172 protein-coding genes, 3 tRNA genes and 3 pseudogenes (1 of these 178 cut by a window edge) are annotated in these 175,216 nt (G+C 63.3%); 87 read left to right on the forward strand and 91 right to left on the reverse strand.

The features are described 5' to 3' along the window. A protein-coding gene (locus tag E2481_RS11050; RefSeq protein ID WP_136717212.1) for a potassium channel family protein crosses the window boundary here: on the reverse strand, window positions 1-716 show its 5' portion. It extends 529 nt beyond the left edge of the window; the window shows 716 of its 1,245 coding nt (coding positions 1-716); its start codon is at window positions 714-716; its stop codon lies beyond the left edge, outside the window. A 110-nt stretch (window positions 717-826) separates the two neighbouring features. On the opposite strand from E2481_RS11050, the gene E2481_RS11055 reads away from it, so the two are divergent. Next, entirely contained in the window at window positions 827-1,978 is a 1,152-nt protein-coding gene (locus E2481_RS11055; RefSeq protein ID WP_136717213.1) for an NAD-binding protein, read from the forward strand. An 18-nt stretch (window positions 1,979-1,996) separates the two neighbouring features. On the opposite strand, the gene E2481_RS11060 is transcribed toward E2481_RS11055, so the two are convergent. The 6 genes from E2481_RS11060 to E2481_RS11085 all read right to left on the reverse strand — a co-directional run bounded on the left by E2481_RS11060 (window position 1,997) and on the right by E2481_RS11085 (window position 9,163). Beyond that, on the reverse strand, window positions 1,997-3,553 hold the full coding sequence (locus tag E2481_RS11060; protein WP_136717214.1) for an HPP family protein: 1,557 nt from the start codon (window positions 3,551-3,553) through the stop codon (window positions 1,997-1,999). 38 nt (window positions 3,554-3,591) lie between these two features. Continuing rightward, complete coding sequence (locus E2481_RS11065) at window positions 3,592-5,925, reverse strand: PAS domain S-box protein (protein WP_306293926.1); 2,334 nt, start codon at window positions 5,923-5,925, stop codon at window positions 3,592-3,594. A gap of 4 nt (window positions 5,926-5,929) precedes the next feature. After that, window positions 5,930-6,655 carry a nucleoside phosphorylase gene (locus E2481_RS11070; RefSeq protein ID WP_136717216.1) on the reverse strand — a complete coding sequence of 242 codons (726 nt, stop codon included), beginning with the start codon at window positions 6,653-6,655 and terminating at the stop codon, window positions 5,930-5,932. 41 nt (window positions 6,656-6,696) lie between these two features. Beyond that, window positions 6,697-7,200, reverse strand: coding sequence for a hypothetical protein (locus E2481_RS11075; protein ID WP_136717217.1), 504 nt, complete (start codon window positions 7,198-7,200; stop codon window positions 6,697-6,699). Continuing rightward, window positions 7,197-7,856: a hypothetical protein gene (locus E2481_RS11080; RefSeq protein WP_136717218.1), complete on the reverse strand. Its 660-nt coding sequence runs from the start codon at window positions 7,854-7,856 to the stop codon at window positions 7,197-7,199. Before E2481_RS11080 ends, E2481_RS11075 begins: the two co-directional genes overlap by 4 nt. 455 nt (window positions 7,857-8,311) lie before the next feature. Further along, on the reverse strand, window positions 8,312-9,163 hold the full coding sequence (locus E2481_RS11085; RefSeq protein ID WP_136717219.1) for a DUF63 family protein: 852 nt from the start codon (window positions 9,161-9,163) through the stop codon (window positions 8,312-8,314). 80 nt (window positions 9,164-9,243) lie between these two features. Between E2481_RS11085 and deoC the strand changes: the two genes are divergently transcribed. Next, on the forward strand, window positions 9,244-9,888 hold the full coding sequence (gene deoC, locus E2481_RS11090) for a deoxyribose-phosphate aldolase (RefSeq protein ID WP_136717220.1): 645 nt from the start codon (window positions 9,244-9,246) through the stop codon (window positions 9,886-9,888). On the opposite strand, the gene E2481_RS11095 is transcribed toward deoC, so the two are convergent. Then, complete coding sequence (locus tag E2481_RS11095) at window positions 9,889-11,451, reverse strand: spermidine synthase (protein ID WP_250137798.1); 1,563 nt, start codon at window positions 11,449-11,451, stop codon at window positions 9,889-9,891. A 99-nt stretch (window positions 11,452-11,550) separates the two neighbouring features. Here E2481_RS11095 and E2481_RS11100 point away from each other — a divergent pair, with 99 nt between their 5' ends. Beyond that, window positions 11,551-12,810, forward strand: a complete 1,260-nt coding sequence (locus E2481_RS11100) for a tRNA (N(6)-L-threonylcarbamoyladenosine(37)-C(2))-methylthiotransferase (RefSeq protein ID WP_136717221.1) — start codon at window positions 11,551-11,553, stop codon at window positions 12,808-12,810. Window positions 12,811-12,894: 84 nt separating this feature from the next. Here the strand turns inward: E2481_RS11100 and E2481_RS11105 are convergent, their stop codons facing one another. Further along, complete coding sequence (locus tag E2481_RS11105; RefSeq protein ID WP_136717222.1) at window positions 12,895-13,839, reverse strand: cation diffusion facilitator family transporter; 945 nt, start codon at window positions 13,837-13,839, stop codon at window positions 12,895-12,897. Window positions 13,840-14,001: 162 nt separating this feature from the next. Further along, complete coding sequence (locus tag E2481_RS11110) at window positions 14,002-14,544, reverse strand: HIT family protein (protein WP_136717223.1); 543 nt, start codon at window positions 14,542-14,544, stop codon at window positions 14,002-14,004. A gap of 338 nt (window positions 14,545-14,882) precedes the next feature. Here E2481_RS11110 and E2481_RS11115 point away from each other — a divergent pair, with 338 nt between their 5' ends. Continuing rightward, complete coding sequence (locus E2481_RS11115) at window positions 14,883-15,083, forward strand: DUF7835 family putative zinc beta-ribbon protein (protein WP_136717224.1); 201 nt, start codon at window positions 14,883-14,885, stop codon at window positions 15,081-15,083. 153 nt (window positions 15,084-15,236) lie between these two features. Here E2481_RS11115 and map read toward each other — a convergent pair whose 3' ends face one another. Continuing rightward, window positions 15,237-16,130, reverse strand: coding sequence for a type II methionyl aminopeptidase (map, locus tag E2481_RS11120; protein WP_136717225.1), 894 nt, complete (start codon window positions 16,128-16,130; stop codon window positions 15,237-15,239). A 210-nt stretch (window positions 16,131-16,340) separates the two neighbouring features. Here map and icd point away from each other — a divergent pair, with 210 nt between their 5' ends. Next, entirely contained in the window at window positions 16,341-17,603 is a 1,263-nt protein-coding gene (icd, locus tag E2481_RS11125; protein ID WP_136717226.1) for an isocitrate dehydrogenase (NADP(+)), read from the forward strand. A 45-nt stretch (window positions 17,604-17,648) separates the two neighbouring features. Here icd and E2481_RS11130 read toward each other — a convergent pair whose 3' ends face one another. After that, entirely contained in the window at window positions 17,649-18,029 is a 381-nt protein-coding gene (locus E2481_RS11130) for a cupin domain-containing protein (RefSeq protein WP_136717227.1), read from the reverse strand. 109 nt (window positions 18,030-18,138) lie between these two features. On the opposite strand from E2481_RS11130, the gene E2481_RS11135 reads away from it, so the two are divergent. Continuing rightward, window positions 18,139-18,669 carry a DUF5817 domain-containing protein gene (locus tag E2481_RS11135; protein WP_136717228.1) on the forward strand — a complete coding sequence of 177 codons (531 nt, stop codon included), beginning with the start codon at window positions 18,139-18,141 and terminating at the stop codon, window positions 18,667-18,669. A 115-nt stretch (window positions 18,670-18,784) separates the two neighbouring features. Next, window positions 18,785-19,201, forward strand: a complete 417-nt coding sequence (locus E2481_RS11140) for a hypothetical protein (RefSeq protein ID WP_136717229.1) — start codon at window positions 18,785-18,787, stop codon at window positions 19,199-19,201. A 22-nt stretch (window positions 19,202-19,223) separates the two neighbouring features. Here the strand turns inward: E2481_RS11140 and hmgA are convergent, their stop codons facing one another. From hmgA to E2481_RS18710, 3 genes are all read right to left on the reverse strand, one after another. Then, the gene (gene hmgA, locus E2481_RS11145) at window positions 19,224-20,435 is read right to left on the reverse strand and encodes a hydroxymethylglutaryl-CoA reductase (NADPH) (protein WP_136717230.1); all 1,212 of its coding nucleotides are present in this window, start codon (window positions 20,433-20,435) and stop codon (window positions 19,224-19,226) included. 238 nt (window positions 20,436-20,673) lie between these two features. After that, window positions 20,674-22,383 (reverse strand): alkaline phosphatase D family protein, encoded by a 1,710-nt coding sequence (locus E2481_RS11150; RefSeq protein ID WP_169302426.1) that lies wholly within the window; start codon window positions 22,381-22,383, stop codon window positions 20,674-20,676. An 89-nt stretch (window positions 22,384-22,472) separates the two neighbouring features. Further along, a complete protein-coding gene (locus E2481_RS18710; RefSeq protein WP_169302427.1) occupies window positions 22,473-23,243 on the reverse strand; it encodes a hypothetical protein in 771 nt (256 codons plus the stop codon). 112 nt (window positions 23,244-23,355) lie between these two features. On the opposite strand from E2481_RS18710, the gene E2481_RS11155 reads away from it, so the two are divergent. From E2481_RS11155 to nadC, 4 genes are all read left to right on the forward strand, one after another. Then, the gene (locus tag E2481_RS11155) at window positions 23,356-24,918 is read left to right on the forward strand and encodes an amidohydrolase (protein WP_136717232.1); all 1,563 of its coding nucleotides are present in this window, start codon (window positions 23,356-23,358) and stop codon (window positions 24,916-24,918) included. 150 nt (window positions 24,919-25,068) lie between these two features. Continuing rightward, entirely contained in the window at window positions 25,069-26,190 is a 1,122-nt protein-coding gene (nadA, locus tag E2481_RS11160) for a quinolinate synthase NadA (RefSeq protein WP_250137799.1), read from the forward strand. 3 nt (window positions 26,191-26,193) lie between these two features. Beyond that, a complete protein-coding gene (locus E2481_RS11165) occupies window positions 26,194-27,750 on the forward strand; it encodes an L-aspartate oxidase (RefSeq protein WP_136717234.1) in 1,557 nt (518 codons plus the stop codon). Next, on the forward strand, window positions 27,750-28,565 hold the full coding sequence (gene nadC / locus E2481_RS11170; protein ID WP_136717235.1) for a carboxylating nicotinate-nucleotide diphosphorylase: 816 nt from the start codon (window positions 27,750-27,752) through the stop codon (window positions 28,563-28,565). The genes E2481_RS11165 and nadC overlap by 1 nt, the downstream gene beginning before the upstream one ends. Window positions 28,566-28,664: 99 nt before the next feature. On the opposite strand, the pseudogene E2481_RS11175 reads toward nadC, so the two are convergent. After that, window positions 28,665-30,117: pseudogene (locus tag E2481_RS11175) on the reverse strand (RNA-guided endonuclease InsQ/TnpB family protein). A 330-nt stretch (window positions 30,118-30,447) separates the two neighbouring features. Between E2481_RS11175 and E2481_RS11180 the strand changes: the two are divergent. Continuing rightward, on the forward strand, window positions 30,448-30,660 hold the full coding sequence (locus E2481_RS11180) for a hypothetical protein (protein WP_136717236.1): 213 nt from the start codon (window positions 30,448-30,450) through the stop codon (window positions 30,658-30,660). 1 nt (window position 30,661) lies between these two features. Here the strand turns inward: E2481_RS11180 and gpmI are convergent, their stop codons facing one another. Next, on the reverse strand, window positions 30,662-32,179 hold the full coding sequence (gene gpmI / locus E2481_RS11185; RefSeq protein ID WP_136717376.1) for a 2,3-bisphosphoglycerate-independent phosphoglycerate mutase: 1,518 nt from the start codon (window positions 32,177-32,179) through the stop codon (window positions 30,662-30,664). Between the two features lie 118 nt (window positions 32,180-32,297). Here gpmI and E2481_RS11190 point away from each other — a divergent pair, with 118 nt between their 5' ends. The 3 genes from E2481_RS11190 (at window position 32,298) to E2481_RS11200 (ending at window position 35,300) form a co-directional block, all read left to right on the forward strand. Continuing rightward, entirely contained in the window at window positions 32,298-32,693 is a 396-nt protein-coding gene (locus E2481_RS11190; RefSeq protein ID WP_136717237.1) for a DUF7522 family protein, read from the forward strand. Between the two features lie 89 nt (window positions 32,694-32,782). After that, window positions 32,783-34,030, forward strand: coding sequence for a DNA double-strand break repair nuclease NurA (locus E2481_RS11195; RefSeq protein ID WP_136717238.1), 1,248 nt, complete (start codon window positions 32,783-32,785; stop codon window positions 34,028-34,030). A 157-nt stretch (window positions 34,031-34,187) separates the two neighbouring features. After that, window positions 34,188-35,300 (forward strand): hypothetical protein, encoded by a 1,113-nt coding sequence (locus tag E2481_RS11200; RefSeq protein ID WP_136717239.1) that lies wholly within the window; start codon window positions 34,188-34,190, stop codon window positions 35,298-35,300. A gap of 70 nt (window positions 35,301-35,370) precedes the next feature. Here the strand turns inward: E2481_RS11200 and E2481_RS11205 are convergent, their stop codons facing one another. Next, complete coding sequence (locus E2481_RS11205) at window positions 35,371-36,255, reverse strand: PKD domain-containing protein (protein WP_169302428.1); 885 nt, start codon at window positions 36,253-36,255, stop codon at window positions 35,371-35,373. A 194-nt stretch (window positions 36,256-36,449) separates the two neighbouring features. On the opposite strand from E2481_RS11205, the gene E2481_RS11210 reads away from it, so the two are divergent. Genes E2481_RS11210 through E2481_RS11225 form a run of 4 tightly spaced genes read left to right on the forward strand, consistent with a single transcriptional unit; the run spans window position 36,450 to window position 39,972 of the window. Further along, complete coding sequence (locus tag E2481_RS11210) at window positions 36,450-38,108, forward strand: CTP synthase (protein ID WP_136717241.1); 1,659 nt, start codon at window positions 36,450-36,452, stop codon at window positions 38,106-38,108. Next, a complete protein-coding gene (gene guaA, locus E2481_RS11215) occupies window positions 38,108-39,025 on the forward strand; it encodes a glutamine-hydrolyzing GMP synthase (RefSeq protein ID WP_136717242.1) in 918 nt (305 codons plus the stop codon). The genes E2481_RS11210 and guaA overlap by 1 nt, the downstream gene beginning before the upstream one ends. A gap of 45 nt (window positions 39,026-39,070) precedes the next feature. Then, window positions 39,071-39,652, forward strand: coding sequence for a PH domain-containing protein (locus E2481_RS11220; protein ID WP_136717243.1), 582 nt, complete (start codon window positions 39,071-39,073; stop codon window positions 39,650-39,652). Next, window positions 39,649-39,972, forward strand: coding sequence for a DUF7126 family protein (locus tag E2481_RS11225; protein ID WP_136717244.1), 324 nt, complete (start codon window positions 39,649-39,651; stop codon window positions 39,970-39,972). Before E2481_RS11220 ends, E2481_RS11225 begins: the two co-directional genes overlap by 4 nt. A gap of 3 nt (window positions 39,973-39,975) precedes the next feature. Here E2481_RS11225 and E2481_RS11230 read toward each other — a convergent pair whose 3' ends face one another. Then, window positions 39,976-40,650 (reverse strand): MBL fold metallo-hydrolase, encoded by a 675-nt coding sequence (locus E2481_RS11230; protein WP_136717245.1) that lies wholly within the window; start codon window positions 40,648-40,650, stop codon window positions 39,976-39,978. Between the two features lie 106 nt (window positions 40,651-40,756). Between E2481_RS11230 and E2481_RS11235 the strand changes: the two genes are divergently transcribed. Both E2481_RS11235 and E2481_RS18980 read left to right on the forward strand, forming a co-directional pair. Further along, window positions 40,757-41,074 carry a cupin domain-containing protein gene (locus tag E2481_RS11235; protein WP_136717246.1) on the forward strand — a complete coding sequence of 106 codons (318 nt, stop codon included), beginning with the start codon at window positions 40,757-40,759 and terminating at the stop codon, window positions 41,072-41,074. A gap of 435 nt (window positions 41,075-41,509) precedes the next feature. Then, entirely contained in the window at window positions 41,510-44,041 is a 2,532-nt protein-coding gene (locus E2481_RS18980) for a PKD domain-containing protein (protein WP_136717247.1), read from the forward strand. Window positions 44,042-44,055: 14 nt separating this feature from the next. Here E2481_RS18980 and E2481_RS11245 read toward each other — a convergent pair whose 3' ends face one another. Continuing rightward, complete coding sequence (locus E2481_RS11245; protein ID WP_136717248.1) at window positions 44,056-44,703, reverse strand: MogA/MoaB family molybdenum cofactor biosynthesis protein; 648 nt, start codon at window positions 44,701-44,703, stop codon at window positions 44,056-44,058. Window positions 44,704-44,785: 82 nt separating this feature from the next. On the opposite strand from E2481_RS11245, the gene E2481_RS11250 reads away from it, so the two are divergent. From E2481_RS11250 to E2481_RS11270, 5 genes are all read left to right on the forward strand, one after another. After that, complete coding sequence (locus tag E2481_RS11250) at window positions 44,786-45,826, forward strand: zinc-binding dehydrogenase (RefSeq protein WP_136717249.1); 1,041 nt, start codon at window positions 44,786-44,788, stop codon at window positions 45,824-45,826. 3 nt (window positions 45,827-45,829) lie between these two features. Then, the gene (locus tag E2481_RS11255; RefSeq protein WP_136717250.1) at window positions 45,830-46,177 is read left to right on the forward strand and encodes a hypothetical protein; all 348 of its coding nucleotides are present in this window, start codon (window positions 45,830-45,832) and stop codon (window positions 46,175-46,177) included. A gap of 105 nt (window positions 46,178-46,282) precedes the next feature. Further along, window positions 46,283-48,064: a histidine kinase N-terminal 7TM domain-containing protein gene (locus tag E2481_RS11260; RefSeq protein WP_136717251.1), complete on the forward strand. Its 1,782-nt coding sequence runs from the start codon at window positions 46,283-46,285 to the stop codon at window positions 48,062-48,064. A gap of 45 nt (window positions 48,065-48,109) precedes the next feature. Further along, complete coding sequence (locus E2481_RS11265) at window positions 48,110-49,465, forward strand: MmgE/PrpD family protein (protein WP_136717252.1); 1,356 nt, start codon at window positions 48,110-48,112, stop codon at window positions 49,463-49,465. A 301-nt stretch (window positions 49,466-49,766) separates the two neighbouring features. Beyond that, on the forward strand, window positions 49,767-51,167 hold the full coding sequence (locus tag E2481_RS11270; protein WP_250137800.1) for an RNA-guided endonuclease InsQ/TnpB family protein: 1,401 nt from the start codon (window positions 49,767-49,769) through the stop codon (window positions 51,165-51,167). A gap of 47 nt (window positions 51,168-51,214) precedes the next feature. On the opposite strand, the gene E2481_RS11275 is transcribed toward E2481_RS11270, so the two are convergent. The 4 genes from E2481_RS11275 to E2481_RS11290 all read right to left on the reverse strand — a co-directional run bounded on the left by E2481_RS11275 (window position 51,215) and on the right by E2481_RS11290 (window position 53,982). Further along, the gene (locus tag E2481_RS11275) at window positions 51,215-51,472 is read right to left on the reverse strand and encodes a DUF5789 family protein (protein ID WP_136717253.1); all 258 of its coding nucleotides are present in this window, start codon (window positions 51,470-51,472) and stop codon (window positions 51,215-51,217) included. 68 nt (window positions 51,473-51,540) lie between these two features. Next, complete coding sequence (locus E2481_RS11280; RefSeq protein WP_136717254.1) at window positions 51,541-52,239, reverse strand: SDR family NAD(P)-dependent oxidoreductase; 699 nt, start codon at window positions 52,237-52,239, stop codon at window positions 51,541-51,543. 71 nt (window positions 52,240-52,310) lie between these two features. Then, a complete protein-coding gene (gene idi, locus E2481_RS11285) occupies window positions 52,311-52,898 on the reverse strand; it encodes an isopentenyl-diphosphate Delta-isomerase (RefSeq protein WP_136717255.1) in 588 nt (195 codons plus the stop codon). Window positions 52,899-53,013: 115 nt separating this feature from the next. Further along, window positions 53,014-53,982, reverse strand: coding sequence for a diacylglycerol/lipid kinase family protein (locus E2481_RS11290; RefSeq protein ID WP_136717256.1), 969 nt, complete (start codon window positions 53,980-53,982; stop codon window positions 53,014-53,016). A 56-nt stretch (window positions 53,983-54,038) separates the two neighbouring features. Between E2481_RS11290 and E2481_RS11295 the strand changes: the two genes are divergently transcribed. Then, window positions 54,039-54,743, forward strand: a complete 705-nt coding sequence (locus tag E2481_RS11295) for a PHP-associated domain-containing protein (protein ID WP_136717257.1) — start codon at window positions 54,039-54,041, stop codon at window positions 54,741-54,743. Between the two features lie 122 nt (window positions 54,744-54,865). Here the strand turns inward: E2481_RS11295 and E2481_RS11300 are convergent, their stop codons facing one another. Beyond that, window positions 54,866-55,279, reverse strand: coding sequence for an Lrp/AsnC family transcriptional regulator (locus E2481_RS11300; RefSeq protein WP_136717258.1), 414 nt, complete (start codon window positions 55,277-55,279; stop codon window positions 54,866-54,868). Between the two features lie 102 nt (window positions 55,280-55,381). Between E2481_RS11300 and carA the strand changes: the two genes are divergently transcribed. After that, entirely contained in the window at window positions 55,382-56,425 is a 1,044-nt protein-coding gene (gene carA, locus E2481_RS11305) for a glutamine-hydrolyzing carbamoyl-phosphate synthase small subunit (RefSeq protein WP_136717259.1), read from the forward strand. Between the two features lie 242 nt (window positions 56,426-56,667). Beyond that, the gene (locus E2481_RS11310) at window positions 56,668-57,639 is read left to right on the forward strand and encodes a hypothetical protein (RefSeq protein ID WP_136717260.1); all 972 of its coding nucleotides are present in this window, start codon (window positions 56,668-56,670) and stop codon (window positions 57,637-57,639) included. Between the two features lie 544 nt (window positions 57,640-58,183). Here the strand turns inward: E2481_RS11310 and E2481_RS11315 are convergent. Together E2481_RS11315 and E2481_RS11320 are read right to left on the reverse strand one after the other, a co-directional pair. Next, a tRNA-Ile gene (locus E2481_RS11315) sits at window positions 58,184-58,257 on the reverse strand. A 113-nt stretch (window positions 58,258-58,370) separates the two neighbouring features. Next, window positions 58,371-58,913 carry an FxsA family protein gene (locus E2481_RS11320; RefSeq protein WP_136717261.1) on the reverse strand — a complete coding sequence of 181 codons (543 nt, stop codon included), beginning with the start codon at window positions 58,911-58,913 and terminating at the stop codon, window positions 58,371-58,373. Window positions 58,914-59,286: 373 nt separating this feature from the next. On the opposite strand from E2481_RS11320, the gene E2481_RS11325 reads away from it, so the two are divergent. Then, complete coding sequence (locus tag E2481_RS11325; protein WP_136717262.1) at window positions 59,287-60,918, forward strand: DUF255 domain-containing protein; 1,632 nt, start codon at window positions 59,287-59,289, stop codon at window positions 60,916-60,918. 106 nt (window positions 60,919-61,024) lie between these two features. Further along, entirely contained in the window at window positions 61,025-61,828 is an 804-nt protein-coding gene (locus E2481_RS11330) for a TrmB family transcriptional regulator (protein ID WP_136717263.1), read from the forward strand. 5 nt (window positions 61,829-61,833) lie between these two features. Here E2481_RS11330 and E2481_RS18720 read toward each other — a convergent pair whose 3' ends face one another. Both E2481_RS18720 and E2481_RS11335 read right to left on the reverse strand, forming a co-directional pair. Then, on the reverse strand, window positions 61,834-61,977 hold the full coding sequence (locus tag E2481_RS18720; RefSeq protein ID WP_169302430.1) for a hypothetical protein: 144 nt from the start codon (window positions 61,975-61,977) through the stop codon (window positions 61,834-61,836). A gap of 8 nt (window positions 61,978-61,985) precedes the next feature. After that, on the reverse strand, window positions 61,986-62,237 hold the full coding sequence (locus E2481_RS11335) for a HalOD1 output domain-containing protein (RefSeq protein WP_250137801.1): 252 nt from the start codon (window positions 62,235-62,237) through the stop codon (window positions 61,986-61,988). A gap of 448 nt (window positions 62,238-62,685) precedes the next feature. Between E2481_RS11335 and E2481_RS11340 the strand changes: the two genes are divergently transcribed. Further along, window positions 62,686-68,379, forward strand: a complete 5,694-nt coding sequence (locus tag E2481_RS11340) for a PAS domain S-box protein (RefSeq protein ID WP_136717265.1) — start codon at window positions 62,686-62,688, stop codon at window positions 68,377-68,379. 174 nt (window positions 68,380-68,553) lie between these two features. Further along, window positions 68,554-69,144 carry a MaoC family dehydratase gene (locus E2481_RS11345; RefSeq protein WP_136717266.1) on the forward strand — a complete coding sequence of 197 codons (591 nt, stop codon included), beginning with the start codon at window positions 68,554-68,556 and terminating at the stop codon, window positions 69,142-69,144. Window positions 69,145-69,170: 26 nt separating this feature from the next. Here E2481_RS11345 and E2481_RS11350 read toward each other — a convergent pair whose 3' ends face one another. From E2481_RS11350 to ahbB, 6 genes are all read right to left on the reverse strand, one after another. Continuing rightward, window positions 69,171-69,800 (reverse strand): AN1-type zinc finger domain-containing protein, encoded by a 630-nt coding sequence (locus tag E2481_RS11350; protein ID WP_136717267.1) that lies wholly within the window; start codon window positions 69,798-69,800, stop codon window positions 69,171-69,173. Between the two features lie 180 nt (window positions 69,801-69,980). Next, on the reverse strand, window positions 69,981-70,913 hold the full coding sequence (gene mptA, locus E2481_RS11355; RefSeq protein WP_136717268.1) for a GTP cyclohydrolase MptA: 933 nt from the start codon (window positions 70,911-70,913) through the stop codon (window positions 69,981-69,983). A gap of 94 nt (window positions 70,914-71,007) precedes the next feature. Next, window positions 71,008-72,777 (reverse strand): sensor histidine kinase, encoded by a 1,770-nt coding sequence (locus E2481_RS11360; protein WP_136717269.1) that lies wholly within the window; start codon window positions 72,775-72,777, stop codon window positions 71,008-71,010. Window positions 72,778-72,792: 15 nt separating this feature from the next. Beyond that, window positions 72,793-73,380, reverse strand: coding sequence for a HalX domain-containing protein (locus tag E2481_RS11365; RefSeq protein ID WP_284070555.1), 588 nt, complete (start codon window positions 73,378-73,380; stop codon window positions 72,793-72,795). 174 nt (window positions 73,381-73,554) lie between these two features. Then, window positions 73,555-74,157 carry a response regulator gene (locus E2481_RS11370; RefSeq protein ID WP_136717270.1) on the reverse strand — a complete coding sequence of 201 codons (603 nt, stop codon included), beginning with the start codon at window positions 74,155-74,157 and terminating at the stop codon, window positions 73,555-73,557. 170 nt (window positions 74,158-74,327) lie between these two features. After that, entirely contained in the window at window positions 74,328-75,365 is a 1,038-nt protein-coding gene (ahbB, locus tag E2481_RS11375) for a siroheme decarboxylase subunit beta (protein WP_136717271.1), read from the reverse strand. Window positions 75,366-75,589: 224 nt separating this feature from the next. Between ahbB and E2481_RS11380 the strand changes: the two genes are divergently transcribed. From E2481_RS11380 to E2481_RS11390, 3 genes are all read left to right on the forward strand, one after another. Further along, a complete protein-coding gene (locus tag E2481_RS11380) occupies window positions 75,590-76,045 on the forward strand; it encodes a MaoC family dehydratase (protein ID WP_136717272.1) in 456 nt (151 codons plus the stop codon). A 117-nt stretch (window positions 76,046-76,162) separates the two neighbouring features. Next, window positions 76,163-76,951: a formate/nitrite transporter family protein gene (locus E2481_RS11385; protein WP_136717273.1), complete on the forward strand. Its 789-nt coding sequence runs from the start codon at window positions 76,163-76,165 to the stop codon at window positions 76,949-76,951. 60 nt (window positions 76,952-77,011) lie between these two features. Then, window positions 77,012-78,079, forward strand: a complete 1,068-nt coding sequence (locus E2481_RS11390) for an anthranilate phosphoribosyltransferase (RefSeq protein WP_136717274.1) — start codon at window positions 77,012-77,014, stop codon at window positions 78,077-78,079. Window positions 78,080-78,082: 3 nt separating this feature from the next. On the opposite strand, the gene E2481_RS11395 is transcribed toward E2481_RS11390, so the two are convergent. Together E2481_RS11395 and E2481_RS11400 are read right to left on the reverse strand one after the other, a co-directional pair. Next, complete coding sequence (locus E2481_RS11395) at window positions 78,083-78,670, reverse strand: HdeD family acid-resistance protein (protein ID WP_136717275.1); 588 nt, start codon at window positions 78,668-78,670, stop codon at window positions 78,083-78,085. Between the two features lie 196 nt (window positions 78,671-78,866). After that, window positions 78,867-79,253 (reverse strand): hypothetical protein, encoded by a 387-nt coding sequence (locus E2481_RS11400; RefSeq protein ID WP_136717276.1) that lies wholly within the window; start codon window positions 79,251-79,253, stop codon window positions 78,867-78,869. Between the two features lie 99 nt (window positions 79,254-79,352). Between E2481_RS11400 and E2481_RS11405 the strand changes: the two genes are divergently transcribed. The 8 genes from E2481_RS11405 to E2481_RS11440 all read left to right on the forward strand — a co-directional run bounded on the left by E2481_RS11405 (window position 79,353) and on the right by E2481_RS11440 (window position 84,661). Then, on the forward strand, window positions 79,353-79,976 hold the full coding sequence (locus tag E2481_RS11405) for an RAD55 family ATPase (protein WP_136717277.1): 624 nt from the start codon (window positions 79,353-79,355) through the stop codon (window positions 79,974-79,976). A gap of 62 nt (window positions 79,977-80,038) precedes the next feature. Next, window positions 80,039-80,587, forward strand: a complete 549-nt coding sequence (locus E2481_RS11410; protein WP_136717278.1) for a peptidylprolyl isomerase — start codon at window positions 80,039-80,041, stop codon at window positions 80,585-80,587. 152 nt (window positions 80,588-80,739) lie between these two features. After that, on the forward strand, window positions 80,740-82,047 hold the full coding sequence (locus E2481_RS11415) for an AI-2E family transporter (protein ID WP_136717279.1): 1,308 nt from the start codon (window positions 80,740-80,742) through the stop codon (window positions 82,045-82,047). A gap of 143 nt (window positions 82,048-82,190) precedes the next feature. Further along, a complete protein-coding gene (locus tag E2481_RS11420; protein ID WP_136717280.1) occupies window positions 82,191-82,850 on the forward strand; it encodes an HdeD family acid-resistance protein in 660 nt (219 codons plus the stop codon). A gap of 44 nt (window positions 82,851-82,894) precedes the next feature. After that, on the forward strand, window positions 82,895-83,236 hold the full coding sequence (locus E2481_RS11425; RefSeq protein WP_136717281.1) for a ferredoxin: 342 nt from the start codon (window positions 82,895-82,897) through the stop codon (window positions 83,234-83,236). Between the two features lie 213 nt (window positions 83,237-83,449). Beyond that, a complete protein-coding gene (locus E2481_RS11430) occupies window positions 83,450-83,911 on the forward strand; it encodes a group I intron-associated PD-(D/E)XK endonuclease (protein WP_136717282.1) in 462 nt (153 codons plus the stop codon). Beyond that, window positions 83,910-83,992: transfer RNA gene (locus E2481_RS11435), tRNA-Leu, on the forward strand. The genes E2481_RS11430 and E2481_RS11435 overlap by 2 nt, the downstream gene beginning before the upstream one ends. Before the next feature lie 156 nt (window positions 83,993-84,148). Continuing rightward, entirely contained in the window at window positions 84,149-84,661 is a 513-nt protein-coding gene (locus tag E2481_RS11440; RefSeq protein ID WP_136717283.1) for a DUF5813 family protein, read from the forward strand. Window positions 84,662-84,814: 153 nt separating this feature from the next. On the opposite strand, the gene E2481_RS11445 is transcribed toward E2481_RS11440, so the two are convergent. After that, window positions 84,815-85,045: an Lrp/AsnC family transcriptional regulator gene (locus E2481_RS11445; RefSeq protein WP_136717284.1), complete on the reverse strand. Its 231-nt coding sequence runs from the start codon at window positions 85,043-85,045 to the stop codon at window positions 84,815-84,817. Between the two features lies 1 nt (window position 85,046). Beyond that, entirely contained in the window at window positions 85,047-85,736 is a 690-nt protein-coding gene (locus E2481_RS11450; RefSeq protein ID WP_136717285.1) for a potassium channel family protein, read from the reverse strand. A 140-nt stretch (window positions 85,737-85,876) separates the two neighbouring features. Between E2481_RS11450 and E2481_RS11455 the strand changes: the two genes are divergently transcribed. Beyond that, window positions 85,877-86,107 carry an Lrp/AsnC ligand binding domain-containing protein gene (locus tag E2481_RS11455; RefSeq protein ID WP_136717286.1) on the forward strand — a complete coding sequence of 77 codons (231 nt, stop codon included), beginning with the start codon at window positions 85,877-85,879 and terminating at the stop codon, window positions 86,105-86,107. Between the two features lie 3 nt (window positions 86,108-86,110). Here E2481_RS11455 and E2481_RS11460 read toward each other — a convergent pair whose 3' ends face one another. Beyond that, window positions 86,111-87,151 carry a thiamine pyrophosphate-dependent enzyme gene (locus E2481_RS11460; RefSeq protein WP_136717287.1) on the reverse strand — a complete coding sequence of 347 codons (1,041 nt, stop codon included), beginning with the start codon at window positions 87,149-87,151 and terminating at the stop codon, window positions 86,111-86,113. A gap of 92 nt (window positions 87,152-87,243) precedes the next feature. On the opposite strand from E2481_RS11460, the gene E2481_RS11465 reads away from it, so the two are divergent. Further along, on the forward strand, window positions 87,244-87,576 hold the full coding sequence (locus E2481_RS11465) for a hypothetical protein (protein ID WP_136717288.1): 333 nt from the start codon (window positions 87,244-87,246) through the stop codon (window positions 87,574-87,576). Window positions 87,577-87,661: 85 nt separating this feature from the next. Here the strand turns inward: E2481_RS11465 and tmk are convergent, their stop codons facing one another. Beyond that, window positions 87,662-88,240: a dTMP kinase gene (tmk, locus tag E2481_RS11470; RefSeq protein ID WP_136717289.1), complete on the reverse strand. Its 579-nt coding sequence runs from the start codon at window positions 88,238-88,240 to the stop codon at window positions 87,662-87,664. A 105-nt stretch (window positions 88,241-88,345) separates the two neighbouring features. Between tmk and E2481_RS11475 the strand changes: the two genes are divergently transcribed. The 6 genes from E2481_RS11475 to cofG all read left to right on the forward strand — a co-directional run bounded on the left by E2481_RS11475 (window position 88,346) and on the right by cofG (window position 93,530). Beyond that, on the forward strand, window positions 88,346-89,251 hold the full coding sequence (locus E2481_RS11475) for a complex I NDUFA9 subunit family protein (protein WP_136717290.1): 906 nt from the start codon (window positions 88,346-88,348) through the stop codon (window positions 89,249-89,251). Window positions 89,252-89,397: 146 nt separating this feature from the next. Next, window positions 89,398-90,576: a tubulin/FtsZ family protein gene (locus E2481_RS11480; protein WP_136717291.1), complete on the forward strand. Its 1,179-nt coding sequence runs from the start codon at window positions 89,398-89,400 to the stop codon at window positions 90,574-90,576. A gap of 61 nt (window positions 90,577-90,637) precedes the next feature. After that, window positions 90,638-91,336, forward strand: coding sequence for a hypothetical protein (locus E2481_RS11485; RefSeq protein ID WP_136717292.1), 699 nt, complete (start codon window positions 90,638-90,640; stop codon window positions 91,334-91,336). Between the two features lie 85 nt (window positions 91,337-91,421). Beyond that, a complete protein-coding gene (gene cofC / locus E2481_RS11490; RefSeq protein ID WP_136717293.1) occupies window positions 91,422-92,057 on the forward strand; it encodes a 2-phospho-L-lactate guanylyltransferase in 636 nt (211 codons plus the stop codon). A gap of 27 nt (window positions 92,058-92,084) precedes the next feature. Next, on the forward strand, window positions 92,085-92,378 hold the full coding sequence (locus E2481_RS11495; RefSeq protein WP_136717294.1) for a DUF7577 domain-containing protein: 294 nt from the start codon (window positions 92,085-92,087) through the stop codon (window positions 92,376-92,378). A gap of 51 nt (window positions 92,379-92,429) precedes the next feature. Continuing rightward, window positions 92,430-93,530 (forward strand): 7,8-didemethyl-8-hydroxy-5-deazariboflavin synthase subunit CofG, encoded by a 1,101-nt coding sequence (gene cofG / locus E2481_RS11500; protein ID WP_136717295.1) that lies wholly within the window; start codon window positions 92,430-92,432, stop codon window positions 93,528-93,530. A gap of 39 nt (window positions 93,531-93,569) precedes the next feature. On the opposite strand, the gene E2481_RS11505 is transcribed toward cofG, so the two are convergent. The 3 genes from E2481_RS11505 to E2481_RS11515 form a co-directional block, all read right to left on the reverse strand. Then, window positions 93,570-95,681 (reverse strand): hypothetical protein, encoded by a 2,112-nt coding sequence (locus E2481_RS11505; RefSeq protein WP_136717296.1) that lies wholly within the window; start codon window positions 95,679-95,681, stop codon window positions 93,570-93,572. Between the two features lie 142 nt (window positions 95,682-95,823). Further along, complete coding sequence (gene cofH / locus E2481_RS11510; protein WP_136717297.1) at window positions 95,824-97,173, reverse strand: 7,8-didemethyl-8-hydroxy-5-deazariboflavin synthase subunit CofH; 1,350 nt, start codon at window positions 97,171-97,173, stop codon at window positions 95,824-95,826. A gap of 39 nt (window positions 97,174-97,212) precedes the next feature. Continuing rightward, on the reverse strand, window positions 97,213-99,030 hold the full coding sequence (locus tag E2481_RS11515) for a histidine kinase N-terminal 7TM domain-containing protein (protein WP_136717298.1): 1,818 nt from the start codon (window positions 99,028-99,030) through the stop codon (window positions 97,213-97,215). Window positions 99,031-99,247: 217 nt separating this feature from the next. Between E2481_RS11515 and E2481_RS11520 the strand changes: the two genes are divergently transcribed. Beyond that, window positions 99,248-100,267, forward strand: a complete 1,020-nt coding sequence (locus tag E2481_RS11520) for a phosphoribosylaminoimidazolesuccinocarboxamide synthase (protein WP_136717299.1) — start codon at window positions 99,248-99,250, stop codon at window positions 100,265-100,267. A 228-nt stretch (window positions 100,268-100,495) separates the two neighbouring features. Here the strand turns inward: E2481_RS11520 and E2481_RS11525 are convergent, their stop codons facing one another. Next, a complete protein-coding gene (locus E2481_RS11525) occupies window positions 100,496-101,485 on the reverse strand; it encodes a formyltetrahydrofolate deformylase (RefSeq protein WP_136717300.1) in 990 nt (329 codons plus the stop codon). Window positions 101,486-101,636: 151 nt separating this feature from the next. Here E2481_RS11525 and E2481_RS11530 point away from each other — a divergent pair, with 151 nt between their 5' ends. The 3 genes from E2481_RS11530 to E2481_RS11540 are packed head-to-tail and all read left to right on the forward strand — an operon-like array spanning window position 101,637 to window position 103,844. Next, entirely contained in the window at window positions 101,637-102,527 is an 891-nt protein-coding gene (locus E2481_RS11530) for a GAF domain-containing protein (RefSeq protein WP_169302431.1), read from the forward strand. Continuing rightward, window positions 102,524-103,183, forward strand: a complete 660-nt coding sequence (locus E2481_RS11535) for an RAD55 family ATPase (RefSeq protein ID WP_136717302.1) — start codon at window positions 102,524-102,526, stop codon at window positions 103,181-103,183. The genes E2481_RS11530 and E2481_RS11535 overlap by 4 nt, the downstream gene beginning before the upstream one ends. 1 nt (window position 103,184) lies before the next feature. After that, window positions 103,185-103,844 (forward strand): helix-turn-helix domain-containing protein, encoded by a 660-nt coding sequence (locus tag E2481_RS11540; RefSeq protein WP_136717303.1) that lies wholly within the window; start codon window positions 103,185-103,187, stop codon window positions 103,842-103,844. A gap of 87 nt (window positions 103,845-103,931) precedes the next feature. Here the strand turns inward: E2481_RS11540 and E2481_RS11545 are convergent, their stop codons facing one another. Then, on the reverse strand, window positions 103,932-104,888 hold the full coding sequence (locus E2481_RS11545; RefSeq protein ID WP_250137802.1) for a ribonucleoside-diphosphate reductase: 957 nt from the start codon (window positions 104,886-104,888) through the stop codon (window positions 103,932-103,934). Window positions 104,889-105,019: 131 nt separating this feature from the next. On the opposite strand from E2481_RS11545, the gene purS reads away from it, so the two are divergent. Both purS and purQ read left to right on the forward strand, forming a co-directional pair. Next, a complete protein-coding gene (purS, locus tag E2481_RS11550; RefSeq protein WP_136717304.1) occupies window positions 105,020-105,271 on the forward strand; it encodes a phosphoribosylformylglycinamidine synthase subunit PurS in 252 nt (83 codons plus the stop codon). A 55-nt stretch (window positions 105,272-105,326) separates the two neighbouring features. After that, complete coding sequence (gene purQ / locus E2481_RS11555) at window positions 105,327-106,004, forward strand: phosphoribosylformylglycinamidine synthase I (RefSeq protein WP_136717305.1); 678 nt, start codon at window positions 105,327-105,329, stop codon at window positions 106,002-106,004. A gap of 79 nt (window positions 106,005-106,083) precedes the next feature. On the opposite strand, the gene E2481_RS11560 is transcribed toward purQ, so the two are convergent. Further along, a complete protein-coding gene (locus E2481_RS11560) occupies window positions 106,084-107,046 on the reverse strand; it encodes a hypothetical protein (RefSeq protein WP_136717306.1) in 963 nt (320 codons plus the stop codon). Between the two features lie 173 nt (window positions 107,047-107,219). Here E2481_RS11560 and E2481_RS11565 point away from each other — a divergent pair, with 173 nt between their 5' ends. Further along, on the forward strand, window positions 107,220-107,513 hold the full coding sequence (locus E2481_RS11565; RefSeq protein WP_136717307.1) for a hypothetical protein: 294 nt from the start codon (window positions 107,220-107,222) through the stop codon (window positions 107,511-107,513). An 89-nt stretch (window positions 107,514-107,602) separates the two neighbouring features. After that, the gene (locus E2481_RS11570; RefSeq protein WP_136717308.1) at window positions 107,603-108,238 is read left to right on the forward strand and encodes a hypothetical protein; all 636 of its coding nucleotides are present in this window, start codon (window positions 107,603-107,605) and stop codon (window positions 108,236-108,238) included. Window position 108,239: 1 nt separating this feature from the next. On the opposite strand, the gene E2481_RS11575 is transcribed toward E2481_RS11570, so the two are convergent. The 4 genes from E2481_RS11575 to E2481_RS11585 all read right to left on the reverse strand — a co-directional run bounded on the left by E2481_RS11575 (window position 108,240) and on the right by E2481_RS11585 (window position 111,271). Continuing rightward, entirely contained in the window at window positions 108,240-109,316 is a 1,077-nt protein-coding gene (locus E2481_RS11575) for an archaeosine biosynthesis radical SAM protein RaSEA (protein WP_136717309.1), read from the reverse strand. A gap of 73 nt (window positions 109,317-109,389) precedes the next feature. Further along, window positions 109,390-110,610: a CaiB/BaiF CoA transferase family protein gene (locus tag E2481_RS11580; protein WP_136717310.1), complete on the reverse strand. Its 1,221-nt coding sequence runs from the start codon at window positions 110,608-110,610 to the stop codon at window positions 109,390-109,392. Window positions 110,611-110,613: 3 nt separating this feature from the next. Further along, a complete protein-coding gene (locus E2481_RS18985) occupies window positions 110,614-110,742 on the reverse strand; it encodes a hypothetical protein (RefSeq protein ID WP_256867895.1) in 129 nt (42 codons plus the stop codon). A gap of 136 nt (window positions 110,743-110,878) precedes the next feature. Further along, window positions 110,879-111,271 (reverse strand): VanZ family protein, encoded by a 393-nt coding sequence (locus E2481_RS11585; protein WP_136717311.1) that lies wholly within the window; start codon window positions 111,269-111,271, stop codon window positions 110,879-110,881. Window positions 111,272-111,409: 138 nt separating this feature from the next. Here E2481_RS11585 and E2481_RS11590 point away from each other — a divergent pair, with 138 nt between their 5' ends. Beyond that, window positions 111,410-113,350, forward strand: coding sequence for an aldehyde ferredoxin oxidoreductase family protein (locus tag E2481_RS11590; RefSeq protein ID WP_136717312.1), 1,941 nt, complete (start codon window positions 111,410-111,412; stop codon window positions 113,348-113,350). 54 nt (window positions 113,351-113,404) lie between these two features. Further along, window positions 113,405-114,325 carry an alpha/beta fold hydrolase gene (locus tag E2481_RS11595; protein WP_136717313.1) on the forward strand — a complete coding sequence of 307 codons (921 nt, stop codon included), beginning with the start codon at window positions 113,405-113,407 and terminating at the stop codon, window positions 114,323-114,325. Window positions 114,326-114,328: 3 nt separating this feature from the next. Here the strand turns inward: E2481_RS11595 and E2481_RS11600 are convergent, their stop codons facing one another. From E2481_RS11600 to E2481_RS19210, 6 genes are all read right to left on the reverse strand, one after another. Further along, window positions 114,329-114,685, reverse strand: coding sequence for a hypothetical protein (locus tag E2481_RS11600; RefSeq protein ID WP_136717314.1), 357 nt, complete (start codon window positions 114,683-114,685; stop codon window positions 114,329-114,331). Beyond that, window positions 114,685-114,960 carry a hypothetical protein gene (locus E2481_RS11605; RefSeq protein WP_136717315.1) on the reverse strand — a complete coding sequence of 92 codons (276 nt, stop codon included), beginning with the start codon at window positions 114,958-114,960 and terminating at the stop codon, window positions 114,685-114,687. Before E2481_RS11605 ends, E2481_RS11600 begins: the two co-directional genes overlap by 1 nt. 1 nt (window position 114,961) lies before the next feature. Next, a complete protein-coding gene (locus tag E2481_RS11610; protein WP_136717316.1) occupies window positions 114,962-115,261 on the reverse strand; it encodes a ubiquitin-like small modifier protein 1 in 300 nt (99 codons plus the stop codon). Window positions 115,262-115,306: 45 nt separating this feature from the next. Next, window positions 115,307-115,693, reverse strand: coding sequence for a hypothetical protein (locus E2481_RS11615; RefSeq protein ID WP_136717317.1), 387 nt, complete (start codon window positions 115,691-115,693; stop codon window positions 115,307-115,309). A 43-nt stretch (window positions 115,694-115,736) separates the two neighbouring features. Then, the gene (gene arcS / locus E2481_RS11620; protein WP_136717318.1) at window positions 115,737-117,488 is read right to left on the reverse strand and encodes an archaeosine synthase subunit alpha; all 1,752 of its coding nucleotides are present in this window, start codon (window positions 117,486-117,488) and stop codon (window positions 115,737-115,739) included. Between the two features lie 69 nt (window positions 117,489-117,557). Continuing rightward, a complete protein-coding gene (locus tag E2481_RS19210; RefSeq protein ID WP_136717319.1) occupies window positions 117,558-117,809 on the reverse strand; it encodes a hypothetical protein in 252 nt (83 codons plus the stop codon). Here E2481_RS19210 and E2481_RS11630 point away from each other — a divergent pair. Continuing rightward, the gene (locus E2481_RS11630) at window positions 117,774-118,100 is read left to right on the forward strand and encodes a hypothetical protein (protein ID WP_136717320.1); all 327 of its coding nucleotides are present in this window, start codon (window positions 117,774-117,776) and stop codon (window positions 118,098-118,100) included. The genes E2481_RS19210 and E2481_RS11630 overlap by 36 nt on opposite strands. 505 nt (window positions 118,101-118,605) lie before the next feature. Here E2481_RS11630 and E2481_RS11635 read toward each other — a convergent pair. Further along, entirely contained in the window at window positions 118,606-118,869 is a 264-nt protein-coding gene (locus tag E2481_RS11635; protein WP_136717321.1) for a hypothetical protein, read from the reverse strand. Between the two features lie 36 nt (window positions 118,870-118,905). Continuing rightward, window positions 118,906-120,390, reverse strand: coding sequence for a tRNA guanosine(15) transglycosylase TgtA (gene tgtA / locus E2481_RS11640; protein ID WP_136717322.1), 1,485 nt, complete (start codon window positions 120,388-120,390; stop codon window positions 118,906-118,908). A gap of 107 nt (window positions 120,391-120,497) precedes the next feature. Between tgtA and E2481_RS11645 the strand changes: the two genes are divergently transcribed. Next, on the forward strand, window positions 120,498-120,860 hold the full coding sequence (locus tag E2481_RS11645; RefSeq protein ID WP_136717323.1) for a hypothetical protein: 363 nt from the start codon (window positions 120,498-120,500) through the stop codon (window positions 120,858-120,860). Between the two features lie 5 nt (window positions 120,861-120,865). Beyond that, window positions 120,866-121,417 (forward strand): hypothetical protein, encoded by a 552-nt coding sequence (locus E2481_RS11650; RefSeq protein WP_136717324.1) that lies wholly within the window; start codon window positions 120,866-120,868, stop codon window positions 121,415-121,417. Between the two features lie 4 nt (window positions 121,418-121,421). Here the strand turns inward: E2481_RS11650 and E2481_RS11655 are convergent, their stop codons facing one another. Together E2481_RS11655 and E2481_RS11660 are read right to left on the reverse strand one after the other, a co-directional pair. Next, window positions 121,422-122,024, reverse strand: a complete 603-nt coding sequence (locus E2481_RS11655; RefSeq protein WP_136717325.1) for an NUDIX hydrolase — start codon at window positions 122,022-122,024, stop codon at window positions 121,422-121,424. Window positions 122,025-122,119: 95 nt separating this feature from the next. Beyond that, window positions 122,120-122,497, reverse strand: coding sequence for a cupin domain-containing protein (locus tag E2481_RS11660; protein ID WP_136717326.1), 378 nt, complete (start codon window positions 122,495-122,497; stop codon window positions 122,120-122,122). 117 nt (window positions 122,498-122,614) lie between these two features. On the opposite strand from E2481_RS11660, the gene E2481_RS11665 reads away from it, so the two are divergent. Then, window positions 122,615-123,124, forward strand: a complete 510-nt coding sequence (locus E2481_RS11665) for a hypothetical protein (protein WP_136717327.1) — start codon at window positions 122,615-122,617, stop codon at window positions 123,122-123,124. Between the two features lie 320 nt (window positions 123,125-123,444). Continuing rightward, window positions 123,445-124,281, forward strand: coding sequence for a YihY/virulence factor BrkB family protein (locus E2481_RS11670; protein ID WP_136717328.1), 837 nt, complete (start codon window positions 123,445-123,447; stop codon window positions 124,279-124,281). A gap of 195 nt (window positions 124,282-124,476) precedes the next feature. Here E2481_RS11670 and E2481_RS11675 read toward each other — a convergent pair whose 3' ends face one another. The 4 genes from E2481_RS11675 to E2481_RS11690 form a co-directional block, all read right to left on the reverse strand. Then, the gene (locus tag E2481_RS11675) at window positions 124,477-126,666 is read right to left on the reverse strand and encodes a hypothetical protein (protein ID WP_136717329.1); all 2,190 of its coding nucleotides are present in this window, start codon (window positions 126,664-126,666) and stop codon (window positions 124,477-124,479) included. A 339-nt stretch (window positions 126,667-127,005) separates the two neighbouring features. Next, window positions 127,006-127,078: transfer RNA gene (locus tag E2481_RS11680), tRNA-Pro, on the reverse strand. 70 nt (window positions 127,079-127,148) lie between these two features. Beyond that, on the reverse strand, window positions 127,149-128,894 hold the full coding sequence (locus tag E2481_RS11685; RefSeq protein ID WP_136717330.1) for a hypothetical protein: 1,746 nt from the start codon (window positions 128,892-128,894) through the stop codon (window positions 127,149-127,151). Next, a complete protein-coding gene (locus E2481_RS11690; RefSeq protein WP_136717331.1) occupies window positions 128,887-129,681 on the reverse strand; it encodes an ABC transporter ATP-binding protein in 795 nt (264 codons plus the stop codon). Before E2481_RS11690 ends, E2481_RS11685 begins: the two co-directional genes overlap by 8 nt. A gap of 122 nt (window positions 129,682-129,803) precedes the next feature. Between E2481_RS11690 and E2481_RS11695 the strand changes: the two genes are divergently transcribed. Beyond that, window positions 129,804-130,316: a metallophosphoesterase gene (locus E2481_RS11695; RefSeq protein ID WP_136717332.1), complete on the forward strand. Its 513-nt coding sequence runs from the start codon at window positions 129,804-129,806 to the stop codon at window positions 130,314-130,316. A 90-nt stretch (window positions 130,317-130,406) separates the two neighbouring features. On the opposite strand, the gene E2481_RS18995 is transcribed toward E2481_RS11695, so the two are convergent. Continuing rightward, the gene (locus E2481_RS18995) at window positions 130,407-130,538 is read right to left on the reverse strand and encodes a hypothetical protein (protein ID WP_256867896.1); all 132 of its coding nucleotides are present in this window, start codon (window positions 130,536-130,538) and stop codon (window positions 130,407-130,409) included. Window positions 130,539-130,708: 170 nt separating this feature from the next. On the opposite strand from E2481_RS18995, the gene E2481_RS11700 reads away from it, so the two are divergent. After that, on the forward strand, window positions 130,709-131,182 hold the full coding sequence (locus E2481_RS11700) for a GDP-mannose mannosyl hydrolase (protein WP_136717333.1): 474 nt from the start codon (window positions 130,709-130,711) through the stop codon (window positions 131,180-131,182). A gap of 12 nt (window positions 131,183-131,194) precedes the next feature. Here the strand turns inward: E2481_RS11700 and trmY are convergent, their stop codons facing one another. From trmY to E2481_RS11720, 4 genes are all read right to left on the reverse strand, one after another. Continuing rightward, window positions 131,195-131,791 carry a tRNA (pseudouridine(54)-N(1))-methyltransferase TrmY gene (gene trmY, locus E2481_RS11705; protein WP_136717334.1) on the reverse strand — a complete coding sequence of 199 codons (597 nt, stop codon included), beginning with the start codon at window positions 131,789-131,791 and terminating at the stop codon, window positions 131,195-131,197. A 155-nt stretch (window positions 131,792-131,946) separates the two neighbouring features. After that, a complete protein-coding gene (locus E2481_RS11710; RefSeq protein WP_136717335.1) occupies window positions 131,947-132,348 on the reverse strand; it encodes a hypothetical protein in 402 nt (133 codons plus the stop codon). After that, entirely contained in the window at window positions 132,345-132,626 is a 282-nt protein-coding gene (locus tag E2481_RS11715; protein WP_136717336.1) for an AbrB/MazE/SpoVT family DNA-binding domain-containing protein, read from the reverse strand. The genes E2481_RS11710 and E2481_RS11715 overlap by 4 nt, the downstream gene beginning before the upstream one ends. An 87-nt stretch (window positions 132,627-132,713) precedes the next feature. Further along, window positions 132,714-133,298 (reverse strand): hypothetical protein, encoded by a 585-nt coding sequence (locus E2481_RS11720; protein WP_136717337.1) that lies wholly within the window; start codon window positions 133,296-133,298, stop codon window positions 132,714-132,716. Window positions 133,299-133,456: 158 nt separating this feature from the next. Between E2481_RS11720 and E2481_RS11725 the strand changes: the two genes are divergently transcribed. Next, window positions 133,457-134,965, forward strand: a complete 1,509-nt coding sequence (locus E2481_RS11725) for a phosphoenolpyruvate carboxykinase (ATP) (RefSeq protein ID WP_136717338.1) — start codon at window positions 133,457-133,459, stop codon at window positions 134,963-134,965. Between the two features lie 15 nt (window positions 134,966-134,980). Here the strand turns inward: E2481_RS11725 and E2481_RS11730 are convergent, their stop codons facing one another. Further along, a complete protein-coding gene (locus E2481_RS11730) occupies window positions 134,981-136,366 on the reverse strand; it encodes an ATP-binding protein (RefSeq protein WP_136717339.1) in 1,386 nt (461 codons plus the stop codon). Window positions 136,367-136,714: 348 nt separating this feature from the next. After that, window positions 136,715-137,969 (reverse strand): annotated as a pseudogene (locus E2481_RS11735) (RNA-guided endonuclease InsQ/TnpB family protein). A 155-nt stretch (window positions 137,970-138,124) separates the two neighbouring features. Here E2481_RS11735 and E2481_RS11740 point away from each other — a divergent pair. From E2481_RS11740 to E2481_RS11755, 4 genes are all read left to right on the forward strand, one after another. Continuing rightward, on the forward strand, window positions 138,125-138,688 hold the full coding sequence (locus tag E2481_RS11740) for a hypothetical protein (protein WP_136717341.1): 564 nt from the start codon (window positions 138,125-138,127) through the stop codon (window positions 138,686-138,688). Window positions 138,689-138,931: 243 nt separating this feature from the next. Further along, window positions 138,932-139,174: a hypothetical protein gene (locus tag E2481_RS11745; RefSeq protein ID WP_136717342.1), complete on the forward strand. Its 243-nt coding sequence runs from the start codon at window positions 138,932-138,934 to the stop codon at window positions 139,172-139,174. A 4-nt stretch (window positions 139,175-139,178) separates the two neighbouring features. After that, entirely contained in the window at window positions 139,179-140,045 is an 867-nt protein-coding gene (locus E2481_RS11750; RefSeq protein WP_136717343.1) for an RNA ligase family protein, read from the forward strand. Continuing rightward, the gene (locus E2481_RS11755; RefSeq protein ID WP_136717344.1) at window positions 140,042-141,118 is read left to right on the forward strand and encodes a hypothetical protein; all 1,077 of its coding nucleotides are present in this window, start codon (window positions 140,042-140,044) and stop codon (window positions 141,116-141,118) included. Before E2481_RS11750 ends, E2481_RS11755 begins: the two co-directional genes overlap by 4 nt. Window positions 141,119-141,220: 102 nt before the next feature. Here E2481_RS11755 and E2481_RS11760 read toward each other — a convergent pair whose 3' ends face one another. Next, entirely contained in the window at window positions 141,221-141,493 is a 273-nt protein-coding gene (locus tag E2481_RS11760; protein WP_250137805.1) for a hypothetical protein, read from the reverse strand. 553 nt (window positions 141,494-142,046) lie between these two features. After that, window positions 142,047-142,322: a hypothetical protein gene (locus tag E2481_RS11770; RefSeq protein WP_136717346.1), complete on the reverse strand. Its 276-nt coding sequence runs from the start codon at window positions 142,320-142,322 to the stop codon at window positions 142,047-142,049. 892 nt (window positions 142,323-143,214) lie between these two features. On the opposite strand from E2481_RS11770, the gene E2481_RS11780 reads away from it, so the two are divergent. After that, window positions 143,215-144,063 carry a hypothetical protein gene (locus tag E2481_RS11780; RefSeq protein WP_136717348.1) on the forward strand — a complete coding sequence of 283 codons (849 nt, stop codon included), beginning with the start codon at window positions 143,215-143,217 and terminating at the stop codon, window positions 144,061-144,063. Between the two features lie 296 nt (window positions 144,064-144,359). After that, on the forward strand, window positions 144,360-144,920 hold the full coding sequence (locus tag E2481_RS11785; protein ID WP_136717349.1) for a DUF7342 family protein: 561 nt from the start codon (window positions 144,360-144,362) through the stop codon (window positions 144,918-144,920). Window positions 144,921-145,089: 169 nt separating this feature from the next. Here E2481_RS11785 and E2481_RS11790 read toward each other — a convergent pair whose 3' ends face one another. From E2481_RS11790 to E2481_RS11840, 9 genes are all read right to left on the reverse strand, one after another. Next, window positions 145,090-146,547, reverse strand: coding sequence for an ATP-binding protein (locus E2481_RS11790; protein WP_136717350.1), 1,458 nt, complete (start codon window positions 146,545-146,547; stop codon window positions 145,090-145,092). 355 nt (window positions 146,548-146,902) lie between these two features. Continuing rightward, window positions 146,903-148,903 (reverse strand): VirB4 family type IV secretion system protein, encoded by a 2,001-nt coding sequence (locus E2481_RS11795; RefSeq protein ID WP_136717351.1) that lies wholly within the window; start codon window positions 148,901-148,903, stop codon window positions 146,903-146,905. Then, the gene (locus E2481_RS11800; protein WP_136717352.1) at window positions 148,900-149,928 is read right to left on the reverse strand and encodes a hypothetical protein; all 1,029 of its coding nucleotides are present in this window, start codon (window positions 149,926-149,928) and stop codon (window positions 148,900-148,902) included. Before E2481_RS11800 ends, E2481_RS11795 begins: the two co-directional genes overlap by 4 nt. After that, the gene (locus E2481_RS11805; RefSeq protein ID WP_250137806.1) at window positions 149,929-151,212 is read right to left on the reverse strand and encodes a hypothetical protein; all 1,284 of its coding nucleotides are present in this window, start codon (window positions 151,210-151,212) and stop codon (window positions 149,929-149,931) included. It abuts the gene before it with no gap. Next, the gene (locus E2481_RS11810; RefSeq protein WP_136717353.1) at window positions 151,212-152,105 is read right to left on the reverse strand and encodes a hypothetical protein; all 894 of its coding nucleotides are present in this window, start codon (window positions 152,103-152,105) and stop codon (window positions 151,212-151,214) included. Before E2481_RS11810 ends, E2481_RS11805 begins: the two co-directional genes overlap by 1 nt. Next, complete coding sequence (locus E2481_RS11815) at window positions 152,106-153,788, reverse strand: hypothetical protein (protein WP_136717354.1); 1,683 nt, start codon at window positions 153,786-153,788, stop codon at window positions 152,106-152,108. A 32-nt stretch (window positions 153,789-153,820) separates the two neighbouring features. Beyond that, the gene (locus tag E2481_RS19000; protein WP_250137807.1) at window positions 153,821-154,066 is read right to left on the reverse strand and encodes a hypothetical protein; all 246 of its coding nucleotides are present in this window, start codon (window positions 154,064-154,066) and stop codon (window positions 153,821-153,823) included. Between the two features lie 1,150 nt (window positions 154,067-155,216). Continuing rightward, window positions 155,217-155,645, reverse strand: a complete 429-nt coding sequence (locus E2481_RS11830) for an SWIM zinc finger family protein (protein WP_136717356.1) — start codon at window positions 155,643-155,645, stop codon at window positions 155,217-155,219. Between the two features lie 463 nt (window positions 155,646-156,108). Further along, a complete protein-coding gene (locus E2481_RS11840) occupies window positions 156,109-157,395 on the reverse strand; it encodes an RNA-guided endonuclease InsQ/TnpB family protein (RefSeq protein ID WP_136717357.1) in 1,287 nt (428 codons plus the stop codon). Between the two features lie 573 nt (window positions 157,396-157,968). Here E2481_RS11840 and E2481_RS11845 point away from each other — a divergent pair. From E2481_RS11845 to E2481_RS11855, 3 genes are read left to right on the forward strand one after another with little or no spacing between them, the layout of a single operon-like run. Next, a complete protein-coding gene (locus E2481_RS11845) occupies window positions 157,969-158,496 on the forward strand; it encodes a DUF7342 family protein (RefSeq protein ID WP_136717358.1) in 528 nt (175 codons plus the stop codon). Further along, window positions 158,496-158,945, forward strand: a complete 450-nt coding sequence (locus tag E2481_RS19220; protein WP_136717359.1) for a hypothetical protein — start codon at window positions 158,496-158,498, stop codon at window positions 158,943-158,945. The genes E2481_RS11845 and E2481_RS19220 overlap by 1 nt, the downstream gene beginning before the upstream one ends. Before the next feature lie 56 nt (window positions 158,946-159,001). Then, window positions 159,002-160,279 carry an RNA-guided endonuclease TnpB family protein gene (locus E2481_RS11855; protein WP_136717360.1) on the forward strand — a complete coding sequence of 426 codons (1,278 nt, stop codon included), beginning with the start codon at window positions 159,002-159,004 and terminating at the stop codon, window positions 160,277-160,279. A gap of 579 nt (window positions 160,280-160,858) precedes the next feature. Here E2481_RS11855 and E2481_RS11860 read toward each other — a convergent pair. Together E2481_RS11860 and E2481_RS11865 are read right to left on the reverse strand one after the other, a co-directional pair. Then, window positions 160,859-161,797 carry a transcription initiation factor IIB gene (locus E2481_RS11860; protein ID WP_136717361.1) on the reverse strand — a complete coding sequence of 313 codons (939 nt, stop codon included), beginning with the start codon at window positions 161,795-161,797 and terminating at the stop codon, window positions 160,859-160,861. 83 nt (window positions 161,798-161,880) lie between these two features. After that, window positions 161,881-162,525, reverse strand: a complete 645-nt coding sequence (locus tag E2481_RS11865; protein WP_136717380.1) for a DUF6735 family protein — start codon at window positions 162,523-162,525, stop codon at window positions 161,881-161,883. A gap of 406 nt (window positions 162,526-162,931) precedes the next feature. Between E2481_RS11865 and E2481_RS11870 the strand changes: the two genes are divergently transcribed. Further along, entirely contained in the window at window positions 162,932-163,330 is a 399-nt protein-coding gene (locus E2481_RS11870) for a type II toxin-antitoxin system death-on-curing family toxin (protein WP_136717362.1), read from the forward strand. A 12-nt stretch (window positions 163,331-163,342) separates the two neighbouring features. After that, a complete protein-coding gene (locus tag E2481_RS11875) occupies window positions 163,343-163,534 on the forward strand; it encodes a hypothetical protein (protein ID WP_136717363.1) in 192 nt (63 codons plus the stop codon). An 11-nt stretch (window positions 163,535-163,545) separates the two neighbouring features. Here E2481_RS11875 and E2481_RS11880 read toward each other — a convergent pair whose 3' ends face one another. Continuing rightward, the gene (locus E2481_RS11880; protein WP_136717364.1) at window positions 163,546-164,772 is read right to left on the reverse strand and encodes an RNA-guided endonuclease InsQ/TnpB family protein; all 1,227 of its coding nucleotides are present in this window, start codon (window positions 164,770-164,772) and stop codon (window positions 163,546-163,548) included. Further along, window positions 164,773-164,895 carry a hypothetical protein gene (locus E2481_RS19005; protein WP_255594979.1) on the reverse strand — a complete coding sequence of 41 codons (123 nt, stop codon included), beginning with the start codon at window positions 164,893-164,895 and terminating at the stop codon, window positions 164,773-164,775. Window positions 164,896-165,437: 542 nt separating this feature from the next. Between E2481_RS19005 and E2481_RS11890 the strand changes: the two genes are divergently transcribed. Both E2481_RS11890 and E2481_RS11895 read left to right on the forward strand, forming a co-directional pair. After that, on the forward strand, window positions 165,438-166,133 hold the full coding sequence (locus tag E2481_RS11890) for a nucleotidyltransferase domain-containing protein (RefSeq protein ID WP_250137808.1): 696 nt from the start codon (window positions 165,438-165,440) through the stop codon (window positions 166,131-166,133). Then, complete coding sequence (locus tag E2481_RS11895) at window positions 166,126-166,452, forward strand: hypothetical protein (protein ID WP_250137809.1); 327 nt, start codon at window positions 166,126-166,128, stop codon at window positions 166,450-166,452. Before E2481_RS11890 ends, E2481_RS11895 begins: the two co-directional genes overlap by 8 nt. A 301-nt stretch (window positions 166,453-166,753) precedes the next feature. Here the strand turns inward: E2481_RS11895 and E2481_RS11900 are convergent, their stop codons facing one another. After that, window positions 166,754-167,626 (reverse strand): DNA-binding protein, encoded by an 873-nt coding sequence (locus E2481_RS11900; RefSeq protein ID WP_136717366.1) that lies wholly within the window; start codon window positions 167,624-167,626, stop codon window positions 166,754-166,756. 1,508 nt (window positions 167,627-169,134) lie between these two features. Continuing rightward, window positions 169,135-169,479, reverse strand: coding sequence for a helix-turn-helix domain-containing protein (locus tag E2481_RS11905; protein ID WP_136717367.1), 345 nt, complete (start codon window positions 169,477-169,479; stop codon window positions 169,135-169,137). A gap of 94 nt (window positions 169,480-169,573) precedes the next feature. On the opposite strand from E2481_RS11905, the gene E2481_RS11910 reads away from it, so the two are divergent. The 4 genes from E2481_RS11910 to E2481_RS11925 all read left to right on the forward strand — a co-directional run bounded on the left by E2481_RS11910 (window position 169,574) and on the right by E2481_RS11925 (window position 173,018). Then, window positions 169,574-169,891, forward strand: a complete 318-nt coding sequence (locus tag E2481_RS11910) for a hypothetical protein (protein WP_136717368.1) — start codon at window positions 169,574-169,576, stop codon at window positions 169,889-169,891. Between the two features lie 348 nt (window positions 169,892-170,239). After that, window positions 170,240-170,476, forward strand: a complete 237-nt coding sequence (locus tag E2481_RS11915) for a hypothetical protein (protein WP_136717369.1) — start codon at window positions 170,240-170,242, stop codon at window positions 170,474-170,476. After that, window positions 170,473-170,826 (forward strand): type II toxin-antitoxin system PemK/MazF family toxin, encoded by a 354-nt coding sequence (locus E2481_RS11920; protein ID WP_136717370.1) that lies wholly within the window; start codon window positions 170,473-170,475, stop codon window positions 170,824-170,826. Before E2481_RS11915 ends, E2481_RS11920 begins: the two co-directional genes overlap by 4 nt. Window positions 170,827-171,074: 248 nt before the next feature. Further along, window positions 171,075-173,018 (forward strand): hypothetical protein, encoded by a 1,944-nt coding sequence (locus E2481_RS11925; RefSeq protein ID WP_136717371.1) that lies wholly within the window; start codon window positions 171,075-171,077, stop codon window positions 173,016-173,018. A 13-nt stretch (window positions 173,019-173,031) separates the two neighbouring features. On the opposite strand, the gene E2481_RS11930 is transcribed toward E2481_RS11925, so the two are convergent. Together E2481_RS11930 and E2481_RS11935 are read right to left on the reverse strand one after the other, a co-directional pair. Next, a complete protein-coding gene (locus E2481_RS11930) occupies window positions 173,032-174,291 on the reverse strand; it encodes an RNA-guided endonuclease InsQ/TnpB family protein (RefSeq protein WP_136717372.1) in 1,260 nt (419 codons plus the stop codon). 819 nt (window positions 174,292-175,110) lie between these two features. Beyond that, window positions 175,111-175,216, reverse strand: a pseudogene (locus tag E2481_RS11935) (IS5/IS1182 family transposase); the annotation flags it as partial.

Genomic DNA, 175,216 nt, shown 5'->3' on the forward strand with positions numbered 1-175,216 from the left:
AGGAGTCGGACCTCGTCGCCCCGCGCCAGTCCCGTGGGCACGAGCGCGTCGACGGAGACGGCCCGTTTCCCGGCGGGAACGCGTTTCGACAGCCCGGAGAACGGGGGTGCGGCCGCCACGGACGCTCGCCCCCGCTCGTCGACAGTGACGGCCACGTCGCCGAGGTCGAACTCCGTCCGGAGCCGTTCGGCGAAGCGCTCTTCGAGCGCGGCGATCTGGAGGTCCGCCGGGAACGTGTACTCGACGGCGTGGATCTCGGCCCGGAGGTCGTCGGACAGCGGCGGGTACCCCTCCATGTCGGCGACGTCGCCGGTGACCGTGAGCCGGACCTCGTCGCGACCGCCGATGAGTTCGATCACGTCCCGCGAGAGGGTTCGCTCCCGCAGTTTCGAGAAGGAGAGGCGCTTGGGAAAGTTCGCGCCCAGCTGGTCGCCCTTCGCGTGTGCGTACAGCGAAAGCCCGGTGACGACGAGGATGCCGGTCACGACCGTCGGCGCGTTCGCAGACTCGGTGATCGCCGGGTCCGCGAGCGCGAGCAGCCCGCCGCTGACGCCCGCCAGCGCGACCGCGAGCACGACGACACCGAACCCCGGAATGCTGACACCGGTGAAGTACTTGAAGATGAAGCCGAGCGCCCACGCGACCATCGCCGGGATGATCCCGGTCAGAAACCCGAGATAGAGCCCGAGAAGAACCTCGACGGGAAGCGCTGCCATGCCCCGGGCATCGAACCCCGATGATAAACAAATACCGTTCGCGGTGGCGTCCGTCGGTGTAGGCGGACGTCTCCGGCGGGTTTATCAGATGCCGAGTCCGAACGGAGGACATGGCACCCCGGGGAACGCTGCTCAGGACGCGCGCCGCCGTCGCGTTGACGACGCTCGTCGCCCTGCTCTCGTTCGGGACGGGTATCCTGAACATCGGTGCGACCCGGGTCGAGGGCCCGATAGCAGCACACGTCCCCGAGGTCGTCGCGCAGACGGCCGGCTTCACCGGCGCACTCACCGGCTTTTTGATGCTGGGTAGCGTGCTCGGCCTCCGTCGGGGGCTCCGTCTGGCCTGGTTTTCCACCGTGTTCCTCCTGCCCGTCACGGCCGTTCAGGGGCTGGCACAGTCGAGTCTGACGTCGTACCCGCTCGTGGTGTTGTCGCTGCTTTCCCTGCCGACGGTGCTGATCAACTACCGGCGGTTCGACCGGACGATCTCGCTCTCGACGACGCAACTCGCCGCCGGGGCGGCGCTGACGGGTACGCTGGTCTACGGGACGGTCGGGACCTACACGCTCCGCGAGGAGTTCACCGGCGTCAACACCCTGACCGACGCCATCTACTACACGATCGTCACCGCCAGCACGGTCGGCTACGGCGACGTCATCCCGTCGCTCTCACAGCGGGCCCGGCTGTTCTCGATCTCGATCGTCGTCCTCGGGACGGCGAGTTTCGCGCTGGCGCTGGGCTCGCTGCTCGGGCCCGCCATCGAGGCGCGGCTCTCACAGGCACTCGGAACCATGACCGACAGGCAACTCGAACTGCTCGAGGACCACGTCATCGTCCTCGGCTACGGCGACCTGACAGAACCGATACTCGAAGAACTCGATGGCAAGGCCCAGTTCGTCGTCGTGACGACGGACACCGACGCGGCCGTGAACCTCCGGAACCGCGACATCCACGTGTTGACCGACGACCCGAGCGACGAGGAACCGCTCCACCAGGTCGGCATCGAGGACGCCGCCGCGGTCGTCGCCGCGACGACCAACGACGCGAACGACGCGCTCGCCATTCTCACCGCGAAGTCGCTCAACCCGGACGTTCGGATCGTCGCGGCCGCGACCGACCGGGAAAACATCGAGAAGCTCCGCCGTGCCGGCGCACATTCGGTCATCAGCCCGGCCGCGATCGGCGGCCACCTCCTCGTGGAGTCGGCGCTGGGCGACGAGGGGGTCGAGACGCTCGCCGAGCAACTCGTCGAAGACCACTGAGCGCGTCGAGGGCGATCGTTACTGGCGGAACTTGCGGTCGACGATCGCCACGTCACAGTCGAGGTCCTGAATCCGCTCGAACGTCGGCGGGGAGACGAGTCGCGACGCAGCGCTCCGGTCCATGCTCGCGCCCATGAACACGAGGTCGTGTTCGGCGGCGTGGTCGTCGAGGAACTCGTCGATCGCGCTCCGTGAGACCAGCGTCTCCAGCGGGCCGTCGAACGGTTCGACCAGATCTGAAAGCATCGACTGGGCACGCCGGAGGCTTCGCCCCTGCTCGACGCAGTTACAGACGCTGATCTGCCCGGTCCGACCGGTCAGCCGGATCGCGAAGTCGATCATCGCGTGGGCCACGTCGCCAGCGCGACGAACCGGAACCATCACCCGTCGCCACTCCGTCCGGTCGTTCCGCGAGCGGTGGACGAGCACGTCGATGTCACCGCGGAACAGCGACCGCACGAACGGGGAGAGGCCGCCGTAGCGTTCCTCGTACGGCGTCGCGATGAGGTCGCAGTTGGCCTCCGTTGCTGCCCGGTGGACCAGCGATGCGGTCGCGCCGGTGTCGACCGCGACGACGACCTCACAGGGGACACCGACCCGCGTCTCGATGTCGGCCGCCCGCGATTCGAGTCGGTTCACCGCGGTCTCGACGGTTTCGTCCGGCGTCTCCGAGACCGCTCCGCCCTCCGGGGAAACCGATCCCGTCGCGACCCCGGGAGCACTGTCGGTCGTGTTCGGGGCGAGGGTCGCCGCGTCCCGGTCGAGTCGGTCGCGTTTGGCGGCCGCGACCGCCTCGTCGTCGACGATGTCGAGCAGGACGACCTTGCCGGCGTCGTGGGCCGACGCGAGTTTGGCTGCCAGCATCGCGGTCCGGTCGGCGGACTCGGTCCGCATCGGCACCAGGACGTGGTCGTCGCCCTTCGTCGACTCGTAGAGGAACTGGGCGCGCTGTTCGTAGAACTCGCGGTGCCAGACGACGAACGCGGCGGCGACGAGCGTCGAGGAGCAGAAGACGCTGACGACGTAGGCGAGCTGTGGCGTCAGCGAAACCGTGACGCCCGACAGCAACACGATCGGAATCGCGGAGACGTTCCCCACGTCGATGATGTGGACGAGGAGGGCACTGGAGTACGCGGAGGCTTCCTCGACGTCCGCGAGCCAGGTCACCAGTCCGGTCAGCAGGACGCTGAACGCGGCCGCGGCCGGTGAGACGGTGAGTCCCGTCGCCCCCGTGCCCGTGGTGGCCCAGAGTTCGTAGGCGATCCATCCACAGAGCGCCCCGGCGGTGAGTCCACCGATGAACCGACCGGGCGACGCGTACTCGCTTTCGGGCTCGGCGAAGAGCGTGTACGTCCCCGAGGCGAGCGGCGGGAAGAGGAGATACGGCAGGATGCCGACGGCGTTGGAGAGCCAGGTCACGAGCGCGATGAGCAGGGGGACGAAAACCAGGATCGAGAGGTGGACGACGTTGCGCGTGTTCTCCAGCCATCGCTTGAGCTGGTAGCTCTCGCGGCGCTCGAACCGCCGGAGCCGCGCCATTGCGGACAGATACCGTTCGCGCAACCGGTCGCGCATGGACGGGTTTGCCCACGGGCGTACAAAAAGACGTGCCCCTACGTCGAGAACTCGAAGCGGGCACCGGCGGCGTCGCTTTCGGTCGCGGCGACCGTCCAGCCGTGGGCCTCGGCGATCTCTTCGACGATCGCCAACCCGTAGCCGGTCCCATCGGTCGACCCGGAGTAGCCCGACTCGAAGACCTGCTCGCGTTTCTCCGGCGGGATACCCGGGCCGTCGTCGGCGACGAAGAAGCCGTCGTCGGTTGGGCCGACGGTCACGCTCACGTCCGGCCCACCGTCTTCGACCGGCGTCGCAGGCTCCGAACCGTGCTCGTCGCCGGCATCGGCCTTCGTTCGGGTCGGGGAATCGCTACTCGTGGCGGCATGCTCCACACTATTTCGGAAGAGGTTCTCGAACAGCCGGGTGAGCCGGCGCGGGTCCGCCCGGATTTCGAGCGTCTCGGGGGTCCGGAGCGTCGCCCCGGCGGTCTCGACGTTCCGCCAGGCGTCCTCGGCGAGTACGCCCAGATCGACCGGTTCGGTCTCGGTGACGGTCTCGCCGTGTCTCGCCAGTGCCAGCACGTCGTCGATGATGGCGTCGATCCGGTCGTGTGCGCGGTCGATGTGGTCGAGATGGGACTGCGGGCTCCGCTCCGCGGACGCCGCCCGGTCGTCGTCGGGCAGCGTCTCACGGAGCAACTCGGCGCGACCCGTGGCTACTTCGAGCGGATTGCGCAGGTCGTGTGAGAGGACGTCGGCGAACGCGTCGAGGCGCTCGTTCTGTCGCTGTAGTTCCCGTTCGCGTTCTTTGCGGTCGGTGATGTCCCGGACGATCCCTGTCGTCCCTCGGTACTCGTCGTCGTACGGCAACAGGGCGATCCGGTTCTCGAAGGTCCGCGTGCCCCCGTCTTCGGGGTAGACCTCGAACTCGAAGACCGCCTCCCCAGCGTCGGCTTCCTCCGAGAGGAGACGCTGGAGGGCGTCGACGTGTTTCTCGATGGTCGTCTCATCCACGACGCCGTCGGTGACCAGTTCCGGAACGGCGGTGCCGATGAGGTCGGACTGTTCTTTGCCGATCATCGACGCACCGTTCTCATTGATCTCGATGATCGTTCCCGTGGCGTCGATCACGATCGCGCCGTCCGGGACCGTTTCGACGATGGTCCGGTACATCTCCAGATCCCGTTCGCGTTCCTTCCGGTCGGTGATGTCCCGAATGATGCCGACCGAACCTGCGTACTCGCCGTCCTCGTCGGTCAGCATGGCCACGTTGTCCTCGTAGATGCGGCGCTCTCCCCGGAGGTCGGTCTCGAACTCGAACCGACCCCGGTCTCGCCCCTCGGACTCGATCAGTTCCTGGATGAGGTCGGCCCCCTTCTCGAAGGCGTCCTCACCCATGTAGGTCGAGACGTGTGTCCCTTCGAGTTCCGATCTGGAGACACCCGCGTGTTCGGTGAACGCTTCGTTGACCATGGTGATTCGGCCCTCGGTGTCGAGGACGTACATGGCGTCCCCGACAGTTTCGACGAGGGTTCGGTAGCGCTGTAGCTCCCGCTCGCGGTGTCTGCGTTCCGAGACGTCCCGACAGATGGCCATGACTGCCGGGTCCCCGTCGTAGGTGATCCGGGAGGAGGTCAGTTCGATCGGAACGCGGTCGCCCGAAGACGTCAGCGCCGTGAACTCGTACCGACCGGGCACCGATTCGCCGCCCTCCCGCCGGGCGTACCGGTCCGCGAGCGTCTCGCGGTCCTCGGGTGCGACGAACGACGGCATGAACTCGCCCTCGACGTCCGCGACCGTCGTCCCGAGGATGTCCGCCGCCTTCTCGTTGGCGAACTCGAAGACGCCGTCCTGCACGATGAGGACGCCGTCGTTGGCCTCCTCGACCAGCGTCGAGTACTTCTGTTCGCTCTCCGCGAGCGCCGCCCGCGTACGCCGGCGGTCGACGGCGTTCCGGACGCGGTTGAGAAGCATCTCGTACTGTTCGGTCCCGCGCTGTTTCTGGAGGTAATCGGTGACCCCCGCCGAGATGGCTTCGCTGGCGATCTCCTCGCTGCCCTTCCCCGTAAACAGGATGAAGGGCAGCGTCGGGTGAGACGCCCGAACCCGTTCGAGGAACTCCAACCCGTTGGTGCCGGGCATGTCGTAGTCACTGACGATGCAGTCGATCGACTCCTCGCGGAGGGTTTCGAGCGCCGCCCCCGTGTCACCCGTCGTGAGGATGTCGATGTCGTCGGTCCGCCGTTCGACCCACGCCGACAGCAACTCGCGCAGGTCGCGCTCGTCGTCGACGTGGAGTACCCTGATCTGGTCCGGAATCCTACCACCCCTGCGTACATCGCCCTTCCCGGGCGACGACCAAAGCGGTTGCGACCGTTTCCGGCCCGAGATCGGCTTACAACCCCGTCACCGTATCGAGCGCGATCCGGATCGCGCGCTCGACGTTATTTTTCGCCTTCGAGGGCAGTTCGTCGTCGTCGGTCTCGCCTTTCTGGGTCCCTTCGACCAGGTTTCCGTCGACCGTACAGATCGCACCGGCGCGCATTCCCTTCCGACGGGCCAGCGAGAACACGGCCGCGGCCTCCATCTCGACGGCCAGCAGCCCCGCCTCTTCCCACGCCTCGACGTAGGCGTCGGTCTCGGCGTAGAAGGCGTCGTCAGTGGCGATGGGGCCGACGTGGACGTCCTCGTCGTTGGCCTCGGCCGCATCGACAAGCCCCGAGAGGACGCCGTAGTCCGGGACGGCGGGAACGGTTTCGCTCTCGTAGCGCTTCGAGGTCCCCTCGTCTTTGGCCGCACCCGTCGCGACGACCATGTCACCGATCTCGATGCCTTCCTGGAGCGCGCCGGTCGTGCCGACGCGGATCACCGTGTCGACGCCGACCGCCTGCAGTTCCTCGACGGCGATGGCCGCCGACGGACAGCCGATCCCGGTCGAACAGATCGTCAGCTCTCGCCCCTCGTAGGTGGCGTTGACGACTTTGTACTCGCGGTTCTCCGAGAGCACCGTCGAGTCGTCGCACATGGCCGCGATGCGGTCGACCCGACCCGGATCGCCGGGAATCAGTGCGATGTCGGCCAGTTCGCCGTCACTCACGAGGAGATGCGGTTGCTTGGACATGGGACTCACTTGGCGGACCGACTACAAAATCACAGTGGAGTTCACCAGACGGTCGTCGCGAGTAGCGGGACCGCGACCGCAAGCGTCACGCCGAAAGTCGCGGTCGAGGCGAGCCAGTGCCGGCGAACCGTCGGCATCCGATCGCGTGCGGCACCGCCGTACCTCGGGAGGACGACCGAGGAGAACAGGGCGTAGACGAACGCGCTGACCAGTCCAACCGAGACGAGGTGGGCCGAAAGCGAGAGACCAGCCGTGCGCGAGACGGGCGGCAGGATGGCGTCCAGCGCGATGGCACACCCCACGTACAGCAGCCCCGCGACCGGGCCGACGGCGTGATGCGTGACGACCGCGGTCCGTCTCGACACCGTCGACGGAAGCGATCCGGAGAGCAGCGACGCGGCGACGATAGCCGGCGTGTACCCCTCGGCGAGTCCGCGCATAGGGACGTTCATCGCGAGCGCGCCGAGCAGGCCGGCGATGGCGGCGATTGCGATCCAGAGTCTGGCCGGCAAAGGCGTGACGTGGGTAGCGTGTGCGACGATCATCCTGTCTCGTCACTACTGGAGAACGGACCGGAGAGTTGCGACATCGAGAGGTCGGTCGACTCGACGTACTTCTTGATCCGATAGACGGCGTACGACGGGAAGCCGATGAGGAAGAAGACGAACGCCGTCAGGAAGAGCCGGCCGACGGAGACCGGGAGTAGCTGCTGGCTCACCGACGTCTCCGTGATCAGGAGTCCGAGCAGGAAGATGCCCGCGAAGATCGAATGCCGGCCGAGACTCCCGATGAAGGCCCACTTGGGGCTCTCCCGTTCGAGTTGGTCCGCCGTTCCAGCTCCGGAGGCCGATCGTCCCGCGGGTTCTGGCGGTGGTGAGGCGGGTGATGACCGACTCTCAACCGGGCCTACGTCGGGCGATTCGACTTCGGTCGGTTCGGTCTCTGGTTCGTCAGGTTCCGCAGGCACCGCTCGCCACCAGACGCGCCCCACGCCCACGTCCTTGGAATCGATCTCCCCGCGGTCGACCAGGTCCTCCAGCCGATTGAGCGTCGCTCGCTTTCCGATGGGCAACTCCTCGGCGACCTCCGCCGTCGTCAGGACCGGCTCGTCGGTCGCCTCGAAGACTCCGATGATGTTCTCGTCACGAGCCTTCTGGGCCGGTGCCCGAGGATACTCGTCTGAACCGGAGTCTGAGGACATACGAATCCATATTTCGTGCATGCGCATTAACCTTGGGATTCCTACAATCGACCCAGAGCCGCTGAAAACCCAAATTTCTTCCTTACGAAGTAAGGTTCACGAGCAGTAACCTTTATACTCTCCCCCGTATATTGGACGAATAGGGACGCGGGGACGTTGGATGGTTCCGTTCGGTGTCCGTCCACGTCGGCCGCGTCCGACACCCCCCTCCCCACAAACACCGAACCTCACTCTCGTACCCCCAACACCACGGGCGGTCAACACTGACCCCCCACTTCGTACCCCCTTCTCTCACTCTCCACAGGTCGAAAGCGACGGTACAGCAGGTGCTCGGCCGAGATATCCGAACTGAAACGGATCACTCACCAGTCTTGGCTGTTCATAAGTCGATCCCAGTGTACTGAATCGGGAGCAGTCGTGCCACTTCAGACCGTGTCCTCAACATCGAGTTGTGCTCAGACGGGACCAGCGGCCGCGAACAACAGGAGGTTGTGCGCACCGGGACCCAGGCCGACGGCGGCGACGACGCCGAGTGCGGCGTTCCCCTGCACCGGGTCCTCCTCGACGAAATCGACGAAGAGAGCGAGCACGGCGACGGCGACGCCGACCTTTACGAGGACGAACAACCACCCGGTACCGAGAACCGGTTCCGTGGGTAGTGAGCCGGCAACGTCCATGATGGCACGCGGGATGGGGCTGCGCTCCGCCGTATCGAGCAGGTCGACGCCGATCGTCGTCGACACGCCGTCCAGGACGTGGCCGAACACCACGAGCGCACCGAGGCTCCCGGTCGCCGTCGTGATCGAGGGCCGTACCCGCCGGAGCAGGCCGTACACCGCACCCGAGAGCACGATCGAGGCGAGCAGTCCGGTCACGGGCCACGTCAGCGAGAGCGTTCCGCGCGCTGCGCCGGCCTGAACCACTATACCGCTGGCAGCCAGCGCAGCAACTACCCCGGCCCCACCCAGTAGTTCGGGGACCGACCCAGTGTCGAGGGTCACGACGAGCGCCCAGACACCACCAGCGAGCAGGAACGTCGTCGCGTAGACCGTCGGTGCGGACAGCAACGGAGCGACGGTCGTCGGGGCTCCACCGAGCTGGTAGAACGCGTGTAACGCCGCCCCAGTGACCATCCACGGCCCGAAGGCGACGACTACTCGACGGGTGACGGGCGGTCGCTGGCTGTAGAGTCCGCCACCGACGAGGGCGAGGGCCACGGCCAACCCAGCCAGATACGGGAGCGGCGGGACGACGAGACCGTCGGGGAGCACCTGTAACGCGACGGGTGTGAGGCCACGCGGGACCATACCGGAGGGGGCGGGCCGGCCCCCGAAAGCCTTCCGGTCCCGTCGGCTACTTTTTTGTCCACGGGGCGATACGCTCGCACATGCACGTACCGGGGCGGATCGACCACACGGTTCTCGGGCCGACGACGACTGACGAGGACGTCCTCGGCGTGCTCGACGAGGCCATCGAATACGGAACGAACGCGTGTGTCCCGCCGTGTTACGCGGAGTTGGCCGCCAACTACGCGCCGGAGACGACGGTCGCGACGGTCGTCGGTTTCCCGCACGGCCAGCACGCGACGGCCGTCAAGTCGGGCGAAGCCGAGGACGCCTGGACGGCCGGCGTCGACGAGATCGACGTGGTCGCCAACGCCGGACGGCTGAAAGCCGGTGACGACGACGCCTACCGGTCGGACCTCGCCGAAGTCGTCGCGGCGGTCCCGATCCCGGTGAAGGTCATCATCGAAGCACCGCTGTTGACCGACGAGGAGATCGACCGCGCCTGCCGGTTGGCGGTCGAGGCCGACGCCGACTTCGTGAAAACCGCAACCGGCTTCGCCGACGGCGGTGCGACTGTCGAAGCCGTCGAGCGAATGAGCGAGTACCTCCCGGTGAAGGCCAGCGGCGGCATCGGCTCGTGGGAACTGGCCGAAGCGATGTTCGAGGCCGGCGCCGAGCGCATCGGCGCGTCGAGCGGCGTGGCCATCGTCGAGGAGTGGCAACGGGCGACGAGCGACGGGGAGTGATCACGGCGCGGCCGTGTCGTTCGACCGCTCGACCACGTATCGCTTCCCGGCCTGGGACTGGAGGAGGCGGTCTACGGGCGCGTAGTCGTCGCGGAGGATCGGCGCGTCGCCGACCGACACGTTCGATCGATAGTGAGAGACCGGATCGGCGAGTCCGATTCCGATATCACGGACTCGCTCTCGGCGTTCGAGTTCCGATCGCGTGACACGAGTCGTGTTCTTCGTCGCGATCACCGCGATGTTCTGCAGCGAGTTCGTCTCGCGGGTCGGGAAACTGTAGACCGTCGGGAATACCTGGCTCATGGTGCGGTACTCGGCGCGGTAGAACGCCGACCCCACGCCCGAACGCGCGGAGATGACGTTCGCCATTACGACGCCGTCGTCGGTCAGGTGGGACCTGGCCAGGCGCATGAACTCGACCGTAGTGAGGTGGTGGGGTGCTTGATCGGACCGGTAGGCGTCGACTACGATCAGGTCGTACGTCCTGTTCGTCTGGTCCAGATACACGCGACCGTCCTTCGTGTGTATGCGAAGGCGGTCGCGCTCCTCGACGCCGAAGTATTCTTTCGAGACCCGGACGACTTCCGGGTCGATCTCGACGGCGTCGACGGTTGCGTTGTACTCGTCGGCGAACCGCGTGGGACCGGAGAACGCGCCGCCACCGATGAACAGGACGCGATCGATGTCGGGGTCGTCCCGCAGAAGCAGCGGGAGGTGGAAATTGCGCGAGTACTCGAAAACGTACCTGTCGGGCCGGTCCTTGTCCAGGGCCCCGTGGGGCGACCCGTCGAGGTACAGCGTTCGAATCCCGTTCTCGTCGGCGACGCGAAGGTCCTGATAGGCGGTCTGGGTCTCATAGACCGTCGATTCGCTACCCGAGAACCCGACGCTTGCGGCGGTAAACGCACCGGCCAGAAGGGCGAGGACCAGTACCGCGCCGGCCCAGTTTTTGCGGTCCGATCTCGGGATGACCGCCACAGCAGCGCCGACCAGCATGAGGCCGAAGACGAGTTCGCTCGTGATCACGTCGACCGAGGGGACCAACACGAAGGTCGTCCCGAAGGCACCGACGATGCTGCCGACGGTGCCCAGCGCGTAGACGCGACCCGACGCAGTGCCCGTGCTTTCGGCTCGATCGAGTTCGGCCGCGTACGGGCTGATGAACCCGATCAAAACGGTCGGCGGGCCGAAGAGCACGGTGATCGGAATCACCGGTGCGTAGCGCTGGGGAACCGGGAGGCCAGCCATCGCGTCGAGGAACGGTTCGCCGAGGACGATCAACACCGCGACGCCCATCGCCGCGCCGAGCAGCAGCGCCGCCATCGCACTCCGGGACGCCCCGACGGCAGCCCGGATGCCGCCGATCCAGTACCCCAGACTCAGCGCGGCCAGGAAGACGCCGATGATCGAGCCCCAGACGTAGATGCCGCTGCCGAAACTCGGGGCCAGGAGCCGACCGGCGAGGATTTCGAGGCCCATGCTCGCGACACCGGCGACGAACACTGCGATTCCGGTCCGGGTGATCCTCGGCGTCGAACCGGTCGCCCCGCTGTTCTGCGTCACGCGCGGTCGTACCCGGACCACGGGGAAAACGATGACGAGTTCGGCCGGCCCAATCCGTCGCGTTTTTGCTCGCCGAGGCGTGAGGAACAGACGAATCGCATGGCCCGCTATCACATCGAGACGTACGGGTGTACCTCCAATCGCGGGGAGACCCAGCAGATCGAGCAGGCGCTCCGCGAGGGGGGACACCACCCCGCCGAGGCCCCCGAGGAGGCCGACGTGGCCATCCTCAACACCTGTACCGTCCTGGAGAAGACGGAGCAGAACATGCTCCGGCGGGCCAAAGAACTGGACGCCGAGACGCCGGGTGATCTGGTCGTTACCGGCTGTATGGCGCTCGCACAGGGCGAGATGTTCCGCGAGGAGGACGTCGACGCCGAGGTTCTCCACTGGGACGACGTGCCCCAGCACGTCCTCAACGGCGAGTGCCCGACGGTCACGCCGGACACCGAACCCGTCCTCTCGGGTGTCGTCGGCATCCTCCCCATCGCCCGCGGATGCATGAGCGACTGCTCGTACTGCATCACCAAGCAGGCGACGGGCCGCATCGAGAGCCCGAGCGTCGAGGAAAACGTCGAGAAGGCCCGCTCGCTCGTCCACGCGGGCGCGAAGGAGATCCGCATCACTGGCCAGGACACCGGCGTCTACGGCTGGGACACGAACCAGGGCACGAGCCTGCTCCCGGAACTCTTAGAGCGCATCTGTGCCATCGATGGGGAGTTCCGGGTCCGCGTCGGGATGGCCAATCCCAAGGGCGTCCATGGCGTTCGCGAGGAGTTGGCCCGGGTGTTCGCCGACAACGAGAAGCTGTACAACTTCCTGCACGCGCCGGTCCAGTCGGGCAGCGACGACGTGCTCGGGGACATGCGTCGCCAACACCAGGTCGAAGAATACGTCGAGGTCGTCGAGGCGTTCGACGAGCACCTGGACTACTGGACGCTCTCGACGGACTTCATCGCGGGGTTCCCGACGGAGGAGTCCGAGGACCACGCTCAGAGCCTCGCGCTCATGCGCGAGACGCGCCCGGAGAAGATCAACGTCACTCGCTTTTCCAAGCGGCCGGGCACCGACGCCGCGAACATGAAGGGCCTGGGCGGCCAGACCAAGAAGGACCGCTCGAAGGAGCTGAGCGAACTGAAGATGGATCTCGTCGGCGAGGCCTACGAGGAAATGGTCGGCACCGAGCAGTCGGTCCTGCTGACCGAGGACGGAACAGAGGAGTCGCTGGTGGGGTACGACGAGGCCTATCGTCAGGTCGTCATCGCCGACGGGGAGGAACGGGGCCTCGAAGTGGGGGACGTGGTCGACGCCGAGATCACGAGCCACAACACCGTCTACGCGTTCGGCGTCCCGCTGTGATACGGTTTGCTGTAGCTGTGTACCGCTACGATCGCCCGCAATTGGGCGATCGATGCGGAATTGATCTACAGCAGTCCGTATGAGTCAGGGGTCCTCGCGGCCGCCGTCGGCCTCCCAGCGGTGGCCGATGAGCCGGTCGATCTGGTCGTCCTCTTTCCACTCGCCGAGTTCCTTCGGGTCGACGTGGACGAACACGTCGTCGACCTCCGGGAGGTCCCTGATGGATTCGATGACGGCCGTCTCGATGTCGTGGGCCTCCAGCAGCGTGCGCTCGCCCTCGACCTCGATGTGCAGGGACACGTCGATCTCCGGGCCGACGTAGTGGGCGATGACGTCGTGGACCCCCTCGACGTCGGGATGAGCCAGCGCCCGGCGGAGGATCTCGGCGCGGAGTTCCTCTGGCGGTGCGGCACCGACGAGGTAATCGAGGTTGTCCCGGACCACTTCGACGCCGGTGACGAAGATGCCGATCCCGACCAGGATGGCCGCCAGCGGGTCGAGCAGCGGGAACCCGGCGGCGGCACCGAGGACGCCGACGAGCGCAGCCCCGGCGGTGAGGATGTCGTTGCGGTTGTCCATCGCCGTGGCGATGACGGCCGGCGAGTGTTGCTCACGACCCTTCTCGAAGCAGTAGCGATAGAGCAGGTACTTCGCGACGGCCGACCCCGCCAGCACTGCGATCGCGACGGGATTGCGAGTGACCGTGACGGACCCGCTGAGGAGCGTCGTCACGGCCTGCCAGACGACGACGCCCCCGGCGGCGAAGATGCCGAGCGCGATGAACAGGCCGACGAACGGTTCGATGCGCTCGTGGCCGTGCGGGTGCTCGAAGTCCGGTGGGCGGGTCGTCAGGTAGAGTCCGGCCAGGATGACGACGCTGTAGACCGTGTCGGCGAGGCTGTTGACGGCTTCGGACCCGACGGCGAGGCTCCCGGTGACGTACCACGCGCCCCCTTTGGCCAGCACCAACAGCAGGTTGACGGCGAGGACGACGAGTCCGACCCGCCGAAGCGCCGAAGACCGGGCCATGACCACCCCTTCGGAACGGGGGATTAAAAGTCGCTCGTGGCAGTTCGCCGGTCATACTGCCGGACAGAAATTTTCGCAACCGATGGTTGTCGAGCGGACAGCAAGCCACGCTATTTCGGCCTGCACATCGATCCGGTGTTCACGTACTTCTGTCCGGCAGTATCAGTCGACGACGACCGCCTGCTCCTCGCCCGGGACAGTAACCCCGTCCTGCTCGGCGAACGCGTCGTGGAGCCGTTCCCAGGTGTCTTCGACGGCCTCGACGATGACCTTCGTCTCGCTGATGACCGGCATGAAGTTGGTGTCACCCTCCCACCGCGGGACGACGTGAGTGTGGAGGTGGTCGTCGATGGAGCCGCCGGCGGCCCCGCCGCCGAGGTTGAGGCCGGCGTTGAACCCCTCGGGGCGGAGCGCGTCCTCCATCGCCTCGAAGGTCCGCTGTTTGAGCCTGGCGTGGTCGAGTAACACCTCGTCGCTCAGGTCCCGGTAATCACCGGTGTGTTGATGGGGAATGACCATCGCGTGGCCCGGGTTGTACGGGTAGTTGTTCAACAGGACGAACGCGTGGTCGCTCCGGGCGACGAGCCGGTTCTCGCGGTCCGCCCCCCAGTCCGGGAGTTCACAGAACACGCACTCCTCGACGTCGGGGTTCTTGTCCGGCTGCTCGATCCAGTCGATACGCCAGGGGGCGAACACCTGCTCCATACGGAACCTGGAACCCCGACTGGGATAATGGCCACGGACACCGGGCTCCCAACCGAAATCAGAAACTGAGAACCGAATCCACCGTTCCAATCCCGACCCACCGGACAGAATCAACCATTGAAACCTCAGTTCTCGATTCGGCGCAATACCACTTATAAAACATTCGGCCGTTTTCATCGTTGGGAGTTAGACGAGCGGTTCAGAGTGGCGCTTAAACGATTTCGCCGGCTCTCAGCCCCTTAAAGAGTGGAATCGACAGACAGCGATCGAAAAACGGTATGAACGGAGCCGAACGGAAGGGGGTTTTTATGCAGTATACCCCCCTCTATGCTGATGTGATGTCAGCCACAGATGGGTCGTTCGACGGGATGGCCGAACACTGCGAACACTGTGGACGAGAAACGCCACACGACGTCTCCGTCCAGATCATGACGGAGAGTTCGCGTCCCGAAAACGCGGAGTACTCGCGTGAACCCTACCGGGTGAGCGAGTGCCGGATCTGCGGCAGTCAGACCGCCCTCCGCATGAACAACGCCTGAGACGGCTGTTGGAACTGGCTACCGCGACGACCACCCGAGAGCGGGCGGTCGATGCGGCAATTACGTACAGCAGTCCGTGCGCGCTGACATCCAGAACATCCTTTCCCTTCCCCCTTCGAGACGCCACCGGACAGCCGCGTCTGTGCTCTCCGACTACAGTTCGGTCGTCACTTCACAGCCGTCCTCGGTCACGATGATCGTGTGCTCTTTCTGACTGACGAGGAACCCGTCCTGCTCCTTGAGAACGGGGTAGCCGTGGAGGATGTCCTGTTGTTGCAGGCGGCGAATGGCCATCTCGGCTCGTGAGGTGTCGAGCCAGCGGGTCGCGAAGGGGAGCGTTCGGAACTCGTCGGTGATCTGTTCGAGCGCCTGTCGGGCCTGCCGGTTGCGGACCGATCCTTCGTTTTCGAGCGCGAAGATCTCCTCCTCGCTGCCCTCCCGGACCTTTCCGCCGCCGTCGGTTGCGAAGGGTTCGATGGCGACGACGTCACCGACCTCGAATTCGATACCCTGGTCGACCGCGCGGTTCGGGATGTTCGGCGGCGTGTGCTGTTGCCAGTGACCGAGGCCGTGGCCAGTGAGGTTCACGACCGGGTTGAACCCGTAGCCGTCGATGATGTCCTCGATGACCGCGCCCACCTCGCCGGTTTCGACGCCGGGAGCGACGGTGTCGAGGGCGGCGTTCAGTGCTTCCTCGCTGGCCTCGGCGAGTTCCGGGTTGCCCGAGAGGTCGACGGTGACAGCGGTGTCGGCCAGCCAGCCGTCGACGTGGACACCGATGTCTAAGTTGACCATGTCCTCGCCGAACGTGCTGGTGTCGTCGACGCTGGGCGTGGCGTGGGCCGCCTCCTCGTCGATACTGATGTTGACGGGGAACGCCGGTTCGCCGCCGAGTTCGCGGATGCGATCCTCGGCCCACTCGGCGATTTCGAGGTGGCTGGCACCGACCTCGACTTTCTCCGCTGCCTCGTTGCGTACCTGCGCGAGGATCTCTCCTGCCTCCCGATGTTTCTCGTACTTTTCGGCGTCGAGGTCCACGTCTGTCATACCCGCTCGTTCGGCGAACGGTCCCAAAGGACTTGTGTTCGGGGCGGACCGGAGCGGTAGCGAACGAGCGTCGGCTTTTCCCGAGTACTTCTGGACGAATTCACATACCCTGGCCGGTTTCGAGTGGGAGAGAAATAACCGCTACGAAAGTTGTCGAGAGTTTCCCGCGAAGCGGTAGGCCTTTTAGCCCGACGTGTGAAGTTCGGCCATATGTCCTACGAGAAGGTCGACGTACCCGCGGATGGCGAGAAAATCGAGGTCGTAGACCCGGACAACGACGAACTCGACGTCCCGGAGAACCCGATCATCCCGATCATCTACGGGGACGGAATCGGCGTCGACGTCGGACCGGCAGCACAGAAGGTACTGGAGGCCGCTGCAGAGGCGACCGGTCGCGATATCCACTGGATGCGCGTTTACGCCGGCGAGAGTGCCCGTGAGCGGTACGACGAGAACCTCCCGCAGGAGACCGTCGACGCGATCCGGGAGTTCAACGTCGCCATCAAGGGACCGCTGACGACGCCGGTCGGGGCGGGCTTTCGCTCGCTGAACGTCTCGCTCCGGAAGCGACTCGATCTCTATACCAACGTGCGTCCGACATATCACATCGAGGGCGTTCCCTCCCCAGTCAAGCGCCCGGACCAGATGGACATGGTCACCTTCCGGGAGAACACCGAGGACGTCTACGCCGGCATCGAGTGGGAGGCCGGCACCGACGAAGCAGAGCAGGTTCGGGAGTTCGTCGAAGACGAGATGGGCTTCGACAGCACCATCCACGACGGCCCGGTCGGCATCGGCATCAAACCCATCTCCGAGTTCGGCACCAAGCGACTCGTCCGGAAGGCCATCGACTACGCCCTCGAAAACGACCGCGATTCGGTCACGCTGGTCCACAAGGGCAACATCATGAAGTTCACCGAGGGCGCGTTCCGCGACTGGGGCTACGAGGTCGCCGAAGAGGAGTACGGCGAGAACGTCATCACCGAGGACACCCTTTGGGAGGAACGGGACGGCGAACAGCCCGAAGACGCAGTCGTCGTCAACGACCGGATCGCCGACAATATGCTCCAGCAGATCCTCACGCGCACCGAGAACTACGAGGTGCTCGCCCTGCCGAACCTCAACGGCGACTACCTCTCGGACGCCTGTGGCGCACAGATCGGCGGCCTGGGCATCGCCCCCGGTGCCAACTTCGGTGACGGTCGCTGCCTGGCCGAACCGGTCCACGGCTCGGCACCGAAATACGCCGGTCAGGACAAGGTCAACCCGACCGCGATAATTCTCTCCGGGAAACTCATGCTCGAATACATGGGCTGGAAGGACGCCGGCGAACTGATTCGTGACGCCGTCGAGGAGACGATCAAATCGAAGCACGTCACCTACGACATCGAGCGCCAGATCCAGGGCGGCACCAAACTCGCCTGCAGCGAGTACGCACAACGCGTCGCCGACAACATCCACGACCTCGCCTGACCCGACCGACCCCGCTTTTTCGCGCTGACCGACAGTAGACAGTCGCTACTCCTCCCAGTCCGGATTCGGCCGCGGCGGCGCGAAGACGTCGAGTCCTCTGACCGGTTCGTCCCCGCGGTTGACCGCGGCGTGGGGTTCCTCGCTCGGAATCCCGAAGGACTCGTTGGGCCCGATGACGTACTCATCGCCACCGGACTGCGTCCGGTTCCCGGAGGCGTCCTCCGACGCCTCCCCGACCTCGAAGACCATCGTCCCCCGGTAGACGAAGCCCACCTGTTCGTGCTCGTGGCTGTGTTCAGGCACCGTCGCCCCCGGTTCGATGTGAAAGTGCTGGACGCTCATGCGCTCGCCGGCGACCAGTTGCGTCAGGTGGACGCCGTCGACGACTTCGACCGTCTCGCTCGCCGCGAGTGGCATCGAATCCATGGGCCGGTTCATCGAACGGCGTCCACCTAAGCGTTCCGTGGACCGGGACAGTCGCGGTCGGCGAACCGTCCCCGGAGGATTCAATGGTCGGCGACCCCCACACCCGGCCATGTACGCCGTCGTCGGGTGTAGCGAGTGCAGCGCCCTCTGGGTAGTCGAGGGACGCCCCGAACGCAGCGAGTGTCCCCAGTGCGGGACGACTCGCCAGTACGCCAAACGCAAGCAGTTCGTCACTACCGAGGACCCCGACCACGCACGCGAAGCGCGGGCGGCCATGCTCGCCAAGCGCCAGGGCCACGAGGACGCCTTCGCCGAACTCGACTCCTTTTCGGAGATGGACGCGTACGTCGACGAGGTGGGCGTCGACGACGAGGAGTACCTCGAAGGTTCAGGGATCGACACCGACGAGGTGAGCGAGGCCGCCGAGCGCGTCGAGCGGGGCAGCGCCGGGAGCGGCGGCCAGAGCCGCAAAGAGACCGTGCTGGCGGGCCTCCGGGAACTCGATCGGCCGACCGAAGACGACGTGGTCGGCTACGCCACCGACCGGGGCGTCCCCGCCGACTACGTCCGGGACGCACTGGAGAAACTCACGCGGCGAGGCGAAGTGACCGAGAGCGGCGGGACCTACCGGCTGCTCTGAGTCGCGGTTTCGGCGAGCGAGAGAACCACATAGAAACTCCCTACCGTCCGTTTTGGAGGTTCTAACCGGACAAACGGACTGTGGCATTTATCCCGAGCGATGTGGGCAAGCAATCATGGAGGACCGGGAACGCTCGACCGTCACGGTCGCGGTCTACGGGCTGTGGGGGTTACTGGTACTCGGTGCGCTCGCGGTGTTGATCGACGTGGCACTGGCACGGCCCAGGGTGCTCGGTATCCGCTTTGCGCGCGTCGGTCAACTGCTGTTGTTCCTCGCGTTCGCGGTCGGCGCGGCGGGCTTCGCACAGGTGGGCTACCCGCGGTACACGCTGGGCTTTGCCTTCCTCGCAGCGGGGTGGGGATTGCTGTTCGTCGACTGGTTCCTGGGCGAGCAACTGGGCGAGTGGTTCGTGCCGGGCCTGCTGGTGCTGTTCGTCGTCGGCATGTCGATCCTCCTGGTCGGCATGGTCTCCGACGAAGAGGCACAGGAAGTGCTACTATCGGTCCCCGACCCGCTCGAAGACGTGGTGTGAGTCGGGCTACCCGCGGCCCCGGTTACCGCCCGAGTTCCTCGTGTGCCGAGGAGAGGTGACTCGACGCCAGCGCGCCGAGCAGTGAGAGTTCACCCGCCAGTGCGGCCGTGGCGATGACTTCCGCGAGCGCGTCGGCGTTGCTCCCGGCGGGGTCGCCGCCGCCGCGAACCCCGACCACGTCCAGCGCTTCGACCTGCGTGGGGAGTTTGGTCCCGCCGCCGACGGTCCCGACTTCGAGGCTCGCGATGGTGACGCTGGCGTACAGTCCCTCCTCGCGGGCTTCGACGGTCGTGATCGCGTTCGAGCCCTCGACGACCTGGGCGATGTCCTGGCCGAGCGCCAGGAACGAGGCGGCGATGACGTTCGCGGCGTGGGCGTTGAAGCCCAGACTCCCCGCCTTGGCCGATCCGACGAGGTTCTTCCGGGTGTTGGCTTCGGCGATCGCGTCGGCGGTCGTCTTGAGTCGGTCCTCGACCTGTTCGTGGGGGATGAGGACGTCGGCGGCGACGGTCCGACCGCGGCCCTCGACGGCGTTGATGGCTGCGGGCTTCTTGTCGGTACAGAGGTTCCCCGAGAGCGCGACCAGCGAGGCCGGCGTCTCGGCCTCGACCAGTTCGGCGGCCTCCTGGGTCGCGATGGTCGCCATGTTCATCCCCATCGCGTCTTTCGTGTCGTAGACGAACCGCAGGAAGACGGAGTCGCCGACGACGTAGGGCGTCACGTCGGTCAGTTCGCCGTGGCTCGTCGTCGACTCGGCTGCCTCGGCGAGCGCGCCGACGTTCTCGCGCGTCCAGGCGGCGACTTCGGCGGCCTCGCCCACGTCCTCGACGCTGAAGACGGGCGCGCGAGTCATCCCGTTTTTGAGGACCCGAGCGGTCGCGCCGCCGGCCGCGCTGATGGCCGAACAGCCCCGGTTGACGCTGGCGACGAGCGCACCCTCCGAGGTTGCCAGCGGCAGGTAGTGGTCGTCGTTCGTGGCCTCACCATCGACCGGGACCGGGCCGACGACGCCCATCGGGACCTGCGCGCCGCCGATCATGTTCTCGATGTTCGGTTCGGCGGCCTCGGCGTCGAAGGCGTACTCGCCGACGGTGTCGAGGTCGGCGTCGGTCTCGGCTTCGAGCAGTTCCCGGCGGGCGGCGGCCGCCGTCTCGTGGTCGGCGTGGGCCTCCAGTTCGTGGAGGCGCAGGTCGCCCTCGCGGACGCGGTCGGCGAGGTCACTGGCGTCTGTCATGCCTGGAGCGTCACGGGCCGGCCTCCTAACAGTTGCCGATTCTCACAGGAGACCGGTGTGGGCGACCCCACACCGGACGCGGTGCGTTGTCGCAACGACGTTTCGGGCGGTTCGTGGGCGAAAGGACACCCGTTGCGACGACGGTGTGGCACGTCGCGCTGTCGCCGCAGACTGCCCTTGTCGGCGCGCGGTCTTGACCCCTCGTGGTTCGTGTGACGTGACGGCACAACCGCGGGCGTCATCGGGATTCCAGTCGCGGTTCGCCTTCGGGGACCCGGAAGGCGGCGAGTTCCTCCTTGCTCGCGTTCGCCGAATCGACGGTCTTGTCGACAGCGTAGGCGGTGAACTCGCAGGCGTCGGGCGTGAACTCGGCGACGGCGTAGCCGTGGTGTGACCCGTCGAAGAATTCGAGGTGTGGGTTCCGACCGAGAATTCCGCGTTCGACCAGCGAGGTCGGGACGTCGACGTCGCGCATCGCCAGGATCTCGGCGAGGTTGGCGCTCGTGATCGCCGGCGTCATGAACTCGACGCCGACCCGGCCGTCGGGGTCGGTCTCGCCGTCGTAGTCGACACGCATGTACCCCGCCAGGGCAGTGTGGAGGTCGCCGGTCAGCGCGACGAAGTTGTCGACGTTCTGCTCGTCGAGATAGCGCATGAGGAGGCGGCGCTCGGTCTCGTAGCCGTCCCAGGCGTCGGCGTTGTCGAACCGCTGTTGCCCGTTGTACTCGGTGTCGAGGCGCATGTTCAACACCTCGTTGGCCCAGGCCGTCCAGGTCGTCGCGTCGTCGGTGACCGCGTCGGCGAACCACTCCCGCTGGGACTGTCCCAGCATCGTGTGCTCCAACTCGACGCTCCCGAGAGCCGAGAGGGCGGCCTCGGAGACGTCGACCTGCGGGTCCCGGTCCGGCTTCGAGCGGAACAGGCGCTCGTCAGTCACCAGCAGGTCTACCAGGTCGCCGAAGCGAAAGGATCGAAAGAGACGCAGTCGATCCTGCAGCGAGTCGGCGTCGGGGTCGTACTGCACCCGGACCGGCATGTACTCCCACCAGGCCCGCATGCCGTCGGCGAACAGTTGCCGCATGAACTCGGCGTCGTCGTTCCGCGGATGAGCGCCGTCGCCGGCCCTGGGTCGGTCCGCCTCGTAGTCCCAGTAGCGGTTGTCGACGATCTCGTGGTCGTCCCAGGTGGCGATCATCGCGTACCGAGCGAGTGCTTGCTGGAAGAACCGGTCAGACCGGTAGGTGCGGTGGAGATACCGGTAATCCTCCAGTCCCCAGGCCATGCGTCGACCGCTCGGCAGGCGGATCCGTCGGCCGTCGAGCCCCAGGTGGCCGGCCCACTCGTAAATGATATCGCCCAGGTGCAACAGGAAATCGAGGTCCTCGTCGGCGAGGTGGTGGAACGCACCGTAGTACCCCTCCCGGTAGTCCTGGCAGGTCGCGACGCCCAAGCGGACCCGCTCCGGCGACGCGGTCGGGCGGGGCAGGGTCCGACAGCGACCCACCGGGCCGTGGACGCCGTCGTAGACGAACTGGTAGTAGTACTCCCGATCCGGTTCGAGCGCGCCGGCGAGGTCGACTTTGACGGTGTAGTCCCGGCCCGGCAGGCCCCCGGTTTCGACCGAGCGGAGCGGTCCCAGCCGGTGGAAGCCGCCGGTCGCGGCCATCCGCAGGGTCAGCGGCGCGGACCGACTGTAGGCGTCGGGGTCGATCCGCGTCCAGAGGACGACGCCGTCCGTCGTCGGGTCACCCGAGGCGACGCCCTGTGGGAACACCCGGTCGGCTTCGGGGTCAGGGTCGACCGGCTCGGACTGCCCGGAGAGGGCCTCGGTCGAAAGCGATTGCCCGGACGGATCGGGACCGAGCGCGTCGACGAGGAGTGCCCCGGCGGGGACACCCCCGATCGACCTGAGCACGTCGCGGCGACCGGGGGTCGGTTCCTCGGTCACGCTCCCACCTCGGCCGGCGGTACCGAAGACTGAGGACTGCCCATCGGGAACACTGGTACGACTGCGAGCCAAAAATAAACGGGGGTGACTTACAACCCGGCCGAGACTTTCCACTGGGTCGTGATCTCCAGCGGCGGCCCGTCCGAGGAGGTCTCGATCGATTCGGTCGCGTTCCCCGTCGTGCCGTCGGTCGCGTTCGCCGATTCGTCGTCGGACGTCTTTGATTCGACCGCCATGTCGACGTACTCCCAGCTGAAGTTGTGGTCGGCGTTCGCGGCGTTGAGTCGTCCGCCCACGCGGTACCAGCCTTCCTCGAAGTCCGTCAGGTAGCGGTTGCGCTTCTCCGGTTTCGTGAACAGCTTGTCCCAGTCCGGGGGCGTCGCGCCCGGCGGATCGTCCCGGTAGCGCTCGGCGGACCCGAAGTAAAAGACGCCGACGTCGACGACGTCGGCCTCGTACTCTGAGACCTTGTCGCCGTTCTCGTCCCACCACTGCGAGTAGTCGCCGCCGCGCCACTTCGCGCGGCCGTTCCGACCCTCCGGCGCGTCCTCGGCACCGCCCTCCCCGCGACCGGTCGCGCCCGTCTCGTTCGACTGAGCGCGGGCCACACCGATCGGTGCGAGGCTGGACAGCGCACCCCCTGGCGCGTTCAGCGCACCCTGCGTGTCGAGCCTGACGCGTGACTGGACGACCGGCGTGTCCTCGATTTCGATGATGAGTGCACCGTCCTCGAAGTAGATGGACTCGAACACCTCCGACTCCCGGGGCGGCGCCCCCGACGCCGACCCCAGACAGCCCGCTGTTCCCACTGTCCCCCCGACCACGACCCCGCTCGCAGCGAGGAATCGACGGCGTTTCATACGTATTTACGTCCGGAAGGACTCAGACATACTTTAATCCACTGGATAGACTGAAATCAACACCCTCGGCGCTCGCCGGAACGGTTAGGTCGCTACCGGCCCCCGTTCCGATATGACAGCGGCCGCCGATCGAATCTTCACCGACGCACGAGTCCACACGCTGACCGACGCCGACGAGTCGGCCAAGGCCGTCGCCGTCCGCGACGGGGAGATCGTCCGGGTGGGCAGCGCCTACGAGGTCGCGTTCCTGGAAGGCGTCGACACCGACGTGATCGAACTCGACGGGCGCGTGCTGGTCCCAGGCTTCGTCGACGCCCACACGCATCTCGCACTCCTGGGCCACTACCGGGTCGACGCCGACCTCTCGACGGCCGGGAGTCCCGGCGACTGTCGCGACGAACTGCGGGGGGCGGCCGACGCCCGTGAGGAGTGGATTCTGGGCTTTGGCTACGACGAGAGCGGTTGGGACGACGCCGGGTATCTCACACGCGAGGACCTAGACGCCGTCAGCGAGCGGCGACCGGTCGCGGCCTTCCGCGAGGACCTCCACCTGGTCTCGCTCAACAGCGAGGCCTTCGAGCGCGTTCGCGAGTCCGTCCCCGATGAGAACGTCCATACCGCCGACGGGGAGCCGACCGGCGTTCTGACTGAAGCCGGGACCGACGCCGTCTGGGACGCCGTCGGCCTGACGCGGTCGGCAGCGGCAGATCTGCTCGTCGCCGCCCAGGAGCGCGCCCACGCGGTGGGCATCACGACGGTCCACGACATGGTCCGTCGCCGGCCGATTCCGCGGGCCTACCACGACCTCGAACGGCGCGGCGATCTCACGCTCCGGGTTCGATTGAACTACTGGGACGACTACCTCGACGCGTTCGAGGCGACGGGACTGGCACCGAACCACGGGAGCGACCGCCTTCGCACGGGCGCGATCAAAACCTATTGCGACGGCAGCATCGGGAGCCGAACCGCGAAGCTCTCCGAGCCATACGCCGACGCCGGCGGGGAGGACGACGAGGACCCCACCGGCCAGTGGCTTCGGACGCCCGAGGACCTCCGGGCGTTCGCCGAGCGCGTCGACGACGGGGGCCTCCAGGCGGCAGTCCACGCCATCGGCGACGAGGCCATCGAGGCGACGCTCGACGCGTTCGAGGACGCCGACGGACGGGCCCGCCACCGCATCGAACACGCCGAGGTCCTGACCGGCGACTTGATCGAGCAACTCGGCGACTCGGACCTGGTCGTCTCCGCCCAGCCGAACTTCCTGAAGTGGGCGCGCGAGGACGGACTCTACGACGCTCGGCTGGGCGTCGAGCGCCGCGAATCGACGAACCGCTTCGCGGACCTCCTGGACGCGGGGGCACACCTGGCGTTCGGGAGCGACTGCATGCCGCTGTCCCCGCTCTTTGGCATCCAGCAGGCCGTTACTGCACCCAGGGACGGACAGCGACTCTCCGTGACCGAGGCCATGCGGGCGTACACGCGAGGGAGTGCCTACGCCGGGTTCGACGAGGAGCGACTGGGAACCGTCGAGGTCGGCAAGCGAGCGGACTTCGCGATACTGGCACGGTCCCCGTGGGAAGTCCCCGACGAGGAGATCGCCGACATCGCGGTCGAGATGACCGTCGTCGACGGTGAGATCGTGGCCGATTCCCGCGACGGGACCGAATCGCGATAGCGGTACTACCAGGGAACGCACGGATTAGTCTCGTTCGACGCGGCAATACCTGCCCTGAAACCCACCATAGGCGAATATTGAAGGCAAAATCTTTTCAATACGCGAGTCCGTTAGTACAGATACTCAACAGGGTGGTCGACCGTGCCGGAAATGGAAACAGCCCAATTCGAGACTGACCTCAGTCTCTTCAAGTACGACAATTTGGAACAGCTCCCGCCAGCGTATCGGGACCTGGACGAGGACGAGCGCTCCGAGCGCATCGAGGCCGCACTCGACGAACTCGGCGACGACGTAGTCATCCTCGGCCACAACTACCAGCGACGGGAGATCGTCGAACACGCCGACTTCATCGGCGACTCCTACCAGCTCTCGAAGGAGGCGGCCAACGCCGACGCCGACTACGTGATCTTCGGCGGCGTCACGTTCATGGCCGAATCGGCGGACATCATCACCGACGACAACCAGTCGGTGATCCTCCCGAGCATGGAGGCGTCCTGTCCGATGGCCGGGATGGCCGAAGCGCTGCAGGTCGACGCCGCCTGGGCCGAGATCACGGCCGAGACCGACGACGACATCATCCCGATCACCTACATGAACTCGTATGCGGACCTCAAGGCCTTCTGCGCCGAGCAGGGCGGCCTGGTCTGTACCTCCTCGAACGCCCACAAGGCCTTCGAGTACGCCTTCGAGAAAGGGGACAAGGTCCTCTTTCTCCCCGACAAGCACCTGGGGACGAACACGGCCCACAGACTGGGGATGGAAGACGAGATCGTCGAGTGGGACCCCTGGGACCCCGAGGGGAAAGACGCCAGCGCGGCCGCCGCCAACGACATCATCCTCTGGGACGGCTACTGCCAGGTCCACGAGCGGTTCCGCGAGAGCCACATCGAGGAGATCCGCGAGGAACACGACGACGTCAACGTCGTCGTTCACCCCGAATGCCGTCGCGAGGTCGTCGAGGCCGCCGACGTGGCTGGCTCGACCTCGACGATCTGTGACGTCGTCGAGAACGCCGATCCCGGCGAGAAGTGGGCCATCGGCACCGAGATCCACCTGGCGAACCACCTCAGCCGCTGGCACCCCGAGGTCGAGGTGTTGCCGCTCTGTGGCGACGCCTGTATGGACTGTAACGCGATGCGTCAGATCGATCCGAACTACCTCGCGTGGGTCCTCGAAGAGCTCGTCGAGGGTCGCGAGCGCAACGTCATCCAGGTCGCACCGGAAGAGAAAGAACTCGCACAGGTCGCCCTGGACCGGATGCTGGAAATCTAACGCATGAGCGAGAACACCACCGATGTCCTCGTCGTCGGCTCCGGTATCGCCGGCCTCGCGTCGGCACTCGCCGCGGCCCGCGAAGGGGCCGAGGTCACCGTCGCGACCAAAGCGACCCGTCCCGAAGGCTCCTCCTCGTGGTGGGCCCAGGGCGGCATCGCCATCGCGCGGGACGACCCCGAGCAGTTCAAAGCCGACATCGTCGAAGCCTCCAGCGGAACGGCCGATCACGAGGCCGTCGACGTGCTGGTCGACGGCGCGAACGACGCGGTGCGAGACGTGCTCCTCGAAACCCTGGACGTCGAATTCGACGAGGCAGAGGGCGACGACGAGTTCGACTTCGGCCGGGAGGCCGCCCACTCCTCGGACCGCATCTTACACGTCGACGCCTCGACGGGCAAACACATCCACGTCCCCTTCCTGAACTACCTCGACGACCACGAGCACGTCGAAATCAGGGACGACACCGCGGCGCTGGAACTCGTCCGCCACGAGGGACGCGTCTACGGCGCGATCCTCGAATCCGACGGGGAGTTCGAACCGTACTACGCCGGGGCGACGATCCTGGCGACGGGCGGGATCGGCGACCTCTACCCGCGGACGACCAATCCCGACGGTTCGACCGGCGACGGCATCGCCATGGCCGCGCTGGCAGGGGCCGAGGTCACGGACATGGAGTACATCCAGTTCCATCCAACTGTCTGCGTGGCAGGCGAGGCGCGAAGCGCCTCGAAGCGAAGCGGCGACGCCGCGGAGCGCGACAGTCCGTTTCTGGTTTCCGAGGCCGTCCGCGGCGAGGGTGCGGTACTCCGGAACGGCGACGGCGAGCGGTTCATGCCCGACTACCACGCGGACGCCGAACTCGCGCCCCGCGACGTGGTCGCACGCGCGGTCAAAACCGAACGCGACGAGACGGGCGAGGTCACGCTGGACGTCTCCCCCCTCGACTTCGAGGGCGAGTTCCCGGACCTCGTCGACAAATGCGAGGACCACGGCGTCGACTGGGAGGACGGGATTCCGGTCGCGCCTGCCGAGCACTTCCTCTGTGGCGGCATCGACGTGGACGACCGCGGCCAGTCTTCGCTCGATCGCCTCTACGCGGTCGGCGAGTGTTCCCGGACGGGCGTTCACGGTGCGAACCGACTCGCCTCCACGTCGCTGCTGGAGGGACTGGTCTGGGGGCTTCGCGCCGGCGAGGATGCTGCTGGGAACGACGTCGAGACCATCGAGGCCCCGGAACTGCTGGAACGCGACCCCGAACTCCCCGAGAACTTCGCTCGCGAGAAGTTCCACCGCCTCCGGCGCGTGATGGACGAGTACATCGGCCTGGAGCGGGACCCCGACGACCTCACTCGGGCGATGTCCGTCCTGCGACGGCTCAAAGGCGAGGTCGACGCCTACACCCGGACCCGGACCTCGCGGTCGCTGTACGAACTCCGGTCGGCGTCGGTTACATCCTTACTCATCGCCCGCCAGGCCGCCGAGAACGACCGATCGGTGGGCTGTCACCACCTGGTCGAGGACGAGCAGGACCCCGCCGAATCCACCGCCGACGACTGATGATTCCCGACTCGAAAATCGAAGCGTGGCTCCGGGAAGACGTCGGCCATCACGACGTGACAAACCAGGTCCCCGGCGAGACCACGGGCCGACTCGTGGCCAAAGAGGCGGGCGTGGCCGCCGGCCTCGACGCCGCCGTGGCCGTCTTCGAGTACCTCGACGTTCTCGCCGAGCGGCAGGTCGAGGCGGGCGACCGCATCGACGCCGGCGAGACCGTGCTGTCCGTCGAGGGGGCCGCCCGTGAGATCCTCCGGGGCGAGCGCGTGGCCGTCAACATCGCCGGCCACGCGTCGGGTGTCGCCACGCGGACCCGTCGGGCCGTCGATGCCGCTGCGAGCGAGGGCGAGGACGTAGCCATCGCCGGAACCCGGAAGACGACGCCCGGGCTCCGCGGCATCGAGAAGCGCGCAGTGGTCGCGGGCGGCGGCGACACCCACCGGCTGGACCTCTCGCACATGGTGATGGTCAAGGACAACCACGTCGCCGAGATGGGGATGGAGACGGCCGTCGCCCACTTCCGCGAGCGCGCCTCGTTCGCGACGAAGATCGAAGTCGAGGTCGAGACACCCGACGACGCGCCGCGAGCGGCCGAGGCCGGCGCGGATATCGTGTTGCTCGACAACATGACGCCGGGCGAGACCGCCGAGGCGATCGAGCGACTTCGAGCGACCGACGCCGACGTGCTGGCGGAGGCGTCCGGTGGGATCACCATCGAGGACGTGCCCGACTACGCTAAGACTGGCGTGGACGTGATTTCGATGGGGAACCTCACCCACTCGGCGAACACATTGGATTACTCGTTCCGGACCGGATGACATCCTCCGCGCCGTAAACGGAGAGGGATCGAAGATCCCTCAGGCAGCCGGGCAAAGCCCGGCGACGGCGCGGTTTCCTCCGTGGGAGTCTCAGCCGGTCTAGGACTCGCCGGAGGCAACATTCCCGTCACGGTGGACGGTACTCGGGTCTGTGCGCTGTTCTTTGGGACGATGAGAGTGTGATACCTCCAGCCAATCGTGGCTGTCCCACTCCAACCGCACGGGCCGTGCCATCGGCCTGACTGCCTGTTTTGTCTGCCGTTGACGAGACACGTCGTGTCTCGTTCGCAAGCCAGAACTCGAAGAGTTCTGGTGACGCTTCAGGAACGTTGCTGAGGCTGTAAGGTCGGCGTGGGCCTCGAACCCACACGGACAGGTGAGCGTGTCCCGATGCCGTGTCGTTCTGTCTGTCGAACCGCACTGGGGACACTCTTGACTGGTCCACGCTTCCGACCGGACCTCGACCGAGATACCGTATTCCTCGGCGGTACACGCTAATCGCTCGGTGAACTGCTTGAACGCCCAGAAGTTGTGGGTCTTGGCGTTCGTCTCGACCGACCAGTGGGTTTCGAGTACGTCGGTCAAGCCACCGACATACACCGTGTCCACGCCCTCGGTGTACAACCGCTCCAGCAGGTCACGACACAGTGCTTCTTGGGCGTGGTCGCGGCGCCGAGTTCGCTTGCGGTACAGCCGCCGGATACGCTTGCTACTGTATCGTCTTTCCCGTAATTTGGACTGCAACTGAGCGATTTCTCGTGTCGTCTCACGGAACCGCTGGAACAACTCGCGGCCTTCGTACAAATATTGCTCGCCGGTCGTGGTGGTACAGGCAACGAGATTGTTCGCACCAATATCCAGAGCGGTCATCAGACTACGTCTGATGGGCAACCAGAAATCTCCGATTTCTGGTGACGGCCGTCTCGTCGGCCAGTGGAGTCTCCCGTGCATCGTCAGGAACAGTCACGGGTTGCGAAGCTCTGAAGGTGCTGTCTGTCTCGTCGTACCACAGTTCGAGGCGGCTCTGATCCTTGTAGTCAGGCCAGTTCGGGTCGCCAACGATTTCCAGTCGGAGACGGCTTTTCGGGCTGTTATGCCTGTCTCGGAGTTGCTTTCCGACGACCATCTCAAGTCGGGAGCGGTCGCCCCACTCAACGGTGTAGGCGTCCTTTCGGACGACGCCTTTGAGAACACGTCCGTCGTCCTCGTTCCCACGGAAGCCCGGCGGTTCCGGGTGTTTCGTAACCGACGTGTTTGACTCGTCGTGAAACTTCTTCTTGTTCTCGAAGAATCCGCGCCACGCTTCGCTGTTTGCTCGCCGGACAGTTTGGGCGGTGGACGCGCCAAGAACGCCTTTGTATTTGCCTTCGAGTCGGCCTGTATCGGCGTTCCAGACATCATCTCCCTCGAAACCGTCTTCGTCGTTGTAGCGCATGAGGCGCTGGTAATTGATCTCGTTCCAGAGCGCGGCGGAAGCGTCCAACAGGTCCCGTAGCACCTGCTCATCGTCGTCGGTGAGCGGTCGCACGGTAAACGTGTTGGTACGCTTCATCGCCTGTGTTGATGTTCGAACGAGGATATCATGAAGGCTGGCCATCCATGGTGAAAGTGAAAGTGACGCCAACTGGGTGAGACTCACGACCAGCAGTATCACGGCAGTTTCTCACCGGAGCGTACGCGATTCTCTCCTGCCCTGTTCGCTCCTCGGTTCCGACTGAGTGTCGGAACACTCGTCACTCACGGGAAGGGCGGGATTCTCTCGCTGATTCAAGATAGCCCCGTCCGGGCGTCGTCTCCAACCTCGGTATCCGTTCTCAAAGTTCGGGAACGTCACGCCCCCTTCACGGTCGCTTGCGACGTAGTGGTAACTGAGGTGAGTACAATGACTACGTTCCGGGAGACGCTGACTGGGGTCGGACTGCTGACGATCGGGGCGACACTCGCTGCGCTCGTCCTCCTCCAGGGGTTCATGGCCCATCCGCCGATCGCGCTCCCGGTCGCACTGCTGACGATCGGGGCCGGCATCGCCACGCTCGACGTGCCCGAACCCACCGGCACGCCCGACGCCATCGGAACCGGCAGGCGGACGGCCTAACTCACTCCAGCAGGGATTCGCCGGTCATCGCTGCCGGCTTTTCGATACCCATCAGCGACAGCAGCGTCGGCGCGATGTCGGCGAGCGTCCCGCCCTCTCTGGCGGTCCGCCCGCCGTCAGTACCGTCGGGCGCGAGGTAGACGAACGGGACCGGGTTCAGCGTGTGGGCAGTATGCGGGTTCTCCTCCGTGCCCATGTCGTCGGCGTTGCCGTGATCGGCGGTGAGAACGACGTGTGCGCCGGCGGCTTCGAGGGCGTCGACGAGTCGCCCGAGTTGCGCGTCCACGGCTTCGACTGCCGCGATGGCGGCGTCCAGATCGCCCGTGTGGCCGACCATGTCGGGGTTCGCGAAGTTGAGCACCATCGCGTCGGGGTCCTCGCGCTCGACCACGTCGATGGCCGTGTCGGCGACCTCGGGCGCGCTCATCTCGGGTTGCTGGTCGTAGGTCGGCACGTCGGGGCTCTCTACGATCTCGCGGATCTCGCCGGGGAACTCCACCTCGCGGCCGCCGTTCAGGAAGTAGGTGACGTGGGCGTACTTCTCGGTCTCGGCGAGGCGAAGCTGGGTGTGGTTGGTGTCGGCGAGCACCTCGCCGAACACGTCCTCGGGCTGTCGTGGGGGGTAGGCGACCGGCACCCCGAACGTGCTGTCGTACTCGGTCATCGTCACTACGCGAGTCTCCGGCGGGTCGGTCTCGAAGTCCCAGTCGGGACGGATGTCGGCGAGCATCCGGGTTAGCTGGCGGGCCCGGTCCGATCGGAAATTGAAGAAGACCACGCTGTCGCCGTCTTCGAGCGCGGGGGCACCGTCGATCAGAGTCGGCTCGACGAACTCGTCGGTGTCGCCCTGGTCGTAGGACTCGGTGGCGGCGTCGACGGCCGTCGCCGCGGTGTGGTCGGCCTCGCGGTTCACGATGGCGTCGTAGGCACGCCTCGTGCGGTCCCAGTTCTCGTCGCGGTCCATCGCGTAGTAGCGGCCGGTGACGCTGGCGACGTGGCCCGTCCCCTGCTCGTCGGCGTGGGCCTGGAGGGCCGCGAGGTACGATTCACCACCCGTCGGCGAGGTGTCGCGGCCGTCGGTGAAGGCGTGGGTGACGGCGTCGACGCCGCGGTCGGCCGCGATGTCGATGAGGGCGTGGAGATGTGCCTGGTAGGAGTGGACGCCGCCGTCGCTGACCAGGCCCATGAAGTGAACCCGGCCGTCGTTGCCCTGGGCGTGGCCGAGCGCGGAGACGATGGCGTCGTTCTCGCGGAGGGTTCCGGCGTCGATATCGTCGGTGATGCGGGTCGCCTCCTGCTTGACGACGCGGCCGGCACCGATGTTGAGGTGGCCGACCTCGCTGTTGCCCATCTGTCCCTGGGGGAGGCCGACGCGGCGGCCGTGGGTTTCGAGCGTGCCGGCGGCTCCCTGCTGTCGATACCGGTCGAAGTTCGGTGTCTCGGCGGCGCGGACGGCGTCGCGGGCGTCCGTGTCGGGGTTGAGCCCCCAGCCGTCGAGAATGACCAGGCCCACCTGCATGTCCGAGGGGACGGCACAGGTGCCTAAAGAGGCGTCGGAGTCCCCGCTCTCGTCACCGACCCCGGCAGAGGGGTCGGCGACCACCGATGTTATATAAGAGGGGGGCCAGAGCTAACGCATGGCTTCCACGATCGTGGACGAGGACTTCGCTGACAGACTCGTCACCACCGCTCGGACAGCGGCCGGTGACAGCCTGCGCTCGCTCACGTATTTCACGCGCTCGAACTTCGAGCAACTGTATCTCCGCGAGGACCTCCAGCGGGACGCCGACCTCGATAGCTTCATCGGCCACGAGTGGCGTGGCTTCAAGAACACCACCAACGCCTATCGGGGCACCGAACTCGGCGAGTACAAGTACACCATCCGGGTCTTCGAGAACGGCTTTCTCGTCCGCGTCACCAGCGACCGCGACGGCGTGTTCCTGACCACCGACGGCGCGACCATCCGCGACTTCAACTCCTACGCGAAAGCCATCAAGGAAGTGCTGAACGAGAAGACCGGTCGCGACGACTGACCGGGCGCTTTCTGGACCGTCGTCCCCGGAGTCGGTGCGTAGCGTCCGGTCCCAGATGTTTTTGATGCCCCCCTTCGATGGGGTGGGTAATGACGCTCGACCCGGTGCATTTCGACGGCATCGCCCAGCTCGCCGGCCGTATCCAGAGCGGTGTCGACTCCAGCGACCACCGGGATTTCGCGGGCACTGTCTGGGCGGAGTTCCTCGACCCGCTCTACGTGGACGGCAGTCCGGTGCTGGAACCGCTCGGCGAGCAACGCCGCCGCCTCGTCGACGTCGAGGACGCCGCCCTCATGGAGTCCCCGTTTCCCACCCAGCACGGACTGGATTCTGGCACCATCAACCCCACGACGTTCAAGAACGGACTGGTCATCGACGTGGCACAGGCTGCGATGGCATCGGTCCCCTCGGAACTCGAACTCCACCGCGCGCGCTCGGTCGTGAGCACGGTCCACTCGAACGACGCCACCGTCGCCGTCGGCGAGGACGACTGGACCATGTTCGACGACGGCTTTAGCAGGGGCCGTATCCTCCAGGCACCCCGCGTCGACCGGTTCGAACAGACCGTCGTCCACGCGCTCGCGCTCTATCTCGCCGAGAGCCACCACGCCGATCTCCAGGCAGAGGTGGTCGACGATCTGTTGATTCTCGACGGCCCCATCTATCCCACCGGCCTGCTGAAGTGGACCAATCAGGACCCCACGCTCGCGGAAGTCCTCGTCGAGGACGAACGCCCCCGCGACGTGGTCCAGAACTACGTCGACCTCGTGGAGACGTTCGTCACACGCGACGTCCCGCTGATCGGCTTCGTCAAGAGCACGGCCTCGAAGGCCATCACCCGCGCGGTTCGCCGCCAGCACAACGCTCCCTGGGTCAACGACGCCGCTTTCTTCGAGCAACTGCTCCGCCGGACCGACGACGACGGCGAGACGGAGACCGACGCGCTGACCTTCACTAACTGGTTCGTCTCCCGATGCGGAGCCGACCGCACGCTCTCGGTGGAGGGTGACCTCGATCTGGACCTCGACAAGGAACTCGCCCCCGAGCAGTACGAGGTCACGTTCTTCGTCATCTACGACCCGCGCGAGGAGTTGCTCTATCGCGTCGAGGCCCCCTACGCGTTCACGAGCGACGAAGAATTGCGCGAAGACCTGACGATGCAGATGTTGACGGACGTGGCCGCACGGAACGGCCCACCCCTGGCCGTCGAGAAGGCCGACGAACTCGCGCGCATCAGCCGCCAGGAGAAGCGGGCACTCCAGCAGCAACTCGAAGACACGTTTTCGAGCGGCCAGCAGCGCGAGTACAACGACGTGCGCTGGGACCACGTCGAGTGAGAGATCGAGCGCCCGCTCCCCGTTCGTCGTATTTTCCGAACAATTATGAACGGAAACGAGTCTATCGACGGACAATGAGTTTGCTCGACTACATGAAGTCCCGTCGGTCACCAGCGTATCGAACGTCGTCGATCGCAGTTAGTGGAGGCCGCCACCGATGAGACGTGGCCTCCGCATCGGAATCGTGCTGGTTCTGGCGCTCTCGATCGCCGGTGCTGGCTGCTCCGCGCTCACTGGTAATGGAACGCCCACACCCGCAAACGAGACCACTTCGAGAACGCCCGCCACCGTGACGCCGACGACTCCCCAATCGAATACCACTGCGACGCCTGAGGAAAACGCGTCCGAAAGTCCGGCCCCTGGCAACAACACCACACGTAACGAGTCCGGAGAGTCGCTGCCGAAATACGCCGCGATGATGAGCGATATCTTGCGATCGGACGATACGAATATGTCCTCGCTCGATTTGCCGGGGGAGAACAGTACGACCTTACACTCCAGCCAAATCGAGATCAAGTCGGTCGAACTCGAACCGTACGGGAACGAATCGAACAACGACACTCGACTCAGGGTCGAATACTACAATACTGAAGACGGGTTGAACGAGATCCGTGTCGCCGCCCTCGCATACACTCACGCGATGAATAATTCGCTACAAAGCGATGAGATTCTCTCTTTCGACGAAGTTGATGTTATTTCATATCAAAATAGAACTTCAACGGAACCAGCAGCACGTGTAAAAATTGACGGAGCATGGGTACTCAAATATATAGAAGGTGCTTGGAATGGGGAGTCATTTTTAAAATCAATTACTGCGACAGCTAGTGAATATAAATATGGCAATTTTGGGCCGAGTCCATATAATTTCAAACAGCGTCTTGAAAAACAATCACCAGAGAATGTTTCCATTGTTCGGGTCGAAGAATATGGTGCAATGGTGTTTGTTGATTATTCAACGGTGACACATCCAAAAAACACAGATAAGCGGATGAATGAGATGATAAAAATATTAGAGACATATAGCAAAAGCGACAATAAGGACGAATTCAGTAGTGGTCATGATATATATAATTCAAATACGACAATTGGCCCAGATTTATATCTAGAAGAACGATACGTTGAGAACAGTAACACACATGATGTCAAAACCTGGCAAATACAAAATTCAGTTGATACTTCCAAGATTGCCACCAATGAAATGTCATATAATGAGGTTTCATTATTAATTGAGGACAGACTCAATTATGAATCTAATATACTAGGTAAATAATACATTATCAGTTATTGATTGCAATATATTGAATTACCACAAAGAGAAACAATTAAAACATCCTGAATTTCTATAATCCTCCAGTATTCCCAGATTCCCCGCCATCTTTGACACTATCAGAATCATCTGATCCTTTATCAGATTCTTCATCACTTTCATCAACGCTATATGGACTATCTCCATTGTCCCCCTCATAACAGCACTCTACTGTTCCCTCGACTTCACCAGTATTTTCGTCGATGACGGTATTGTAGCCTTCCTTATCCACACTCGGCGCGGCCTCGACGTATTCGCCCCCGTCAACCCCCGATCGATAGAACCCTTGTCGGTGATCACCACCACCACTACGACGAGCCTGCGGTCGGACGACCAGTGACTCGTTCGTCCGCTGCCCGGCTACGTCGATGACGGTCGCAGTCACGTTCCGGGGCGTCGCGTTAGCGAACGTGAACTCGTGGTCCACAGCCTGCTGGTCGCCCCCGATGGCTTGACTCCCCACCTCGCTATCGTTCTCGTGCCACTCGACGCGTTCGAGGGGGACGTTCCCGGCGCTCGCGTCGGCGGTATAGGTCGTATCACTGCCAACGGTCGGGTTTTCCGTTCCGGAGAGCTGTACCGACGGCCCGGTGCCTGCGTTCGCTTCGACGTACAGCGTGTCCGACTGATTCAAACCGTCCTCGCCGGTGACGGAAACGGTCACGTTGTACTGGCCGATGCGGGTCGGACGGAACGTGGTCGTCCCGCAACTCCCACAGGACGGTTCGAGGGTCGAGCCGTTGGGTGCCTCGATCGTCCAGTTGTAGGCGGTGATCGATCCGTCGGGGTCGCGGGAACCGGTCGCGTCCAGTTGCACCGTCGCACCGACGGTCGTCTGCTGGTCCAGCCCGGCGTCGGCCAGCGGCGGCTCCCCGGCGAGGCCGACCCCCGGCGCCCCTGTAGACAGTACGACTACCACGAAAACCCCCACTACCACCGATCTCATGTCCGTACACCTGGCCGTACTTTCGGTTTCACACTTAAACCTGGCTAGTCTGTTGGCCCGTTGTCAGGTAGTCTCGTGGGACACGGGACTGGCGAGGTGACTGGCAGCGACTCTCACGAGGGGCACCGCTCCGAAATCGTTTTGACTGGGGCGCGCGGACCGTCGGTATGCCGACGGAATCAGCGCAGAATTACGACCCTACGAAGGGCCGGAAGTTCATTTTTGTAACCGGCGGGGTCATGTCAGGGCTCGGAAAGGGAATCACAGCCGCGAGTACCGGACGACTACTCGCCAACGCCGGGTTCGACGTGACTGCCGTGAAGATCGATCCGTACCTCAACGTCGACGCGGGGACGATGAACCCCTACCAGCACGGGGAGGTCTACGTCCTGAAAGACGGCGGTGAGGTCGACCTCGATCTGGGGAACTACGAGCGGTTCCTCGACATCGACATGACCTTCGACCACAACGTCACGACGGGCAAAGTCTATCAGGAGGTCATCGAGCGGGAGCGCTCCGGCGACTACCTGGGCAAGACCGTCCAGATCATCCCGCACATCACCGACGACATCAAGCGCCGGATCCGGGAAGCGGCAGAGGGTCACGACGTCTGTATCGTCGAGGTCGGCGGCACAGTCGGAGACATCGAAGGGATGCCCTTCCTGGAGGCCCTGCGACAGTTCGCACACGAGCAAGACGAGGACGATATTCTCTTTACCCACGTCACGCTCGTGCCCTACTCGAAGAACGGCGAGCAGAAGACCAAACCCACCCAGCACTCCGTGAAGGAACTGCGTTCTATCGGTCTGCAGCCGGACATCCTCGTCGGGCGCTGTGAGGACAAACTCCACCCAGACGTCAAGGAGAAAATCGCGCTGTTCTGCGACGTGCCCACCGAAGCGGTGTTCTCGAACCCCGACGTCGAGGACATCTACCACGTCCCGCTGATGGTCGAGGAGGAGGGACTCGACCAGTACGTCATGGAGCGACTCGACCTGGCCGAGGAGGCGCTCCCCGAGGACGAGCGGGACAACCGCTGGCGGAACCTCGTGACACAGGAGACGACGGGCGAGATCGACATCGCACTCGTCGGGAAGTACGGCCTCGAAGACGCCTACATCTCCATCCACGAGTCGCTCAAACACGCCGGACTGGAGGCCGGCGTCGACGTGAATCCCATCTGGGTCCACTCCGAAGAACTGGCGGACGGCTACGACGGGGAACTCGACGACGTCGACGGCGTCGTCGTCCCCGGTGGCTTCGGCTCCCGCGGCATCGAAGGGAAGATCGAGGCCGTACGGTACGCCCGTGAGAACGACCTACCGTATCTGGGACTCTGTCTGGGCTTCCAGATGGCCGTCGTCGAGTTCGCGCGGAACGTCCTCGGACTGGACGACGCCCACTCGGCCGAGATCGAACCGGAAACATCCCACCCGATCATCGACCTGCTGCCCGAGCAGTACGACCTGGAGGACATGGGCGGAACGATGCGACTCGGTGCCCACGAGACGGACATCGACGAGGGGACCGTCGCACACGAGATCTACGGCGACACGTCCTGTACGGAGCGCCACCGCCACCGCTACGAGGTCAATCCCGAGTACATCGACGACCTGGAGGAGGCAGGACTACGGTTCTCCGGCCACACCAACAACCGCATGGAGATCCTCGAACTCCCCGACCACCCGTACTTCGTGGGCACGCAGTTCCACCCCGAGTTCCGCTCGCGGCCCGGCCGGGCCTCACCGCCCTTCGTCGGCCTGCTGGAGGCGATCCTCGACGGTGACGACGCTCGCGGTCGCACCGAAGAGGAGGTGGAGGCATAATGGTCGACGTCGATTCGTTCATCGACGAGAAGATCGAGGAGATCGCCGAATCGGTCGGCGACGCCCACGCCATCATCGCGCTGTCGGGCGGCGTCGACTCCTCGACGGCCGCGGCACTGGCCTACGAGGCCATCGGCGACCAGTTGACCCCCGTCTACGTCGACACCGGACTGATGCGGAAAGGCGAGACCGAGGAGATCCGCGAGACCTTCGACTACATGGACTCCCTGCGCATCGTCGAGGCCAAAGACCGCTTCCTCGACGCCCTCGAAGGCGAGACCGACCCCGAGGAGAAGCGCCACATCATCGGCGAGCAGTTCATCCGCGAGTTCGAGACGGTCGCCAACGAGGTCGAGGCGGACTACCTCGTCCAGGGGACGATCTACCCCGACCGCATCGAGAGCGAGGGGACGATCAAGTCCCACCACAACGTCGGCGGGCTGCCCGACGTCGTCGACTTCGAGGGCATCGTCGAGCCGATGCGGGACCTCTACAAGGACGAAGTACGGGAGGTCGCGCGCGAACTCGACTTAGAGGAGATCATCTCCGAGCGGATGCCGTTCCCCGGTCCCGGGCTCGCGGTCCGCATCATCGGCGAAGTCACCGACGAGAAACTCGACGTCGCACGCGAGGCCAACCACGTCGTCGAGGAAGAACTCGAAGACCACGACCCGTGGCAGGCGCTCGCGGCCGTCATCGGCAAGGCGACGGGCGTCAAGGGCGACAACCGCGTCCACGGGTGGGTCGTCGCCGTCCGGTCGGTCGAGAGCCGTGACGGGATGACCGCCCGCGCCCAGGAGGTCGACTGGGGGACGCTCCAGCGCATCCAGTCGCGCATCACCGGCGAGAACGACAACGTCGCGCGCGTCCTCTACGACGTGACACACAAGCCGCCGGCGACGATCGAGTACGAGTAACCCTCGACACCTTCTTTTCGCTGGCACGGGTGGTCGCCGCTATCGATGGCGAATCCCGACCTCCCAGGAGTCCCGGAGCCGATCCGCTCGACCGTCCGGGCAGTGCCGGTCTGCAACCCGCTCTTGCTGGCCATCGCGGGCGTCGTCTACGCGCTCGTCCTCGGCGTCCTCGTCGTGCTGTGGTGGGGCGTCGCGGCGCTCGGTGGGGTTCCCGCACCTCCGCTTTCGCTCCGGACGGCCGCGCTCCTGTGGGGCGTCGGGGTCGGGCTGGCACTCCTGCGGGACACGGCCAGGAAGCGTCGGATGGCCGTCGAGATCACTCCCGGGTGGGTACGGCGGACGTTCGGGGCGAACACGGTGACGGTTCCGCGGGCCGAGATCGCGGACGTGCAGGTACGGGTGACCGTCGCTGACCGACTCGCCCGCACCCGGACGTTCGACGTGTACGACGCCGACGGCCACAGGCTTCGATTGCCACGCGTCCGCGACGCCGACGCCATCGAGCGCGCACTGCAGGCCGATGTCGAGGACCGGGGAGACGGAGCGGACGGCGACGACGAGGGAGCGGAGCCAGCGGGCCAGGACCGTGAGAGCCAAACCCCGGGGGCGTCACGGAACGATACATGAACGCAGTCATCGCCGGTCCCGACGAGCACGACCTGGGGACGGCACTCGACGAGACGGGTATCGTCGTCACGCGCGCGGGCGGCACCGCGAACCGTCCTGCACTGGAAGACGCCGGCATCGTCGACGCCGACGTGCTGGTGCTGACCGACACCGAGCTCGCGACCTCGATCCCGGTCGCCAAGGACTTAAACGACGACCTGCACGTCATCGTCTACGCGAGCGACTCGCTCCCGGAGTTCGCGAAGGGACAGGCCGACATGCTGCTCGACCCGGAGCTGTTCAGCCCCGAGGCCGTCGCGGAAGAACTCGCTGCCGACTGAGATCTACAGGGAACGCGCCAGTCGTTCGAGGCGCACACTGCCGCCCGTCCGGAACGGGACGCCGTGTCCCATCCCGGCAATCTCGAACGACGGGGCACGGTCGGCGAGATCCTGGATGCTCGCCGCCACGTCGTCCGTGTCGTAGCTCATGAGCCACGGCGACGGCCGGAGGTCGCCACCGGACTCGACGACGAGGTCGCCGAGGAACGCGGCATCCAGCGAGTCGCTGACGTAGGCGACGTGACCCGGCGTGTGCCCGGGCGTGTGGTACGCAGTGAAGGACCCGATCTCGTCACCGTCTTCGACCGTTTCGACGGGAAGACCCGGTGGCTTGAGTACGGGGCCGAGAACGGTCTGGAGGAGGCCCTTGTGATTGGTGACCGGCGGTCGTTTTTCCCCGGAAACGAGCGGTGCGTCGGCCTCGCCGACGTAGACCGTCGCATCGAGTCCAGGGAGTCGACCCAGCGTCCCGACGTGGTCGAAGTCGTAGTGGGTCAGGAGAACGCGGTCGAGGTCCTCGGGAGCATGTCCGGCTTCCTCGATACCGAGGACGAGGGATCGGCTGTCCCAGGGGTTGCCTGCGTCGACGAGCGTCAGCGTCCCGCCGTCGTCGACGAGATAGGCGTTCACCCCGAACAGGTCGTACCACCAGAGACCGTCCCCGAGAGCGGTGACCATGTGTCCGTTCGGACCTGGAGCGAGTAAAAGCCACGTCTGGCGGCAGACTGGGCTCCCGCGTGGTGGTCGCCCGAACCGATAAGGCAGGGCCGACCGACCTGTCGGTATGGCACTCGACAGGCTTCCCGACCTCGACCCGGACGACGGCGAGGTCATCGACGAGGAACTGGCGGTGACCGACGACGTGCTGGTGAAAGTCTTCGCGCTCGGTCCCGGTGCGACGCTCGATCCGCACGAACACGCCGACGCAACGAACGTCTTCCACGTGGTGGAGGGGACGGTCACGGTCCTCCAGGGCGACGACGCGGAGACCGTAACTGCACCGGGAGTCGTTCTCAACGAACGGGGGCAGGCACACGGGGCACGCAACGACACGGACGAAACGGCAGTGCTGACCGCGAGCCTCTGTCCACTTCCAGGGTAGGGCCGCGCTTACGGGACGATTTCTCCGACCGACGATCCGTTTCGTTTCCGACAGAGACGGGAGGAACCCGCCGATGTGCCGGTAAACGCCGATTTCTCGACCCGGATAGTTTCGCGTGTACGGACGGCCACAAAGCACATAACGGGCATTTACTGGCGGTCGTAGACGACGCTTTCCGCATCCGATCATAGCCAGCCGGCAGACTGTTCATAACAATGGGCGGGAACGTGGACGGTTCTCCTCGTATCCTATGACTGGATTACCCATTCGTAATCCGACAACCAGTGCAAGCCGCCGTCGTCGACCCCACGACAGATTGGGCAGACGACGGTTCAGAGGGACGACGGCCGCCCGTTCGAGTTCGTCCCCGGGACCAACCCCGTTCACCTCGGCTCCGACCCGCCTGAACGACACTCTCGCGGGAGGCGGGGTCGCATGACCGGTACGCGAGGACGCTGGCAGGCCGGCATACTCGTCGCCCTGCTCTGTTGTTCGGTCTTCGCCCTGGCCGTGCCCGCCGGCGCGACCGATACAGGAGGGGCGTCGACCGACCTCGCGCAAAGCAACGATACCGACTCCGAGGAGTCGTTCGCCATCAGACAAGGGGGAGAGTGTTACGAAGTCAGGCCCCTGGGAGACGGTACGCAGACGATCGAGGACTACTACAATTATAGCACCGCCGCCGATTTCAGCTCGGCTGGGACGACCGCCCTCCAGGACAACCAGGTGAGTAACCTCTTTGTCTATCACGGAAGTGAGGGGTACAGTCTTGTTTTCCTCCACGACGAGTACGCCGATGACGCAGCCCACGGGAGCACGCTCACGATGGAGTTCTCCGGGCTCCCCGCCGACGGTGAGTGGGCCGTCAGGGACGACTACTACACGATCGATAACCAGACTCAGGACGACGATTACACCATCGAGGAGACCTACACCAAGATCGACTGGAAGTGGACGGACGACCGAACCGACGGCGGCGCCTTCCGTGGACTGACCGCCTCGGAAGAGGTCAGTATCACCATCGATCCAGCGTTCAACGAGGCGGCCGACCACTGGGGCGACTGGTATAGCGCCGGCGGTGACGACCGCGTCGAGAGCTGGCGGCTCTACACCGACAGGGAAACCACTCAGGAGTTAGAGATGGACAGCAACGTCACGGTCACCCGTTCGTCGTGTGACTCGACAGCCCCCTCGGCGGAACTCGAGGCAAGTTCCGGGAGCGTCCCCGTCGACGAGTCCGTCACATTCGACGCGGGTGCGAGCACGGACGACTCGGCGATCAGCGAGTACCGCTGGGACTTCGACGGTGACGGGTCCGTCGAACGGACGACCTCGGACGCGACGATCACCCACACGTACGGAACGGCCGACACGTACGACGCCAGTGTCACGGTGGCTGACGAGGCGGGCAACACCGATACGGCGACCGTCTCCGTGACTGTCACCGACGAATCCGACGGTTCCGATGGTGACGACGGCAGCGATGGATCTGACGGTTCCGATGGTGACGACGGCAGCGATGGATCTGACGGTTCCGATGGTGACGATGGCAGCGATGGATCTGACGGATCAGACGGTGACGATGGCAGCGATGGATCTGACGGCTCTGATGGCGACGATGGCAGCGATGGATCTGACGGCTCTGATGGTGACGACGGCTCCGATGGATCTGACGGCTCTGATGGCGACGATGGCAGCGATGGATCTGACGGCTCTGATGGTGACGACGGCTCCGATGGATCTGACGGTTCCGATGGTGACAATGGCAGCGATGGATCTGACGGCTCTGATGGCGACGACGGCTCCGATGGGTCTGATGGTGACGACGGCGAGGACACGGAACCACCGACCGCCGACATCGTGATCCCGGAGACCGTGACCGTCGACGAGACCGTCACGATCACTGCCGAGAACGTCACGGATCAGAGCGAAATCACGCACGTCTGCTGGTACGTCGACGGAGAACCGGGTCCCGACGGTCGAACCCTCGAAGAGACGTTCTCGACTACCGGAACCCACACCGTCACCGTCGAATTACGGGACAGCGCCGGGAACTCCGACAAGCTAACGGAGGAGTTCGAGGTGACCGCCGAGGAATCCGACGGTGACGGCGGTAACGACGGCAATGACGGCTCCGACGGTTCCGATGGCGACGAATCCGACGGAAGCGACGGTGACGACGGTGACAGCGGAGACGGAGACGAAAGCGACGACTCGGCGGACGACGAGATCGACATCGATCCGAGCGGGTCGATGGCCGACTATTCGGGCGATTACGGTCCCTACTTCGAGGAGTCAACCAGCAACCCCGCGGTCGAGTACATCGAACTCAACGCGAGTTCGATACCACGCGGCGAGGCGGTCGAAGTGAGCGTCTGGCTCTCGGACACCGAGGACATCGACGACGAGTACGGGTTCGATCTGACCGTCCACAGAGAGGGACACAACGGCAGTAACGCCACGGTCGTGAACGAATCCGAGTTGACGATATCGCCAGGGCAGCGGTCCGTTACCTCCTCGTCGCTGGTGTTCGAGAAGTCGGGCGCGTACCGGGCGGTCATCGGCAACCACAGCAGGTCGTTCACCGTCGAGAACGAGACGGACGACGACGAGTCAACGACGGACAACGACGAGTCAACGACTGACGACGGGTCGGACGGAGACGAGTCGACCGAGCAGGACGTCGACAGCGACCCCGAGGAGGAAGGGCTGAGTCAGGAAACGCCCGGTAACCAGACGACGGTCGATCAGCGGACGGTTACTGCGGGCACCGCCAACGTGACGACCGAAACCGAGACAGCCACGACCGAAACCGACACGGCACGGACCGAGAGCGACACGGAGACACCCGAGACCGAAACCGAGCGTTCGGAGACTACGACTAGTTCCGACGGTCCCGGATTCGGCATCCTCGGTGGGTTCGTCGCGGTGGTGCTCTCGGTCGCTGCAGTGACGCGACGGTACTAGGCGTCACGTTGCAGTCACTCGCGGGTCGCGAGACCGGCGAGGTGGGCCGCTTCGGGGAGGATGATCTCCTCGACGCCGAGCGTCGCGGCGTCCTCGCTGCCGGGGAGACAGAACACGGGGACGCCGTCGGCGATCCCGGCGGTCGCACGGGTACAGATGGCCTTCGTGCCGACTTTTTCGTAGGAGAGGAGACGCAGGAGTTCGCCGAACCCAGGCAGTTCCTTGTCGAAGAGCGGTTCCGAGGCCTCGACGGTCACGTCGTCGGGCGTGACGCCGGTCCCGCCGGTCGTGAGGACGAGGTCTACGTCACTCCGGCTGACCAGCGCGTCGACCGCGTTCTGGATGCCGTCGTAGTTGTCTCGAACGACGTCCCTGACCGCGATCTCGTGGCCCGCGTTCTCGACGGCCGCCTGAATGGCGTCGCCCGACGGGTCGTCTTCGCGTGTGCGCGTCGATGACACCGTCACGATGCCGACGCCGAGGTCAGCCTTGTCGTGGGCGTGGTGGTCGTGGTCAGTGTGGTCGGCGTGCTGATCGTGCTCGGCGTGGTCACCATGGTCGTCCCCGCCGGGGTCATCGTCCGGGGGGTCCGCGTCCTCGTCTTCCTCGTCCGCCGCGTCGTCGTCGGTGTATCGGCTGTCGCGTGACTGGAAGTCGACCATGGGCGGTGTTGTGGTGCCGTGCTTGTAAACTTCCCCTGCGAGATCCGGCAGCGTTTTGGACACGCGAGCGTACCTACGGAGTATGCAGGCAGTTCAGTTCTCGGAGCACGGCGATACCGATGTCCTGGAATACGGCGAGTTCGCAGATCCGGACCCGGACGACGACGAGGTCCTCGTGGACGTGAAAGCGGCCGCGCTGAACCACCTCGACGTCTGGACACGGCGCGGCCTCCCGGGGATCGACCTGGAGATGCCGCACATCCCCGGCAGCGACGCCGCGGGGGTCGTCGAGTCGGTCGGTGACGACGTGAGCCGTTTCGAGCCGGGCGACCGCGTCGCCGTCTCCGCGGGCGTCTCGTGTGGCCACTGCGAGTTCTGCCGAGACGGCGATCCGACGCTGTGTGTCAACTTCCACATCATCGGCGAGCACGTCCGTGGCGTCCACGCCGAACAGGCGGCCGTCCCGGCTGACAACCTCGTACCGGTTCCCGACGGCGTCGACTGGGAAGTCGCGGGGTCGACCTCGCTCGTGTTCCAGACCGCCTGGCGGATGCTGATGACGCGTGCGGAGGTCAAACCCGGCGAGACGGTGCTGGTGCTCGGTGCCAGCGGTGGCGTCGGCCACGCCGCGCTCCAGATCGCCAAGTACGCCGGTGCGGAAGTGTACGCCACGGCGAGCAGCGAGGTGAAACTCGAGTACGCGCGGGAACTCGGCGCCGACGAAGTCATCAACTACGAGAACGAGGACTTCGCCGACGAGATCCGCGACCTGACGGGCAGGCGCGGCGTCGACGTGGTGGTCGACCACGTCGGGGCCGCGACCTGGCAGAACTCACTGGCGAGTCTGGCGAAAGGAGGCCGGGTCGTCACCTGCGGCGCGACGACCGGTCCGAACCCCGAAACCGACATCAACCGCATCTTCTGGAACCAGCTCAACGTGCTCGGGTCGACGATGGGGACGCCCGGCGAGGTCGACGACGTGCTGGAACTGGTCTGGGAGGGGCACCTCGAACCCCGCGTCCGGGACACCCTGCCGATGAGCGAGGCGAGCCGGGCCCACGAGATGCTGGAGAACCGCGAGGGGTTCGGCAAGGTCGTCGTCGTCCCCGACAGCGAACTGTAACCCGTGACCGACGACACCTACGTCCACGAACCGGACGCTGATCGCGCGGGCACAGCCCCTGCTGGCGACGACGGAGACAGTCCCGGAACCGGGCCCGCGGACACGTACCCGCGGAACACGCCGTCGGAAACCGGGGCGGAGTTCGACTGGCGCGGCTGGCTGCTGGTGGGTGCCGTCGTGACGGCCTTCCTGATCGTCCCGGGGATACTCTACCTCCTCCCGACGGCACGTGGGGCCATTGCGGGTCTCGGACTCGGGCTCCGACACACCTACCTGGTCTTGCCGCTGGTTCCCGCGTTCCTGCTCGGCCTCGTCGCCGTCTGGTCGGCCGTTCGTTCTCGTTCGAGATAACTGCGGCCGAAACCACCTGTTGTCCGCAACTCTCCGTTCTCAATATTGGGCCTGAAGCCCGAATCCTTATTCCGGGCTGTGTCAAACATCGGCGTACGCTGAGCGATGGCCTTCCAGTACACTCCGTACACTGCGCCTGTGTTCCTCTCGGCCGTAGTGGGGCTTGGAGTGGCTGGGTTCGCGCTCCAGAACCGGGACCGGCCGGGAGCGTTCCCCTTGGCGGTGTTCCTGGTCGGTGCCGGCCTCTGGTCGTTCGCCGAGGGGATGAACCTCGCACACGCCGACCTGGCCGGGAAGGTGTTCTGGACGAACGTCGAGATCGCCATCACCGGACTCGTTCCGTTGTCGTTTCTGTGGCTGGTGCTCGAGTACACCGGCAACGAAAAGTGGATGACCCCGTGGACGCTGGGCGTCTTGCTCGTCGAGCCGATCCTGAACGGGGCCATCGTCTGGTTCCGCCCGACGTACGTCCGGACCGAGCTCGGGGTCACCACTGTCGACGGGTTCCGGGTCATCACCGAGGCGTTCGGGCCGTGGTATTTCGTCCACCTCATCTACTCGTATCTGGTCATCCTCGTGGCCGGAGCGTTCCTGTTGCGCGTCATTCTGTTCGCTGAGGGACTCTACCGCGCCCAGGCGACGGCATTGCTCGTCGCCGCGTTCGTTCCCGCGGTCGGGAACGTCCTGTATACCTTCGACTACCTCCCGGCCGGGATCGACCCGACGAACGTCGGATTCCTGTTCACCGGCATCATCATCGCCGCGACGATCCTCCGCAGGCAACTGCTCGAAATCGTGCCGGTGGCTCGCGAGGTCGCCCGGGACGAGGTCTTGGAGAACCTCGAAGACCAGGTCATCGTCACGGACGAGAACGACCGCATCGCCGACCTGAACCCCGCCGCGGTCGACCTGCTCGACTGCACCGAAGACGAAGCGATCGGCAGGCCCATCGGGGAGTTGCTCCCCGAGATCGCCGAGATCCTCGACGCGGAGGGGAGCGGTCGGACCCAATCGGAACTCTCAGTGGAGAACGGCGGCGGCGTCCGGTACTACGACGTGCGAATCAACCCGCTACACCGCGCCGGCGGGATGGTCGCGGGCCAGCTGATCAGTCTCCGGGACGTGACCGAACAGCGCCAGCAACGCCAGCGACTGGACGTGCTCAATCGCCTGCTGCGGCACAACCTCCGCAACGAGATGAACGTCATCGCCGGCAACGCGGAACTGGTCGAGCGAAAGCTCTCCGACACCGAACTCGTCGACCGCATCGAACAGATCGAGGCGACCGCCAGCGAGATCACCGCGCGGAGCGACAAGGTCGGTCGGGTCGCCCGCATGCTCGACGACGCCGAGACGGTCGAGATGAACCTCGAAGACATCGTCATGGCGGAAGTCGAACAGATCCGCGAGCGGTACCCGGCGGCCGATATCACGGTCGATATCCCCTCCAAGCGTCGCGTCGTGGCCGGTTCCTCGGTCACCATCGCCATCCACGAACTGCTGGCCAACGCGATCGAACACAACGACGGGCAACCGGCCGTCTCCGTCACCAGCCGGGCCTCGGAGCAGTTCACCGTCCTGGAGATTTCGGACAACGGTCCCGGGATCGACGATCACGAACTCGACGTGCTCGACGAGGGCAAGGAGACCGCCCTCCAGCACGGCAGCGGCGTCGGCCTCTGGGTCGTCAACTGGGTCGTCGAACAGTTCGGCGGCCGCCTCGTCTTCGAGAACGACGGCGACGGCTGTACCGTGACGATGAAACTCCCGCGCCGAACCGGCGACGCCGAGGACGGCCCCGAGTCCCAGAGCCTCGACGACGCGGCCCCGGATCCGTCGAACGGCCTCCGATCCGAGCGACAACAGACGGTCGAGGGCCGTGACTAGCAACCTGCAAGGACGCTTTTGGGACGGTTCGTGGTACGGCATGCCATGACAACGACAGCGGAGGTCGCGGACTTCGTACAGAGCGTTTCCTACGACGAACTCAGCGACGAGGCGGTCACCGAACTGGAGAAGCGCGTCCTCGACTCGGTCGGCATCGCCATCGGTGCCCTGGGTGCCGAACCGGTCGACATCGTCGCCGAGACGGTCTTCGAGGTCGAAGAGGACGGCCCCTGTCAACTGTGGGGGCGAGACGGGGCCGCGTCCCCGCCCCAGGCGGCCATGCACAACACCGCCCTGACCCGGTATCTCGACTACATGGACTCGTTTCTCGCCCCCGGGGAGACGCCGCACCCGAGCGACAACATCGCCAGCGTCGTCGCCTGCGGCGAACTCGTCGACGCCACCGGCCGGGAACTCCTCGAAGGCATCGGCGTGGCTTACGAGGTCCAGGGGGAACTCGCCTGGAACGCCCCCGTTCGGGACCGCGGCTTCGATCACGTGACCCACACCGTCATCTCGGCGGCCTGCGGGGCCGGGAAGGTCCTCGGTCTCGACCGCGAACAGCTACGCAACGCGATCGGCATCGCCGGTACCGCCCACAACGCGCTCCGGGTGACCAGAACGGGCGGCATCAACGAGTGGAAGGGGGTCGCCAGCGCCAACGCCGCCCGGAACGCCGTCTACGCCTGCCTGCTCGCCCGCAACGGGATGGAGGGGCCGACGAACCTCTTCGAGGGCCAGAAGGGGTGGAACCAGATCATCGCCAGGACCGACTTCGAGGTGAACCTGGACCCCGGGTGTGGCCACGTGTTCGACACGATGACCAAGCGCTACGTCGCCGAGACGTACGCCCAGTCGGCCGTCGAGGGCATCGTCGAACTCGCCGCGGAGTTCGAGATCGACCCCGACGACGTGGAGGCCATCCACCTCGAAACCTTCCACGGTGCGAAACTCATCATCGGCGGCGGCGAGGGGAGTCGCTACGAGGTCGAGACCAAAGCCCAGGCCGACCACTCGCTGCCCTACATGCTCGCGGCCGCGCTCGTCGACCGCGAGCTGACCAGCGCCCAGTACGACCCCGACCGCATCCAGCGCGACGACGTGCAGCGACTCCTCCGGGTCGTCGACGTCGAGGAGAACGACGCGTTCACCAAGCGGTTCGAGGACGGCGAGATGCCCGCCGCCATCCAGGTCGTGCTCGACGACGGGACGACCTTCGACGTCGAGAAGGACGCCTTCCAGGGCCACCCGACCCAGCCGATGACCTGGGACCGGATCGAAGCGAAGTACGAGCGATTGGCCGCCCAGCGGTACGACGACGAACGCGTCCGAAACATCGCGGCCGTGGTCGAAACGCTCCGCGACCGCGACGTCGGCGATCTGGTCTCCCTGCTCGACTGAGCGGGGTCGCAGGCTCGGACGGAACGGGCGGTCACGGACCGAATAGTGCTCGCCGCCCGTGTGACACGCTATCTTGATACAGCGAGAGAATCCCGCCGTTCACGGCGTTGACGAGACGCGAAGCGTCTCGTTCGCACACCAGAACGCTTCGCGTTCTGGGGACGGGCGTGAATCGCGTCCGCTCCGATGAGAAACCGCCGCGTCACTGCCGATCGTGAGTCTCCACCACCTGACGCGAGTTCCACTTTCGCCGCGGGTGGCTGCCCTTTAATACACCCTGCGTTGTACGGGAAACTGGCCGATGAAACGCTCCAACACGTTCGTCGTGCGCCCGCTCTCCAATGATGGAGAACAGGTGCTACGGGACCTGTTGGACGCGTCCGCCGCTCTCTGGAACGAGATCAATTATCAGCGCCTCATGCGGTACAACGACGAAGACGGCTTTGAGGGTGAAGACGTGTGGGACGCCGACACGGGCCGACTCGAAGGAAAATACAAGGGTGTTCTCGGCGCTTCCACTGCCCAAACTGTCCGGCGGGCAAACAGCGAAGCGTGGCGCGGGTTCTTCGAGAACAAGAAGGCGTATCACGACGAGTCCAACACGTCGGTCAAAGAACATCCGGAACCGCCGGGATTCCGTGGCAACGAAGACGACGGACGTGTCCTCAAAGGCGTCGTCCGAAAAGACGCATACACCGTCAAATGGGGCGACCGCTCCCGACTTGAGATCGTCGTCGGAGAAGAACTCCGAGACAGGCACAACAGCCCGAAAAGCCGTCTCCGGCTGGAAATTGTTGGCGATCCGAACTGGCCTGACTACGAGGACCAGAGCCGGTTGGAATTCTGGTATGACGAGACCGATTGCACCTTCCGAGCTTCGCAGCCCGTGACTGTTTCTGACGAGACACGGGACACTCCACTGGCCGACGAGACGGCCGCTCTGGACATTGGTGCAAACAATCTCGTCGCCTGTACCACCACGACCGGCGAGCAATACCTGTACGAAGGCCGCCAGTTGTTCGACCGCTTCCGTGAGACGACGCGAGAGATCGCCCGATTGCAGGCCAAGCTACCGGAAGACCGGGACAGCAGCGAGCGCATCCGGCGACTGTACCGGAAGCGGACTCGACGCCGCGACCATGCCCAAGAAGCGTTGTGTCGCGATCTACTGGAACGCTTGTACACCGAAGGTATCAACACGGTGTACGTCGGTGGCCTGACCGACGTGTTAGACACGCACTGGTCGGTTGAGACCAACACCAAGACGCACAACTTCTGGGCGTTCGTGAAATTCACGAAGCGACTGGCGTGTACCGCCGAGGAGTACGGAATCTCCGTCGAGATTCGGTCGGAGGCGTGGACCAGTCAGGAGTGCCCGCAGTGTGGCGGCACAGACCGGACGACGCGACACCAAGACACGCTCACTTGTCCATGTGGGTTCGAGGGCCATGCCGACCTCACGGCGTCGGAAACGTTCCTGGAGCGGTATGCAGAGCAGGCAGTCAGGCCGATGGCACGGCCCGTGCGGTTCGAGTGGGACGACCACGTCTGGTCGGAGTCACCACGCTCTCACCGTCCCAAAGAACAGCGCACAGACCCGAGTATCGTCCACCGTGACGGGAATGTTGCCTCCGGGGTCGTTCGGAAATCGGAGATTTCCGTGATGACGAGAATCTCTGATTCTCGGACCGAATCGGCATAGCCGAGACTCCCACGGAGGAAACCCCGGCGTTCATGCCGGGGAGGATGTCATCCTTCGCCCTCGGACTGGTAGGGCTCGCCCACGGCGTGTCTGGGGAGCATGTTCCGGACCTCCGTTTCGAGGTCCTCGGCGGTCTCGAACCCGTCGGCGTTCGAGTCGGCGATGATCGCACCGAGGTTCACCGTTCCGTCCGCCAACTGCAGCGTCACGTCGTCGAACGCCTCGCTCGCGGTGTCGGGGTCCAGCGGGTAGTGGAGTTCGGCCGCCAGCTCGCTGAGTTCGTTGAGTTTGCTAGTCCGTCCCATGGGAACGGGTACGTGCTCGGCCGTCTTGAGCCCACGATGCCAGTTGCGACCGGGTTGCAGTCGTTCTGTTACCAGTCGATGACCTGTCCGTCGCGCCAGAACTCGCCGCTGGGGCTGCCGGGTTTGAACCGGGCGAGCCGGACGGGCATTTCCGCGCCTTCCTCGGGACTGCGCTCGGCGTAGGGGCCGCCCATCTCCGTGCGGGTCCAGCCGGGACAGACGGAGTTGGCGATGAGTCCCTGGTCGTGGTACTCCCCGTCGAGATAGACGGTCAGCCCGTTCAGGCCGGTCTTCGAGACCCGGTAGGCCGCCATGCCCCGCCCCATCTCGGCGGTCAGCGAGGCCAGCCCCGAGGAGACGTTCACGACGCGGCTGCCGTCGCGCAACAACAGCAGCGGCAGCGCGTACTTCGTGAGGAGAACGGGGCCGCGGAGGTTCGTCGCGAACGTCTCGTCGATGACGCCCGTGGGCATCTCTTCGAGTGCGACGCGAGTGTCCATCACGCCGGCGTTGTTGACGAGGATGTCGAGTCGGCCCTTCTCGTCGTCGATCCGGTTGATCGCGTCGACGATGTCGTCCTCGGAAGTGACGTCGAGTTCGAGCGCTCGGTGGTCCGAGCGGGACAGGTCGCTCGTATCGCGCGCACCGGCGTACACCGTCGCGCCCAGTCCCGCGAGTTTCGCGGCGATGGCCTCGCCGATCCCCCGCGATGCCCCCGTGACCAGGGCGACCTGGCCGCCGAGCGACTCGTAGGTCTCGACGTCCATGTGCTACCTCCCGGCGTGCGGGGGCAAAAACCCGACCCACCAGTTACCAGGGATGAAAATCAGCCGGTCGGTTAGTCGTCGAAGTCCCGTCGCATGGCGATCTCGAACCAGGGACAGAGTCGCAGTTGGCGATACCAGCGCGGGTTCTCGTGGAGGCGCTCGTAGGGGACCCACATGATGCCGGCGACCTCCTCGGGATCGGGGTCGAGGTCGGTATCCATGAGCGTCGCCTTCAGCACGGCACAGACCTCGTGTTCGACGCCGGCGTTCTGGTAGTAGCGCTTGTACTCGAAGCGGTCGGTCACCCGGAGGTTGTCGTACTGGTCGGGCGTGACGCCCAGTTCCTCTTCGAGCCGTTCGCGAGTGGCGGCCTCCTGGCTCTGGCCCTCGACGGGGTGGGAGGCGACGGTGCCGTCCCAGTGCGTGTCCCAGAGGCGCTTGTCGGGACTGCGCTGGGCCAGCAGGATGCGGTCGTCCTCGTCGAACAGGAGGCTGGTGAACGCGCGGTGGCGGATGCCGTCACCGGTGTGTGCGTCGAGTCTGTTTACGGTCCCCAGGGAGTTGTCGTCGGCGTCGACCCGGATGACGTCCTGCCCAGCGTTCTCGTGCTGGCGGTCGTCGCCGAGTTCGCCCGCCCCGGGCGTCTCGTCGGAACTCATGCGTGTTGCAATGACGAGCGGGTTCAAAAGGATAACGAGGCGGGTTCTTCCCCTCAGTGGGCCTGAAAGTCGCTCGGAGTCCCGTCCTGGCGGTCGTCAGCGAGCACCCGACCGGCTACGAGTCCGGATGCGGGTCGTAGGCGTCCCCGACCCGCAATCGCAGCGCGGCCGGCCTGGTTTCGATCGTCAGTTCGCCGGCGGTCACCATCTCCCCGTCGAGGCTGAACGTCGCGGGGTCCTCGGCCGTGACGCTGACGACCAGTCGATCGGTTTTGAGCCGGGTCACGTAGTCGGCGTCGGCACCGAGGAGGCGTTCCAGGGCCGTCGACCGGGCCAGGCCGGCGAGGTTCGACCCCGGCGTGTCCTCGATGATCGCCACGTCGAAGCGCCCGTCCTCCATGTCAGCCTGTGCCTGGCCCCTGGTGGGGAACCGTCGACCGTTCCCGACCAGCAACAACACGGCGTTACCGGTCCAGGTCTCCTCGCCGGCATCGCCAGTCTCGATGTGGAGCGGCGTTCCCTCGAAGTCGACGGCCGTCCGAACCGTGTTGAGGACGTACGCCACGACGCCCAGATCGGCTTTCATCTCGGGCGTCGTCTCGCGACTCGCCTCGGCGGTCAGCCCGCCGACACAGGAGTTCAGGAACGGGCGGTCGTCGGCGAATCCGAGGTCGACCGTCCGCTCGTCTCCCCGTTCCATGACCTCGAACGCCTGGGACAGTCCCGTGATGCCGACGTTTTTCGCGAAGTTGTTGCCGGTTCCCGTCGGGACGATTCCGAACCGTACCGCGTCGAGCGCGCCGGCCGCGACGAGTCCCTCGACGACCTCGTTGACCGTTCCGTCGCCACCGGCCGCGGCGACCACGGATGCGCCCTCGCTGGCGGCCTCGCTGGCCAGGTCGACGGCGTGACCCTCCCGTTCCGTCTCCCGGACCGCAAACCCGTGTTCGGCCGCCAGCGCCGATAGCTGGTCCTGGTGAGAGCGAGTCCCGCTCGCCGGGTTGACGATCAGGACGCGTTGCTCGTCCGGTCGGTCGCCACCGTCCGGTACCGCGGCGTCCGGTTCACGCGGTCTGTCGGTCACTACCTGCTAGAGAAGTGGACAAAACCCAAAAGGAATCTTACCGCTTTCTTGCGGTCGTGTTCGCCGTTGACCTCCACACGCATACCCGATTTTTCCACGGGTTTTCGTCCCGGTCGACGCCGTTCGACCCGGTCGGGGCCGTTCTCCTGTCGGCCGTGGCCCGACACCGCGGACTGGACGGCCTCGCGCTCACGAACCACGACTACTACACTCCGTTGCCGGTCGTGGGTGGCGTGACGGCCATCCCGGGGATCGAGGTGTCGAGCAGCCGCGGCCACGTCCTCGTCGTCGGCCCGGACCCGCCGGTCGCGACTCGCGTCGACGGGCTGGCTCCCCCCGAAGTCGTCGAGTTGGCACACGACCGCGACTGTGCCGCCATCGTCGCCCACCCCTATCGCAACAGCACCGTCCGGGAGGTCGACGCCGACTTCGACGCCATCGAAGTCAACGGCAAACACCCGCGGACCAGCGAATGGGTCCGCCGCCTCGCCGACGAACACGATATCCCCGTCGTCGGCGGAAGTGACGCCCACTACCCCGTCGAAGTCGGTCGCGCCTTCACCCGCGTCGAGGCCGACCGGCTCACCCCCGAAAGCGTCGTCGCCGCCATCCGCGACGGCCGCGTCGAGGCCCGCGTCGACGACTGGCTCCCACATCGGCTCCTCCGACGACTCTACCGATACGTCCACGCCGAGAAAGAACACCTCGACCGCCCCGAGTGGAAAACGCCCGGCGTCGGAGCCCCGCCCGGCGAGCGGTAGCTCAGCCCAGCCGCTCGTCCAGAATCAATCTCTCGTCGAATCCTCGAATCGGCGACTCGCTTCCCGGCTCGCGGGCGTGGCCCGCTCGCGGAACTCGAGGTCGCATCCCGACCTCGCCTCGTTCAGCCGAGTCGCTCGTCCAAAATGAGACGGGTCTTCGTACTCACGACCTCGTCTAGCTCCCTGGCCCTGGTGATGAGTTCGTTGATCCGCTCGGTGTCGGCGGCGTCGACCACCATGACCAGATCCTCGTCACCGGAAACCTGCCAGACCGAATCGACCTCCTTCCACTCGATGAACCGGTCCGCCACCGCGCCGGTGTCGACGTTGACGTCGACGCTGACCTCGATCATCGACTTGACGTTCCCCGTCGACGTCGCGACGGTAAAGCGCTCGATGATCCCGTCCTCGACCAGGCTTTCGACGCGGTTTCGGACCGTCCCCTCCGAGGTCCCCACCCGGTCGGCGATCTCCGTATACGGCGTCCTGGCGTCCCGCCGCAGGATCGACAGGATCTGACGATCCAGTTCGTCCATGGAGATTCGAGGGTATTCCCCGGCTCTACTTGAGGATTGCGAATTTCGTAGCGCAGCTTCGAAAGCAACACTTATGAACGGCGAGAGGATACGCATCTCGTAATGTCGGACGCCTATGTGGCCATCGAGGGCGGGCGCGTCGTGGAAGCACGCGCTCGCGCTCCGGGTACGACTCGCGGGGAACTGGTGTTTACGACCGCCTACACGGGGTACGAAGAGAGCCTGACCGATCCCTCCTACGAGGAGCAGATCCTGACGTTCTCGTATCCGCTCATCGGAAACTACGGCGTCCGAGAGGAGCGATTCGAGTCCGACCGGGTCCACCCGCGCGGCGTCGTCGCGCGCGAACTCACCGACGACGTCGCCGAGTGGCTCGAATCCGAAGGTGTGCCGGCCGTCGACCACCTCGACACGCGCGAACTCGTCACCGGCATCCGCGACGAGGGAGCCATGAAATGCGGCATCGCCGCCGGCCCGGACGTCACCGAGCAGGACGCCCTGGACGAACTCGACCAGTGCAAGCACATGTCCGACCACACGGACATCGGCGCCCAGGTCAGCGTCAGCGACACCACCGTCTACAACGAGGGCGGCACCGGTGCCGACGTCGCGCTCGTCGACTGCGGCGCGAAGGGATCGATCACGAACTCGCTGGTCGAACGCAACGCCACAGTCCACGTCCTGCCCTACGACGCGACGGCCGACGACGTGGCCGCCGTCGACCCGGACCTGCTCTTCATCTCCAACGGTCCCGGCGACCCTCAGAACTTCGAGCAGGCCGCGACCATCGTCGACGAGTTCGCCGGCGAGACGCCGCTGGCCGGCATCTGTCTCGGCCAGCAGGTCATCGCCAACGCCCTCGGTGGATCGACCGAGAAGATGGAGTTCGGCCACCGCGGCGTCAACCAGCCGGTCCGTGACCTCCGGACCGACAAAGTCGTGATGACCACCCAGAACCACGGCTACACCGTCGCCGAACCCGGCGACCTGGAAGTCACGCAGATCAACGTCAACGACGACACCCCCGAGGGCCTGGAGAACGACGACCTGGAGATCATCACCCGCCAGTACCACCCCGAGGCACACCCCGGCCCGCACGACTCGCTGGGCTTCTTCGACGACGTGCTGGCGATGACTGAGAACTAACTCCTCTTTCTGCTGTTTCGACTCGCGTCGAGTGTGGGACTACCGTCGGCTATGGACTGGGATAGATGACAGACTACGAAGTGAATCCGCCGCCAGACCGGCCGACCGAGTTTAGTTTTCGACCGCCTTCACAACTGATAGCGGGACAGTCACCCTCCGGAACGGATCGTGTTTGCGGTTGCGACTATCAAGAATGAAATAGCATAGAAAAGATGTATATAAACCCCAAATAATTTGATACTATGTCAAACTTGGACCAAATCAAGAAGCGAGACGTTCTCGCTGGTTTGTCTACTATTTGCTCGCTTGGAATCGCTGGTTGTACTGGCGGTGGCAATTCAGGTGAAGACGGTAGCGAAACCAATGACGAAGATAGCACAGACACGCCAACAGAAGCAGCGTACGACCCACAGGACTATTATGGATTACCGAAGTGTGACGGAAGTAGACCTATTCGGCTTGTTTCTGTCAATAGCGATGGGACTGGAATAATTCAGAATATGAGAGGGGAGGACCAGCTGGTGTATGTCAAGCATGATGACGGGTTAACTTCTGGTGATTATTGTGGCGGCACTATTGTTGAAGGTGGGGAACAAACTGCTTACGAAGTAACATACGGAGGCGAACCAAGCCAAATCGAAATAGGGGCTGTTGAAGCCACCAGCAGGAATGAAGACGCGGCATGCAGTCAGTCAGGGGCACTTCCAGATGGTGATTATACTGACGGGTGTGTTGACCCAAACACATTCCAGGGCTTCCGAGAAGTGAACAACACACCTCAAGATGATGATGAGAGCGACATAGTGGAAAAAGCCCAGGAGGCACAATTAGAGGACAAAGATACGCCGGAGGGTACTCCAAAGGCACCCATAGAGATTAGTCATGTTAAAGCAACACTTCGGAAACATTTAGTTAATACACCATGGATCGAGATCGACGCCCGAATCACAAACAATCGTGATGAGGAACAGGACGTTTCATACACATATACTGTTGATGGACCAAAAGAAACGTTCAGACATGATGGAAAGATCACATTGTCTGGCCAAAGCGGCGACTTTGTATCCCACACATTCCAAATTTCGGAGTGGGAAAACGTGGAGGGAGATTCGAGGGAGGAACGACAAGAAAAACGAGAGGAATTGTTCGAGAATTCAACAGTGTATATTGAATACGATGGTCGTAGATTTGCGGCAGAAAAGATCATTTCTTAAATTTCAGTAAAGCCGTGTTGAGAGAGTGAGAAATGGGTAGTAAGAGGTGAGAATTGTCAATAATACAAATATAGATACAACAACGATATTGGAAAGAACCAGATTTAGCCGCAAGTCAAATCATATTTGGTTTAAAATCACGAATACAGAGGGAAGAGAGGGGTTTATCTTTACATTTGGGCTTGGTTCATAGATCGTCTTCTGAACCATAGTGTTCTCAGTCCGTTCTACTGAGTTCGGCTATTGCGATGGGGTCATCAGTCTCTCACTGATGGGCTTCGACTTCGCCAGTACCGGTCTCGAATGTACTAGCCAGGGTTACGCCTCGAAGATATCCTACTCGGGCGTGATCAGCCAGCTCACCCTGCTGGCCACCTGCGCAACCAATCGCCGGGATTGGTCGGATATGCAGGCCGTCGAGTTGTGGTCCGTCACCGCTCGGTCTGGAGATCACCCTTTCGTCCCGAGTTGGCCGTACTACTCGCTCAAAATCGTAATAGCGCCGAAAGTTAGGTGGCTGGGGAGTTGCGGCCCGCGTTGAAAGTGGGCCAATCCGGATTTGAACCGGAGGCCTCCCGGTTATCAGCCGAGCGCTCAACCTGACTGAGCTATTGGCCCAGGTGAGCGCATCTGAGTGTTCCGCCGTCGGTATGTTAAGCGTTTCTTTTCGCAAGCAGGGTGGGCGACGGTCACACCCGCCGCGAAACCCGAAACAAGAGAGCCGTCGGCCGCTACCGTCGGTCGTCGTCGCCCTGGCCCGACGATCCGTCGTCCGGGCCGATGTCGTAGGCGTCCTCATCCATCTCGTAGGTGTCGCCGCCGGTGTTCTGGCCCTGGCCCTGCCCGGGCGTCTCGCCGCCGGGGAAGCCGCCGACGTAGACGTTTCCAGACGCGAAACCCTGCGTTTTGGCGTCGATGTAGGGGTTGACGACCCACTTTTTCGTCGCGACGCGGACGGGGATGCGGGTCAGCGGGACCACGAGGAGCAAGCCGATGAGGTCCGTGACGAGCCCGGGCGTCAGCAACATCGCGCCCGAAACCAGCAGGAGGCCACCGTCGACGAGTTCGTCGGTCGGGGACTCGCCCTGGGCGACCTTGCGCTGTATCTTCTGGAGGGTGTGGCGGCCCTCGGCGCGGACCAGCAGCATGCCGACCAGTGCGGTCAGGACGACGATGAGCACCGTCTCGACTGCGCCGAGCCACCCTGCCACCGCCACGAGCAGCATGACGTCGAACAGCGGGATGAGCAACAACAGCGCGATGATGCGCAGCATACACTCCTCTATCGGCCCGACACTCAAAATAGAACCGCTTGGCAACCACTTTTTTACTGCGGGGGGTCGCCTGTGGCGACCCCCCATTGCAAAAACCTGGACTAAAAACGGCTCCAGACTCGCTACGCTCGTCTGGAGTGAACCGCCTCGCGCCTGCGGCGCTCGGCGGATGCTCACCTGCTCAATAGCTCAAACCACCGAACAGTAGCGGGCAAGCATCCGCGCGACCGAAGGGAGCGCGGTTCACGCGAGCGGCTTGCCGCTCGCGCCTTTTTCACCCATGTTTTTCAAGGAGCGGTTCGCGACCAGCGGGAGCGAACCCGACGCAGAAAAAGATGGTGGGATATTTGGGTGGTGACCGCCACGCTCCGGTATGGACGATTCGGCGGCGGACACCAAAGTCGAGTGGCGAGAGTGGGGGCCCGAGGCCTTCGAGGCGGCGTCCCGCAGCGGCAAACCGGTCCTGCTCTCGCTGTCGGCCCCGTGGTGCGCCCACTGTCACGAGATGGACGCAACCACCTACTCGGAGCCGCGCATCGCGGCCAACATCAACGACGGGTTCGTCCCCGTTCGCGTCGACGTCGACCGGCACCCCCGCGTGCGCGAACGCTACAACATGGGCGGGTTCCCCTCGACTGTCTTCTGTACGCCCGAGGGGGACATCATCACGGGCGCGGGCTACCTGGGGATCGACGGGTTCCGCGACATCCTCGACTCCGTCCGCCAGACCTGGGACGCCAAGGGAACCGAAGCGGGCCGGGTTCCCCGTGCGCTCCGGGACGGGACGCCACCGGGCGGCGAGCTCACCCCGCGCATCGAGGAGCACATGGTCGAACAGCTCCTGGCGGCCTTCGACGAGGAGTTCGGCGGGTGGGGTACCGACACGAAGTTCCCCCTGCCTCGAACCGTCGAGTTCGCGCTGGTCCGGGCGCGCGATCAGGCCACCCGGACGCTGGAGGCCATCCGGACGCACCTGCTGGACACCTACGAGGGCGGGTTCTACCGCTACGCGACCGAGCGCAGCTGGGGGTCGCCCAGCCGGGAGAAGCTGCTGGACGAGAACGCGGCCCTCGTCCGCGCGTTCGCTCGCGCCTACCGGTACACCGGCGAGGAAGCCTACCGCCAGCCGGCCGAACAGACCGTCGAGTACCTGACGACGACGCTCTGGACCGGTGCGGCCTTCGCGGCGAGTCAGGCCGGTGACGACCAGTACTCCCACCTCGAACCGACCGAACGCGAGGACGCCGACGCGCCCCCCGTCGACGAGACGGTGCTGGCCGACCGCAACGGACTGGCCGCAGAGGCGCTGCTTTCCCTCCACGCCTACACCGACGACGAGCAGGCCAGGCGGTACGCCGAGCGCGCGCTCGATCACGTCCTGACCGAACTCGTCGACGACGGGGAAGTCATCCACTTTGCCGACCCCGAAACCGGCGAGGTCGGCGAGTCCGGGCTCCTGCTCGACCAGGCCCGCGTGCTGGCCGGACTGACCACGGCCTGGCAGGTCACCGGCGAGTACAGCGAGGAGGCTCGTGAGATCGCGGACTACACGCTCACGCAGCACCGCCCCGAGGACGACGGCGCGTTCCGCGACGGGCCGGCCGAGGGCGCTGGGCTCTGCGACCAGCCGCTGTATCCGCTGGACACGAACGTCGAACTCGCGGACGCGCTGGTTGACCTCGCGGCGCTGACCGGCGAGGAACGCTACCGCGAAGCGGCCCGCGACGCCGTCGCGGCGTTTGCGGGTGCGTTAGATCGCATGGGCGTCGAGGTCGCCGGCTACGCGAGCGTCTCGGCGCGGCTCCAGTCGCCGCGGACCTTCCGGGTGGGAACGGCGGCGGGCAGCGACCTCCACCGGGCGGCGCTGCGCATCGCCGACCACGAGGCCGTCGTCGTCCCCGACGCCGACGTGCCCGACGGGGAAGTCCACCTCTTCCAAGACGACGAACAGGTCGGGACTGCGGACACGCCCGACGCGCTGGCGGACCTGGCGACCGACGCCTGATCGGGTCGAAACGGCCCGTTACGCCGGCCGAAACCGTCCCAGCCCATAATACACGGTGGTAAACCTGCGATGCGTTTATAACCCCCCGAGCCAACCCAACACAGTAATGGCAAGTCTGAGAGACTTGGGGTTGTCCGAATACGAGGCCCGCGCCTACCGTGCACTGTTGAAAACGGGGCCGACAACTGCCAAAGAGTTGTCACGTGTGAGCGACGTGCCGATGGGTCGCATCTACGACGTCCTCAATAGCATCGAGACGTACAACCTCGTCCGGAGTCAGAGCGCGAGCCGGCCGAAAAAGTACGTCGCGGTCGAGCCCCAGACCGCCCTCGACAGGTTGCTGGAGGACAAGAAACGGGAACTCGACGAGAAGGCAAACCAGTACGAGAGCATCGTCGACGACCTCGTGGGCGAACTCGAGACCGCCGAACCGGTCGAGGAGACGTTCTGGACGGCCGCCGTCGGCCCCGAGGAGACCGTCGACCTGCTGGTCGAGCGGCTCGCGGCCGCCGACGAGCGCATCATCATGGTCGCGTCGACGCTCTCCCAGCAGTTCGACATCGACATGGTCGGCGACCTCATCGTCGAGGAACTCGGCGAGGCGCTCGACCGGGGCGTGGACGTCTCGCTGTTGATGCGGCCGGAACTGGTCGAGGAACTGCCCGAGAGCGTCGGCGAGCACTACCGGTCGCATCTGTCCCGACACGAGCAGTTCTCCCTGCGGACCTCCCGAAACGTCAGCGGGACCTTCGAGCTCATCGACAACGCCGAGGTCTGCATCGAGGTGCCCCACCCGCTCAACGCCGAGGAGACGTTCGCCATGATCGACCTCAAAGACCGGGAGTTCGCCGCCAACGTTCGATCCGAGTTCGACCCGAAGTGGGAGGACGCCGAGCCGCTGAACCTCTGAGGCAGTTACAGCTCGACCGGCTGTGTCACGTTCGACTGAATCCAGGCGTTGGGGTTCTCCGGATCGGAGATCATCGAGACGGTGCCCGCACCGAGCGGGAATTCTTCGTACAGTTCGCGGATCGTGGGATCGGTATCTGTCGTATGCATGGAGTTGTTTAGTGTTCGGGTCGGATTTCGGTGCCGTCGACGGTGACGGTCAGGTCGGAGTCGAGTTCGATCTCGTGACCGTGGTATCGGAACGTCACGCCCAGGTCGTCGGACGGTGATTCGAAGAGACTGTCCAGCGCGTCGGGATCGATGACTGTGAACAGCGGGATATCGAGGTCGACCGGTTCGACGCCTTCGACCGTCGCAACGGCCTGGACTACCGCGTCGGTCGGTTGGTTGCTCCGCACCCGGGTTTGCATCGCATTCATGGATAGACACAGCAGCGAGAGCGGCCTGAGGCTGGTGACTATATGTATAAGTCATCCCCGGATCGGGGAGTAACTGTATTCACAGCCGACTGCTGGGTTCGGAGTGGCACCCACACACAGCGTGCCGACAGGTCAGGAGTCGGCCGCAGTGACAGCGGGCGTCCCGCGAAACTGACGGTGGGCCGACGCTTCGACGTGTGGCTTTCGCTCGGTTTCGCCTGTCTCGGAGACGATTCGTGCGGGTTCCGCCCCGTTTCGGTCCGTAAGCTCGTGTTATGCCAGCCGTTCCGTCGGCCGCTCGGCACAACCGGTCGCTGTGAGAGCCTCGCGCGGTGGACCGCTATCGTCTCAGTCGACGGTACAGTTGCGGGGGAGACAGGTAGTAGGGTAATCCTTACCGTTGCGCTCTTTACCGGCAGAATCCTCCGGCTACGAAGAGATGGAACGGTCCGGACCGAGGTGGCTCGTCTCGAAGGCGTTCAGGGAGCGGTTGGCGGTGAAGCTCGCAGTCTCACTGGTGGTGTCCGCGCTCGTTTTGGGGGCGTTCGGTATCGGTGCGACGCTGCTGATCCGAGAGGACGTGAGCGGGACGGTGACCGAGAAGTACACCAGTATCGCGACACAGGAGAGCCAGACGCTCGAACTCTGGCACGAGAACAACCAGGCGTTCCTGCAGGCAGCGAGCGCGACCCAGGACGTACAGAGCGACGACCGGGCGACGGTCCGCGCGTTCCTGCAGTCACAGAAGAACGGACGGGCTGACCGGATCCAGAACCTCCATTACGTGAACCGGACGAGCGGGACCGTCGAAGTCAGCACGAACGGGGACATCGAGGGACTGGCGTTCGACCGGATCGACGCCCCGTGGACGGAACTCGGAAACCGATCGATCAGCGGCGTGGCGACGACTGGCGTCTACCAGGGGAACGGGAGCGACGAGAACCGACCGCTGATCGCCTACGTCACACCGATCGACAGCGGCACCACCGGTCAGCAACCCCGGCTGCTCGTCGCGACTGTCCGGCCGTCGTCGTTCACTGAGCACGTCCAGAAACGGCCGGACACGCGGACGATGGTCGTCGATGGGGACGGGCGCGTGGTCTTCGCACACCGACCCGCGACACTGAGTGAGTACGCGTCCGATCAGGCGAGCAACGCACCCGCCGACCGCGCACGGGCGGGGGGACCGTCGGCGCCGGGGGCACTGCGAGCGCCGGCTTCGACGACGGTCGCCAACGCGCTCGGGGTTCAACCCGGCACTGACGTGTTCGTCGGCTACGATCAGGTGGCCGGTACCGACTGGGTCGTCCTGGTCCACACACCGGCCAGCCGAGCGATGGGTCTCGTCGATAACATCACCGAGTTCGGGCTCCTCGCGACCCTCCTGGGCGTCGGCCTCGTCGCGTTCGTCGGGTACTACCTCGGGAAGGACCTCACCGAAGCCATCGAGCGGCTCGCCGGGAAGGCGAAACGCCTGGCAGCAGGGGAGTACGACGTCGACCTCTCGACGAACCGCACCGACGACATCGGCCGGCTATACGGGAGTTTCGAGCGGATGGCCGCCGCACTCAGTGCGCGCGAACAGTCGCTGGGGTCCGAACGTGACCGGCTCGGGGCCCTGTTCGAGAACTCGACGGACAGTATCGTCCAGGTGGACATCCGCGGGGACGAACCGGAGATCGTCGACGTCAATCGCTGCTTCGAGAAGCGCTTCGGCTACGAGCGCGAGGACGTCGTCGGGGAGTCGTTGATCGACCTCATCGTGCCGGCCGAGTACGCGGGCGAAACCGGCGAGATCCTCCACGGGGCCAAACACGGCGACCCCGTCGAGCGAGAGGTCCTCCGGGAGACGGTCGACGGCGAGCGGGCCTTTCGCTTCCGCTTCGTCCCGATACGGAGCGAGGACGAAATCGATGGGGAGTTCACCGAAGGTTACGCGGTGTACACCGACATCACCGAGCGCAGACAGACCCGGGAGCGTCTCGAAGCCGCCAACCGGAGTCTCCGCGACCTCCACGAGGTCACGACGGACCGGGGGGACTTCGAGGCGACCACGGAACGGCTGCTCGAACTCGGCTGTGAGCGGTTCGACCTCGACCTGGGTATCCTCTCGCACGTCGTGGACGGGCAGTACGAGATCGCCGATGTCGTCGATCCAGCCGGAACGATCGCCGACGGCGACGTCTTCGACCTGGGGGAGACGGTCTGTGACATCACCCTCGGGAGCGACACGAGCAACGTGGTCACCCTGCCGGACATCGGCGCGACCGAACACCGGACACACCCGGCCTACCAGACCAGGATCGCCGAAGCGTACATCGGGACACCCGTGGTCGTCGACGGCGAAACGTACGGGACGGTCAACTTCTCGAGTCAGTCACCGAAAGACGGGGCGTTCACCGAAAGCGAGTGTGAGTTCATCAAACTCCTCGCCCAGTGGCTCGGCGTCGAACTCGAACGCCGGCAGCGAGAGCGGGAACTGGAAGTCGCCGAGGCGCTCTTCGAGAACACGCAGGACCTGCTTTTCGTCAACGAGGTCTGCGAGGACGGCGAGTTCCGGATGGAGCGTGTGAATCCGGCCTTCGAGACGGAAACCGGGTTCACGAACGCGGACGTTCGCGGACAGAATCTTCGGGAGGTCTTCGGCGACGACGAGGGACGCGCGATGCGGGAGAACAACCGCGAGTGTCTTCGCCGGTGTGAGCCCATCAAATACGAAGAAGAGGTCTCTGTCCGCGACGAGGAGCGGTTCTGGGAGACGCGACTGGCACCGGTGGTCATCGACGGCGAGGTCGCACAGATCGTCGGCGCCTCGGTCGACATCTCCGAACGGAAACGCCAGGAGGAAGAACTCGAACGCCAGCGCCACCTCCTCGAACGGACCCAGCAACTCGCACACGTCGGCGGCTGGGAATTCGATGCGGCCTCAGAGACACACCGATGGACGGACGAAGTCTATCGCATTCACGGGCTACCACAGGACTACGAACTGACACATTCGGAGTGGATCGAGTTCTACCATCCCGACGATAGAGCACTGATCGAGGATGTAGTCGAGCGCTGTATCACCGACGGCGAACCCTATGATCTGGAGATACGGGTGATTCTCCCCAGCGGCGAGACACGCTGGCTCCGCACACGGGGACAGCCGTGGTACGACGACGACGAGATCATCGGTGCACGAGGAGCGGTCCAGGACATCACCGACCGCAAACGCCACGAGGAGGAACTCGAACGCCAGCGCACGCTCCTCGAACGGACCCAGCAACTCGCCGACGTGGGCGGCTGGGAACTCGACATCCGGTCCGGTCACCCCTACGACGTGCAACTCACGGACGAGCTCAAACGGATCCACGAGGTGCCGCTCGACGAGCCGTTCGACATGGCGAAAGCGATCGAGTTCTACCACCCCGAAGACCGACCGCGCGTCAGCGCGGCGGTCGAACACGTCATCGAGACCGGCGAGCCCTACGACCTCGAAGCCCGGCTCATCACGGCCACGGGCGGCGAGCGCTGGATCCGGACGAACAGCGAGCCAGTGTTCGCCGACGGGGAAGTCATCAAGCTACGGGGTGCACTCCAGGACATCACCGAGCGCAAGGAGCGCGAGCGGAAACTGGAAGCGACCACCGAACGGCTCGACTCGGTCGTGTCGAACATCCCGGTCATCCTGTACGCTATCGATCCCGACGGGGTCTTCACCCTCTCCGAGGGGAAGGGGCTGGCCAAACTCGGGCTGGACCCCGGCGCGGTCGTCGGCGAGTCGATACACGACGTCTACCCGGACCACGCGGAGATCCGCCACGACATCGAGCGGGCGCTGGACGGGGAGCGCCCGACGGTGACCCGCGAGGTCGATGGCGTGGTGTTCGAGAGCACGTATCAGCCAGTATACGACAGCGACGGCGAACTGACGGAAGTGATCGGGGTCTCGTTCGACGTGACCGAGCGCAAAGACCGCGAGCAGGAACTGCGATGGCAACAGCACCTCCTCAAACAGACCCAGCAGCTGGCAAACGTCGGCGGCTGGGAACTCGACATCCGGAGCGGGGCCCCGTACTCGGGGATGGTCACGGACGAAGTCAATCGCATCCACGAGGTGCCCCCGGAGGCGGAGTTCGACATGGAGGACGGAATCGGGTTCTACCACCCCGAGGACCAGCCGCGCGTCCGCGCGGCCGTCGAAGGTGTCATCGAGACCGGCGAGCCCTACGACCTCGAAGCGCGGCTCATCACTGCACGGGACAACGAGCGCTGGGTCCGGACGGTCGGAGAGCCAGTGTACGAGGACGGCGATCTCGTCACGGTTCGGGGTGCGTTCCAGGACATCACCGAACGCAAGCAGCGCGAACTCGCACTGGAATCGCTCCACGTCGCGACCCGGGAGTTGCTGCACACCGAATCCGAGGAGGACATCTGCGACGTCGTCGTCGACATCGCCGAGGAGATCACCGACGTTCCGGGCGTCGGCCTCTACGTGCTCGATAGCGAACACAGCGAGTTCGTTCCGGCCGCGTTCACGGCGGGACTTATCGACCTCTGTGACGGCACGCCGTCGCTGCCGATGGGGGACGAGCAGTCGCCCGCCTGGAACGCGTTCGTCAGCGGAGAGACGGTCCCCGTCGACGCGACGACCATCCCGTGGTCCGGTCGCGACGGATCACAGGAGACCGAGACTCACACGACTACGCGGGCAGATCCGGCGGAGTCCCGAACGCCGCCAGCCGATCGCATCCGGAACGGGCTGTTCGTGCCGGTCGGGGACCACGGCGTCCTGGCGGCGCTTTCCGCGGACGAGGGGGCCCTCGACGCCGGTACCCGACAACTGATCGAGACGCTCGTCGCGACGGCGGAGGCCGCCTTCGACCGCCTCGAAAGCGAAGCGAGCCTCCGCGAACGGGACGTGCAACTCCAGGCACGGAACAGCAGACTCGGTCGGCAGGTCCGGATCACCGACATCCTTCGGAGCATCGACCAATCGCTGATCGACGCCACTTCCCGCGCGGAGATCCAGACCGCCGTCTGTGATCGACTGGTCGAAAGCGAGATGGTGTCGTTCGCCTGGATCGGCGAACGGGACCCGACCGACGAGACGATCCGCCCAAATACCTGGGCCGGGGACGGCCACCGCTACCTCGACACCGTGTCGCTGGCCAGCAGCGACGAACCCGCAGCGCGGACGGCCGAAACGCGGACACCGACAGTCGTCTCGAGCGTCGTCGACCGCCTCCGATCCGAGCCCTGGCGGAAGGTCGCGCTCGAACACGGGTTCCAGTCGGTCATCAGCGTCCCCGTCAGACACGGCGAGTACACCTACGGCGTCCTGACGGCCTACGCGCCCGAGCCGAACGCGTTCGGCGATCTCGAACGGCCGGTGTTCGTCGAACTCGGCGAGACCGTCGGGAACACGATCAACGCCGTCCGGACCAAACAGGCGCTGTACGCCGACAGCGTGACGGAGCTGAAACTCCGGTTCACCGGCGAGGAGTCGCTCCTGTTGAAGCTCGCGACCGAGGCGGACTGCCGCGTGGCGTTCGACGGAGTCTCGACTGACGGGGGCGACGAGACGCAACTATTCTTCAGCGCCACCGGGGCGGACCCGGAGGCGGTAACCGCGATCCTCGGCCGACTCGTGGTCGCCACCGATCCGAGAGTCATCAGCACGAACGAGGACGGGGCGCGCTTCGAGGCCACCATCTCGGACGGACTGCTCGCCGCGACGCTCGTCTCCCAGGGCGTCAGCACCCGCTCGATGGTCGCGGAGAACGGGACGCTCGACGTCGTCATCGACGTGTCGCGCCAGACCGACATCAGGGAGTTGGTCCAACTGCTCGAAGACCGGTATCAGTCGGCCGAGTTGGTCGCCCGGCGGAACGTCGAGCGGTCCCTCGGAACGAAAGCCGACCTCGTCGAGTCGCTCCTCGAGGAGTTGACCCAGCGCCAGCGCGAAATCCTCATGACGGCCTACTACAGCGGCTTCTTCGAGTGCCCGCGGGAGACCACTGGCCAGGAGATCGCGACCATGCTCGACGTCTCACAGCCCACCGTCAACCGGCACCTCCGCCTCGCCCAGCAGTCGCTGCTCGATCAGCTGTTCGATACCGAGTACGAGACCCCGGTAGCCACAGCCTAAGGGAGTGATTCGTCCCGCTTCCGCTGTCTGCGGTCCGAGGCGAGCGTATATGTATTGCCCCCGGATCGGCGGGCGGGGTATACACGTACCGGCCAGCCATATCGGTAACAGGACCCTACCGCAGGGTAGCCGGGGCACGGGGCGACACCGCTCGTCCCGACCCCGCATCAACAGATGTTACAGAACACACTCACCGACTCGTCGACACACCTCCGAGCGAGTCTCCTCGAAGCGAACCGCGCACTGCTGGCCGCAACCGGCGTCTCGACCGCGCCAGCCGATGGGACCGACCGGGGACCCGAGAGCGTCGAACCGGCCGCCGATCTCCCTGGCTGGGACGTAACGACCGACATCGCCGACGACGAACGGCTCAGCGTCGGGGACAGTATCGAGTTCGCCAAGACCGTCTCGGACGCGGACGTCAGGCGATTCGCCGCCGCGAGCGGCGACACCAACCCAATCCACTTAGACGAGGACGCCGCGAGCGACACCCGGTTCGGAAACCGCATCGCCCACGGCCTGCTCGTCTCGGGACTCATCAGCGCCGCACTGGCCCGGCTCCCGGGCGGCGTCGTCTACCTCTCGCAGGACCTGGAGTTCCACAACCCGGTGGCCGTCGGCGACCGGGTCAGCGCCGACTGTTCGATCGTCGAATCCCTCGGCGACGACCGCTACCGGCTATCGACGACCATCAGTGACGACGACGGCGTCGTCGTGGACGGCGAGGCAGTGGTACTGGTCGAACGCGACAGCACCGCCGAGTAGCCACTGAGACGTACGGAGAACCTCCCTTAACGCGAGAGGAACCGCGCCCCGTGTCGCCGTTTCTGTAGCAGGTAGACGACCGCCGCAACGAACCCGAAGAGCCCGCCCGCAGCCAGAAAGAAGCTCGGCTGGCTGATCAGCGTGAACACTAGCATGATCGCCAGCGGAATATAGTAGGTCCAGCTGGGCGTCCAGGCGGTCGTCTCCGATCCGTCCGCAGCCGCGTCCTCGTTCTTGTCAGTTCCCGAGTTCTCACTGTTTTCGGCGGCGATGGCGTGGGCGACCCGTTCGTGATAGACGTGCTGGGCAAGGAACACCGGTGACATCCCGGCAACGATGAACGAGAACAGCGGTCGTTGCACGACTATGAGCATCGGGATCGCGAGTACAGGAAGCAGCAGTGCCGCGAGCGCGTGTATCTGCCAGGGAATCGCCCGCCAGACGGGCAGCAAGACGGTTATCCGCGGGAGCGACGGTAGCGAAACCGACGGCGACTCGACGGTCGCAGTCCCCCCATCGGACGCGGTCGCCGCTGCCGTCGCCGGCGTACAGTCGTGGTCGTCGGGTAACCGACAGTCCACGCAGAAGGCGTTCCCGCAGTCGTGACAGTCGTATGTGGTATCCATCCCCTCCCCACACTCGGCACAGGTCCCCATACATCGTTAAATTCGGATAATATCGTATGAATCTTTCCACCGCTCCTTGAAAAACGTGGTCTCCGTGAGCCGTAGGCGAACGGAGGCTCGGAAGACGCGTCGCGTCTTCCGGTGGCGAAAAAGACGCGAGCGACAGAGTCGCTCGCGTGAACCGCGCGCCTGCGGCGCGCGGATGCTGGTCTAGTTCTCGCCGTTGACTTCGCCCTGCAGCGTCGAGAACTCGGCGACTCGCTCGGCGTGGGCGTTGTGCTGGTGGATAGACTCGTCGTTGGACTGTTTCATCGTCACGATGGCGTCCTCGGGGAGGTCCGGGAACGCGTCGACGACGCCCTCGGCCATCGAGCGCACGCAGTCCTCGACGAACTTGGCGTCCTTGTGTGACTCGTAGGTCATGTGGTCCTCGTCGGGCCGTTTGGCCAGATTGTAGATGCGCGCGCTCATCGAGTCGCGGGCGACCCGGATGATGTCGTTCAGGTCCGCTTCGGGCGCGCCCTCGCTCTCGATGGTCAGCGTGGCGTGACCTCGCTGTGAGTGGCCCGGTTGCGGGACCTCTTCGAGGAACTCGTCGATGACCTCGTCCTCGACGTTCAGGCCCCGCAGCGTCTCCCGAGCGCGGGAGGTGCTCATCCCTTGCGAGCAGGGGCAGACGGTCATCCCGGTGACCCGGGCACCGATCTCCTCGGTGGTCCCGTCCTCGGAGGCCGTCGCCGAGGCGATGATGTCGGCCGTCGACTGGGTGGGCCGCTCGCTCGCGGGCGTCTGCTCGCGCGTGACGTACTCGGCTTCCATGCGGACTTCGGCTTTCGTCGTGTAGTCGTGTTTATCGAGGAGTCGCTCGGCGACCTCGCCGCACACGTCCTCGACGCGATAGGCCTCCTCGGCGACGGCGGCTTCGAGCGTCTCGTCGATGACCTCCATGTTCCGGGACATGTCGGCCCCTTTCCGCCAGGAGGGGAGATCGACGAACACCGAGAAATCCGCCATGAGGACGATAGGGTGGTCGTCCGCCCGACCGAGTTTGACGAGTTTCTCGACGCCGGTGACACCGACGCGGTTGAGGCCCACGCTCACGTCCGGACTGGACGCCTGGACGTCCGGCAGTTGCTGACTCATTAGCACTCTCTTCGGGCCGAGCGACCGTTAGTGCTTTCGAAAAGAGATTTTCTCGTGTCGCCAGTTTTCGTTCGTGCTCGCCGAGACGACCCGACTACGAGAGTTCGGCTTCCTCGGTGTCCATCTCGCCCTCGACACCCGCATCGTCGGTCGGCGGTTCGGCCTCGGGCAGTCTGATCGTCACCACACTGCCCCGGGGTTCGTTCTCGTCGATGGCGATGGTCCCGCCGGACTCGGTGACGATCCAGTTGATGATCCAGAGTCCGAGGCCGCTGACGTGGTCGAGTTGGGTTTCCCGGCCGCGCAACAGCACTTCGCGTTCGTCCTCGTGGATGCCGGGGCCGTTGTCGACGATCACGATCGCCACGTCGCCGCCGTCGGTCCGCCGGACCGACACCGACACCTCGATCAGCGGGTCCGGGTTGTCGTTGTGTTCGATGGCGTTTTCCAGCGCGTTCCGGATCGCCGAGTCGACGAGTTCGATCGCGGAGACGTACATCGACTCGGGGAGGTCCGTCTCGATGGAGAGGTCAGGGCGTTCGTCCTCGATGTCGGCGACGACCTCGCGGACGGCCGCTGCCACGTCGACCGGACAGGGATCGACGTTCTCCCCGTCGAGAGCCTGCTCTATCTCGCGGACCTTCGCACTCAGGTCCACCATCCCGGAGACGTGTTTCTGGATGGCCTGCACCCACTCGGCGTCCGGGTGGTTCTGCATCCCCAACTCGGCGTAGCCGAGGATGACGTTCGCCTCGTTGCGCAGGTCGTGACGGAGCGCTCGGTTGAGTACGTCCAATCGCTGTTCGCGCTGGCGGCGCTCGGTCACGTCCCGCAGGCTGACGAGCGTCCCCGTCAGGAGCCCGGCCCCGCGACGGAGCTGCGTGATCCGAACGTCGTAGTGGCGAAGCGTCCCGTTCTGTCGCAGCGCGACCTCCGTCCGCGTGTCCCCCGTGTGCAACTCGTCGGTGGCCGGGGTCCCCAGCGCGTCGGCGAGATCCGGAACGACTGCGTCGAGCGGTTCCCCGAGGAGGTCAGCCTCCGTTTCACCGGTGAGCTGGCGAGCGCGTTCGTTGAAATCCGACACGTGGCCCCGGTCGTCGAGGACGAACACCGCCTCGATGAGGTTGTCCATGAGTTCGTCACGGGCGACCTCGCGTGCCACGGGGACGAGTTCGAGCAGTTTGTGGCGGTAGACGGCGACGAGGAACGTCACCGAGGTCACCGAGAAAGCGATCGGCGTCGGGTCGAACGGGACCGTCAGGAACCCGGACAGGTACACCGCGTTGCTCACCCACGGTGTGAATACCCCCACGAGAACCGCGACGGTCTGGCTCCGATAGACAGTGGTCGAGACCAGCAGCATCCGGACGAGAAGGTACGTCGCGACTACGATCAGGAGATACGAGTAGGCGCTGTGAACCCAGAACCAGGGACCGTACTGGATGGAGAGCGAAGCGATGCCGCCGGTCTCAACGAGCGTCCGCCGGGTCCACATCAACCCGTGGATCGAGTTCGTCCAGACCACGACGAGCGTGATCGCCGGCATCACGAGCAGCGGCACCGGCCCGTAGCGGGTCAGTCCCACGTCGTGGCTGGTGTATTCGACAGCGAAGTAGAGCAACGCGACCGGGAGGACGACGATACCGAAAAACATCGTGTTACCGAACAGGCGTAATCCGGACGGGTCGGTCCGGGCGACGCTGATCGCAGCCCCGCCCGCCCAGATGGCCGTGGCTACCGAGAGTACGGACAGCGGTACCGCACCCGGCGTGTCACGGTGCCGGGACGAGAGCGCGCCGACTGCCAACATCAGTACTGTCACAGCGGCAAACAGCCCCGTGAGCGGCGTCTGTTCCCATCCCATGTGAGCCAGCGACGACTATGACGTCGAATCGAGGGAGTCGAAGTCGGGTTCCGGCATCCGGAACAGCGCCCCGAACTCCCCCTCGTCCAGATCCATCACGGCGTCGTCGAGTTCCGCCTCTAATTCGTCGATCTGTTCGGTCAGCGCCTGGTACTCCTCGTTGGTTTCGAGCGCCGACTGGCTCTTCGAGGTCTGCAGTGCGGCCCGTTTCGAGACCAGCGAAAAGTACTCCTGGAACGTGTCGTCGTACGACGTGTAGGTGAGCAGCCGATCCACCGTCTCGTAGAGGTCGTCCCGAGACACCGGCTTGACGACGTAATCGTCGAACCCCATGTCCAGAATGTCGAAGTCGGGGTCGACCGCCGTTACCATCGCGACCCGACAGTCGTACCCTTCGTCCCGAATGTGTTCGAGGACCTCGTCGCCGGACATCCCCGGCATCCGTCGGTCCAGCAGGACGGCATCGACATCCTCGTCCAGCGTCTCGACCGCTTCCGACCCGTCGTAGGCCGTCCGGACGTCGTATTCGTCCTGAAGGTGGGCCGCATACACGTCCGTGACCGCAGATTCGTCGTCGACGATGAGGATTGTTGTTTCGCCCAAACCTATCCACTCACGTTAGCAGGTCGCAAAGAAGGAGCAAAAAGTTTCCGCCCGCTCCTCAAAACTGAAAATCACGCCGGAGGAGCGCGCTTCGAACCGGGAACCGGCGATCCGGGCGACTGTCGACAGCTGTCGGTGACAGGACAGGTCACGACCGGATGCCGGCCACGGCGCCTAGCGGTCGGCCGGTTCGGGTGACGGGGATCCGGTGCCGTGGAGTTCGCGGAAGACGGCCTCGAAGTCCTCGTCGTCGAACTGCTCGACCGTCGCGTCGAGTTCCTCGCGAACCTCCGTTCGACGGACGGCCAGATCGGCGAACTCCTCGCTGGCCTGGAGTTCGGCCGTACTCTTGTTCGCGAGGAGGGTCGCGTACTTCGTACTGAGCGCGTAATAGGCCTGCAGTTTCGACTCGTATTCGGCACAGACCAGCAGGCGCTCGATGGTGTCGGTCAGGTCGTCACGGGAGACGGGCTTGATGACGTAGTCGTCGAAGGGCATGTCGATGATGTCGAAGTCCGGGTCGACGGCCGTCACCATCGCCACCCGACACTCCATCCCCATCTCGCGGATCTCCTCGAGCACGTCGTCGCCCGACACGCCCGGCATCCGCCGGTCGAGCAACACCACGTCCACCGAGGGCGTCAGTTTCTCCAGTGCCTCCCCGCCACTGTATGCGGTTTCGACGTGGTACTCGACCGACAACTGGGCCGCATAGGCGTCAGCCACGTCGGGTTCGTCGTCCACCACCAGTACGGTGGGGAGGTCACCGGAACTCATCAGGCTAATTTTATTCCACAACGGAAGCATAAGGGTTCCGGGTGTTTCGAGCCGGGAAATCACCCCACCGAAACGCTCATCCTGCCGATCACCGCCCTCCCCCAACGACCGCGCCCAACAGTTCGAATGAGAGACGGTATTTTTGCGATTCCTGGATGCGGTCCGAGAGGTCACTCCGTGACGATGTCGTCGTATCGCGCCCCGGTCTGTTTCAGCGTCTCAGTGGAGTAGAGGCGCTCGTGGTCACAGGGGAGATACTCGGCCGTGAGCTCGTCGATCTTCGCGTCGACGGCCGCCGATTCGCGACCGTGAATCATCGTAAAGAGGTTGTACGGCCAGTCCTGCTCGGGCCGGCGCGGACGATGGTAACACAGTGTTACGTACGGCAGCGACCCCACCGTCTCACCCCACTCGTCCAAGTTCTCGTCGGGCACGTCCCACACGACCATACAGTTGCTGTCGAAGCCGGTCGCGACGTGGTTGACGACGCAGCCGATGCGTTTGATACAGCCGTCCGAGCACAGCCCGTCGATCGAAGCGAGCACGTCAGTCACGTCGGCGTCGACTGCCGCGGCGATGTCCCGATAGGGCGTCGCCGACAGCGGGAACCCGTCCTGTATTTCCAGGAGCACTCGGCGGTCGAGCGCCGAGAGGTCGGCCGCGGCGTCCTCGCTGATCCGCGTGGCGGAGGCGTCGGTTTCGGCCAGCGACTCCCGCGCGAACCTGTCGGCGTTGACCACCGGGAACTCCAGGTCGATGTAGTAGTCGGTCAGCATCGGCAGGACGAGCACGTCGAGGCCGGTTTGGGCCTCGATATCGTCGATGATGCGGTCCCGTGCCTCGTGAGAGCCGGCGGTCACCACGAACCACATGTTCCACTCGTGGTCGCGGCGGTAGTTGTGGTTGACCTGGCGGTGGTCGTTGATGGTGGCCGCCACTTCGTCGAACCGGTCGTCGGGCGCGGAGACGGCAGCGAGCGTCGACGATCCGATGACTGGCGGGTTGAGAACGGCCCCGAACCGGCGGAACACGCCCTGGTCGCGGAGGGCCTCGACCCGCCGGAGGGCGTCCGTTTCCGTGACGTCCAGGTCGTCGGCGACGGCGCGGAACGGGCGTTCGGCGACCGGAAAGCCGCTCTGGTACCCGTCGATGAGCGCCGCGTCCACGTCGTCTAGCCCGTCGCGCCAGTCGCCCGACTGGAGACTCATTGCCCGATCCAGGGAGTCGGCGCGTGTAATCCTGTCGTTTCATACTGCCGGACAGAAATTGTCGCAACCGATGGTTGTCGAGCGGGCAGCAAGCCACGATCTGTCTGCCCGAGCATCGATCCGGTGTTCACGTACTTCTGTCCGACAGTAGCAGGACGACGGGATGGGTGCGACCGACGCGAAACGGGGGACAACTATTCGTGGCAGCCCCGAGCAGTGGGGGTATGCCCCGGTATTTCGAGGACATCGAGGTCGGCGAAACGTACGAACACGGCAGTCAGTCGGTCACCAAGGAGGAGATCGTCGAGTTCGCGGAAGAGTTCGACCCGCAACCGTTCCACGTCGACGAGGAAGCCGCCGAGGAATCGGCCTTCGGCGGCCTCGCGGCCAGCGGGTGGCACACGGCGGCGATGTGTATGCGCCTGCTCGTCGAGGTGATGGACGAGGCCGACTGGGCGTCCCAAGGCGCGCGCGGCATCGACGCGCTGCGCTGGATTCGCCCGGTCCGCCCCGGCGATACCCTCTCAGTCGAGGTCGAGGTCGTCGAGAAACGCGTCGACGAGGACGACCCGACGATCGGACACGTCGACAACGAGCTCACGGGGTACAATCAGGACGGCGACGCGGTCATCTCCTGGGTCGGCCTGGGGATGATCGAGCGCCGACCCGACGAGGGGTAACTCACCGGCGTGTTTCGCGGGTATCCTTTCCACTCGCTTTTCCACTGGCGTCGGGATCACAGCGGTAAAGGAAGGGTAATCTACAGGCTTTTGCTCGCGGCGGCCGACGGCGCGTAAGTGGCCGTCGCTCCCGACCCGTCCGAGGTGTACGAACGGTCGGCCGAGGAGGGAAAGCGGCGACTCGACCAGTCGCTGCTCGAACTCGTCGCCACGAGTTTCATCGCCGGGTTCACGATCGTCTTCGGCATCGCCGCGCTCGGCATCGTCGAGGCGGCCTTCGAACCGCGGTTCGAGAACCTGTCCGGCGTGGCCGGGGCACTCGCGTTCGGGAGCGGGGTCGTGTTCCTCGTCGTCGGCCGGGCCGAACTGTTCACCGAGAACTTCTTCGACCCGGTCGCGGCCGCCATCGAGAACCCCGACTCGTGGCTCGTCCCGCAGCTCCTGCGGCTGTGGAGCGTCACGTTCGTCCTGAACCTCGTCGGTGGTGGCATCCTCGTGTTCGTCATCTCGGTCGAGGGGACGCTCCCACAGGGTGGTGAACACGCGCTGGAGCAGTTCGCTGTCGAAACCGTCGAGCGGGAGCCGATGACTGGCTTCGCCAAGGCCGTCACCGGTGGCGCGCTCGTGACCCTGCTGTCCTTTCTCCTGGCGGCCGTCAACAGCGTCAGGAGCCGCATCACGATCTCCTATTTCGTCGGATTCCTGCTCGCACTCGGCCCCTTCGATCACGTTATCGTCACGATGCTCCACGTCCTCTTCGGCGTCCTGGTCGGCGCGGCCATCGGCGTGGGGGCGCTAGCCGAAACGACTGCCGTCGTGACCGCTGGCAACATCGTGGGGGGACTCGGCCTGATGACGCTCTCACACGCGGCCCAGGCGAAAGGAGCCCGCGACGCCGGGGACTGATCCCCACTGCGAGTCGCCAGTTTCGCAGGCTATTTCGCGCTGGCGGCCCGAGCACCGCGTATGGCGAAAGCGACCCAGGAGTTCGGCGAGTGGCCGATAAAACGTCTCAACACGGAGGTCATCGCGTCGGGGCCGAAATCCGCCGCGGACATGGACCGCGACCAGGCCCGGGAGGCCTTCGAGCGCATCCTGGCCGACGAACCGGACCCGACGACGCTGGGCGCGTTCTGGCTGGCCAACCGCTGGAAGCGAAACACCCCGGAGGAACTCGCGGCCTACACCGACGTGATGCGCGAGCAGTCGGTCGAACCCGCCGAACCGGACGCCGACCCCGTCGACTGCGGGGCGAACTACGACGGCAAACACTCCACCGCGATACTGGGCGTCGCCGCGGGCGTCGTCGCGGCCGCCGCTGGCACGCCCGTCGTCGTCCACTCGGGCGACCGCGTCCCGACCCAGAAACTCGACGCCTACAAGCACGTTCTGGACGAGTTGGGCGTCCGGACGGAACTCGAACCAGAAGAGAGCGCGGACATGGTCGACGAGACCGGCTTCGGCTTCTACTACCAGCCGGCGTTCAATCCGGTCGTCGACGACCTCTGGGAGCGCCGGGACATGATGGGCGTCCGGACGTTCGTCAACACCGTCGAGACGCTGGCCAACCCCGCCAACGCCGACGTGCACCTCGGGAGTTTCTACCACCTGGCCTTCGCGGAGAAGATCGTCGACACCTTCCGCAACCTCGAATCCCAGGACGTGAGCCGCGTGCTCATGTTCCAGGGCCAGGAAGGGTACGACGACATCCGGCCGGGATCGACTGTAGTTGCGGAGTGGTCGGACGGTGAGGACCTCGAGGACTTCGAGATCGAGACCGCCGAGTACGGCATGGACTTCGAGGGCGAGGACCTGGAGGTCGACGACATCGCGGCGGACTCGGCGACGATCACCGAGGCGGTGCTGGCCGGCGAGCGCGACGATCAGTTCGCCGACGCCGTCGCGGTCAACGCCGCGCTCCGGATGTACGCGCGCGAGGACATCGATTCGCTGGACGAGGGGCTGGAGACGGCCCGCGAGACGATCGAAAGCGGCGACGCCGAGGCGGTGCTGGACGAACTGCGAGGGTTCTGAGGGTCAGGCGGGCGTCTCCGCCACTTCTTCGGTCAGTTCGTTCGATCCACGTCCGAGGAACACGAGCCCCATCCCCGTCGTCAGGAGGTTCACACCGAAAATTACGCCGAGGCCCCACTCGGCGGTCGATGGGAGGCCGGCCCACAGGAGCGCGGCGAACAGCAGCGAGAGGAGGCCGCTGAACACGTTCCACTCCCAGTTGGGTTCGTTTCTGACGGTAAAACTCATCAGGACGAGCGCGAGCCCCTCGACGGCCAGGAACGCCACGAGCAACACCTCCAGCGACGCCAGCGTGAGGACCGGATTGGCCATCAGTACCATGCCGGACCCGGTGTAGACGACGCCGACCAGCGCCTGCACGAGCGACCCGCTCCAGTCCGAGGCCGAGAAGGCGTGGGCGAAGTGGAGGACGCCGCCGACGATCAGGACCGCCCCGAACAACAGCGCCAGCGAGATCTCGGTTACGAACGGGAACGCGATGGCGAGCACCCCAAGCAGGGCCAGCAGGACGCCGATGGCCTGCAGGGTCCGACGCTTGTCGTCGGTCACCGTCGACAGCGTCGTGTCCGTCTCGGTTGTCTCCGTGCTCATGTGCGTGCCCAGGGTCCCCAATCAGGTAAGGAAATTCACGATGAACGACTGTCTTCGATAGGATTGGGCGACGGTCACCTGCCAGTCGGTTACGGGTCGGCGGCGACGGGCAGTCATACGGACTGCTGTAAGTCATTTCCGCATCGACCGCCCGAAATCGGGCGGTCGTCGCGGTACACAGTTACAGCAAACCGTATCAGGCGTTCCCGGTCGGTTGCCAGACCCGCACCAGGCCGAGACAGCCGAGCAGGGCGACCGAGAATCCCACGATGCTGGCCCCGTCGTCGCCGAGTACGCCGCGAAGCGCCGCCCAGACCCCCGCGATGACGGCGAGGACGGCGAGCGCGACGCCGAATCCCCAGAGCGCGGCGCGCCCCGGACTGTACTGGCGGGGGAGTTTGCTGTAGAGGTAGGCCGGGAGGAGCCCGACTGCCAGCGTCGTGAGGAAGACGGCTCGCGTGCTGCCGCCGGCGAGTCGGTCGAGCGTGACGACCGCCGGCAGGGCCAGCACGAACGCGGCGACGAGGATCGCGTTCGTGTCGGTCACCCACTGCTTGCCGCCCGCAGTCCTGTCTGCGCTCATAGCTCGTGAGAGCAGCGGCGAGGTGAAAAAAGGCGCTACTCCGACCGCGACGGCCCCGGCGGCAGCAGGCTTATCGGTACTGGCCACATCCGTCGGGCCATGACCGGTGACCTCTCGACCGGGGTCGACCTGCTCGACAGCGCCATGGGCGGTGGCGTGCCACCCGGCAGTCTCGTCGCCCTGACCGCCCCGCCGCGCGCCCAGAGCGAACCCCTGCTCTACGAGATGGCGGCCGCGAACCCGACCCGCTACCTCTCGACGCTGCGCACGAGCGAGGAAGTGACCGAGGCCATCACCGCCACGCTCCCCTCGACCTCGGGGGTCAGCATCGACGTCCGCGCGGTCGACGGCGACGAGATCCTCGCCAACCCCGAGCAGTCCCTCGGGAGCTTAGACTCGCACTCGCTGGTGATCATCGACCCGACGACGGAACTCGAACAGGGCGACCGCGAGCGCTACCGTTCGTTTCTCGACACCTGCAAGCGCGCGCTCCGGATGACCGACAGCGTCGGCCTGTTCCACTGCCACGAGAACAACCCCGCCGTGTTGCGCCGGGACATGACGCTGACCCGCGCGGACCTCGTCTGGGACGTCTGCGTCGAGGTCATCGACGACAACGTCCGCACCCGGATGGCCATCACCAAGTTCCGGGGCGGGACGCCCTTCGGCCTGGTCGACCTGAACTTCTCCGAGGGCGGCGTTACTGCCGACGCGCGTCGGTAGGTGTGGCCGCCGGAAGGGGACCAGACACCAGACTTTTCCCCTGACCCGCCGGAGGGAATGCCATGAGTGACCTGACTGCGACACTGCACACCAGCGAAGGCGACATCGAGGTCGACCTCTTCGACGAGCGCGCACCCAACACCGTCGAGAACTTCGTCGGCCTGGCCGAGGGCGCCGACGACTACGAGGGCACCGAGGTCGGCCCCGGCACCGGCGCGTGGGAGGACCCCGAATCCGGTGAGAAGCGCGTCGACCCGCTGTACTCGGACATCCTCTTTCACCGCATCATCGACGGCTTCATGATTCAGGGCGGGGACCCGACCGAGACCGGCAAGGGCGGCCCGGGCTACACCTTCGACGACGAGTTCCACGACGACCTGCGCCACGACGGCGCGGGCAAACTGAGCATGGCCAACCGCGGCCCGGACACCAACGGCTCGCAGTTCTTCATCACGCTGGACGCCCAGCCCCACCTCGACGACAAACACGCCGTCTTCGGCGCGGTCGAGGAGGGAATGGAAGTCGTCGAGTCCATCGCGTCAGTGCCGACCGACGCCCAGGACAAACCCCAGGAAGAAGTCGTCCTCGAATCCGTCGAGATCCACGAATAGTACCGAGCGGTCGACAGCTATTTTTTCTGATAGGAGCCCACGACTAAGGCCCTCAGGCCCGTCCGTCGAGTCATGTGCCGGAGCGAGCGCCCCATTCGAGTTCGGTACCCCCTCCGCGCGATTCGTGGACACAACACGGGCGTTGATACGTCGTGAGCACCGCGTCCGACGGCGGGTTCGACCGGAAACGGGTGGGGTTGTGGGTCGTCTTTCTCGTCTTGCTGGTGGGGGCGCTGGTCGTCGCCTGGCAGTACGTCGGCACGCTCATGCTCGGCCTGTTCGCCTATTACGTCGCCCGACCGGTGTTTCAGCGGTTCCAGCGACGGATTCCCTCGCGGACGCTAGCGGTGGCAGTGACCCTGCTGGTCGTGGCACTGCCGGTCCTGTTGCTCGTCGGGTGGACGTTGCTCGTCGCCGTCGAGCAACTCTCGGCCCTTCTCGGAGGCGGGTCGGCGGACCAGTTCGGCGACCTGCTAGAACCGTACATCGGGACGGCGCTCTCGGTCGAGGACCTGGAGCGCAACGCCAGAGCCGTCCTCGACGATCCCTCGCAGTTCGATCGGCTGAACCAGTCGGCTACCGCAGTGCTTTCCGCCCTCCTCGACTCGCTGGTATCGGCGCTGACCGCGCTCATCCACCTGTTCATCGCGCTCATCGTGGCGTTCTACCTCCTCCGGGACGACCACCGCCTCGCGGCGTGGGCGCGCGAGACGTTCGTGACGCCCGACGGCGTCGTCGACTCGTACCTGGTCGCCGTCGACAGCGACCTCCAGACGGTCTTCTTCGGCAACATTCTCAACGCGTTGCTGACCGCCGTCCTGGGCGTCGTCACCTACAGCGCGCTCAACCTCGTCGCGCCCGCGCCCGTCCGGATCCCCAACCCGGTGTTGCTCGGCCTGGTCTCCGGCGTCGCCAGCCTCGTGCCGGTCATCGGTATCAAACTCGTCTGGGTGCCGATCAGCGCGTACCTGCTCGGGACCTCACTGGTGGTCGACCCCGCGACGACGTGGTTCGTCGCGCTCTTCGCCGGCGTCTCCGTCGTCGTCGTCGACACCATCCCCGACCAGTTGCTCCGCCCGTACGTGAGCGGCCGGACGCTCCACGTCGGTGCCGTCATGCTCGCCTACACCATCGGCCCGCTGCTCTTTGGCTGGTACGGCATCTTCCTCGGACCGTTCCTGCTCGTCGTCGGTGTCGAGTTCGCCCGACACGTGTTCCCCTGGCTCGTCGACCCCGAATCCGCACCCGAAACGCGTCGGCCCGAACCGACGTTTGCGGCCGAGGTAAGCCAGACACCCGCAGACGCAACCGCTCCGGCGGACGACGAGGTGGTGACGGGGGCGGATCCCGACACCGACACGCCGACCGAATCGGTGGACGCGGACGGGCAGGGAACGGCATCGGCAGAAACGGAATCCGAGTCGGATATCGAGGACGGGACGGCCGGCGAGGAGTCCTAGAAGCCCGCAACCACTGGACAGGCAGGCTGAAACTATCCTTTTGCCACTGCTAGTACATCAGTCAGGGTGTCCGTTGCATAGTGGGTACCCGTTCCCGACCGATCGTCCGGGTATCCGATCCACGCGCGCTACCGACTTCAGCCATGAATTCCGATAACTCAGACGACACGACCGAGACGGATTCGTTCGACGAGCCGACAGAACCGCAGTCGAATCACACCCCAGGGGAGCCGGGCCGCGAGGCGCTCGCGGCCAACCGAACGCTCGTGATGGCGGTCGGCGTCCTCGTCGCCCTGCTGGGCGTCGTGGCCATCCTCTCGCCGTTCGTCACCGGAGTCGCGCTCACGCTCGTGTTCGGTGCTCTCCTCGTTGCCGCAGCCGTCTTTCAGACGGCCTCGGCGGTCGCCGCCCGGGGGTGGAGCGGCTTCGCCTTCGGCGTCGGGCTCGCGGCCCTCTACGCCGTCGCAGGCGTCGTGTTGCTAGTGAATCCCACCGTCGGACTCGTGACGCTCACCTTCCTGCTGGGGCTGTACTTCCTCGCGGAGGGTATCATCCAGTTGCTCATGGGCCTGCGAGTCCGTGAGAACGACAACTGGGGCTGGATGCTGTTTTCGGGCATCGTCTCGCTGTTGCTCTCCTCGCTGGTCCTGCTCGAGTTCCCCAGCAGCGCCGAGTGGGCGGTCGGCCTGCTGTTCGGCGTGAACCTGCTGACGACCGGCGTCGCGATGGCCTCGCTGGCGATGGCCGCCACGCCGGAGCCGGCCACGACGACGACGGGCCCAGTCGAAGAAGCCGGTACCTGAACCCGAAGCGACAAACGAAAGGTCGGTGGCTCCGAACGGTCGGTATGGCCGACGAGGACGAGCCCATCGACCCGAGCGAGATCGGCGAGCAGGACGCGCCGCCAGTCGCCGAGAAGCCCTACAAGATCGTCTTCGAGGCGAACAAGTGCTTCGGCGCGGGGAAGTGCGCCGAGGTTTCGGAGAACTGGAAGATGGACATCTCGACGGGCATAGCCAAGCCCGAGACCTACTTCTTCGACGAGTCGGAGCTGGACCACAACGTCAGCGCCGCCGAGGCATGTCCCGCAAAAAAGGACGTGGGCGTCATCCACGTTGTCGACCGCCGGAGCAACGAGGAGATCGCCCCCGATCCCCACGGCGACGGCACGCTCAGCGTCGACTGGTGAGAGGGTCGTCGAGCGTCGTGGTTTCGGTCGGTTAGCCGTCGAGCGTCCCGTCGCGGTAGTTCGGAGCCGTCTCCTGGAGGTAGACGCCGGCCTGCGGGTGCTGGTCGGCGTCTTCGATGACGTCGTCGGAGAGTTCAGCCATGAGTTCGGTACGGCCGGGACGTGGATAAGTCACGGGAGTTGGGAGCTGTATTTTAAATTCAATCGCGAGGAATGTATCTGCAGGGAATGAATAGAGGGCGACGACATCAACAGCGGGGAAAGGAGACGGAAGCGACAGTAACGAGCGAACTGATCGAGCGAGGAATCTCGGTTCTGACGCCTGCGTTCGGAAACGAGCGGTATGATATGGTCATCGACCGGGAAGGCAATCTCGAACGCGTTCAGGTGAAAACTGCTTACGACCACAATCGAAAATCACAGACGGTTGTCGTCGAATTCGACACGACGGTGTATCAGAGCAGCGGGATGCCGCAGAAAACGTACTACACAGCCGACGAAATCGATTCCTATTTGATACACTGCCCGAACCGGGAGACGACGTTGTACGTTCGGTTCCAGGAGACGGCCAAGACGCAGATGAACTTTAGTTTCAGAGAGAAGACAGCATACAACGATCACAACCAAAAAGCAGTAAACTTCGCGGTGGATTACACACTAGACGCGAGACTGTGAGGGGGTAGCCAAGTGGCCAACGGCGCGGGTCTTAAGAACCCGTCTCGAAGGAGTTCCGGGGTTCGAACCCCCGTCCCCTCATACGGAATGCTGTAGAACGTTTCCGCATCGACCGCCCGACTGCGGGCGGTCGCCGCGGTACACAGCTACAGCAAACCGTATCAGTTCTGTTCAGCCCGGGAACGTGGCAGTCCCGACGCAACGGGCTTTTGACGCCAACACACGTACAAGCGAGCAATGACCGACGAGATACCCGAGCGGGCAGTTCGTGCCTTCGAAGGACACGACGCCTTCGAGCGCGACGACGACGGCTTCCGCGTGACGACGACGCGATTCGAGGGTCGCGTGACAGCGACCGACACCGACGAGTGGGCCATCGAGTACACCCTGACCGTCCGGGCACCGATGCTCTCGGCGGCCGTCGACGGGGACGTCGGCGACGCCGTCGAAGCCGGCTGGTTCGACACATACGAGCGCCGGCTGGCGGACGCCCCGAGCGCGACGCGTGCCGACGTGGAACTCGACGACCTCTCCGTCGCCGAGACGGCCGGCGAGGCCGTGGCGGAGTTCACCTTCGAGTACGGCAACGCCGACCGCGCCCCCGACGTGGCGAAGGCGATGGCCGAATACGCCGAGGGGACCTACGTCGAAGGCGCGATTCCGGGCTACGACTACGAGGGCGTCGTCGCCGACCTCCTGGGAGCCGCCAGTTCGACCGGGCAGGGCGAGGGGACCGGAACGCCGCTGTAGCGGGGCAGTTGCGGTCGCGGAGGACGAGCATCCGGCGCGCGGAGCGCGCCGGTTCACGGAACTCGCGACTCGGTCGCGAGTTCCGCTTTTTTAGCGTAGATTTTTTGCGCGAGAGGTTCGCCTTCGGCGAACCCGAGCGTAAAAAAGGTACTCTCAGTCCATAGCGATGTACGTCTGCGTGTCCTCGATGTCGTCGATGGACTGGATGCCGTCGGCGGCGACGTCCTTGACCTCGGCGGGGGAGTCGACCTCGACCTTGGCGATGAAATCGACGTCGCCGGCGACGATCGAGGCCTCGGCGACGCCGTCGACGGCTTCGATCTCGGACTGCAGGCGGTCGGCGTCGCCCGAGAGGGCCTTGACCATGACGTAGGCGGTGACCATCTCAGGCACCTCCCGCGGCCGCGGCCCTGGAGTCGGTTTCGCCGACGACGATCTGCCGGACGTCGTCGAGGACGCCGAAGTCGGCGAGGACGACGAGGCTGTCGCCGGTTTCGAGCGAGACGTCGGCGTCGGGCAGCCCGTATATCTCGTTTTCTTTGCCGAACGCGAGGACCTGGGCTTTCGCGGGGAGTTCGAGTTCGCTCAACGTGTAGCCAGCCATCGGCGACCGCTCGGTGACAGTGAGTTCGACCATCTGGAGGTTCCGGGCGATGTCGGCGACGGCCCGGATCGACCCACCCATGAGGGCGTTCTTGGCGGCGATCGCGCCGAGTCGTTCGGGGTAGATGACCTCGTCGACGTCCGAAGCGTACTTCCGGTAGATGTCCTCGCGGTAGTCCTCGTCGATGCGCAACACGGTCCGGCAGCCGTGGTGTTTCGCGATGAGACAGGCGATGAAGTTGTCGTTCAGGTCGCCGGAGAGCGCGCCGAGCGCGTCGGCGCTGGCCAGATCGGCCTTCGCCAGCACTTCCTCGGTCGAGCCGTCGCCCTCGATGACGTCGAACCCCTCCTTGCGGGCGCGCTCGACCGACGTCCGGTCGCTCTCGACGACCACGACCTCGTGACCCTCCTCCTTGAGCACGCGGGCGGTCCGGAGACCCACGCGACCGGCACCCACGATAACGAATCTCATATGGCATATTCTGCCACGGGAAGCCATAAAGCTATCCCGGCGGGAAAACGGCCGGAGCGAGCGGCGTCGAAAGCACGGGACGGGAAAGGGCAGGGGACGGAACAACACTTTTGATGTGTGGCAGTGTACCATATGCCACGATGGTCCGGGCCTACATCATGGTGAAAACGGCGGCAGGGAAGTCCGAGGGGCTAGTGGAAGCGACGCGGGACCTGCCGGGGGTCGAGGAGGCACACATCGTCGCCGGGAAGTACGACATCATCGTCGAGGGTCGGGGCGAGGAGGTGTACGACGTGATGCACTCGGTCGCAACTGACATCCGTGACCTAAACGGCGTCGCCGACACTCGGACCTACATCTGCCTTGAGTGAGGGTTACGGACCCGAATCGTCGCCGCTGGCGCGTTCCCGGACCGTTTCTCGCTGGTCGCGCAACCGTTTCGGTAGCTCCGCGTAGGCGTGTTCGAACACGTCGTCGGGGTCCGGGTCCGCCACTGCGTCGGCGGTTTCGACGGCCGCGTCGACGGCGTCGGTCGCCTCCTCGCGCGCGTGGTCGAGAAACCCCTCGTAGACGACGTTGTGCGAGCGGAGGTACTCGGCGAAGCGCTCGATCGGGTCCCGGGTGCGCCAGTCGGGGAGGTCCTCGTCCTCGTCGCCCCGGTAGCGGTCGGGGTCGTCGCTGGTCGTGTGCGGTCCCTGCCGGTAGGTCAGGCTCTCGACCAGCACCGGTTCCCCCTCGCGGACGCGCTTGAGCGCCGAGCGGACGAACTCGAAGACAGCCAGCGGGTCGTTGCCGTCGACCTGTCCGCCGGTGAAGCCGTACGCGTCGGCCTTCGCGGCGATGGAGGGTGCGGCGGTCTGGCGGTCCCGCGTCGTGCTGATGGCCCAGTGGTTGTTCTCACAGAAGAACAGCACCGGCGCGTCGAACACGCCCGCGAAGTTCATCGCCTCGTGGAAGTCGCCCTCGCTGGTCGCGCCGTCGCCGAAGTACGCGACGGCTGCGTGGTCGGCGTCGGTGTAGTTCGCTGCCATCCCCACCCCGACGGCGTGGGGGAGTTGCGTGGCGATGGGGACCGCCTGCGGGAACACCGGCACGTCGTGGTCGGAGTGGAACTCGGGGTAGCCACGACGGAAGAGCAGCAAGTCGCTCATCGGCACGTCGCGGGCGATTTGCATGGCGTTGGCCCGGTAGGTCGGAAAGAGCCAGTCGTCGTCGGCCATCGCGTGGGCCGCGCCGACCTGTGACCCCTCCTGGCCGTGGAAGGGCGGGTAGCCGCTCATCCAGCCGCGGCGCTGCAGGGAGAGCGCGCGCTCGTCGAACACCCGGGCCCGCACCATCTCCGCCAGCAACTCGCGCGCGTGGTCCTCGGAGACGGAAACCGCCGAGAACTCGCGCTCGCCGATGACCCGATGCATGCCTCCCTCCTCCGACGGCGAGGGTATAAAAGGTGGTCCCACCGGCACCGGCGTTCCGACACGCCAAAGAGTCCGCGGCCCCAAAGGCCGATATGGTCAGCGTCGGCGACATCGTGGGGCTGCTCGTCATCCTCGGGGTCAACACCTCGATCGCAGCGCTCGCGACGCGCTTTTTCAGAGTCCGGCTGAAAACGGACTGGGGCAGCGCCCTCTACACCGTCGTGCTCCTGCCGCTCCCGCTCGTTGCGGTGGTCCTGATCCTGGGCGGCATCGGCCTGGGTCCGAACCTGGGCACCGCGAACGCGGTTCTGGGACTCACCATCGTCCTGCCGATGGCCATCGGCATCGCCTTCGACTTCTTCTGGATGCCCGCCCCGGACGACGTGGACGTTCCCGACAGGAGTCGCCAACAGCGAGCGCGCTGATACGGTTTGCTGTAGCTGTATACCGCTACGACCGCCCGCAGTCGGGGCGGTCGATGCGGAAACGTTCTACAGCATTCCGTATGAGTCACTCGCGGCGGGCAGTGATCGCCTCGATGGCGTCCGACAGCACCGTCTCCGGCGACTGGGTCGCGTCGATGCGAACGAACCGCTCCGGGTCGGCGTCGATCAGGCGCTCGTAGTTGTCGCGGACGCGTTCGAGGTAGTCGGTCTGTTCGAACTTGTTGGTCGCACCGCTCCGTTCCGCACCGAGTTCCGGCGGCACGTCGAAATAGAGGGTGCAGTCGGGCACCCGGGTGAAGGGCTCGTGGATGTCCTGGACGTACGCCATCGGCTCGTCTATGGTTCCGGCCAGTGTTGCACCCTGATAGGCGTATCGGGAGTCCGAGTACCGGTCGGAGACGACGAGTTCACCGGCCTCTATCGCGGGGCGAATCACGCGCGAGAGGTGGTCGGCGTGGTCGGCGGTGTAGAGGAACAGTTCGGCCAGCGAGTCGGCGTCGTCGTCCCGGATCGAGCGGTAGACGGCGTCGCCGTACCAGGAGTCGGTCGGTTCGCGGGTGAACGTCGCGTCGACTTCGTCGCGGAGTCCCTCCCAGACCGTGGTCTTCCCGCTGCCGTCGATTCCCTCCAGCGTCACGAGCATACCGTCACTGCGACTGGACGGGTTGTAAACGATTGCGCTCGGGCGCGGGATACCCAACCAGTTACGCGCCATCCTTAAACAGGTATAAAACCAATAACAAGACGCATGAACGTACTCGTCGTCGGCGGCAGCGGTTTCATCGGGACGCATCTGAGCGGGGAACTCACCGAGCGGGGTCACGAGGTGACAGTCGTGTCGCGCGAACCCGAGGCCGAGGACCTCCCCGAGGGCGTCGACACGGTGCGTGGCGACGTGACGGCCTACGACTCCATCGAAGGCGCGTTCGAGGGGCAGGACGCGGTCGTCTTCCTCGTCGCGCTCTCGCCGCTGTTCAAACCGAAGGGCGGCGACGACCAGCACTTCGCGATCCACACCGAGGGGACGCGCAACGTCGTCGCGGCCGCCGAGGAACACGGCGTCGACCGCATCCTGCAGATGAGCGCGCTCGGGGCGGACCCGGAGGGGTCGACGGCGTACATCCGCTCGAAGGGCGAGGCCGAGGAGATCGTCAACGAGTCCGACCTCGACGCCGTCGTCTTCCGTCCCTCGGTGGTGTTCGGCGAAGGCGGCGAGTTCGTCTCCTTTACCAAGAAACTCAAGGGGATGTTCGCGCCGGGGCTGCCGATCTATCCGCTCCCCGGCGGCGGGAAGACCCGTTTCCAGCCGATCTGGGTGGGCGACCTCGTGCCGATGCTGGCCGACGCGATCGAAGCCGAGGACCACACCGGCGAAACGTACGAGATCGGTGGCCCGGAAGTGCTCACGCTGAAAGAGATCACGAACATGGTGTACGAGAGCGAAGGAAAGTCAGTCTCGATCGTCCCGATTCCGATGGGACTGGCCGGCGTCGGGCTGAAACTCGGGGGGAAACTGCCGGGGTTCCCAATGGGCGGCGACCAGTTCCGTTCGCTCAAGTTCGACAACACGACAACCGACAACGACGTCTCGGCGTTCGGTGTGGAGCCGGCGGAGATGCAAACGCTCGGAGAACACCTGACGGCGGGGCGGTAAGGAGACGTTTTACCCCGAGTAAGTTCCCATTAAATCCGTTGCTTTCGGGTGATTTTCCGATGACAGGGGTGGTTATATGTGTTGATAAGCGGGCATAAAACTTATACACATTATGGGACTGTTTCTTTTCACACGGAGACGAAGACATGAAACTCGCGATGATCGGGTTCGGCCAGGCGGGCGGGAAAATCGTCGACAAGTTCCTGGAGTACGACGAGCGTACGGGGAGCGGGATCGTCCGCTCGGCCGTCGCCGTCAATACCGCTAAAGCCGACCTACTGGGTCTAGAGAACGTACCGGAGGAGAACCGGGTCCTGATCGGACAGGCCCGGGTGAAAGGACACGGTGTCGGTGCCGACAACGAGTTAGGTGCCGAGATCGCAGAAGAGGACATCGACGAGGTGCAGGGGGCCATCGACAACATTCCCGTCCACGAGGTCGACGCGTTCCTCATCATCTCGGGACTCGGTGGCGGGACCGGGTCCGGCGGGTCGCCCGTGCTGGCGAAACACCTCAAGCGGATCTACACAGAACCCGTCTACGGGATGGGGATCCTGCCCGGGGGCGACGAGGGGGGCATCTACACGCTGAACGCCGCCCGCTCGTTCCAGACGTTCGTCCGCGAGGTCGACAACCTGCTGGTGTTCGACAACGACGCCTGGCGGAAATCCGGCGAGAGCGTCGAGGGCGGCTACGACGCCATCAACGACGAGATCGTCAAACGGTTCGGCATCCTGTTCGGGGCCGGCGAGGTCGAACAGGGCGGCGCAGTCGCGGAAAGCGTCGTCGACTCCAGCGAGATCATCAACACGCTGGCCGGCGGCGGCGTCTCGACGGTCGGCTACGCTGCAGAGCAGGTCGAACAGGAAGACGGTGGCGGCCTCCTCTCGCGGTTCAAGGGCGGCGACGACGACGACAGCATGGACACCGCCAACACCACGAACCGCATCACGAGCCTCGTCCGGAAAGCGGCGCTGGGTCGGCTGACCCTGCCCTGTGAGATCGAAGGCTCGGAGCGGGCGCTGCTGGTAATGAGCGGTCCGCCCCAGCACCTGAACCGGAAAGGTATCGAGCGCGGGCGGAAATGGCTCGAAGAGCAGACCGGGAGCATGGAAGTCCGCGGTGGCGACTACCCGGTGCCGGACTCGGGCTACGTCGCCAGCGTCATCCTGCTTTCGGGCGTCCACAACGTGCCCCGCATCAAGGAACTCCAGCAGGTCGCGATCGAGGCACAGGACAACATCGACGAGATCCGGGACGAAAGCAAAGCGAATTTAGAGGAACTAGTCGAAGATGACGAGGATGAACTTGACCCGCTGTTCTAGTCGGGGTATAGCTCTACTACTGGCGGTACTGGTCGTCGGGGCGGCCGGCACAGCGGCTGCCGTGTCGGTATCGGACGACAGTGCCCCCGAAGAGGCCGAAGTGGGCTCAGCGACCTCTGCGACGGTCACCGTCTCCGAACTCTACACCGACGCGCCGGGGGAGTGGACGCTCCGGGCGGAATCTAACTTCACCGGCACCGTCGACTGGCAGATCAGCAAAAAGAAGTTCGGTAATGCCGGCGTGGACAACGAAAGCGCCAGCGGCTCGAGCTTCGAGACGACGATCAATCGGGAACAGGACGAAACCGAAACCGTGACTGTCAGCGTCTCCGGGACCGTTCCGGAGATCGACCAGTACTCATACGAGAACCGGCAGAACGTCACCGCCGTCACCATCTACCGCGTCTCCGACGGCGAGAAGGTCGAACTCGGAACGACTCGGATCGAGTACTTCACCAACGAGAGCAAGAACGCCCGCGAAGCCATCGACTCCGCTCGCCAGGCGATCAACGACACTGGCGGCAACGCGGAGGCCGAACGCAGCCTCGAACAGGCGATTTCGGCGTACAACAGCGGCAACTTCGAGAACGCGGTCTCGAACGCCGAGGACGCCGAGAGCACGGCTAACAGCGCGGCGCAATCCCAGCAGACGACCCAGCTACTGATGTACGGCGGGGTGGCTGCCGTCGTCCTGGTCGTCGTCGTCGGTGGCGTCTGGTACTGGCGCAACCAGCAGGACGACTACGACAAGCTGCGGTAACTCCGTCTCCGATCGCGGTTTCGCTTTTTCGCCGTTCGTCCCCGAGAACCGCCGTGGTTTAGTGGAACCAGCGGAACGAGGGAGTATGCGCGTCGTCGTCCCGTTCGCAGCCGAGAGGCCCAAGACGCGACTCGACGGTGTTCTAAGTGCCGACGAGCGCGACGCGTTCGCACGAGCGATGCTCAGGGACGTCCTCGCTGCACTCGAAGCGGCCGGTCACGACCCGGAACTGCTGGCGACCGCCCCCGTCGAGGTCGACGTGCCCGTCACCGTCGACGAGCGGCCGCTCACCGAGGCAGTCAACGCCGTTCTCAGTGAGACGGTCGCGGCGGGCGGTGAGGGGGTCGCGGTCGTCATGGCCGACCTCGCGCTGGCGACGCCGGCCACGCTGGATCGTCTGTTCGCGGCCGAGGGCGACGTGGTACTGGCACCGGGTCGTGGTGGCGGCACGAACGCGCTCCTGGTCCGGCATCCCGACTTCCGGGTCGACTACCACGGGGCGTCCATCCGGGATCACCGTCGGATCGCCGCCGACGCGGGAGCGGCGGTCACCGATCTCGACTCGATGCGGCTCTCGACCGACGTGGACGAACCCGCGGACCTCGTCGAAGTGTTGCTCCACGGCGACGGCGAGAGCTACGACTGGCTGGTCGAGGCGAGCTTCGAACTCGACGTGACCGACGGACGCGTCGGTGTCGTCCGTGAGAAGCCACTGGACTAAGGACGTCGAGGCCGTAGGTCCGGGACCGTGTCGCTGTACGCCCGACTGTACCTGCTCGTCATCACGGTGCTGTTGCTCGCGACGCTTGCGGTCTGTCTCTTCGTCCTCGTCGGGATCGTCCGCGAGGGCCGTGAGCGATCGCGCGAGCGGCGGACAGGGGAGACGGAACCGTACACGCCGGACCCGGAGTACGACGCCGGACCGCCGTCGGTGCTCGACGGCGAGCAGTCCCAGTCGCCCGAGGCAGTCACCTGTCCACACTGCGGAACAGACAACGAACCCGAGTTCGCGTTCTGTGCGCGCTGTGCGAGACCCCTCTGACACGTCAGCGGGAACTCAACGCTTTTGCCAGTCGAGGACCGAGCCATCGGTGTGATTCCGGGGGCCGAAACGTACGACGTCGACGTCGAGCCCGACTCGGCCGACATCGAGCGACTGCTGGCGGTCGAGCCGGCGGACGTCGAGCCGGCGACCGAACTGTCCTACTGCCGGAACGTGTTCGTCCCGCTGACGACCGCCTGCCGCTACACCTGTACGTACTGTACGTACTACGACCCGCCAGGCCAGGCCGACCTCATGAGTCCCGAGGCGATCCGCGAGACGGTCCAGCGCGGCGCGGATGCGGGGTGTACGGAGGCGCTGTTCACGTTCGGCGACGACCCGGACGACCGCTATACGGCCGTCCACGAGCAACTCGCCGAGTGGGGCCACGACTCCATCCACGAGTACCTTCGGGAGGCCTGCGAGATCGCGCTCGAGGAGGGACTCCTGCCCCACGCGAACCCGGGCGACCAGACCCGCGAGCAGATGGCGACCGTCGCGGACGTCAACGCCTCGATGGGCGTGATGCTCGAAACCACCGCCGAGGTCCAGGCCCACGGCGGGCCGCGCGCGAAGAACCCCGGCCAGCGACTCGACACGATCCGAACTGCCGGCGAGTTAGGCGTCCCCTTCACCACCGGAATTTTGGTCGGTATCGGCGAGGACTGGGCCGACCGCGCCGAGAGCCTGCTCTGTATCCGTGAGTTACACGAGCGCTACGGCCACGTCCAGGAAGTCATCGTTCAGCCCGTCGTCGAGAACGAGCGCTGGCAGGACGGAACCCCAGGCGTCGAGACGCTGCGCCGGGTCGTCGCGATGGCCCGCGCCGGCCTGCCCGACGACGTGAGCGTCCAGGTCCCGCCGAACCTCGCGCCGGCCCGCGAGGTCGCGGACTGCGGCATCGACGACCTGGGCGGCGTCTCGCCGGTCACGGTGGACCACATCAACCCCGAGTACGAGTGGCCGGGGCTCCGCGAACTGGAGGCCGTCGCCGACCACGCGGGCGTCCCGCTCACTGAACGGCTCCCCGTCTACGAGCAGTACGTCGACGAGGAGTGGCTCTCCCCGACGATTCGGGATGCACTCGACGCCGACGACGAGGCGGGCGAGCGGTTCCGCGCGTGTCTGTCGGACGACGCGGTCGCCCGGTGACCGGAACGCCGTCACCGCCAGGTCCGCCTGCGACGACCGCTACCGGAACCGCTCGTCGAGTGCCAGCAACAACATCGAGGAGGACCACCCGAGCGGGGAGCCGAGGACGTGCTCGCCGTCCTCCGTCGTTTCCTCGGCCAGATACCCGCTGGGTGCGGTCTGCGTGAGGATCTCCGCCAGAAGGGCGTCGGCGGTGTCGGTGTCGCCAGCGCGGGCGAGCGCGCCGACGACGAACAGCTCGCCCGGAACCCAGGCCGTGCCGTTCTCCCGGAACTCCCGACGGAGCGCACCGGTGATGGTCCCGACCTCGCCGAACGCCGCCGCCCAGCGAGAGGGCCAGACCGCCGCCCCGTTGAACCCCTTGAGGTCCCGCTGTGGTCCCCAGAACCCCGCGTCGGTGATGAACTCGTCCCGTTCGAAAAAGCGGTCGTGCAGCGCCTGGCCGACGGTCTCGGCGGCCCGTCGGTAGGGAGTCGGGTCCGCGTCGGCGACGGTTGCCAGCGTCGCACCCGACAGCAGCCCCTCGTAGGCCATCGCGTTCGTCCACAGCGACTGGTGGGCGGCCGTCGGCCCCTCCTGGATGTCCGGCGTCGCGACGAGCAGCCCGTTGGCGGCGACGGCGTCGACGGTGTAGTCCAGCGCGTCCCGGACCGCAGGCCAGGCGGACTCGACGAAGGTTTCGTCGCCCGTCTCGTCGTAGACTTCCCGGACGGCCCACGCGTAGATGGGTTGCTGGTCGTTCTCGATGGTGAGCACGCCCGCGTCGGCACCGCGGCTGTCGTAACACTGCCGGAACGAGCCGTCCGCCTCCTGTACCGCCGGGAGGAAGGTCGCGAGGTATCGCCTGGCCGGACCCGGGAGACCGGTCCGCGCGAGCGCGACGGACGCGAACGCGCCGTCCCGCGGCCAGGTCGGGTAGTAGGAGGGCTGGAGGTTTCCCGAGGCCGAAATGCTCCCGGATTCCGGGTCCGCGAGCGTGCTGACCGTGACGGCAGCGCGGGTCGCCGCCTCACGGTATCGCGCCGGCAGTCCCCCGAACGCCAGGCCGTCGACCCGGTTCGACCAGTACCGGCGACCGCGGGCCAGCCGTCGCTCGCGACTCCCCACGAGGTCGGCCGACAGTCGGGAGGGGTCGGAGCCGCCGGTGAGGAACACGGTCAGGTCGCGGGAACCACCGGGTGGAACCTCGAGGTCGAAACCGAGCACGCCCGAGAGGTATCGGCCCTCGACCGCACGGCGGTCACTGTCGAGGACGGACGGCAGGAGTCCAGCGGCGTCGTCGGTCGACTCCGCTGGCGTCGCGCCGGGGCTGGTTCTGGCGACACCGCTGTGATCGACCGGAGCGTCGGCGTAGACGAGCAACTCGTAGGGACCGTCGCGGTCGATCCAGTACAGCCCGTCGGCGGCGACCAGGCGATTCGGGCTGGACTCCCAGACGACGAAATTCTGCTGGTTGTCGGTGACGTTGGCCTGCGTCTGATAGTGGAACCGCCCGTCGAGCGGGACCCCCGTCTCGTTGCGAATCGTAAACTCCCGCGCGATGGTCTCGGTCCGCGGGACGACGGACAGCGTCTCAGTGACGGCGACGCGACCATCGGCGTCGTCCGATCCGGACCCCATCGAGAGCGCCGCTGGCGGCACGTCGTACCGGAGTTCGAGCATCCCGGTCCCGGCCTCGTAGTCGATGCCGTGGTCGACGGACGACTCCCACAGCCAGGCGGTCGTGCCGTCGACGGACAGCCCGCCGAAGCTGCCCGCGTGGGGCTTCGCCCCCAGGTTCTGGGCCGTCGCGTCGTGGGGATAGTACGGGAGCTGGTGGGTGAAGCCGGTCGAGGGAAACAGCAGCGTGCTCAGCCGACCGGTCTCGGTGACGCCGGCCGCGATGCCGTCGTCCGGAGTCGAGACGAAGCCGGCCTCGGCGGAGAGTTCCTGTAAGCCGCCGATCTTGTTCCCGAACAGGAGCGAGAGCTGCGGGACCGTCGAAAGCACGCCGTCCCAGCAGTACTCCCAGTCGACGGGCGCGGACCGCGAGAGCCGTTCGAGAACCGACGACGCGATACCGAGATTGCGGAGGTCCAGCGGGAGCGTCGAGATGCGGTACCCCGCCGACGCGGCCCCCGCGGTCCCGGTGAGCGCCCCGACCGTGGTCACCGACGAGAGAAAGTCACGTCGAGTGTGACCTTTTACCATGGCTTGGGAGGCCATAGCTAGCACTCGGAGGGTGTTAAGGACTCGTACTGTCGCGTGGGTCACACGACCGGACGGCGGCGGACCACCGCCCGATTCGGACGTGCTACAGCAGGGGCCGTCCGTCGGCCTTCGGGCCGAGTTCCGGGCCGTGGGGCGTCTCGTCGGGGTCGATCGGTCGGAACTGTTCGTAGTCGGTCGAGCGCTCGACCGGGCGCCGGCCGATGGCCGAGATCATATCGACGTACTCCTGGACCGAGCGGTACTCGCCGAACTCCCCGCCGGCGCGTTTGGTGATCTCCTCCGAGAGGATGGTACCCATGAAGTCGTCGGCCCCGCAGTTGAGCATCTTCAGCCCCTGTGCGTCGCCGTACTTGACCCACGAGGACTGGATGTGATCGACGTTGTCGAGGAACAGGCGCGAGACGGCGATCATCAGTTCGTCCTCGTCGGTGCTGGCCCCGCCCTCGACCATGCCGCGGTCGTGGAGCGGCGTGTCGTGGTGGACGAACGAGAGAGGGACGAACTCCGTGATGTTGCCGGTTCGGTCCTGTAACTCGCGCACTCTGTCGAGGTGGAGCGCGCGGTGGGCCTCGTTCTCGACGTGGCCGTACATGATGGTCGCGGTGGTGTCGAGCCCGACCGACGCCGCCGCCTCCATCGCGTCGAGCCACTCGCCGGTATCGATCTTCGCGGGACAGATGACGTCGCGGACCTCGTCGACGAGAATCTCGGCGGCAGTCCCCGGAACGGAGTCCAGTCCAGCGTCCTTGAGCCGGGAGAAGACTTCCTCGTAGGACCAGTCGGTGCCCCGGCGGGCGTGATAGGCCTCTTCGGGCGTCATCGAGTGAACGTGGACGCCGTCGACGCTCATCGCCCGGATCTGTTCGCAGTAGGTCCCGGGGTCCGTGTCGTACTCGGCCGCCGGCCGGTAGTTCAGGTCCTCGCGGTCGCTCGCTTCCAGTATCTCGAGATGTTCGTCGTCGAGCGCGAGCGCCGGGTGGAGTCCCGAGACCGACGTGACCTCGTAGATACCCATCTCGACGGCGTCCCGTACCGTCCGCCGGGACTCGGCGGGCGTCTTGGTGAACCCGCCGTGGTCGGCGTCGCTCTCGGTGCGGAACTGCTCGGAGCGGTCCTTGAAGTTACAGAACAGACAGCCGGTGTTACAGGCGGTCGTGACGTTGTTGTTGAGGTTGGCGACGAAGGTGACGCCGTCGCCGACCACCTCGGCGCGCCGGCGGTCGGCGGCTTCGAGGACGCGTTCCTTGCGTTCCCGGTCGATGCCCGGACTCGCCGACCCCGTCGTGAGCAGTTCGATGGCGTCGGCGACGGTCAACCGGGTCCCGTCCCGCGCCTTCGCGAGGGCGTTCTCGAACGACTGGTCGGTCTCCGGGCGGTGTTCGAAGTCGAACTCGTCGGTGGGATCGACCGACGGCTCGAACGCGTCCGACATGTCTCGTGGGAGGGATGGAGCGCGCAAAAGCGTGGTGGGTCAGTCGTCGTCGGCCGAGCCGCCGATCCCCAGCCCCAGCGGGTCCGCCTCCTCGGCCGCCGGCTCCGCGCCGGCCTCGGCGTGTTCGAGTCGCATCGTCACCGTACAGCCGCGGTCCGTGTTCTCGAAGTCGATATCGCCCTGCGAGAGGTCGACGATCCAGTCGATCAGCCACAGTCCCACGCTCGACCCGTGTTCGAGCGCCGTCTCCTCCTTCCGGTCGAGGACCTCGAGTTCCGAGTAGGGGATGCCGGGGCCGTTGTCCGCGACCGTCAGCGTGACCGTCCCCCCCGCCCGGTCGAGGGAGACGGTCACCTTCGGGTCCGGCGAGTCGTTGTGCATCGCCGCGTTCTCGACGACGTTCTCGACGGCCTGGGAGAGCGCCCAGTGTGCCCGAATCGAGCAGGTCTCGGGTAGTGACACCTCGAAGTCGACCCCCGGGAACTCCGAGCGGACCGTCCCGACGGCGTCGGCGACGATGTCGACGGCGTCGAGTTCGCTCCGGGAGCGGTCGCCTTCGAGCAGGCGCTCGACCGTCCGGGCCTTCTCGCTGGCGTCGAGCAGGTTGTCGCTTTTGTCCTGAATGGTCTGGAGCCGTTCGGCGCTCAGCCCCGACGCCTCGTCTTCGAGCATCTGGGCGTTGGCCTTGACCACCGAGAGGTCGTTGCGAACGTTGTGCCGGAGGACGCGACTGAGCACCTGCTTGAGCAGGTCCAGTTCGTGTTGTTTCTGCCGCAGGTCCGTCACGTCGTAGAACAGCACCGTCCAGCCCAGGCCGTGGCCGCCCTCGTCGGTCAGTTCCGAGACCCGTACCAGGAACGTCCGGTTCGTGTCGCCGACGGTCGTCGTGAACTCGTGGCCGTCGAGCAGCGCCGCGATCGCAGCGGGGTCGGCCGCCGTCGCCCCGTCGGCATCCGCGTTCGAGCGGACGCCCGGCAGTTGCTCGGCCAGTTCGACCACCGCGACGATCCCCCGGCCGACGATGTCGTCGGAGAAACCCAGCAGGCGTTCGGCTGCCTCGTTCAGTTCGATGACCGTCCCGTCGTTGTTGTAGACGAGCACGCCGCCCTCGATGGCCTCGATGAGCGCGTTCTCGGGGAGCGACACCACGTCGTAGGTTCCAGAGCGGACGATTCCGAGGACGACGAACCCGTTCGCGAGGACGTACACCAGCGGCTGCGGTTCGAAGGCCATCTCCAGGAAGGCGAAGCCGACGCCGAAGAGGACGGCCGTCACACCGGCCAGCGTGACCATCGTGTTGCGCCAGCGGTAGAGTTGCTGGTCGTCCCGGAGCGCGAACTCCGCGAGCAGTCCGGTACTCGCCGCCACCAGCAGCGTCGCGTAGCCGCTTGCGGCGAGCGCCACGGGCCCGAACGAGACGGTGAGCGGCGAGGCCAGCGCCGAGGCGTCCGCGACCTCGACCGAGGAAAAATACAGCGAGTGGACCCCGTCGTACACCGGCGACGCGTTCGTCACCAGCAGCAAACTCCCCAGGAACAGGGGGAGGGCGACGGCTATGAGTGTCGGCCGCCTCGCCAGTCGGTACCGGCCGGTCCAGGCCACGCAGAACAGATACCAGAAGAAGACGACGATCGCGCCGAGCACGCCGAACAGCTGCCAGAGAATGACCTTCGTCGGCAACACCGGCGCGACGAGCAACATGAGGTACAGCAGCGACTGGACGGTGCCGACGAGCGCCGCCACGAGGAGGTAACTCATCCCGGTGACGTTGCGCTTCGTCCAGTAGAGATATCCGAACGCGGCCATCGCCAGGACACCCAGCAGGTACCCCCCGAGCCACAGCGCACTCGTTACCATCGACTACCGCAACGTGACGGACAAACGGCCTTGTAGGTTCCCCTCGCGTTCTCAGTTTTGATTCCATACGAGGAACGGCTGTATTTTCGTAGTAGTTACATGATACCATCCCGCAGCCGGCGATGAAAACGTCTTAGTGACGAGGGCGAAACCACCAGACAATGATGACCAGCACTCGGCGGTTTCCCGCGACCCGGCCCCGCGTGAGGTGGTCGCGATGACCAGCGTCAAGGAGTTCCGCATCGAGACCGAGGCGACCGACACCGACCTGGGTCGGGGCGCGTTCGTGTTCACCGACGACTACTCCGTGTTCGACTGGGGGAAGATGCCCGACACCATCCCGAACAAGGGCGCGAGCCTCTGTGCGATGGGCGCGTTCAACTTCGAGTTGCTCGAAGCGGCGGGCGTGCCGACCCACTACGAGGGCGTCGTCCAGGGCGGCGAGGTCCTCGCACTCGACGAGGTCACCGAACCGCCCCGCGAGATGGCGATCCAGTTGACCCAGGTGCCCGACCTGCCCCACGACGGCCGCGACTACGACTACGAGGCCTACTACGCCGAGGCCGGCGACAACCACCTGATCCCCCTGGAGATCGTCTTCCGCAACACCGTTCCCGTCGGATCGAGCCTCCGCTCGCGGGCCGACCCCGCCGACTTCGACCTGGACTTCGAGACCTGGCCCGAGGACGTCGTCGACCTCCCGGAGCCGGTCGTGGAGTTCTCGACGAAACTGGAGGAGTCCGACCGGTATCTCGACCGCCAGGAAGCCGACGAGATCGCCGGCCCCGTCGCTATCGACGAGTTAGAGGAGACAGCGCTTGCTGTCAACGAAATCGTCACGGAGCGCGCCCGGGAATGTGACATCGTCCACGAGGACGGCAAGATCGAGTGTTTCTACCACGACGGCCAGGTGTACGTCGCGGACGTGGTCGGGACGTTCGACGAGAACCGCTTTTCCTACGACGGCCAGGAGGTCTCGAAGGAGGTCATCCGCCAGTACCACAAGCGCACCCAGCCCGAGTGGGTCGAGGCCGTCGGCGAGGCCAAGGAACGAGCGAAGGCCGAGGACGTGGCCGACTGGAAGTCTCTCTGTGAGCGGACGCCCGAGCCGCTCCCCGACCACGTCGTCGACGCGGCCCGGGACCTCTACACGGCGGGGACGAACGCCTACATCGACCGTGGGCTGTTCGAGGCCCCGTCGCTCGACGATGCCGTCGAGACTGTCCGAGAACTGTAGAACGAACGAGTATTACTCGTCGGCTTCAGCGAAGCCGACATCGCGGTTCGGACCGACGTCCTCACGCTCACGGCTCGCTCCGCTCTCACGGGCTTTACTCGTTCGAGCAGCGGTCGAAGACCGCTCGCGCTTGCACAGTCCCAGTTCTCACTTCGTTCAGCCTCGATACTCGCGGGTCCTTCGTCCCCGCTCGTTCAAACCGAGGCCTCCCATGCGGTCGGCCTCGCGTCAATCGTCGGCTTCCCCGGCGTCCTGTCCGGCCACGATCTCGCCGAGGCCGTCGATGGGGCGATCCGGGTTGGCCGCGTCGAGGTCGTCGGGCGCGCCGAGTTGGACCGAGTCCTCGCTGACGTCGTCGCGGAGCCGCGTCCGGCCGCGGTGGACCGACACCTCGTCGTCGAGATGCAGCCCGATGGCCTCGATGAGCGCGTCTGCCTCCAGGGGTTGACCCACCTGCTGCAGTTCCTCCTCGGTGGCGTCGTCGGGCACGTTGAACGCCCGCTGCGTGATGATCGGCCCCTGGTCCAGGTCGGTCGTGACGTAGTGGGCAGTCACGCCGGCGATGCGGACGCCCTCCTCGATGGCCTGCATGTACGCCTCCGCGCCGGGGAAGGCGGGGAGCAGAGAGGGGTGGACGTTGATGATCCGGCTCTCGTAGCGGAAGACCACGTCGGGGCTGAGGATGCGCATGTACCGGGCCAGCACCACGAGGTCGGCCTCGTATTCGGCGAGCAGTTCGAGCAACTGGTCCTCGTCGGGGGTCCCCTTCTCGTCGCCGATGTCGTGGAAGGGTACGTCGTACTTCTCGGCGAGCGGCTGGAGGTCGTCGTGGTTGCCGATGACGACGCCGATGTCCGCGCCGAGGTCGCCGTTGGCCCAGGCCTCGAACAGCGCTTCGAGGCAGTGCGATTCCTTGGTGACGAGGACGGCGATGGACTGGGTCTCGCGGTCCGCCGGGAACCGCACCTGGATGTCGACGCCGAGGTCGTCGCCCAGATCGTCCAGGTCTTCCCGGAGTTTGGTCTCCGTACAGACCATCTCCGTCGTGTCGACGTGCATCGTCATCCGGAAGACGCCCTCGCGGACGGCCTGGTCTAAGTCCTCGATGTTGATGCTCCGCTCGAACAGCAGACTGGTGACGTTGGCGATCAGTCCGGTGTCGTCCTCCCCGACGACGGTAATCTCGGTCAGTTTGTGCTTGCGGGTCACGGCGACCACCGCCGACGCTGACGAGCGAGGGGTCTCATTCGTCAGCGTCTCTGCGACGGCCGGCGAAAAAAGTTGTTTTTTGCCGCCACTCGTCAGCCGGACGGCCGACGATCGGCCACAGACATTTGTACGGTGGGGACGAACTCACGGCAGCTATCAAATGACGGCGATATCCGTGCTGGTGGCCGACGCGGACGACGAGGCCCGCGGAGCCACCGCGTCGGCGCTCGAAGACGCGGGGATGGCGGTGAGCGAGGCTTCGGCGGTCGAGGCCGCCCGTTCGGAACTGGACAGCGACATCGACTGCCTGGTCACCGAGTACGCCTTCCCGGACGGGACCGGACTGGACCTGCTCTCGGAGTTGCGGTCGGAGAGCCCGGACACACCGTGTGTCCTCTTTACCGACGCCGAGCCGAGCGATATCGACACGACGGCGTTCGAGGATCTGGTCGTCGAGTACCTGCGGAAAGACGGATCCGACGACCGGACGCGGCTCCGTACCCGGGTCGACGAGGTGACGACCCTGCGAACACAGGTCGGGTACCCGTTACCGGACGACGAAGACGCCAGACTCGACGCGATCGCGGAGTACGACGTCGAGAACCTGGCCGTCGAGGAGACCCTCGACCGGCTGACCGAACTGGCCGCCAGACACTTCGGGACCGACAGGGCCTTCATCGGTCTGGTCCACGAACACGACGAGGAGTTCGTCTCCTGTCACGGCGGGACGTTGGCCCCGCTCGCCCGGGAGAACACGATGTGTACACACGCCATCCTCGAACCGGAGATCATGGTCGTCGAGGACACCCAGGAGGACACGCGATTCGAACACAACGACGCGCTCGACCGCCTGGACATCCGTTCGTACGTCGGCGCTCCGATGCGAACCGAGGACGGCCGTGCCATCGGGAGTTTCTGTCTGACCCACGACGAGCCACGGACGTACTCGGAGGCCGACCGCGAGTACCTGCGACTGCTGGCCGACGAGGCGATGGAACAACTGCGGTTACGGCGTCGTCTGGACGACACGGAGGAACACGAGTCACGATGAGCCAGAACACGCGCGGCCACTACGAGTTCGCCGACCTGCCGATAAATCCGGTCCGGCCGGGAACGAGTCTGCTCGTGGCCGGTCCGGCGCTCGGTGGGACACGGGAGTTAGCGCTGCGGATGCTGGCAGCCGGGGAGACACGCAACGAAGGGGCCCTGTTCATCGCCGCCGACGAGAGCGGCGAGGAACTGCTGGCCGACTACACGGCCCAGGGCGGCACGTTCGACCGCGGCCGGATGGCCGCCATCGAGTGTGGCGGCCCGCAGATCGAGAGCGACGATCAGAACATCAGGTCCGTTCGGAGTCCGAGCGACCTCACCGGCATCGGTATCGAGTACTCATCGCTGTACGAGGGGCTCCACGGCGAGGGCATCGAACGCGTCCGGACCGGCGTCTTCACCGTCTCGACGCTGCTGATGTACGCCGACGAGATCCAGCCGGTCTACCGCTTCCTGCACACGCTCACCGGCCGCGTCCGGTCGGCCGACGGCTTCGGCGTCTGCGTCGTCGACCCGACGACCCAGGACGACCGGACGCTCAGTTCCATCAGCCAGACGTTCGACGGCCGGGTCGACCTCCGGACGAGCGGCGACGGCGACGCGGAACTGCGGGTCCAGGGCGTCCGCGACCAGCCCGACGGCTGGCAGCGGCTGTAGGATGCGCTACGCCACGTTCTCCATCGTCGCCGAAACCGGCTTCACCGGCGTCGGCCGCACCATTTCCAGTCACCCCGATATCACACACGAAGGCATCCAGAACATCACGCTCCTCGGCGACGGCACCGTGCTGATGCTCACCCGGTTGCGCGGTGACCTCGAACGCGCCAGAACCATCCTCGAAGAGCGCGATGACATCCGCCACTGCGAGGTGTTCGGGACCGACGAGGGGTACGCCTACATCCACGCCGAGGCGACCGATGTCGTCCGGCAGTTGCTCACCGTCGAGCGCGAACACGAGGTACTGATCTCGACGCCGATCGAGTTCGCCGAGTCCGAGGGGGCGGACGGCGAGGAGTTGCGCGTGACGCTGCTGGGCGACGACCGGACGCTTCAGCGCGTCGTCTCGAACGCGCCCGACGCCGTCGACATCCGACTCGAAGAGACCGGCGAGTACCAGCCGAACCTGGACGAGGTCGCGGCGCTGCTCACCGAGCGACAGCGGGAGATCCTCGGGACCGCGGTCGAGATGGGGTACTACGAGGTGCCACGGGGGACGACACAGCGCGAGGTCGCCGACGCCCTCGGCCTCGCTCCCGGGACGGTCACCGAACACCTCCAGAAGATCGAGTCGAAAGTGCTCACGCCGCTGGTGCAGTGACGGTTCATACGGATTTCTGTAGCTGTTTCCCCCTACGACCGCCCGGCTGCAGGCGGTCGTTGCGGAAATGATCTACAGCAGTCCGTATCAGTCCCCCGCCGCGGGTTGGTCGGCGTCCTCCAGTTTCACCAGCTCGTCGACGCCGGGAATCTCCGCGTCGGCGTCCGTGAGGATGTCGATGCGCCGGGAGAGCTTGTCGCTGGCGTACTCGACGAGCGGGACCGGGTCGGCCTCCTCGACCTGATTGGCCTGGACGGTCTCGGAGATCAGCGGGAGCAGCGACTGGAGCGTGTCCTGAACGACCGCCTCGTCGACGCCCCGCTCGTGGATGAGCTCGCGGACCTTCTGCATCCCGAAGCCGACGTGACGCCCCTCGTCAGAACGGATGTAGTTGATCCCCTCGACGAGCCCCGGCAAGTGCGGGGATTCGAGGTCGTCCTCGTAGACGTCCGCTTCTCCCTCGCCGAACCGGGACGTGAAGCCGTAGTACCCGGTCTGGGCCAGCACGCTCTCGACGACGAGATGGTAGTGGCAGTACGCCTTCGCGCGGTTCTCGGGCGTGTCGTCGGTCAGGAGCCGTTCCATCGCAGCCTCGGTCCGGTCGAACAGGTCGACGTAACCCTCCGGGAACCACCGCTGGTCGGTCGGGGCGACCACCTCGTATCCCCGTTCCTCCGCGACTGGATTGACGACTTCACGCCAGTAGCGGTCGAAAAACTGGGTGTGTTTGGCCTCCTCGTAGATCTGGCTGGAGATGAACATCTGGTCGTTGATGTCCTCGAGCACCAGCGCGAGCGGCATCAGGTCCTCCGTGACCGCCTCCTCGCCCGCGCCGAACAGCGCGATGGAGCCACGCATCGCGTCGTAGTTCTCCTCGCTCTCTTCTTCCTGTGCGAGCAGGTTCTCCCTGTCGCGTTCGAGCAGTTCCTGGGGCACGTCCTCGTAGGGGTCCCAGTGGCGATAGACGGCGTTTTTGAAGTAGCCCTGTGCGAACGAGTCCGGGTCGAGTCGCATCTCGCGACTGGTGTCTTCTACCTGTGTCATACTACCACGTGGCACGGCCGTGTGCATACGACTACTGCCTAGGAAGCTAGGGGGTTTCTTATAGGCTCGTCGGCCGCCGCGGCGATGCCCAAGTCACAAGCGTTTTCGTCCGGGGCAACCGCACTCCGGTAATGACCGCCTTCACCGCGACCGTGACGGTTCGGCTGAAACACGGGGTGCTGGACCCCGAGGCCGAGACGACGCAGCGAGCGCTCGAACGCCTGGGCTTCGAACTCGAGGACCTGCGTTCGGCCGACCAGTTCGAGGTCGACCTGGACGCGGCCGACGCCGATGCTGCGGCCGAGCGCGCCGACGAGATGGCCGAGCGCCTGCTGGCAAACCCGACCATCCACGACTACGAGGTCACTGTCGAGGAACGATGACGGTATCGGTTCCCATGACGGCGACTCTCTGTTCCCACACCTTCGGGTGGTCACTGTGACAGTCGCCGTCATCCGCTTCGGCGGGTCGAACTGCGACCGCGACGCTGTGCAGGCGCTCGCCGAACTCGACGTCGACGCCGAACTCGTCTGGCACGAGGACGGCCTCCCGGAGGACACCACCGGCATCATGCTCCCCGGCGGGTTCTCCTACGGTGACTACCTCCGGGCCGGCGCGATGGCCGCCCGCTCGCCGATCATGAACGAGGTCCGGGAGGCCGCCGAGAGCGGAACGCCCGTCCTCGGCGTCTGTAACGGCGCACAGATCGGCTCGGAATCGGGGCTGACGCCCGGCGCGTTCACCACCAACGAGAGCGCGCGCTTCCAGTGTGAACACGTCCACCTGCGCGTCGAGAACGCCGACACGCCCTGGACCGACGCCTACGAGGCGGGCGACGTGATCGAACTCCCAATCGCCCACGGCGAGGGACGCTTCGAGATCACCGACGAGCGCCTGGAAGAGTTGGAGTCCGAGGATCGGGTCCTGTTCCGGTACTGTGACGCCGACGGGAACGTCTCGCCCGAGGCCAATCCCAACGGCTCGAAACACAGCGTCGCGGGCGTCCTCGGCGAGCGCGACTCCGTGGCCGTGTTGATGCCCCACCCCGAGCGTGCGGCGCTCCCGGACATCGGCCCGACCGACGGCCAGGGCGTCCTCAGCGGCTTCGCGAACTAGACTCTCCCTGATTTTCCGGGCGATCGACGAGAACGCGGTCACTGCGGGCCATATCGTGATAGCGACGAGAGCCTCAGTGTCACTCGGGTGCTGGCCGCCCGCTGTCCCGTGATCGAACCCTCTCGACACCACCGCGAAGCGCGAACCAGACGGCGAGTGCGATGCCGAGGAGGAACACTGCGTCACCGATCGGTGCCAGCAGCGGTCCGGACGGGTCCCAGAGTTCGAGGGGTCGGGAGGGCGGCAAGAGGGCTGGCGCGACCCGGACCGCCGCGCCGACGCCGAACACGACACCCAGCCCCTTCAGCACGGTACGAGGCGTCGTCTTCGGGCCGATCACGAACAGGACGGCCAGCACGAACGTCGTGTCGAACACCCACTCGGTCGGGGCCTGTTCGACCGGAATACCGGCGGTGGAGACGGCCACCGGGACGGCGAATCGTGCGGAACCCGCGAGGGCCTCCTGGACGGCGTGGGCCGCGAGGGAGCCGGTCACGGCTATCAGGCCGGCTAACGCTGCCGCGACGACGCCACGGCCCACTTCGAGATCCGGTGCGAGCCGTTCGTCAGTGACGACGGCGAACAGCGGGTGAGCTGGTGCTTCGAGCGTGATGGACTCGTACCCGCCATCGTAGGCGATCCAGTACGCGACCGCAATGCCGAGAAAGCGGGCGACCTGTGGCAGCGGCTCGGCGAGCACGCGCGGCGTGAGGGTGTAAAACGCGGGGCCGAAACGCCCCTGCACGACAGCGAGGGCGAGATGAGCGACGTAGACGAGCGCCACACCGGCCGCGAGTGTTCGCCGAGTAGCGCCGCGCCCGACGACGAGTACCACTGCTAAAAAGAACGGGGCATACCACGCGAGCGAAAACACCCCGCTACCGAGAACGACGAACAGGTTCCGCCCGATCGCGGGCAGGTCACCCGCCACGGCTGCCTGGGCCAGGGTGAACGCGAGGAGGACGCCGGAGACGAACAGTCCGGCGAGAAGCGCCCCAGCGAGTTCGCGGCGGAGAGTGTGGGTGGTCCGGAACGTCACCATATATTGGCACACCGTCCGCGCTGGAATAAAAACTCCGTCTGAGAAACAAGAACGAGGCCGATTCGAGAGAACGGCGGGAGAAGCCCGTTCACAGCGGCCGAAAATCCCTCGCTCGCTCCCGCACAGTGGGAAATCTCCCAGCACTGAAAGGTCCTCGACCCCTACGTTCTCGTATGGCAACGACCGAGGAGAGCGCCGAGACGGTCCGCGTCTGGCTGGTCGAACGCACCTACGGGGACGACGAGCAGAACATGATCATCCTCACGTACGCGACGCCGGACGGCCGGCGCGATTTCCGGAAGGAACGCGCCCTGCCGAGTTTCACCGGCCCCGGCCGGGCGACCCAGGTGTCGTTGCAGGTGGAGGCGGACAACCTCGGGACCGTCAGCGACGCGGAGACCAGGGAGCGCTACGCGAACGAGGTCGAGCGCATGACCGAGAAACACGACCCCGACGCGACGCTGTGAGGACAGATCGGAATCCCCGAGCGTCCCGATCTGCGTCTGCCAGCAAATTTATGCGTCGGCTGTCCGACATAGGAGTAGGTGATTCACAGGTGTCGAACGTCGTCCTCACAGCCGTCCTCTTGATCGTCGGCCTCGCGCTCACCGTGGGCGGGATGTTTTTCTACCGGACCGGGCTGAAACTGTTCGGCTTCCTGCTCGGCGGCGGGGCCGGCTTTTTCGCCGCCAGCGGCCTCAGCGTCGGCCTGGTGCCGACCATCGCGGTCATTCTGGTTGCGGGGTTCATCGGACTCGTCATCGCCCAGAAGATCTACATGATCATGCTCGTCGTTCCGGGGGCAGCGACGGGCCTCGGGGCCGCGCTGGCACTGACAGGCACGTCCATGTCCCCTCTCACGAACCTCCTGGACCCGATCGTCCTCGCCGGCCCGGCCATCGGGGCCGTCGTGGCCGTGCTCCTCCAGAAGGTCGTGGTCGTGTTCGTCAGCGCCGCCTGGGGCGGGTACCTGACGTGGGCCGCGCTGAACACCGACAACATCGTGAGTTCGCTGGCGAGTCTGTCGGTCCCGACGCCGCCGCTCTGGGCGAACGCACTGGTCGGCGTCGGCGTGGTCGTCCAGATCCTCACCTGGGCGCTCCTGCGCCGCTACGACGACGGCGAACTGCGGGCGAAGGTGAAAGGGCTGTTCGGCCGGGAATCCGCCGGCAGTTCACACCCTGGCGCCTGACTCAGCGCGATAGCGGTTGATTGTAGCCGGTTTCCCGTTCCGTGACGAGTTCCCAGGTCAGTTCACACTCACAGGAGACCTGCTCGAAGACGGCGGGGTCCTGCCGGAGGTCGAAGTCCTTGATGGCGTTCTGTACTTTGTCGTCGCACTCCCCGCAGTTGTGGGCACCGCGGTCGCTGCCGTGACCCACCGGGTCGGAGACGACGATGGCGTCGGCATCGCTCGTGGATTCGAGCACGTCGGCGACCGACCAGAGCCACGGCGGGCGATACCCGCCGTCGTGATACAGGTCCTCGACCATCGTGTGGCGCTGGACGTTCGTCGGGTTCATCGAGACGGTGTGACAGCCGTCGACATCGGCACACCGACGGATGGAGCGTTTCATGTCCGCGATGGCTTCGGGTTCCGAGAGGAAGGGCGGCTTCATCAGGAGGTACGCCTTGATGCCGGCGTCGGCCGCCTCGGCGTGTTCGGCCGCGCGCTCGAACTCCGAGAACTCGAAGTACTTGTTGACGCAGTCCCGTCGGACCCGATCCGTCGCGGTTTCGAGGCCGATGGCGATGTCCGTCTCCAGGCCCTGCTCGGTGAAGTCCTCGATCTTCTCGCGGTCGACGAAATCCGGGAGGGATTCGACGACGATGCGGTCCCGATCCTCGAACGTCTCGGCAATGGCCTGCCGGGTCTCGGCGGGCACCTCGCGCTCGTCCAGAAACGAGCCGGAGGTGTAGATCTTGATGAGGCCGGACTCCTCGTCCGCGTTTTCCGCCTCGTGCTCCAAGCAAACGTCGACCTGCGCCATGAGGTCCTCGTGGGCGACGGAACCGCCCTCGACGGACTCGGCGACGTAGCCACACATCGTACAGCCGCCTGCGCGGGCCCACCGGCAGCCGCCGGTGTTCAGAATGATCGTCAGCGACTGGTAGACGCCGTCGGGCGTGTTGTCCTCGTCGATCCAGACCCGCGTGGGTTCCCGCGGGTCGTAGGTCTCGTCCTTGCGGGAGCGGATCTCCCGCATCGCCTTGTTGTGGGCGTCCATGCCCTTCCCCTGCTCGTAGACCTCGGGGCTCGGCTTGCTCATTACCCCTGGCTATCGCCCCGAACGGTAAATGCTCACCGCCACGACACGCCGGCAGGCCGGTCCCGCTCGCCGGTCAGAGCACGTCCCGGTCTGCCAGGTCCTCGATGGTCGCGTCGTCGTAGCCGAACTCGCGGAGCACGTCCTCGGTGTGTTCGCCCAGCAGCGGCGGGTGTCGATCGATCGCGGTCGGCGTCTGGGAGAAGTGCATGGGGCTTCCGGCCATCTCGACCGATCCGATCGTCGGGTGGTCGACCTCCTGGTGCATGTTCCGGGCCTGTACCTGGGGGTTCTCGAAGACCTCTTCTATGTCGCGGACGCGACTCGCCGGGACGCCGGCCTCCTCCAGTCGCGCGACGGCTTCGGCCGTCGAGAACTCGGCGAATCGCTCGTCAAGGATGCGGTCCAGGTCCGAGCGGTTCTCGACGCGGTCGGCGTTGGTCGCGAAGCGGTCGTCGTCGGCGAGGTCCTCGCGGTCGATGGCCGCGCAGAACTTCGGCCAGAGGTTCTCGGAGGCCGTCGCCACGACGACGTAGCCGTCGCTCGTCTCGAAAGCCTGGTAGGGAGCGATCGTGGGGTGTTTGCTCCCCATCCGGCCCGGCGGGTCCCCGGTCGCGAAGTAGTACGACGCCATGTAGCTCATCCAGGCGACCTGGCCGTCGAGCAGGCTCACGTCGACTTTCTGGCCGGTTCCGTCGCCCAGTTCGCGGTAGAGGAGCGCCGAGAGGATGGCCTGCGTGGCGTACATGCCGGCCCCGATGTCGGCGATGGCGACACCGATGCGAACCGGCGGTCCACCCTCTTCACCGGTGATGCTCATCATACCACCTTCAGCCTGCATCATGATGTCGTAGGCCGGGCGGTCCTTGTGCGGGCCCCACTCGCCGTAGCCCGACAGCGAGCAGTACACCAGTTCGGGGTTCGCCTCGCGCAGGGTCTCGTAGCCGAGGTCCCACTCCTCCATTTTCCCGACGCGGAAGTTTTCCACGAGCACGTCGGCTTCGCTCGCGAGGTCGCGGAACACGTCCCGGCCCTCCTCGGTGGTGAGATTCAGCGTCACGGAGCGCTTGTTCCGGTTGATGCTGACGTAGTAGGCGCTCTCGTCGCCGTAGTTCGGGGGGTGCCAGCCGCGGGTCTGGTCGCCCCCGTCGGGGCGTTCGATCTTGATGACGTCCGCACCGAGGTCCCCGAGTTGCATGGTACAGAACGGTCCCACGAGGACGCGGGAGGCGTCCAGCACCGTCAGTCCCTCGAGCGGCTGGTCGTCGCTGTCGGGGTCGCGTGCTTCACCAGTCATGGATTATGCAACGGTCCCCGCGAGGTTCGATTCGAGACCGTGCGAGCTATCGCCGACGAACTGGCGAACGGTCGGCTGGACGGGCCACTCGTCGTTCAACGGGCCGATCCCCGGGTGTGCGTACTCGACCATCGATACGAACGACATACCCCAAATATAATATATTTTCGTATGGAATCCGCTTCGTTCCGAGTCTTCCGATAACCATCCAACTATTCCCCGCAGTGTTAGATATCCACCGACACCCCACTCGTCGAGTCGGGAGCGGTCAGTCCAAGCGGTTCGAGATGTCCAGCGACAGCACGATACCGGCCAGGAGCGCTCCGAGGAAGTTCGCCAGGGCGTCGAGCACGTCGAACGACCGCCACGGGAGCGCGGACTGGACCACTTCGATTCCCAGACCGTACCCCGTTGCGAGGGTCACGGCGAGTGCAAGCCGACTGCGCGTGGTCGTTCCCAGCGCGTTCGCGACGAGCACCACGAGCACCGCGTAGCCGACCGCGTGAAACCACTTGTCCGCGCCGACGACTCCGAGCGGGCCGGTCATCGCGGTGCCGCCCTCGGGTGGCACCGCTACCGACGCCGCGAACACGACCGCCGCGTACAGTACCACCGCCACGACGCGACCCGACCCGTTCCTGAGCGAGTACCAGTCGGCCATACCCACGGTCGGGGATGCAAACGGGAATCCGCTTGCATTTGCCGGTCGAGTCGCCACAGGAAGTAACCGTATTCGGTTACCCGATGCTGGCAACGACTAACATGGTACGGCCCCAATTCAATTATGGTACGTTAATTCATGACAGATCTCGGCGGGTTCCACGACAACGTCGCTCGGGTAGACCTGAGCGACGGAGACGTACAGTACGAGGGCATCGACGACGAGGATGCCAGGAAATATATCGGCGCCCGCGGACTCGGCGTGAAGTACGTCTTCGATCAGGGGACGGACGTCGACCCGCTCGGCCCGGACAACCTGCTAGCGTTCATGAACGGGCCACTGACGGGCACACAGACGACGATGAGCGGTCGCATCGCCGTCTGTACGAAGTCACCGCTCACGGGAACAGTCACCGACTCCCATCACGGCGGGTGGTCGGGCGCGCGCCTGAAGTGGGCGGGCTTCGACGGCCTGCTGTTCGAGGGCCAGGCAGAGGACCCAGTCTACGCCTACGTCGAGGACGGCGAGGTCGAACTCCGCGACGCCTCCCACCTCTGGGGGAAGGGCGTCCACGAGACCCGGGACACCCTGGAGGACGAAATCGACGGGAAGTACGGCAAGAACCTCTCGATGATGGCCATCGGCCAGGGCGGGGAAAACGAGGTCAAATACGCCTGTATCATCAACGAGGACGATCGGGCCTCCGGCCGGGGCGGCACCGGCTGCGTGATGGGCACCAAGAACCTCAAAGCCGTCGTCGTCAAGTCCGGGACGAAGATGCCGACGCCGGCCGACAAGGAGACCTTCCAGAAGGGCCACAAGCAGGCGATGCAGGTCATCCAGGAGTCGGACGTCACCGCACCCAATGAGGGCGGCCTCTCGATGTACGGGACGAACGTCCTGATGAACCTCACCGAGGAGATGGACGGCCTGCCGACCAAGAACGGCCGGTACTCCTCGACGAAGGCGATGTCCGACGCCGAGGGCGACGGCGAGCGAATCATCGACTCCGAGAAGGTCTCCGGCGAGAACGTCCGCGAGAACATCCTCGTCGACGAACCCACCTGTCACTCCTGTCCGGTCGCCTGCAAGAAGGAAGTCGAAGTGACGGCCATGCACAAGGGCGAGGAGATGAACGTCCGGATGGAGTCCTACGAGTACGAATCGGCCTGGGCGCTCGGCCCGAACTCCGGCCACCACGACCGCGACCGCATCGCGGTCATGCTCGACAAGTGCAACGACCTGGGCATCGACACCATCGACACGGGCAACACCATCGCGATGGCCATGGAGATGATCGAGGAAGGGAAACTCGACTTCGACGATTCCATCGAGTGGGGCGATTCCGACGAGATGATCGATCTCATCGAGCGGATCGGCCACCGCGAGACCGACCTCGCCGACCACATGGCCGAGGGTCCCGACCACCTCGCCGAGGAGTTCGACGGCCACGAGAACTCCCTGGCGGTCAAGGGCCAGACGATGGCCGCCTACGACCCGCGCTGCATGAAGGGCATGGCCATCGGCTACGCCACCTCGAACCGCGGTGCCTGCCACCTGCGCGGCTACACGCCCGCGGCCGAAATCCTGGGCATCCCGGAGAAGGCCGACCCCTACGAGTGGGAGGGCAAAGGCGAGATCTGTGTCCTCTTCCAGGACATGCACGCCATTTCCGACTCGTTCGACATCTGCAAGTTCAACGCCTTCGCGGAGGGCATCGAGGAGTACGTCCTCCAGTACAACGGCATGACCGGCCTGGACGTGAGCGAGGAGGAACTCATGCAGGCCGGCGAGCGCGTCTACAACCTGGAGCGGTACTACAACAACCTCGTCGGCTTCGACGGCGACGACGACTCACTGCCGGATCGGTTCGTCGAGGGCCACGAGAACGCCATGCCCGCCCAGGGCGCCAGCGAGGGCCAACTCGCGGAGCTCGATAAGCTCAAAGACGAGTATTACGAGGTCCGGGGCTGGGTCGACGGCGTCGTCCCCGAGGAGAAACTGGACGAACTCGACATCGAGGTCGGCCCCGGCACGGGCGTCTCCAGTGGCGGCGCGGCCGCACCGAGCGACGATTAGTCACCTCGGCCGCACTTCGAACTGATTTTTACGTAGCTTTCTGAAACCCCTGTCATGACCGAGGGGGACATCGACGACATCGTCGAACACCACGACGCGCTCATCAACGGCGTCCGACTGCACTACGTCACCGCCGGCCCAGAGGACGGCGACCTCGTCGTCCTCCTGCACGGCTTCCCGGAGTTCTGGTACTCCTGGCGCTACCAGATCCCGGCGCTCGTCGACGCGGGGTACCGCGTCGCCGCGCTCGACATGCGCGGGTACAACGAGTCCGAGAAACCGCAGGACGTCGAGAGCTACGAGATCGAAGAACTCGTGGGTGACGTGGTGGGATTCATCGACCACCTGGGAGCCGACTCGGCGCACGTCGTGAGTCACGACTGGGGCGGGGCCATCGCCTGGGCCCTGGGCATCTTCCAGCCCGAGGTCATCGACAGACTCGTCGTGATGAACGCCCCGCACCCGGCCGCGTTCGCCCGCAACCTCGATCTGGACCAGCTGAAACGCTCCTGGTACGTCTTCTTCCTCCAGATCCCCGCCCTCCCCGAGTGGCTCATGACCGCCGACGACGGGGAACTCGTCGGTGACCTGTTCCGCAACCAGGCGGTCGATCCCGATGCCTTCACCGACGAGGACCTCGACCGCTACCGGGAGGCGTTCTGCAAACCCGGCGCTGCCACGGCGGCCATCAACTACTACCGGGCGTACCTCCGGGCGATCGCCGAACCGATGGCCAAAAGCGCGCTCCCGGTCGTCGGCCAGTTCTTCGACCCGCCTGGCAGCGACGAGATTCCCGTCGAGACGCTAGTGTTGTGGGGCGAACAGGACGAGGCGCTCGGCGTCGACCTCTCGGAGGGACTCGACGAGTGGGTTCCGAACGTCCGAGTCGAACGCTATGCCGACGCGAGCCACTGGGTCCAGTGTGACGTGCCCAACCAGGTCAACGAGGAACTGGTCGGCTTCCTCGACGCCTGAGACTCAGCGCTCGATGAGCACACAGTCCCGGATCTCCAGCGCGGACTCGAACTCCTCGGTGCGGTCGTTCCGTCGGCCGTAGCGAGCGAGTTGTTCGTGGTGGGCGCGCCGGACGGCGTCGATTTCCCGGTCAGTGACGTCCACGCGCTCGGCGATGGTCTCCCAGTGGCCGTCCTCGACGAAGAAGGCGGTGTACTCGTCGGTCTCGTAGGCGACTTCGTACTCTCGTGCGTAGGTGTCGAACCGGGGACGGAGGTCGGCTCCCACTACGTCGACGAGATCGGGCAGTCGTTGCGGGCCGACGCTGGCTTTGGCGGCCGTCAGCAGGAGGATCTGGCCGTCGATGGGGTCGCCCGCCATCAGCCACCGGCGCGCATCGCCTTCTGGGAGAACTGTTCGACCAGCGAGTCGAGCGCCTCCTCGATACCTTCGAAGGCAACGGTGACCTCGGTCAGCTTCACCGTCGGCCCGATGGAGACGGTGTCGACGGTGAGCGTGGCGGTCCAGTCCTCGGCCTCGACGCGGGCCGCCTCGCGGTCTTCCGGGTCCCCGTCCACCAATTCGCCGCCGAGGTTCTCCAGGTAGTGGATCGCCAGGCGTTTGGAGATTCCGCGGAAGGACTTCTCGCGCTGCATCTCACCCGCTCCGTAGTTCCGACCCGCCCGCGACCGGCGGGAACACCGACACCGTGTCACCCGCCGAGAGCGGGGTCGCCGCACCCTCCAGGTGGAGGACGTTCTGGCCGTTCTTGAGGATGCTCAATTGGCCGCGGATCGTCCCCTCGTCGTCGAGCAGTCGGTCCTCCATGTCGGGATACTCCGATTCGAGGGTGGCGAGCACGTCGCCGACCGTCGAGTCGTCTGGGAACTCCCGGTCGACGGTCTTCTGGCCGACGATCGCCCGAAAGGTCGCGAAGAACTTGAGTTCGAGTTGCATGTCCGCTGAGAGGGGCGGCGAGATCATAAATCCCCGTCGACAGGGTTAGAGGTCGTTCAGTCGGATACCGTCCTCGACGACGCGGTGTTGGCGCTCGCGGTCCAGGCGCTCGGCCAGGTCCTCGTGGTCGTACAACTGGCCGATGAGGTCGGCCATCAGATTGCGCCAGGCGATGGCGTAGATGGGCGACTGGCCCCACGCGCGCATCTCGGGGACGAACTCGTCGTAGGCGTCCAGCCGGTCGTCCATCCGCTCGATTGCGTCGAGGACGTAGCCCGCGGCCTCGCTCTCGTCGTCGGCGCTCTCGATCGCGCGATTGATGCGCCCCTCCCAGCCCTCGACGGCGCGCTCCATGTCCTGTGCGGCGACCTGTCCGTCCTCGGGTAGCGAGTCGAGAATCGGTCGGGGGATCGACAGCGAAACCTCGTCCATGGCACGGGGAACGGCCGGCCGCGACTAAAGCCTCCCGGCGACCTCACCGCTCCTCGACGTGTCGGACCTCGCTCGCGATGCCGCGGGTCGACTCGGCCATCTCCGGCCCGCTCATCTCGGCGCGACCGATACCGAACGCCGACGGTCCTTCGATGACGACCTCGTCGCCGGGCCGGATGTCGTCGCTGGCGTCGACCACGCCCGGCGCGAGGACGCTCCCGTGGGGGACGAAGTCGTCGATCTCGACGCGTTTGACCGGCGCGTCGCTGTCGACCCACCGGCGCGCGCCGGCGAGCGTCAGCGACAGCACGCCGTACTGGGGGACCATCGCGGCCAGTTGCTCCCCGTTGCCGTCGTGGGCACGAAGCTTCGGGTACCGCGACTGGGTCTGGAGGTCGTGGAAGATCGCCTCGCCAGCCCCCTCTCCGAACTGGTAGTCGGCGATGGCTTTGATCGTGTTGTGCTCGCGTTCGCGTTTGGGGTATTGGAGTTCCCCATCCAGTTCGGCAGCGAGATTCGCAAGGGAGTCACTCGTCGTCGGGTGGTCCTCGACGGTGAATATCGGGTCCACGTCGAGGTCAGCGGTCGCCCGCTCGACGATCTCCCGGTAGCCCTCGGGCGGGACGTGTGCGACGACCTTCGGGTAATCGTTCCGTCGAAGGTATCGTTCCAGCACGTCGCTCACGAACTCGATTTCGGTGGCCGTCCACTCGCCGGTCACCACCGAATCGTAGTGCTGGGCGGGGTACGTGGTTTCGAGTTCCTGAGGGACGACACCGATGGGCGAGGTCATCGAGGCGACGTGGGCGCGCCACTGGATCACGTCGTGGTACTGGCCGTGGCTCTGGGACTCGCTGTAGGGTTTCGTCGCCGAACAGGGGACGAGGACGAGCGGACTCGAAAACCGGCTCCGGTAGCGCTCGGTCACGCGCTGGGCGAAGCGCTGGATCTCCACGCGGCGGATGGTGTCGTCGGTCGCCGCGGTGATTTCAGCCCGGCGGATGACCGGCGTGCGCTGTTCGAGGTAGCTGTACTGCTGGTCGAGTCGCCGGAAGGTGGCGGTGAGCCACTGCTCGTGGCGGGCCTGGCCCTCGACGTAATCGCGAAGACGGCCGTCTCGGATGCGACGACGGACCCGCTTGAGTTCGGCGGCGAGCGCGTTGGCGTTGTGTTCGGCGCAGTCCTCCCGGTCGAACTCCTCGCGTGGGACCTGGCAGGCCGGACAGGCACAGGGAAGCTCGTCTAAGTCCTCCAGGAAGTACTCGTCGTCCGTGGTCTGGTAGAACCCGCGGGAGCCCCTGATGACCGCGCGGTCGGTGTCCACGAGGTCCGCGCCGGCGTACACGAGCGTCGCGACGTTCATCGGCGTGGCGACCCCCGGGAGGTACAGCGCGCTGTCCGCAGGTGTAGCCTCGCGAGTCTGCAACATGGCGTCGACGAACGCCCGGGCGTGCCCGGCGTAGCCCGCCGCGTTCGAGAGGACGTACGCGTCGCTGCCCTGATTGCTCGCCGTATCGGGCGAAATCACGGCCGCGCTGGGATAGTCCACGTCCGGGTAGTCGACGGCGAAGGCGTCCTGTACGTCCTCGGGCGTCCCCGCCGGCAATCCGCGGTGGGGCAGGACCGTCAGCGCTGACTCGTTACCCTCGGGGACCGTGCGGTCCTCGGGCCAGAGACTGCCCGCGTCGGCCAGTACGTCGTCGGCGATAGCGGGCGTCGAAAGCGACTCGGCGAGCCGCAGTTCCCCGATGCGGGCGGCCCCGTCCCGCTCGTGGATCTCGAAATACTCGGTCATGCCCGCCCCTCGGGGGAGCGCGGCCAATTATCTTTCCTTCCGGGGAACCTCGACGAACGAACCCACGCTTTACCCCTCGATCTTCTGAACGATACGACTCGCCTGCTCGACCGCCGTGTCTACGTCCACCGGTTTCACGATGAGGACGCTCTCGATGCACCACTCGTCGCTGCCTTTCAGTTTCCCCGTGCGGACCTCGCTACCCTCGTGGACGGAATCGGCCGCCATCGACGCCCAGTCCGGCGTCCGAATCGTGTCGAAGGCGTCGGGGTCCCGGATGCGGACGTGGACGTACTCCTCGCCGTCCTCGACCGCCCGGATCTGGGCGCGAGTCCCCCGAATCTGCTTGGGCGGGAGTTGCTGCTGTTCCTGCTGCGATCCGTGCCCTCGTGGCTGCTGACTCGCCTGCTGTCCCCCTGGTTGGGGCTGTACCTGTGTTTGCTGTCCGTACTGGGGCTGCTGTCGCTGCTGTGGCTGGGGCGGTGTCTGTCGGCGTTGCTGCTCGGGTGGCCGTCATGTCGGTTGCTGGATGCCGGTTGGTGCCGACTGGTTTCCAGGCTGACCCGGCGGCTGTGGTTGCTGTGTCCGTCGTGGCTGCGAGGTTTGCGGTGACTGTTGCGGTGGTTGGTGTGAATGATGGGGCGATTGCTGCTGGTGAGGTGGGTGCTGTGTCTGCTGCGGTGATCGCTGGCGCTGCTGTGGTGGCTGCTGTGTCGGCTGCGGTGGTGGTTGCTGTGTCGGCTGCTGTCCTCGGGGTGGCTGCTGTCCCTGCTGGAAGTGGACGCCGGTCTGTGGGTTCCGGCTACTCTGCGGCTGGTACTGGGGCTGCTGTGCCACAGGCTGAACCGGTCGCTGGCCGGGTAGCTGCTGGCCCGGAACGGGTTTGAACTGCTGTCGCTCCCGGGACGCCCGCTGGTGAGTGGGCTGACCCTGAATCGGCTGCTGGAGACGAGTCGGGTCGCGCTGCTGGTGGGTGTTGGGTTGATGTCCGGTCATGTGTGGAGTCCTGACTGGTGAACTGGTGCGCACGCCGACACGAATCAGTGACCGCACCGAGGGTTCCACGTCCAGCGGCAAAACGATGCGGGCGCGCACGCGCCGGCGGGCCTCCGTCCGATCACAATCGGCCGACGACGAGTCCGACGATAGCAAACAGCGCCCCGACTGCGACCAGGTAGGCCAGCCACGAATCGGCGGCGTCGCCGCGCTGGCCCGGTCGGGCGAGTCCGTACAGCCCGGCACCGAACACGACGAGTCCGGCCAGGGCGGGCGCTCCCGTCGCGACGGTGAGGCTGGCCGAGAGAACGGTCACGACCGCGTCGGCAGCGGAGGCAATCCCGTACAGCGCGAGCGCCCCGTAGAACAGCGTCGCTCGATCCATGTCTGGTAGTGTCACCCCAATTGAAAACCCTGCTGTTCAGTCCCAGTCGCCCTCTTCGACCCCGAGCTGGAACGTCGACACCGAGTCGGGCACCGCGGCAAGGGCCGTCTCCGGCCAGTCGTGATAGGCCAGCGTGAACGCCGCATCGGGATTGCCCTCGGCCAGTCGACGGACCCCCTCGGCGGCCTGCTCGTAGGCCCGGGCGTCGAGGCGCTCGGGAATCTCCGCGTTCAGGGGATACACGTCCGAGAGGTCCCGCGGGAAGGGCCCGAACGGCGGCACGACGCGCCACGTCTCATCGTAGGCCTCGTTGGTGTCGCCTTCGCTGAGGAGGATCTCGCCCTCGGGGCTGAGTCGCGCCAGTCGGTCGTGATGCCGATGGACCTCGGGCCGGTCGGCGCTCTCCGTCGAGAGGTAGAAGAAGGCCTCCTTGGCGACGGGATCGGTCGCTTCGAGTTGCTCGGCGTGGTCGACCAGCGCGCGATACCCCGAGAGCATCGTCGGATGGCCCCGAGCGCGCGTCTCGACGAGTTCCAGTAAGTTCCCCCGGCGGATGGCCTGTTTGATGCGGCGCATCTCGCCGTAGGTGACGTGGAGATTGTGCTCAGCCAGCAGGCGCTCGCGCTCGAGGGCGTTTTTCGCGTCCAGATCGTCGGGCGTGTGGCTGGCACAGACCGGACACTCACAGGGGAAGTAGTCCAGGTCTTCGAGGTGTTCGGTCCCACGAACCGTGAGATATCGGTCGTCGCGGGCGTACAGCGCGTAGGCCGCCGAGTCGAACAGGTCACAGCCCATCGCCACCGCCAGCGCGAACATCATGGGGTGGCCGGCCCCGAACAGGTGAACCGGCGCGTCCTCGCCGAGGCCGCGTTTGGACGCCGCGACCAGGTCGACCACGTCCGCGAAGCGGTAGTTGTTCAGCAGCGGGACGACCGCGCCGACCGGGAACACGTCCAGGCTCGTCCCGTAGGCGTGTTCGGCCGCCGACTCCCGGAGGTCCGCGTAGGTCGACCCCTGGATGGGTGCGTTGACGAGCATCTCGCCGGTGTCGACGGTCTCGGCGAGTTCGAGGCGCTCCTGGGTCGTCGTCAGTTCCTCTTCGGCCTGCTCGCGGGGGACGTCGGGCGGCGTCGGAATGTCGACCGGCGTCCCGATGTCAGAGCCGATGTCGTGCTGAAACTGCAGGATCTCTTCGGTGTCGACGTCGATGGAGCCGTACTCCGAGAGCTGGAAGGATCCGGAGTCGGTCATGATGGCCCCCGAGAAGTCGTAGAGGTCGTGCAGTCCCTGTTCGAGGGCGTCCTCCCGGTACTCCTCGGAGCCGTAGATGCTGTAGGCGTTCGTGATGAGGATCTCCGCGCCGAACTCCGCTTCGAGTTCGCCGGGTTCGATGGTCCGGACGTGGGGGTTGACGACCGGCAGGAGGGCCGGCGTCTCGACGGTCACGTCCGCCCGGGGCACGTCGAGTTCGCCGATTCGGCCCGCCCCGTCGTAGTCCCTGACCTCGAAGCACTCGCGCATTGCCCCGCCGTAGCGTCGGTGCCGGCCTAAGGGTTCCGTTCCACAGACTCCGACAGCGAGTGCGGTGAGAGCGAAGGGTTAAGATCCTATGTGCACAACAGGCACATATGAGCGCCGACGAGGAAAAAAAGCGAGTCCACTTCAGGGGTCCGGAGCGCGTCATCGAACAGGCCGACGCGCTGGCCGACGTACTGGACAAGGACCGCACGGACGTCATCGTCGAGGCGCTCCGAGAACACATCACGGAGCGGACGAGCGACGAACGGTTCGAGGCGATGGTCGCCGACCGCTACTACGAGGACCACCTCGACTTCGAGACGGTCGCGACGCTGGTGGGGCGGGACACCGCCCAGCGGTTCCGGCTGCTCAAACGGGACCTCGCCGACGAACCGCTCGACGTCCCCGCACCGGACACCGACGTAGACGTGTACGACGGCGAAACGCAGACGGTCGATACTGACGGAGAGTAACAGCGGTGCGAACAGTCGTCGCGGACACGTCGGCACTGGTCAGTCTAGCGATTCCGAAAGCCGACGGTGCGTACGATACCGACAGCAACCCCGACCCGCTCCAGTACCTCCTTACGTCGTGTGCCGTCTCGATACCGACCCAGGTTCGAGCTGAACTGCAGAACATCGCCCAGTACAGCGACATAGACGGAGCGGCAGCCGCGAACGTCCTCGCAGCAAGCGATCACTACACCGTCGAGGACCCGCTTCAGCGGTCGGAGACGCCACCAGCACTCCCGGAGTGGGGACTCGATGGCGGAGAGACGGCCGCGCTCGTGCTCGCGAACGCGCTCGGCGTCGACGCGTTCCTGACCGACGAGTTCGCCGGGTCGAGTTTCGCGCTGATTCACGCGCGACTCGCCGACGCGACGGTCGTGACGACGCCGCGACTACTCCGCGATTACGCGTACACCGGCCATCTCTCGGAGAGTGACGCCCGAACCATCCTCGACGTGATCGGGCGTCACCGAAGCTGGAAACACAATTCGTACGTCCAGCACGTCAAAGGGATGCTGTGAGCGTCTACAGGTCCCCGAACGCGGCGTAGTACAGCACGCCCAAGGCGGTCCGCCCGTCGCGCATCTCGTCGTCGCGGACGGCCTCGCGAAGTTCGTCGAAGTCCGCCGTCGTCACGCGGATGCTCTCGTTGTGGTCCAGGTCCTGTTCGCCGGTCGGTTCACAGCCCTCGGCGACGAAGTAGTGAAAGACCGCGTCGGCGATGCCGTTCGCGGGTTCGACGGTGGTCAGGTGTTCCACCGTTTCGGCCTCGTAGCCCGTCTCTTCTTCGAGTTCCCGCCGGGCGGTCGTCGCCAGGTCGTCGGCGTCGGTGGCCTCGACCCCGCCCGCAGGGAACCCGCGGTTGACCCGCTTGACTGCCTGTCGCCACTCCTCGATGAGCACGACCTCGCCATCGGGTGTGAAGGGCACGACGACGACGCTCTCGCTTTCGGAGAGGTAGTCGAAGTCGGTCTCGGTCCCGTCGGGCAAGCGCACCCGCTCGCGCTGGATGTCGAAGCCCGGACACATGTACGCCGTCTCGCCGTACAGCGTCTCCCAGGCCAGTTCGTCTTCGGTGTCGTCGGCTCCCGCGTTTCGGTCCGTAGAATCGAGAGACTCCCCAGTCATTACCAGCCCCCACACACCCACGGCCCAAAAGCCCCCTTCAAACCCCATACAATGGACGTTCCGTTTGCACGCGGGGACTGTTGGCGATGCCTGAACTATTCCTCGTCGGGGTCGTACGCCCGTCCGATGTCGAACTTCGGTGCACCGACACCGAGCACGCGAGTCGGTTCGGTCGCGTCCGCGGGGTTGTACGGGCGGATGGGGCTTTCGGGTTCGGCGACGAACACCTCGTCAGCGGGGACCGCGAACGTCTCCTCGGGCGTCTCGACGTGGAGTTCGCCGGCGACGACGTAGAAGATCTCCTCGCGTTGCTCGTGGTAATGATACTGCGTCGCGAGTTGCTCGCCCGGGTCGAGCGTGTAGACGGCCGCCGCTAGTTGTGCGAGTTCTACAGTGTCAGTAATCGACCGACGGTCACAGGGATGCTCCGGCGAGTCGGCGAGTTCGTCGGGGTCCAGCACGTGATAGCCCATGGCGAACCCACGACCGACCGCCTATTCAAGGTGGGCAAACCCCGCCCGACGGGAACCACGGTCGAGTCGGTGTCGAAACGCAAACACGTTTCCGGCAGCCACCCGTATCGCTCGGACATGTTCCGTCGTGCGCGCGAGTTCGGTCCGGCGTTGCTGGTCCCGTTCGCATGGGCGTTCGTCACGGCCGCACATCTGGGCGTGGGGAGCGATCAGGCACTGTTGATCGCTCACGTCGTGATGACCGTGCTGCTGGCGGGCTTTGCGATCACGGGCCGAGCCGACATGCAGGAGGGCGTCCTCGAGGTGTGGTGGTACGTCATCGTCGTCGGGTTCTTCGTGACGCTGAGTGGACTGGTCGGCATCCAGGTCGAAACGCCCAGCAGATTCCTGCAAGGTATCGCACTCGTGGGGTGGATGGTCCTCCCCGCCGTCGGCTTCGTCTACACCGGCCGACGGGTCGGTGACGGCGCGTGGATCTACTTCGGCGGGGCCGCAGGCTGTGCGGTCGGTGTCCTGCTGTACGGCGCTGGCGTAGTGTGGTCGACCGACGTGGCTCTCGTCGGCGGCCTGACACTCGTCGGCACGGGGCAGACAGCGGGCATCCTCGACGCTGCCTTCCGGTATTGAGTGTCGAATTCGCGGTCTGTCGCTTGGTATGGGATGGGCGGGGTCCGCTCGAAAGGGGAGAGTATAGAAGGCCTACCGGAGAGTTGGCAGTGACTATCAAAGAACGTCGAGATCGATCTGCAGTCGTATGTGGCTCCTGGCCAGTCTCTCGGTCTGGTTGGTTTCGGTCTTCGTAGTCTGGGCGCTCCTCTACGCGCGCGGCGAGCGGGAGGCGAGGCGGTACACCGAGACGTGAAGCCCAGATCCGGGCTACTCTCCCCGATTCTATCGTTTAACCGTCACCTCCCCGGTCTTTTGCCCGTCGCTCGCCGATCGTTCGTATGCCATCGGTCCCCGACTTCGAGTCGTGGTTCAGCCGTCGATGGCCGTTTGGATGGCGAGTCTATGCAGAGAGCAAACGCGTCAACGTCCAGTTCATGGCCAACAGCGTGGCGTTCCAGACGTTCACTGCGCTGGTACCGCTGCTGGTCGTGCTGTTCGTACTGGTGGCCACGTTTGCCGGGGACGCACTGGCCGACCAGGTACTCACGCTCACGGAGGGATTCCTTCCCGACGAGACACAGACCCTCGTTGCCACCGCCATCACCAGAGAACTCAGCGCGACGGGCACCTCCGTCGTCAGCGTCGCCTTCCTGTTGTGGGGTGCGCTCAACCTGTTCAAGGGACTGGACACGGCGTTCTCGATGATCTACGATACCACCACTTCGAACACTCGCATCAATCAAACAAAAGACGCGCTCGTGGTCTTCGTCGTCTTGCTCCTGGCGATCACCGCTGCCGTCGTCGCCGGCGGCACCGCAATACTCACGCGGTTCCCGTTGCGCGAACTGCTCACACCGCTGGTGCTCTTCGTCGGGCTCACGGTCGTTTTCCTGCCGATGTACTACGTGTTCCCGGACGTCGATCTGTCGCTCCGGGCGGTCCTTCCCGGGACGCTCGTGGCCGCTGCCGGCTGGACAGCGCTCGAATCGGTGTTTCGCCTGTACGTGGCCTACGCGGCTGGCGTTCCCGCCGGTGCCGTGGGGGCCGTTCTCATCACGTTGGCGTGGCTCTACTTCGGAAGCCTCCTGCTCTTGCTCGGTGCGATCGTCAATGCGGTCCTGGCAGACGACGCCGGACGCGCGATGAGCGGCGACTCTCCGCCAGACATCGAGTAAGCCGGGAGCAGCAGCGCTCTCGAATCGGTCGTGAGGACACGACCACCTGTCCGCCGCAGCGCTCGGTGGTCTCGACCGGTCCTATAGTAGTCACCAGAAGTCTTTGCTCACAGTATACTCGAACGGCGTTTCGTACCGGAAAGCCGCCCTGCTGACGATTCTGGACGGTGAGAATTTCTGCTGACTACGACAATTTCACCGCCCCGCGTCCATGGCCTGCTCGGTCCGGCGCGAGGCCTGCTCCCGTCGGCGCTCGACGGCCGTCACGACGGGCTCGGGCAGGTCGGACCGGGACTCCTCGAGACGGGCCGACACCCGTTCGAGTCCAGTCGTCGCCCGGCCGAGTTCCTCGTCGGCCCGCCCCTGCTGGCCCTCGGCCGCGTTGGCAGCGGCGCGTTCCGCCGCCGCCGCGATCGCCTCCAGCGCCCGCACCAGGCCACGGACGCCGGACCCCTCCGTGCCGCCAGGCTCCTGGTCCGTCGGACGCCCTCGGGTAGTCTCCTGGTCGTCGTCCGTGTCGTCACTGTCGCCGTCGTCCTCGAACTCGACCTCGTCGGATTCGGCCGCATTCCGAACGCTGGCCGCAGTCTCGGTCGCCACGTCGGCGACGAACGAGGCGAGCGATGCCTTGCCCGTGTCGGGCCGGTCGATGGTCACGTCGCTCCCGGCAGCGTCGGCGTTCGGGTTGACGCGGAACGCGCCGAGTTCGCCGTCGCGATCCCTGACTTCCGTCGTGTACGCGCCGCGACGGTCGACGTACACTGCGTCGGGACCCTCGAGTGGCGCGTCGTAGAGTCGCCCACCGAAGTCGTCCTCGACGGCCAAATCCGTCAAGTCCGCGTCGGTTCCGTCGGCATCCACTCGGAGTTTCACCGCGTCCGCCTTCGCCGTCAGCCCGATCGCCCCGTCGACGCCTCCCAGCGACGGCCCCTCGTCGTCGGTGACCGGGACTCGCTCGCTGTACGGCGCAGCACCCGGTCCGTTGACCGTCAGCCGGTGGTCGCCGGGATCGACGTCCTCCAGGACCGCGACGCCGTTGAACGTCGGGACCGCCTCGGGGTCGCTTTCGAGCAGGCAGAGCGACTCGACCGAGAGCGGCTGCGTGGTCACACCCTCGTCTTCCGGCGCGTCGTCGGCACTGGTGGTCTGCTGGACGGCAGCGACGACGCGATTGCTCGGCTTCGGCTCCGCGATGGCGTCGTACCGGTCGGCGAGTTCGGCCCGATGTGCCGGCTCGGAAACGTCCATCGCGGGGCTGTCGTACCGTTCCTGCTCCCATGGGACGCCCGTCGTCGTGATGTGGCCCGCGATCCGGTCCTCGGCGAAATCGGGAATCGGGAACTCGAAACTCAACTGCGGCCCGGTGAAGGCCGTGATGTGCTCCAGTTCGGTCGTCGGGGTGAGCGCGTAGGAGACGTCCGCATCGACCTCGTCACTGCTGGTAGTGTCCGTGGCCGTCCCATCACCTGATTCGGCGGCGAAGACGAGCCCCGTTTCCCGTTCGGGCAGCGCCGTCGGCGGCGAGGACAGTTCCCGGAACGACCGGACAGTCAGTTCCGACGAAACCAGGGAGTCGCGACCGACCGAGGGCAGGTCCGCGTGGTCGTAGATCGGCGCGCCGTCGAGTTCGGGGACGACGAACGGCAGCCGAAACCCCTCGTCCCGCGGAAGCCCGTAGGCGATCGGGATCTCCGAGACCGTCTCGACGGCGCTGAGCGCGCGGTTCGTGATGTCCGCGATGGTGTCCCCGGTCGGCAGTCGCTGGAACCGGTCCGGGATCTCGTTGACCGACAGCGCGCTCGAATGCGAGCCCAGTTCCGTCAGGATGCGCGGCACCGTCTCGGAGTCCGGGTCGAGGAACTCGTTGTTCGGGACTTTCCGGGAGTGGGCACTGGCGACGAACAACTGGGGTTCCTCGGTCTCGTCGTCGACGAACACGTGAACGACCTCCCAGTCGTGCCAGTGGAAGTTCGTCGAGAACTGGTCGAACGCCGAGTACAGCCAGTACTGGACGACCGACAGCGACGAGTCCTCGTAGGAAAGCGCCCGGTAGAACACCGTCGACTCCGGCGGTTGGCCCGCCTCGTCGAACCGTTCGGTGTAGCCGTCGAGCGCGTCGAACCCGTCGACGACGGACTCGCCGTCCACCTCGCTCTCGTACGGTCGCGGGTCCGTCGGGAACCACTGCTCGTTCTCGTCGAAGTACAGGATCGGCGCGTACCGCTGGGCCATCGTCTCGGCTTCCTCGCCCGTGAGTTGTTCCGTCGAGGCGTCGTCCTCCCGGCCGAGCATCGCCAGCCCGAAACAGCCGGCGGCCCCGACGGCCCCCGCACCGCCGGCGAGTTTCAGATAGTCGCGCCGGTCCAGGTCCGCCCGGTCGACCATCAGTCACCCACCTGTCCGGTATTTACGGCGCACCGACCGCTCGTCCGCACATGCCGACCCAGTCGAAACATACCGTTGCCTGTGTCCTCGGCGATATATCTCTTCTGGCAGGTGTCGCTCACGAGAACGGGGGTACGGCCACCCGAAGCTGGCGCTATCGCAGTAGAATGCGGGAAAAGTGGGCCGGCGCGAATTCGAACTGGGCAAGACGGTCGCGCTCACTTCGTTCGCGCGCTGCGACTTGCTGGCTCGAATTCGCGCGGCGAAACGACTTCCCGCAATCTGAGTTCCTCGCACACGCTACGCGGTGCTCGAAGAGATAGAATGCGGGAAAGGTAGTGGGCCGGCGCGAATTCGAATCGCGGTTACGGCCACCCGAAGGCCGAAGGATACCAAGCTACCCCACCGGCCCGCACTGTCGCATTCCCAAAGACGCCCGGCCCGGTTTTAACCATTGCGAAATGGGAGTCGATGGTCGACAGTTACTCGACGGTGTAGCCCTCGAATCGCCGACCGACAGCCCGGAACGACCAGGCACAGAGTCCCAGCGCGACCACCAGCGGGATGCCGTACCCGCCCCAGTGGACCCAGGCAGTCGGCAGCTCGGCGATCCCGGTTCCGACCCCCTGCAACCACGTCGCCACACCGCCGGCAACGCCCAGGCCCCTCCCGTCGAGCAGTATAAACGGGAGAGCGAACAGACCACCGACGAGTAGAGAGAAGGCGCGGCGGGTCGCGGCCGGCGCGAGCGCCGACCCGACGGCGATTGCGCCCGGGACGACGAGTGCGAGCGTATAGACCACGATCGCGCTCAAACTCGGCGGGACGACCTCGCGCTCACTCCCGACGCGGACCGGGTCGAACCGCGGGAACAGCGTGCCGACGGCAGGGGCAGCCGTCACGGCGAGCGCGGAGCAGACGAGGGCAATCGAGGCCAGCAGGCCGACCTCGGTGACGGTATAGGGACCATACAGCCCCGTCCCGACAGTCGTCGCGAGAACCAGCGGCACCCCGAGGACGAGTCCGGGGAGCGCGAGACCGAGCGCGTACTGTCGGCCGGACGCCAGCGACGTGAGCGTCGCGGGCAGCACCGGCCCCTCGTCGCCGAAGGGGTTGAGGCCGAACGTCGCGCCGGCCAGCCACGGGACGACGAGTGCGAGCACGGGCGGCAACACCGCAAAGAGCGCGCCGCTCTGGGCGACGCTGACCAGCATCGAGCCGAGGAAGATGACCGGGAGGAAGACGAACGTGAGCCGCGAGGGGTTCCGGCGAGCGACGACGACCGCCCGCTGGGCGATCCGGAGCGTCGGCTGGCTTATCGACGGGAACGCGAGAGGGCGGACGGCAGCGGCCAGGGGATCGTCCCCGGTGCCCGTCTCGACCCGCGCTTTCGCCTGGGCGACCTCGTGTTCGACGGTGTCGCCGAACCAGAGTTCGGTCGCGATACGTTCCACGAGGAGCCCCCAGCCGGCGATCCAGACGAGGCCGCCAACGCCCGCGACGGCCGCGCGGACCGGGTCACCCACGACCGGCGAGCCGACGACCGCGAGGTCGACCAGCCAACTCGCGGGCAGATATCCGAGCAGCGCCGTCGGGCCGCCGCTGCCGGTGTTCTGGAAGAGGAAGTACACCCCGATGAACGCGAACACGGCGACGACGGAGAGGACCGACTTGTAGCGAGCGACGAAGCGGACGCGCGCGACCAGGAGCTTCGCCGCGAGTCCGATAGCGTACCCGACCACCAGCGAGGTGAGCAAGAAGAGCGCGACCGCGAGTACCAGGAACGGCGCGGTGAGCGGCGAGGCGGTCGCGTAGACGAAGGCCCCGCCGATCAGCACCACCGGGACGACGACGTACGCCAGGGTCCGCAGGAACTCAGCGCCGAGCAGTCCCACGACGATGGACCGCACGGAGACGGTCAGCAGCATCAGCGACTCGTTGTCGATGCGGTCGTAGCGCGAGCCCGCCCGCTGGGCGAAGATGAACGCGGCGAACAGCCACTGGAGGCCGAAGCTCCCCCGTATCGTGTCCGTGAGATCGTAGGCCGTGAGATCGCCCGCGAACTGGAGGACGAGCCAGGTCCCGAACAAAACGAACAGGGAGACGAACAACCCCCCAAAGGCGAGGAAGGCCAGTCGCGTCGAGTCCGAGCGAAGCCCCCGAAGCGTGCGCCGGAACTCCTGGCGACCGATGGCGAGCCCGTGGGACCGCCAGCCGGGTTCAGGCATTCGGGGTCTCCTCCGCGGCCGCGTCGGCCCCGTCGTCCGTCGCGGGGTCCTCGCTGGTCACGTCGAGGAACACGTCTTCGAGTGACCGACCCGGCCCCTCCTCGGTCTCTGCTTCGGCCTGCCGTTTGAGGTCTGCCGGCGGTCCCTCGGCGACGAGACGGCCGTCCGAGAGCACGCCGACGGTGTCCGCGTGTTCGTCGACGACCGGCAGGATGTGCGTCGAGAGGAAGACGGTCGTCCCCTCGTCGGCGAGGCCGTCGATCATGGTCCGGATGGTCCGAGCGGCGCGTGGGTCCAGCCCGCTCGTCGGCTCGTCGAGGAAGAGCACGTCCGGGTCGTGTAACAGCGACTGGATGAACGCGGTCTTCTGGCGCATCCCCTTCGAGTAGGTGTCGATCCGACGGTCGGCGTCGGCTGCCAGGTCCAGCCGGTCGAGCAACTCGTCGATGCGGGCTTCGGTCCGGTCGGGCGGCAGGTCGCGCAGGCCGGCGACGTACGTCAACTGTTCGCGGGCAGTCAGTTCGGTGTACACCGGCGGTTCCTCGGGGAGGTAGCCGACGCGCTCGATGATCGACTGTCGATCGGTTACCGGGACGCCCGCGACACGGGCCGAGCCGCTCGTCGGCCGGATCAGCGACGTGAGCATCCGCATCGTCGTGGTCTTGCCCGCGCCGTTCGGGCCGAGGAAGCCGTACACGACACCGTCGGGCACGGCCAGGTCCAGGTCCGCGACGGCGGTCGTCGAGCCGTAGCGTTTCGTCAGGGCGGTCGTCTCGATCGCGTTCATGTCGACAGTGTTCCTCAGTCGGATACAAAAACCGATCCCAGTGTTTTCCGAGCCAGAAAGTCAGCGCAAGCGCCCGACTGGGCTCCCGTAACTTCTTGGCCCGCGGCCCAGACACCCCGTACATGCAGATCGGTATCGTCTCCGACACCCACGACAACTACCGCGCCGCCGAACGAGCGGCCGAGGCGTTCGCCGACCGAGGTATCGAGACGATCCTCCACTGCGGGGACTTCGTCGCGCCGCCGCTGCTCTCGGCGTTCGACGGTCACGACTTCTCCTTCCACGGCGTTCTGGGCAACAACGACGGCGAACTCGACGGCCTCGAACGAACCATCGACGGGATGGGCAACGGCAGCCAGCTCCACGGCCGCTACGCCACCTTCGAGTTCGACGGGACGCGCGTCCACGTCCTCCACGGAGACCAGGGGATGGCAGAGGTCGACGCCCGCGCCGAGTCCGGCGAGTACGACTACGTCTGCTACGGCCACTTCCACGTCGCAGAGCAGCGGGACGTGGACGGGACGACCGTCCTCAACCCGGGCGCGCACTTTCCGACGGTCCCCGAGGAGAACCGAAGCGTCGCGGTGCTCGACACCGAGACTGACGAGGTGACGTTCGTCGACATCGCGGAGTGAGCCGGCGCGTCGAGTTCGTCAGGACTCACACAGCGGCGGCTCAGGAGTGAAAAACGGACGGGCAGAAACGTGAATTCCCGAAATCGCCGCTCAGGAGAGGTCGGGAACGAGCGGCGCGTCGGCCTCGGCGTCTACATTGTTGGCTCCGGCGGTCGCGTCGCGGATGCGTCCACCGTCGGTGCGGACGCGGGTCTTGGGCATCTCGGGAACGAGCGGAGCCATCGTGTCTTCCGTAGGCCGTTCGGTCATTTTGTCTTCACTCTACCGTGAGAGTCAGGGGTAGATAAACATAACGGTCTATAATTAACACGGACGATCATGGCATGCGTCCGGCGCGTCGGGTCCCGCTGTCGGAGGGAAACCTCGAAGGCCGCCCCCTGTGCAGGGACCGTATGGTCGAAGACAAGCCGGTTCCGGCCGAGGAGTGGGAGACCGTCGTCCGGTCGGTCCCACTGGTCTCGGTCGATCTCGTCGTCGAGACCGACGAGGGCGTCGTCCTCGGGAAACGCGAGAACGAACCCGCGAGAGGCGAGTGGTTCGTCCCCGGCGGCACGGTCCGGAAACACGAACAGCTGACCGACGCCGTCCACCGCGTCGCGGGCGACGAACTCGGGATTCCGGTCACCATCGAACGCCAACTGGGCGTCTACGAGCACTTCTACGACGTGGCCGAGTTCGAGGAGGCCGGCGGGAAACACTACGTCCCCATCGGGTATCACGTCCGGCCGTCGGGCGACGCCGAGTTACGGCCGGACGACCAGCACGCCTCGCTGGAGGTGTTCGAGACGCCGTTCGCGGATCTGGACTTGCATCCCTACGTCGAGGCGTATCTCGTGGACGCCGGCATCCTCCCCGAGGAGACCTGAGTCCGAATCGAATCAGTACTCGCTGAATCCGCCGGTGTCCAGATAGTTGTGCGCGACCGTGATGGCGTGGTCAGCGTGGAGCGCTCGCGGTGACAGCGAGACACGAGCGTCAGCAGTCTCCGAGAGCAGCGCGGCCTCCTCGTCAGTGAACTCGTGGTGGTCCGACAGGACGAAGACCGGATCTTCGGGCGGTTCGGCGTCGACGATCGGGTTCCCGTTCTGGTGGAGTTGGACGACGGTCCCGTCGTCGGCCGCCGACGACAGCGTCGCCTCGAAGCCCAGGCGCGAAATCGAGACGCCGGGGCTGCTCTCTGCGGCCATGTGGCCGATCGCCTCATCCCGCTGTTCCAGCGCTTTGCGGACGAGCGCGGCCGTGCTGCGCTCGTCAGGATTGAGCCGATGCAGGCCCGTTCCTTCGAAGGTAATCGTGAACTCGTCACCGAGGACGAGCGAGACCCGAACGTCCTCGCGTAAGTCGTGTGAGAGGAAGAACGCGGAGTTGACACAGCGACAGAGTACGTCGAGGCGGCCGGCCTCGCTGGGGAGCGCGTCGAGGGGAAAGTCCGGCGTCGTGGGAACGTCGTGCCCGAGCACGATGAACTGGCGCATAGCGGGAGATCCGCGGCGAGGCCCTTGAACGCCTCGTTTGGCTGCCTAGAAACGAGAGATTACGGGAACCTTCGAGTCGCGGATCATCGGTATCGCTGAAATGTCCAGGCAAAACCCCAGGGGTCACCGGAAGCGGACGCCACGTAAACGCCGAGTCATCGCCAGACGGTACTCTCAGCGCCAAACTCCTCGTCTTTCGTGATGATTGCCTCGGTCCCTCGCACACGGTGGTTTGCGATCAGCAGGGCGTCGTGCAATGTATGATGATCAATGAGGCTTCCGTACACTGCGAGGTCCTGCTCGTCAGCCGAGGCAATCTGCACTGGCCCGTCATTCACGAGCCCACGTAACACCGCATTCGGCGTCGTATCAATCTCGATACTGGCGATTTCGGCTTTATTGACTGCTGTCCAAATTGTCTCACTCACCGCAACCGTCGGTGCCTCGATCACGTCGATACCCTCTTCGGCTCGCCTGAACACCTCGTCCGCTGCTGGTGGGAGTCGATCGACGAGGTAGCGTGCCATCGCCACACCGTCGACGGTGTACCGAGTCATTCGGGCGTCCACTCCGTCCGGCGCTTTTCGCGAATGTCTGCTTCCATCGCTTCGGCCATCTCTTCGCGCTTTGCTTCGGATACATCATCGTCGACGAGCATTCCGCGGCCTGTCGAGCGAGTTGCCTTCCGAACTCTGATACCGTCCTCGACTTTCTCCCAGCGGACTCTGTCGCCTTCCGTGAGACCGAACTCCTCGCGGAGTTCCTTCGGGATGGTGACCTGTCCCTTCCGAGTGATGCGGGTCGTTTCGCAATCGGTGTCGTTCTCGGTACTCATACCTAGTACTACGTACTGTAGTACCTAAGAACTATCCCTGGCCAGTCACTTAATGTCGGCCATTCTATATTTCGGGTGGCGTCACCGTTAGCGTCCCTCCGATACGGACACGTCGGAATCGGACTCGACAGCCGTCTCCGTATCCTTGGCTCCGTCGGCTGGTTCTGCGTCTCGTCCGTTCCGGGCACTGGCCGCCGACTCACCGTTCGTTCGTGGCTGGGTATCCACGACCGAGGAGTCAGGCGTGCCCGAGGTCGGTCGGGATGTGGCCGGAGTTGCCTCATCGCGATGTTGGCCGATGAGTTCGTCGAGCAGCAACGCCTCCCGGTCGGTGATGTCGTACGTCTCGGTGACGTACGCGCGGGCCTCCTCGATATCGCCGTGGAGGAGCGAGCGTCGGACCCGGAGGTACGACTCCAGGAAGGGAGTGTCGGCGTCGCTCGTCGCGACGTCGTCGGGTTGTAGTGAGACGCCGCTCTCGGCTTCGATGTCGCGCAGGATGTCTTCGTAGCCCAGGACCGAGGGGTCGTGATCGGGGTCTAACAGACAGAGGAAGAAATCGGAAGCGAAACGGTGGAGTTCGGATTTGGACTCGAACACCTCGGAGTCGGCGACCAACTCCTCGATGCGAGCCACCAGCGCATCCGGGTACCGCACCGTCTCTTTGCCCATACAGGCCGTGATACGCTGACGATACTTAGTTTGTTGTGCCACTGTCAGACAACTGTTCGGTCGCGGACAGGACGGTTCGACCACGGGAAACGCCACACAGTGTCACACAGCCGGCAAATAACGCGTCTTTATTTGTGCGTCGTGTGGAAGTACACGTGATGTCCGAGTCCGGGATTGCGATCAAGCAACCGGCGGCAGTACTGCCCGATCCAGAGACAGCGGAGAACGTCATTTATAATCCATCTTTCGCCGAGCTTCGGGAGTTCTCGAAGCACCTGGAGACGACCACGGAGTTCGACTCGCCGTCCTACGTCAGCGACGAGCGCTCGCGCAACGCGGACAAGACGAGAAACGCCGTCGACCACGAGTTCGACGACGCGGACCTGAAACACTTCGAGGACGCCGTGTCGGTCGCCGAGGACAGGGAGATGATCTGCCTGGACCGCCAGATGGGGCGCCACGACGAGCACGCCTACGTCTGTCGGTACTACGTCCCCAAGGAGTACGGCCGCATCGCGCTCGCGTGGGCGAAACTCTTCGAACCGGTTTCCGACCCAGACCGCGAACCCGACTTCTACACGGTGCAGGTTCCGGAGTGGGAGGAGACGGCCGTTCGCATCCTGCCCGACGCCGGCTTCACCGCCGTCATGGGCAGCGATTACACCGGCGAGGCCAAGAAGTCCTTCCTCCGCCTGCACATGTTCTACGCCAAACAGCAGGGCGGCCTCGGTCTCCACGCAGGCAGCAAGCGGGTCTGCTTGGAAGACGATGGCGACACAGAAACCGTCGGTCAGTTGTTCCTCGGCCTCTCCGGCACGGGGAAGTCGACGCTGACAGCTCACGGCCTGGACCTCGAGGACCCTGAAGACGCCACAATGCTCCAGGACGACGTCTGTGCGCTCCTTCCTGATGGGAGCGTCGCCGGCAGCGAGGGCCAGGGTCTGTTCATCAAGACCATCGGCCTCGAACGCGAGGAACAGCCCGAACTCTACGACGCCGCCACCGACGAGTCCGCCGTCATCGAGAACGTCGACGTCGCCGAGGACGGCACCGTCGACTTCGATAGCGATAAGTACACCACGAACGGCCGCGCGGTCATCCAGCGCTCGGAGCTGGCATCTGCCGGCGAGGACATCGATCTCCCGGCAGTCGACCAGGTGTTTTTCATCACGCGCAATCCGGCGATGCCGCCGGTCGCGAAACTCGACGCCGACGAGGCCGCCGCGGCGTTCATGCTCGGCGAGTCCGTCCAGACCAGCGCGGGCGACCCCTCGGCTGCCGGCGAGTCCATCCGCGTCGTCGGCACCAACCCGTTCATCATGGGCTCGAAGGGCGAGGAAGGCAACCGGTTCCGCGACCTCATCGACGACCTCGACGTCGACTGTTTCGTCCTGAACACGGGCACGGTCGGCGAGCGAGACGTCGGGGTCGAGGACACGGTGGCCCTGCTGCGCGCCATCTCCCGCGGCACCGCCGAGTGGGACAGCGACGATGCGACCGGCCTGACGGTTCCGAGCGAGGTTCCCGACATGGACATCGAGGCCTTCGACGTGGCCGAGAACCTGCCGGACCACGAGGAGCGGCTCGCGGAGCTTCGGGCGGAGCGCCGGGAGTTCCTGGCGCAGTTCGAGGATCTGGCCGAGGAGATTCGCGACGCCGCGTACTGAGACAGTCGCTGTAACTTATCCAACGATATCAGCGGGTTCGAATAACGAAAGATCATCCCGTTCTTCTTCCCGAGCGCGGAGGCCATCGGAGAATCCTGAGCGACAGAAACAACAGTAATGGGGAGTCGGCTCTCTACCATCATCAGGTACCCACTGGACCGCATCAGCTGCTCGTTCGAGGTCAGCTAAGTCCGCTTCGGTCATCTGCCGCGTGGTGTACTTACACTCGCCGGCGACGAGTGTTCCGTCACTCGCAAGTCCAACAACATCGAGTTCGTGCTCGCGGTGCCACCAGTACCCGATCCCCTGGTACGTCTTCGGTATGAGCGACGGAAGTGCCTTCTGACAGATAATCTCAAATATCGGGCCCATATACTCTGTGAATGTCGGCTCGACTAGTTCTGTATAGGCGTCGTCCCCGAGCTGTGCGAGTTTCCCCATTTGGCCATAGACGTAGTGAAACCAGAACCGAAAGAGCGGTTCCTTCAACCGGTACCTGCTTTTTCGTGTTGCATTTGGGTTCGCCGTGACGGGGATATCCCGCTCGATGAGGCGCAGCCGACGGAGTTTCGAGAGATAGGAGCCGAGGCTGTTCGAGTCGATGCCAGCAAAGGTCGCAATTTCGTTGGCTTCGCGCTTTCCAGTGGCAATCGCTCGAAGGATCGTATAGTAGGTCTGTGGCTCGCGGATGCCGAATTCAGTGCGCAAAAGAAACTCGGGTTCATTGTGGAGAATCCCATGCTCTGAGAGGATGCATGATTGAATGTTTTCAGCCAGTGAGACCGATGGATCGAGTGCTCGAAGATAGTACGGCGTCCCACCAAAGACACCCCACGACTCGATTGTAGTGTCCGAATCCTCACCAGGATAGAACTGTTTCGCGTCGTGAAGTGAGAGCGGTGGAAGGTCAATGGCAGCGGTTCGTCGTCCATACAATGGACTACCGCCACCGAGCACTTTCTCTTCCATGATACTGATTGACGATCCGACGAGGACGAGTGTCATACCCGTCTCTTGAAGGTGCATGTCCCAGACACGCTGAATTTTTGAAGGGAGTGCCTCATCGGATTGAACAAGGTAGGGGAATTCATCGAGAACCACGACGGCATCCTGTCGTCCGAGTGCCCGTAAGAGCGCCTCCCAGTCGCGCTTGATGTCATCGACAATGGGAAACGTCTCGCTGGCAGTGTCCACGAAGTCCGTAAGTTGCACGTCTGGTGTCTCCTCCGTGGCCTGCCAGTAGACAGCAGTATCGACATCCGCCAGTGCCTCCCGGGCGAGAGCACTTTTTCCCAGGCGACGCCGACCATAAATAACGATGAACTCAGCAGTGTCGTGTTCAAATGCACTCCGTAGGGTTTCGATTTCAGCATCTCGGTTGACGAACCGCGTGTGTGCCATAGTACGATCTGTATCCGGCCATAAATAGTAGTTCTGATTATCTAAATCATGATTTTGTTAATCTCGATTTTGCTAATCTACCATGTGATTGATATCCTAACAATTCTCACCAGCTACAACGAGTTATTACCCGAAGAAAGACAGAAATTTTCGCAACCGACGGTTGTCGAGCGGGCATCTATCCACGATATTCCGGTCCGAGCAGCGATTGGGTGCCTACGGACTTCTGTCCGGTAGTATCACTGTGTCGGCTTCATCACCCGCCTGTTCGGTCCTCGGTTCCGAAAGAACGTCAGAACACTCGTCCCTCACGGGAAGGTGGGTGTATTCGCCTTGAGTTTCTTTGAGCTACCCACGACTGAAGTCGTGGGATTCAGCGTGGACTCCCGTTCTACCCGTGTGACACGGGAGGAGAATAGCCTCCGTTCACGTTCAGCGTCCCGCTGTTCAGGCGCACGCCCAAGAGTGCGCCTCCGTCAGCCCCGTTTTGGTTCCGACGGAGATACCGTAAGCCGATGTTCTTCGCTGCATTGTAGTCAGCGTGGTTTTCGTAGCCACATTTCAAGCACTCGAAGTCCTCACTATCGCGGTTATCGGGGTGCGTGAATCCACAGTGCGAGCACCGCTGTGACGTGTTCTCCGGGTCAACCTGGTCCACGTCGATACCATACTCGGCGGCTTTATATTCGACGTATTCGTACAGGCGGCTGAACGTCCACTTGTGCCCCCACGACGCACCAGTCTGTTTCCGGATGTCCGTCAAATCCTCAAACGCAATCACTGAACACCCGTTCTCACGAGCTTCAGTGACTAACTCGTTCGCTATTCGGTGGAGCGTCAGTTTGAACCGACCTTCTTCTTTCCGTCCGACTGACTGGATGTTCTCGTGCGCCCAGCGCGTGCCGCATTGCTGGAGCGAGCCACGGCGGTTCTCGTACTCGCGCCGCCAGTGGTCGAACTCGTCACCCGTCCAGAACGTGCCCGTTGATGTGACGGCCAGCTGGTTCACGCCGAGGTCAACCCCGAGAACCGTTCCGTTCTCGGTGGTCTCCGTGTCCGACGTGCCAGACACCACGTTCTTTTTGCAGTGAACGTGAAGCATCCAGTTGCCGTTCGTGTAGTGCAGTTCTGCACCCGTCGTTTCGTACTCGTCGGAGAAGAAGTACTCTGAATGCGGTGTGTCACTACCCTCGTTGGGTAGCACGTAGTCGGCTTCGACGCGACCGTCTGTCGTGGCAAGACTCACGTAGTCGTCGTGGAAGGTGGCGGTGCGGTGGTCGTAGACGACATGTGGCCTGGTGAAGCGTGGTTTTGACGCTTTCTTACCTTGCTTCCAGCGAGCAACGACGCTTTTGCAGGCTTCAGCAGCCTTGTTCCGAGCGGATTGTACTAGTCCGCCGTTGAAACCGTCCGTTTTCTCACGCACATCATCGTAGGTTTCGTCGTCCAGCGTTGTTTTACTGGTGGTGACGTACTCGCCTTTGAAAGCATGGTCTGTGACGTACTGGGCTGCCCAGAGAAACGTGTCTACGGTGTCTTCGAGCAGTGCGGCGTCGTCGCGATCCACGTCGAGTGCAACGGGGACAGTACGCCGCACCTCCATATGTTATATGTAAAGAGAGTATTTCTTAAACATTAGGGAGTCGGCCTGCTGTCGTCGGTGGATTGAGGCGTAGAGTGGACGGATTCATCCCACGAGTGAACTCGTGGGTTTTCTCCTGCATATCGTATAAGGAGCAGCATGAGATACGACACTGTATGACCCAGCCATGGGACGAGTTTCGTGAGGACATCGCATCCGGTGATGCAGAGCGTGCCAATCGCGTCGTTGACCAGATCGGCGAGTGGGACATCGACGAGTGTGTTCGATCGTTCGATGACTGTTTCAACGGTGTAACGACGCTGTACGTAACGAGCGACGACGGCTACGTTCGACAGTCGTGTGTCCGCGTCGCGTCCGAGCTCGCACCCGGACTCGGAGCAGCCGTTAACCTGGAGGACGAGCAGGCAAGTAGTCCAGACCGAGAAACCATCGCCGACCAGACGGATGCACTATGTGGCTTCTTTCTCGAAGCGATGACCGACGGTGACGGCCGAGTCCGACAATCCGCCAAGCGTGGACTGGAAGATGTCTTTCGGACCTACGACGCACTCGACGACCGCGACACCATCGAGGCCATTCGCGCAGAGCTAGACGCAATGGCCACACACTACGACGGAAAACAACGAGAGCATCTTCACGAAGCCAAGCGTGCCGCAAACACCACTCTCGAATCTGGCCTCGCGCGAATGGTCCGAGATGTCGCTGAGGAACTTGAGTGACCCTGCCTTATTTCGCCCGGGGCAATCGTCCTTGTGAGGAAAACCGTCGATCAGTCACCATCCCAAGCAGAACGGCTTTCTATCGCACCAGGTGATCACGTCGGCAGAAAGCACTTACCGCCGTGACAGAAATCGGTGGGTATGTCTCGAGCGTTGGTCGGACACCCACGCGTCCGGTGAGCGGTTCGCGCGACCGCCTTCCCGGGCCGTAGCGAGCTGCACATTCGGACGCGTGGACAACTCATGAACGAGGAAGATCGACTTCGACGGGAACTTCGCGCAGCGCGCGAGGAACTGATTCGCAAACAGTCACAGTGTACCACCGAACCGGACGTATCCGAGAGCCGGCTCCCGCTCATGCCTGACCGAGACGAACAGTTCCTTCGGCTGGCGCTGATGTCCGTCGACGAACTCGAAACCCACATCGAACGGCTGGAGCGAGACATCGAGGACCTGCGACACGGTATCGACCACCCGGAGGAGTAACGCCATGAAACAGTTCCCGTCGATTCCACGAGTCGCGAACGCACCGGACGGCCTCTTCGAGAGTGGCCACCTCTGGCTACTCGAAAAAGTCGACGGGGCGAATTTCCGGTTCCAGCTACGCCAGTCCGGTCGGCTCAAATTTGGCGATCGGAGTCGTGTATACGAGACACCAGAGGATGTCCCCGACCCGTACCAACACGCCGTTCGGCACGTCCAGACGGAACTGGACCGAAGCGCTCTCCAGGAGGCGGTCGACGACGTCGAAGCCATCGTGTTCTTCGGCGAAGCGATGCACCATCACACGATCGACTACGACTGGGATCGAACGCCGTCGTTTCTCGGATTCGACGTCTGGTCGGCGACCAAAGAGCGGTTTCTCCCGCTGGACACCGTCGAGCAGATTTTCGAGCGACTGGGACTCCAGTCAGTGAACGCCTTCGAGCGCGAACGAAACACGCGGGATTTCGACCCCGGTTCGTACACCGTCCCGCAATCGGCATGGTACGACGGACCCGCCGAAGGTGTCGTCATCCGTAACAAGCAGGGCCAGCGTGCGAAACTTTTGCACCCGGATTTCCGGGAAGTCGACGATACGGTCCCCGTCGACGGCTCGGCAATGGTGCTGGCAGAGAAATACGCGACCCGACGCCGGTTCGAGAAGCTCGCGGCCAAGTTCGAGGACCAAGCACGGACCGTCACATTCCAGCCCCTCTACGAGCAAATCCTCGAAGACATCACCCGAGAGGAGCACAAACAGCTCTACCACGGCGATCGGTCCGTCGACATGAGTGAATTCCGCTCCGAAGTCGCCGCACGGACGCGAGCGTTTATCGACGATTACGAGCGCGATCAGGGAGGCAACGATGCATGAAGGTGTATCCGAAGATTCCGCGATACGATCACCCGGTCGTCCCGACGGGTTTCTTCGACCGGACGGATCTGACGCTGCTGGAGAAGTTCGACGGGAGTTCGTTCCGGTTCACGTTGTACGACGACCGCTATGCGGACCGGTATCCGAATCCGGTCGTCACAGCCGCGGACGGTGACGGGAGTCTGGTGTTTGGAACGCGCAAGACGATCCGGGGGAGTCACCGGGATTCACTCGACGACATCGACGGTGGGCTACACCGAGCCGTTCACTGTCTCCGGGAGGGCGTCGATACCGCTGCACTCCGGGCGCTCCACACGGAGTTCGACGAGCCTCTGATCGTCTACGCCGAGAACCTCGTCTATTCGACGCTCGACTACGGATACACGGACCAATCCCTCCCCGCACTGATTGGATTCGATATACTGCCGTATTCGGCCATAGAGACCATGACGGCCCCGGGAAACCCCTACGAGGAGACGTTCGAGGGGTTTTGTGATCTTGAGACCGCCCGGGAAGTGTTCGATCGAATCCGGATTCCCGACGTACCGACCGAGAGATCGTTCACTCCGGCGACGGTTCTCGGCAGCCCCGGGAAAGAGTTCGATCCCGAGTCGTACACCTTCCCGAGGTCGTCGCTGGCCAACGACGTTCGCGTCGAGGGTGTCGTAGTTCGGAGCGATGAATCGGGTCGCCGGGTAAAACTCGTCCGCGACGAGTTCGAGGAACTGAACCGAGAGCAGTTCGGGCAACAGCCAGACGAGGCGGAATCGGGTGCGGAGTTCGTCGTCGCGACGTACTGTACGCCAGCCCGTATCCGGAAGCAAGTGCGAACGATGGTTCTTGAGGAGGGTCGAGAGTTCGGTCCGCACCTGAACGACGATCTCTATCCTCGGGTTGTCGAGGATATCTGGGCCGAACACTGGCAAGACCTGATGGACCTCGACGTGTCGTTTACGCCGGCCGACGTCTATCCGCTGGTCGCTGAGCGCTGCATCACTGAACTCCGGAAGATGGAGACCAACGCCGAACTGAACGACACTGATCCGACGACGATCTGGGAACACCTCTCGTGAACGAGGGCAATCGCGACGCCACAGAGCCGACTGCAAAACAGGAGTGTGCTTCGGCAGTTCAATTACGCACACCCTGTACCAAGTGAAATACAGCCAACACACTCAAAACCGGTCAGACTGATTCAGTGCTTCCATCAGGATTTTGCGATCCCGCAACAGACGATTTTCGAGGTAGCTCCCTTCTCCCTGGCCACCGCCAGTATGATTCGATTCGGTAACACCAAGGAATGACTGTTCTTTGAGAAGACGATAGACTCTGTCTTCCGTCAGTGGTTCAGAGGCCAATCTCTCGGCTATCGTTTTGTATAGTAAGATAACGACTGTATTGACAAGTGAGTCCGACTTGTGAATCCTCAGCCTTTGTTTCGACAGCACACCACTAATCAAGCCTTCTGAAACTTCGTTTACTTAGATTCAGGGTGGACATCCTAACTAAACGGTTTTCGAAAACCGTTCACTCAGAGACCATCACCGAGCTTGACCCTTTAACAGCGACCGAACACCGGTCTGGTACCAATTCGTGGCACCCGAAGGACCACTCGATTAACTTCCTGCTCTATCCGTACCCGCGTCTTCGTGTGGAATGGAGAATTCTTGCACACCGGAAAATGCATTGTGAGGATCAGTGCCAGGATCCAGATGGATGAATCACCCGCCGTAACGTACCTATCGAGCTCTCCCTCTCAAATCCGGACCCAACTATCTTCGAGGCGGGTTTTGAGGAAGATTCAGCCCCGACAGTCGTGCGATCGAATCCGCTCAACCATCCCAAGTCGTCCGCAGACAGGGCATTCCATCAAATCTTCCTGTGACTCTGCGTCGAACTCCTGTAAGGCCGCCCGTAGATGCCCAATCACAGCAGGATGGACAGCCCGAGTGTACGCCTGGGCCAGTTGGTGGCGAACGGCTTTAGTATCCACTCGCTTTTTCATACACCACTCACCCGGTCAGCCAGCGCATCGCCGAAGTGTTCGTACAGTCGGCGATCAGCCCAGCCGCGTTTCTGCGCAACGAAGGCCATCCACTCGTCGATGCTTGCATCCACTAATTCGGCTACGTGCTCACGGTCGCCATCGGGGGCAACCGCGACGACAAAACCGGAGACAGTGTTGTAGATGTGATCGGTACCAGTCGCGTCCGTGCCACAGAAGAGCCATCGTGGCCGGACGGAAACGTTTTCAGCTGTACGCGTGTTTGTTGCCATGGGTTCTCTCAAGATTCAGGAACCCCAGCTCGCCTGTATCAGCAGGCGGGCGACTTTCTGCGTAATATCGCCCCATAGAGCCGGTGTTCCTATCTAATTGTATGTACCGAAGGGACCATAATACTTTTGCTATTGGTAAACTATAGTGGCATACTGAAGATGGCCCAAGGGAAACAAACAGTCTCCGACGAAGACATCATTAGCGCGTTCAAGTCCAATGAGGCTCCCTTCATTACGTCAATTGAATTAGCGAATGAGTTCGGGATGACGCGCCAGTGGGCGCACAATCGACTGCAGGCGCTGCACGATGCAGGCACAATCAAGCGTAAGAAGTCAGGGCCTCGAAACGTAATTTGGTGGTATCCAGACTATTAATCCTCGCTCCTGGTGTCCGCCAAATACTGTTCGCCGGTCGGTGAGATCCAGTAGAAGCGTGCGCGACCCCCTGGATTCTTACTTTCGAGATGCCCCTCGTCTTTCAGCTGTTTCAGTCGTTGATCAGCCCATTGCCGCGTCTTCCCAAACTCATCGGCGAGTTCTCGGGCTGTAAATGCAGGGTCTGGTGACTCGACGAAGAACAACAGTACCTCGCGTGTCGAGACCGAGGGTTCTGGGCCGCGTGTCACACCCAGAGTTACAGGAGCGATAAATTAGGCATTCCGCCACAGTTCTATTTACTATTAGCAAAGGTTAAGTGCGCGCTGGAAGTCACTGCTATTCAGACTCTTCGCGGTGGTGTTGTCGCCCACGAAAATGGCGACCGTGTGCCTGCACGGCCGCCGCGTGGAGCCGGAAACACCGACATGTTCGTTTCGTCCACGAGGGGTATTCAATCCCCCGTACGATCAGTCGCATCGCCCACAACCTCACCAACCACGGGAGTCCGCTTCCGATGACGGCCCTCGAACACCTGGAAGCCCGTATTGCCGACCTTGTGGCCACTGTCGACGCCCAGCAAGCCAAAATCGATAGCCTCGCAGCTGACCTCGAAGATGAACAGAAAGCCCGCCAGGAGACCGAACAGCACCTCATGGAACTCGAAACGACCTGCGAAGAGCAGACTGCCCTCATCGACGCACTCCGAAAACGCACAGGCACAACCCAATCTCAAATTGCCGAACTCCAGGCTCGCGAACTCGAAAAGGGTGCCCACCTCGAATATGAACATGTCTCACCCACCCAGGAGAAACTCGACGTCCCCGATGACCGCCTCGAACGCTTTTCTGACGAGGAGGGTACCCAGCGCGTCCGCCTGCCTGACCACGATGACCCACTCGGCCGCAGCGAAAACACGCTCCCCACAGCGGATCTCCTGCCGATACAGCAACTCGCCCGTATGGATGAAGAAACGCTCTCGACAGCTACCAATACCAGGGCAGACTACATTGCCGCCCGCATCTGGGGTGAACGCACTACCCACAGCCTAGGCAGCCTCTGGAAGAAGGGCTGTCGAGAGGTTGCCGCGTACGTCGACGCCAGCGATATTCGCGTGTTCATCAAGTCGAATCTCGAACGCGAGGACGAATCGCTCAGCCGTGGGTATGCCAAGAAGTTAGCCGGTCGCGCGATGGAGCGGTTACGCGAACTCGCCAAATCTCGTGTCTATATCGAACGCCGCACCCATCGCAAGGACGGCCTCGAATACACTGAACGCCGGCTCGTCCTTCCAAGCGATGCCGATATCCCGGGTAGAACGACACTCACCGACGACACTCCGGGGACAAACCCTGTCACCGGATAGGGCTGTCCCCGGGGGTAGGAACACCGCGATGTAACCACGACCACCCACGACAGGACACTCAGCACACCCCACGCGCTGTTGCTTGCACGGGTCCGTTACTGTGTGGTCTCGCCCTCGAACGGCTCTCGACGGCACTAGCCGGGACCACCCCAATGCAGTCCCACCGGGGACAGCGTCTGTCTCCGGGTGGACACACAGCAGAAGTCAGTGACTATCACAGAGGTCAGGTTTCGGCGGGACAGATGAAGTAGTACACAGAGGGAAGATTTATTCCGTCTGAATTCGGAATATTACGTATGGAAGAACCGCGCTCCGAATTGAAGGCAGATGCTGCCGAACGCGGTGAGTCACCGGACTTCGATACATTGGCCCCACCAGCGGACCTCGTCCGCGGGGACCGAACACGGGACGACTTCTTCGACGCAGTCCTCGGACTTGACAGTCCGGCAACCGCGAGTGAGGTCGCCGACCTCGCTGGGCACGGTGTCGATGCTGCACGTGAGTATCTGGACTGGTTTGAACGGATGGGGATCGTCACGCAGGTCACGGACTCGCCGGCCACCTACGAGCGGAACCAGGCGTACCTGAACTGGCGACGCGTCCAGACGCTCCGAACAGACTACACGACAGAGGAACTCCTCGACTTGCTGAAGACGGAGTCGGAGCGTGCGGAGACGCTAGCAAGGGAATTTGACGTCGCATCACCCGACGAGATCTCTATCGCACAGTATGCGGCTGAGACCAAACGATCCATCGAGGAAGTCTGGGAGGACCGCTCCGCGTGGCAGACGGCTCGTCGCCGGATCGCGCTTCTCGAACGAGCACTCACCACTGAGTCCGGTGACGCCGCCGTATGAAGCCGACAAATGGGTGGCAACACTCTTGAAACTGGAAATATAGCGGAAAATACGTACTTTCTGACTGAGAACTTGGTCACACACCCACGGTGGGTCTGTGAGAAGTGGGTATGTGTTTTGATGAAGTCTCCCTTAGGGACACGCCTAGAATCGAACCGGACGGCAGCGACTAGCAGAGGAAGAAATACATCCAAGCCGGTATGTGAACGATACCGTCCTCATCGTCCAGTACGTCTGAATTGTTGACACAGATTCCGAAATCAGCGTCACGCTCTTCGATGAACTGCTTCAGACCGCGGAGCGATCGCGATGTGGCGTCACCGTTCTTGACTTCGATCGGAAGGAGGTACTCACTGCTGTCGAGAATGAAGTCGACTTCGCCACCCGAATCGTTGTAGTAGATGTCCGCGTTTTGGGCGTTCGAGAGGAAGAATTGTAGTCGCCGAGTGTGATCGCAGACAGCCGTTTCGAAGATCGGTCCCATCGCGTCCGGTTTCTCAAGTGTTGACTCGGCGAGCGTGCCATTCAATGCATTGTAGATCCCGACATCCTGTAGGTAGATTTTCGGCAAGCCACCGGAGGAGTACTCGGAACCGCTGTATGTCGGACAACGGTTGATCAGATAGAACTCGTCCAAATGCTTCAGATACGCGTCAACTGTTTGTCGGCTAACATCTGCTGATTCGGCGATACTGGACTTGCTCACTTTCGATCCTGTCGACGCCGCTATGAGTGAGAGCACTCGAAGCACTTTTTCCGGTTTTTCGACCTGGAACACGTTCGCGAGATCGCCGGTGACGGTATTCCGCAAGTCAGTGTCCAGAACAGTGTACGAATCTGGGACGGTCTCGTTGAGAACCCCAGGATACCCGCCCTTGAGGAGATACTCATCTTTCAGTCGCTTCAGCTGTGGCTTTTTATTCTCGTAGAGTCCGAAGAACCGTGAGAGTGCACCACGGAGCGCCGTCGAATCACCCTCGCTTACACTCTCGGCGAGTTTTGAGCGTAGTTCGGTGGACTCGTCATAAACCGTCTCCTCGTCGATAACTGACTCGTACCGGACGTACTCAATGAATTTCATCGGCATCATGATTCGCTCGTCCATCCGGCCGATGAGCGTATCACCCGCATCACTCTTAATCAGAGTACTGATCGAGCCAGTAGCGACAAACTGGAGGTTCGAGTACGTATCGGTGTAGTATTTCAGTGTATCTGCCCAGTTCGGAGCTTTCTGGACCTCGTCGATGAAAACGTAAACTGTCCCATCTACATCCCGGAAGTCTTTCTGGAGGATATTGGTCTTGAACGTCTCGATTGCCTCCTCAATCACTCCCTCAGGATTCGAGAGAACCGCACTGTTTTCGATCGTGAGGTAGAGAATTCGATCACCAGGGATGTGATCCTCCGTGAGTAGCGATTCGATCAATTGTCCACAGAGCGTCGTTTTCCCTACCTGACGAGGCCCACGGATCGTCATAATCGGCCGCTGGGAAGTCATCAATCGCTCTCTGATCTTGTAGAAGTCGCGACGACGATGTTCCGCCTTCTTCAGCGATTCCTGCACTTCCTCGCCTTCCCACCAAAGATTCATCCGATTCAGCAGGGCCAGTAGATTTGCTTCGTCCATATCCCTGTTTGAAACGGAAAGCTGATAATATTGTTGACTGCAGTTAACAACATTCCTCGAAGGCTGAGTACTGGAGTATACAATATAGCAGTGAAATTAGAAACTGAAGGCCGTGGCATCCGGCCACCGGATGACCGGCCTGCCGAGACAGACTGTTCCAGTTCCAACCCTCACTCCGAGGGAACCGGAACCATCCGGGACCGGACGCACCGACACCTGATGCGGATATGTCACATCCGGTTGACTGGCGTAATGTTCTATCGATGGTCCTCTTTTAGATTGAAGACCGGCAGCGTGCCTTCTGGGAAAACTAACATCCGCTCCGGTTCTTTCCCTCCGAATCAGGCTCTCAGAGTTATTTTTCCGAACTCAACACATCCTTCTCGAACCCACTTGCTCTGACTCGCAGTGGGAACCAGCCCTCCTCATCAACACCCAGGAGCGCCTCCGAATACCCGTCCTCATCGTTCCCAGCCTTCGCGGTCCGGACCCAGTTGGCCTCTCGCTCACTCAGCCCGAACCACTCCGCCAGTTTCGCAGCCTCTTCGTTCACCCGGTGGATGACGGTCATCGAACACAGGTTCGCAATCGTCCTGGCCTCCGGCGTCAACGTGAACTCGCCACCCGTCTGCGTGATGAAGTGCAACGAGAGGTCGTAGTGACGACTGTGCCTGACAGCCATCTCTAGGAATTCCAGTGACGTTGCGTCGTTCATCAGATAGTGCGCTTCGTCGATCACGAAGATGACGCGTTTGTCCGTCTGCTTCGCGCGCTCATAGACGGCGTTGAACAGCACAGACATCATCAAACTCGTCTCTGTCCGTCCCCGTGCACCCTCTTCTTGATGCAGATCGAGATAGAGAACCTTCGAGTCGAGGTCGAATTCCGTTGGCTCTGCAAGGTTTGCGAGGTCGCCATCCGGCCGGAATGACGGTCGAAGGTCCGTCAACAGTGACTGGGCATCGTCTTTGACGCCAGCTATTTCGCCGTCCGTTGGATACCCGAACGAAACAGGGTCGTCCAGCAGATCCTCCAGTACCCCGATGACGTCACGGATCGTCGGTGACGTTCGGTGATGCGTGTCTGGGTCGCGCGTAATCCCCTGGCGTTCGTAGGCTTCCTGGACTGCTCGGCGAAGCGTCTGTTTCCGATCTTCAAGTGGATTGTTCGCAACGTGGGTGAAGAAGGTATCACAGAACGTCAGTACCCACGAGATCTGTTCTGCCCACGGATCGAGATCGGGAACTCGATCAAGCACGTGCTGTGGAGTCGCTTTCAATTCAAGCGGATTGAATCCGCGTCTGCCACCGACTGTAATCCGTTCACCACCGAGGGCGTCGTTCACTGAGGCAAACCCTTCCATCGGATCGAGCATAACGATCAGCGTCTCCGGGTCGTACATCGCCCGCCTGAGTAGCTGCAGTTTCGTCGAGAATGATTTTCCAGCACCCAATTGTCCGATAACCATCGAACAGTAGCCCGTCTCCCTGTTGAAGCGATCGAGAATCAACGGACTCTCGTTCAATGCGTAGGTCCCGTATTCGATCCCCGGTTCGGCAAACGTCCCCGAAACGAAGGGGAACATTGCACCCACGGCACCGGCGAGCATCGGCGTCTTCGCATCGAGCGATTCATTCAGTTTGTCGACGCCGATTGGACTCCCAGAAATGAGCGCATCAGACTGTGCCCACCGTGGCAATACTGGTGTGAGGTTCGCGGGTGCACGCCGCGTCGTTTTCTTCACGCTATCAGTCTGGAGGTCCTCGCGGTCTGTTGCACCAACTGTGAGATACATCGAAACGTCGAACGCACGCATCGACGTATTCCGGAGGACGTCGTACAGTTCGCGGTGGTCTTCGAGGTCTTTCTGGATGCCACGCGCACTCGCTCGGTGTTTCTCGGAGAGATACTCGAATTCGGCTTCGAGGTCTTCTAGCTGATTCTCCAGTGAGTCGAGCGTTCGCTGGGTATCACGCGGGTCGAGATGGAGTGAGATGTCCGTCGTACGTGTATCACTCGAAGAATACAGCGCTTCTAAGAGTCCGTCAGCCGGTGCGTCAGCAAACTCACCAATCCAGAGTGTTTGGGTCCAGCTCTCACCAGTCCGGATTGCACCTGGCGTCTGCTCGATCGAAGAGGGTGCGACGATCGATGGGTGAATCTCCGACACGTCTTCGAGACGTGCATCTTCTGAGTCGTGTGAAACCGAAATTCCCGAGTCCTCATCTTCGCTGTTAGTGCGTTCCTCACTGGCTGGCTCTTTCTGCTCGGCCTGCTCATCCGACGGCGTCGATCTGGACTCCTCACCGTCGTCTTCGAGAGCGTCTTCGTCTGGTCGGACGACATCACTACTCATTGGCCACTCCGCTTTCTGGCGACCACCGGACGTGACCGAAGAGCCTGCTCCGTATCTCCATACGAAACCGTTTCGCCAGCCCAAAACGAGGCCACGAGTTCGACTGCCTCACTCGCAGGGATTGAATGCGTGCTACAGCCCTCGATCTCGCGAAGCCCGCGTTCGACACGGTTTCGTCGCTGTGTAAGCTCCCCGAACATGGCTTCGCGTTGTTCGGATACTGACGGGGCCAACCAGGCACGGACGAGTGTGCCGACCACCGGGAACTTCGCAAGATTCCAGATGACGCTATCGTGTTCGAACTGCACCTCTTCAGGTCCAACAGTGACGATCACGTAATGATCGCGGATCGTCATCTGGCGTTTTTCGAGGTCGGTCTCGTACCACTCGATGTAATTCTCGATCAGTGCCCGTAGTTGGGAATTCGCTTTCACATCAGCGTCCTGCAGTCGTGCTTCGTAGTGGCCGAGATAGTCTTCGATGGGAAAGTCCTGTGTCGTCGAGTAGATCTGAATCGGAAACTCGACGACCGTGTTCAGGAAGTCCTCGAAGGAATCTGCTTTTCGCGCCCACTCCTCGCCCGTCGCCAGCGCCATGTTCGGTGGCTCGACTTGCACGAGTCCGATAAGCGTGCCATCGGTCCGCTCAATTGCTTCGTGGTCGGGATGAACCCGTTCGACCTGTGTATATTCCGCTGTCTCGTCGTGTTCGTCTTCAGTGTCGTTCGAGTAGAAACTGAGGACCATCTGTAGCCAATCGATACTACTCGTATAGTTCGGCGTCAACGAGACGAAAACCACCCCGAATGTGATGGCCACTCCCGCAATGGGGAGCGTCAGTGTCTGGACGGAATAGCCCGCAACTGCTGCAGAGGGGAAGAGCAGTTGCGTACAGAGGACGACGACCACGCCCGGAAAGAGCGCCAGGGCGACGTCGACGAGGCTATAGCTCCCGATGAGATTCGCATCGGTGTTCAGCGATTTCGGAATGCGTTTCGACGGATCGGTGTGTGGTGTCTGTGCCATTTAGTTGATGTAGCGTGGTCGGTCGTCGTCATCGTGCGTTCGAGTCGTGTCACGATCACGGAGTGTCTCAAAATTCGAAGATCGATTCTGCTCGGAGTCCTCGCTCGCGGTGTCTGTCGGAGATGAATCGGTACTTCCAGCGTCACCGCTCTGGGAGGCGCTGCCGCCTCCATTACTGCCGCCCCCACCGTTCCCGCCGTTCCCGTCACGACTGTCGAACACTGTTCGTAGTCGCGTCGAGGTCTCTGCGAGTTGTGCCCCGGCCGAGTGGGCACGCGATCCACCTGAGTCTAACAGATACTGTCCGTCACGGGTAGCCGCCGGCTTGCCCTCCGTTCCACGCGAGAAGTTTCTGCCAGCATGCTTCGTTTTCGACCCTGCTTCACGGGTCTTCGCAATCCGTTTCTGGCCACGAGATGCTGACATCCGGTGTGATGCCCGATCGGCGACGAAGAAGATCGCCCCCGCCTGCCAGAACAGCACCAGTGGCGAGAGGACGGCGATGAGCGGGATGATAAGGGCCGTAAGCCACAGCCCTAATCCTTCCATTGATGGATCGACGCTCGACCCCAAGAGTTCGCCGAGTCTGAACAGGATTGCAACCGGGATCGTCATGAACAGGAACGGGACGTAAAAGCCCGCCAGCCGGCTCACGAACCGCGAGACGAGAACGAACGGCCCGACGCCCGGAATCCATAGTGCAATCAAAATCGGCATCAGCAGGACGAACAGATAGAGCACGACCTCTCGTGCGAGATAGATCAGTGCAATCAGCACGAAGAGGACGAAATCTGCTGAGAGTGTGATAACGGTACCGAGAACACCCAGTGACCCGAACGAGAGCGTCTCGAATAGTGTGATGTCTGAGAGGGACGGAACGATGATATCGGCAAGTGCAGCAGTAAATCGCAGTGAGAGCGCTGCGATCCACCACCACATCAGAATACCCAGTAGGCCGGAGAACGAGCGTTTCTTGAGTTTCGTCCGGTGGTAGCTACTGAAGAGGTGGCTCGTTGTCTCGAAGAAGATCACGAGACCGATGGACACGGCCCAGAGGAACAGCGCCAGTGGAACGGTGTTGTCCCAGTAGTAGTCGTAAATCCCAGGCCACGCTCCGTTCGTGGGTGGGCCGAAGACTGCATTCGGGTGTTTGGTTCCGACGACTACCTCAACTAAACTATCAGCATGCTTTTCGATGACCTTTGTTACCGGCTCGAAGAGCGTCGTTAGTACTTTTTCCGCAGCACCGACAATCACGTCCTGTAGGGATTTTAGCTCAGCCATTATTTCTGAACCAACTCAATCTCCGCTTCGGTGCAGACATACCGGCCAAATGGTCCTGTTTTGATACTCTCTCCCGTAACTTGGGCTGAAATCTCCTGAGAAAGTATCCCCTCAGACGCAGTCCCTACAATGACCGTCATGTCGACTGGTCTATCGTCACAAGTCGGCTGATCGTTCTCAGGAAAGACAAGAGGAGGGTTAATACCCACAAAACGTCTACTTTCGCCGGGCGTGATTATCGATTCATCCGGATCCTTATTTACAAAATAGGGAAGTCCGGGACTTGATGTCAAGTCATCATTTGCGGCGTAATTTGGCGAGTCTTGGTAGGAGATATCGTATATCCATGTTGGCGCGGTACCAGTGTTAGATATTTCAACAGATAGCTTTCCATAATCTTCGTCATACTTCTCCCGATGAAACTGCTGGGCGTCAGTAATCTCAAGCGACGGTTCGAGATTGATTGAGACGGTTTCTGTCTCGATATCTTCTCCAATGAGCACCAGTTCGTGGTCCCCAGGCGTATAGTGGGTATAGCCACCCGAGAGTGGATCGACATCCAGAATCTGAAGACGGACTGTCCGTTCGCCCGTCGCGACCGACTCCCGAGTGAATAACTCGCCGTCGGGTCCGATCAGATTCACTCGCGAAAGGCCATGTCCATCTTTCAGATGAACCACGAGATGCTGTACATCGAACTCGACTTCCTGAACCAGCGAACTCTGATCGGCTGGATCATCCGGAGTCGTTTCCGAATCAGTACCTGGTGAACCGCGCTGTGAAAGCCCGACAACACCGGAGAGAATGCCGATGGCACCCAACCCGAGGAGCGAACGCCGTGTCCACTTCGAGCCGACAGAGCCGCTGTCTGCGTCTTCTGCGGATCGACGCATCTACACACCCCTCCAGGGTGGCCAGACATCCCAGCCGGTTATCCGGTCGATGAGGAACACACCGACGAGGAACATCGATACTGGAACCGCAAATCGAAACAGCGTCCCAAACCATTCGAGGATGGTTCCTCTGGCATAGACGACATCTGAATCTGGCGTATAGCCAGGTGTATTCCACCACCAGAAACTGGGCACATACCTGGCAGAAAAGGCACCATTTGCCCGCGGGAGTGTGGCTATGACCGTCCCGTTCTCGGTCGTATTGAACCGCTCACCGGCCAGGACGACGTACCCATCTCGCTGTGCTGTTTCAATTGGCTTGCCCGTTGCGTTCTCCCGCAATGAGAGCTTGATCCGCACTGAATCCGATTCCCGGTCGAGAACTTCGAGCGTAAGATTGCTCTCGTAGATGGACATCTCTGCGAAGGACGACGGCTCTGCTTCGACCGTTGTGCCGCGAACCAAGCCTTTGGCAATTACGTTGGAAAGGTCGTGATCCGTCGTTCGCGTCCGTGTCGCGATCCCGAAACTCGCCTCGTATGGCTCAGTGAGCGAATCGAGGTTGATCGCATCGGGAAGCGTCGGCGGTGACGTCGTCTCTCCGTAGGTTTCCAGAAGCGTCACGTTCGCACGCGGCGACACTGACGGCCCCGTCTCGATAGGGAACGCACTCACCTGCAACGGTTGGGATGGCGAGCGAATCGTCTGGTGTCCGTCTGCATCCGATCGGGTCAGAACGTCCCAGTCCTGATCGCGGGCAGTGTAAAAGCGCCAGACACCGTTGACATCTCCATTTGGGACGGTGTGGCCAAGCCACGGGTCGCTCTTGTAGACGACTAAGCCGAGATCACCGTTGGGATACTTCGCGCGATACCCCGATATCGACAGGTCATACACTGAGACGTCGAGTGTATCCCTGACTGTGAGTGTTTCAGAGGCGGCTTCTCGGTCGCGGATAACCTCCGTACAGTCGCCATCAGCACTCCGATTCGTACAGCGTTCGGTGATCTTCGTAAGGTCTGCTTCGATATCGGCCGTGAGTGAGAGTGTTAGATCATCGCTTCGATAGCTGTCGAGGCCCTCGTATTCGAACTCGACTACCTGTGCTCCATCCTGTCGTGAAACGACGGTATCGTCGACGAGCAGTCTGACCTCTTCGATGCTCGATGAACGGTATTCCCAGATCGTCCGCTCCCCAACGGGGCCAGTTGGCTCAGGAATCTCGATTCGGTAGTCGACAGCTCCCAGCAATTGGCCCGATGGTCTGATATACAGCGGCTGCTCACCGCTTGTAAGCCGTGCGCGTGTCGACGGCTGGACGGCAAAGATATTCGCGGTCGCGTCCTTGAGGAAGGTCCGGTCTCGAAGCCTTGCATCCGAGGGATAGACCGAACGTCGTCGATCCGTAGTCGGATACTCTCGTATATCCCCACGATTCCACTGTTCGACTTCTATGGGTGGTTCATCGAGTGGGATGTCCGTCCCGTTCGCAAGGACAGCGAGTGCTGATCGTGATGGTCCTTCATACTCTTCGGGCGGGATGAATTGATCACGGTCACCGGACCAGAGGATCGAAAACGTCTCTGTATCCAGCCCGTGATCGGTTTGATTCGGTGGTGAGCCGAGCGTGGCTGTTGCTCCAGCAGAGGGTGTGACCGTGGCTGTCGAAACAACGGCGGTCATCACGAGTAGTCCGAGACCACCGAGGAGGGATCTCAGAAGCCGCAACTCGCCCCACCTGCAACGACGTTGTTCAAGAGGAACTGCAGGATGACGGTCGCCAGCGGTGCAACGATCACACCCCAAATGAGCGCCTGATTGCGCAATTCTTTGATCTCTTTTTTCAGGTCGGCACGCCGCACCGCGGGCGTTGCGACCGTTGCTGCCAGAAAGAGCGTCCCACCAATGAGTGGCCCACCGAACTGGATGATCGAGAAGATGTTCCGGACCGTCTCTGCCATATCGGTCGAACAGAACGATTCACCGACGGACTGTGCCAAGACGGGGTCGACAGCAGTGAGACTCAACAAGAGCCCGGTGAAAGCGGCCATCCGAACGGAGCGAGCAAATCTGATAAACGAACGACGAATCGAGAGTGATTCCTCTGTCTGTGTTGTGTCAGTTGACATAGTTGCTACTCAGCGCGTCACTTGTGTCAAAACCAACCGAGGGAAGGAATTGACCCTAAAGCGACTAGTACGGATGAAAGAGTGCAAGGTCTGAAGATAAAGATATTGTATTGCGTCGCAGTCGTGCGTTTTTGGGTAGTAGTACGCAACTATCTGGTTATAATATAGTCCGGACTGTGTCACGTTTGTCTCGTACAAATGTTACGCTGACGCAAAGATGATATTGAATATCTCTCTTAAATCAACGACAAAGGACTAAACGCCCCCGTGTTATACGCTCAGTGTGGCCTCAGAAGACGACCAGTATCGTATTACAGATCTGTCTACGATCACTCCAGAGAACTTCAAATACCGAAATTTACAGTTTCTCAAAAGTGACCTGGAGTATGAACAAACTGGTCAGGAAACGTTCGAACAACTTCGGCATCAGATCTGGACCACACGGAACGGAGACCTTCAGCGAGTTCTTACGGAATTCCCATACAGTGCATCACTCAAAGAGCAGTGTGCCGGATGGATGCATGCTGTCGTTGGGAAGCACTTTTTCCCAGATGCAAACCACCGAACTGCTGTTGCCCTCCTCCGAAAACTACTAAATGATAACCGAATTCGGTATGCGAAGTGGTCTCTTGAACGACTTCGAGACGCACGTCAAGACTCTCATGCGGTTCGTCGTGAAATCGAGCCTGTTCGGCTAGATACGTTGTACCGAAAAGACCAACTCTACCACGTCTGGTGGAGGTTTTTCGATGATGAGCTCTCGATCCAGAAGAGCGGCGAAAGTTAGCTACTCGTCGTCTTCAGGCTCATCAGCTAAAACTGCATATAGATTCTTATTTTCTTCGACGTCACGGGCCATATCCCGCTCAGCGTCCCAGTTCATTCCCATGGTAGTTCAAAAGCGGTGCCAAAACATAGACGTTGGGATTTTTGTACCGTCCCTCTTCAAGACACAGCCCAGTTCAGCCAATTTCAAAAAGAATCACTCAGGAAGTGTCTTCTTTCCAGTCCGAACGCACTCCCAGCAGGGGAACTCATCGAAACACTCGGTGCATTCCTCGGCCGCTTCTGAAGACGTATCCGTGTCCTCAGCCGACTGGTCTGACCCGACAGTCGTCCCTCCATCAGTCGCCACGTTTGACGATGCTGCAGCAAGAATCGGTCGTCGAATCGCAACTGCAACGCGGTGTTTACACGCACCCTCGAAGCGTGCATCTGCCGGGCAGGTGCATGCTGTCGGAAGGCCATCGTGGACAGTCACGAGGTATTCGTGATTTTCGGGGTCTGCGTGGCTCCCGTTTCTGATGTGAACACCTTCTGGCGTGAGCGTATACTCGAACGCTTCGTACTGAGCGCGTTTTACAACTCGATTCGTAAACTCCAGTCGGGAGAGTGGATGTATCTCAGACATTCGATCAGCGGGCCACACACAAAGATGTGCCCCGCACCCCTCGGGGGCAATAAAATACGTCGCCGGAGCGTTCACCGGAAAGCCGGTGTGTCTTCAGGCAGAGTGATAAGTGAGGTGAGACTACCAGTCACTCCCGAGTGACTGTCGTGCCTGTTCGTATCCCGCATGTGTACGCCAGGTACTCCCAGAGCCGACGTGTTTGACCTCATATTCACCCTGACAGGTACCACACCGATATCGCTCGTTGGGATACTGAACCGGTTTCGAGGCACGATGTCGAGAGACTTGCCAGTCACAGTCCGATTCGATACACGCGAGTTCTATGCGCGCATCCGTGAAGGATCGACACTGTAGCGGTGCATCGACCTCGTTGGCTTTCTGGACAAACCGATCACCGTGGCTTGACTCGCCGAAATGAGCGAACTCCCAGGCGTGGACGAGTTCGTGTGTAAACTACCCCACCCTACTCGCTCACGGCTTCACCGTTCGCTTCGTTGAGAGTGGGGATTTCGCGTGGACTCCCGTTCTGGCCGCCGTCGGCGGCAGGCTCGTAATTGCCGTTCACGTTCAGCGTCCCGCGATTCAAGCGCACGTTTACGGGTGCGCCTCCGTCCGACGACTTTTGCGCCGAGCGGAGATACTTCAGGCCAATATTCTTCGCCGCGTTGTAGTCCGCGTGGGATGAGTACCCGCACTTCAGGCACTCAAATACGTCCTGTCCATTCGAGGTCGGGCGGTTGTTCTCGTGCGTGAATCCGCACTTGGAACATCGTTGAGAGGTGTAGGCAGGACTCACTTGCTCGACCGAGATACCGAACATCTCGGCTTTGTACTCAACGTACTCGAACAGGCGTCGAAACGCCCACGCGTGGAACTTTTTGGCGCGAGGCATCTGCTCACGAATCCCCGTCAGGTTCTCGAACGCGATCACGTCGCAGTCGTTGTCAGCGGCTTCCGCAACGAGTTCCTTCGAGACGGTGTGTAGGAAGTGATCGTAGCGTCCCGTCTCAGTTCGTCCGACTGATTGGATGGTTTCGTGAGCGGCCCGCGTTCCACGCTGTTGGAGCGACCCGCGCCGCTTCTCGAACTCGCGGTGCCAGTGGTTCAACTCCGACCCGTTCCAGAAGGTGCCTGTGGATGTGACGGCGACGTTTTCGATGCCGAGGTCAACGCCGAGGACTGTCCTGTGCTCGTCGTTGCCGTCGTCGGTAGTCTCGAACTCCGCGTCCGCCTTTGTTCGGACGTGAAGGTAGAACTCGCCGTCGCGGTAGTGCAGTTCTGCGCCCGTCACCTCGTAGTCGTCGTTGAACAGATACTCTGAGTGGGGCGTCTCGCGGTTCTCATCGGGCAGGACGTACTCGGCGGTGATGCGTCCTTCGACGGTTGAGAGCGTGGCGTGGTCGTCGTTGAACGTCGCACACCGCTTGTCGTAGACGAGCGTCGGCGCAGAGAACTGCGGCTTCCCCGCGTAGTCACCTTGCTTCCAGCGGGCGACGACGCTCTGGACGGCGTCGGCGGCCTTGTTACGGGCGTTCTGGACGAGGTTCGCTTGAAGCCTCGTCTCTGCCCGTACATCGTCGTATGTTTCGCGTTGAAGTTCGGATTTGCTCGTAGTCTTGTACTCGCCTTGCCACGCGTAGTCTACGACGTAGTTGGCGGCCCACAGGAACTCGGAGATGGTTTCGTGGAGGAGGTTGGCCTCACTGTCGGCCACGTCGAGTTTGACGGGGACGGTACGACGCACCTCCATCCGTGTTTCAGATGTGACCCTATGTCTTTAAATTAGTAACGTTTCGGTGGGGGAGTCAGCCAGCCATCGAGCGTGGGTGGTGTAGTACCGTGTCGGTTTCCTCTCCGACCTACTCGCTCGCTACGCTCGCTCCTTGAGGTCGGAGGCTCCACCTTGTATTCCGCTGAAATGTCCCACGCCAGTTGATCGGTATCAAGATCGAGGGCAACCGTCTTTGCATAGGTTGCTGCTCGTTCGAGAAGTTCTCGTTTGGTCAGTGGAGTACTCGGTCGTTTCTGCCAAATCGAGGCATCGAGAGTCAGTTGTTCAATCATAGTAATTGAGAGCGCACGAGTACGCGCCCTCGCCCCTCAGGGCGAGAAAATCAGCCTGGAACTGTCGGTTATACTGGAAGCAGCGCGAAAGCCCCAATTTACTCGTGGCTTCCTCCTTGACTCTCTGTAACGCCGGTTTTTCAAACAAAATCACAGAGATAAAAAGCTGAATCTTCTATCGATCCCCCGAACCAACTTCGGTCTCGCATATATTTGGATAATGCAAAGATATATTGAGCGAGCCAACCTACAGAGGGTTATGACCGAGTTCGATCCAGCCCCAGAATCTGACGCTCCCCAGCGACGGGACCAAGAGGGAACCGACACCTTTGGGCGTGTCTACGACGTCGTCCTCGGGATTACATCGCCGACTGCATACACTGAGATTGCAGAGCTTGCGGACTGTTCTCCCAACGCTGCGAAAAAGCACCTTGAACGCTTGGTGGAGATGGGCATCGTTCGCGCAGACAGCAACAGTCGCCCTGCGAGATACGAACGAAACGATGGATATCTGGAATGGCAGGAGGCCAGTCGGATCGCAACCGACCTCTCTCTCGAAGAGATTATCGACCGTGTAGAGGCGCTTGAAGCTCAGCGCAACGAATACGAAGCGCAGTTTGAGACGACAAATCCAACAGACGTCTCCGTGGTCGACCATGGTGATCACGACACCATCCATGACCGGATGATTGCTGTCAGTGAGTGGCAAGGTTTAACCCGGGACATCCGCCTCTATGAACTCGCTCGCCAACTCTCCCAGAACGATGGGCATCTCATTCCAGCGTAATGAGTCAGCCACCGGAGGATTCGGGGTCTGATTCGACAGGGCCACCGGATCGACAGACATTGCGCCTCCTAGAGCGACACCTCACGTCGGATTCGCTCATCGCCGAGACAGCGTTCAAGCCGGACTCGTATGAGCCGCGTCTGCTCAGTGCACGACTTCTCGAAAGACGATATCCAGACTCGGTGACAGCGACTCGATTCGACATCCGGTGGTTTACGACTGGTGACTTTTCGTTCCACTACGTCGAAAAATGGGATGATGGAGAACACTGGGAGTGTCGCTGGGATCGCCATCCAAATACGCACAACACCCGGTTGCACTTTCATAAACCACCGTCTGCAACCGAAATCACGGATCTCGAACTACCGTCACAACATCCACTTGAAGTCTACAGGCGGTTCAGGGCGAGTGCCTCGGGGCTTGACCCCGAGGGTGAAGCCCGTCACTAAACCGATAAACCGCCAGAAGGCGAAGTTTCACAACACTGCAAACAGATAAACCAATTATGCAGAAGGAGTTAACCAAAACCCTCGTGTTCCAACTGGACATAGACGAGGGGGACCCGCTCCTTCTGTCCGAAGCGTTCCTCGAAAGCCGTCGCGCCTTCAACGAAACGCTCCGTCTCGACCGGGAAGGCCGAGACTGGGGCGAGATCGAGGACACCGTAGCGAAAGACGCCAACCTCGTGCAAAACACGGCTCAACAGGTCGTCAGCAAAGCCCAAGACGCCCTCGAAAACTACTACGACAACGACGACTGGGGAATGCCGTGGTACCACCATGACGAGTTCCCATTGCCGATGAACTACGGCGAAGGCTACAACCTCTTCCTCAAAGACAACGGCACTGTTCGGTTCCGCATCTCTGCAAAACCGTACAAACAGGTGAAAGGCGAACTCCGTGGTAGCCCCGACCAGTTCAATCGTCTCAAAACCGCTATGACAGACGACGGCTGGCGTGTTGGCACGGCTGAAGCCATGCAGAAGAATGGCCGGTTCGAGTTGCACGTCACGGTCACGTACGAGCAAGCAACCGTCCGGTCGAAAACCGAGAGTGACACAGTGGTTGGTGTGGATATTAACGAAGATTGTGTCGCCTTAGCTGCCTTCACCGACGACACGATAGAAGATTCAGTGGTGATTGATTTCCCCGAAATCAAAGAGGAACGCCATCGGTTCTTCACGATGCGAAAACGAATGCAGAAGCATGGGCAGACTGCATTCAACGACCAGTACCGTGACAAAGAACAACGGTTCGTACACGACCAACTCCACAAAGTCTCACGACTGGTAGTCGAGTGGAGTCAGCGGTTTGACCGCCCCGTGATTGTCTTTGAAGACCTCAAGGGCATGAGAGACGATATTGAATACGGAACGCGAATGAACCGCCGTCTCCACAGCCTACCGTTCACTAAACTACGGGACTTCATCTCGTACAAATCCGCATGGACTGGCATTCCGTCTGACGACGTGGAACCGGCGTACACGAGTCAACGCTGCCCACGAACAGAGTGTCGGCACACAACGCGAGGGAATCGCCACAAGAAGCGGTTCAAGTGCCAGCTTTGCGGGTTCCAAGACCACAGTGACCGAAAGGCGGCAGTCTGTGTGGTACAGGAATGGTTCAAGAAACAGCATGAGAATGTGCCTGCTCTCAACACACTGCCACAGGTGCGGAAGTGGGAGTTGCGACGGCAGGCATCGGGGCCTGTGGACGGCCCGACCGTGACCCAACACACCGACAGAGGCCACCATGCCGATGGTGTCGCGGGTGTGTCCGACTAATCCACGGGAAGAAGCCTCGGGGTCGTACGGAAATCTTTGATTTCCGTGATGACGAGACGCTCCGCGTCTCGAACCACTTGACCCCGAGGCAGTTCACTCGACAGTGCTGTCTGCGATTGAACAGCGCCTTGAGACACTGTGGTCGGCAAGATGACAGTGGAACCGACTGGCATTCGAAGCCTGTGTCTCGGCCCGGTATTCGAACGAAGTGAGAGTTAACATCTTCCCCGTCCCGAAGGCGGAGTTCTCTCCTCGCAGAAAGATAGTCGTCTTTATAGTGTATATGCGGATGCATCGCTGAAGATGTCTTGTGGAACGATACGGCATAAAAGTACATCTGTGGACCGAAAATCCCCCTCTTTGTGAAGCCGATTTATACGCGTGTATATCTTCAGGTCGATACTCGTACTGTCTCGCTCAGGAACCGCTGACTAAGACAAAAGATCTAATCAATCAGATAGACTGCAATACCATCACGATCACAGACTGGGCAGATAGTCGTCTTCTTCTCAACCGATGTTCCACAGTGCCGACACTCATAGAGGCACGGCGACTTCCCGAAGAATCGTCGAAGGAACCTCATTGGCTCTCTCCCTGTTCCATCAGTGCGTCCCGATGACCTCGAATCGTCGTGGTTGAAACCCCAGCAACGTCTGCAACGTCGGTCTGTCGCAACCGAATATCGTCGTCCTTCCCTGCAAGCCATAGACACGCACCTGCCACACCCGCTGGATGACGGCCCACAGCATAGCCACTGTCCGTTGCGTTCTGTGCAAGTTGCAATCCCTCGTGTTGAACCTCTGCAGGGAGATCAAGGGCAGCCGCCTGTCGTGGAATGAAATCGGCAGGCGTTCGCGGAGCGACTGGGAGTTCGAGTTCGGTATTGAGGACACGATATCCACCGGCCAGTGCTGACTCCGTACAGCGAGCGACAGCCCCAACCTCATCGAGTGTCCGAGAAAGGCCGTTACACCGACAGGCCCCATAGACGCTCGCTGCTGCGAGTGCCTCGATCGATCGACCAGTGAGGAGATTAGCCGTTTGTGCCGACCGAAAGAGGCTGGCTGCCTGCTCACGGAGCGAATACGAGAGGGAGAGGGCCGCTGTCAGTCGTGCGATCTCCGTACAGCCATGGCCGAGATTTCGTTCACGCTTTGATTGCCATCGTGCCCTCCCGTGCTCACGACGGAGTCGCCGAAGCTGTCGGTGTTTTCGTGATGAGAGTCTATTCCCCTTTGCATCACGTCCGTCCCCGATTTCTGTCGAGAGCCCACGGTCGTGTCTGGTTTCGGTGAGTGGCGCTCCCGTCTGGGCAGGTTGTGCGTCATCGCCCAGAAAATCCATCGCAGTAGCCCCGTGATCTATATGATATTCGTTGACGATCAGTCCACACTCGGTGCAGGCGATCTCGCCGCCGTCTGTCCGAAGATTTCTTTCACAGTCCGGACATGCCGTTGCAGTACTCTTCTTTCCAGTCTCTTCGTCGAAGCCGCTCTCGTAGATGTCTCTCAGGCTCATTTCGATCAAAGAGGACTCATGATGAATCCCCTCACCCCTGAGGGGAATACAAAATCTCCGTAGAGAGAAGTAAGCAGGAGTGGCTACGCTGTCTTGGTTTCCGAGGTCGTGCGAATGATCAGTTCTTGTTGGTTCCCGACCGATGTAGCGAGTTTCTCTTCGATGTACTGAATGGCCTCTTGAGAAGTGAACACACCCCTGTCGAGCATGTCACCGACCACAGCTTTTAACGCCCGGAATTCTCCCAGTGCGTACCCGTCCCCAACAGGTTCACCCTCATACCACCGCACGGTTCTGAGTGCACCATTGCCAACCGTCGATGCATCAGTCACAGTTTCACAATCGTACTGCAATCCAAACCAGAGTGTTCGGTAGGCTGTAACCTCGAAGTCTCTATCGACGATATAGAACGCTTCGTGATGGAGGTAATCCAGGTGTTCAGTGATAATCTCTTCCGTAGTGATGGCGGTCGCCCACGGATCGTGATCGATCTGTGCTTCAGAGAGCGTTGCTTTTCCCACAAGTCGACTGACCGTCTGGTCGTCATACGTCTCAGTGAGTGCATCGAAGAGGACGTCAGGTGTGCCGTCTGCTGAAGGTGAGCCACCGAATGGCGTGACCCGGCTGATGGCATGTTTCAGTCTGAGGTTGCACCCACCCCAGTGACTGTAGTGGAGGTTGTAGAGGCTATCCGGCCGTTCGTATGCAACAAGTGCTCTGTGTCCCATGTGGGTCATGCGGGAACGCTGTATCGCCCCGCACCCCTTGGGGGCCAAAAATAGACGTACGAGACAGTTCGCATTCTTCACCTACAACGGAGCGCGACGACTCGCCCCGATTCTCGCACATCTGGCCTATTCGGTGTCCAAAGCTGACTTGACTGCCTGCGCAACCTCATCCACAACGTGATCAGAGATATCGCCAATTCCGCGTTCGATCGCTTCATGCGGAATTATCTGTAGCCGCCATTCACAAACGGTTTGAGAGAAAGCTGCTAACCCGGTATTCGGACGCCGCCCGGATTAAGACCGCCAACACAGACAAGGTTGATGCGTAGTAGCTAGGCAAGACTCGGAGACGTGAGTCTATCACGCAACAGCAACGATTATCGGGTAGTACAAGCGACCTGAACACGTGACTGACGACGTCGCCTATCCTTCGGTTGAGTTCGTTCTCGAACTCCATGAGCAGATTGTCGAGGAAGGTGACAGGACGGAATCAGGCATTCGATCAGCAGACCCGATTGAATCTGCACTCACGTACGTTTCTGAAGGGTTCTTTGGAGAAGTTCCAGAGACGGTCCACGAAAAAGCGGCACACCTGATGCGACTGCTCGTTGCGGACCATCCATTCGTTGACGGGAACAAACGAACTGCACTTCGAACAGTGGTTGTCTTCTACATGATGAACGGCTATACATTCGAATACGGTGATGAAATTCGTGCGCTACTTCGCCGCTTTGCGACCGACCAAGGCGAAGTCGACATAGACACAGCGGTTATCTACTTTCGAGCCTGCGTTCGTCGCAACTGATAAAGGGGCACAATGAGTACGTTCAATACAGAAATGGCGTCCAGCACTGATTCCTCGTCACCGGTCGACGAAGAAGTCCGCCGGTTATACGAACGGTATCAGTCAGCTGAGAGTAATGAGGAGCGCCGCGAGATAGTCCTCGAAATGGGGAAACTTGATGGACAGCGTCACGCCGACATCTACGCAGCACTCGAAAAAGAGTGAACTACCCCACCCTATCGCTCGCCTGACGGCTCGCGCTTGAGGGTGGGGCTTCCTGTTTCGATGACGCGCTTTGCAGATACCGAATCGGTATCCACAGGGAGTGCAGTCTCCACAGGCGTTGATTCGGAGCGTCCCGCTCCTAACCGCTTTGTGATACCGCGAGACAGGATGTTCCACGCCGCATTCGCGTCTCTATCCGCCTCAAACCCGCAGGCGGGACACGAGTGTTCGCGTATCCACAGCGGCTTGTCTGTTGAGACGCCGCAGGAGGCACACTCTTTGGTCGTCCCTCTCGGATTTACGGCGACGAAATGCGTCCCCTCCCGTTCGCATTTATATTCGAGCATTCGGAGGAACATTCCCCACGCCGCACCTGCTCGGTTTCGGGAATTCCCAGGGAGTTCGACCAACCCCTTCGCGTCCAAGTCCTCGACCGCCACGAGGTCGTACTCCCGTGCGTAGTAGTTCGAGAGCTTGTGAAGGAAGTCACGACGCGTATTCTTCAACTCAGCGTGACATTCGCCCACGACACAGCGTTGTTTCTCCCAATTCGCAGACCCGTGTTGTTTCCGCGAGAGGTCGCGCTGTGCGCGTTCCAACCGCTCGCGTTCGTCAGATAGGTCGAGGGACTCGACGGCGGTTCTGTCGGTGTCGTGGGCGTACTTGAGAATCCCCACGTCGATTCCGACGCACCGCTCGGGATTCTCCGGCTTCTCCGGTGGGTTGTCGGGCGTCTCAACACCAAAAACAGCGTACCATTTTCCGGTCGGTTCGCGTTTGACCGTGACGGTCTTGATTTCGGCGCCGCCGGGGAGGTCGCGGTGGAAAGTGATGGGGATTTCTCCGATTTTTGAGAGCCACAGCCGGGTCCGACCGCTCGTGTTTTTGAGCTTGAAGCCGGATTGACTGTAGGTGAAACTTCGGTATTTGCCCGGTGCTTTCCACTTGAGCGTCCCAACGCGGTAGCCGTGCTCTTTACGGCCGCGAAGCGTCGAGAGGTTGTCGTACAGCCGCTGAACGGCCTTCTGGAGAACCTTCGAGTGAACGTCTTTCAGATCACTCCACCACTTCTTGAGGCTCGGCAGAAGTTTCTGCTCACCATATGCCGAGGTGTTATCGTTCCGGTTGAGTCGGTGGAGGAAGTGGTTGTAGACCTGTCTACAGGTATCAACAGTCCACGCTAACTGTTCTTCGAGCGCGTCGGACGGTCGGAGTCGATACCTGTAGTTGTAGTTCATCTACGAGCGTTCTTCGATGAGTTCGTCAAGTTTCTCTTGGACGAACGAGGACAGACTCAGGTGATTCTCCTGAATCCACTCCTCTTGGTCGTCGCGGATAGAGATGGTCTTGCGCGTTGCCACACCATAAGTTATGTAAAATGCGTACTAAACAGTTGCGATTGCGTGGGCCGAGTGTCGAATGTGTTTGAGAACTGTGCGGCGCTGTATCCCCTCTCTACTCACTCGCTTCGCTCGTTCCTTGAGGAAGGGGCCTTAGCGCCTCAATTCAGGTAAACTCGATCTGACCCGTCTCGTCTTCGAGTAACCCAACTTGCCGAATCGGCGGATGGGTCGACGCCCACAGGACGCCCACAGTGCCTTCGAGATCGACTTCGTGATGTTCGACTGTTATCCACCGCTCCGATCGAAAGAACCTCTCCTGGGCTCTGCTGGAGGGGCTCGAAGACGCCCATCACCGCGTTTCGAACGGTCACCAGAACACATCGAGGAAGGTCACGATATTGAGAAAGCCGAACTGGTCCAGTTCCGACGAGCGTGTCGGCTGCCCACCGATCCAGCTAACGAACGTCCTTTTCCGCAAGTATGTTGGCTCCGGAGTGATTATTTAGGTAGAAGGCGACACACATATAATATTTTTATAGTAGTGATCCGTGCTACGTCATATGAACCGCGAGGCGGAGAATACGGATTCACCTGGGGCATCTATTTCGCTTTCGATACCCCCTTCAGATCCGGAGCTATTCAAACACAAGGCGACGAGTGATGTCCTTCTCTTTTTAACCAACCACCGGTTCAGCGATTTTTCGCTGCGAGAACTCGCGACGCAAACCAACCATTCACACCAGTCTGTCCGACGGGCAGTGAACGTTCTCAGTTCGAACGACCTGGTCACGGAATCACGCAAAAGCAACCAGCGGCTCGTACAGATCAACAGACAACGCCTTTCTATCCCAGACGATCCGATCCTTCGGATTCCCCAATCGGAGTATCACAAGCCGGTCAACACTGCGGTCACGAAACTCCGTGAGAACATTAGCGACGTCGTCGGCATCATCCTGTATGGGAGTGTTGCTCGGGGAGAAGCTGACCGACGAAGTGATATCGACCTCTGGGTACTGACTCGCTCCGATCGGGCCAAAAACCAACGAGAAGCGAACGCCATCGCACGTGACCTCGAAGAGATGGACTTCGATGGGGACCGGTATGCATACGATATCGACGTTGAGGCCGTCCAGGCGATTCCGGCCTACACCGAAGACATTCGTGAAATCATCGTCTCGGGCATTCCGGTCTACAAGACGAGTGACTTCGAAACCGTCGAAAGGCTCCTCCTTGAGCAAGGGGCTACCGATGAGTAGCGGCTCGGACCCGTCATCTGTACTCGCAGCACTTGAGCGTGCGCAGGACGCCTTCGAGATGGTGGGACGAGGTCGAACAGAGTTTGAGGACGGAATTAGCGCCGATGCGGACTGGAAGACACAGCTGACGAAAGCGTGTCGCCTCTTGGAGGTCGTTGAAACACTCCAAGCACAGGTTGGGTACTACACTGCTGTCATCGAGGTCTGCTTCGGGGGGATTGAACGGTCGATCGAGGCATATGCTCTCTCGATGTCAAACGATACACTCCAGTTCGCGGTAAGTCAGATCCGGGAGGGCGGCGTCTGTCTGTGTGACTGACTCTATCGGATGGTATGTCGTGCACTCGTACTCTAGAGTACGATACTCGAAAGTATCTTAATTTGAGAACATTTATCGAGTTCTGAACACTCAGACTATACAACATACTTTCATAGGCATTCAGTCAGAGGATGATCGACTGCCAGTGAGGTTGTGGCTGCCGGCCGTGTGTGGCCGACAGGATGGTGGACACAGCAGTGCGAGCGGGGAGGAACGACCTGCGAGCACCACGGCCGGGAGCGGTGGGTGGGGAGGAGGGTCGTGGGCCGGGGGAAACAAAAAGAAAGATCCGCCGTGGCTACTATTCGGCTTTTCCGCCGTCGAGTTTGGTCACGAGACTCCGCCCTGTCAGTGCCACTGAACACCGTCCCTGGTACCAACTCTTGGCCACTGCACGGAACCGCACTTGGTCGCCTTCACGGACGACCGGCTTGCCTGATTTTGCCCAGCTCGTAAACTTGATCTGACCCGTCTCGTCTTCGAGTAACCCAACTTGCCGAATCGCCGGGTGAGTCGATTCCCACAGGACGCTCACAGACCCCTCCAGATCGACTTCGTGATGATCCACCCCACCAACCGCTCTGATCGGAACAACTTGTCCTGGGCTCTGTTGGAAGTCCTCAAAGACGCCCATCACCGCAGTCGGGATCTCCACGCCCGAAACTACGCGTTCGGCCACCCGCCGACTGATCGCGGCCCGCGACCACCCGTTCAATTCCTCGGCCAACCGCGCTGCCTTTCGGTTGACCATCCCCAGTTTCTCCCGACCTAACTGCGCTCGTGCGTCTTCGATATCTGGACCTGCCCACGGATCGACGCTTGCTGCCCGTTTCTTAAACTCACGTCGTCGCTCGATACTTCCCGCTCTAGCCACCCGCCGCGTTCGCTGTTCTCTCGTTGAATCCACATGCCGATCCATCCGCTGGCGCGTCCGCCTGATCTCCATCTCTCGTGCGTCTAACCGCTCTTCTGCTTCGAGAGTCAACCCTGTAATCTGGGCATCCGGATGATTCTGATCGACTTTCGCCTGTATCTCCTGTTCGACCGAGGGTTGGAGCACATACTGCGCTTCAACCACGTCTTCGACGATCTCGACATCCGTCTCGTCGAGATCGAGTTGTTTTGCATACTGTGCGTCCGAACCTTCATTACCGAATACGGTCTTACCTGACATTGGCTTTCTCCGAAGCCGAAGGCGCTCACCGCGCCGACAACCGCGATCTCTACTCGCGGTTTTTCTACACAACCCACTCCGACAGACTCGTCTCTGCTGCGCGCCGCTCGCGCCTTCGAGCGCCCTTGGGGCGCGAGCGAGCGCGCTTTCGAGAGGCACAACCCAGCCACGCGCGCCAGGTGCGCCTGGAGCGAGCGCCCAGCACACAAGCCGGTTTCGCGTCCGTCGGCCGAGCGACCGGAGCGAGGCCGTCGGAACCGACAGCGCGCTTGGTGCTGGCGTCGAAGGCACACGCCCGGAACGGCTCTCCCGTGGAGAGCCGCATGCCCGGAATGGTCAGTCGCGAGCGAAGCGAGGGGCGACCGAGGCGAGGGACGAGCCGAGAGAGAGCCTCGAAAGCGAACAGCTCACAGAGCTGTGAGCGAAGCGGAAGGCGAACGCGGCGAGCGGGGCGTGCCAGGACAGAACGCGAACCAAACCAAGACAACCGAGACTGATCACACCACACTCCTGGTGGATCGAAAGGGGAGTGGGCTCCGGGCGTCCCGTGAACGACCGGATTGGAGTGAACGGGATCTCGCCCGACGAGCGTGGCGAGTCGGGCAGAGACCCCGACTCGTCAAGCACCGAGCGTGCGAGGCGCGCAGACGCGGTCGCGGGAGCGGAGTACGCGAGGGCTTTCAGAAGATTGTTCTTATCTCCATTACCAAGACCATAGAGGAGCGTCTCGTCATTGCCAGATTGCGTCTGGCAAGCGGTCAGAAATCGTGGATTTCTGGCCACATCACGAAAATCGGAGATTTCGACCGACCCCGAGTCACTCAGCCTGTTCTGCCTGTAGACAATCAGGGAAATTCGACGAGTGAGAGGATATCCGGTGCTTCGTGGAGAGTGGAAGGTTGACCGAGTGCGTAGCGTGCGTCCCCATAGGCACAGACCATATCGTCGGTATACGTGAACTCTGGTGGGAGACCTGCTGGTTGATAGCAGGGGACCCCCTCAAATGGTTCGATCCATCCAGGGCCATCCTCAAAATCGGCAGGGTCCATTTGACTACACAACGGTAATCCACCCCGGTAGATCTACTGAAGAGAGACTTAGTAGATTAGTGAGACTGCTATTCCTTCATTCTGGAGATCGTATCAGAAATTGACTTCCGGCGTGTGTGGCAGCGAGTATTCAAGGACAAGCCCCACCCTCAAAGCGCCGAAGGCGCTTAGGGTGGGGTAGTTGACTCGCGGTCAGGGCACGTATACAGTGTTCCTCTGCCGTTATGCATTGAGAAAACTAGCCTTAACTCCTCTCGATGAGATGGAGCTGAAGGACGCACCGATACGAGCTTTAGATACCAACTGGGAGAGTTCATCGCCAGCCACAGCATCGATGGTTGGAGTCATCACGCTCTCTCCGTCCCAACGAGGAGCATACGAACCCGCAAGTTGCCTCCGTGGGTCGGTAGTCTACACCCCCAGCGTGAGGAAACCTCGCCGTTCACGGCAAGGGGGATGTCATTCCGGAACTGCGTTCAGTGCACTGTTGAGCTCGAAAAGTTCCTGAACGACGTCGCTGTTGGCGACCTGGTACCGTTGGGGAGAGGTATTCGGGACCTCCTCAACGATCTCCACCTCTAGGAGAAGATCAATGTAGTTGCTCACGGTCTGCCGGGTAACACCGGTGTGTTCAGCCAGCTCGGTCTGGGTAACTTCACGACCTGGTGGAAGATCGAAAAGCGCGTCAATGAGAATCGGCACGCTCTCGTGTTGGGTAAGGTAGAGAAAACCACTCGGATGTTCCAAACGGGCCTCCTTGGTGTCCCGCTCTTCTTGGCTATGTGTGGACGTTGACTTGCTCATGTCACTATTATAGACGTACATGTGTATATCTTTTACCCTTGGCGTTAACTTCGATTAACATCATTTATCAGACAGGGCGTCCGAACAGCAGTGTATGCAGAAGCCTTCGGTCAAATGTGCACTACTGTCTGCGATGATCGCGAAGCACAAGTGGGGAACGCCTATTGACGAGGAGAGTCTTCTCGCGATCTCTGCGATTGGCAAGAACGACTTCGCAGTTGCGAGTGGTGTCGTCGAAAATCTTCGAACTAAATCGTATATCACCAGCAAAGGTAAGCGGGGAATCGAACTCAATAATAGCGAGTTCGGTGGGCTTGCTGATGTTCTCTACCATGAGTGCGAGTGGGAGCCTTTCGAGATCCGAATGCGACTGAAGCACTACGAGGGCTGGGACAAGCACGACTGGGCCTGACCATTGCGTATGTTCAAGACGTAGAGCACCGACATACTACTAGTCCAAATTCGTTATAACCGCCACGGGTGGGATCGAAAGGGGCCGTACGCTCGAGTGGTCCCGGGCGACGTACGCACCGCAGGGAACGAGCATCGCGAGCGAGTGAGGAGCACAACGAGCCCCGGGCCATCGAGCGTGCGGGGCTTTCAAATACACTCCACACTCAGCCACTCTCACTCGATCTGAAACATCGAATATTAGAAGCTGCTGACGGTGATACTGTCTTAAAGCATCTGTCAAAATAACACAGTTTATGGGCTATAGTGGGCAATGCGTATATGCTAGTGGGCCATAGTGGGTACTACAATGAAAGTGGACACTGAAGAGTTGCAGACGAATGAGACAGATGAGCGAGGTCGGATCTACCTCGGTACCGAGTATGCAAACAAGCGCGTAACTGTCGCTGTCGTCGAGGTCGAATCTGATCAACCCAACGAGGATAAATTGGCCGCTGCATACCGTGAAGCATCAGAGAGTGCTTCTGATCTCGCCGATGAATGGGCCGAGACATCGGACGAAGCGTGGAATGGACTCGGTGAATGAGTGAGGGAATCGAGGTTCGACGCGGAGATATTGTCATCGTCCGTCTTGACCCTACAGAGGGTCACGAGATGAAGAAAACCCGGCCTGCAGTGGTCGTCCAGAATGACATCGGTAACGAAAACTCAGATACAACGATCGTTGCACCTGCAACAGGGACCTACAGAGAATACCCGTTCGAGGTTCTTGTTGAAGCGTCGGATTCGCCGTTCGAGAAGGACTCATCAATACGACTCGATCAGATTCGCGTTGTCTCCATCGAGAAACGGATTCACTCAGTAACTGGGAGCCTCGATGCAACGACAATGGAAGCAGTTGACAAAGCACTACGATTGAGTCTTGGACTCAAATGACTCTCTTATTTGCTCGTGTTTTAGAAATGCAATACTGTTAATCACATTATGAAGTCGTTGATCTTTTGAGTCCCCTTCGCTCAGTGAAGAAAGAACGTAGCGCCTTATACTCGAAGAACAGGCGATTCAACCGCTGAACAGGTTCTACAGCTCTACATGTGATTCGTTACTCTACTGCCCTCGAAAGAGTATAGTGCCTTTTTATCACCCCCACAATCGAGCGGGACCTATCGACAATACGAGGGTACATGACGACCAAGCCATCAACCACTGACCCTACCAAGAACCCGGATCCGAGCACAGACGAACTCCCAAAGGTCAAAAAGACAACACGCCCGTATATACGGATTCGGCCGTCGACAGACTCGACGAATCCAACGAGATTGCCACTCCAACTGCAGCGTCTCCATCGCGTACTATCCGATGATGAGTCCCATCGGTGGGTTCCCTTTACCCACCCAAATCACGCAACCGTCGAAGTACTCCTGATCGCAGACGGAAGAGGCAAAATCACCTATCAATTCGGCATCTCCGATCCGACGCTCATTGACGCACTCGAAGGACTCCTCCGGACGTGTTTTCCACACACCTACGAGTTCGAACGAATCGAGTGGCATCCAGAGCAACTCCCCTTTGTTGCTGATCACATTGTTGGGGTCGATTTCGAGGGATATCCCACCCGCCACAAGGATTGGCAGACGAAACTCACCAGCTTTCGCGAGTTTTATGACCCACAGCAGCGAGGGTCTTGGAGTCAAAAACAAGGTCAGAGCCCAGAGACACAGACCACGATTCCGCTCTCCACCGTCACAGAGACAATGGCGAGAAGTGAGACGCCCATGCTCTATCAGGCACTCATCCGTCCCCATGACGATTTCACACAGCGTGCAGATGCCTATCGCCAGGCCATCGAAGCCGGCGATACCGACGTTCTTTCGACGCTCATCAACGGCCTGGTTGGCTATCCAGACCCCGAAGACGTCGTCCTCAGTGCAGCCGATGAAACCCGTCTCGACGGGCTCAGAGCCAAAGAGACGAACCACTCGTTTGTCGTGAACGCGCGGGCTGTCATAGCGAGTCCGCACGAGTGGGAACGAGACGAGTCACTGAGTGCGCTTACGAGTGCATTTAGCGGGGTGAGTCAGCCAAAGTATTCGATTCGCGATCAGGTTTCGAGCGGTGACGCTGCAATGGATGTCCTCGAACGAGTCCAGACCAGACAGTTTCACCCACCCACGTACGATCGTCTTCGGAAGCGACTCCCAGGTTACACTCTGAGAAGTAAGGGAATCGTCGCCGACACCGAAGAACTCGGAAGTTTCTGCATGCTCGATGGCGAGACGCTGACGACGGCCGGCAGGCGAGCCATTGCCCCCACGCCCGTCGGAAAGACTGGAATTGCGCTTCCCCCACCGGCTATCCTCGAAACTTACCAGCAACCGGGCTTCGAGATCGGCTATCCGCTCACGGCCGATACACAACCGACGACGCCGCCCGTTGCACTACCACCCGAACTCCAGTCAATGCATCAGGCCATTCTCGGGGCGACTGGGTCAGGGAAGACGGTGCTCAATCTCTCAGGTATCCTTACAAATCACGCAGCCACCGATGGTGCCAGTATTCTCCAACTCCCGAAAGGCGGGAGTGCAGTCTCGCAGTATCTGATGGCACATTTTGCACAGTTCGGCAGTCTCGATGACGTGCTGTATTTCGACTGCAGTGAAGTCGTTCCGGCACTCTCGTTTTTCGATATTCGCGACCAGCTCGACGCGGGCATTCCGCGGACGACCGCCGTCGAAGACGTCGCTGATCACTACGTCGAGTTACTCACAGAAATCGCAGGCAAAGAGCAATTCGAGCGGGCCATCCGCTCGCCCGATATCATCAGATACCTCGTCCAGGCGCTGTTCGACCCCGTCCACGGGAACGATGCGTTCTCACATCGCGACCTACACAGGGCAGTCAAGACGATGCAACAGGGAGAGGGTGCACCTGCAGTCTCCGATGAGGACCTTGAGCGGTCACTTGGCGAGCAACTCGATGTCGATACACGCACCTTCGAGAAGATCATGGGCGGCGTTGCGAGTCGGATCGAGAAGGTGACCACTGATTCCCGACTGGCGCGGATGTTCATTGACCTCCTCCGCGTGAAGGCGGAGGAATCCCACCATGGGATTTCAGGCCAAGTGTAGCGGCCTGTTGGTTTCAAGACGCATACGTTCCACGCGTCGTCTGCTGGGTTTCAGCATCGGCGTGGCTGTCTTGTGGCCCGGTCAAAGAGGCCCCATCCGTAGCCGAGTCATCGTCACCAGCCTTCTGCCGGGAAGCCCGGTCGCTTCGGCGGTGACTCTCTCCACTACGGTAGCGGTCTGCAATGTTTATCGCCCCGTTCACGTCGGCTTGATACTCACCGACCCAACAGCCGTCGTTCGAGCATCGGAACGTCGCCTGTCGTGGTCGGGAGCCATGTTCACCGCAGGCGTGGCACGCCTTCGACGTGTTCCGGGGATTCACCGTCTCGACGGGAATCCCCTTTTCCGCGGCTTTGTACCGAATCTGTGCGTGAATTTTGGCAAAGCCCCATCCGTGCAACCGCCGGTTCATGTACTCGCCGTAGTCCATGTTCTCGCGGATGTCCGTCAGGTCTTCCAGCACCAGCACTGGGTTCTCGACAGACTCGGCGTATGCCACAACCTCACGGGTCACACGGTGGAACACATCGTCAATCTGGTCCCACAGTGCGTCACCGAACGAGTCTGCGATTCGTTCACTGCCGCGCTGCTGAAGGCGTCTCGTGGCGGTGAAGTAGGTTTTGCGGAGCCGACGAACGGCCTTGCCGTCGTCGGCCCACAGTCGGGGGCGAACAGGAGACTCGCGCTCGTCGCGGTGACACACCGTGACGAGACTCGCTTCCCCGATGTCCACGCCGATGAGCGTCCGCTCGTCGGCGGACGCTTCAGATTGGTCCTCGACGTCGCGGGTGACGGTGATGTGGAGATACCACGTTCCGTCCCGCTCGAACAGCCGACTCTCACCCATCTCGGCGTCGTCTGCGTACACCGCTTCGAGCCACTCCCGCTGGTCGGGATTGGCGCGTGCCGGAATCCAGAGGTGGTAATCCTCGTGGTGCGGGATTTTGACGTACCACTCGATAGCGTTCTGTGGCTGGTGGTCGAGTTGGAGTCCTTCGTTGGTGAACCGCACCGGGTGGTCGTCGTGAAGTTCGTCGGCGTCGTAGCTGTTCCCACAGAGTTGTGGGACGTACTTCTTGAGGGCGTTTTTGGCGTAGCCGCTCAAGTCGTACTCGACAACCACGTCGTTGGCCGCTGACTGTGTGTTACAGCCAGCGGCGAACGCGGCTTGCAGCGCCCGCTGGTAAGCCTCCCGTGTCTCACAAAGCTTCTGTCGCTTGTGGGCGTTCGGGTCCACAAGCTTCAGTTCAAGCGTCTTCGTGAGTTCACCCATCGTTGCCGTACTCCATTTTTTGATTGGAATCGGTATATAGCTCAGCCACCCAGAGTGAAAGTGAAACGGTGGGAAATCCAGCACTGCACTAGAACGGTGGATTGTCACACTCTGCTGTCCGCTCGACCCCCGCCTGTTCGCCCTTCGGTTCCGACTCACGTCGGTGAGGGGTAAGATTCGGGGTAGTATACCAGACAGTGTGAATCTGTTAATTGACCTCCTCCTCCGCGTTCACGCGGAGGAATCCCAGCATGGGATATCGGCCTGCAATAGCCTTCGAGGTTCCAAGACGCATCCGTCTGCGTGGTCAGTGGCAGGTCGCCCCGAGCCGGTGTGTACGTTCGCCTCCCTCCAGAGGCGACACTCCAGGAACATCCCGGCCACGCACTTGCGTCCGTGGTCCGCACAGCCCGATTCTCTAGCAGCCTACCTTGTCGCCAGCCCCGCGACCTCGCGGTCGCGTGGGCTTCAGTCACGCAGTTGTCTTGTGGCCCGGTCAACGAGGCCCCATCGCCAGCCGAGTCATCGCCATGGGTGGAGTATGCCGCATCCACCATTGCCCCTTGTGTTTCGGGGACGGCCTCTCTCCACTGGCGTAGCATTGGAAAATGGCGCTACACCGGCTTAAACGAACCGATAGTGGATATCCAGCACGGCTATCGACGGTCAAAATCCGGCAGTGTCGGCCGCTCAACCCCCGCCTGTTCGTTCCTCGGTTCCGACAGGGGTCGGAACACTCGTCACTCACGGGAAGGCGGGGGTATGCGCTCGCATCTCTATCAGGTTACTGGTTCAATAGAGCGTGTCATAGAATCCAACTCATAGCTTCTCACCGCCCGGTTCGTTTCCTCGCTCGTAGTTGGTGATAGCAATGACGAGTCGGAGGCAGAGCGCAACGAACACCTCAGTTCGTGCGTGGACGCGG

The organism is Halorientalis salina (genome assembly GCF_005049285.1).
Taxonomy (GTDB): Archaea; Halobacteriota; Halobacteria; order Halobacteriales; family Haloarculaceae; genus Halorientalis; species Halorientalis salina.

What these genes read in the sequence shown, in the direction of transcription:
- E2481_RS11055 (WP_136717213.1), top strand. Translation starts at nt 827, where the DNA reads ATGGCACCCCGGGGAACGCTGCTCAGGACGCGCGCCGCCGTCGCGTTG.
- E2481_RS11060 (WP_136717214.1), bottom strand. Translation starts at nt 3,553, where the DNA reads ATGCGCGACCGGTTGCGCGAACGGTATCTGTCCGCAATGGCGCGGCTC.
- E2481_RS11070 (WP_136717216.1), bottom strand. Translation starts at nt 6,655, where the DNA reads ATGTCCAAGCAACCGCATCTCCTCGTGAGTGACGGCGAACTGGCCGAC.
- E2481_RS11075 (WP_136717217.1), bottom strand. Translation starts at nt 7,200, where the DNA reads ATGATCGTCGCACACGCTACCCACGTCACGCCTTTGCCGGCCAGACTC.
- E2481_RS11080 (WP_136717218.1), bottom strand. Translation starts at nt 7,856, where the DNA reads ATGTCCTCAGACTCCGGTTCAGACGAGTATCCTCGGGCACCGGCCCAG.
- E2481_RS11085 (WP_136717219.1), bottom strand. Translation starts at nt 9,163, where the DNA reads ATGGTCCCGCGTGGCCTCACACCCGTCGCGTTACAGGTGCTCCCCGAC.
- deoC (WP_136717220.1), top strand. Translation starts at nt 9,244, where the DNA reads ATGCACGTACCGGGGCGGATCGACCACACGGTTCTCGGGCCGACGACG.
- E2481_RS11100 (WP_136717221.1), top strand. Translation starts at nt 11,551, where the DNA reads ATGGCCCGCTATCACATCGAGACGTACGGGTGTACCTCCAATCGCGGG.
- E2481_RS11105 (WP_136717222.1), bottom strand. Translation starts at nt 13,839, where the DNA reads ATGGCCCGGTCTTCGGCGCTTCGGCGGGTCGGACTCGTCGTCCTCGCC.
- E2481_RS11110 (WP_136717223.1), bottom strand. Translation starts at nt 14,544, where the DNA reads ATGGAGCAGGTGTTCGCCCCCTGGCGTATCGACTGGATCGAGCAGCCG.
- E2481_RS11115 (WP_136717224.1), top strand. Translation starts at nt 14,883, where the DNA reads ATGTCAGCCACAGATGGGTCGTTCGACGGGATGGCCGAACACTGCGAA.
- map (WP_136717225.1), bottom strand. Translation starts at nt 16,130, where the DNA reads ATGACAGACGTGGACCTCGACGCCGAAAAGTACGAGAAACATCGGGAG.
- icd (WP_136717226.1), top strand. Translation starts at nt 16,341, where the DNA reads ATGTCCTACGAGAAGGTCGACGTACCCGCGGATGGCGAGAAAATCGAG.
- E2481_RS11130 (WP_136717227.1), bottom strand. Translation starts at nt 18,029, where the DNA reads ATGGATTCGATGCCACTCGCGGCGAGCGAGACGGTCGAAGTCGTCGAC.
- E2481_RS11135 (WP_136717228.1), top strand. Translation starts at nt 18,139, where the DNA reads ATGTACGCCGTCGTCGGGTGTAGCGAGTGCAGCGCCCTCTGGGTAGTC.
- E2481_RS11140 (WP_136717229.1), top strand. Translation starts at nt 18,785, where the DNA reads ATGGAGGACCGGGAACGCTCGACCGTCACGGTCGCGGTCTACGGGCTG.
- hmgA (WP_136717230.1), bottom strand. Translation starts at nt 20,435, where the DNA reads ATGACAGACGCCAGTGACCTCGCCGACCGCGTCCGCGAGGGCGACCTG.
- E2481_RS18710 (WP_169302427.1), bottom strand. Translation starts at nt 23,243, where the DNA reads ATGAAACGCCGTCGATTCCTCGCTGCGAGCGGGGTCGTGGTCGGGGGG.
- E2481_RS11155 (WP_136717232.1), top strand. Translation starts at nt 23,356, where the DNA reads ATGACAGCGGCCGCCGATCGAATCTTCACCGACGCACGAGTCCACACG.
- nadA (WP_250137799.1), top strand. Translation starts at nt 25,069, where the DNA reads ATGGAAACAGCCCAATTCGAGACTGACCTCAGTCTCTTCAAGTACGAC.
- E2481_RS11165 (WP_136717234.1), top strand. Translation starts at nt 26,194, where the DNA reads ATGAGCGAGAACACCACCGATGTCCTCGTCGTCGGCTCCGGTATCGCC.
- nadC (WP_136717235.1), top strand. Translation starts at nt 27,750, where the DNA reads ATGATTCCCGACTCGAAAATCGAAGCGTGGCTCCGGGAAGACGTCGGC.
- E2481_RS11180 (WP_136717236.1), top strand. Translation starts at nt 30,448, where the DNA reads ATGACTACGTTCCGGGAGACGCTGACTGGGGTCGGACTGCTGACGATC.
- gpmI (WP_136717376.1), bottom strand. Translation starts at nt 32,179, where the DNA reads ATGCAGGTGGGCCTGGTCATTCTCGACGGCTGGGGGCTCAACCCCGAC.
- E2481_RS11190 (WP_136717237.1), top strand. Translation starts at nt 32,298, where the DNA reads ATGGCTTCCACGATCGTGGACGAGGACTTCGCTGACAGACTCGTCACC.
- E2481_RS11195 (WP_136717238.1), top strand. Translation starts at nt 32,783, where the DNA reads ATGACGCTCGACCCGGTGCATTTCGACGGCATCGCCCAGCTCGCCGGC.
- E2481_RS11200 (WP_136717239.1), top strand. Translation starts at nt 34,188, where the DNA reads ATGAGACGTGGCCTCCGCATCGGAATCGTGCTGGTTCTGGCGCTCTCG.
- E2481_RS11210 (WP_136717241.1), top strand. Translation starts at nt 36,450, where the DNA reads ATGCCGACGGAATCAGCGCAGAATTACGACCCTACGAAGGGCCGGAAG.
- guaA (WP_136717242.1), top strand. Translation starts at nt 38,108, where the DNA reads ATGGTCGACGTCGATTCGTTCATCGACGAGAAGATCGAGGAGATCGCC.
- E2481_RS11220 (WP_136717243.1), top strand. Translation starts at nt 39,071, where the DNA reads ATGGCGAATCCCGACCTCCCAGGAGTCCCGGAGCCGATCCGCTCGACC.
- E2481_RS11225 (WP_136717244.1), top strand. Translation starts at nt 39,649, where the DNA reads ATGAACGCAGTCATCGCCGGTCCCGACGAGCACGACCTGGGGACGGCA.
- E2481_RS11230 (WP_136717245.1), bottom strand. Translation starts at nt 40,650, where the DNA reads ATGGTCACCGCTCTCGGGGACGGTCTCTGGTGGTACGACCTGTTCGGG.
- E2481_RS11235 (WP_136717246.1), top strand. Translation starts at nt 40,757, where the DNA reads ATGGCACTCGACAGGCTTCCCGACCTCGACCCGGACGACGGCGAGGTC.
- E2481_RS18980 (WP_136717247.1), top strand. Translation starts at nt 41,510, where the DNA reads ATGACCGGTACGCGAGGACGCTGGCAGGCCGGCATACTCGTCGCCCTG.
- E2481_RS11245 (WP_136717248.1), bottom strand. Translation starts at nt 44,703, where the DNA reads ATGGTCGACTTCCAGTCACGCGACAGCCGATACACCGACGACGACGCG.
- E2481_RS11250 (WP_136717249.1), top strand. Translation starts at nt 44,786, where the DNA reads ATGCAGGCAGTTCAGTTCTCGGAGCACGGCGATACCGATGTCCTGGAA.
- E2481_RS11260 (WP_136717251.1), top strand. Translation starts at nt 46,283, where the DNA reads ATGGCCTTCCAGTACACTCCGTACACTGCGCCTGTGTTCCTCTCGGCC.
- E2481_RS11265 (WP_136717252.1), top strand. Translation starts at nt 48,110, where the DNA reads ATGACAACGACAGCGGAGGTCGCGGACTTCGTACAGAGCGTTTCCTAC.
- E2481_RS11270 (WP_250137800.1), top strand. Translation starts at nt 49,767, where the DNA reads ATGAAACGCTCCAACACGTTCGTCGTGCGCCCGCTCTCCAATGATGGA.
- E2481_RS11275 (WP_136717253.1), bottom strand. Translation starts at nt 51,472, where the DNA reads ATGGGACGGACTAGCAAACTCAACGAACTCAGCGAGCTGGCGGCCGAA.
- E2481_RS11280 (WP_136717254.1), bottom strand. Translation starts at nt 52,239, where the DNA reads ATGGACGTCGAGACCTACGAGTCGCTCGGCGGCCAGGTCGCCCTGGTC.
- idi (WP_136717255.1), bottom strand. Translation starts at nt 52,898, where the DNA reads ATGAGTTCCGACGAGACGCCCGGGGCGGGCGAACTCGGCGACGACCGC.
- E2481_RS11300 (WP_136717258.1), bottom strand. Translation starts at nt 55,279, where the DNA reads ATGGACGAACTGGATCGTCAGATCCTGTCGATCCTGCGGCGGGACGCC.
- carA (WP_136717259.1), top strand. Translation starts at nt 55,382, where the DNA reads ATGTCGGACGCCTATGTGGCCATCGAGGGCGGGCGCGTCGTGGAAGCA.
- E2481_RS11310 (WP_136717260.1), top strand. Translation starts at nt 56,668, where the DNA reads ATGTCAAACTTGGACCAAATCAAGAAGCGAGACGTTCTCGCTGGTTTG.
- E2481_RS11320 (WP_136717261.1), bottom strand. Translation starts at nt 58,913, where the DNA reads ATGCTGCGCATCATCGCGCTGTTGTTGCTCATCCCGCTGTTCGACGTC.
- E2481_RS11325 (WP_136717262.1), top strand. Translation starts at nt 59,287, where the DNA reads ATGGACGATTCGGCGGCGGACACCAAAGTCGAGTGGCGAGAGTGGGGG.
- E2481_RS11330 (WP_136717263.1), top strand. Translation starts at nt 61,025, where the DNA reads ATGGCAAGTCTGAGAGACTTGGGGTTGTCCGAATACGAGGCCCGCGCC.
- E2481_RS18720 (WP_169302430.1), bottom strand. Translation starts at nt 61,977, where the DNA reads ATGCATACGACAGATACCGATCCCACGATCCGCGAACTGTACGAAGAA.
- E2481_RS11335 (WP_250137801.1), bottom strand. Translation starts at nt 62,237, where the DNA reads ATGCAAACCCGGGTGCGGAGCAACCAACCGACCGACGCGGTAGTCCAG.
- E2481_RS11340 (WP_136717265.1), top strand. Translation starts at nt 62,686, where the DNA reads ATGGAACGGTCCGGACCGAGGTGGCTCGTCTCGAAGGCGTTCAGGGAG.
- E2481_RS11345 (WP_136717266.1), top strand. Translation starts at nt 68,554, where the DNA reads ATGTTACAGAACACACTCACCGACTCGTCGACACACCTCCGAGCGAGT.
- E2481_RS11350 (WP_136717267.1), bottom strand. Translation starts at nt 69,800, where the DNA reads ATGGGGACCTGTGCCGAGTGTGGGGAGGGGATGGATACCACATACGAC.
- mptA (WP_136717268.1), bottom strand. Translation starts at nt 70,913, where the DNA reads ATGAGTCAGCAACTGCCGGACGTCCAGGCGTCCAGTCCGGACGTGAGC.
- E2481_RS11360 (WP_136717269.1), bottom strand. Translation starts at nt 72,777, where the DNA reads ATGGGATGGGAACAGACGCCGCTCACGGGGCTGTTTGCCGCTGTGACA.
- E2481_RS11370 (WP_136717270.1), bottom strand. Translation starts at nt 74,157, where the DNA reads ATGAGTTCCGGTGACCTCCCCACCGTACTGGTGGTGGACGACGAACCC.
- ahbB (WP_136717271.1), bottom strand. Translation starts at nt 75,365, where the DNA reads ATGAGTCTCCAGTCGGGCGACTGGCGCGACGGGCTAGACGACGTGGAC.
- E2481_RS11380 (WP_136717272.1), top strand. Translation starts at nt 75,590, where the DNA reads ATGCCCCGGTATTTCGAGGACATCGAGGTCGGCGAAACGTACGAACAC.
- E2481_RS11390 (WP_136717274.1), top strand. Translation starts at nt 77,012, where the DNA reads ATGGCGAAAGCGACCCAGGAGTTCGGCGAGTGGCCGATAAAACGTCTC.
- E2481_RS11395 (WP_136717275.1), bottom strand. Translation starts at nt 78,670, where the DNA reads ATGAGCACGGAGACAACCGAGACGGACACGACGCTGTCGACGGTGACC.
- E2481_RS11400 (WP_136717276.1), bottom strand. Translation starts at nt 79,253, where the DNA reads ATGAGCGCAGACAGGACTGCGGGCGGCAAGCAGTGGGTGACCGACACG.
- E2481_RS11405 (WP_136717277.1), top strand. Translation starts at nt 79,353, where the DNA reads ATGACCGGTGACCTCTCGACCGGGGTCGACCTGCTCGACAGCGCCATG.
- E2481_RS11410 (WP_136717278.1), top strand. Translation starts at nt 80,039, where the DNA reads ATGAGTGACCTGACTGCGACACTGCACACCAGCGAAGGCGACATCGAG.
- E2481_RS11420 (WP_136717280.1), top strand. Translation starts at nt 82,191, where the DNA reads ATGAATTCCGATAACTCAGACGACACGACCGAGACGGATTCGTTCGAC.
- E2481_RS11425 (WP_136717281.1), top strand. Translation starts at nt 82,895, where the DNA reads ATGGCCGACGAGGACGAGCCCATCGACCCGAGCGAGATCGGCGAGCAG.
- E2481_RS11430 (WP_136717282.1), top strand. Translation starts at nt 83,450, where the DNA reads ATGTATCTGCAGGGAATGAATAGAGGGCGACGACATCAACAGCGGGGA.
- E2481_RS11440 (WP_136717283.1), top strand. Translation starts at nt 84,149, where the DNA reads ATGACCGACGAGATACCCGAGCGGGCAGTTCGTGCCTTCGAAGGACAC.
- E2481_RS11445 (WP_136717284.1), bottom strand. Translation starts at nt 85,045, where the DNA reads ATGGTCACCGCCTACGTCATGGTCAAGGCCCTCTCGGGCGACGCCGAC.
- E2481_RS11450 (WP_136717285.1), bottom strand. Translation starts at nt 85,736, where the DNA reads ATGAGATTCGTTATCGTGGGTGCCGGTCGCGTGGGTCTCCGGACCGCC.
- E2481_RS11455 (WP_136717286.1), top strand. Translation starts at nt 85,877, where the DNA reads ATGGTCCGGGCCTACATCATGGTGAAAACGGCGGCAGGGAAGTCCGAG.
- E2481_RS11460 (WP_136717287.1), bottom strand. Translation starts at nt 87,151, where the DNA reads ATGCATCGGGTCATCGGCGAGCGCGAGTTCTCGGCGGTTTCCGTCTCC.
- E2481_RS11465 (WP_136717288.1), top strand. Translation starts at nt 87,244, where the DNA reads ATGGTCAGCGTCGGCGACATCGTGGGGCTGCTCGTCATCCTCGGGGTC.
- tmk (WP_136717289.1), bottom strand. Translation starts at nt 88,240, where the DNA reads ATGCTCGTGACGCTGGAGGGAATCGACGGCAGCGGGAAGACCACGGTC.
- E2481_RS11475 (WP_136717290.1), top strand. Translation starts at nt 88,346, where the DNA reads ATGAACGTACTCGTCGTCGGCGGCAGCGGTTTCATCGGGACGCATCTG.
- E2481_RS11480 (WP_136717291.1), top strand. Translation starts at nt 89,398, where the DNA reads ATGAAACTCGCGATGATCGGGTTCGGCCAGGCGGGCGGGAAAATCGTC.
- cofC (WP_136717293.1), top strand. Translation starts at nt 91,422, where the DNA reads ATGCGCGTCGTCGTCCCGTTCGCAGCCGAGAGGCCCAAGACGCGACTC.
- cofH (WP_136717297.1), bottom strand. Translation starts at nt 97,173, where the DNA reads ATGTCGGACGCGTTCGAGCCGTCGGTCGATCCCACCGACGAGTTCGAC.
- E2481_RS11515 (WP_136717298.1), bottom strand. Translation starts at nt 99,030, where the DNA reads ATGGTAACGAGTGCGCTGTGGCTCGGGGGGTACCTGCTGGGTGTCCTG.
- E2481_RS11520 (WP_136717299.1), top strand. Translation starts at nt 99,248, where the DNA reads ATGACCAGCGTCAAGGAGTTCCGCATCGAGACCGAGGCGACCGACACC.
- E2481_RS11530 (WP_169302431.1), top strand. Translation starts at nt 101,637, where the DNA reads ATGACGGCGATATCCGTGCTGGTGGCCGACGCGGACGACGAGGCCCGC.
- E2481_RS11535 (WP_136717302.1), top strand. Translation starts at nt 102,524, where the DNA reads ATGAGCCAGAACACGCGCGGCCACTACGAGTTCGCCGACCTGCCGATA.
- E2481_RS11540 (WP_136717303.1), top strand. Translation starts at nt 103,185, where the DNA reads ATGCGCTACGCCACGTTCTCCATCGTCGCCGAAACCGGCTTCACCGGC.
- E2481_RS11545 (WP_250137802.1), bottom strand. Translation starts at nt 104,888, where the DNA reads ATGACACAGGTAGAAGACACCAGTCGCGAGATGCGACTCGACCCGGAC.
- purS (WP_136717304.1), top strand. Translation starts at nt 105,020, where the DNA reads ATGACCGCCTTCACCGCGACCGTGACGGTTCGGCTGAAACACGGGGTG.
- E2481_RS11560 (WP_136717306.1), bottom strand. Translation starts at nt 107,046, where the DNA reads ATGGTGACGTTCCGGACCACCCACACTCTCCGCCGCGAACTCGCTGGG.
- E2481_RS11565 (WP_136717307.1), top strand. Translation starts at nt 107,220, where the DNA reads ATGGCAACGACCGAGGAGAGCGCCGAGACGGTCCGCGTCTGGCTGGTC.
- E2481_RS11575 (WP_136717309.1), bottom strand. Translation starts at nt 109,316, where the DNA reads ATGAGCAAGCCGAGCCCCGAGGTCTACGAGCAGGGGAAGGGCATGGAC.
- E2481_RS11580 (WP_136717310.1), bottom strand. Translation starts at nt 110,610, where the DNA reads ATGACTGGTGAAGCACGCGACCCCGACAGCGACGACCAGCCGCTCGAG.
- E2481_RS18985 (WP_256867895.1), bottom strand. Translation starts at nt 110,742, where the DNA reads ATGGTCGAGTACGCACACCCGGGGATCGGCCCGTTGAACGACGAGTGG.
- E2481_RS11585 (WP_136717311.1), bottom strand. Translation starts at nt 111,271, where the DNA reads ATGGCCGACTGGTACTCGCTCAGGAACGGGTCGGGTCGCGTCGTGGCG.
- E2481_RS11590 (WP_136717312.1), top strand. Translation starts at nt 111,410, where the DNA reads ATGACAGATCTCGGCGGGTTCCACGACAACGTCGCTCGGGTAGACCTG.
- E2481_RS11595 (WP_136717313.1), top strand. Translation starts at nt 113,405, where the DNA reads ATGACCGAGGGGGACATCGACGACATCGTCGAACACCACGACGCGCTC.
- E2481_RS11600 (WP_136717314.1), bottom strand. Translation starts at nt 114,685, where the DNA reads ATGGCGGGCGACCCCATCGACGGCCAGATCCTCCTGCTGACGGCCGCC.
- E2481_RS11605 (WP_136717315.1), bottom strand. Translation starts at nt 114,960, where the DNA reads ATGCAGCGCGAGAAGTCCTTCCGCGGAATCTCCAAACGCCTGGCGATC.
- E2481_RS11610 (WP_136717316.1), bottom strand. Translation starts at nt 115,261, where the DNA reads ATGCAACTCGAACTCAAGTTCTTCGCGACCTTTCGGGCGATCGTCGGC.
- E2481_RS11615 (WP_136717317.1), bottom strand. Translation starts at nt 115,693, where the DNA reads ATGGACGAGGTTTCGCTGTCGATCCCCCGACCGATTCTCGACTCGCTA.
- arcS (WP_136717318.1), bottom strand. Translation starts at nt 117,488, where the DNA reads ATGACCGAGTATTTCGAGATCCACGAGCGGGACGGGGCCGCCCGCATC.
- E2481_RS11635 (WP_136717321.1), bottom strand. Translation starts at nt 118,869, where the DNA reads ATGGATCGAGCGACGCTGTTCTACGGGGCGCTCGCGCTGTACGGGATT.
- tgtA (WP_136717322.1), bottom strand. Translation starts at nt 120,390, where the DNA reads ATGCGCGAGTGCTTCGAGGTCAGGGACTACGACGGGGCGGGCCGAATC.
- E2481_RS11645 (WP_136717323.1), top strand. Translation starts at nt 120,498, where the DNA reads ATGAGCGCCGACGAGGAAAAAAAGCGAGTCCACTTCAGGGGTCCGGAG.
- E2481_RS11655 (WP_136717325.1), bottom strand. Translation starts at nt 122,024, where the DNA reads ATGACTGGGGAGTCTCTCGATTCTACGGACCGAAACGCGGGAGCCGAC.
- E2481_RS11660 (WP_136717326.1), bottom strand. Translation starts at nt 122,497, where the DNA reads ATGGGCTATCACGTGCTGGACCCCGACGAACTCGCCGACTCGCCGGAG.
- E2481_RS11665 (WP_136717327.1), top strand. Translation starts at nt 122,615, where the DNA reads ATGTTCCGTCGTGCGCGCGAGTTCGGTCCGGCGTTGCTGGTCCCGTTC.
- E2481_RS11670 (WP_136717328.1), top strand. Translation starts at nt 123,445, where the DNA reads ATGCCATCGGTCCCCGACTTCGAGTCGTGGTTCAGCCGTCGATGGCCG.
- E2481_RS11675 (WP_136717329.1), bottom strand. Translation starts at nt 126,666, where the DNA reads ATGGTCGACCGGGCGGACCTGGACCGGCGCGACTATCTGAAACTCGCC.
- E2481_RS11685 (WP_136717330.1), bottom strand. Translation starts at nt 128,894, where the DNA reads ATGCCTGAACCCGGCTGGCGGTCCCACGGGCTCGCCATCGGTCGCCAG.
- E2481_RS11690 (WP_136717331.1), bottom strand. Translation starts at nt 129,681, where the DNA reads ATGAACGCGATCGAGACGACCGCCCTGACGAAACGCTACGGCTCGACG.
- E2481_RS11695 (WP_136717332.1), top strand. Translation starts at nt 129,804, where the DNA reads ATGCAGATCGGTATCGTCTCCGACACCCACGACAACTACCGCGCCGCC.
- E2481_RS18995 (WP_256867896.1), bottom strand. Translation starts at nt 130,538, where the DNA reads ATGGCTCCGCTCGTTCCCGAGATGCCCAAGACCCGCGTCCGCACCGAC.
- E2481_RS11700 (WP_136717333.1), top strand. Translation starts at nt 130,709, where the DNA reads ATGGTCGAAGACAAGCCGGTTCCGGCCGAGGAGTGGGAGACCGTCGTC.
- trmY (WP_136717334.1), bottom strand. Translation starts at nt 131,791, where the DNA reads ATGCGCCAGTTCATCGTGCTCGGGCACGACGTTCCCACGACGCCGGAC.
- E2481_RS11710 (WP_136717335.1), bottom strand. Translation starts at nt 132,348, where the DNA reads ATGACTCGGTACACCGTCGACGGTGTGGCGATGGCACGCTACCTCGTC.
- E2481_RS11715 (WP_136717336.1), bottom strand. Translation starts at nt 132,626, where the DNA reads ATGAGTACCGAGAACGACACCGATTGCGAAACGACCCGCATCACTCGG.
- E2481_RS11720 (WP_136717337.1), bottom strand. Translation starts at nt 133,298, where the DNA reads ATGGGCAAAGAGACGGTGCGGTACCCGGATGCGCTGGTGGCTCGCATC.
- E2481_RS11725 (WP_136717338.1), top strand. Translation starts at nt 133,457, where the DNA reads ATGTCCGAGTCCGGGATTGCGATCAAGCAACCGGCGGCAGTACTGCCC.
- E2481_RS11730 (WP_136717339.1), bottom strand. Translation starts at nt 136,366, where the DNA reads ATGGCACACACGCGGTTCGTCAACCGAGATGCTGAAATCGAAACCCTA.
- E2481_RS11740 (WP_136717341.1), top strand. Translation starts at nt 138,125, where the DNA reads ATGACCCAGCCATGGGACGAGTTTCGTGAGGACATCGCATCCGGTGAT.
- E2481_RS11745 (WP_136717342.1), top strand. Translation starts at nt 138,932, where the DNA reads ATGAACGAGGAAGATCGACTTCGACGGGAACTTCGCGCAGCGCGCGAG.
- E2481_RS11750 (WP_136717343.1), top strand. Translation starts at nt 139,179, where the DNA reads ATGAAACAGTTCCCGTCGATTCCACGAGTCGCGAACGCACCGGACGGC.
- E2481_RS11755 (WP_136717344.1), top strand. Translation starts at nt 140,042, where the DNA reads ATGAAGGTGTATCCGAAGATTCCGCGATACGATCACCCGGTCGTCCCG.
- E2481_RS11770 (WP_136717346.1), bottom strand. Translation starts at nt 142,322, where the DNA reads ATGGCAACAAACACGCGTACAGCTGAAAACGTTTCCGTCCGGCCACGA.
- E2481_RS11780 (WP_136717348.1), top strand. Translation starts at nt 143,215, where the DNA reads ATGACGGCCCTCGAACACCTGGAAGCCCGTATTGCCGACCTTGTGGCC.
- E2481_RS11785 (WP_136717349.1), top strand. Translation starts at nt 144,360, where the DNA reads ATGGAAGAACCGCGCTCCGAATTGAAGGCAGATGCTGCCGAACGCGGT.
- E2481_RS11790 (WP_136717350.1), bottom strand. Translation starts at nt 146,547, where the DNA reads ATGGACGAAGCAAATCTACTGGCCCTGCTGAATCGGATGAATCTTTGG.
- E2481_RS11795 (WP_136717351.1), bottom strand. Translation starts at nt 148,903, where the DNA reads ATGAGTAGTGATGTCGTCCGACCAGACGAAGACGCTCTCGAAGACGAC.
- E2481_RS11800 (WP_136717352.1), bottom strand. Translation starts at nt 149,928, where the DNA reads ATGGCACAGACACCACACACCGATCCGTCGAAACGCATTCCGAAATCG.
- E2481_RS11805 (WP_250137806.1), bottom strand. Translation starts at nt 151,212, where the DNA reads ATGGCTGAGCTAAAATCCCTACAGGACGTGATTGTCGGTGCTGCGGAA.
- E2481_RS11810 (WP_136717353.1), bottom strand. Translation starts at nt 152,105, where the DNA reads ATGCGTCGATCCGCAGAAGACGCAGACAGCGGCTCTGTCGGCTCGAAG.
- E2481_RS11815 (WP_136717354.1), bottom strand. Translation starts at nt 153,788, where the DNA reads ATGACCGCCGTTGTTTCGACAGCCACGGTCACACCCTCTGCTGGAGCA.
- E2481_RS19000 (WP_250137807.1), bottom strand. Translation starts at nt 154,066, where the DNA reads ATGGCAGAGACGGTCCGGAACATCTTCTCGATCATCCAGTTCGGTGGG.
- E2481_RS11830 (WP_136717356.1), bottom strand. Translation starts at nt 155,645, where the DNA reads ATGTCTGAGATACATCCACTCTCCCGACTGGAGTTTACGAATCGAGTT.
- E2481_RS11840 (WP_136717357.1), bottom strand. Translation starts at nt 157,395, where the DNA reads ATGGAGGTGCGTCGTACCGTCCCCGTCAAACTCGACGTGGCCGACAGT.
- E2481_RS11845 (WP_136717358.1), top strand. Translation starts at nt 157,969, where the DNA reads ATGACCGAGTTCGATCCAGCCCCAGAATCTGACGCTCCCCAGCGACGG.
- E2481_RS19220 (WP_136717359.1), top strand. Translation starts at nt 158,496, where the DNA reads ATGAGTCAGCCACCGGAGGATTCGGGGTCTGATTCGACAGGGCCACCG.
- E2481_RS11855 (WP_136717360.1), top strand. Translation starts at nt 159,002, where the DNA reads ATGCAGAAGGAGTTAACCAAAACCCTCGTGTTCCAACTGGACATAGAC.
- E2481_RS11860 (WP_136717361.1), bottom strand. Translation starts at nt 161,797, where the DNA reads ATGAGCCTGAGAGACATCTACGAGAGCGGCTTCGACGAAGAGACTGGA.
- E2481_RS11865 (WP_136717380.1), bottom strand. Translation starts at nt 162,525, where the DNA reads ATGGGACACAGAGCACTTGTTGCATACGAACGGCCGGATAGCCTCTAC.
- E2481_RS11875 (WP_136717363.1), top strand. Translation starts at nt 163,343, where the DNA reads ATGAGTACGTTCAATACAGAAATGGCGTCCAGCACTGATTCCTCGTCA.
- E2481_RS11880 (WP_136717364.1), bottom strand. Translation starts at nt 164,772, where the DNA reads ATGAACTACAACTACAGGTATCGACTCCGACCGTCCGACGCGCTCGAA.
- E2481_RS11890 (WP_250137808.1), top strand. Translation starts at nt 165,438, where the DNA reads ATGAACCGCGAGGCGGAGAATACGGATTCACCTGGGGCATCTATTTCG.
- E2481_RS11895 (WP_250137809.1), top strand. Translation starts at nt 166,126, where the DNA reads ATGAGTAGCGGCTCGGACCCGTCATCTGTACTCGCAGCACTTGAGCGT.
- E2481_RS11900 (WP_136717366.1), bottom strand. Translation starts at nt 167,626, where the DNA reads ATGTCAGGTAAGACCGTATTCGGTAATGAAGGTTCGGACGCACAGTAT.
- E2481_RS11905 (WP_136717367.1), bottom strand. Translation starts at nt 169,479, where the DNA reads ATGAGCAAGTCAACGTCCACACATAGCCAAGAAGAGCGGGACACCAAG.
- E2481_RS11910 (WP_136717368.1), top strand. Translation starts at nt 169,574, where the DNA reads ATGCAGAAGCCTTCGGTCAAATGTGCACTACTGTCTGCGATGATCGCG.
- E2481_RS11915 (WP_136717369.1), top strand. Translation starts at nt 170,240, where the DNA reads ATGAAAGTGGACACTGAAGAGTTGCAGACGAATGAGACAGATGAGCGA.
- E2481_RS11920 (WP_136717370.1), top strand. Translation starts at nt 170,473, where the DNA reads ATGAGTGAGGGAATCGAGGTTCGACGCGGAGATATTGTCATCGTCCGT.
- E2481_RS11925 (WP_136717371.1), top strand. Translation starts at nt 171,075, where the DNA reads ATGACGACCAAGCCATCAACCACTGACCCTACCAAGAACCCGGATCCG.
- E2481_RS11930 (WP_136717372.1), bottom strand. Translation starts at nt 174,291, where the DNA reads ATGGGTGAACTCACGAAGACGCTTGAACTGAAGCTTGTGGACCCGAAC.